Below are 226,925 nucleotides of genomic sequence, written 5' to 3' on the forward strand. Positions count from 1 at the left end.
TGACGGGCGCTCAACGGCGCAGTAGCCCTGTCGCCAGTCGGGATGCCCCGGACCGCCAAGCCTCGCTAACACTCCCGCAAGCCCTCAAACCAAAACAGGGGGCAGCAACGATGGGCGATGACTCAACAGCCCAGATGCCATCCGACCCTCACGGGCCGGACAACATCAAGGGTCCACCAATGAGCGACGGTCAGCACCACCCACCCCGCCGCGACATCCTGCTTTTGATCTGGGTCACTGCTCCGGGGCATAAGCGCTGGATAGGCTCTGGGGATGGACGCTTGGGTTGGGCATGAGGTGCCGTCGTTGCCGGGGACGCCGCCTGCGTTGCGGCTCTACGACTCGGCGCGGCGCGACGTGTTTCCGAGCGAGCCGGCCGACGCCGCGACCATGTACGTCTGTGGCATCACGCCCTACGACGCGACCCACCTCGGGCACGCCGCCACGATGATCACCTTTGACCTGGTGCAGCGGCTGTGGCGCGACGCCGGGCGCTCGGTGACCTACGTGCAGAACGTCACCGACATCGACGATCCGCTGCTGGAACGGGCGACCCGCGACGGCGAGGACTGGATCGTGCTGGCGATGCGCGAGACGGCGCTGTTCCGCGAGGACATGGAGGCGCTGCGGATCATCCCGCCGGCCCACTACGTCGGCGCGGTCGAGTCGATCCCCGACATCGCCGCCCACGTCCGCGAGCTGCTCGCCGCCGACGCCGCTTACACCCTTCCCGACGGTACGGGCGACGTGTACTTCAAGGTGGCGGCGGCCCCGTCCTTCGGCTACGAGTCGCATCTGAGCCGCGACGAGATGCGCCGGCTGTCGGCCGAGCGCGGCGGCGACCCCGATCGCGACGGCAAGCTCGACCCGCTCGACCCGCTGCTGTGGCGCGGCGCCCGCGACGGCGAACCGGCCTGGGACGGCGGCGACCTCGGCCCCGGGCGGCCCGGCTGGCACATCGAATGCGCCACGATCGCGCTCGGCCTGCTCGGCTCCACCATCGACGTGCAGGGCGGCGGCAACGACCTGCTCTACCCGCACCACGAGTGCTCGGCCGCGCACGCCGAGACGCTGACCGGGTCGCGGCCGTTCGCCCGGCACTTCGTGCACGCCGGCATGATCGGCCTGGACGGCGAGAAGATGTCCAAGTCCAAGGGCAACCTGGTCTTCGTCTCCCGGCTGCGCGGCGACGGCGTCGACCCGATGGCGCTGCGGCTGGGGCTGCTGTCCGGGCACTACCGCTCGGACCGCGAGTGGACCGACGACGTCCTCAAGACCGGTCAGGAGCGGCTGGCGCGGTGGCGCACGGCCGCGTCGGCGACCGCCGGGCCGTCGGGCGCGGGGCTGCTGGCGGCGGTACGCGAGGCGCTGACCAACGACCTCGACGCTCCCGCCGCGCTGGCCCTCGTGGACGCCTGGGCCGAGGCGGCCGTGATCGGCGCCGGCGACGACCCGTCCGCGCCCGCCCTGATCGCCCAGACCGTCGACGCCCTGCTCGGCGTCCGTCTCTAGGCCAGGGCGAAACCCGGGTCGGGGTCGGGGTCCGGGGTGGGCGCGGGGATGCGATAGTCCTCGGTCAGCGTGGTCATCGGCCCCGGCCAGGTCGCCTGGGCCACCTCGATCGGCTTGCGGGTCTCGTCGAACGCCACGTGCAGCAGGTGCAGCACCGGCGTGTCCGGGCGGATCTGCAGGATCTCGGCCTCCTCGCGGCTCGGCTGGCGGGCGCTGATCGTGTCCGTCGCCGAGGCGTAGCGGCGGGCCAGCGCCTCCTCCGCCTCCTGGTAGAGCGGCCGCCCGAACGCCTCGCGCCGTTCCAGCGACGTGCCGGTGGCGTCCTTGAGACGGAACCAGGAGGCGCCGACCTCGACCGTGGCGTCGTCGGTGCGTACCACGTGCCGGCGGACCAGCATGTCGGTGCCGTCGCGGATCCCGAACGCGTCCGCCACCTCCGGGGGAGCGGGCTCCCGGCCGACCGCCACCAGCTGCTGGCGGTAGCGGGCGGCGAGGTCGGCGTGGTAACCGCGATGGGCGCCGTAGCGGCCGCGGGCCAGCCGGTTGAGGCGGCGGCGGGTGCCGCGGACGTACGTGCCCGAGCCCGGCTTGGTGATCAGGATGCCCTCGACCCGCAGCTGGTCGACGGTCCGCTGCACTGTCTGCTTAGCCACGCCGAACATCTCGGCCATGGCCGGGATCGAGGGCAGGCGTTCGCCCGGCTGCCAGTCACCGCGGCGGATGCGTTCCTTGAGCTGCGCCGCGATCTGCCGATGGGGAAACTCGGCGGCGCCCGGGTTGATCGTCATCGCGTACCTCCAGACCCTAGGTTCCTAGGATGCATCAGCGACTGTGCCCGGCCCGGCAGCGACACGCCCGGGCGCGTCTGGGAAGCTCTCCGGCGTGGGAGCCTTGCGCTTGATTCTTCTGTACGTGCACCTGATCGGATTCGCGCTGCTGCTGGGTGGCCTGGTCACGCAGTACCTGAGCGGCACCGTGCGGATCAACAAGGCGGTGCTCTGGGGCTCGATCGTGCAGCTCCTGAGCGGCATCGGCCTGGCCGCACCGCTGCGCGGGGGCGGTGACCACGAGCCCGACCCCATCAAGCTGGTCGTCAAGCTGGTGATCGCTCTGATGATCTTCGTGATGGTGTTCGTGCCCCGCAAACGGGAGACGGTCGCCAAGGGTCACTTCTTCGCCATCGTCGGCCTGACCCTGGCCAACGCGGCGGTCGCGGTCTTCTGGCGCTGAATCCCGCTTGCCCCTCCGCGGGCGCGGGCGCGATTGTCTATCGCATGCTGCTTCCGGAAGTCCTCGCCTATTACGAGCGCGGCGGCGAGACCGTCCGCCTGTCGGCCGGTGTCGGGCGTCTCGAGTTCCTGCGTACCTGGGACATCCTGACCCGGATCCTGCCGCCGCCACCCGCGGTGATCGTCGACGTCGGCGGGGCCACCGGTGTGTACGCGGGCCCGCTCGCGCACGCCGGCTACCAGGTGACAGTGGTCGACCCGGTGCCGTCGCACGTCTCCGCGTCGGCGGCTCGGCCCGGCGTGACGGCCGTGCTGGGTGACGCCCGCGCGCTGCCGTTCGATCCCGCGTCGGCCGACGCCGTCCTGCTGATGGGCCCGCTCTACCACCTGCTCGACCCGGCCGTCCGGGCCTTGGCGTGGCGGGAGGCCGTGCGGGTCGCGCGCCCGGGTGGTGTGGTGGCCGGGGCGACGATCGCCCGGCACGCGCCGCTGCTCGACATCGTGTCGCGTGGCCTGTTCGGCGAGGCCGAGACCCGGGAGATCACGCTGGCCGACGTCGCGCACGGCCGGCACGTCAGCCCGCCCGGCCGCCCGTTCTTCACCACGGCCTACTTCCACGCCCCCGGGGAGCCGGCCGCGGAGGCGTCGGCGGCCGGCCTGACCAGGGTACGGACGCTCGCGGTGGAAGGTCCGGTCTGGCCCATGACCGACCGGGTGACCGAGCTGCTGGCCGACCCGGTGACGTCGGCCGAGCTCCTGGCCGCCCTCCGTGGCGTGGAGGAGGAGCCGTCCCTGCTGGGCGCGTCCAGCCACCTGTTGACATTTGGCACGCCCGCGTCGGCTGTATCGCAATCTGCGGTATAGCAAGTACGTCCGCTTGGCCGCATACTGAGTGCACCGTCACGAATAGGGGTCCGTGGACGAAGGAAGCGGCGCCCAGCTGCCACTGAGCGCCGCCTCGGGCATCCGACCCCGGAGAGGGGAAGGGATGTGCCCACTCAAATCCCATCCTTCTCCTCCTTTCCGGGTCGATGCAAGACCCGTCGGGAAGGAGGTGAAGCAGATGACCGTCTACTACCGAAGCCGCCGCGTGGTGATCACGGAAAAGCTGGTCAAGGTCAGGATCGACCGTGGCTGGCAGCTCTGGGTCATCGCCGAGCTCAACGGCTTCTCCGTGGTCCACGACGATCCGCCGTGGACCACGGGAATGTGGGCGCTGGGCTCGTCCGCCATCGTCGTCGGCCTGCTGGCCACCCAGCTCGGCGGCTGGGCGTTGCCGCTGGCCCTGGTGGTCTTCGCACTGGCGACCGCCGTCGCGATCATCGAGCGCCGGCGCGCCCGGGCCAGCTCGTGCTCCCAGCTCCAGGCCGGCTACAAGGGCACCGGTGTGGTCGTGTTCGAGCTGCCTCGGCCGGAGTTCGACGCGGCCTGCCGAGGCTTGATCCGAGCCATCGAACGAAACGAAGACGCGAAGTCTTAACCATCCCCGACCGATCGAGCCTGCCACGGTGGTGTACCTTCCGTGTCTGCGGTATAGCTGATAGAGGTACAGCAGGCTCACTGACAGTTATTGAGCGTTGTGGAGGCACAGAGCCGTGTCCGGGCGGGCCGAACACCCAGCCGTCAGCCGATGGCGAGTCCGGCACGCCCTACGGCACGCGCGCGACGCCAAGGGTCTGACCCAGACCGAGGTCGCCACCGCGATGGAGTGGTCGCTCTCCAAGGTGCAGCGCATCGAGCTGGGCGAGGTCAACATTGCTTCGACGGACTTGCGATCCGTCCTGGAACTGCTCGACATCACCGACCCGGACACGGTCAGCGGCCTGCTCGATGAGGCCCGGGTTTCGCGGCGTGAACGGTACGTGGTCGACGCCGACCTGCGTGAGCACCTGACGCCATCCACCCTGCAGATGCTGCAGTTCGCCGCGGTCGCTGACGCGGCACAGTGGTTTCTGACCTACGTGATTCCAGGCTTCCTTCAGACGCCCGCATACACCGAGGCAGTTCTGCGGTTCCTCGAACCGCGGATCGCGGACGACAAGCTCAAGGCTCACCTGGACTCGCGGGCTCAGTGGCGCCGGGACACTACCGACTCGGGAGATCCCCCCGAGCTTGAAGTTGTCATCTACGAGCCGTTGCTGATGATGAACGTGGGTGGCGCCGAGATCATGGCGGAGCAGCTTCGTGAGCTGGTCGTGTCCGCGCGCCGTGGCAATCTCAAGCTGCGCGTGCTCCCGATGGAATCGGGTCTGATGACCGGATTCGGCTCCTTCGGCCTGCTGCGGCTCGATCGAGGCCTCTATTCGGGCGAGGTGCTCTACCGTGAGTTGGCGGAGACCGATAGCCTGGTCGACGATCTTGAGGTGTTGGAACTACACCGCGACGTGTTCGTTAGGACCTGGGCAAGCTCTCTGCCCGAGGAGAAGTCGGTCAAACGGATCATCGCCGAGGCCGCCGCTCTTGATGCACAGTGAGGAACGAGATTAAGTTGCAAACCACAACGAAGTGGACAAAGAGCACCTATTGCTCAAGTGGGGGATGTGTCGAAGTAGCGGCAGGGCCGGACTTCGTCGCCATGCGTGATGGCAAGCGTCCAGAAGACGGGGTGTTGCAGCTGTCACGCAGTGACTGGCGTGGATTCCTCGAGGCCATCCAGGCGGGCGACTTCACTCGCTGAAGTAGTCCCCTCGCGCGCGTCGGCCCTGGTGCCGGCGCGCTTTTCCGTCTCCTGAGTATTCGTTAAGGAGGCTAGGTCAAGTACTCTGACCACGAAGCGAGGGGGAGGTTCCCATGGCGGCATCCGAGAACCTGAAGTGGGAACGGAGCAGCTTCTGCGCGAACGGAACTTGCGCCGAGGTCGCTTCCGACGGCGAGTTCGTCTATCTCCGGAACAGCCAGGAACCCGGCACGGTGATCAAGCTGGACCGTGCGGAGTGGGCCGCGTTCCGGGCCGCCATCGTCGACGGCCAGTTCTGAAACGGTCCTACCAGGAGCCAGCGGTGGGGCCGGCTGAACCGCCGCGGCGGCGCAGGTATTTTTCGAACTCGCTGGCGATCTCGTCGCCGGTCAGCGGTTTGATGCCCGCATCACCGACGCGTTCCTCCAGCTCGCGGACGTATTCGCCCAGTTCGGCGTCCTGTTCGGCGGCCGCTCGGACGCGCTTCTCCCACTCGTCCGCCTCCTCGGCCATCTCGGCCATCGGCACCGGCAGGTCGAGGACGTCCTCGAGGCGGTGCAGCAGGGCCAGCGTCCCCTTGGGACAGGGCGGATTGTTGGCGTAGTGCGGCACATGCACCCAGAACGACAGCGCGTCGACCTCGGCTCGGCCGCAAGCCTCCTGGAGGACGCCGACGATGCCGGTCGGGCCGTCGTAGCGGGTGGGGGCCACCTGGTATTTCGTGGCGATGTCGGGGCGGGACGCCGAGCCGCTGATCGGCAGCGGACGCGTATAGGGGACGTCGGCCAGCAGGGCACCGAGCAGGACGATGCGTTCGACCTCGAGGCTGTGGCAGATCTCCAGGACCTGCTCGCAGAAGGTGCGCCACCTCATGCTCGGCTCAATGCCCCGGATCAGGACAACGTCACGGTCGGCCCCGGGCGGGCTGGCCTGCATGAACCTGGTTGTCGGCCACTCGATCGAGCGGGTCTCGCCCTCGGTCATGGTGACCGTGGGCCGGCTCACCTGAAAGTCGTAGAACTCCTCGGGATCGATGCTCGCGATCTCGCGCGCCTCCCACACCTGCTCGAGATGCTCGACGGCCGCGGTGGACGCGTCGGCAGCGTCGTTCCAGCCCTCGAACGCCGCGATCGCCACCGGGGACCGCAGCACGGGCAGGCCGTCGAACTCGCTCACGGTCTCCACCTTCCGCCGTACGTACCCTCAGAGCCTACGTGCCCCGCCGGAAGCGCACCCGGCGGCCGCGCCGTCGGCCGCCGAGCCCGCACGGCGAGAGCCCCATCACAGAGGTAGCCCAGAGCGGTGTGCGAGTCGGCACCGGGGCTCCGCCCCCAATAATCTGACAAGGTGCCGAACACAGACCTCCTCTCCGCGCTGTCCCGCCGTGTCCTCGTGGCCGACGGGGCGATGGGCACGATGCTGCAGGCCGCGAACCTGAGCGTGGAGGAGGACTTCCAGGGGCTCGAGGGCTGCAACGAGATCCTCAACGTCACCCGGCCGGACGTCATCGCCGGTGTGCACGAGGCTTATCTGGCCGCCGGCGCCGACTGCGTCGAGACCAACACCTTCGGGGCGAACGCCAGCAATCTCGGCGACTACGACATCCACGACCGGATCCGCGAGCTGGCGGAGGCGGGCGCGCGGATCGCGCGGGAGGCGGCCGATCGGTTCACGACCGAGGAGCAGCCGAGGTACGTGCTGGGTTCGGTCGGCCCGGGTACGAAGCTGCCTACGCTCGGCCACACGTCGTACTCCGTGCTGCGCGACGCATACCACGAGACCGCCGCCGGCCTGGTCCTCGGCGGGGCCGACGCGGTGCTCATCGAGACCTGTCAGGACCTGCTGCAGACCAAGGCGGCCGTGGTCGGGGCGCACCGGGCGATGGCCGAGGCCGGCCGCACCGTCCCGATCATCACGCACGTGACCGTGGAGACCACCGGCACGATGCTGCTGGGCAGCGAGATCGGTGCCGCGCTGACCGCGCTGGAGCCGCTGGGCATCGACCTGATCGGGCTCAACTGCGCGACCGGGCCGGCCGAGATGACCGAGCACCTGCGCTACCTCGCGCAGAACGCGCGCGTACCCCTCTCGGTCATGCCCAATGCGGGCCTGCCGGTCCTCGCCGCCGGCGGCGCCTACTACCCCCTGACCCCGGAGGAACTGGCCGAGGCGCTCGGGCGGTTCGTGCGGGAGTACGGCGTGTCGCTGGTCGGCGGCTGCTGCGGGACGACGCCCGAGCACATCGCCAAGGTGGTTCAGGAGGTGCGGGGCGCGACGGCTTCTCCGCGTACGCCGGAGCACGCGCCCAGCGTGTCGTCGATCTACCACGAGGCGCCGTTCCGGCAGGACGCCGGCGTGCTGATGATCGGTGAACGGACCAACGCCAACGGCTCCAAGGCGTTCCGCGAGCCGATGCTGGCCGGGGACTGGCAGGCCTGCGTCGAGATCGCCCGTGGCCAGGCCCGGGACGGTTCGCATCTGCTCGACCTGTGCGTCGACTACGTTGGCCGCGACGGTACGCAGGACATGCGCGAGCTGGCCGGCCGGTTCGCCACCGCGTCCACGCTGCCGGTGATGCTCGACTCGACCGAGCCGCAGGTGGTCGAAGCGGGGCTGGAGATGCTGGGCGGCCGCTGCGTGGTCAACTCGGTCAACTACGAGGACGGCGACGGCCCGGGCTCGCGGTTCGCCCGGATGATGCCGATCGTCAAGGAGCACGGCGCTGCGGTGGTCGCGCTGACCATCGACGAGGAGGGCCAGGCCCGCACCGCGGGGTGGAAGGTGCGCGTGGCGTCCCGGCTGATCGACGCGCTGACCGGCGAGTGGGACATGAACCGGTCCGACATCCTGGTCGACGCGCTGACCTTCCCGATCGCCACCGGTCAGGAGGAGACCCGCCGCGACGCCCTGGAGACGATCGAGGCGATCCGGCGGATCACCGAGCTCTACCCGGGCGTCAACTTCACGCTGGGCGTCTCCAACGTCTCGTTCGGCCTCAACCCGGCGGCCCGCCAGGTGCTCAACTCGGTCTTCCTGAACGAGTGCGCCGAGGCGGGCATGACCAGCGCGATCGTGCACGCCAGCAAGATCCTGCCGATGTCGCGGATCCCGGACGAGCAGCGTGAGGTCGCGCTCGACATGGTCTACGACCGGCGGCGCGAGGGCTACGACCCGCTGCACAAGTTCATGGCCCTGTTCGAGGGGGTCGACGTGGCGTCGGCCCGCGAGACCCGCGCCCAGGAACTGGCCGCGCTGCCGCTGGACGAGCGGCTCAAGCGGCGCATCGTCGACGGCGAGCGCAACGGCCTGGAAACCGACCTGGACAGCGCCCTGGAGACCAGCTCGGCGCTGGCCATCGTCAACGACGTACTGCTCGACGGCATGAAAACGGTCGGTGAGCTGTTCGGCTCCGGTCAGATGCAGCTGCCGTTCGTGCTCCAGTCGGCCGAGGTGATGAAGGCCGCGGTGGCGTACCTCGAACCGCACATGGACAAGAACGAGGACGAGGCCGGCAAGGGCCGCATCGTGCTGGCCACGGTCAAGGGCGACGTGCACGACATCGGCAAGAACCTGGTCGACATCATCCTCAGCAACAACGGCTACGAGGTCGTCAACATCGGCATCAAGCAGCCGATCAACGCGATCATCGAGGCGGCCCAGGAGCACAAGGCGGACGCCATCGGCATGTCCGGCCTGCTGGTCAAGAGCACTGTCGTGATGAAGGACAACCTGCAAGAGATCGCTTCGCGGGGGCTGGCCGACAAGTTCCCGGTGATGCTGGGCGGGGCTGCGCTGACCCGGTCGTACGTCGAGGATGATCTTCGATCCCAGTACGCCGGTGAGGTGCACTACGCGCGGGACGCCTTCGAGGGGCTCTCCCTGATGGACAAGCTGATGACGGCCAAGCGTGGCGGCGCCACGGTCATCGACCCCGAGCGTGAGGCGGCGCTGGCGGCCCGGCGGGCGCGGCGCGAGCGGCAGCGGGCCCTGGTGACCGAGAACCTGCCGTCGCTCGACGACACCTCGGTCCGCTCGGACGTGGCGACCGGCATCGCGATCCCCAAGCCGCCGTTCTTCGGCACCCGGGTCGTCAAGGGGGTGCCCCTGGCCGACTACGCGGCCCTGCTGGACGAGCGGGCCACGTTCCTCGGGCAGTGGGGGCTCAAGGGGTCGCGCGGCGGTCAGGGCCCGTCGTACGAGGAACTGGTCGAGACCGAGGGCCGGCCGCGGCTGCGCTACTGGCTGGACAGGCTGATCTCCGACAAGGTGCTCGAGGCGTCGGTGGTGTATGGCTACTTCCCGGCCTACTCGGAGGGCAACACACTGGTCGTCCTGGACGAGAACGGCGCGGCGGAACGGGCCCGGTTCACCTTCCCGCGGCAGCGGCAGGAGCGCCGGCTGTGCCTGGCCGACTTCTTCGCCCCGCGTACCCAGGGCGAACTCGATGTCGTGGCCTTGCAACTGGTGACGGTCGGCCAGCCGGTCAGCGAATACACCGCCAAGCTGTTCGCGGCCGACGAGTACCGCGACTATCTCGAGGTCCACGGCCTGTCCGTGCAGCTCACCGAGGCCCTGGCCGAGTATTGGCACCGCCGCGTGCGCTCCGAACTGACTTTCGCCGACGGCACGACGGTCGCCACCGGTGACCCCGGCGACCTGGCCGGCATCCTGAAGAACGACTACCGCGGCTGCCGTTACGCGTTCGGCTACCCGGCCTGCCCCGACCTGGAGGACCGCGCCAAAATGGTCGACCTCCTCGACGCCTCCCGCATCGGTGTGACCTTGTCCGAGGAGTTCCAGCTCGCACCCGAACAATCCACCGACGCGATCATCGTCCACCACCCGGACGCCAACTACTTCAACGCCAAGTAGCCGCCACACCTCCGCCCCAGACCCCACGGGGCGGTGGTCGCGTTGGCTGGGAGCGTCACCGTTGTGTGCCTGGGGCACGTGGCGCAACGTGCGCCCGCCCCAGCGGGTTGGTGGCTGACGCCGCCAACCCGCAGCGCAGAAGCCTTACCAGCGACTGATGTCCGGCTGGAGATGCCGGGCGGCATTCCGCTGGTCCAGCCACTTCAAAATCGCCTCGGTTGTTTCCCGCGGCTTCTCCTGCTGGATCCAATGACCGCAGTCGAGACTGACCACCTCCACGTTCGGCACGAATTCTGTCAGTCTTTCGGCCCGCGCGACCGTGTCGCGGTCGCCGTAGATCATGAGGGTGGGCTGTCGGATGATCGGGTCCACGTCCGCCAGCAGGCGCCAGTTGCGGTCCAGGTTTCGGTACCAGTTGATTCCGCCGGTGAACCCGGTCGACTCGAATGCGGAGACGAAGACAGCCAATTCGCTGTCACTCATGACGGGGTCGCCGAGTGGGGTTTCCGCTCTGGCGAGGTTGATGAACGCGTTGCCCGGCTGAGGCTCGGCGAGGGGCACGTTCTTCCGGTACAGGTTCCGGAGGAATTGGAACGCGTTCTCCTCGAACACGGCGTCCGCGACGCCCGGCTGCCGGTTGAAGTGGATGAAGTAGAAGTCGGCGCCGAGCACGGCCTCCATGGCCTCGATCCAGGGCATCTCGCCGCGCTCCTGGTAGGGCACGCTCAGCGCTACCACGCCGTTGACCCGGTTCGGGTGCAGCAGGGACAGGCCCCAGACGACGAATGCGCCCCAGTCATGGCCGACGAAGGTGGCATCCGCGTAGCCGTAGTGGTCGAGGAGGGCGACGAGGTCACCCGACAGGTGCTCGATGCCGTAGTCCGTCACTTCGGCGGGCCGCGACGAGTTCCCGTAGCCCCGCTGGTTCGGGACGATGACGTGGTAGCCCGCGGCGGCCAGGGCCGGCACCTGATAACGCCAGGAGAATGCGTGCTCCGGCCAGCCGTGACAGAGCACGATGGGGTTCCCCGCGTTCTGCCGGCCGGCTTCGAAGACTTCCAGTTCCACATCGTTGACCGAAATGCGGGTGGGCTCGGGAAAATCGGTTGTCATGCCGGTATCTTGCGGACCGATACCGGTCACCTCCTGACCGGTTTTGGTGGAAGTGTGGTCCGGGTGCGAGCCGACCGGTTGATGGCCATTCTCTTCTTGCTGCAACACCGTGAACAGGTGACGGCGGCGGAGGTCGCCCGGGAAGTGGAGGTCTCCGAGCGCACCGCCCGCCGCGACCTCGACGCGCTCGCCATGGCGGGGGTGCCGGTGTACTCCGTGCAGGGCCGCCGCGGCGGCTGGCGCCTCGTCGGCGGCGCCCGCACCGACCTGTCCGGGTTGACCGCGGGTGAGGCCCGCGCCCTGTTCCTGGCCGCCGGCCCGGCCTCGTCGGTGACGCCGGCCTTGAAAGCGGCGCTGCGCAAGCTCGTCCATGCCCTGCCGGAGCCGTTCCGGGCACAGGCCGAGGCGGCGGCGTCGTCGCTCGTCACGGACCCGCAACGATGGGGCTCGAGCCGGGTCGAGCCCCGACCGCCTCGCTTCCTCGAGGAGCTCCAGGACGCGGTGATCCGCGGTGTCCAGGTGCGGCTCGGCTATGTCGACCGCGCAGGCATCGAAACCGAGCGAACCGTCCAGCCGCTGGGCATCGTCGCCAAAGCCCCGTCGTGGTACCTCGTCTCCGGCACCGAGGCCGGTCGGCGGACCTTCCGGATCGACCGCGTATCGGTCGTCGACCCGACCGGCGATCCCGTGCACCGGCCCGACGACTTCGACCTGGCCGAGAGCTGGCGCGCGATCGCGGACGAGGTCGAACGCAAGCGAACACCCGTCGAGGCCCGGGCGATGTGCGCGGCACACGCGATAGACGTGCTGCGCATGGGGTTCGGCGCTCGACTCGACGTGGGCGGTTCCACGACCGACGGCCGCATCGAGATCGTGATCCGCGGCAACGACGAATACAAACTCGCCGGCGAACTTGCCGGCCTGGTCGAATACCTCGAGGTGACCGGCCCGACGCGGGTGCGGGACCACCTGGCCTCGATCGGCGACGCGCTCGCCGAGCGATACGGCTCAGACCGGCACGGACGTCCTACGGCGGAACGATAGCCGAGGTCATCAGGCTTCTGCGCCACGCCACGGGGTGACGCGGTCACGGATGCTGTCGAGCACCCCCTCCGCCGCCCATGCGGCGGCGTCGGCGATGTCTCGCCCGTCCATGCCGAACTCGCGGCGGAACGTCACCCAGGTCCCAACGGAGTCGAGGTGCGACAGCGCCGCGATGACCGCCCTGCGCTGCGTGGCGTCGAGGGACGGCACCTCGGCATCCAGCAGCCGCTCGAGCTGCGCCCGGCCGGGCGCCGGCGACGCGCCGCTCACTCCGCGCATCGCCGTCTCGGCGACGACGTGCGCGAGTTCGGGCCGCGCGTCGTACCGCTGCATCGCGTCGCGGATCGCGAGGGGGATGTCGAAGATCGAATGCGACTCCTCGCGGGCGAACAGCGTCGCCTCGATCCAGGCCGCGGTCGCCAGCAGGAGGTCGACGCGGGTGGGATAGTTGCGGAACACCGTGCGCTCGGCGATGCCGGCCCGGCGCGCGATGACCCGGTACGACACGTCGTCGCTGCCGACCTCCTCGATCAGTTCGGCGTAGGCGGCGAGGATCGCCGCTTGCGTGCCGCTCAGCGCCGGGCCGGCCGTCGACCCGGTCACGGCTCCGCCCACGTCGCTTCGGGCAATCTCGCGAGCACCGTGCCCACGGCGTGGTCGAACGCGTCGCAGATCTCGCCGGCATCCAGGTCGAAGCCCGTGCGCAGGCGCGCCCAGAACATCGCCGACGAGAAGTAGCGCAGGGATGCCGCGACCCGCCGCCGATCCCGTCGGTTGAGCGTCGGCGCCGCCACGTCGAGCATCGCCTCGATCGCACGCGTGATGTAGGCCGGCTCGGCGCCGAGCGTCGGCGAGATCGCGGACGCCCGTGCGCCGACGTACGCGTACGCGGGTGACGCGTCGAAGGCGCGGAAGCGCTCGTGCACGGCGGCGCGGAAATCGGACACGGTCACGAACGGCGGCAGAGGGAAGCGGGTCTGCTCGATCCAGTTCGAGAGCGCGGCGAGCAGGTGGGCACGCGTGGGGTACTGGCGGTAGATCGTGCGCTCCGAGATGCCGACCTCGTCGGCGAGCGCACGATAGGAGATGTCGTCGAACGTGCGCTCGCGCAGCAGTACCGCGGCGCTCGCGAGAATCGCGGTCGCGGTGTCGACCGGCTCCTCCATCACGTCTCCCTCTTCGGGGCGGCCGCTCACTGCGGGGGCCCGGTGACTTCCGGCGGGAGGACGTAGCGATCGGAGTCGTCGAGCGTGAGCGCCAGCGACGAGACGTACTGGACCTCGCCGTGTGGTCCTCTCTCGGCCGAGGCCAGCATATCCGGCCGCTCGAAGGTGTACCCGGTGACGTGGCAGCGGAGCCGCTCGCCCGAAGGATTGCCGTGCTCGTCGAACCGTGGGGAGTCGATGCCGTCGGAGCGGCGGCGCAGGTAGTAGCGCCCTCGCGTGGCGAGGGCCGTGGCCGGCGTGGCCACGATCGCGACGCCGATCGCGATGAGCACCGAGAACGGCTTGACGGCGGCGCCGAGCAGCCCGGCGAACGCGAGCAGCGACAGCACCGAGGCGAGCCCCACCGACACGAGCCCGACCGGGTTCCAGTCGTGCAGCATGCCGCGGCGGAACTCGGGGAACCGCGGCGAAATGCGCAGTATCCACTTGTTGATCGCGATGTCGGTGGCGATCGTCACGAGCCACGCCATGACGACATTCGCGTAGAGGCTCAGCACGAAGGAGATGAGGGTGAAGACGTCCAGCATCATGAGCACGTAGGCGATCACGAGGTTGAACAGGACGAAGACCGTGCGACCAGGGTAGTGCTTCGCCATCCGGGTGAAGACATTCGACCACGCGAGCGATCCCGAGTACGCGTTCGTCACGTTGATCTTCACCTGCGCGACCACGATGAGCACCAGGGCGAGAACGATCGCGAGCCAGTCGGGGACGAGGATCCGGTACATCTCGACGAATTGTCTGACCGGTTCGGCCGCCTGGTGCCCGAGAGTGGGTTCGACCCGAACCAGGAGGTAGACCGCGAGAAACACGCCGATCACCTGCTTGGTGCCGCTGAAGACGACCCAGCCCGGGCCGGCGAACGCGAACGACGTCCACCACGAGCGGGCGTTCGACGGCGTGCGTGGCGGCATGGCGCGGATGTAGTCGATCTGCTCCGCCAGTTGAGGGGTCAGGGCGAAGCACACGGCCGCACTCGAGACCACGGCGCCGAGGCTGATCGAGCCACCGGAGTCGCCGGTGAACGAGGTGAAGGCGCGCACCGCCCCGGGGTCGGAAACGACGATCCACAGCAGCGGCAGCAGGGCGAGGGCGAGCCACAGGGGTGTGGTCCAGAATTGCAGGCGCTCCAGCGCACGCATGCCGTAGATGACGATCGGGATCACGACGACGGTCGAGATGAGATAGCCGAGCCACAGCGGCGTCCCCGTCGCCATCTTCAGCCCCTGCGCCATGATCGCGCCCTCCAGAGCGAAGAAGATGCAGGTGAAGCCGGCGAAGACGATGGTCGTGATGATCGAGCCGTAGTAGCCGAATCCCGCGCCACGGGCGATGAGGTCGAGGTCGAGGTTGTAGCGGGCGGCGTAGTAGGCGACGGGCACGCCCACGATGACGATGACGACCGACGCGAACACGATGCCGAGTACGGCGTTGGTGGTGCCGTGATCGATGCCGATGCTCGCGCCGATCGAGAAGTCGGCGAGGAACGCGATGGACCCGAGGGCGGTCGCACCGACGGAGGCCGCGCTCCATCGCCGGAACGTGCGCGGCACATAGCGGAAGGCGTAGTCCTCCAGGCTGTCCTCTGCGGCCGCGCGAGCGTTGTCCGTCGACACAGTGGCATCCCCTAAGGCACCTTGCGTTGGGGCATCGTCGCTGTCCGGTGTTTCGACGGCATTGCGGGCGTGGGTCATGCCGGCTCAGATCACCATGGCGGCTCGCACGGTGGAGGTGGCGGCCTTGCCGCCCTCTCCGGTCTGTGTGACGAGGCCCGAGGCGAGCACGACGTAGTGGTCGGCGGCCTCCAGGGCGAAGCCGATGTGCTGCTCGACGAGCAGCACGTTGATGCCCTCCCCGGCCAGCTGCATGATGGTCTGCTCGATCTCGGCGACGATCGTGGGCTGGATGCCCTCGGTCGGCTCGTCAAGGATCAGCAGCTTCGGCTCGGTGATGAGGGCGCGGGCGATCGCGAGTTGCTGGCGCTGCCCGCCGGAGAGCAGGCCTGCCTTCCGGGCGGCGAACTGCTTCAGTGCGGGGAAGCGAGCCATCTGCGCGTCGATGAGGGCCTTGCCACCCCGGCGCCCGTCGGCGACCAGTTGCAGATTCTCCAGCGTGGTGAGCTGGCCGAACGACTGCTGACCCTGCGGCACGTACGCCATGCCGCGAGCGACGCGCTGGTTGGGGGCGAGCGACGTGACGTCCTCACCGTCGAACAACACGCGGCCCTTCGACGGCTTGATGAGGCCGATCGCGAGACGCAGCAGGGTCGTCTTGCCGGCGCCGTTGTGGCCGAGCACGGCCACAACCTTGCCGGACGGCACCGTCACGCCGTGCAGCACCCGCGTACGCCCGTAGCCGGCCTCGATGTCGGTGAGCTCCAGCATGTCAGTCCCCTTTCCGATTCCGCGTCCCGGCCGCCGGTTCGGGCACGACCGACATGGCGGCCGTGGTGGCGGCGCCCGCGGTGCCGAGGTAGACCTCCTGCACCTTGGGATCGGCCTGAACCTCGCCCACCATCCCCTGCGACAGCACCTTGCCCTGGTGCAGCACCGTCACGCGGGTGGCGAAGCGGCGCATGAAGTCCATGTCGTGCTCGACCACGAGCACGATCCGCTTCGCCGCGATGCGCTGCAGAAGCTCGCCGGTCGCGGTGCGCTCGTCCTGGCTCATGCCGGCGACGGGCTCGTCGAGCAGCAGCACCTTCGCGTCCTGCACGAGCAGCATCGCGATCTCCAGCCACTGCTTCTGACCGTGCGACAGGATTCCGGCCCGCGTAGCGAGCTCGCCGGCGAGCCCGGTCTCCTCCAGCACCTGCTCGATCGACACGTCGATGCCACGCCGGGCCCGCAGCAGCGAGGCCGAGGAGCGGTGAAGTCCGGCGGCGATGTCGAGGTTCTGGAGCACGGTGAGCTCCTCGAAGACGCTCGCGGTCTGGAACGTGCGGCCGACGCCGAGGCGGACGATCTTGTGCACCTGTTTTCCGAGCAGCTCGCTCTCGCCGAGCCTGGCCGACCCGGTGGCCCGCACCAGCCCGGTGATGGCGTCGATGCAGGTCGTCTTGCCGGCGCCATTCGGGCCGATGAGGAACCGCACCTCGCCGGGGTGCGCGTCGAAGGAAACGCCGCCGACCGCGACGAAGCCCGAGAATTCGACGTGGAGGTCCGTGACAACAAGCGAAGCGTCGGTCATGACCTCACCTCTTCAAGCTGTGCGGCGGCGATCGCCGGGGTGGGCTGTCGCTCAGGGGTCCGGCGCCTTGCGGCGAACCTGGCCGGCAGCGACGACAGCCCGTTCGGCAGGAAGAGAATGACGACGATGAACAGGAGACCGAGGACGTAGGTCCAGCCTTCGGGCCAGGTCGAGCCGAGGCTCGACTGCCCCCATCCGACCGCCATCGCGCCGAGCGCGGGGCCGAAGAGCGAGGCGCGGCCGCCGAAGGCGACACCCGCGATCATGAGAATCGAAGCGGCGGCGCCGATCTCGGCCGGAGTGATGATGCCGACGATGGGCACGAACATCGCCCCGCCGATGCTTGCCATCAGTGCGGAGACGACGAAGGCGACCAGCTTGACGTTGGCCGGGTCATAGCCGAGGAAGCGTACGCGCTCCTCGGCGTCCCGGACGGCGACCAGCAGCTCACCGAAGCGGCTGTGGTAGAGCTGCCGCACCGCGAGCAGACACACGATGAGCAGCGCAGCTGCGATGACGTACACCATGATCTTGTTTGCCGGGTCGTTCAACACGAAGCCGAAGAAGTACTTGAAGTCGCTGAGCCCGGTGTCGCCGCCGGTCTCGCGGATCGTGGAGCTGATCAGGGTGGCCAGCGCGACGGCGAGCGCCTGCGACAGGATCGCGAAGTACGCGCCCTTCACGCCGCGTTTGAACAGCGCGTAGCCGAGGATGCCGGCCAGGATCACGGGGAGCAGGAGGATCGCCAGCAGAGTGAACACCGTGCTGTGAAACGGCTCCCAGAACGCGGGGAGCGGCGCGAGCGGGTCGTAGAGCACCATGAAACCCGGGACTCGGTCGCCGGCGGTCTCCAACGTGAGGTGCATGGCCATCGAGTAGGCGCCGAGGGCGAAGAACACCCCCTGCCCCATCACGAGCATCCCGCCACGGCCCCACGCCAGGCCGATGCCGACGGCGGCGATGGCCCAGCAGCAGTACTTGCCGAGGTTGTTGAGCCAGTGATCGGAGAGCACGACGGGAGCGACCGCGAGGAGCAGGACCGCGAACAGCCCGATGCCGCTGAGGGAAAGCCATGGCTTCAGCTTGGTCATACCAGACTCCTGGTTCGCACCGTGAACAGGCCCTGCGGGCGCAGTTGCAGGAAGACGATCACGAGGATGAGGGCGAGCACCTGCGCCAAGCTGCCGGTCGTCCAGTAGGCGAAGCACGAGAGGGCGACGCCCACCGCCCACGCGGCGATGACGGTGCCCTTGAGCTGGCCGATGCCGCCGGCGGCGACAACGAGAAAGGCCGGGATGATGTACTGCGCGCCCATCTGCGAGTTCGTGCCGCCGATGAGCGACGCGGCCACTCCGGCGACGCCGGCCAGACCCGACCCGACAAAGAAGGTCAGACGGTCGACCGTACGGGTGGAGATTCCCGTGGTCTCGGCAAGGTCCCGGTTGTGCACGGTCGCCCGGATGCGACGGCCGAACGACGTGTACTTGAGCCAGGCCGCCAGCGCGGCAACGCAGACGACCGCGAGCAGGATGGTGAACAGCTGCCGCAGCGGCCAGTTGTAGCCGAGGCTGTTCAGCTGCCCGTCGAGCCAGCCGGGCTTCTCCACCGGGACGCCCTGGGACGGGAAGATCTGTAGTGCCGCCTGCTGCAGGATCAGGCCGACACCGACGGTGACGAGCAAGGTGTCGAGGGGCCGGCGGTACATCCACTGGATGACGGTGGCCTCCAGCACGAGGCCGAACAGACCGGCGACGACGAACGCGACCGGCAGCGCGACCGGGATCGACAGATCGCTGGAGTGGATGACCTGCTGGACGAGGTAGGCGGTGAAGGCGCCGATCATGAGGAACTCGCCATGGGCCATGTTGATCACGCCCATCTGTCCGAAGGTGAGCGAGAGGCCCAGCGCGGCGAGCAGGAGCAGCGCACCTTGCGCGCTGCCGTTCAGCAGCTGAGGGATCAGTACGTCCACGTGCGTTCGCTCTCTCTGAGAGGGGCGGGCGGTGCGGGGTTGCGTGCCGCGGGCGACACGCAACCCCGCGTCCGTGTGCGGCCGGGCGATCAGCCCGCCGCACCCACGAGCTGCTTGCGGATGTCGGCCGGGAACCAGTCGTAGCCCTCGAGGTACGGGTCGGGCTCGATGAACTTCTCGGAGGCCCAGACGATGTCGAACTGGTTGTTGGCGTTGATCCGGCCGATGTGGCCCGGCTTGGAGATGTGGTGGTTCTCGCCGTCGAGCGTGACCTTGCCCTCCGGTGCGTCGAACGTGATGGTGCCCTTCTTGGCCGCGGCGTTGACCGCGTTGACGTCGAACGAGCCGGCCGCCTCGACGAGGGCCTTGTACAGGTACAGCGAGATGTACGCGGCCTCCATCGGGTCGGAGGTGACGCCGCTGCTCTTGGGGTAGGCCTTCCAGCTCTTGATGAACTTCGGGTTGGTGGGGGTCTCGAGCGACTGGAAGTAGTTCCAGGACGCGTAGTTGCCGGTGACCTCGTGGCCCATGGCCGGCGCCTCCTCCTCGGCGATCGACACCGAGATGATCGGCGTCTTCGCGGGGGTGAGGCCGGCGTCGTAGTAGGCCTTGACGAAGCCGACGTTCGACGAGCCGTTGATGGTGTTGAAGACGAAATCGGGCTTGGCCGCAACGATTTTCGCCACCTGGCTGGTCCAGTCGTCCTTGTCGAGGGGTACATACTCCTCGCCGACGATCTGGATGCCGAGCTTGGCCGCGTAGAGCTTGATGATCGCGTTGGCGGTGCGGGGGAAGACGTAGTCGCTCCCGGCCAGAAACAGCCTCTTCACCCCCTTGGAGGCGAGGAAGTCCATCGCCGGGATGATCTGCTGGTTGGTGGTCGCACCGGTGTAGTAGATGTTCGGCGACGACTCGAGGCCCTCGTACTGCACCGGGTAGAAGAAGAGCCCGTTGAGCTTCTCGACGACCGGCTTCACGGCCTTGCGTGAGGACGAGGTCCAGCCGCCGAAGATCGCGGCGACGCAGTCCTGGGTGAGCAGCTTCTCGGTCTTCTCGGCAAAGGTGGGCCAGTCGGTGGCGCCGTCTTCCTGGACGTACTCGATCTTCTTGCCGAGGATGCCGCCGCCGGTGTTGATCTCGTCGGCGGCCATGTGCAGCACGTTGGAGACGGTCTTCTCAGAGATCGCCATGCCGCCGGTCAGGGAGTTGAGGAAGCCGAGCTTGATGGTGGCACCGGAGGTGTCGACGCAGCTGGCTGCCGCAGCCGACCCGCCGCCGGGCTTGTCGTCGCCGGCTCGGGCGCCGCAGCCGGCGAGCACGAGGACCACAGCCGTCCCGATGGCGCCCGTAGCCACGAGCGCGCGGAGCCGCTTGCTGGTGGTGAACATGTATAGGAACTCCGTTCCTGGTGAAGGGGGCGTGACGCCGGGGCCGCGGCACGGAGGATCGTGCGGATGTAGATGTCCAGGGCGAGCCGCCGGCGTCCCGAGCTCCCCGCTCCGTGCCGCCGGACGGTGCAGCCGACTGCTGCAGGTGAGAGCAGATTGACGCGGAGTCATTACTCTGACATTTCTTCGCTGTTCCAACTATGTAGCCGCTGGATCAGTGGGGACTCGTCAGCTCGGCAAAAGCCCGGATGGCGGTGTCAAAACTCTGTCAGCCCCTACGGTGGCGCCGCGTCCGTGGCACACTTCTGACATCCAGAGGGGTGAGAACAGTCCGCCAGGCCTCCACGGGCACAACGACGGGACGCACTGCTCCCTGGGTTCCAGGCAGAGTGGCGCCCGCCGGGCTCGGCCTGATGCCCAGCGTCAGGCTGTGCGCACCGATAGTGGCCGCCGGTGACCTGCAGTACAGCATTCGCCCCTGGGCTTGCCGGAGTGCGGGGTGCCGTGCCCGGGGGCCGAGGTCCGTTGTCCTGCGTAACGCCGCGGGGGCGGGTCAGTGCACCGCGGTGTCCTCCCCGGCGGTGAGCCGCGCGTTCGGTGTGGGCGGGGCCGCGGCCGGAAGATCGACCCGAAGCAGCGCGCCACCGCGTGCGGAGCGGGCGACGGTGACCCGGCCGCCGTGGGCGTCGACGACCCGCTGCACGATCGACAGCCCCAGACCGGATCCCGCCAGCGCCCGGGCGCTGTCGGCACGGTAGAACCGGTCGAACACCCGCGGTACGTCGGCGGCGTCGATGCCCGGCCCGGCGTCGTCGACCTCGAGCACCGCCGACCTGCCATCGGCGCGGAGCCGGACCTGGATCGGCTGGTTCGCGGGGGACCACTTGCCGGCGTTGTCGATGAGGTTGAGCACGGCCCGTTGGAGCGCGGCGGGACGCCCGCTCACCCACACGGAGGTCACGTCGAGCGCGACGTCGATGTCGGGCATGCGGGAACGCGCCCGGGCCGCCGCGGCCATCACCACGTCGGCGAGGTCGAGCAGCTCGGTGCTCTCGTCGCTGACGTCACCGCGCGCCAGGTCGGTCAGCTCGGCGGCCAGGGTGCTCAACTCGGACACCTGGGCACCGAGGTCGTTGAGCAGCCGGGTCCGGCTGCCCGCCGGCAGTGCGCTGTCCAGGATGCCACGCCGATCGAGCCGGATCAGCAGCTCGGCGTTGAGGCGCAGGCTGGTGAGCGGGGTTTTGAGCTCGTGGGCGGCGTCCTCGGCGAGCAGTCGCTGGGCCTGCCGGGAATTCCGGAGGGCGGTGAGCATGTCGTTGATCGACTGGATCAGCCGCCGGATCTCCCCACCGCCCTCGTCCGGGATGGTGGCGTCGAGATCCCGGGTGTGCGCGACACGTTCCGCGGCGGCGGTCAGCCGGTCGATCGGTGCCAGCCCGGTCCGCGCCACGGCCCGCCCGACCAGGGTGCCGCCGGCCACGCAGAGCAGCCCGATCAGCAGCATGCCGAACCCGAACTCGTTGACCGGGCTGTCGTCGGCGACGCTGGCCACCTGGACCGCGCCGGCGCCCGCCCGCAGCGTGTAGACGTGGAAGCCGTCCTCGTCGATGTCGCTCGACTCCATCAGGTCGGCCGACGCGCCCTGGGCCACGAGCCCGGCCCGCTCGCTGACCGGGGGCAGCGCGGGCTGGCCGGCCGGCGTCCGGGTCGAACCGTCGGGCAGGATGACCCGCACCAACCGACCCGATCCGGCGTACGGCGGTAGCTCGACCCGCGCCAGACCGTCGCGCGCCGCGTTGGTGGCCAGGACGCGGGAATCGGCGCGGAGCTGGTTCTCGGCGGTGTTCCGCAGCTCCCAGCCCAGGAGCTCGCTGGCCACCTGGAAGGCGACGAACACGCTGACCGCGATGGCCGTCGCCGCGATGACCGTCATCCTGGTCCGCAGGGACCGCCGGCGCCACCATCGGGTCAACCGGCGCGGCTCCCGGCGGGCGTGCCCGCTCACGGAGGAGTCTCCCGCAGCGTGTATCCCAGACCGCGCAGCGTGTAGATCAATCGCGGCTCACCCTCGGCCTCCATCTTGCGGCGCAGGTAGCTCACGTAGACCTGGAGATTGTTGGCGGTGGTGCTCATGTCGAAGCCCCAGATCGCCTCGAACAGCGCCTCGCGGGTCAAGACCCGGGTCGCGTTGCGCACGAGGACCTGCAGGAGGGAGAACTCGGTCCGGGTCAGGTACAGCGGCCGCCCGCCCCGCCACGCCTCGAACCTGTCGGGATCGAGCCGGACGTCGGCGAACGACAGGATCTGCGACTCCTCGTCGGCCGGCGTGCGCCGCCGCAGCAGAGCGCGTACCCGGGCCAGTAACTCCTCGGTGGCGAACGGCTTGGGCAGGTAGTCGTCGGCGCCCGCGTCCAGCCCCGCGACCCGGTCAGAGACCTGATCACGGGCGGTCAGCATCAGCACCGGCAGATCCCGGCCCGTGGCCCGCAACCGCCGGCAGGTCTCCAACCCGCCGAGGCGGGGCATCATCACGTCAAGGATCAGCAGGTCCAGCGTGTCGCCGCCGGGCCCACCGACCCCGTCGAGCACGGCGAGACCGTTGGCGACGGTGCTGGTGTCATAACCTTCGACCTGGAGCACTCGCTCCAGTGACTCACGGATGGCCGCCTCGTCATCCGCGATCATGATCCGCACGCCAGCCCGCCCCCCTCCATTCGATGCCTTTGCCGCTCATTCTCGCCGATCAACCTGAGGTCAGGATTAGAAGCGTCGGCTGACCGAGGGAACAGGATCGGTGACGGCGCCGGACGTCCATTCGGAGACGATTTCGCCGAGGATGCGCTGGGCGTTCGCGAATTCCTTGGCGTTGCCGGGGTCGTCGAAGGGGTGGGGGCAGCTCGCGAGGGTCTTCCAGAGAGCCCAGCCGCGCCCGCGCGCCCATGTCGCGTCATCGACTCTCAGCCGCTGCCGGAATGCCTGACGGCAGTCGGCGGTCAGGAAGGTCCAAGCGATCGTCAGGTCACAGGCCGGGTCACCGACACCGCACGTGCCGAAGTCGATGACGGCCGCCAACCGGCCGTCAGCGAGCAGCAGGTTTCCCGGGGCGATGTCTCCATGGAACCATCGGTCGACGCCGTCCCAAGCGGCGTCGAGGGCCCTTGCCCAGATCTCGCGAACCAGCTCGGCGTCGACGTGACCGTCCAACTCCGCGAGCGCATCGTGAACCTTCTTGTCGTAGGCGCGCAGGGTGCCGCCCCGGAACCAGTTGTGCAGGCCGGGCTGCGGACCCCCGGCAGCGTCGATGTTCTGCAGGGCGGCCAGGAACCGCGCCAGGTCGAGCGCGAATCGCAGCGGGTCGGTGACGCGGTCTGCGCGGGCCGGTTCGCCGTCGAGCCAACGGTAGATCGACCAGGGGTAGGGGTAGTTCGCGCCCGGCTTGCCTAGTGCCAGGGGGGTCGGGATGGGCAGCGGCAGCCGCGCGGCGAGGGCCGGGAGCCACCGATGTTCCTTGTCGACGGCCGAGGCGTACTCGGCGGCGCTGGGTAGACGCACCAGCCGGTCGGGGCCGAGGTGGAAGGTCCAGTTGTCCCAGCCGCCGTTGGCCACCGGCTCGATCGGGAGGTCGGCCAGCTCCGGGAACTGGCCGGAGACGAGCCGATGCACCTGTTCCGCGTCGACGGTGATGCGCTGCGGCGGGGGACCGAGATCCGGAATTGCAGTCACCGCTCCATCCTCGTCCGCCCATCGACGTCGAGCACGGAGTTTGCCGGCCGCGAGCCGGGTCGCGATCGCCGAGACGTGAGCGGGCGGCGCCGGCACGCTGGTGGTCCGGATCGCCGAGACGTGAGCGGGCGGCGCCGGCACGCTGGTGGTCGGTTCGATCAGTGACGCGCCAGGACCTTGTCGAGCTGGGTGAAACTCGCGCTCCACGCCTCGCGCACCTGGCCCTCGGTCTCCGCGGGACAAGGGCCTTGGATCAGGATCAGGCGGGTACGGTCGTCCGGCTCGTCGTGGAACTCGACGCGCAGGCGCATGCCGCCCGCCTCGCCGGCCAGCAGGTCGCTGCCGGACGCCTCGGTGAAGGTCGCGTCGATCTGACCGGGGGCGGCGAAGGCGCGGTGGACCTCAGCGCGCGGGGCGGCGAAGACGCGGGTGATCCGGATGTCCCACATCGGAGAGAACCTCAGACCTTGGAGGGCATGCGCCGGTGCAGTTCCGCGAGCAGCGTACGCGGTCCGGGGGACATGAGTCCGATGTCGACCAGGTACGAGTCGCCGCGCCGGCGGGGGCGGCGGCCGGGGCCGGGCAGCTCGGTGACCGCCTCGGGGCCGGCGGGGGTGACGACGAGCTCGGTGAAGACGCCGCGATGGCGCAGCGACACCGAGGCGACGGCCGACCACGGTATGGCGACGCCGCGCCGTCCGGTGGCCGCGAACTCGAGGCCGTGCACCGAGCTGTGCAGCCAGCCGAGGCGGTTCCAGGCGACCAGGATGACCAGGCAGGCGACGACCGCCGGTACGACGATCAGGCTCTCGCCGAGGGAGGCGATGTCGGCGGCGGCCGGGCGTACGCCGAAGAGCAGCGCGACCAGCACCCACAGGCCGCGGCAGACCGCCCAGGCGATCGCGATCACCCACAGCATGGTCACGAAGACCATGCCCCGCGGCTGGAAGAAGCTGGTCGCGTCGTCGGCCGGGCCGATCACCGGCTGTTCCCGCTCCACCCAAGCATTATGCGCCGTTTGTCGCTTCCGCACCGGTGATGCGCCAACCATGGGCCATCATGATCACATGACGGTGGTGAGGCTGGCCGCGACGCATCCCTGGTTCCCGGACACGGTGGCGCTGTTCGACGCCTACCGGCAGCACTACGGGGCGAACCCGGCGCCCGGCGCCACCGAGGAGTGGATCCGCGACCAGCTCGTCACCGATCGGCTGCGGCTGTTCGCGGCGGGCGACGACGCGCTGGTGCGCGGCGTGCTGACCGTCTCCGTCGTACCCGCGTCATTGACCTTGCGCACCGTCTGGATGATCCGCGACCTGTACGTCGACCCGGCCGCGCGCCGCGCCGGACTGGCCCGCGAGCTGCTCGCGCACGTGTCCGAGGCGGCCCGCGCGGAGGGCGCGCACCGGCTGTCGCTGCAGACCGAGCCGGACAACATCCGGGCCATCCAGCTCTACGTCTCGGCCGGGTTCCAGCCGGTCACGGAAGTGGTGAACTGGGCTCGAATGCTGTGACCCGCTGCGACGGCACGACCGTCGCCTGGAACGCGCGGGTGGCCGTCCACAGCTTGTAGATCAGTAGCAGCTCGAAGGCGATCAGCAGGGCCGCCGACACCAGCGTGGTCGCGACCACCAGCCCGGTCACCGGCCCGACGATGAACACGAACATCTGGAACTCGATGCCGCTGAACAGGTGCGCCCGGATGCGCCGGCCGAAGAGGCGGTTGCGCAGCCGTACGAACACGCCGAACCGGCCGCGGAAGTCGCCGTACATGTCGACCACCGTGTGCTCGCCCTCGTCGCCGACGGCCTCGTTCTCCTCCAGGTAGATCGGCGCGGTTTCGCCCCGCGCGGCGGCGAGCATGACCCGCATGTCGGTCTTCACCTTGTTCATCTGCAGGGCGTTGAGGTAGCGGAACATGTCCAGGAAGATCACCAGACCGCCGAGCCAGACGAAAACCATGTCATGGGTACGCGCGAACTGCCCGCCCATCAGCGCCACCGTGCACGCCAGCACACGCAGCCGGTCGAAGACGTAGTCCAGCCACGCCCCGAACACCGACCCGGTCCCGTTCAGCCGGGCGATCTTGCCGTCCATGCAGTCCAGCACGAAGCTCAGATGGAACAGCGCCGCCCCCGCGACCAGCCAGCCCCAGCTCTGCCGGCTGAAGCACCCGGCCGCGCCGACACCGAGCAGGAACGCGGCCACGGTGAGCCGGTTGGGTGTGACCGCCGGCCACGGCGAGACCAGCCGGACCAGCCGCGACGCCAGCGGATCGACCAGCCAGACCGTCCACCAGGCGTCCCGTTCCTTGTAGGTGCGCTGCCGGATCTCGGCGAGCGGAAGACGTTCCCCCATGATTGGCAACCCCGGTCGTGTGATGTGTAGGTGAACAGAAGGTGGCGTGCAGCATAGGGCCTTCGGTCGATCGTTGGGCAACGTGACAGGATGGCCGCCTCCGCACCGGATCAACACCGGGAGGGTCAGTGGACGCTTCACACGTCGCGCCGGACCTCGAGTCCGTGCTGTTCACCGAGGACCAGATCGGCGACCGGGTGACCGCGCTGGCCGGGCAGCTGGCCGAGGCCTACGCCGGACGCACCCCGGTGATGGTCGGCGTGCTGGCCGGCGCGGCGACGTTCACCGTCGACCTGGCCCGCGCCTACCCGGGCCAGGTCGAGATCGGCTGGATGGCGATCAAGTCCTACAGCACCCGCAACCGAGCGTCCGGCTCCGTACGCCTGCTCAAAGACCTCGACCTGGACATCACCGGCCGCGACGTGATCATCGTCGAGGGCGTGATCGACACCGGCCTGACCATGAACTGGCTGATCGCCAACCTGCGCCAGCGTCGCCCGAGCTCGGTGGCGGTGTGCGCGCTGATGCGACGCCCCGACACCCCCGACTTCGGGGTGACGCCGGCGTACATCGGCTTCGACGTCCGGCCCGGCCTCATCGTCGGCTACGGCCTCGACCACCAGGGCAAATACCGCAACCTGAGCTGCGCCGCGGTGCTCGCCCCGCACGTTTACGCCGCTCCGGTCGCCCGCTGATCCACGCCGCCGGCCCGCCGTGGGACCGCAGCCGGCCGAGGATCAGGCGAAACGCCTAGAACTCGCCCCAGGTGGCGGGCTGGCCGCCGTACGCGCGAATCAGGGTGTAGCCGTGCGCCCGCGCCCATAGCTCCGCCGCCGTCCGCAGCTCGGGGGAGCCGCAGTTGAGCAGGATCACCGCCATCGTGAGGTCGCCGAAGCTTTGCAGCAGGCGCGACAGGACCGGCTCGGTGCCGGGTACGCCGAGGCGGACGGCCAGGGTCACCGCGCGGTGCTTGGCCGGGTCGGACGCCACCAGCCGCCACAGCGCCGCCGCGTAGAGGTCCTCGGGGGCGCGGCGCAGCTGGTCGCGCCCGGCCAGGCCGACCACGCCGACGGTGTCGGCGGCGGTGCGCATCAGCCGCACCACGGGGGCCAGGTCGCGCATGCGTTCCGGGGTCAGGCCGGCGTGGTTGCGGCGGGCCGGGTCGGCGCCGCGGTCGAGCAGAGAGCCGATCAGCCCGTCGCGGCCGTTGTAGTAGGCCTGGTGCAGCACCGTGTCGCCGGCCCGGTCGGTGGCGTTGACGTCGGAGCCCTCGGCCAGCAGCCGTGCGGTCGCGGCCCGGTCGCCGCGCCGGACGGCCTGGTGCAGGGTCAGCGGGCGGCGGGCCGGGGGCGCCGGACGCTTCCGGCGCCCCCGGCCCATGATCAGGACGGTGGCGAGGACGAGAACGGCGACGACCAGCAACGCTTCCACGACTCGACGGTCCCGGATCCGGGACCGTCGATGGCCGCGCTGACCCGTTGCGGCCATGCCGGCTCAACCCGGCGAGCCGGCTCCCGCAGCGCGGCCGGCCGTCGACGGGCCACCGAAGACGACCGGGACGCCGGGGGAGTAGAGGACACTCGCCGGTGGGCCGGTCGGGGCCGGGAGACCCGTGGCGGCGATCAGCGACTCGTCGCAGTGAAGCAGCTCGGCCCGGTGCAGCGGCCACGTCGGGTGGTCGTTGGGCAGGTGGACCGTGCGGCCCCAGGCCCGGGTGTGCAGGCCCCACCGAGCCGTGAGGAAATGCTCCAGCGGGGTCGGCTCGGCGATCGGGTCGCCGCGGCGGACCGCGAAGGACGAGCGGGCGGCGCGGCGGCGGCTGGTGTACTCGTACACGTCGTCGTGGCGCCGCAGGCTCATCCGCGCCCACCGGTAGGGCAGACGCAGCGTGGCCTGGGCGGTCAGCACCGGGATGAGCCGCTCGGCGTCGAGCGAGAGGAAGACCACCGCCCGCCGGCCGAGGGCGTCGACGCTGTACAGGCGCACGTTGGTCTCGCAGAAGGTGCCCAGGTAGGGCAGGCCGGGACCGCGGAGCGGGCCCAGCCCGACCATCCGGAAGCCGATCAGCCCCACGTACGTGACGCCGTCGAACACGTCGGGGCGAGTGCCCGCCGGCAGGAACGGCGCCACCACCGCCGGATCCAGCGGCCAGTGCAGGAAAGCCAGGTCACGCCACTGCTGGACCAGCCACGGGCGGCCGACCGGCCGGGTGGTCAGGGGCGTGACGTCCTCGGGGTTCAGCGCCGGACCTGCGACATGTCGGGGTAGCGGTCGCCGGCCGGTGGGGCGATCGCGGTCAGACGGCCGAGCTGATCGGGCGTCAGGGCGACCTCGTCGGCGCCGGCGTTCTCCTCCAGACGGGCCACCCGCTTCGTGCCGGGGATCGGGGCGATGTCGTCACCCTGGGCGAGCAGCCATGCCAGGGCCACCTGGGCCGGTGTGGCCGACGCCTCGACCGCCACCTCGCGGACAACGCGGACGATCTCGAGGTTCGCGGTGAAGTTGGCCCCGGTGAAGCGGGGGTTGTTCGCGCGGAAGTCGTCGTCGTCGAAGTCGTCGGGCGAGGTGATCTGACCGGTCAGGAAGCCGCGGCCCAGCGGCGAATACGGAACCAGGCCGATGCCGAGCTCACGCAGCGTGTCGAGCACGCCGTCCTCGGGGTCGCGGGTCCACAGCGAGTACTCCGACTGCACCGCGGTGATCGGGTGCACGGCATGCGCCCGGCGGATCGTCTCCGGCGCCGCCTCGGACAGGCCGATGTGCCGCACCTTGCCCGCCTGGACCAGCTCGGCCATCGCGCCGACGCTCTCCTCGATCGGCACCGTCGGATCGACCCGGTGCAGGTAGAACAGGTCGATGTGGTCGGTGCCGAGCCGGCTCAGCGAACCGTCGATGGCGGCCCGGGCGTTGTCGGGGTGCCCGTCGATGACCCGGCCGGTGGGGTCCGGCGTGCCCCGGCCGATGTGCGACATCAGCCCGAACTTGGTCGCCAGCACCACCTCGTCGCGGCGCCCGGCCAACGCCCGGCCGACCAGTTCCTCGTTGGTGAACGGGCCGTACCGCTCGGCCGTGTCGATGAACGTGACACCGAGTTCGAGGGCCCGGTGCAGGGTGCGGATCGACTCCGCCTCGTCGGTGTCCTTACCGGTGTAGAACGCGGACATGCCCATGCAGCCGAGCCCGACGCGGGACACATCGAGCCCCGCCAGCGATACGTGCCTCATGCAGCAGAACCTACGCTTGTCAGGGGCCGAGCTCCCACAGGAGGCGGTAGTAGGCGATGCGGTCGGGGTCGGGCTCGATCCCGTACGCGGCGAAGAAATCCTCCTGCCAGCCCGGGCCGAAGTTCCAGTCCAGGCTCCAGGAGGCGATCGCCAGGTCGGCCCACCGGTCGGCGACACCGAGGGTGGCCAGATCCACGTGCCCGGTCCACCGGCCGTCCGCGCCGACCAGTGTGTTCGGCGCGCAGGCGTCGCCGTGGCAGACCACCAGCCGGTCGATCGGCGGCCGGTCCACCGCCTGGGCCAGAGCCTCGGCCACGGTCAGATGCCGGTAGTCGGGGTGCCACGCGGCCACGTCGATCAGGCCGCGGCCGGCGCGCTCGCAGGCCGACGCCAGCCGCCCCTCGGCCGACCAGCTGAACGGGCACTCGTCCACCGGCAGCCGGTCGTGCAGGGTGCGCAAACCGCGGCCGATCGCCGCGACGGCCGGGGCCGGGTCGGCCAGCCAGCACTCGTCGACGGCGTTGCCGCCGGGCAGGCCCGCGGTATGCAGCCAGGTTCCGGTGTGGTCGCTCCCGGCCGACAACACGTGGGGTACGGGTGTGAAGCGCTGGGCCCACGCCAGCCGCCCGGCCTCCCGGGCCAGGGGCAGCCCGCTGCCGGCCGGCGCGAACTTGACGAAACTGCGGTCGTACCCGTCGCCTCGCATCTCAAAAGTCGTGCCACCCAGCACATTGACCCAGACCGGGCGCAGCGGACGCCCCGCCGCCAGCGCCAGTACCGCGGCGGGCACCTCGAGATCTGTCCTCGGCAGGTTTGACAGAAGCATGAAGCACCCCGATCGGTGATGATCCGTGTTCGGCACCTACACGTATCGTGGAATGCCCCGGTCCCGCCACCCCTCGGAGGACCCATATGCCGGTGCCGAACGGCCGACGTCCCGTGATGCTGGCCGCGGTGATCGCCGCCCTGGTCGGATTGGGCTGCGTGGCGGCCCCGGACCAGCCCGGCGCGGCTCCACCCGCACCTGTTGAGACACCTGTCACATCGAAGGCCGCCGGCCCGGACGAGGACGGCACCGACAGCCCCGAGGAGTTCAAGGCCGACATCGGCGACGCCACCGAGATCGCCGAGGCGTACTGGTCCGGTGTCTTCAAGGCCAGCAACCTCGAGTTCCGGCCGGTGCGGGAGGTCATCGCGTACGAGCGGGAGGGCGAGGTGGACTGCGGCGGCCAGCCGCTCGGGCTCAACAACGCCGCCTACTGCTCCGACGGTGACTTCATCGCCTACGACGTGAACTGGGCCTTCGCCGCGTTCCAGCAGGTCGGCGACGCGTTCATCTTCTACCTGCTCGGCCACGAGTACGCGCACGCCATCCAGCTGCGGCTGGGCATCCAGAAGCAGTTCACCATCCAGCAGGAGCTGCAGGCCGACTGCATGGCCGGGGCGTATATCGGCGACATGGAACGGCAGAAGCGGCTCAGCCTGCAGAAGGACGACACGGCGGAGCTGGCGGCCGGCCTGGAGGCGGTCGGCGACGACCCCGGGCAGCCGTGGTTCGCCGAGGGCGCGCACGGCACGGCCAAGCAGCGCACCGCGTCGTTCGTCAAGGGTTACCGCGATTCGCTCGACCCCTGTGACCTGTAGATTCCTCTCTGCATGATCCACTCTTTGGAGGCTCGCTCTGACTGCGTCACTTCCCGCCGCCGTGCTCTTCGACATGGACGGCACGCTGGTCGACAGCGAGCGGGTCTGGGACATCGCCCTGCGCGAGCTGGCCGTGCTGGCCGGCGGCGAGCTGTCCCTGGCCGCCCGGCACGCGATGATCGGCAGCAACATGGGTCGCACCATGCAGATCCTGCGCGACGACCTGGGTCAGCCCGAGCGCCCCGAGGAACCCGACGTCGCCTGGCTCACCGACCGCGTGTTCGAGCTGTTCGCCGACGGGCTGGTGTGGCGGCCCGGCGCCTACGAGCTGCTTCGCGCGGTCCGCGCCGCCGGGCTGCCGACCGCGCTGGTCACCTCCACCGGCCGCAAGCTGGTCGAGGTGGCGCTGCGCACGATCGGCCGGGACAACTTCGACGCGATAGTGGTCGGTGACGAGGTCAAAGCCCCCAAACCCGACCCCGAGCCCTACCGTACGGCGGCCGAGCTGCTCGGCGTCCCGATCGAACGCTGCGTGGCCATCGAGGACAGCCCCGTCGGCGTGGCCAGCGCCGTCGCCGCCGGTGCGGCCGTGCTCGCCGTCCCCGCCGAGCTGGAGTTGCCGCCGACCGACGGCGTGCACCTGCGTACCACCCTGGAAGGGATCGACCCCGCCTACCTGGCGACGCTGCTCGCCTGATTTCACGCTGTGCGGGCCGGCCCTTATGGGCCGGCCCGTTTTTGTGCCGTCACCATGACGCTTGACTGACGTCATCAATGACGTCATAGTGGTGGCATGGACCTGACGCCGTACCTCGAAGCACTCCGCGCCGACCTCGCCGCGGCCGCCGCCCCCGGCGGAGCCGACACCGCGAAGGCGGCCGAGCTGCTCAGCCACTCGCTCGACGCGTCAGCCCGGCTCGTCCTCCTCGAAGCCCTCTCCGACGCCGCCGCCGAGATCACCACCCGGCTGCCCGAGGCGTCCGTCGAGGTCCGGCTCCGCGGCCGCGAAGCCGACCTGGTCGTCACCGCGACGGTGACCGAACCCGACATCGCCACCCCGCCGCCACCCGCCGTCGACGGCGACCTGACCCGCCTCACCCTGCGCATGCCCGAGGCCCTCAAAACGCACGTCGAGCAGATCGCCGCGGCCGAGGGCATCTCGGTCAACGCGTGGCTCGTCCGGGCGGTCACCCTGGCCGTCCAGCGCCCCGCCGGCCCGCCGCCGGCCCGCCCCGGCAAACGCATCACCGGCTTCGCCCAGGCCTGACCACCCGTCTCATTGGTACGAAAAGGGGAAACAGCCATGCCCGAATTCGACCGCTCCGCCCCCGTCACGGTGGCCCTCAGCGTCCGATCCGGCCGCGTCGACATCACCGCCGAGGACCGCACCAGCGTGCTGGCCGAGGTGCGACCGGCCGACGGAAGCGACGCGTCCCGCCAGGCCGCCGAGAACACCCAGATCGCCCTGGACGGCGACACGCTCGTCGTCCGCGCCCCCGAACAGCACGGCTGGGGCTTCCGGCGCGGCGGCAAACTGCGGGTCACCGTACGCGTGCCGGCGGACAGTTCGCTGGCCTGCGACCTCGGCCCGGCCGACCTCCAGGCGACCGGGCGCTACGCCCAGGCCCGGGTCAAAATGGCCTCCGGCGACCTGCGCCTCGACGACGTCACAGGCGACGCCGACCTCGAATCGGCCAGCGGCGACCTGACCGTCGGCCGGATCGGCGGCTCGCTGCGCGTCCACTCGGCTTCCGGCGACATGCGGATCGGTGACGTCACCGGTGACGTCAGCGCCGAGGCGGCGTCCGGCGACATCCAGATCACCGGCATCGGCGCCTCGTCCAACATCAAGACCGCGTCCGGGGACATCAAGGTCGGCCTGCTGCGCGCCGGCGAGTCCCGCATCAGCGCCGCCTCCGGGGACGTCAAGGTCGGCGTCTTGGCCGGCACCGGCGTCTGGCTCGACGTGAGCACCGCGTCCGGCAAGACCCGCAACGAGCTGACCATGGGCACCGACACCCCCGGCGCCACCCCCCAGTCCACCGGCGCCCAGCTCGAACTCCGCATCCGCACGGCCAGCGGCGACATCGACATCCGCCGCGTCACCGGCACGGCCTCCAGGCTGGCGGCCTGACATGACCAGACGCCACGCACCGGCCGGCGGCCCATTCGCGCGCAGGCTCCTCACCGGCACGGCCTCCAGGCTGGTGGCCTGACATGACCAGACGCCCTACACCGACCGACGTCCCTTTCGCGCGCCGGCTCCTCACCTCACGGCGAGCCGGTGAGCGCTACCGGCCGAGACGCTATCCGCTGGTCCGCGGCCCGACCCTCTGGTGACACCGGCCGGCGCCCGCCTCCCCGACGCTCACGTTCCGGGAGGCGGGCGCCGCCGTTCGGCGGCGGGATCCCTCGGCGATTGGTGCGGGTCGGTCGGCGGTGGTGTGCCGTGGCGGGCGGTGTGGGGTCAGTCGGCGGCGGAGAGGAGGTCCTCCGGCGGGGCGTCCGGGTCGGGGGCCCGCTCGGGGTAGGGCGGCGGCGTGCCGCCGAACTCGGGGCACCGGGCCTGGTGGCTGCACCAACCGCAGAGCTTGCTGGGCTTGGCGCGGAAGTCTCGGTCCTGCTTGGCGCGTTCGATCGCCTGGGAGAGGGCGACCAGCGTTCGTTCGAAGCGTTCCAGTTCCTCGGCGTCGGGGCTGTAGTCGCAGATCTCCTGATCCTTCAGGTACAGCAGGCGGAGAACCCTCGGGACCACCCCACGGGTACGCCAGAGCACCAGCGCATAGAACTTCAGCTGGAACAGCGCCCGCCCCTCGAACGCCTCCCGGGGTGCGCCGCCGGTCTTGTAGTCGACCACCCGCAGATCCCCGCCCGGTGACACGTCGAGCCGGTCGATGTAGCCGCGGATCAGCAACTCCTCGTCGACCAGGGTGGACACCAGGGCCTCGCGCTCGGCCGGCTCCAGGCGGGTCGGGTCCTCCACGGCGAAGTAGCCGCCGAGCAGGTCGCGGGCGCTCGCGAAGAACGCCTCCAGCCGCGCATCGGCGTCCAGCGGCATCCCGTCGAGCATCGGCTCCGCGAACGCGCCGCCCTGGACCGGAATCCCAGCCGTCGAAGTGTGCTCGCCGCCGGTGCTGGTGGTGGGTGTCGCAGTGGTGGTGGCAGCCGTGGTGAGGCCGGGCGGGCTGGGAGCGGGCGTTGTGGGCGCGGCGGGGCGGGGGAGGGCGGGGTCGAAGAGGGCGGACAAGGCCGGCTCCTGGTCGACCAGGCGGAGCCACTGGGGCTCGACCAGGGACTCGGCGGCGCCGCGGGTGCGTTCGACGGGGGGCAGGTCGAAGAGGCGTTCCAGGACGGCGTGCACGAGGGTGCCGCGGACCTGGTCGGGGGTGGGCTGTTCGGGGAGGCGGTCGATGGTGCGGAAGCGGAACAGCAACGGGCACGTCTTGAAATCGGCGGCGCGCGAGGGCGACAACGACGGGCCGGTGAACGTCGTCGCGGTCCCGGAGGATTCGGTCACCGTCATGCGAAGAGGCTATCGGCCGGGTACGACAAAACCTCCCCCGGCCACCTCCTGCGCGGCGGCCTGGGCCGGCGCGCTCAGCGGAGCTGGAACGCGGTTTTCCGGAGGGTGACCACGTACGCAGGTGGAGCGAAGCGACCTCGGCGGGAGCGACGGTCAGCACCACCCACCCGGCTACGACCTCAGGCCCTTGAATTTTACGGTCCGTACCATCGAGCGCGTGGACGAGCGTGCGGAACGGCGGCGCCGAGGGCGGGTGGTCGGCCGTGTGCTGGGCATCCCGCTCTTCCTGAATGCCTCCATGCTGGTGTTGGCGGTGCTGGTCACCGTGGTCTACGGCGGCTTCGTGCAGGGGTCGCTGGGGCTGCCGGGGCCGGTCAGTTACCTCGTCGGGTTCGGGTTCGTGCTGTGCCTGCTCGGCTCGGTGCTGCTGCACGAGCTGGGGCACGCGCTGACCGCGCGGCGGTTCGGGATCGGGGTGCGCGGGATCACCCTGGAACTGCTCGGCGGATACACCGAGATGGATCGGGAGGCGCCCCGCCCGCGGGTGGACGCCCTGGTGGCGCTGGCCGGGCCGGGGGTCTCGCTGGTGCTCGGCGCTCTGGCCGCACTGGCCTACCACCTGCTGCCGGACCGCACCGTCGCCGGGGAGATCGCGTTTCAGCTGGCCGCCTCCAACATCCTGGTGGCGTTCTTCAACGTGCTGCCGGGGCTGCCGCTCGACGGCGGGCGGGCGCTGCGGGCGCTGGTCTGGGCGATCGTCGGGAACCGCACCCGGGCGACTGTGGTGGCGGGCTGGGCGGGGCGGGTGATCGCGCTGGCCACCGCCGCGACCGTGCTGGCGCTCTATCACTTCGGGTTCATCACGCTCTTCGGGGTGCTGTTCATCCTGCTCGTGGTGGTGACGCTGTGGCAGGGGGCGGGGCAGTCGATCCGGCTGGCCCGGATGACCTCGCGGTTCCCGCTGGTGGATCTCGGGCGGCTGACCCGGCCGGTGCTCGGCGTGCCGTCGGGGACGCCGCTGGCCGAGGCCGAGCGGCGGGGCGCGGAGGACGCGCGGGAGCGGCCGGCGCTGGGGGTCGAGGACTCGTCGGGGCGGCTGGTGGCGCTGGTCGATGTGATGGCGGCGGCCAAGGTGCCGGCCGATCGACGGCCGTGGGTGCCGGTCGACTCGGTGGCGCGCGACATCGGCAAGCTGACCGCGCTCAAGGCCGATCTGACCGGCGAGCAGGTGGTCCGGGCGATCCAGGCCTACCCGGGTGCGCAATACCTTGTGGTCTCCGGGGAGGATGTGGTCGGCGTCCTGCACGTGGCCGACCTGGCCGCGGTGCTGGAGCCCCGGAGAACAGTCGCACAGGCGAAAGAGAGATCGTGACCACCCAGCACCTGGCCGAAGAGTCCGAGACCACACCGTCGCACCGGGGGCCGTTCCGTCCCGGTGACCGCGTGCAGCTCACCGACCCCAAGGGCCGGATGCACACGATCGTGCTCGAGCCGGGCAAGGCGTACCACACGCACCGCGGCGCCCTGGATCACGACGAGCTGATCGGGATGCCCGAGGGCAGTGTGATCAGCTCGGCCGGCGGCACACACTATCTGGCGCTGCGGCCGCTGCTCAGCGACTACGTGTTGTCGATGCCCCGCGGCGCGCAGGTGATCTATCCGAAGGACGCGGCGCAGATCGTCGCCATGGGTGACATCTTCCCGGGGGCGAAGGTCCTCGAGGCGGGCGCCGGGTCGGGCGCGCTGAGCTGCAGCCTGTTGCGCGCCGTCGGGGCGGGCGGCGAGCTGCACTCGTACGAGCTGCGCGACGACTTCGCGGCCATCGCCCGCAAGAACGTCGAGGCCTTCTTCGGCGGCCCGCACCCGGCCTGGCACCTGCACCAGGGTGACGTGGCCGAGGCCACCGAGACCGGCTTCGACCGGATCATCCTGGACATGCTGACCCCGTGGGAGGCCCTCGACATGGTCGAGCGGGCGCTCGTGCCGGGCGGGGTTTTCATCGGGTACGTCGCCACCACGCCCCAGTTGTCGGAGTTGGTGGAAGCGTTGCGCGAGCGCGGTGGCTGGACCGAGCCGCGGGCGTGGGAGTCGCTGGTCCGCGACTGGCACGCCGAGGGCCTGGCGGTGCGGCCCGACCACCGGATGGTGGCGCACACCGCGTTCCTCGTCTCGGCCCGCCGGCTCGCCCCGGGGGTGACCGCTCCGCCGCGCCGTCGCAAGCCGAGCAAGGGCGCCGAGGCGTACGCCCTGCGCAAGGCCGCCCGCGAGGCGATCGCGGCAGAGCGCGATGACACCGGGGTGTGACCCGGCTACCGCGCGTCGGGTAGTTTTCTGCCGGGGCGGAACGGTGAAAGCGGGAGGGACCGGGTGGGCGCGATGAGTTCTCCGCCGTTCGGCGGCAGCAACGAGATGCCGGCGGTGTTCCCGGACTGGTCGCCCTACCAGGATCTCGACTCGGCCGCGCGGGCCTACCTGCGCGATCCCGAGGTGGCACTGGACGCCCTGTTCGGGGTGCTGCGCGGCGCCGAGGTGCTGTGCTTCACGCTGGAGCGCTTCGTCAACGAGGTGAACGGCGTCTGGCAGGAGGTCGTCATCTGCGACGGCAGCCGGCTGGTGCTCTGGCACGGTGAGGACGTGGCCCCCGGTGACGGGCCGGTCGGCTCGATGACCTCGTCGCTGCGGGTGGTCCCGCTGTCCACGGTCACCGAGGTGGGCTGCCGGCGGCGGCTCACCCGCACCTCGACCGGGCAGGCGCGGGTCGACAGCATCGACGTCTACCTGCTGCTGAGCTCGGTCGACGACGCCGCCCCGCCGCCCGGGATGGCCGAGGAGGAGTCGCGGGCCGCGCTGCGGCACGACGCGCTGCGCTTCGGCAAGACGCTGGACGACGGCGGCCCCGGCCAGATCCAGCGGCTGGAGGAGTTTTCCCGCGTGGTGGCGTCGCTGGTCGGCCGTCCCACTTTGTGACCTTCGCGACGTTTGTCGCACCCGGCACGGCTGTGAGATTTAACCCAGCGGCCGTTCATCATACGGAAAAAGGGTCTTGCTAAGCGTCGTCGGCGTCCGGTCCGGCCACCTCGACGTCGTCCCGGCTGCGCACCACGTGGATGCAGTCGCCTGGGCACTCCTTGGCCGCGTCGATCACCTCGAGCCTCAGGTGGGCCGGCACATCGGTGCGCACACCGGGGGATTGCAGCAGCTCACCGGCACTGTCCTTGACGTAGGCAAGGCCGTCGATGTCGAACTCGAAGACCTCGGGCGCGTACTGCACGCACAGCCCGTCGCCGGTGCACAGGTCCTGGTCGACCCACACCTCGAGCTGCGCGGTCTCAGTCTCCGTCGTCACCGTTTTCCTTCCCTAGCCCAGACTCCTCCACGGTAACCGAACCGGCCGACAAGTCGATTGCGCGGTATTCCGTTGGTGATCAAGCTTTCGCTACGAGGGTGTTGCATGGGTCTAAATCCCCCGTGCAGCCGCTAGTGTTATCTCTCAAGACGTTCGAGCCCCCGGGGAGGTGGGACGTGGCACGTAGCGACGAGGCGTCTGGCGCCGCACGTTGGGAGAAAGAGGCCAACGATCTCTCCAGCCAGGTTGCGTTCCTGCAGGAGGAACTCGCTCTGGTACGGCGCAAGCTGACCGAAAGCCCCCGACACGTCCGGCAGCTCGAGGAACGGCTCGCGGCGACGCAGGCGCAGCTGGCCCGACTGACCGAGAACAACGACCGGCTCGTGGCGACCCTCAAGGAAGCCCGATCCCAGATCGTCACTCTCAAAGAGGAGATTGACCGGCTCGCCCAGCCGCCCAGCGGCTACGGCGTATTCCTCGCCGCCCACGAGGACGGCACCGTCGATGTCTTCACCGGCGGCCGCAAGCTCCGGGTGGCGCTGTCGCCGAGCCTCGAGGCCGAGGAGCTCAAGCGCGGCCAGGAGGTCCTGCTCAACGACGCGCTCAACGTGGTCGACGCGTTCGGCTACGAGCGGGTCGGCGAGGTCGTGCTGCTCAAGGAGGTGCTGGCCGACCCGGCCGGCGGCCCGGGCGACCGCGCCCTGGTCGTCTCGCACGCCGACGAGGAGCGCATCGTCCACCTGGCCGACTCGCTGATCGGCGGCACGCTGCGCGCGGGCGACTCGCTGATGATCGAGCCGCGTTCGGCCTACGCCTACGAGCGGATTCCGAAGAGCGAGGTCGAGGAGCTCGTCCTGGAGGAGGTGCCCGACGTCGACTACACCGACATCGGTGGCCTGCACTCCCAGATCGAGCAGATTCGCGACGCGGTCGAGCTGCCGTTCCTGCACGCCGACCTGTTCCGGGAGCACCAGCTGCGCCCGCCGAAGGGCATCCTGCTCTACGGCCCGCCCGGCTGTGGCAAGACCCTGATCGCCAAGGCGGTGGCGAACTCGCTGGCCAAGAAGATCGCCGAGCGCCGGGGTGAGGAGAAGCACACCAGCTACTTCCTCAACATCAAGGGCCCGGAACTGCTCAACAAGTACGTGGGTGAGACCGAGCGGCACATCCGCCTGGTCTTCCAGCGGGCGAGGGAGAAGGCCGGCGAGGGTACGCCGGTGATCGTGTTCTTCGACGAGATGGACTCGATCTTCCGGACCCGTGGCTCCGGTGTCTCCAGCGACGTCGAGAACACCATCGTCCCCCAGCTCCTCAGCGAGATCGACGGCGTCGAGGGCCTGGAGAACGTGATCGTGATCGGCGCGTCCAACCGCGAGGACATGATCGACCCGGCCATCCTGCGGCCCGGCCGACTGGACGTGAAGATCAAGATCGAGCGTCCGGACGCGGAGGCGGCGAAGGACATCTTCGCCAAGTACATCCTCCCCGGCCTGCCGCTCAGCTCTGACGACGTCGCCGAGCACGGTGGGAACACCGACGCCACGGTCGCCGCCATGATCGAGGCGGTCGTGCTGCGGATGTACACCGAGTCCGAGGAGAACCGCTTCCTGGAGGTCACCTACGCCAACGGTGACAAGGAGGTCCTGTACTTCAAGGACTTCAACTCCGGCGCGATGATCCAGAACATCGTCGACCGTGGCAAGAAGATGGCCATCAAGGAGTTCCTCACCTCCGGCAAGAAGGGGCTGCGCCTGCAGCACCTGCTCGACAGTTGCGTCGACGAGTTCCGCGAGAACGAGGACCTGCCCAACACCACCAACCCGGACGACTGGGCCCGCATCTCCGGCAAGAAGGGCGAGCGGATCGTCTACATCCGCACGCTCGTCTCCGGCGGCAAGGGCGCCGAGGCCGGCCGGTCCATCGAAACGGCCAGCAACACCGGTCAGTACCTGTAATCACGTTTTCCACAAGCGGGCGGAGGGTGATCCCTCCGCCCGCTTTTGGCACTCTGCGTACCGCGTCGCGCACAGCCGGACGCGTGAACGGAACGCGAAGCGTCTAGGCTCGATGCAAGGGCACGGCGAAAACGGCGGGTGGAGCTGCGGCATGAGCGTTCGACGGATCATGGGCACCGAGGTCGAGTACGGCATATCGGTCCCCGGCCAGCCCGGCGCGAACCCGATGGTCACCTCATCGCAGGTGGTCAACGCGTACGGCGCCCGGCCCGAACTGACCCGCGGCGGACGCGCCCGCTGGGACTACGAGGAAGAGTCACCACTGCGCGACGCGCGCGGCTTCACCTACTCCGGCGCCGCCTACGACCCGGCCGACGCGCTCGCCGACGAAGACCTCGGCCTGGCCAACGTGATACTGACCAACGGCGCCCGCCTCTACGTCGACCACGCGCACCCCGAATACAGCACCCCCGAGTGCACCAACCCGCTCGACGTCGTCCGCTGGGACAAGGCCGGCGAGCGCGTGATGGCCGAGGCGTCGCGCCGGGCCGCCACCATCCCCGGCACGCACCGGATCCAGCTGTACAAGAACAACACCGACAACAAGGGCGCCTCGTACGGGTCGCACGAAAACTACCTGATGCGCCGGCAGACCCCGTTCGCCGACATCGTGGCCCACCTGACCCCGTTCTTCGTCACCCGGCAGATCTTCACCGGGGTCGGCCGGGTCGGCATCGGCCAGGACGGCTCCGGCTCCGGCTTCCAGATCTCCTCCCGCGCCGACTTCTTCGAGGTCGAGGTCGGCCTGGAGACCACCCTCAAGCGGCCGATCATCAACACCCGCGACGAACCGCACTCGGATGCCGACAAATACCGCCGGCTGCACGTCATCATCGGCGACGCCAACCTCTCCGAGATCGCCACCTACCTCAAGATCGGCACCACCTCGCTGGTGCTCAACATGATCGAGGAAAAGGTGTTCACCGGCGAGCTCGGCATCGCCGACCCGGTCAGCGAGCTCAAGGCGGTCAGCCACGACCCGTCGCTCAAGCACCTCATGCGGCTGCGCGACGGCCGCCGGCTCACCGCGCTCGATCTGCAGTGGGCGTACTTCGAACGGGCGAAAGACTTCTGCGACGAGCGGTACGGCACCGACACCGACGAGCAGACCGCCGACATCCTGCGCCGCTGGGAGGACATCCTCGACCGCCTCGGCCGCGACCCGATGACCTGCTCCGACACCCTCGACTGGGTGGCCAAGCTGCGGCTGCTCGAGGGCTACCGGGAACGCGAGGACCTCGGCTGGTCGTCGCCCAAGCTCCAGCTGGTCGACCTGCAGTACGCCGACGTACGCCCGGAGAAGGGCCTCTACCACCGCCTGGTGGCCCGCGGCTCGATGAAGACCCTGCTCGACGACGACGCCGTACGCCAGGCCATGGTCGAGCCCCCGGAGGACACCCGCGCCTACTTCCGCGGCCGGTGCCTCGCCCAGTACGCGTCCGAAGTGGTCGCGGCCAGCTGGGACTCGGTGATCTTCGACGTCGGGCGGGAGTCGCTCGTCCGGGTTCCGATGATGGAGCCCGAGCGCGGCACCAAGAAGCACGTCGGGGCCTTGTTCGACAAGTGCGAGAGTGCCAAGGACCTGCTCGAGGTCATCACGAGCCGGTAAGGCTTTTCGTCGTACGGGCGAGGTAGATTTTCTTACATCCCGTTCGATCAGCGGGGCGGGACAGAAGGGGGAGTCCGATGGCAACCCGAGACACCGGCGGCCAGTCGCAGTCCGGCAAGGGACGCAGCGACCAGGAGATCGAGGACGTCACCACCGAGGCCAACCCCGAGGTGGCCGAGCGCCACGCGGAAATCACCGAGGACGTCGACGACCTGCTCGACGAAATCGACTCGGTCCTGGAAGAAAACGCCGAAGAATTCGTGAGAGGGTACGTGCAAAAAGGGGGACAATGAGGCATATGTCCGATTTTGGGAGTCGGACATGAAGTCTTGCCCTCAGTGCGGCCGGTTGTTGCCGGTGGAGGATTTTCACCGCAACGCCCGGCGTGCGGATGGCTTTGCCTTCTATTGCAAGCAATGCGCTGCTCGGCGTTCGGAGACGAGTCGGCGAAAGCGCGGAATCAAGGAGCAGCGGCGGTCGCCGTCACCGGTTTCTGAGGGTTCCAAGTGGTGCCCTGACTGTGATTCCGTCAAGCCGCTCGATCAGTTCGCGCGCACGCGGGGCCGGAAGTCCGGCTACCACTCGTACTGTCTGCCGTGTCACGCCGCCCGCGGGAAGGAGAGCAAGGAGCGTCTCTACGGCGGCAACCGCGAGTACCACCTGCGGCGTCGCTACGGCATCGGTCAGGCTGAGTTCGACGTGATGCTGGCGGGGCAGGGCGGGCTCTGTGCAATCTGTGGCGCGGGCGACCCTCAACACGTTGATCACGACCATCGCACCGGCCGGGTTCGCGGGATATTGTGCTTCAACTGCAACGGCGGTCTGGGGCAGTTCCGGGACAACCCGGTGGTCCTTGCCAGTGCGATCGAATATCTGAAGGGAACCACGTGGCAGCGGGTTTTGATCCATCCGGGCGTCTACCAGATGTGTTCTTCGAGCCGGGGACGTCTTCCTTCACGCAGTTCCTGAGCAAGGCCGCGCCGGAACTGCTTCCCGGGCGGCGGCCGGTGCCACCGCAGCTGGCGGGGGACGTGGCACCGCACGGCACCACGATCATCGCGATCCAGACCGCTGAGGGTGTCGTGATGGCCGGCGACCGGCGGGCGACGATGGGCAACCTGATCGCCAGCCGGGACATCGAGAAGGTGCACCCGGCCGACGCGTACTCGCTCATCGGCATCGCCGGGACGGCCGGCATAGGCATCGAGCTGATGCGGATCTTCCAGGTCGAGCTGGAGCACTACGAGAAGACCGAGGGCGCGATGCTGTCCCTCGACGGTAAGGCCAACCGGCTGGCCGGCATGGTGCGCGGCAACCTCGGCGCGGCCATGCAGGGTCTGGCCGTGGTTCCGCTGTTCGCGGGCTACGACCTGACGCCGGCCGACCCGGCGCGGCCGGGGCGGATCTTCAGCTTCGACGTGGCCGGCGGGCTGTACGAGGAGACCGGGTACGACGCGGTCGGCTCGGGCTCGCTGTTCGCCAAGTCGGCGCTGAAGAAGAAGTTCCGCCCGGGGGTCAGCACCCAGGACGCGATCGTGCTGGCGGTGGAGGCGCTCTACGACGCCGCCGACGACGACACCGCGACCGGCGGGCCCGACCTGACCCGCAAGATCTACCCGGTGGTGATGACCGCGACCGCGGACGGCACGCACCGGCTCACCGACACCGAGATCACCGCGATCGCCGAGCAGGTGGTCTCCGGACGCATGGAGAACCCGGGCGGCTGACCCCGCGCCGAGACGAGAAGAGGAGCAGCCACCCGTGGCCATGCAGTTCTACGCATCACCCGAGCAGGTCCAGCGGGACCGCTCGGAGTACGCCCGCAAGGGCATCGCGCGGGGCCGGTCCGCCGTCGTGCTCTCGTACAGCGGCGGGATCCTGCTGGTCGCCGAGAACCTGACGTCGCTGCGAAAGATCAGCGAGTTGTACGACAAGATCGGGTTCGCGGCGGTCGGACGGTACAACGAGTTCGAGTCGCTGCGCCGGGCCGGGATCCGGATGGCCGACATGCTCGGACTGTCCTACGACCGGCGCGACGTGACCGGGCGGGCGCTGGCCAACGCGTACACGCAGACGCTGGGCGCGATCTTCAGCGAGACGCAGAAGCCCTACGAGGTGGAGATCTGCGTCGCGCAGGTCGGTGCCACGCCGGAGGCCGACGAGCTGTACCGGATCACCTACGACGGCTCGGTGATGGACGAGCCGGGCTTCATGGCCATGGGCGGGCAGGCCGAGGCGATCGCCGCGGTGCTCAAGGACCGGCACGACGCCGCCGCCGACGCGGGCGCCGCGCTCAAGCTGGCCGTGGAGGCGCTGGGCAGCGTGGGCGGGGAGAACGGCAACCGCCGCGAGCTGGAGGCCAAGCAGCTCGAGGTGGCCGTGCTCGACCGTACGCGTAAGGGCCGGGCCTTCCGCCGGATCGCCGGGGCCGCGCTGACCACGCTGCTGGAGGGCGGCAAGGACGTGCCCGAGAAGGAGCCGGGTGACGCCGGCGCGCCGGCCCCGGGCGAGGACAAGCCGACGGTCAGCGCCGCCTCCGAGGGCCACGACGAGAAGCCGGAAGACAAGTAGCGGCGGCGCGGGGGCCGCAAGACAGGTAGCGACACGGGGGCCGGTCGACGAGTAGCGGCCGGCCGCCGGGTCGGGCCGGGCTGAGCGACGGCCCGACCGGTCAGTCGACGACCGAGGGCCGCCACCAGGGTTCGTTGTCGCGATACCACGCGACGGTGGCGGCCAGTCCGTCCTCGAAGGCGATCCGGGGACGGTAGCCGAGCTCCTGGCGGATGCGGTCGTCGTCCAGGGCGTACCGGAAATCGTGGCCCTTGCGGTCGGTCACGTGCTCGATCCGTTCGTCGCCGGCGCCGAGCAGCTCCAACAGGCGGCCGGTGAGCTCGCGGTTGGTCAGTTCGGTCGAGCCGCCGATGTGGTAGACCTCGCCGGGCTTGCCCTCGGTCAGGGCCAGCGCCAGGCCGCGGCAGTGGTCGTCCACGTGCACCCAGTCGCGGACCTGGCCGCCGTCGCCGTAGAGGGGCACCGAACGGCCGCGCAGCAGGTTCGTGACGAACCGCGGGATCAGCTTCTCCGGGTGCTGGTGGGGGCCGTAGTTGTTGCCGCACCGGGTGACCACCACGGGCAGGCCGTGGGTGCGGTGGTAGGCGAGGGCCAGCAGGTCGGCGGCGGCCTTGGTGGCCGCGTAGGGCGAATTGGGCGCGACCGGCGACCGCTCGGTCCACGTCCCGGTGCGGATCGAGCCGTACACCTCGTCGGTGGAGACCTGCAGGAAACGGGGCGTGCCGTGGCGCAGGGCGGCGTCCAGGAGCACCTGGGTGCCGATTACGTTGGTCACGGCGAAGTCGCCGGCGGCCAGGATCGACCGGTCGACGTGCGACTCGGCCGCGGCGTGCACGATCGCGTCGACGCCGCGCAGCACGGTGTCCACCAGAGGCGCGTCGGCGACGTCGCCGGGCACGAAGTCGAGGCGGGCGCTCTCGGCCACCGGGCCCAGGTTGGCGAGATTTCCGGCGTACGTCAGCTTGTCCAGCACTGTCACCCGGGCGCCCTCGAGCCCGGGCACGCGGTCGGCGAGCACGCTCCGGACCAGATGCGAACCGATGAAGCCGGCCCCGCCGGTGACCAGTAATTTCATCCCGTCGGCAGTGTATCCGCAGGTGGCGGCATCGAAACATGGGTGACGCCCGGGGAAACGGGGAGTGGTGACTGCCAATCACGGGTCTAGGACGGCTAGTGTTTTGCCATGGAACGGCGAATTTTCGGGCTCGAGACCGAGTACGGCGTCACGTGCACGTATCGGGGGCAGCGGCGGCTCTCGCCCGACGAGGTTGCCCGGTACCTGTTCCGCCGCGTGGTGTCCTGGGGCCGCAGCAGCAACGTGTTCCTCCGCAACGGCGCCCGCCTCTACCTCGATGTCGGCTCCCACCCGGAATACGCGACCCCCGAGTGCGACTCGGTCACCGACCTGGTCGCGCACGACCGGGCCGGCGAGCGGATCCTCGAGGGCCTGCTCGTCGACGCCGAGAAACGGCTGCACGACGAGGGCATCGCGGGCGAGATCTACCTGTTCAAGAACAACACCGACTCGGCCGGCAACTCGTACGGCTGCCACGAGAACTATCTGGTCTCCCGGCACGGCGAGTTCGGCCGGCTGGCCGACGTGCTGATCCCGTTCCTGGTCACCCGCCAGCTCATCTGCGGGGCGGGCAAGGTGCTGCAGACCCCGCGCGGCGCGGTCTTCTGCCTGTCGCAGCGGGCCGAGCACATCTGGGAGGGCGTCTCCAGCGCCACCACCCGCAGCCGCCCGATCATCAACACCCGCGACGAGCCGCACGCCGACGCCGAACGCTACCGCCGCCTGCACGTGATCGTCGGCGACTCGAACATGAACGAGGTCACCACCCTGCTCAAGGTCGGCAGCGCCGACATCGTGCTGCGGATGATCGAGGCCGGGGTGGTCATGCGCGACCTTTCGCTGGAGAACCCGATCCGGGCCATCCGCGAGGTCAGCCACGACGTCACCGGCCGCCGCAAGATCCGCCTGGCCAACAACAAGGAGGTCAGCGCGCTCGAGATCCAGCAGGAATACCTGGCCAAGGCGACCGAGTTCGTCGAGCGCCGCGGCGGCGACCAGACCGCCAAGCGGGTCGTCGAGCTGTGGGGCCGGGTGCTCAACGCGATCGAGTCGGGCGACCTCGACCCGGTGTCGCGTGAGATCGACTGGGTCTCGAAGTACAAGCTGATCGAGAAGTACCAGGCCAAGCACCAGATCCCGATGAGCCACCCGCGGATCGCCCAGCTCGACCTGGCCTACCACGACGTGCGTCGCGGCCGCGGACTGTACGCGCTGATGGAGAAGCGCAAGCAGGTCGACCGGATCGCCAACGACCTGGAGATCTTCGAGGCCAAGGAGACGCCGCCGCAGACCACCCGGGCCCGGCTGCGCGGCGAGTTCATCCGCCACGCCCAGGAGAAGCGGCGCGACTTCACCGTCGACTGGGTGCACCTCAAGCTGAACGACCAGGCCCAGCGGACGGTGCTGTGCAAGGACCCGTTCCGGGCCTACGACGAGCGCGTCGAACGCCTCATCGCCAGCATGTGATGGACGCCGAGCGGGAGTCGGAACGTTCGATCGAAGATGTCCTGTGGGGCCGGGTCGAGCGCCGGCGCGCCAAGATCCGGGCCGAGATCCAGCGCAACCGGGCCGGTGGCCACAAGGTCCCGACCTGGGTGATGGCGGCCGTCCTCGGCGTCATCCTGGCGGGTTGGCTGTGGCTGATCATCACTTCATAGATCACATTCAAATGCCGGTCGTAGCTTGGTGGGTGGTGCCGACCCTCGGCGGGCAGCGGTCTGTACCACCCACTCAGATGCGACATCCGCTCTTGATTTGTTATTGATACACGCCGATATTTAACGGATGGACGCCGCCGCGAACCGCCGTCGCGCTGTTGTCGCCAGCACCGTCGGCACTACCATCGAGTGGTACGACTTCTTCCTCTACAACACGGCCGCGTCGTTGATCTTTCCGGCGCTGTTCTTCCCCAACCACGCCGCCTTCACCGGCATCCTGCTGTCGTTCGGCACGCAGTTCGTCGGGTTCGTGGCCCGCCCGGTCGGCGCCGCGATCTTCGGGCACTACGGCGACCGGATCGGGCGCAAGGCCACCCTCATCGCCACGTTGGTGCTGATGGGCGCCACGACCACGCTGATCGGGGTGCTACCGACCTACGACTCCATCGGCTACCTGGCGCCGATCCTGCTCGTCCTGCTGCGCATCGGCCAGGGCATCGGGGTCGGCGGCGAATGGGGCGGCTCGGTGCTGCTGTCGATGGAGTGGGGCACCACCGGCCGGCGCGGCTTCTTCGCCAGCTGGCCGCAGGTCGGCGTCCCGCTCGGCCTGGTCACCTCGACCGGCGTGGTCCGGCTGACCAGCGACTGGACCGGCCCGTCGTTCGACAGCTGGGGCTGGCGCATCCCGTTCCTGCTCAGCGTCGTGCTGATCGGCATCGGCCTGTACGTGCGCCTGCGGGTCGTGGAGAGCCCCGAGTTCACCTCGGTGGTCGAGACCGGCGCCGTCGCCCACCGCCCGCTGGTCGAGGTCATCCGCACCGAGTGGCGCACGATCATCGGTTCGGCGTTCGTCCGGCTCGGCGAGCAGGCCCCGTTCTACCTGTTCACCAGCTTCGTCCTGACCTACGGCACGAAACAGCTGGGCCTGGCCCGCGACGGCCTGCTCGACGACATCCTGATCGCCGCCACCATCGGCCTGGTCAGCGTCCCGCTCTTCGGGCACCTCTCCGACCGCTTCGGCCGCCGCCGCGTCTACGGCACCGGCATCGTGTTGACCGGTGCCTTCGCGTTCCCGTACTTCGGCCTGCTCGACACCAAGACCTCCGGCCTGATCCTGCTGGCCATCGTGATCAGCCTGGTCTTCCACGACATGCAGTACGGTCCCCAGGCCGCCCTGATCGCCGAACGCTTCGGCGCCAACCTGCGCTATTCGGGCGCCGGCCTTGGCTACCAGCTGGCGTCGGTCATCGCCGGCGGCCCGGCGCCGCTGATCGCCACGAAGATCCTCCAGGACACCGGGTCGAGCACGGGCATCAGCTGGTACATCATCGGCTGCTGTGCGCTCGGTCTGCTGGCCCTGATCTTCCTGCTCCCACGCGGCCGCGGTGACCTGCCGGCCTCGGCCGGGGCCGGCACGGCGAGCGCGCGGTAGCCGGGTCAGCGACGGCCGGTCGCCACCAGCCGACCCCGGTAGACGCGGTAGGCGCGCCGGCCGATCGGCCCGAGGATGTACCAGGCCACCGCCGGCACGGCCGCCCGAAACAGGCCGATCTGTTCCTCGTCGGCCCCGTCCAGCGCCAGGCCCAGCATCATCGGCCGCCGGCCGAGCGGCACCTTGCCCAGCGACGCGGCCACCGTCGCCTTCCATTCGCGGTCGGTCAGGTAGCGGTCGATGAGCGGCAGCACCTCCTTCTCCTCCAGCGCCAGGTGCTCGCGCAGCGGCGCCAGGAGCCGGTCGGCCACGCCGGCCAGCGCGTCCCGGTCACCGGCGTCGGCCGAGGCCGACCAGCGCCGCGCGGCCGCGGTCAGGGCCTGCAGCTCCCGGTCGACGAGTCCGTGCTGGGACTCCATCGTCGCGACCACCGGCCGGACCTCCGTGGGGCACCGATCCAGCAGCTTCGGCCAGACGTGGGCGTCCTCGCTGGCATGGTGCGCGTGCAGGAACTCGGCCATCAGCAGGACGTGCGCCGCGACGACCGCCGTACCGCGTTCGTCGCCACCCGCGACCCCGCTGATCAGGCCGGGCAGGTCGGCGAACTGGCGCCGAATGGCGTCGTGCGCGCCGATCATGTCGCGGCTGTCGGCCATCTTCTCGTTGTGCATCAGGGCACTCTGCGGGTCCGGCCCTTCAGTTCTCCTGCAGACGTGTTTCAGTCCGGCGCCGCGGCTTGCGATCATCTCCGTCGTGCTCAGCTTCGCCGTCCTCGGCCCGCTCCAGGTGACCCGCGACGGCCGGCCCGTCGACGTCGGCGGGCCGCGGCCCCGGCGGATGCTCGCCGCGCTGGTCGGCGCGGCGGGGCGACCGGTGACCGACGACCGGCTCGCGGACGCGGTCTGGACCGACCGGGCGCCGGTCGATCCCGGCCGGACCCTTCAGGTGTACGCGTCCCGGCTGCGGCGGGTGCTCGACGGTCCCGGCCCGCAGATCCTCGGACGGACGACGGGCGGCTACCGGCTCGCCATCGGACCCGGCGGTACGGACGTGGAGCGGTTCACCCGGCTGATCGCCGACGGCCGGTCACTGGCCGACGCGGGACGCCCGGCCGACGCGTACGCGGCGTACGGCGAGGCGCTGCGGTTGTGGCGGGGCGAACCGTACGCCGAACTGTGCGGCGACGACGAGGTGGCGGCGGCCCGGACCGCCCTGGCCGAACAGCGCGCCACCGTGGCCGAGGAGGCCGCCGCCGCCCGCCTGGCCACCGGCGACGCCACGGGCGCCGTCGCCGACCTGGAGGCGCTGGTCCAGGCCGAGCCGTACCGGGAACGCCGGTGGGCTCTGCTGGTGCTCGCCCTCTACCGGGACGGCCGTCCGGCGGCCGCGGTCGAGGCGCTCGGCCGGGTCCGCACGGTGCTGGCCGGCGAGCTCGGCGTCGAGCCGGGCGGCGAATTGCGTGACCTGGAACAGCGGGTGCTCCGCCAGGATCCCGGTCTGTCGGCCGCCGTCCGCGCCCCGGCGATCGCCCGGCCGCTGTCCTCGTTCGTCGGCCGAGACCGTGATCTGGCCCTGCTGGCCGGCCTCCTGACCGGCCATCGCCTGGTGACGATCGTTGGCCCGGCCGGCGCGGGCAAGACCAGGACCGCCGTCGAGTACGCGGCCGCCCGCCCCGCCGACCGGCCGGTGTACCTGGTGCGGCTGGCCGGCGTGGCCGAGCCCGGGTTCGTGCCGTACGCCGTCGCCGCCGCGGTGGGCGTCCGCGACGTGGCCGGTGACGTGCTGGCGGCGGTGGCCCGGGGCCTGCGCCCCGGCGGCCTGCTGGTGCTCGACAACTGTGAGCATCTTCCGCGGGCGGCGGGGCAGCTCGCGACCGCCCTGCTCGGCCTGGCACCGGACCTGCGGGTGCTCGCCACCAGCCGGACACCGCTCGGCGTCGACGGCGAACAGGCACTGCCGCTGCCGTCGCTGGGCGAGGACGACGCGGTCCGGTTGCTGACCGACCGGATCCGCGCGGGCCGGCCGGCCTGGACGCCGGATCCGGACGACCGGGCCGACCTGGCCCGGATCGCCACCACGCTCGACCGGCTGCCGCTGGCCCTGGAACTCGCCGCCGCCCAGACCCGGACGTTCGGGCTACGTGAACTGCGCGATCGTCTCGGCGACCGGTTCGCCGTCCTCGGCCGGATCCCGGACGGCCGGCTGAGCCCGCACGCGACCCTGCACGACGCCATCGCCTGGAGTGTCGCCCTGCTCGCCCCGGCCGAACGGGACCTGCTGCTGGGGCTGTGGCCGTTTGAGGACGGCTTCCCGCTCGACGCGGTCGGTACCGCCGCCCTGGAAACCCTCGGCTCGCTGGTCGGCCAGTCGGTGGTGACGGCCGACACCTCCGTCGCCCCGGCCCGTTACCGGCTCCTGGAGACCGTCCGGGCCTACTGCCGGTCGATCGATCCCGACCCGGCCGGCAGCCGCGAGCGGCACGCCGCCTGGATCCGTGGCGTCATCGCCCGCGCCGCCGACGACCTGCGCGGGGAAGGATCCACCCGGGTGATGCCGGTGCTCCGCGACGAACTGCCGAACATCCGCGCCGCCCTGGCCCACGACCTGGCGGCGGCCCCGGTGCACGCACTGCGGGCGGCCGGCCGGCTGATGTGGTTCTGGATCCGCAGCGGCCTGCTGGCCGAGGGCCGGAAGATGCTCGAGGCGGCGCTCACCGCCGCGCCGGGAGCGCCGCGCGCCGACGTCGTCCGGGCCCGGGCGGCCCTGGGCGGCCTCGCCTACGTGAGCGGTGATGGCGAGGCCGCCCGGGTCCTGCTCGCCGGAGCCGTCCGGTCCCGGGACGAGACGGACCATCCGGTGCTGTACGCGGAGGTCCGCTTCTACCAGGCGCTGGCGCAGATGCCGGACGGTGACCCGGCGCTCGCCCTGGCCGCGGCCGTCGACGCGGGCCGGCTGGCCGCCGGGACCGGCACCCGCTGGTTGATCACCTCGTCGCGGATGGCGCGCGGTGCCGCCCTGCTCCTGTCCGGCCGGGCCGCCGAGGGACGGTCCGACCTGCGCGCCGCGGTGGCGGGTGCCGCCGACCATCGCTGGGCCGGGTCGCTCAGCGCGCTGATGCTCGCGCAGAACCTGGTCGCCGAGGCCCGCCCGGCCGAGGCGCTGCCCCTGCTGCGGCAGGCACTCGACCGGTTCCGCGCCGAGGATGACCTGAGCAGCGTTCTGGCCGTGCTGCACCACGGGGCGCTGGCCCTCGACGGTGTGGGGCGCCGGGACGACGCCGGCGTCCTGCGCGCGGCGGTACACGGTCGCCTCGTCATCCACGGCATCCGCCCGGGCCACACCTACATCGGTACGGCCCGGCCGGACGGCTGGTATGCCGGGCCGCCGCCGGCCGAACCGCCGTTGCTGGAGACGGCCGCCGCCGTCCTGGGCCGTGGTCAGTAGTCCGCGCGGAAGCGAGGTCCAGAGTCCTGAAACCCGCCTTGGTCAGACGACGAGGCCGGCCGCGTGCCGGCCGGCGGCTGCGGCGGCCAGGAAGTACCACGGGTCCTGGTCGTAGGAGCGGCCCATGGTCGACAGCGGGACCGGCGACGCGCGCAGGGCATCGGCGAGGCCGTCGGTCGGCACGGTCACGATGCGGTGCCGGGGGAGCGACGGCAGCGGGAAGGGCAGGCCGGCCGGGACGACGATGTCGGCCGGGGCCAGGGCGACGCGGCCGTAGGCGGTCGCCGAGTGGTGCGACACGCCCTGGTGGCGGGCGCGGCCGTCGCCCGACGAGACGCGCAGCGAACCGATGGCCCGGCCGCCCAGGGTCGCCCCGGCGTTGATCGCCTCGCCGACCGATACCCCGGAGAAACCCCAGGTGGTGCCCGTGCCGAGGTTGCCGGGGCCCTGGGTGACGACGGCGATGTCGGCGGCCAGGACGTGGCGGGCGGCGAGCAGTCCGGTGTGCACCGTGCTCGCCTCCAGGGTGCCGCCGAACGACTGGCCCGTGGTGATGATGCCGGCCAGCGCCGGGGCGAGGCCGTCGAGGGTGCGGGAGAACCAGGCCGGGAGCGCGCCGCCGTCGAGCATCACGTACGCGACCCGGGCGGCGGGGCGGTCGGCGTGGACGGCGGCCAGGATCGCCGGGAGGGCCGAGTGCAGGTCGGCCGTGACGACGGGCATGCCGTCCAGGGACTCCGCCGCGGCCATGGTCGCGCGGTGCGGGGAGGCTTCCTCGTCGACCCCGAGCAGGATCGGCTGCAGCGGGGTGTAGCGGGCCTTGACCAGGTGGCCGGCGTCGCGGGTGGTGCCGGGCGCGGCCGGGTCGGCGGGCAGCCGGTCGGGAATGGCGACGACCATCGCGTACCCGCCGGTGCCCAGGCCCATGACCTGCGCGCCGACGTTCAGCAGGACACGGTCGCCGACGGCGGGGGAGCCGACCAGGTCGGGGTAGGCCAGCGCGCGGACCTCGTCCGTACCCACCCGCACCTGAAGTTCGGCCGCGCCGCGCCACGTGCGGCCGAGCGAGAGGACTGTTCCGGACCGCCAGCGCACCATGAACCGCGACCCTATATGTCCGCCCCGCCGTCGCGGTGAGTGCGTCCGGCCGACCCACGCGTCGGGTCGAGGAACACGTACCTGATCTCGGGGTAGCGGCGGCGGAGGCGTTCCTCGGCCTCGTCGGAGGCGGCCTCGATGTCCGCGCCGGTGACCTCATCGTGGAAGTCGACCTTGGCCGCGACCAGGATGTCGCCCGGGCCGAGCTGCATGGTGAGCAGCGTGGGCACGGCGGTGACGACCGGGATGCCGGCCAGGTCGTCGGCGATCTGCTGGTGCATGCGCCGGGGTACGGCCCGGCCGACCAGCAGGGACACGTTGCTGCGGGCCAGCGTGCCGGCCACCACCAGGAGCAGCAGGCCGATCAGGATGGAGGCGATGCCGTCGGCGAGTTCGGTGCCGGTGAGCTGGGCCAGAGCGATGCCGACGGCGGCCAGGACGAGGCCCACGAGCGCGGCCGAGTCCTCGAAGAACACCGCCTTGACGGTCGTGTCGGGGGTGAGGCGCAGGAACCGGGCCGGCGTGGTCTCCCAGCGCTCGGACTCGTTGCGTACCTGTCGCCGGGCCTTGAGGAAGCTGGTGCCCTCGGCGATGAAGGACACGGCGAGCACGATGTACGAGAGGAGATAGTGCCCGCTGTGCTCGCCGGACAGGATTGTCGTGACGCCGTGATAGATCGAGAAGCCGGCGCCGCCGATGAAGGTGAACAGGGCGGCGATGAAGGCCCAGACGAAGCTCTCCTTGCCGTACCCGAACGGGTGTTCTTCGTCGGCCGGCTTGCCGCCGCGCCGCAGCGCCACGTACAGGAAGACCTCGGTGACGGTGTCGGCCAGCGAGTGCGCCGACTCGGACAGCATGGCGGCCGAGCCGGAGAGCAGCCCGGCGACCAGCTTGGCGGCGGCGATGACCAGGTTGGCCAGGCCGGCGACGACGACGGTGCCGACGCTTTCGTTCTCGGTGACCTCGGCGGGCGCGGCCGCACCGGCCAGGCCCACGGGGGCGGTGTCACGTGATGTCACCTGATCAGCCTTCCCCGCGGTGTCGCCGGATAACCGTGCGGCGTTCAGGCTGCTAGCGTTCTGGTCGTGTCGCGGACCCGCACCGAGCGCCTGGTGAACCTGGTGATCTGCCTGTTGTCCACGCGACGGTTCCTGACCGCCGCGCAGATCGCCGCGACCGTCCCCGGCTACGAGCACGACCCGGAGGACCCGAAGGACCACGAGGCCTTCCAGCGCAAGTTCGAACGGGACAAGGCCGAGCTGCGTGAGCTGGGCGTTCCGCTGGAGATGGCGCGGCCGAACGCGTTCGACGACGAGATCGGCTACCGCATCGCCCACCGGGAGTACGCGCTACCGGACATCCTGCTGGAACCGGACGAGGCCGCCGCCGTGGGCATCGCGGCCCGGCTGTGGCAGCACGCCGGTCTGGCCGCGGCGGCGTCGTCCGGGCTGGCCAAGCTGCGGGCCGCCGGGGTCGAGGTCGACCCGCAGGCCACGCTGGGGGTGGAGCCGGTGGTGACGGTCGACCCGGCATTCGGGCCCCTGACCGGGGCGGCGCGGGAACGGCGGGTGGTGTCGTTCTCGTACCGCGTGCCCGAGCGCGACCAACCGGCGACCCGGCGGCTGGAGCCGTGGGGTGTGGTGTGCTGGCAGGGGCGGTGGTATGTCGTCGGCCACGACCGCGACCGGGCCGCCGCGCGTTGCTTCCGGCTGTCCCGCATCGTCGGCAACGTGCGCCTCACCGGTCGCGCCGGCGCGTTCACGCCACCCGAGGGTGAAGACCTGATCCAGCACGTGTCGCGCTGGTCGGGGCCGGTGGCGCACGACGGCCGGGCGACGGTGACGGTCCGGCCAGGCCGGGCGGCGGGTCTGCGCCGGTGGGCGGTCGCGACGGCCACCGGGGCCGACGGTGACGTGCTGACGATCCCCTACTCCGACCCCGAGCGGCTGGCCGCGCAGCTGGTCGGTTACGGCGCCGACGTGCGGGCGGACGGCCCGCCGGAACTGCGCGAGGCGGTCATCCAGCAGTTGAAGGAGATCGTCGCGCGGCACGAGCACGTGGTGCCGGCGTGATGCCTCCGCAGCAGCGTGTGACGCCACCGCCCCGGGCCTCGGGGGACCGGCTGGGCCGGCTCCTCAGCCTGGTTCCATACCTCATGGCGCGGCCGGGGATCGCGATGGCCGACGCCGCCGACGAACTGGGCATCACCGAGGGGCAGCTGCGTTCCGACCTGGAGCTGCTGTGGGTGTGCGGGCTGCCCGGTTACGGCCCCGGCGACCTGATCGACATGGTGCTGGACGGCGACCGGGTGACGATCACCCACGACGCGGGGATCGACCGGCCGCTGCGCCTCACCCAGGACGAGGCGCTTGCGCTGGTCGTCGCGCTGCGGATGCTGGCCGAGACGCCGGGTACGGGCAACCGCGACGTCATCGAGCGCGCCCTCGCCAAGATCGAGAACGCCGCGGGTGACCTGGCCGGGGCGCCCGTGGCCGTACGCCTGCCGGCCAACGCCGAGCGGCTGGAACGCATCCGGGCGGCCGTCGACCGCGGTCACGCCCTGCACCTGACCTACTACACCGCGGCCCGGGACGAGACCACCGAGCGCACCGTCGACCCGATGCGCATCCTGATGGTCGGCGGCAAGGCCTACCTGGAGGCGTGGTGCCGGCGGGCCGAGGGCACCCGGATGTTCCGGATCGACCGGATCGACGCCTGGTCCGAGCTGGACGAGCCGGCCCGCCCACCGGCCGAGGCGACCCCGGCCGACGTGAGCGCGGGGGTGTTCCGCCCGGGGCCGGAGTTGCCGCTGATGACGATGCGGGTGGGCCGCGGCGGCCGGTGGATCACCGAGTACTACCCGGTCGAGACGGTCCGTGACGACGGCGACGAGTGGCTGGTGACGATGCGGGTGACCGACCTGGGCTGGGCGCAGCGCCTGCTCAGCAGCGTCGGACCGGACGTCACGGTGACCGGGCCGGCGGAGCTGGTGGAGCGGATCCGGGCCCAGGCCACCACCGCCCTCGACCAGTACGCGACGCCGGGCTAGCCCATTTCCCGAATTCGCCACCTGGGGATACGCCCTGAGAGCGAATTCGAAAAGCGGCTAGAGTTTCCTCCCGTGACGATGTGGATCCTGATCGGCGCCGGTGTCCTCGGTGTCATCGTTCTGGCCGCGGTCTCGGTGCCCCTGCTGGGTAAGCTGGGCGACCTGCGCCGGGCCGGCGAGCGGCTGCAGCGGCGCCAGGCCGACGCGCTGAAGCTGCAGGACAACGCCGAGCAGCTGCAGGAGACGCTGCTGGGGCTGGAGCAGCGGACCACCACGATGCAGGAACGGCTGGCCCTGATCAAGGCCGGCCACGGCGAACCGACGGGCAAACACGCCTGGGTCAATCGTCCCTGAGGTGAAGTTGGTGCCGACTTGTCACGAACTTCACCGGCACACGGCCAATACACAGTCACCGCGACCGGTTACATCGCCGAAACCACACGTACGATGGACCCCGGCACACCCCTGTCCTTGATCCGACCGACTGGAGTTCTCCATGGGCGCCCTCAAGCCATGGCACATCATCGTCTTCGTCATCGTTCTCGTGCTGCTGTTCGGTGCGAAGCGACTGCCGGACGCCGCGCGCTCGCTGGGCCGTTCGCTGCGGATCATCAAGGCCGAGACCAAGGGCCTGGTCGACGACAACAACGACGTCGCGGAAAAGGCGGAGCCGCAGCACGGCCGCGAGCCGCTGCAGCCGACCGAGATCCACAACCCGCCGCGCAACCAGGGTCCGGCGCAATCGGCGCAGCAGCCGTTCGTCGACCCGGTGCAGCGCACGAACGACCGCTGATCCGTCGTGGCCATCACCCTGCGCCGTCAGGGGCCCAGCAAGTTCGAACAGGCCGCCGACGGCTCCATGACGCTCATCGAGCACGTCCGCGAGCTGCGTAACCGGCTGTTCTTCGCCGCGCTCGGCATCGTGGCCGGCCTGATCGTCGGCTTCGCCATATCGCAGTGGGTGTTCCACATCCTCGAGGGGCCATACTGCGCCCTGCCGAGCTCGTGGATCGACGGCAAATGCCGCTTCCTGGTGCTGAGCCCGGCCGATCAGATCATCCTGCGGCTCAAGCTGGCGCTGTGGGTGGGCCTGGTGATCGGCGCCCCGGTCTGGCTCTACCAGCTGTGGGCGTTCGTGGCACCCGGTCTGCACCGGCACGAGCGCAAGTGGGCGTACGTCTTCGTGGCGATCGCGGCGCCGCTGTTCATCGGCGGCGCGGTCCTGGCCTACTTCGTGATCGGGCACAGCCTCCCGTTCATCATGGAAGCCGGTGTCATCGGCGAGACCACGCAACTCGAAGTCACGTCCTACGTCGGCTTCGTGACCAGCATGATTCTGATCTTCGGGGCGGCGTTCGAGTTCCCACTGGTCCTGCTGATGCTCAACTTCACCGGTGTGCTCAGCGCCCGCAAGATGCTGAGCTGGTGGCGGGCCATGGTCTTCGTGTCCTTCGCCTTCTCGGCCATCGCCACCCCCGACCCGGGCCCGTTCGGCATGACGCTGCTGGCGCTCTGCCTGTGCCTGCTCTACCTGGCCGCCGTCGGTGTCGCGTTCATCAACGACCGGCGCAAGGGCCGCGGCAAAGAGCTGTACGCCGGGCTCGACGACGACGAGATCTCCGAGCTGGAGGAAGAGCGCGAGTCGGTCAGCGTGTCCGACCGGGTCGACGGGCCGACCGCCGTGGAGTCTCCGGAGCCGGTGGCCAAGCCGCTGCCCCTGGAGCGCCGTTATGACGACATGACGTGACCGGTAACCTCTCGGCCTGTGACACATAACACGATCGCGGTGCTGGCCAACCCCTCGGCGGGGCGGGGCCGGCACCGCGGCCTGCTTCCGGCGGTGGTGGAACGGCTCGGCACCAGCGGGCTGGTGGTGCAGCTCCTCGATGCGCGTACCGCGGAGGAGGCCGAGAAGGCGAGCCACCGGGCCGTCGCCGAAGGGGTGGCCGCACTGGTCGCGGTGGGCGGGGACGGCACGGTGCACCAGGCGCTGCAGGCCGTGGCCGGGCGGGACGTGCCGTTCGGGGTGGTGCCCGCCGGCACCGGCAACGACTTCGCGGCCGGCACCGGCGTACCCCTCTCGCCCTTGAAAGCGGCCGAGGCCGTCGCGGCCGCACTGACCAACGGCTCGGACCACCGCATCGACCTGGGTCGCATCGAGGGAACCGACGGCGAGGTGCGCTGGTTCGGCGCGGTGCTGGCGGCCGGGTTCGACGCGATCGTCAACGAACGCGCCAACCAGATGCGCTGGCCGCGGGGGCCTCGACGCTACGACATCGCGATCGCCCTGGAGATGGCCCGGCTCAAACCGCGGGTGTACGCGCTGGAGCTCGACGGCGTCGACCGTGGTTTCGAGGGCGTGCTGGTGGCGATCGGGGTGTGCGAGAGCTACGGGGGTGGCATGCGCATCCTGCCCGGCGCCGACCCGACCGACGGGCTGCTCGACGTGGTGGTCGCCGCGCCGATGAGCCGGTTCAAGCTGGCCACGCTCCGGCCGCGCCTGATCAAGGGCACGCACATCACGGATCCGCTGGTCACCACCTATCGGGCGCGTGAGGTGCGGATCCACGCGGACGACATCGTGGGGTACGCCGACGGCGAGCGCACCGGCCCGCTGCCGGTGACGATCACCTGCGTCCCCGGCGCGGTCAGATTGTTGAAGTGAGTGCCAAGTTCGATGTCGTAGCGGTGCGGACCGCGGCGGTAGACGCTAGTGGCAGCCGGCCAGGGCCAGAGTCGCGCCGAGGCCGTTGGTGTGGCCGGGCTCGGCGGCGGGCAGGACCAGGGCGGCGCAGCCGGCCTTGACGGCGCCGGCGTCGGCCGGGGTGTCGCCGACCATCAGGGTGCGTTCCGGGTCGGTGCCGAGCATGCCGCAGGCGCGCAGGAAGATCGCCGGGTCGGGCTTGCACCGGCCCACCTCGTAGGACAGCGCGAACGCGTCGACCAGCGGCTCCAGCCCCCAGGCGGCGAAATGCGGCCGGATGTCGAAGCCGATGTTGCTGACCACGCCGACCCGGATGCCGGCGTCGTGCAGGGTGCGCAGGGTCGGCTCGGTGTCCGGATAGGGCAGCCAGCCCTCGGGGCCGAGCAGGCGGTCGTACAGGGCGTCGGCCAGCCCCTCGACGTCGCTCGGGACGGTCGACGCGAGGCCGGTGTAGGCGGCGCGGTGACTGTGTTCGTACAGGTCACGGTCGGCCCAGTGCTCGGCCAGATGGGGTGGCACGCGATGCGGCAGCGGCCCACCGGCCCGGCCCGCGGTGACCAGGCGGTCGGCCAGCACCGTGGCGCGGCCCCGGTCGAGCGCCGCGCCGCACGCCGCGGCCGCCGCGATCACCCAGGCGATCGGATCCTCGACCTGGGCGAGCGTGCCGTGGAAGTCGAAGAGCACGGCATCAACGGGACGATGCTCAGTTTCCGGCACGCCCCGAACCATACCCATCGCTCACGACACTCCCGCAGGCAACCGGCGGGATCGCAAACCGTCACACCCACGGCTTACTGTTGACCGTATGACAAGTCCCGCCGAGCGTTACGCGGAGTCCCGACGGCGGGCGGCCCGGGCGGCCGATTTTCCCGCGCTGGACGACTTCATGCTGGACGTCGGGTTCGACCTCGACGACTTCCAGCGGGAGGCGTGCGAGGGGCTCGAGCAGGGCAGCGGCGTGCTGGTTTGCGCCCCGACCGGCGCCGGCAAGACCGTGGTGGGCGAGTTCGCCGTGCACCTGGCCCTGCGTACCGGTGGCCGCAAATGCTTCTACACCACCCCGATCAAGGCGCTGTCCAACCAGAAGTACCACGACCTGGTCGAGCGCTACGGGCCCGACAAGGTCGGCCTGCTGACCGGCGACAACGCGATCAACGGCGACGCGCCCGTGGTGGTGATGACCACCGAGGTGCTGCGCAACATGCTCTACTCCGGCTCGGCCAGCCTCAACGGGCTGGCCTACGTCGTGATGGACGAGGTGCACTACCTCGCCGACCGGTTCCGGGGCGCGGTCTGGGAAGAGGTGATCATCCATCTGCCCTCCTCGGTGAACCTGGTCTCGCTGTCCGCGACGGTCAGCAACTACGAGGAGTTCGCCGACTGGCTGGTCACCGTGCGCGGCGAGACGAAGGTCATCGTCAGTGAGCACCGGCCGGTGCCGCTGTGGCAGCACGTGCTGGTCGGCAAGCGGATGTTCGACCTGTTCCACGACGCCGACGCCGCCCGCAAACACGACGTGCACCCCGAGCTGCTGCGCTACTCCCGCGAGATGCAGCGGCGGCTGGAGCTGACCGACCGAGCGGCCGGCCCGCGCGGGCGGCACCGCCGGTGGACCCCGCCGCCGCGGCCCGAGGTGATCGACCGCCTCGACCGGGCCGGGCTGCTGCCGGCCATCGTGTTCATCTTCAGCCGGGCCGGCTGCGACGCCGCCGTGCAGCAGTGCCTGTCGGCCGGGCTGCGGCTGACCGGCGCCGACGAGCGCGCCGAGATCCGCCGGATCGCGCAGGCCAAGGTGGCGAGCATCCCGGGCGAGGACCTGACTGTTCTGGGCTACTGGGAGTGGCTCGACGGACTCGAGCGCGGCGTCGCGGCGCATCATGCGGGCATGCTGCCGGCGTTCAAGGAGGCGGTCGAGGAGTGCTTCGTCCGCGGCCTGGTCAAGGCCGTGTTCGCCACCGAGACCCTGGCCCTGGGCATCAACATGCCGGCCCGGTGCGTGGTGCTGGAACGGCTGGTCAAGTTCAACGGCGAGGCCCACGTCGACCTCACCCCGGGGGAGTACACGCAGCTCACCGGCCGGGCCGGGCGGCGTGGCATCGACGTCGAGGGGCACGCCGTGGTGCTGTGGAGCCCCGAGGTCGACCCGCGGCACGTCGCCGGGCTGGCGTCCACCCGCACCTATCCGCTGCGGTCGTCGTTCCGGCCGTCGTACAACATGGCCGTCAACCTGGTCGGCTCGGTCGGCGCGGAAAAGTCGCGCGAGCTGCTGGAGTCGTCGTTCGCCCAGTTCCAGGCCGACCGCTCGGTGGTCGGTCTGGCCCGGCAGGTGCAGCGCAACGCCGAGACGATCCGCTCGTACGACAAAGAGGTCACCTGCCACCACGGTGACTTCGCCGAGTACTTCGGGCTGAGGGTGTCGATCGCCGACCGGGAGAAGGCACTGGCCCGGCAGGGCACCGCCCAGCGCCGTGCCGCCGTGGCCGCCTCGCTGCAGAAACTGCGGATCGGCGACGTGATCCGGGTGGCCCAGGGCCGCCGGGCCGGACTGGCCGTGGTCGTCGACCCGGGCGCCGGCGGGCTGGGCGAACCGCGGCCGCTGGTGGTGACCCAGGACCGCTGGGCCGGCCGGGTCAGCGGGGCCGACTTCAACGGCGAGGTCGAGGTTCTGGACCGGGTCCGCGTGCCGCGCCACTTCAACCCGCGCTCGCCGGGCGCGCGGCGCGACCTGGCCGCCCTGATCGGCGGCACCGGCCTCGACCGGCACGGCGACTCCCGGCGCAAGCGCACCCGCCTCCCCTCGGGCGGGGAGGACGCCGAGATCGCGCTGCTCAAGGTCGAGCTGCGTCAGCATCCGTGCCACGCCTGCCCGGACCGGGAGGACCACGCGCGCTGGGCCGAGCGGCAGCACCGGTTGGAACGCGACACCGAGGCGCTGCGCTCCAAGGTGGCGGGTCGCACCGGTTCACTGGCGCGGACGTTCGACCAGGTCTGCGCGATCCTGGCCGCCCGCGGCTATCTCACCGGCGACGGTGGGGTGACCGACGCGGGCCGGATGCTCGGCCGGATCTGGACCGAGGCCGACCTGCTGGTCGCCGAGTGCCTGCGCCGCGGCATCTGGGAGGGTCTGGCCCCCGACGAACTCGCCGGCGCGGTGTCCATGGTGCTCTACGAGTCCCGCCGCGAGGGCGACGAGCGCGTCTCGGTGCCCAAGGGGCCGGTCATGGCCGCCGTCGACGCGTGCGCCAAGCTCTGGGCCGAGATCGAGTCCGACGAGGCCGACCATGGCCTGTCGCTGACCCGTGAGCCCGACCCGGGCTTCGTCTGGCCGATCTACCGGTGGGCCCGGGGCGAGCCGCTGGCCCGGGTGCTGGCCAGCGGCTCCACCAGCTACGACGCGGAGATGCCGGCCGGTGACTTCGTGCGCTGGGCCCGGCAGGTGCTCGACCTGCTGACCCAGCTGCGCGACGCTTCGTCGGCCTCGGCCGGCATCCGGGACGCCGCCCGCGAGGCGATCAAGGCGGTAAACCGAGGCGTGCTGGCCTACCAGGCCGGCCTTTAGGGTCAACATCAAGCGAAAACCGAGGTCGTAGCCGGGTGGGTGGTGCCGACCGTCGCTCCCGCCGAGGGTCGCTTCGCTCCACGTGCGTGAGTGGTCACCCTGCCAAACCCCGATCGGTGGTAGCCCAGGGCTACCACTGCGTGGGTGGTCGCGCTTTTTGACAAGCGCGACCACTCGCGCTCAGGCGGCCGGCGCCCCCGAGGTGACCAGCACCCGGTGGCTGAGCACCGGCTGCCGGATGCCCTTGAGGACGGCCGGCCCGGTCGGGATGCCACCGGTGCCGCGCCCGGCCATCGCGTACGCCCCCGGCCCGATCTGCAGCTCGCCCGGCCCGGCCACGCTGCACAGCCGCTGCGCCAGGTTGACGGCGCGACCCCACACGCCGTAACCCGCCGGCGGCCACGACGGGGTCACGAAGACCTCGCCGAACTCGATCCCCGCGTGCACCGACGGGCGCACCGAGCGGCTGCCACCGGCGGCAACCAGCGCCAGCCCGGCCCGGACGGCACGGTCGGCCTCGTCGCCGGCCGTGTCGCGTAACCCGAAGACACACATGAACCCGTCGCCCAGCACCTGTTGAATCTCCCCGCCGTGCCGCCGCGCGATGGCCACCAGGTCATCCATGAGCGGCCGCACCACCTGATAGACGATTTCCGGTTCGACCGTCTCGACCAGATTGGTGAAGCCGGTCAGATCAGCGAAGAGCACGGCGGCTTGCCGCCGGTGCCCCGATCCGTTGTGCTTGTCGTGCTCCAGTCCGACATCCACGCAGAGTCAGAGACCGGACTGTCGGCCTTGATACATGCACTTCGGACGGTGATCAGGCGGCTCCGTAGGAGCTGAATGTGCACCAGTTGACGTAGTTGGCCGGTGACTCGATGTCCAGGTCGGAGCGGGCGGCGTGCAGCGCGCGGGCCAGAGTGTGACCTTCGGCCAGGCGTTGGTGGAGGGCGTACATCAGGTCGACGGCGGCCACGTCGGGCACCGCGGCGACACTGGCGACCACGCCGGCGGTGCCCCGCGCCAGCAGCGAGCTGATGAAGCCGACGACCTCGTCGCCGGCGTACGCGACGTCGGCGCCGGACTGGCAGGAGGCGAGCACCAGCCGGTGCGGCGCGACCCCGCTGGTGTGCAGCTCCTGCACGGTCAGCGGGCCGTCGCTGAGCACCAGCGAGGAGAAGTGCGGGTTGTCCGCGCGCAGCCAGCCGTGGCAGGCCAGGTGGACCAGCCCGGCCCCGTCGAGCCGGCGCAGCACCTCGGCCGAGGTGCTCTCGGGCGGGCTCAGCGCGGTGGCCGACGGATACAGCTCGCGCAGCCGCAGCACCTCGGTGGTCGCGCCGGGCAGGCTCGGTCCCTCGACCAGCACCGTCGGGCCCACGGCGGCGGCCCGGCGGCCGGAACCGGCACGACCCCGCCGGGCCGAGAGCGGGAACGCGGCCGCCGCCGTCCGGGCCCACATGCCGGCCGACGGCGCCAGCGACACCGGCTGGTCCCACAGCGCCGACCACGGGATGCCGTGCAGCTGGCCGACCGGAACCACGACCAGCTCGGCGTCCGGTGGCAGGCCGAGCGGGGCGAGCAGCATCGCGCGCAGCCGGGCGACCCGGGAGTCGGCGCCGAGCCGGGCCGCGGCCAGCGACGACTCGGGCAGGTCCTGGGTCATCCGGCGCAGCGCGAAGAACAGGGTGCGCATCTGGCTCAGCACCCCCGCCACCGGGCCGAGGCGGACCAGCCGGCTGCGGCGCGGCTCGACCACCACGGCCACCAGGTCGCCCTTGAGGTTGGCGTACTCGACCAGCACCCGGCCGCCCAGCGCGGAGCGCAGGCGGGCCGGACGGATCGGGCTGATCACCGCCTGCGCCGCGGCCCGCCGCCGCCAGCTCGCCCGCCGGATCCGGTCCTCGATGGTCTTCTGCCGGGCGACCAGCGGTTCCGGCGGCGCCAGCTGACGGTCGCCCCCGGTGGTCGCGCTCTCCAGCTCGGCGTGCAGGTCACGCAGCGCGTCAAGGCCGTCGACGTCGGCGCCGCCGGGCGGTTCGACGGCCAGCAGCGCCGCCGCTCGGGTGCGTTCCATCCAGACCAGCGCGCGTGGCGCCGACCCGCCCCGGACCATCACCTCGAGGCCGAGCTGGCCCAGCTCGGCGCCGTGGCCGGAGGCGAGCACGCGCAGCTCGACCGAGGGCAGCGCGGTGCGGTGCCGGGCCAGATCGGAGAGACCCTTGCGGCAGTACGCCAGCACGCCGGTGTCGTCGGCCCGCAGGGCGGCGGCGTTCGCCCCGGCCACGCTGCCCCGCATGCGCACCAGCACCGGGCTCTTGCGGGCCAGGCCGGCGGCCCGTTCCCAGAGGGCGACGGCGTCCTTGCGCCGGCCCAGGCGCGCGGCCACCCGGCCGGCGATGACATAGGCGTCGACCGCGTACGCCCATGTGCCCTGCTGTTCCAAGGTGCGACAGATCCGGCGTACGTCGCGCAGGTCGGCGCCGGCCGTCGTACCCGCCTGTAACCGGGCCTCGACCCGGACCAGCGCCGCGCGGGCCTTCCACGCCCGCCGCCCCTGCCGGTCGAAGCTGCGCGCGGCCACCGCGGCCGCCTCCTCGGCGCGATCCGGGTCGCCGGCCAGCAGCGCCAGCTGGGCCACCCGCAGCTCGGCCTCGGCGCCCATCAGTGGCACCCCGTGCTGCGCGAACTCGTCCGCGGCGGCCTGCGCGGCCCCCGCCGCCTCGGGGATCAGGCGCAGGTCGATCAGGGCGTCCGCGTACTCCACATAGTGCTCGCCCAGCGGCAGCCCGGCGGCCTCGTGGGCGCGGGCGGCCTCGTCGAACAGCCGGATGCCCTCGCTCAACCGTCCGGCGTGCACGGTCACCCAGGCCTGCGTCTCGCTGACCATGGCCACGTGGGCCGGGCCGACCCCGGGCGCGGCTCGCCGGGCGTCCAGAGCCAGCCGCAGCGCGTCAGCGTGCCGGCCGTGCTGCGACTCGATCATCGCGAGGTTGTTGCCGGCCACCACCCGCAGCCGCGGCGACAGGCCGTCGCCGTCGAGCAGATCGCGGTACGCGTCGGCCGCGGGCGCCAGCCGGCCCAGGTTCTGGTCGAGCACCGCCCGCTGGAAGGCCAGCTCGACCGCCTCGTCCGGGCCCACGATGGACCGAGCGTGGTCGAGGTCACGCGAGGCGCCGGCCATGTTGCCCAGTTCCTGATGCACCACCGACCGGGTCATCAGCACCTGGGCCAGAACGTGTTCGAGTCGGTGCGTGCGGGCCACCGTGGCGGCCTCGTCGAGCAGGCGTTTCGCCTCGGCCGCGGCGAACCGCGCACGGCGTCCCCAGGCCTGTGCGCGCAGAGCGAGAGCCAGTGCCTCCGGAGGCCCGGACCGCCGCGCCCGCCGGACCAGATCGGTCGCGACCGGCTCGTACCGGCGGGGGTCCGAAACTATTTCCTCATGAACACGCCTGGCGTGTATCACGAGGTCGACTGGCGTCTCTACTTCTGCCAACAGACCACTTTCCGCCGTGTGAGGGACCGGGGACACGCCATGAGATTCGAGCAAGACCGCCTGGGCTTCGCGTTTGAGGGGGACTATCCCGAATCCTACGGGCCGGAGGACACCGTCCGGCTGAGGGCGACGCTGGCGCAACAGACCGGGCAGCTGGGCGCCGGCACCAGCAACGCCGACCAGCGCCTGATCGGCATCCTGATCGGCCGGCGCTGCGGCGACCAGGCCCGGCCCCAGGTCGAGTTCCGCGGCCGCCGCGACGGCACGCTCAGCCTGCGGGCCCGCGGCGAGGTGGTCATCCCGTCCGGCGCTTGGGCCGCCGACGAGGCCAAGTCGGTGTTCGCCGACTTCGACACGGCCTGCGACGGCACCGGCCGCCGTGGTGACAACGTGCTGGTCCGCCGGGCCTCGGCGGCACCGTCCGACCTCGACGCGGCGGTCTGCGCGAGCGAGGCGGCCAAGCTCGAGGCGTACCCGAACTATCTGGCCACGATGGCCGCGGTGGGCAAGGGCCTGGGCGGGCCCGAGCCGACGCCGCCACCGGACCCCAAGCCCATCCCGGCGACTTCGGGACTCACCTCGACCGGCGGCCCCGAATCGGCCGCGCCGCCGGCTTCCGACCGCGTGGCCGGACCCGCGACTCTGCCCAGTGGGTCCGGCCACGCGCCCATCAAGGTCGCGGTGATCGACACCGGGATCCCGCGCGCCCTGCGTGACGACCAGCTGCTCAACGGCGTCGAGCGGCGCGACGACAACATCGACGAGCTCGACGTGCTGCCCGCCGGCCCCGACGGGCTGCTCGACTACCAGGCCGGGCACGGCACCTTCGTGGCCGGCATCATCGCCCGGGTCGCGCCCGGCGCCGAGCTGAGCATGTACCGTGCGGCCGACACCGACGGCTTCGCCACCGACCGGGACATCGCCGAGGCGATCCTGGCCGCGCACGCCGACGGCGCGCAGATCATCAACCTGTCGCTCGGCGTGCGTACCGTCGACGACCTGCCGCCCCCGGCCACCGCGGCCGCCGTGGCCAAGGTGGCCGCCGAGTCACAGGGGCAGACGGTGATCGTCGCGGCGGCCGGCAACAACGGTGACGAGGCCAAGGTGTGGCCGGCCGATCTGGACGGTGTCGAGTCGGTGGCCGGCCTGACCGCGTACCTGATGCCCGCGCCGTGGTCGTCCTACGGCGACCGGGTGCGGTTCTCCACGGTGGCCGAGGGCATCCGATCGACCTATGTCAGCGGCGTCGAGTCGCCGGTTTTCGACCCTTCGCCCGACTCCTTCTCCGGCGACGCATGGGCATTCTGGAGCGGGACGTCGTTCGCGGCGCCCCAGATCGCCGGTGCGGTCGCGCGGATCTGCCAGGAGGAGGGCCTGGTGCCGCGGGCAGCCGTGGACAAACTGGACGAGTTCGGCAAGGCGATCTCCGGATACGGCAAGGCGATGCGGATCCTGCAGGGGCTCGGTTGATCCCGTGCACGGCTCCGGATCAGGTGGGGGACCGGATGGCTGGGGGGCCGTCCGGTCCGCGTCGCGGCAGAGCGGGGACGACATGGGATCAGATCCATCCGATATGGCCGACTGGGAACTGCCCGAGCTGGTCAAAGCGAGCATCGATCGAAACGAGGACGCGTGGAACGAGCTGGTCCGGCGGTTCGCCGGGCTGGTCGCGTTCGTCATCCGGCACTACCGGCTCTCCGCGTCCGACACCCAGGACGTCAGCCAGCTGGTCTGGCTGCGCCTGGTCGAGCACCTCGGACAGATCCGGGAGCCCGCCGCCCTACCGGGCTGGCTGGCGACCACGACGCGCCACGAGTGCGAGCGATACCTGCGGGTCAACGGCCGGAGTGTGGCCGTGGACCCGATGACCATGAAGGAGGACCGGTCCGCTGCGCCGGATATCGACGAGATGCTGCTGGCGGTGGAGCGCCGGCAGGTCCTTCTCGACGGTCTCGGCCAGTTGGCCCCTCAGCAACGTGAGCTGCTGCTGATGCTGGCCGCCGATCCGCCCTACTCGTACGCGGAGATCAGCCGGATCCTCGGCATCCCGATCGGCAGCATCGGCCCGACCCGCAGCAGGGTGCTCGACAAACTGCGTGACACGGACGTGGTGCGGGCATACCTGGAGGCGGATCGTTCCGCACAGATGGGAAGGTGTCCGTGATGCCCTGGCGTAACTGGAGCGACGACGACGAGCTGATGCGCGACATCGCCGACGCGGTACGCCCGGAACCACTCGAGCAGCAGATCCTGGCCGCCGGTCGGCTGGTGTTCGCGTACCACGTGACCGACCTGGACAAGGCGTTGGCCGAGCTGACCTACGACTCCCGGGTGGACGCTGTGGCGGCGGTACGCGGCCCGCTCTCCGGTGGCCCGCGCAACCTGGTCTTCTCGCTGGGCGCGATCCGGGTCGAGATCGAGATCAGCGACGCGGGCATCGAGGGGCAGTTGATCCCGCCCGAGCCCGGCAAGGTCTGGCTGCTCGACGCCAGCGGCCCGGTCGCCGAGGCCACGGCCGACGAGGTCGGGTGCTTCTCGTTCCCGTCGTCGCGGACCGGGCCGGTCCGGATCGAGTGCGACGTGTCCGGGCGGCGCGTGGCCACGGAGTGGATCACGGCCTGACATGCCGGCCGCACAGGACCACATCACCGCGGCGACGCCGATGGGCGCGACAGTGGTCGACGGTGGCGTGACGTTCCGGTTCTGGGCGCCGCGGGCGGAGAGCGTGCACGTCAGCTTCCACGGCGTGACGCACTACGAGCCGGTGCCTGGCGAGGAACTCATCCGTGACCCGGCGACCGGCGACTGGACCGGGTTCTTCCCCGGCATCGAGCCCGGCACGAAGTACCGGTTCTTCGTGCGCGGGCCCGGCGGCACCGGCTTCAAACGCGACCCCCGGGCCCGCGAGCTGGAGCTGTACGGCTACCCCGACTGCGACGCCATCGTGGTCGACCCACGCACGTACCCGTGGCACGACCAGGACTTCCGGCCGCCGGCGTTCGACCAGCTGGCGGTGTACCAGTTCCACGTCGGCGTCTTCTGGGCCCGCGACGAACGCGGCCGCGACCGCCGGGCGCACCGCACGGCCAAGCTCCTCGACGCCGTCGACCGGGTGCCCTACCTGGCCGAGCTGGGTGTGACCGCGGTGCAGCCGTTGCCGGTGGTCGAGTTCCAGGGGCCGTGGAGCCTGGGCTACAACGGCACCGACCTGTTCTCGCCCGAGATGGACTACTGCGTCGACCCGGACGGGCTCCAGCTCTACCTGGAACGGGTCAACACGCTGCTGGCCGCACGCGGGGCCGCCCCGCTCGAGGCCGGCCAACTGGTCGGGCAATCCAACCAGCTGCGCGCCTTCGTGGACATCTGCCACCTTTACGGGCTCGCGGTGATCATGGACGTGGTCTACAACCACGCCGGTGGCGGGCTCGACCCGGAAAGCCTCGACTGGATCGACCTGCCGGCCACCCGGGGGCCGGACGACAACGCGTACTTCTCCGACCAGGGTTGGGCCGGCGGGCGGGTCTTCGCCTACCACCGCCCCGAGGTGCGACGGTACCTGATCGACAACGCCCGGATGTTCCTCGACGAATACCACTGCGACGGGCTGCGCTTCGACGAGGTCAGCGTGATCGACCGGCACGGCGGGTGGGCGTTCGGCCAGGAGATGACGGCCGAGCTGCGGGCGCTCAAACCGTCGGCGGTGCTGATCGCCGAGTACTGGGCCGAGTTTCCCGGGCTCGCGGTGGCTCCCGCGCCCGAGGGGATGGGCTTCGACATGGCGTATGCCGACGGGCTGCGCGACGCCGTCCGCGGGGCGATCGCGGCCGCCGCGCACGGGCGGGACGGGCCGGTGGGGCTGGCCCGGGTGGCCGCCGCCCTGCATCCGCCGTTCGGGGCGGGCTGGCGGGCGTACCAGTGCCTGGAAAATCATGACCTCGTGCTGGACATGGACGACCACCGCGCCCCGCGCGTGGCCCGCCTGGCCGACGCGACCGACGCGCGCAGCTGGTACGCGCGCAGCCGGTCCCGCGTCGCGATGGCGCTGCTGCTGACCGCGCCCGGCACCCCGATGCTGTTCATGGGGCAGGAATTTCTCGAGGACAAACTGTGGTCGGACAGCCCCGGGCGCACCGACCGGCTGATCTGGTGGCCAAGCTCAGCTTTCAGTCCGGTCAGGGGCGGCGGCGGGGCTGCGGACGGCGACCGGCACATGGCCGATTTCCGGCGTTGCACCAGCGACCTGCTGCGGCTGCGGCGTTGCTTCTCCGGCGATGCGATCGATGTGCTGCCGCCCGATGAGAACAACCGGGTGCTCGCCTTTCAGCGGGGCTCGATGTTCGTGGTGGTGTCGCTGAACGAGTCCACGCTGTACGGCTATCGGATCGGATTCCCGTTCCCGGCCGCGCGCGAGGTGTTCAACAGCGACTACTACGACCACTTCCCGAACCCTCGGGTGGCCGGCAACGGCGGCCGGGTGGTCGCCGACGGCCCGAGCGCGACGATAACGATCCCGGCCAATGCGGTGCTGATTTTCGCCGCCTGAGACGATGATCGCTATGCGTCCGCCGCTTCACATAACCCTTCCCGGCGCGAACCAGCTGACGTTCGCCGACGTCGACCAAGTAGTGGTGGGCCGCGACCCGACCTGCGCCGTCGTCGTGACCGCCACCGGTGTCTCGCGCGAGCACTGCCGGTTCGAGCTGCGCGACGGCCGGTGGACCTTCATCGACACCAGCCGCAACGGCTCGTACCTAGGCGGTGAGCGGATCGTCACCCATGTGCTGTCCGGCGCGGCGCCGATAGTGTTCCGCCTCGGTCACCAGGACACCGGGTCGACCGTGACGGTCCGGCTGGGTGGCCGCGACGCCGGGGACGAGCGGACCGCGGTCGCGTCGTCGGCGCTGGTGGTCCCCGTTTCCCGAGGGGTACGGACGGCGCACTCGTTGGCCGGCGGCCTGTTGCGAGTCGGCCGGGTGCCGGACAACGACGTCGTTGTCGACGACCTGCTGGTCTCGCGCTACCACGCGACTGTCTCTCTGCTGCGACCCGGTGTGGCCCTGGTCGATGATCTCGGTGGGCGCAACGGAACGTTCGTCAACGGCATCCGGGTGAGCCGATCGTCGCTGCTGCCCGGCGATCTGCTCACCATCGGCCGCGCCACGTTCAGCTTCGACGGCGGCATGGCTCTGCTCGAGCACGGGGATGTCCCGGACACATCGCTCGCCGCGCAGAACCTCACTGTTCGTTACGGCACCAACCGGGTCATCTCCGACATTTCATTCGCGACGCCGCCGGGCTCCCTGGTGGCGATCATCGGGCCCAGCGGCGCCGGCAAGTCCACCCTGCTGCGGGCCCTCACCGGCGCCCGGGCCGCCGACGAGGGCCGCGTCCTGGTGGACGGCACCGATCTCTACACGTCGTACGACGCGATCCGGCACCGCATCGGGCTCGTCCCGCAGGAGGACGTCCTGCACGACCAGCTCAAACTCGGTCAGGCCCTGCGGTACGCCGCCGCTCTGCGGCTCCCCGACGACGTGCCTTCCGCCGTACGCGACCAGCGCGTCGACCAGGTCCTCGCCCAACTGGACCTGACCGCCCGCCGCGACCTGCCGATCAGCCGGCTCTCGGGCGGACAGCGCAAACGCGCCTCAGTGGCGATGGAACTGCTCACCGAGCCGTCCCTGCTCTACCTCGACGAGCCCACCTCCGGCCTCGATCCGCTGCTCGACCGCGAGGTGATGCGCCACCTGCGCGACCTCGCCGACCGGGGTCGCACGGTGGTCGTGGTGACGCACAGCACGCTGCACCTCGATGTGTGTGACAGCGTGCTGGCGCTGGCCCGCGGCGGCCGGGTCGCCTACTTCGGGGCGCCGTCCGGCCTGATCGACCACTTCGGCGCCGGGAACTACGCCGACGCGTTCGCCGCCCTCAGCGAGGAGGCCACCGGCTGGGCCGACCGGCACGCGCTGCTGGCCCGGCCGGGCCGGCGGGAACCGGTCGCCATGGTGCGGTCGGCCGCACCACCCCGGCAGAGCATCCTGCGGCAGACCGCGTTGCTCATGCATCGGTCCGTGGCGCTGCTGCGGTCCGATCCGCGACAACGCTGGATGCTCATCGGCCTGCCGTTCGTGCTGGCGGCAGTGGTGCAGACCGCGCCGTCCGAGGCAGGCCTGCGGTGGGCGCCCGGCGGGCCGCCGCAGACCGGCGCGGCGACGCTGCTGGTCATTCTGGTGCTCGGCGCGGCGTTCATGGGTATGGCCGGCAGCATCCGCGAGCTCGTCGCGGAACGGCTGATCTACCAGCGGGAATGGGCGATCGGGCTGCGGCCGGCCGCGTACCTGGGCTCGAAGGTCGCGGTGAGCGCCCTGATCTGCGTGGCCCAGTCGGTCGTGCTGGGCCTGCTCAGCCTGCTGGGACGCGACCTGCCGGCGTACGGGGTGGTGCTGGGCAGCCCTCGGCTGGAACTGATCGTCGTGCTGTCGCTGACCGCCATCACCGCGGCGATGGCCGGCCTGCTCGCGAGCGCGTTCGCCCAGCGAACCGAACACACGATGTCCATCCTCGTGGTGGCCATCATGGCGCAGCTGGTGCTCAGCGGCGGCCTCTACAGCATCGGCGGCCGGCCCTGGCTGCAGGCCCTGGCGGTGTTCAGCCCGACCCGGTGGGGTTTCGCCGCCGGTGCGGTGACCGTCGACCTGCGGGCCTTCCGCATCCTGCGGCCGGCGGACGCATTGTGGTCGCACACGGTGGGAGCGTGGTGGTTCGCGATGGTCACTCTGGCCGGGTTGGGTCTGGTGTACGTGGCCGGTACCCGCATCATGCTGCGCGTGCAGGAGCAGCGTCCCGGCCGCCGTCAGCCACGCGTGGATGCGAAGTGATCCACGCCCGCGCGTGAGGCGGCCCATCTACCTGCCGGTGGCGCGGAACGCGTTGCGCCAGGTGTGATCCGGACGGGACCCGCCGGGCCGGCGTTCGGGTGCGGTGCGCGTGGTCGTGATGGTTCACCGGACGGAACGTGGTCTGATGAGCATCGTGGGTGACGATCTTCAGGTGGCACGGCGGGCGGCGTTGGCCGGGGCCGCGGTCGGGATGCGATGGTTCGCCGATCTGCCCCGGCTGCGCCGCGAGATGAAACCGGACGGGTCCGTGGTCACCGAGGCCGATCGGACCGTCGAGGCCGAGGTCCGAACCGTGCTGTCGGCCGAGCGGCCGGACGACGCCGTCCTCGGCGAGGAGGGCGGCCAGTCGGGGGACGCCGCCCGGCGGTGGATCATCGACCCGATCGACGGGACGGCGTTGTTCGTGGCCGGCGATGACCGGTGGCTGGTCCTGGTGGCGTTGGAGAGCGACGGGGAGATCGTCGCCGGTGTGGCGGTCATCCCGGCGCAGCGGCGGGTGTTCTGGGCCGAACGCGGCGGCGGGGCGTGGGAGGCGCCGATCGACGACCTGGGCGCCGCCCGCCGCCTCATCGCCGGCCCGGCCGACCCGGACGGCGAGGTCAGCATGAGCGTCGGCCCGGCCGATCCGGCCGTGCCGGACGTCGGGGTCGATCTCGCCCCGGCGGTGCCCGCGGAGCGGGACGGTGGCATCCGGCTGAGTGTGGTGCCGTTGCCGTCGGTCGCCGAGGTGGACGGTCTGCTGGCGGCGATACCGGGGCGGCCCTGGCGGCAGCACCCGCCGTTGCTGGTGGCACGGGGTGAGCTGGACATCGCGGTGCAGAGCAGCGGGCACATCTGGGACTTCGCGGCGACCTCGCTGATCGTCACCGAGGCGGGCGGTTACTACCGCACCCGCGACGGCGGCACGCGACCGGGGCGTGGTTTGTCGGTCTTCGCGCGTACCCCGGAACTCGCCGCGGAAGCCCTCACCCACCTCGCGTGAACCAATACGGGCTGAGGGCGACCCGCGGCCTCCACGCCGACGCCTGGCGGCCGCCTCTGATGTGCGGCTAAGGCGTGTTTCAGGCCTCGGCCAAGAGCGAGGCCGGCCCCACGCTGGGCCGCGCCGCAGCCGGGCCGAGTCATGAAGGACGCACACTTAGGGCGACGTGGGCTTGTTCAGCGCGACGATCAGCGTGATCAGCGCCGCGACCGACAAGGCCACGCCGACGATGCCGAAGACGCGGCCGAGCAGGGCGGGGGAGAAACCGCGCCGCCGTTCGCCGCGCAGGCTCAGGAAGATCGCGATGGCGCCGAGGATGCCACCGACGACGCAGAACGAGGTGGGCAGGCTCAGGATGCCCAGGATCAGGGCGCCGCGGCCGGCGCCGGTCACCGGTGGGGCGGCCGGCGGGGCCACGGCGGTGGACGGGAGCCAGGCGTACTCGGGTGGGAGGTCGGCCAGCGGGGCCAGCAGTTCCGAGGTGTACGTGGCCGAGCCGACCGCCGCCACCCGGCCGTCGTAGTCGCTCATCGCCAGGTCGCCCTGGTCGAGCGCACGAGTGAGCACCGCCAGCACCTCGGAGCGTTCCGCGCCGGTCACCCGTTCGTCCCTCACCGGCGCGAGGTTAGCCAGCCGGGGGAGCGCCCCTGCCCGAAATCGGGGGCGCTCCCCCGAAGGAGACCTCGTCAGCAGCGGGCGAGCATCGACTCGGCCGGGAAGCGGGACGAGATGGCCCGCACGAGCGCCGTGCCGTCGTTGTCCAGGGCGACCGGGAAGTATCGCCAGTCGTCGTCGGAGGCGGGCAGGGCGGTCTCCAGGGTGTCGTCCTTGAAGATCGCCGTACGGTCGAGCGCGTCCTGCCGCCCGAGGACCTGACCGGCCGCGTTGACGTCGGCCGGGGTGAAGCCGGGCCACGTGCGGACGATCGCGCCGGACCGGTCCCACTCGATGCCGGTGCCACCCCAGTCGTGGCCGACGACCCGGTCGCCGGCCACCGCGACCGCGGTGATCTCCTGGTCGGGGGCGGGCCGGTCGAGGACCGTCCAGGTGCCGTCGGGGGCGCGCAGCGCGGCGCCGGACTTTCCGCCCCGGGCCAGCAGGGTGCCGTCCGCGGTGACGTCGACGGCGGTGCCGGCGCCGGGCAGGGGCGAGTCGATCAGTTCGTACGTGCCGGGCTGCGCGGCCGGCCAGCGGATCAGCCGGCCGTCGTCGAGGGCGCCGAACACCTCACCGGCGTCGTTGACCGCGGTGGCCGCCGCGGTGGTGCCGTCCGGCCGGGGCAGGGGCTGCCACTTGCCGGTGCGACGGTTGAGGATCGGGGTGGCCGACTCGATCTGCCCGACGACCGTGCCGTCGGCGTTGACGTCGAAGACCTCGAAGGAGCCGAGGGCGCGGGCCACCCCGTTCTCCCAGCGCGCGGCCGAGGACGAGCCGCCGTCGGTGTAGGCGGTTCCGGCGTAGACACCGGTGCGGCTGGCGTGGGTCACCGACGCCTGCCGGCTGCCCGAGGGCGGCTGCAGCGCGGTGAAGGTGCAGGAGGAGGCGGCGTGGGCGGGGGCGGGCAGCGCGACGAGGGCCGCGGCGCCGAGAATGAGGAAGGGTGCTCGCACTGTCCAGAGTGTACAGATCGACTACGACCGGTGGAGGGTGATGCACGTCCAGGCGCCGACGTGGACGCGGTCGCCGTCGGACAGGGGGTGGCCGCGGCCGGTCTCGAGCGGGGCCTCGTTGACGTAGGTGCCGTTGGTCGAGCCGACGTCGGCGACCAGCCAGACGCCGTCCAGGTTCTGCGTCAGGATGGCGTGGCTGTGCGAGACCCCGGGGTCGTCCAGGTCGATCTCGGGGTCGGTGCCCTTGGAGGCGCTCTTGCGGCCGATCCGCACCTGCGGCGGTTCCAGCCGTACGTCGCGGACCAGCACGTCGCCGGGGAAGACGACCCCGTCGACCGCGTTGGCGTCGAACCAGGAACGGTCGGCGGTGATGGTCAGCGTCCACGCGCTGGTGGCCGGGGTGACCGCAGGGGAGAGGACGGGCACCCGGCCGGTGTTCGAGTCGTAGCCGCAGTTTTCGCAGAACCGGCCGTCGTCGGGCAGTGGCGTCCCGCAGTGCGGGCACGGTGCGGCGGCGGGACCCACCGGTTCCGGGACCCGGGACGTCATCCGGGCGCCGCAGACGTCGCAGAAGTCGTCGGCCGCCGAGTCGTGGCCGCGGGGACAGCTCACGAGGTGGCCCGCCCCACCCGCACCGTCTTGGTCGACCGGGTGTCCAGCGCCATCTCGTCGGCCGCGTCGACCCGTCGGCGCAGCCGGACCGTGCCGGTCACCGCGTCGTCGATGTCGACCACTGTCGACAGCAGCTCGGTGGTGGCGGTGTTCCCGCTCTCGTGGGCCAGCTGGGCGGCCCGGCCCAGCTTGATCGTCGCCGTGTGCTCGTCGCCGGACTTGCGGGCCTCCAGCCCGGCCTGGATCGCGTCGGCCAGCTCGGCCTGCCCGGTGTAGTGGGCGACCTGCCGGTTGATCCGGGTGGAAAGGCCGCTGTCGGTGGTCCAGACGGCCCGGACCAGGCACTGCGCGTGTACGTCGTCGCCCTCGACCACGGACACCCGCGCCGCCAGCATCTCGTCGCCGGCCTGGCCGGGCGGGACCTCGACGCTGATGTGGTAATCGCGGCTCTCGTTGCCCCAGGCGCCCAGCGGATAACGTCCGGCGCGGGGACCGTCCTCGACGCGTTTGCCCGACAGGTCGGCGACCGACGGTTCGACCTGTTTCACGTACCGGATCCGGGTGTTGACCGGGGTCCAGACCTTGAGCTGGACGTCGGCCGAGGTCTTGCCCATCGCGCTGGTGATCATCTGCTCGAAGGCGGCGGTCAGGTCGGTCGGCCGGGCGACGATGTCGACCGAGCCGAGCATCGCGCCGGCGATCTTGCGGAGCTCGGCCACCTTCCAGTTGGTGCCCACGCCGCGGCAGTCGCACTGGAACTTGCCGCCGATGCCCTCCAGCACCTTTTCCAGATAGCCGGCGTGCTCGCCGTTGTCACCGTCGGTGAGCAGGATGGCGTGGGCGATGTCGCCGGGCCGCTGGGCGAACAGCTGCGCGGCCAGCTTGAGCCAGGCGCCCATCGCGGTGCCGCCGCTGGCCTGCAGCCGGTCGATCGAGCGGATCGCGTCGGCGCGGCTCTGCGGGCCGGCCACCGCGAGCTGGCCGGGCGCCGGGAACAGCTGCTGGGCGGTGCTCACCCCGGCGATGATGGCGAAGTGCACGCCGTCGTCGAGGCAGGCCACCGCCGCCTTGGCCGCCTGCCGTGCGGCCGCCATCCGCCCCTCGGCCTGCATCGACCCGGACGCGTCGACGATGATCACCTCGGTCGCCCCGGCCGTCCGCCGGCCGGTCGCCGACCCGGTCGAGGTGACCGTGACGATCGCGTTGACCTCGGTCCCGCCGAGCGGGAGGAACTCGTTCTGGAACGCCTCAGCGGTGTACGCCACGCGGACCTCCCACAGGTGTCAGGGCGACGGTGATGTTGTCCGCGCCGCCACGTTCGTTCGCCAACCCGACCAGCGCGCGTGCCGCCGCGAGCGGGCCTTGTTCGAGGTTGCCACGCACGGCGTCGGCGAAGTCGGCCGGGTCGGGCAGGTAGTTCCACAGTCCGTCGGTGCAGAGGACGAGCGTGCCGGGAGAATCGAATTCCCGGTCAACGGCCGATGGGCGTACGGCCGGAGCGTCCGCGCCGAGCCAGGCGGTGATCGCGTGCGCCTGCGGGCTGAGCATCGCGGTCTCCGGGTCGGCGCCCAGATCGACGGCGTGCCGGGCCCACGAGTCGTCCTCGGTGAGCCGTTCGGCCGGGCCCTCGGCCGGCACCCAGTACGCCCGGCTGTCACCCACCCACGCCCACGTGACGGTGGACCCGTGCACCGAGGCGGCCACGATCGTGCAGGCCGGTGAGTCGTGATCGGTGCCCAGCGCGCTGACCGCCTCGCCCGCCTTGAGCAGAGCGTCAACCGGGGACAGGCCCGCCGCCAGGGACTGGCCGGCCACCGACGCGGCGGTGGACGACGCCTCGTCGGCGCGGGCCGAGGCCGACACCCCGTCGCAGACGACGATGTGGCCGTCCGTGAGGAACATCGCGTCCTCGTTGCGGTGGTGCCGCCGGCCGCGGTCGGTCACCGCCGCACCCAGCGGCCCGGCGTCGTGTTCGGCGTGGTCGTTCTCCCGCTCGGCCATCATCCCGCAGCTCTCGCAGTACCCGTCGTCGCCGACCCCGCCCCCGCAGTGTGCGCAGGTGATCAGCCGCCGCCCGCACGCCTCGCAGAAGGTGGCCCCGGCGGCTCGCTCGTCATCGCACGCGGCGCACGCGATGGTGGTCATGTGCGGGTCCGCGGACGCGCGGCGTTGGCCAGGTCGACCAGCCGGATCCGGTCCGGTCCGTGCGTGGCCCGGGCCATCTCCCGGTACGCCGATTCCAGCGCGAACCGCAGATCGCGTTCCCCCGCGATCCCGTCCCCGCGGCCCAGGATCGTCCCGGGCACGGGCGTGCCGCTCCCGGACACCACCAGCGCCTGTTCGAGCAGTTCCGCCCGTAGTTCGGCCACCTGCGCCGCCTCCGCCTCCAGCTTGTTGATCATCTCGGCCGCCGCGGCCAGCGCGGTCACCGCCCCGGTCGCCCGCGGATGGGGCCGGACCAGCGCCCGCACCGCGCCGACCTGTGAGCTCCGGTAGGCCGCCGAGGTGCCGGGCACGCGATGGTATGCCTCCACCGCACCGTTGCGGTCCCCGGTGGCCAGCCGGCACCGGGCCAGCCCGGCCGACGCGGTCGTGTACGCCGGATCGGTCCGGCTCACCACGTCGTAGTACCCGGCCGCCTGCTCGTGCTGCCCGTCCAGCTCGAACGCGAGGGCCAGGGCCAGTTTGGGCGCGAGTTCGCCGGGCAGCGCCGAGAACACCTCGTCGAACCGGCGCCGGGCCAGGCCCAGGTCGCCCGAGGCCAGCCCGAGCACCCCGTCGTACCAGGCCACCCGCCAGTCGCCCGCCGCTGCCGCGCCGAGCGCGTCCCGGGACCGTTTGGCGTGCGAGAACGTGTCCAGCCCGGGGTGGTCGGCCATCGCCGAGGCGCCCAGGTCGATCATCGCCCGCAGGGCCCGCAACTGGACCTCGACGGTGTGCGCCGGCGCCCGCCCGAGCAGGGTGAGCACCTCCTGCGGGTCGGTGACGGTGACCGAGGCCAGGAACGCCGCCGCCGGGTCGCTCAGGTCGACGATCGGCGAGGGCAGGAACCGCCACTCCGGTTCGTCGCCGCGGGCGTCGGTCCGCAGTTCGGCGGTGAACAGCCGGGAGGTGGCGGGCCGCGGGCTGCCGCCGGCCGCCAGCACCTCGCGGAGCACGCCGAGCATCTGCTCGCTCATCTCACCGGCGTCGGCGAACCGGGCGTCCGGTTCGCCCTGGGTGGCCCGGACCAGCAGCCGGTAGAACGATTCGTGGCTGGTGTAGACGTCGACCGTGTCGCGGGCCGGCAAGCTTGTCGCGTACGTGCTCTGATAGCCGCGGAAGTCGGTGGTGAGCACGGCCAGGGTGCGGCCGATGGTGAAGATGTCCGACGCCGGGCTGGGCCCCTGGGTGGCGATCTCGGGCGCCTGGAACCCGACCGTCCCGTACAGCGCCGAGTCGAGGTCGTCCTCCCGGACCACGCCGCCCAGGTCGATGAGCTTCACCTGGTCGCCGGTCTGGATCACGTTGTCGGGCTTGAAGTCGCAGTAGATCAGGCCGCGGTCGTGCAGGTAGCCGAACGCGGGCATGATCTCCAGCAGGTAGGCCAGCGCCTGCTCGACCGGCAGCGGGTCGAGTTTGCCGCCGTTGGCCGCCATCCGGTCCTTGAGGATGCCCTTGAGCGACTCACCGCCCACGTATTCCATGACGATGTAGCCGGCTCCGTCGTGCTCGACGAAGTTGTAGATCTTGACGATGTTCGGGTGCTCGACCTCGGCCAGGAACCGGCGCTCGGCCACGGCGGCGGCCAGCGCGTCGTCGTCGCCGGCGTTGAGCAGGCCCTTGAGCACGACCCAGCGGTCCGAGACGTTCCGGTCGGTGGCCAGATAGATCCAGCCCAGGCCGCCGTGCGCGAGCGGCCCGACCACCTCGTATTGCCCGCCGACGAGGTCGCCCTTGGCCAGCTTGGGGTTGAAGTCGAAGGGTTCACCGCAGGAAGGGCAGAATCCGTTGGTACGGCCGGAACGGCCATTTTTGCCCCGGCCCACCTCCTTGTTGCACCGGGCGCAGTACCGCTTGTTCTCGGGCACCTCGGCCGGTGACATGACCGCGGTCGACGGGTCGGCCTGGGTGATCGGCGCGATGTCGACCAGCCCGCCGCCGAAGCGCCGCCGGCGGCTGCCGGTCCGCGCACTGACCGCACGGGTGCTGCGGGCCGACCGGGTGGGCGCCGAGACCGGCGCCGGCGGTTTCTCGGTGAGGTCCAGATCGAGGGTCGGGGGCGTCGCGGCGAGATCGAGAGTCGGCGGTTCCTCGGCCCGGGGCGGCGGAGCGGCCGGGGCAATGGGGGCCGCGGCGGGGGCGACCGGCGTGGCTTTCGGTGGCGCCATCCCGCAGGTGTCGCAGTAGCCGTCCATGATGGACCCGGGGCAGTCGCGCGGGCATCTCATGACGCCGCCTCCCGCAACGCGTCCTGATAGGCGTTGACCGCGGCCCGCGCCGCCACCAGATCGCACGGCGCCACGTACAGCACCTCCCGTACCCGGTCGGCCGCCGCGCCCAGCGCCGCGTCCAGCCCGCGCCGTTTGGCCTTGGCCTGGTACGACTCGAACCGCCCACGCAGCTCGTTGCGCGCCGCCAGCAGCTCACCGGCCCGGTCCGCGGCCGAGCCGACCTCGTCCAGCCGGGCCCGCGCCCGCCGGGTCCACTCGGCCAGCCGCGGACTGATCAGCGCCCAGTGCCCGGCCGAGGCCAGCGCGTCCACCGCCATCAGATCCGGCCGCAGGTCGGGGCCGGCGGGCACGGCGAAACCGGACCCGAACCGGTCGGACGCCCGCGCCGCCGCCTCGGCCGCGTCCCGCTCGGCCGCGTCGATCTCGGCCAGCAGCTTGTGCGCCTCGGCCAGCCGCTGCGCCAGAATCTCCCTGAGCTCATCGGCCGACGTGCGCTCGGCGTCGGCCCGGTCGACCAGCGTGCGGATCGCGGCCAGCTCGGCCTCGTCCACGCCCAGCGGGTCGGAGCCCATGATCTGGGTGAAGTAGCGCAGCCGCCGGTCGGCCTCGTCGAGCACGGCCGCGCCCTGCTGGTCGCGGCCGATCAGGCGGCGTACGTTCTCGACCGCGGCGGCCAGGTCGGCGCTGGCCGGGAGCAGCCGCTGCCACGCGTCGCCGGCCCGGGTGACCACGTCGGCCACGGTCCGGAACGCGTGCTCCATGGTGGCCAGCAGCTCGCCCGGCGAACAGGCCCGGCGTTCCTGCCCGGCGCCGAGCAGCCCGCGCTGGGCCAGCGGCACCACCGACAGGGACAGCGTGATCGACCGGCCCAGCACCTGGTGGGCGAAGGCCGGGCCGCCCGGATCGGGCAGTGCCCGCGCCTCGGTGATCGCGGTCGTCAGCTGCCGGTAGCCCTCCCAGAGCCGGGTCAGCGACTCCTTGGCCTGCGCCCACTCCGACGCCGTCCGGCCGGTCAGCGCACGCGCGTCGAGGTCGCGCTTGGCCACGCTGTCGTCCAGCTCGACCAGGTTCTCGGCCACCCGGGCCACGGCCGCTTCGAGACGCGCCAGCTCGGCGCGGGGATCGCCGATCATCGGTACGCGGCCTTCGGTGCCGCCGGCGCCGGCCCGAAGTCGCCCAGCCAAGTTTGGTACGTCCGCTTCCACGTCCCGTCGGCCTTGTTCTTCTCCAGCACCTGGTTCACGAACCGGGTGAACTCGGGGTACTGCTTCGAGATCGCCATCGCGTACGGCTCGGAGGTGAACTTCGGCCCGATCACCTTGGCGTACGGGTCCTGCGCGGCCAGCCCGGCCAGGATGGTGTCGTCGGTCGAGATCGCGTCCACCTCGTTCTGCTGGAAGGCGACCAGGCAGTCGGCCCACCCGGCCCGCCCGACCGGCTGCGGCCGGGTCTTGATCTGGGCGATGTTCCCCAGCGAGGTCGAGCCGCTGACCGCGCACACCCGCTTGCCGCCGAGATCCTCGATGGTCTGGGCCGGCGATTCCTTGGCCACGAGCACCCTCTGCCCGGCCTCGTAGTAGACGGTGGAGAAGTCGACGTCGGCGCGCCGATCGCAGTTCACGGTCATGGTGTCGGCGACCAGGTCGACGGTGCCGTTCGCAGCCAGTTCGACCCGCTGGTCGTACCCGATCACCTTGATCTGGATCTTGTCGGGGTCGCCGAAGACGGCCTGGGCGATCTGCCGGCCCATGTCGACGTCGAAGCCCTCGATCCGGCCGGTGAACGGGTTGCGCGAACTGAACAGCAGGGTGTCCTGGCTGGTGCCGAGGATCAGCCGGCCGCGTTTCTGGATCTCGGCCATGTGCGTGCCGGCCGGCATGCGTCCCGCCGCCGGGAGCGCGCCGGACGGACGCAGGCTGGCCCGGGCGTTGCAGGAGTCGTCCGGCGCCGGCGCCGCCGGAACGCCCGGCGCGGAGGCGGCCGGCGGCGTGACGTGACCGCCGTCCCGGCTCGACGTGCAGCCGGCGGCCAGCAGGGCCAGCGCGAGCGTCGCCACCGCGGCCCGGCGACGGCTCACCGGTACTCCTCCAGCCGGGCCCGGATGCCCAGCCAGCACAGCGCGCAGATCATCAGGGCCAGCAGCGGGCCCAGCACGGTCAGCGCGCCCAGCCCCCGCCCGGCCGCGCCGATCTCACGGGTGAACAGCGCCATCCGGTCGTCCAGGGCCGCGCCGATGCCGTCGGTGATGCCCAGGAAGGTGGTCGTCGCCCGGTCGCCGACGGCCAGCTTGACGGCACCGTCGTAGTCGCCGCCGTCGTCCTTCACGCGGACCTCACGGTGCAGGTCGAGATATTTCACGTGGGCGTCCATGGCGTTGCGGATGTGCTGCTCGGCCTGGGTGTCCTGGTACGAGTCGGCGGCCACCGCGAGCAGCCCGTACGGCCCGGTCAGCCGCTGCGAGACGGTGCCGAAGTCCTTCTCGTAGGCCTCCCCGTTGCCCCGCGCGGCCAGCGCCAGCGCCTCGTCGCCGCGTTCCCGCAGCACCGAGATGCGGGCCTTGGACAGCAGCGTCACCGGCGTCGAGCCGCTCGCCTCGGCCGTCTGCAGATGGGAGCGCTGGGCGATCAGCACCCCCGACGAGATCAGCCCGAGCACCACGAGCAGCCCGGTCGCCGCGACCAGCGGGATGTTGAAGGTGCGTTTGGTGCTGTGGCTGAGCCGCACCTGGGCGTGCACCAGCGCCCCCAGCAGCACGAACAGCAGCAGCACGTAGAGCACCACCCAGACCGTGCCGCGGGCCGACGAGTAGCCGTCGTCGACCTCCTGCTGGGCGATCCGGAGCAACCGGTCGGCCTGCGGCTGGAGGATCTCGCGGTTCAGGGCCGAGGCGTCCGAGAGGTACGCCGACCCGACCGGCAACCCCTGCCGGTTGTTGGCCCGGGCCGCCGCCACCAGCGCCGCGTACCGGGTCACGCCGGTCGACAGCTCCCGCACGGCCTCGGCCGACTCGCCGCCCTCGGGCGTACGCCGGGCGGCCGAGGTCAGTGCGGTCGTCACCTGGGTCAGGTCACCCTCGTAGCGCTGGGTCAGCGCGGCCGGTTCCAGTCCGCCGCCCAGGAACGCCTGCGCCGCGGTGGTGTCGGCGTCGGCCAGGGCCGAGTAGATCGTCTCGGCCTCGGTCAGCAGCGGCTGGGCCCGGCCGCCGAGGTCGTCGGTGCCCGACCCGGCCGAGTTCGCGGTCAGCCCGGCCAGCAGCCCGGTGAGCAGGCCGAGGGCCAGCAGCGTGGTCAGCATGAGCTGAAGCCGCCCGGGCGAGGTGTGCCGCAACTGGGCGACGCGTGTGAACCCCGGCCGATCCAGCTGAAGCGTGGTCACGCCGAGTCCTCCGTCATGGCGCAATATTAAGAGTCGAGAGCCACCTCCCAAATTCGAGCACAGTCCAGGGCCGCGCCTGCGAATTTGGAGGTGACTCAGTCCAACTCCCGTTTGAGCAGCTTGCCCGTGGCGGTCATCGGAAGCGAGTCGACGAACTGGACGACGCGCGGATATTTGTACGAGGCCATTTGCTCCTTCGACCAGGCGACCAGCTCGTCCTCGGTCGTGGTGGCCCCCGCGGCGCGGATCACGTACGCCTTGACCTCCTCGCCGTGGCTCGGGTGGGGGACCCCGATCACCGCCGCCAGCGACACCGCCTCATGGGTCATCAGGACCTCCTCGATCTCCCGCGGGTACACGTTGAAGCCACCGCGGATGATCATGTCCTTGGCCCGGTCGACGATGTAGTAGAAGCCGTCCTTGTCCCGCCGGGCCAGGTCACCGGTGCGGAACCAACCGTCCCGCATCACCTCGGCTGTCGCCTCCGGACGGTTGTAGTAGCCGCGCATGATGTTGTGTCCGCGGATCGCCACCTCGCCGATCTCGTCGGCGCCGTCGACCGTGTTCCATTCCGGGTCGATCAGCTTCAGCTCGACACCCCAGATCGGGATGCCGATCGAACCGGGACGCGGCTCGGAGTGCGGATCGGAGAACGTCGCGACGGGCGACGTCTCGCTCAGCCCGTACCCCTCGAGAATCTGCAGTCCGAACCGTTCCTTGACCTGGTGGATGATCTCGACCGGCAGACTCGACCCGCCACTGACCACGACCCGCATGTTCCGGGCGATGCGCTCGACGTCCACGCCGTCGGACAGAGCGTTGAGCAGACCCCAATACATCGTCGGTACGCCCGCGAAGAACGTCACGTTCTCCTGTTCGAGCAGCTTGACCGCCGCCCCGGCCTCGAACCGGGGCAGCAGCACCAGCGTCGACGCGGTGGCGAACCCGGCGTTCATGTTGACCGTCGACCCGAACGAGTGGAACAGCGGCAGAACGGCCAGGTGCGTGTCGATACCCGGCGTCGTCCCGAAGAGCCGGTTGGAGGTGAGCGCGTTGAGCACGAGGTTGGAGTGCGACAGCTCAGCGCCCTTGGCCTGCCCGGTGGTGCCGCTGGTGTAGAGGATGACCGCCGCGTCGGTCTCTTGCCTCTGCACCGTCTCGAACGTCGGCGCCTGGCCCTGAACCGGCAGCCCCTCGGCCCCGATCAGGAAGAAGTGCTCGCAGCCGTCGGTCTGATCGAAGCCGGCCTGGCCCTCGGCGCCCATCGGCAACTCGGCCGTGCCCTGGAAGCAGAAGTACGCACGGGCCTGCGAGTCGGCCAGATGATAGGCCACCTCACGGCCCTTGAGCAGCACGTTCAGTGGCACGACGACCGCGCCGGCCTTGAGGATGCCGTAGTACACGATCGGGAAGTACGGCAGGTTGGGGCAGGACAGCGCCACCTTGTCGCCCGGCCGGATGCCCCGGCTGACCAGCAGGTTCGCCACCTGGTTGGCGGCCGCGTCGACCTGGGCGTAGCTCAGCCGCGATTCGCCCAGCACGACGGCGGTCCGCCCGCCGAACGTCCGGGCCGAGTCCTCGAGCAGGATCGACAGGTTGAGCATGGGTTCCCTCCCGAGGGGTGTGACGGCTGTCTCAGGTCAGCATGTCATTCGAACCTGAGAACGGGCTCCCCCGATGAGCCGTCAAAGTGCCCCGCTGCAGAAGTTCGGTGGCCGCCGCGACCATGCCGCCGTACGCCGCCCAGGTCAGACTGCCGCCGGTCGACACCCGCCGGACGCCCGTCCCGGCCAGATCGCTCACGCTGGGACCACCGTGCAGAGCTAGGACATTCACGGGTACGCCGACCGCGCCGACCAGCCGCCGGATCTGGCCCAGGTCGGTCAGCCCCGGCGCGTAGACGCAACCCGCGCCGGCCGCGGCGTAGGCCCGCAGCCGTACGATCGTGTCGTCCAGATCGGTGACCCCGTACAGGTGGTTCTCCGACCGGCCGGTGAGCACCATCCCGTGCCGGGCACACACCTCGGCCGCGGCGGCGATCCGCCCGGCCGCCTCGTCCACCGTCTCGATGGCGTCGGCGGCCGGGTCGTAGTCCTCGATCGAGACGCCCGACGCACCGGCCTCGGCCAGCGCCTCGACGGTGGCGGCGACGTCGTCGTACCCGCGTTCGGCGTCCACCGCGACCGGCACGCTGACCGCGCCGGCCAGCGCCCGCACGTGTCCGATGAGCTCCTCGGCGGTCACCGTCTGATCGGTGCGGCCCAGCGTGGCCGCGAACCCGGAACTGGTCGTGGCCACCGCCACGGCCCCGAGACTCTGCAGCAGCCGGGCCGACCCGGCGTCGAACGGGTTGGGCAGCACGAAGGTGCCGCTGCGGTGCAGGTCACGGAACCTGGCCCGGGCTTCACTGATCATCGGGTGATGGTAGGTCGTGTCTCGTGGATCGGCCGAGTGCGAGGCGCGGTTCAGCCTCTAGCCTGTCCGGGTGTTCGCACATGAGGTGGGTTCCGGAACCCCGTTGGTCCTTCTGCACGGCTTCGGTCTCGATCACCGGAGCCTGCTCCCGCTCGATCCCGTCTTCGAGCGTTCCGGCCGGTGGCGGCGGATCTATCTCGACCTGCCCGGCGCGACCCGGACACCGGCCGACGGGATCAGCGGCTCGCAGCAGGTCGCCGACGCGGTGGTCGACCAGGTGCGGGCGCGGACCGGCGAGGAACCGTTCGCGGTGCTGGGCAACTCGTGGGGCGGGATGATCGCCCGGCACGTCGCCCACGAGCTGCGTTCACAGGTGCTCGGGCTCGCCACCGTGGCCGGCGTCTTCGTCGCCACGCACGCCGACCGGACCGTGCCGCCCCGCACCGTCCTGCGGCAGGAACCGGCGGTCGAACCGATCCTGGGCGCGGCGGTCGAGCACTATCGGGAAGACGCCGTGGTGGAGTCGGCCGACGGCGCCCGGGCGTTCCTGGAACACCTCCTGCCCGGCATCGAAGGCGCCGACCAGGCCGCCCTGGACCGCATCGGGCGGCGCTACGCGCTCGACCGCGAACCCGAGGATTCGCCGCCCTTCACGCGACCGGCTCTGCACATCACCGGCCGGCAGGACGACGTCGTCGGCCACCTCGACGCCTGGCGCCGGGTCGATCACTACCCGCGCGGGTCGTTCGCCGTCCTCGACGCGGCCGGCCACAACATCCTCACCGAGCAACAGGACCTGTGCGCGGCGCTGATCACCGACTGGCTTTCGAGGATCCGGCGGTACAGCTGACTCTTACCGCCTTACCGCCTTACCGCCTCGCCGGCGGGGATCCGGCGGGACAGCTGAGAGAATCGGATCATGTTGCAGCGCTACGACGAGCGGAACGCCGACATCCGGTACTGGATCAACGGGGTGCTGCGGCACCGGGACGAGCCCGGCCTCTCGCCCTTCGACTCGGTCGTGCAGGGCGGGGACGCCGTCTGGGAAGGATTGCGGCTCTACCAGGGCAAGATCTTCGGCTTGTACGAGCACCTGGCGCGGTTGCGGCGATCGGCCAAGGCGCTCGGGTTCGCCGACATCCCGGCCGACGACGTCATCGTGGCGGCGCTGCGGGAGACGTTGCACGCCAACGCGATGACCGACGGCGTGCACGTGCGGCTCACGCTGACCCGGGGGGTCAAGGTCACCAGCGGTATGGACCCGCGGCTCAACCGGGCCGGCGGCACGCTGATCGTGCTGGCCGAGTTCAAGGCGCCGGTGTACGACACGAGTGGCCTGCGCCTGGTCACCGCGAGCGTCCGGCGGCCCGGCCCGGACGTGCTCGACCCGAAGATCCACCACAACAACCTGATCAACTCGATCCTGGCCAAGCTCGAGGCCAACGTGGCCGGGGCCGACGACGCGCTGATGCTCGACGGCCGGGGCTTCGTGGCCGAGACCAACGCCACGCACCTGTTCGCCGTCGGTGGCGAAGCGCTCTTCACGCCGTACGCGATGGCCTGCCCGGAGGGCATCACCCGGCAGACGGTGCTGGATCTGGCGGCGCGGCACGGCATCCCGGCCGTCGTGCGGGACGTGTCGCTGCCCGAGATGTACGCGGCCGACGAGGTCTTCTGCACCGGCACGATGGGCGAGATCGCCGCGGTCACCGAGATCGACGGCCGCCCGATCGGCGCCGGCGCCGTAGGCCCGCTGACCAGCCGGATCGCGGCGATCTACCGTGAGCACGCGGCGGCCAACGGTGTCGCCGTGAGCTAGCTGCCTCGGCTTCCTAGAGAAGACGGCTGATGCCACCGGTCCAGATCGGGAGGCCGACGGCCAGCATGGATGCCACGTCGGCGTCGGCCGGAGCGATCGACAGGCCGGACGCCAGAGCCTGCCGGGCCGCCGACACGATCGCGTCGAGCTCGTCGCCGGCGCGGAGCAGGGCGTCGACGAACGGGCCGTCCCCGCCGCGGCTGACGATCGGGATGCCTCCGCCGGCTCGCGCCCGATCGTAGGCGGCGGCGATGGCCGCGTCGCTCGCGTCCGGGCCGGCGTGGATCTCGATGACCGGTGCGCCCTCGGCGAAGAAGGCGTCGGCCAGGCGTAGCTCGCCTGTGCGGGGGTGGACGGCGGAAACGGTTCCGTCCACATTCGCTCCGGTGGTTCCGGTGGTCTGGGCGGCCGCGGCGGTCTGGGCAGCCCCGGCGGGACGGGACCGGCCCTCGGCCACCGCTTTGAGTGAGAAGTAGTTGTGGCTCATGCCGGCCGTCACCGGCGCGGCGGCCAGCCTGTTGAAGGCGTCGGTCTCGATCGGGAAGGCCTCGTCGACGGTCATGTCGAGGCTGCGCGTCGCCACGTCCAGGACGGCCGGGTAGGTCAGGAGCGGCGTGCCCTCGACGCGGCCGCGAACCTGTTCCGCGAGGTCAGCCGGGCGGCCGGGAACGCGATAACCGGGCTGCTCCCAGCGCTGCCCGAACGGGGCACGCTGGGCCAGCACCCACTCGCGGGCGGCGGCCACGGCGGCGTCGCGCGTCGGGGCCAGGTCGTCCACCAGACCCGCCCGCAGCGCGGCCTCGGGCCGGTAGACCGAGCCCGGGCCGATGACGTCCAGAACCGTCGCGGCCACGCCGAGCATGCGGGTCACGCGAACCGTGCCGCCACCGCCCGGCAGCACGCCCATGGCCGTCTCGCCCAGGGACCAGACGACGTCCGGGTCGTCGACGCCGACCCGGTGGTGACAGGCCAGGGCGATCTCGACGCCACCGCCGAGGGCCGAGCCGGTGAGCGCGGCGGCGACCGGCCGGCCGAGCTTCTCCAGGCGCCGGAGCTGATCCTTGAACGGGACCATGAGCCCGTAGAGCTCGGCCGCCTCGTCCGCCGGAACCTCGGCGGCGACCATGTCGGGTCCGGAGAAGAACGAGTGCTTGCCCGAGGTAACCACGGCGCCACGCAGGTCGGCACGGTGTGCTTCCAGCTCGTCGAGACACGCGTCGAGGCCGGCGAGGTGGCGACGGTTGACGGCGTTCGACGTGCGGCCCGGGTCGTCCAGTGTGATCACGACGACGCCGTCCGCGTCCCAGACCCAGCGGACGGCGCCTGACTGTTGGACGTTCATCATACGGTGAACGTAGGTGATAGTTTGATTTACGTCAAACAGTGGGGGAGTCATGGATCCTGAGGCGGAGGTCGTCGAGGTTCTCCGTGCCCTCGCCGACCCGATCCGGCTGCGCATCGTCCAGGTCCTGGCCGACGGAGCGGCCCACTTCAAGGGCGACGAGGACTGGGGTTGCTCGGTCCACAAGTCGACGCTGAGCCACCACTTCAAGATCCTCGAACAGGCCGGGATCACGCAGACCACCATCGTCGGCCGCCAGCACACGATCCGCCTCCGCCGCGCCGACCTCGAGTCCCGTTTCCCCGGCCTGATCGACGCCGCCCTCCGGCGCCCGCCCCTGGCGCCACCAGCCCCTGAGGCCACCAGCCCCTGACGGCGTTCGCCCTGATGGCGCTCTCGGTCGCCCGGTCGCCCCTGATGCCGCCCACCTCTGACGGCGCCCACCCCTGACGCCGGGCGCTCCCGCCAGCGAGTTTGGTCATCACGCCGGCGACGCAAGGGGGCTGGTGGTCAGTGAGCCTCGGTCGGGCGGCGGGCGGTGAGCTGGGCGCACAGGGCGTCGAGGGCGCCGGTGGCGCGGGCCAGCCCGAGATGGTCGACGTAGTCGCGTGACTCGACGATGAGGCCGTCGCGGATGCGGAAGACGATGACGGCGGGCGCGGTCCAGCCGGTGTCGCCGCGGTAGGTGAACTCGCCGACCAGCACCTCGGGGTCGGCGGTGTGGTGGACGCGTACATCTTCTACGCGTACGCCGGACAGGGTGCCCGTGCCGGCCGTGGCGAAGTGCCGGCGGAGGGCCTCGCGGCTGCGCAACGGCGTGTCGCCGAGTGGGGCCAGCGGGTGCCGCACATCCGTTTCCGGGGCGTAGAAGCCGGCCAGCCGGTCGGCCTGGTCGCGATCGCCGTTCTGCAGGCGGCAGGCGCCGTCGAGCAGGGCGCGGAACGTTTCCTCGGGGGTTCGCATCGTCTTCGGCCCTTCTAAGCGGAGTTTAGACTCCGAATGATACGGAGTCGCGACTCCGAATGGCAAGGGGGAAGATGGTCTGATGCGGAGCGACGCGCGGGCGAATCGGGACCGGGTGCTGGCCGCGGCCGAGGAGGTCTTCGGCGAGTCCGGCAACGCCGGCTCGACCGAGGAGGTCGCGCGCCGGGCCGGGGTCGGTATCGGCACCGTCTTCCGGCACTTTCCGACCAAGCGGGCGCTGATCGAGGCCACGGTCATCCGGCACCTTGCTCTGCAGGCGCATACCGCGCGGGCGCGGGGCGAGAGCGGCGAGGCGGGGGCGGCGTTCCGGGCGACGTTCCGCGAGATGGTCTCCGGTGCGCCGGCCAAGCTCGCGCTGGTGTCGCTGCTGGGGGAGCCCGCCGCCGCGGTGGAGTCGGCGGCCGTCGAGGTGCGTGACGCCGTCGGGGAGTTGCTGGCCCGCGGGCAACAGGCCGGTGCGGTGCGCGCCGACGCGACGGTGGACGAGGTCTACCTGTTGATCAGGGCCCTGGCCAACGTCGGCGGCGACCGGGCCGTCGTCGACCGGGCGGTCGACCTGGTGCTGGACGGGTTGTCCCCGCCTCCTTCGGCCTAGTCACCCGGCGCTGAGCCCCTGCTGTCCCGGCGGTTTCGTTCTGGTCATCCGGCGCTGAGATCGCGCCCCTCCCGCGGCTCTCGGCCTGGTTATCCGGTGCTGAGGTCGGCGGCGATGCCGGCGCAGATCGGTTCGACGGTGGCGTACTCCTGGCGGACGGCGGCCAGGGTCGAGTGTGGGTCGGGGCGGCGTCCGGTGCGCGCCTCCTGCTCGATCGCGGCGAAGAGCCCGGCCAAGGCGGTGATGCCGAGGTTGGTGGCCGATCCCTTCAGGGCGTGGGCCTGATCCCGTATGGCCGGGATGTCTTCCTGTTCGAGCAGGCCGGCCAGGCGGTCGACGGCGGCGGGGGTCTTCGTGAGCCAGGAACGGAGGAGGCGGGCGAGCAGTTCACGTTCGGGGCCGGTGGGTTCGCCGCCGCTGATCTCGGCGAGCCGGGCCCGGATGGCGGCGGCGCGGTCCTGCGGATCGGTCACATCGGTTCCATCGACCGATTCGGTCGCGGAGTTAGGACCGAGGGAAACGCGGACTCAGGGGCCCCGAGAGTCGTGGTGTGAGGGCTGAGGCGGACGCGCGGTGTCTGGTTCTCGCCGTGACCGATTCGGGCGAACGCCACATCTGGTTGCGGGCGGGGCGATAACATTTCCGCAGATGGTGAAGCGGGGCGATTCGAATGTCTATGTATCATCCGATGATCTTGGTGGTCGACGACGACCTCGATGTTCTGCAGACCACTTCGATGATGATGCGGAATCGCGGATTCGAGATTCTGACCGCGACCAACGGGCCCGAGGCGCTGGAATTGTGCCGGCGGTTCCGTGGGCAGATCGACGCCGTCGTCGCGGATCTCTCCATTCCCGGTGACCACAGCAATTTCACCCACACCGTGGCCGTGGAACACCCGAACATCAAAATCATCTACGTCAGCGGCATTCCCCGGCACATCGCGCTCTCCTCGGGCCTGGTCGAGCCGGAAGCACCGTACGTGGAGAAGCCGGTCAGCCCGGACGTCCTCGAGAGCCTGATCCGGGGCCAGGTCACCGGCTTCATCCCGGCCCGCGACATCTGGTGACCGCGGCCGGGCCGCCCGCGCAGGGATGAGGGCCTACGCCGCGAGGCGGGTCAGTGCGTCGACCAGGCTGGTGTCGCCGGCCAGGTCGGGGGCGAGCAGGGTCAGCACCTCGCGGGGGCTGGCGGCGCGGTCGGCGTAGGGCTGGGCGCCCTGGTCGTTGACGGGAGCGCCGACGCCGCGGAGGTGGGTGATCCACGCGGCCAGGGCTCGGGTGGCGCCGGTGGCGGGGCGGCCGGCGGCCCGTTCGCCGCGCAGGACCGGCAGGACGCGGATCGGGATCTTCTGGGAGCCGTCGGCGGCGATCTGGGCCAGGGTGTGGCGGATGCGCGGGTTGGCGAACCGCTCCAGCAGCGCCGCACGGTAGTCGGCCAGCTCGGCCGCCGGGAGCGGGACGTGCCGGACCGCCTCGTCCCACCACTCGTCCAGCCAGGCCCGGCACCGAGGGTCGGCCACGGCGTCGGCGATGGTGGTCAGGCCGATGGCGCTTCCGGCGTACGCCAGCAGCGAGTGCCCGCCGTTGAGGAGCAGCAGCTTGCGGTGCTCGTGCGCGGTCACGTCGGTGACGACGCGGGCGCCGGCCTCCTCCCAGGCGGGGCGGCCGCGCGGGAAGTCGCCTTCGAGCAGCCATTCGGTGAACGGCTCGGTCACCACCGGGACCTCATCGACCGGGCCGGCCGCGGCGACGGCGGCCACGTCCTCGGGCGTCGTACGCGGGGTGATGCGGTCGACCATCGTGGTGACGAAGGAGACGTTGTCGCGGATCCAGGGCAGCAGCGCGGGTTCGGCGGCGGCGGCGAAGTCCATGGTTACGCGGGCCGTCGCGACGCCGTTGCCGGGCAGGTTGTCGCAGCAGACCACGGCGATCGGGCCACCGTAGGCCAGGCGGCGGGCGTTCAGGCCGGCGGCGAGCCGGGCGGGGACGGTCGTCATCGGGGATCCGGTGCGGAAGGCCGAGATGTCCGCGCGTACCTCTGGATCCTGATCGTCGAGACCGCCGCCACGGGCCCGGCGGTAGGCCGCCTCGGTCACCGTCAACGTCACCAGGCTCAGCTCACGCCGGGTCAGGACGGCCCGCCAGCTCGCGAAGTCGTCGCCCGGGCAGGCCTCGGCGATCGAGCCGACGACCTGGAGGTCGTCGCGGTCGGGCCCTCGTACGATCAGGGTGTAGAGGCCGCCCTGCTCGGTGAGCGAGGTCGCCAGCGGCCTGGACCGGCCGGTGAAGGCCGCGATCCCCCAGCGGCCGGCGTCCGGCGCGGCCGCTGTGTACCAGGCTTGGTGGGCGCGGAAGAAGTTGCCCAGTCCGAGGTGGGCGATGCGGACCGGTGGCCGGGTGGCGCGGGCGAGGCGATCGGCGGGCATGATCCCCATCCTGCCGGAAAACGCTGTGACACAGCAGGGTTGCGGGCGGGTGGGCCGGCGGCAACCGGCGGACCCGCCCGCAACTTCGCGCCGGGCGGAGGGCGCAGGGGCAAGGCCTGGGGCCTAGTCTGCTCCACGGTTGTTTCGAACGCGATAACGTGCGCGCATGACCCAGACGCGGGTGGCGATGTGGTCCGGTCCGCGCAATGTCTCCACGGCGCTGATGCGCAGCTTCGGGGCGCGACCGGACACGCTGGTGGTGGACGAGCCGCTGTACGCCTACTACCTGGCGACGACCGGCCTCGACCATCCGGGCCGGGCCGAGGTGCTGGCCAGCCAGCCGCACGAGTGGGACGACGTGGCCGCCGCGCTGACCGGCCCGTTGCCCGACGGCGTACGCGTGCACTACCAGAAGCACATGACCCATCACCTGCTGCCCGAGGTCGGCCGCGACTGGATCGGCGAGCTGGCCAACGCCTACCTGATCCGCGATCCGGCGCACGTGGTGGCCTCGTACGCGAAGGTCCGCGGCGCCCCCGACCTGGCCGACCTGGGCTACGCGCAGCAGGCCGAGATCCACCGCGCCTACGGCGGCCCGGTGGTCGACGCGGCCGACCTGCTCCGTGACCCGGCCGGGGTGCTGCGCCGCCTGTGCGAGGCGCTGGCCCTTCCGTGGACCGAGGCGATGTTGTCCTGGCCGGCCGGGCGTCGCGCCACCGACGGGGTGTGGGCGCCGCACTGGTACGCGTCGGTCGAGTCGTCGACCGGTTTCGCGCCGTACTCGTCCAGCCCGGCCGAGGTGCCCGCGAGGCTGCGGCCGTTGGTCACCGCGGCGATGCCGTACTACGAGGAGATGGCCGCCCACCGCCTCTGAGTCCGGGCTCCCGGGCGGCTGGCGCGGCGGGGCAGTAGGTTGCCCGGCATGACGAAGGACGGTCCAGACAAGACGGTCGAACAGACGGCCGGGGGCGTGGCGATGATGCGGGCGCTCGAACAGCATGCGCGGCAGCCGCTGTTCGCCGATCCGCTGTCGGCCCGGATGCTGGCCGGGTGGCCGGCGGTGGTGGTCGCGCACGGGCCGTTGCGGGCGATCTTCCTGTGGATCATGGAGCGGATCGGCCCGGGGTTCTACGGGGCGGTGATCTGCCGTACGCGCGTGATCGACGACGAGTGCCGGGCGGCGCTGGCCGGCGGGATCGAGCGGGTGGTGATCGTGGGGGCGGGCATGGACACCCGGCCGTACCGGATGCCGGAGATGGCCGCTGCCCGGGTGTGGGAGTTCGACCTGCCGGACGTCCAGGCGGCCAAGCGGGCGCTGCTGCCGTCGGACCGCGCCGGGGTCGCGTACACCCCGCTCGATCTCCAGTCGCCGGACGCGGGTGAGGTACTGGCCCGCACCACGGCTGGGTCCGGGCCGGTGCTGCTGCTGTGTGAGGCCGTCACGATGTACCTGCCGGACGATGCGATCGAGCGGGTTCTGGGGTACGCGGCCGGCCTGCCGCCGGGCAGCCGGCTGATCCTGACCTACCTGCCTCGCGATGTGGCCGACGACATCAAGAACAGCTACTGGTCGCGCCGCCTGGGCTGGCGGGGCGCCTTCCGCCCGGAGGAGCTGGCGGCCCGGCTGACCGAGCACGGCCTGACCCCGCTGAGCGACGTCGGCGCCGAGGAGCACCGGAGCCGCCTGCTGGCGCCGCGCGGCCGCCGGGTCAACGTCTTCCCGGGCGAGCGCGTCGTGGTCGCCGAGCGCTGATTCGACGGAGAGCTTTATCTAACGGGCGATTGTTCCGGATGTAACTTCGGGGAAACTCCTGTTTCCTTCACTGAATCTCGTTCCCAACCCGTTGACCTGGGCGAACGAGGTGATCGAAGTGCACTACAGCGTGGCCGTCGTCGGCGGGGGGCAGGCCGGACTGTCGATCAGCTGGCACCTGCGCCGGCTCGGGTTGGATCACGTCGTCTTCGAACGGGACCGGGTCGGGCACGAGTGGCGCGACCGGCGGTGGGACTCGTTCTGCCTGGTCACCCCGAACTGGCAGTGCGATCTGCCGGGATTCCGGTACCAGGGCGACGATCCGGACGGCTTCATGCCCGGCGCGGACGTCGTCGACTTTCTCGCCAAGTACGCCGCGTCGTTCGATCCGCCGGTGGTCGAGGGGGTCGAGGTGCGCCGCCTGCGGCGTACCCGGGAAGGGATCTTCGAACTGGAGACCGGCGACGGCCGCTGCACCGCCGACCAGGTCGTTGTCGCCACCGGGCCCTACCACCGCCCGGCGGTGCCACGGCTGGCCGAGCGGCTGCCCGGGCGCGTCGTGCAGTTGCACTCGTCGCAGTACCGCAACCCGGCCCAGCCGCCGGCCGGCGACGTGCTGGTCGTCGGCACCGGGCAGTCCGGATGCCAGATCGCCGAGGACCTGCACCGGGCCGGCCGCCGCGTGCACCTGGCGGTGGGGAGCGCGCCACGGGCCGCGCGCCGCTACCGCGGGCGGGACACTCTGGCCTGGCTGGACGAGATGGGCCACTACACCCGCGGGATCGACCAGTTCGGCGACGCCGACCAGGTGCGGCTGCGGGCCAACCACTACATGACCGGGCGCGACGGTGGGCGGGACATCGACCTGCGGGCCTTCGCCCGCGCCGGGATGCGGCTGTACGGGCGGCTGACCGGCATCGACGGCACGACCGTCAGCTTCGGCGACGACCTGGCCCGCAACCTCGACCACGCCGACGCGGTGGCCGACGGGATCAAGGACGCCATCGACGGCTGGATCGCGGCTCGGGGCCGGACCGCGCCGGCCGAGGACCGGTACGTGCCGGTGTGGCAGCCGGGGGACGAGCCGCGGGAGCTGGACACCGGTGCCATCGCGGCGGTGGTGTGGGCGACCGGCTTCCACCGCGACCACCGCTGGATCGAGGTGCCGGTCTTCGACGGGCGCGGCTACCCGACCCACGACCGAGGCGTGACCAGCGTGCCGGGGCTGTACTTCCTCGGGCTGCCGTGGCAGTGGACCTGGGGGTCGGGGCGGTTCGCCGGGGTCGCCCGGGACGCCGAGCACCTGGCCGGCCGGATCGTCGAGGCCCGCCGCCGCCGGGTCGTCGAGGACGTGTCGTGGCTGGCCGGCACCCCGACCGAGACGTACCCGGCGCTGGACTGGTGGAAAGCCGCATGAACGACGGCCATCGGCACCTCGGCGTGCTTCCGGCGTACCCCTTCTATGGCGGCCCTCCGGTCAACCCGGACGTGACCGCCCGCGCGACCATCGACGAACTGCTGAAGGATCTCGACCGGGAGGGCACCGAGCGGGCCCTGATCCTGCCCAACTACGGCGTGCCCGACCCGGCCGTGGCGTTCGGCTTCAACCAGCTGGTCGTCGAGGCGGCGCAACGCGACGACCGGATCCGATGTGGACTGTGGGTCTCGCCGCTCGACCCGGACCGGACCGGCGAGGCCTTGAAACTGGCCGGTGAGCCGGGCGTCCGGGCGCTCAAGCTCAGCTTCCTGCTCGGTGGCGGCGCCGGCGACCCCGGGCTGGACCCGATCTTCGCCGCCGCCCGCGAGCACGACCTGACCGTCCACGTGCACACGTCGCCGGGCGCGGCCTCGGACATCGACCGGGTGGGCGAGCTGGTCGAGCGGTACGGCGACGACACCCGCGTCCACCTCGTGCACTTCGGCGGCGGGATGAGTGGCCACATCAAGCTGATCGGCGGCCGGTTCTTCGACTGGATCGCGGCCGGCAAACAGGTCTACACCGACCTGTCCTGGGCGATCGGTTTCGCCCCGCGCTGGCTGGCGGCCGAGATCGACAGGCGCGGGATCGGGCACGACCGGGTGCTGTTCGCCAGCGACGAGCCGTGGGGCGACCACGCCGGCGAGAAGGCCCGGCTGGCGGCGGCCGTCGCCGGCAGCGAGCTGCGCCGAGCCGTCTTCATCGACAACTTCGACCGACTCTACGGAGGAGCGACATGACCGACCTGACCGACCTCGAGCAGAAGTCCCTCAACGAGATCCCCCACCCGGCGCTGTCCGAGGGAGCGAGCATCTACGGCGGCACCAAAGTGTTCCCCGACTACAAGGCCGAGGAGGGGCAGAGCTACTTCACGCTGGTGCACGGCATCGCACACGAGTCGTCGGTGAGTTTCGTGGCCGTCCTGCAGGCCACCCGTGCGCTGCGCAAGGGGTTCGAGTCGGCCATCTACTTCTACGGGCCGGGCTCGCTCAACTGTCTGGCCACCCGGGGCTTCCCGACCACCGGCACGTCGGCCTTCCCGGGCGAGCACAACATCAACAACTCGCTGAAGACGTTCATGGGCGAGGGCGGCAAGGTGTACTGCTGCCGGTTCGGGCTCTCTCTGCACGGGGCTCGCGAGGAGGACCTGATCGAGGGCGTGATCCCCACCCACCCGCTGGACGTGCAGGACGCGCTGATCCACTACGCGCGCAAGGGCGCGATCATCAACTCGACCTACATGTTCTGAGATGACTCTGGACACGCGGGCCGACCTGGCCGTCCGCGGCGTACGGGTGCCGACACCCGTACGCCGCCCGGCCGGGGCCGGCCCCTCGGACGACGGTCACCTGGTGATCGACGGCCGCAACGCCGCCCTCCCGATCAACCCGGCCAGCCCCTACACCATCGACCGCGGGAAGATCTGGCTCGGCGAGATCGACACCGGGCTCTCCCTGGACGTGGTCCGTCGGCCCCGGTTCTACGACCGCACCACGGCCGACGGCGTGCGCTACGAGCAGATCGCCCGGTTGCACGGCAAGGACGTCCTGGCCACCACCGTGGTGCAGACCTGCGTCAGGTACGCCGAGGATCAGCGTTGCCGCTTCTGCACGATCGAGGAGTCGCTGCGCTCGGGCAGCACGATCGCCGCCAAGACGCCGGCCCAGCTGGCCGAGGTGGCGCGGGCGGCCGTGGATCTGGACGGCGTCCGGCAGATGGTCATGACCACCGGCACGACGACCGGGCCGGACCGGGGCGCGCGAAATCTGGTGCGGTGCGTGCGGGCGGTCCTGGAGGCGGTGCCCGGGCTGCCGATCCAGGTGCAGATCGAGCCGCCGGGAGACCTGTCGGTCATCGACGAGCTGCACGCCGCCGGGGCGGCGTCGATCGGGATCCATGTCGAGTCGCTCGACGACGCGGTACGCCGCGAGTGGATGCCGGGCAAGGGATCGGTGCCGATGGCCGAGTACGAGGCGGCGTGGGATCACGCGGTCGCGGTGTTCGGGCGCAACCAGGTGTCGACCTATCTGCTGATCGGGCTGGGGGAGGACCCGGCGGCGCTCGTCGAGGGGGCCCGGAAGCTCATCGAGCGGGGTGTCTACCCGTTCGTGGTTCCCTATCGCCCGGTGGTTGGCGCGATGATCAAGTCGCCGGCGCCGGCACCGTCGGTTGTTCTCGATATTTCCGACAAAGTCGCGGCGATGCTGCGCGCGGCGGGGATGCTCGGGAGCGATCAGAAAGCGGGATGTGCGGCCTGCGGGGCGTGCGGTGTGCTGCAGGCGGCGGGCGGATGACCGATCTCGTACCGGCGCTGCTCGGGCCCGCCTTCACGATTCTGCCCGCCTCTCGCCGCGCTGAATATCACGCGCTGCGCCAGGAGGTCTTCGTCGAGGAGCAGGGACTCTTCGACCGGCACGACCTCGACGATCGGGATGCCGATCCGCGCACAGTCGTGCTGGTCGCGCGTTCGGCGCGCGGGGAGTTCCTGGGCGGTGTGCGGCTGGGGCCGGCGGTCGACGGGCCGGACATCGGCTGGTGGCAGGGCGGGCGTCTGGTCGTCGCCCCGGCTTTCCGGCACAGCGGTGGGGTCGGTGCGGCTCTGGTCCGGGCCGCCTGCGCCTACGCGGAGAATGCCGGGGCGTTACGTTTCGACGCGACCGTTCAGCCCGCGCGGGAGCGTTCCTTCGCGCGGCTGGGGTGGGAGCGGGTCCGGTCGACGGTCGTCGCCGGGCGGCCGCACGTGCTGATGCGCTGGCCCATCGGCCGCGTCGCCGCTCTCGCCGCCGCCACCAAACAGCCGCTGGGAGCGCTTCTGCAAGGCATGACACCGCCGGGGTACGCCGGAGACGACGGCGCCCCGGTCCCCGGATCGGACCTGATCGCCGCCTGCGACGCGATCGTGCCGTCCATGGTGGAGCGTGACCCGGACTGGGCCGGCTGGTGCTCGGTCCTGGTGAACATGAACGACCTGGCGGCCATGGGCGCCTACCCGGTCGGACTGCTCAACGCGGTCGGCGCCCGGGACACCGCCCACGCCGCCCGGATCCTCGGCGGCCTGCGCCGCGCCGCCGACGCCTGGGGCGTCCCGGTGCTCGGCGGGCACACCCAGCTCGGGGTGCCGGCCGCGCTCTCGGCCACCGCGCTGGGACGCGTCGGCCCCGGCGGAGCCGTACCGGGCGGCGGCGGAAAACCAGGCCTGCGTGTCCACCTCACCGCCGACCTGGGCGGGCGGTGGCGGCCCGGCTATCACGGGCGGCAATGGGACTCGACCAGCCACCGGACGCCCGCGGAGCTGCGGGCCCGGCACGGGATCGTGGCGGCGGCGCGGCCGGCGGCGGCCAAGGACGTGTCGATGGCCGGCATCGTCGGCACACTCGGCATGCTCGCCGAGGCCAGTGGATGCGCGGCGGTGCTGGACGTGACCGAGGTGCCCCGCCCGGCCGAGGCGACGATGGGCGATTGGCTGACCTGTTTCCCGGGCTTCGCCATGGTGACCGCCGGTCCGGTGGAGACCTCTCGTGAGTGCGGCGAACTCGTCGCCGGGCAAGGGGTCCGACTGCGCTGGCCGGACGGAGAGCTGACCGTCGCCCTGGAGGGCGGCGTCACCGGAATGGGGGCGGCATGACCATCGTCAGGATGGCCGCGGTCGCGGAGGAGTTCGATCGGGACCTCGAAGGCGACTTCGCGCGGATCGAGAAGCTGGTCGCGGCGGCGCGGGCCGAAGGCGTACATCTGCTTGCCCTGCCCGAAGCCTGCCTCGGCGGATATCTGGCCGACCTCGACGGGGACGCCGAACAACCACCGGCCCTGCGCGTGGACGGGCCGGAGATCGCCCGGCTCGCGACGATCGCGGGGGACATGGTGGTGTGCGCCGGCTACTGCGAGGAGGACGACGGCGGGCGGCGCTACAACAGCGTGGTGTGCGTCGGCGGCGGCCGGGTGCTCGGCCGCCACCGCAAGGTGCACCAGCCGCTGCGCGAGAACGCCAGCTACGACTCGGGCGACTCGTTCGCCGCGTTCGACACGCCGGTCGGGCGGATCGGCATGCTGATCTGCTACGACAAGGCGTTCCCGGAGTCGGCCCGGGCCCTGGCCCTGGACGGCGCCGAGATCATCGTGTGCGTGTCGGCCTGGCCGGGCAGCCGGACCGACGCGCCCGCCGACCTCGCCGCCGACCGCTGGACGCGGCGGTTCGACCTGTTCGACCGGGCCCGGGCGCTGGAGAACCAGGTGGTCTGGGTGTCGGCCAACCAATCGGGTACGTTCGGATCGCTGCGGTTCGTGTCCTCGGCCAAGATCGTCGACCCCGGTGGCGACGTGCTCGCCACCACCGGCGTCGCGCCGGGCGCGGCGGTCGCCGAGATCGACGTGGCGGCGGCGCTGACCGCGGCCCGGCGGTCGATGGGGCACCTGCGCGACCGCCGGCCCGAGGCGTACTGACGTCATGCTCCGGATCGCCGCGGCGGCCGCCCACTTCGGCCGCGACCTCGACCACTGCCTGGGCCGCATCGGCAAGTTGATCGGCGACGCCCGGGCCGCCGGGGCCGCGCTGCTGGTGCTGCCGGACGCGGCGATCGGCGGCTACCTGGCCGACCTGCGGCACCCCGACCCGGCCGCGCTGCCGCCGGCCCTGAAACCCGACGACCCGATCCTGGAACGGGTGGCCGCGCTGGCCCGCGACATGGTGGTCTGCGTCGGCTACTGCGAGGCCGACGGCGACCGGCGCTACAACGCGGCGATCTGCCTGACCGGCGACGGTGTGCTCGGCCGGCACCGCAAGGTGCACCTGCCGGCGGCCGAGGTCACCGCGTACGCCGCCGGCGACACGTTCGCGGCCTTCGACACGCCCGCCGGCCGGATCGGGATGCTGATCGACTACGACAAGACGTTCCCCGAGTCGGCCCGCACCCTGGCCCTGGACGGCGCCGAGATCGTCGCCTGCCTGTCGGCCTGGCCGGCCAGCATCACCAACGCCGCGCCGAAACTGGCCCAGGACCGCCAGTCCCGCCTCTTCGACCTCTACGACTGCGCCCGCGCCGCCGAGAACCAGATCGTCGTCGTGTCCTCCAACCAGACCGGCGCGGTCGGCGGCCTGCGCTTCCTCGGCCAGGCCAAGGTGGTCGGCCCCGGCGGCAACATCCTGGCCCGCACCTGGGCCAAGGCCGGCCTGGCGGTCGCGTCGCTGGACGTGCCCGGCGAGATCGCGGCGGCCCGCCGGGTCCTGTCCCACCTGCGGGAACTGCGGCCGGACGCCTACCGGTGAAGATCGCGCTGCTGACCTATTCGACCCGGCCGCGCGGCGGGGTGGTGCACACGCTGGCGCTGGCCGAGGCCCTCGCCGCGCTCGGCCAGGACGTCACGGTGTGGACGCTGGCCCGCGGCGGTGGGTTCTTCCGCCCGGTCGATCAGCGGGTACGCCTCCGTCAGGTGTCCTTCGACGAGGTGCCCGGCGAGGACGTCGGCGCTCGGATCCTGCGGTCCATCGAGGTGCTGCGGGCGGCCTTCGACGGTTCCGCCTACGACATCGTGCACGCCCAGGACTGCATCAGCGCCAACGCCGCCGGCCGCTGCGTCCGCACCATCCACCACCTGGACACGTTCACCACCCCCGAGCTGGCCGCCTGCCACGAACGCGCCATCGTCGAGCCGTTCGCCCACCTGTGCGTCTCGGCGGCGGTGGCGGCCGAGGTCCGGGCCGGCTGGGGCATCTCGCCCACGGTGATCCCGAACGGGGTGGACGCGGCCCGGTTCGCGAACGCCGTACCCGACCGCCGCCACGGTCGCTACCTGCTCGCGGTCGGCGGGATCGAGCCGCGCAAGGGTTCACTCGACCTGCTGCGGGCCTTCGCGCGCATCGGCGACCCCTCGCTGCGGCTGGTCATCGCCGGCGGCGAGACGCTGTTCGACTACCGCGCCTATCGGGTGGCCTTCGACGAGCTGGCGGCGGCGCTGGGCGTGACGCCGGAGATCCTCGGGCCGGTCGCTCACGACGAGCTTCCCGGCCTGGTGGCCGGTGCGGCGGCCTTCGCGTTCCCGTCGACCAAGGAGGGCTTCGGGCTGGCGGCGATGGAGGCGCTGGCCGCCGGAGTGCCGGTGGTCGTGCGGGACCTGCCCGTGCTGCGGGAGGTCTTCGGGGCATCGGTGCTCTACGGCAGCGAGCCGGCATCGTTCGCGGACTCCCTGCGTACGGCGATGGAAAAGCCCGACCCGGCCCGCGCCGCAGCCGGACGGGCCCGGGCCGAAGCGCACACCTGGACCGGCACGGCCCACCGGCACCTCGACTTCTATCGATCGCTTTGACCGCTAGCGGCCAGCCGTCGTTCGCGAGCGCCGGCCCCGCCGAGCATGGGCGGATGCCGGACATGGACATGTTCCCCGAGCTGCTCAACCCCCTGCTGGCCACCCTGCGGGCCGCGGGCGTGAAGCTCGGTGACGACTGGGACGCGAGTCAGACCGAGATCAAAGGGTACGAGGACGGCATCGGCGCCGGGCCGATCGGGCTTGCCTTCAACGGTGTGTACCGGCCGGACGCCGACGCCGCCATCCGGGACGCGAACGCCGTGCCGGTCACGTTCACCAACAACGCGGCGGTGGGGGAGAAGGCGGTCGCCGACTACCTCGAAGGGGAGGCCCGGGCACACGCCGGCTTCCGGTTCGACGACACCCCGGACCGGGGAATCTGACGTGGCCGTCGCCGAACCACCGGACGACTACCAGCTGTGGAGCCGAGTCGAGGCGGCCAGCCTGGGCTGGCCGGACACCGACGAGGACCAGATGAACGCGCTGGCCGGGGCGTGGGAGCGGGCCGCCGGGCCGTTCACCACCGCGCGGGACGTGTCGCTGACCGATCTGCGGGAGGCGTGGGGCGACGACGGCGGCGAGATGTACTCCGAACACGTCGACGAGGGCCGCGAGCTGGCCGGCGCCAGTGCCGCCACGCTGAGTGGCATCACGAACGGGGTGAAGGACTTCGCCGGGGTGGTGACCGAGGTCAAGACCAGCATCCGGGACCTGATCACGAGCAATCTGCCACGCTACGCCGAGACGTTGACACTCCCGGACGGGCAGCGCGAGACCGCACAGGCGTACTTCGTGGAGCGGCTGGCCTTCTCGGTCGATCAGATGATCACGCTGGCGGCGGCCGAACTCGCCGGGACCCAGCGGATCGCCGACTACGGAGGCATCGGCGGCTTCCTGCTCGACGGCCTCGGCGACACCCTGGAGAACGCCGGGAACGACCTCACCGGCAAGTGGTACCTAGCCGTCGGTGACGGTTCGGTGGGGGCGGGTGAGGGCCTCACCTCCCGGGTCGCCGAGGTCAAGGCGGCACACGCCGACTTTCTCCGCGGGCGGGCCGACCGATGGCTCGACCAGGCCCGGAACACCCCGACGCTCACCGCCGAGGAGGTCGGCCGGCTCTTCTCGCGAGCCGCCGACGACCAGGCCGGAGCGGTCGCCGCCGCCCGCACGGCGGGGACGCTGGAGACCGTGGCCGGCGTCGGGTCGAAGGCGCTGGGCGGCGGGCTGGCCGCGGCCGGTGGTGTGATCGACGTCGTCGACGGCAGTAAGGAGATTCCGCAGGCCACCGTGTCGAGCGGGGCCGGGTTCGCGGCGTCCTGGGTGGTCGGTGGGGCCGCGGCGGAACTGGCCACCGCCGGGTTCGCGGCCTACGTCGCCTCCGGCGCGGTGATCGGTACGGCCATCCCGATCCCGGTCGTCGGCACGGTCGCCGGGATCCTCGGCGGCGCGGCCGCGGGGCTCATCGCGTCCGGGGCGGTGGACTGGCTGTGGGATGGCGGCGCCCAGACCATCGCCAACTCGGTCGGCGACGCCGCCGGCGAAGTCTGGGACTGGATCTTCTAGGAGCGATTGCTGTGACGACGCTGCCCGATGACTTCCCGCCCGCGGTCTACCTGCCGTGTGTGGAGCACGTCCGCGACCCGGCGCTGGCCCGGGTGGCCCTGCGCGCGACCCGGGACGGGCGGGTGGCGCTGCTGGCGTACTCGGCCCTGGACCGCCTGCACGACTGCTGCGGCCGCGACCAGCCGTGGGTCCTGCTTCCCACCCGGGCCCTGCCCGACCTGCACGAATCCAGCCCGTTCGACCTGCTCTTCGTCGACCTGCGCGTCCCCGCCGGCGCCGGCGACTGAGCCGAACCGGCGCGCGCGTGTCACTCTTGGTCGGGGAGGGTGACCATGGGTGATGGGACGCGGGCTCAGCGGGTGACGTTCGAGTATGCCGGTGCGACCGTCGAGATGGTGGACGCGGTCACGGCGCTGGCGGCGGCGAGGGTCAACCGGGTCGAGCTGTTGCGGAAGGCGAGCTGGCCGGAACCGGTGCGGCAGGTCGAGCTCAGCGTGTTCAGCGAGGGCGACGCGCACGTGCTGGTGGCCGAGATCGCCACCGCGGCCGACCGGTTCACCACCGAGAAGGTGCGGTCGCTGGTGCTCGGCGCCGACCCGATCGGGGTGCTGCTGTCGAAACGGATCGCGCAGGGGGACCAGCTGGCCGCCCGGATCGTCGACGGGGTCGGCAACGCGGCCGTGGCGGCGTACCGCAAGCTCGGTCTTGATCGGGTGCCGCCACCCACCACCCAGCGTGAGCCGGCGACGCTGGCCGACGCCGCGGTGGGGCTGCAGGCGACAGTGACCTACGACGGGACCGGGACGCTGGTGCGGCTGCGGGCCGAGGTGCCGCGCGACGACGTGTCGCCGGCGCACCTGCAGGCCTTCGCCGGGCTGACGCTGCAGACCGTGCTGGAGATCGCGGGACCGGAGAGCCTGGCCGGGCGGCGGTTCACGCTCAGCCGCGAGGCGTTGCCGACCGCACCGACGACCACCCAGGAAGTGACCCTCGACCAGGTCGGCGGGCTCGGGCCCATCGTCGCCGAGTTGCGGCAGATCGCGGTGTCGTTCCGGCATCCGGAGGCGATGGCGCGGTGGGGTGCGCGCCGGCCGCAGGGCATTCTCATGTACGGGCCTCCCGGCACCGGCAAGACGATGCTGTCGCGGGCGCTGGCCAACGAGATCGGCGCCGACTTCCGGGAGATCCGCACCCCGGAGATCCTGGACAAGTGGCTGGGTGGCTCCGAACGCAACATCAAGCAGATCTTCCGCGACGCCCGGCGATACCGGGTGCCGACGCTCATCCTGTTCGACGAGTTCGACTCGATCATCAGCTACGTCGGGCCCGGCGGGGACGCGGCCGGGCAGGCCATCAACGCCGTGGCCGGCATCTTCAAGCAGGAGATGAACGACCTCATCGAGGCCAACCCGAACGTGATCGTGGTGGCCACCACGAACTTCCCGCACCGGGTGGACGAGTCGCTGATCCGCTCCGGGCGCTTCGACGTGAAGGTGTCGGTGCCGAAACCGGACGAGGCCGGCCGGGCCGAGATCTTCCGCAAGATGATCCGCGGGCTGATCTCCGCGCACGAGGCGCCCGGCTTCACCATGTTCGCCGACGACGTCGACGTGGCCGAGCTGGCCCGGACCAGTCACGGCCTGACCGGGGCGGACATCAAGGAGATCCTGCGCCGGGTGCAGCTGGCCAAGGCGATGGAGGACGCGCGTACCGGCGGCCAGGCCGGGCCGATCACCCAGGCCGAACTGGCAACGGCTCTGGCCGAGCTGCGCGGCGCCGGCTGAACGACCGCCACGGCAGCAGGAAAACACTGGTCAGGAGTACGCCGGACAGGATCGCCAGGGAGACCCGGGTGCTGGTCAGCGTGGCCAGCACCCCGCCGGCCACGATCCCGATCGGCTGGGCCACCCGCTGGCTGATCGACCAGGCCGACAGCACCCGTGACATGTTGCCGTCGTCGGTGACCCGCATCCGATAGGTCGTGAAGGTCGGGTTGAACGCGCCCGCGCACAGGATCAGCAGGAACTGCGACACGGTGATCACGAGCAGTCCGCCCAAGCCGGCCGGCGCCACCGCCAGCAGGATCATGAACAGGGTACGGCCGACGCCGAAACCGAGCAGCTTGCCGCGTTCGTCGGGCAGACGCCGGGCGACGAACGCGCCGAGAATGCCGCCCAGGCACGGAACGCCCATCGCGATGCCGTACTCGAACGGGGTCAGCCGCAGCTCACGCAGCATCAGCACGGCCAGCAGCGGCGCCGTGGCCATCACACAGGCGCCGAAGACCAGCGAGTTCAGCCACAGGGCCCGCAGCGCGCGGTGGCCCAGGATGTACCGCCAGCCGGCGGTCAGCTCGTGCAGCCGAGGGGCCGGGTGCCGGGGCGGCGGAGGCGGCTCGGCCGCCCGCAGACGGCGGATGCCCAGCGCCGACAGCAGGAAGGACACTGCGTCGGCGGCCATCGACGCGGTGGCGCCGGCGGCCGAGACGAGCACGCCTCCGAGCGGGGGACCGGCGGAGTAGACCGTCCACAAGGTCATCTCCAGGCGGGCGTTGGCCTCGCCCCGCCATTCGGCCGGGACCAGCGCCTTCAAATGGGCGCCGCTGGCCGCGTTGAACACGATCACCCCGACCGCCTGGACCATGGCGACCACGCACAGCTGGGCGTACGTCAACATCCCGAACGCGGCCGCGACCGGCACACTGACCAGCACCACGAACCGGGCCAGATCGCTCCCCACCATGATCGGCCGTTTGCGCCGGAACTCCACCCACGGCCCGAGCGGCAACGCCAGCAACGCACCGGCCACCCCCGACAGCGCCGACAGCAGCGACACCTGGATCGTCGGAACGTTCAGGGCGATGGTGGCGACCAGCGGCAACGCGCCGATCGCGACGCCGCTGCCCAGCTCACTGATCGAGTACGCCGCCCACAACCGTCGGAAGTCCGGACCCAGCGCCACCCGGGCACCGTATCGCGTCGGCGATCCCGTCCGGTGGCACCCGGCAAGCCGCCCGCGTCAGCCGAACGCCGGAGCGTTCCGGGCGACGATCTCGGCCGCGCGTACCCCGGGTGGCAGGGTGCCGAAGGTCTCGCCGTGGTCGCCGCCGAGGCGGGTCGCGCAGAACGCGTCGGCCACCGCCGCCGGGGCGTGCCGCACCAGCAGCGACGCCTGCAGCACCACGGCCAGCCGCTCGGTGATCCGGCGGGCCTGGCTCTCCTCCGGGCGGGCGAGCAGATCCTTCAGGCCGGTCACGGCGTCGTCGAGCCGCCGGTCGGCGCCGCCCGCCGCCGTCACCTCGGCCAGGAACGCCTCCGCCGCCTCGGGCTCGCGGCCCAGCGTCCGGAGCACGTCGAGGGCCTGCACGTTGCCCGAGCCCTCCCAGATCGAGTTGAGTGGCGCGTCCCGGTAGAGGCGCGGCAGGCCGGACTCCTCCACGTACCCGTTGCCGCCGAGACACTCCAGCGCCTCACCGACCACCGCCGGCTGCCGCTTGCACACCCAGAACTTGCCCACTGCCACGGCCAGCCGCCGGAACGCGGCCTCGCCCCGGTCCACCGCCCCGGCCAGCCGCATCATCAGGGCGGTGGCGGCTTCGGTCTCCAGCGCCAGGTCGGCCAGCACCGCGGTCATCAGCGGCTGCTCGATCAGCGGCCGGCCGAACGCCGACCGGTGCCGCGCGTGGTGAATCGCCTGGGTCAGCGCGGCCCGCATGCCCGAGGCCGAGCCGATCACGCAGTCCAGCCGGGTCGTCGCCACCATCTCGATGATCGTCCGGACGCCACGGCCCTCGGGCCCGACCAGCCAGCCGACCGTGTTCTCGAACTCCGGCTCGCCGCTGGCGTTGCTGCGGTTGCCCAGCTTGTCCTTGAGGCGCTGAATGCGGAAGCCGTTGCGGGTGCCGTCGGGCAGCACCCGGGGTACCAGGAAACAGGAGAGGCCGGCCGGGGCCTGGGCCAGCACCAGGAACAGGTCGCACATCGGGGCGCTGGTGAACCATTTGTGGCCGCGCAACCGCCAGGAGCCGTCGGCCGTCACGGCGGCGCGGGTGGTGTTGGCGCGGACGTCCGAGCCGCCCTGCTTCTCGGTCATGCCCATCCCGGCCAGCAGGCCACGCTTGGTCGCCGGCACGCGCAGGCCCGGGTCGTACTCGCGCGAGGTGAGCGGCGGTCCGTAGGCGGCGGCCAGGCTGGGCTCGTGCTGCAGGGCCGGGATGACCGCGTACGTCATCGAGATCGGGCAGGTGTGCCCGGCCTCGACCTGCGACCAGGTGTAGAGGGCGGCGGCCCGGGCGGCATGCGTCGGGTGCTCGCCCGGGGCCCAGGCCGAGCCGGCCAGCCCCGCCCCGACCGCGGTACGCATCAGCTCGTGCCAGGCCGGGTGGAAGTCGACCTCGTCGATCCGGTTGCCGTAACGGTCGTGGGTCCGCAGCTTCGGCGGGTACGCGTTCGCGTCCTCGGCCCAGCGCCGCGGTTCGGCCTCACCGGCCCGGCGGCCGAGCTCGTGCAGCGCCTCCAGCGACCAGTCGGCGCCCTCCCGCCGGACCGCCTCGAGCAGCGCGGTGTCGGCCGCCACGTCGTACCCGACCAGGGGAGGGGGCTGGTTGAAGACGTCGTGAGTCATGCGTCGAGAGTGGCACGCTCCATCCGGGGGCGAAAATCGGCGGTTGTTCCTCAAATCCGGGCGGTTCGCGCGCGGGCTGCTGAGTGCGGGCGGGTTGCGCGCGGGCGGTTGGAGTGCGGGCTGCTTGAGGCCGAGGGAGATTCACGGCTCGTCGGCGACCCCGCCGCCGCGGTGTGGCAGGTCGCGGACGGCGGTGCCGAGACGGCCCTCGACCGAGACGACCCCGAGCTGTCAGCTGACGCAGAGGCAGAAGGGGTGCCCGGCCGGGTCGAGGAAGACGCGGAAGGTCTCGCCCGGCTGGTGGGCGTGCTTGGTGGCGCCGAGTTCCAGGACGGCGGCCTCGGCGGTGTCGAGGTTCTCGACGATGACGTCGAGATGGAACTGCTGTGGGTGCTCCTGGCCCGGCCACTCGGGCGGGCGGTAGGACTCCACCTGCTGAAAGGAGAAGCACTGGCCGGACTCGGCGCGGATGTCGGCCCAGTCGGCGGAGGTCTCCACCTTCCAGTCCAGCATCGTGCCGTAGAACGTGGCGAGCGCGGTCGGATCGGGACAGTCGATGACGACGCTGGGAAAGCGAGCAATAGCCATGCCGAACAGGGTAAATGCGGTTGCGGACGATCCACTTCCGGATTGTTCGAGTGTTCGGTGACGCCGCGCCGGGGCCCGGGACTAACCGCCGAGCTCATCCAGCGCGGCCGGTCGGTCCCCGGCGGTCGGCGAGGGAGCTGACCGAGGCCCGCCGGGGTCGGCTCAGGGCTCGAGCGGGAGCAGGCCGGAGCGGTAGGCCCAGATGACTGTCTGCACACGATCGCGGGCGCCGATCTTGGCCATGGCGCGGCTCAGGTGGCTCTTTACCGTGCTGACCTCGACTACCAGTTCGGCCGCGATCTCGGCGTTGGAGAGGCCGTGGGCCAGCCGACGGACGATCTCCGCCTCGCGGGCGGTGAGCAGGTCCATTCCGGTGCCGGGCGGCGCGGTGGCGCGGCGTCGGCGGGCGAACTCCATGATCACGCGCCGGGTGACGGCCTGGTCGACCATGCCCTGGCCGGCGGCGAGGCGGCGGATCGCGTCGAGGAGGGTGTCCACGTCCGCGTCCTTGAGCAGAAAGCCGCTGGCACCTGCTTCGAGGGCACCGAAAACATATTCGTCCAGCTCGTAGGTGGTGAGCACGAGCACCGCCGGCGCCGGGTCGAGGGTGGTGACGATGTCGCGGGTCGCGGTCAGGCCGTCGCCGCCGGGCATCCGGACGTCCATGCAGACCACGTCGGGCCCGAGTTGGCGGGCCATCCGGACCGCGGCCGGACCGTCGGCCGCCTCGCCGACCACTGTCATGTCGCCGGCCAGCCCGATCAGCGACCGGAATCCGGCGCGCAGCATCGGCTGGTCGTCGACGAGCAACACGCTGATCATGCGCCGGGCCGGGGGTGGGGGACGGCCAGGTGGACGCGCCAACCGCCGTCGGTGTCGGGGCCGGCGGTCAGGGAGGCGCCGATCAGGGAGGCGCGTTCGCGCATGCCGATCAGGCCGAAGCCGCGGTGCGCGCGATCGCGGGGGACCGGCCGGGCCGACGGCGGGCCGTTGTGGATCTCCATCGTGGTCTCCGACTCGCGGTAGGCGAGCGCGATCGTCACCGGCGCACCGGGGGCGTGGTCGCGCGCGTTGGTCAGGGCTTCCTGCGCCACCCGGTAGAGGGCCAGCTCCACCGCCGGGTCGCGGCGGCCGGGTGCGCCGTCGACGGTGAGTACGCCCTCGCCGCCGGCCACCAGCCGGTCGATCATCGCGAGGCCGCTGCCGTCCGGTAGGTGCGGGTCGGCGGCGTCGCCGTCGCGTAGCGCGCCGACGATAAGCCGCAGGTTGTGCAGCGTGTTCCGGCCCTCCTCGCGGATCGCGGCGGCGTGGCCGCGGGCCGCCTCGGGATCCCGGTCGAGCAGTCGTTCGACCAGCGTGGCCTGCACGATCAGCGAGGTCAGGTGGTGGGCGGCGACGTCGTGCAGCTCGCGGGCGGTCCGGGCCCGTTCCGCGCTGAGCACGGCCTCGGTCCGGGCCTGGTGCGCGTCCGCGTCGGCGGCGGCCCGCGCGGCCACCGCTTCGGTGTATCGGCGCCGCATGGCCAGATGCGAGCCGAGCAGCGCCGCGCCGACGTATACCAGCAGCGACAGTGCCAGGTGCAGCAGGAGCTGGGCCAGCTGCAGCGGCGGGTTTCGCAGGGGAGGCACGCTGAGCGCGGCGTACCCGCCGATCTCGACCACCGCCGTGACCACCGCCAACGTGATGGCGGACCGCGTGGCCAGCAGCGTCCCACCGGTATAGACCGCGATGGCGGGGCCGACGCCGCGCAGGCCGGTGCCGTGCGGGGCGGCGGCCGAGATGGCCGTCTGCAGCACCAGCATCAGCGCCACGCACCAGACCGGGCTGACGCGGCGGAGGACGATCAATGCCGTCTGCGCCGCCATCAACACCTGCACGGCGAACGTGTCGGGAGTGCCGTCGCGGCCGGTCAACCAGAGCAGCATCGCGGTGAACGGCACGGCGACCCCGGCCAGCGCGGCGTCCCGGACCAACGTTCGCCGCGTCGTGGCGGCCCGGAGCAGTGCCCGCCGCGCCCCAGCGGCCCGGAGCAGTGCGCGCCGCGTCATGGCGGCCCGAAGCAGCGTCCTCCCCATCGCGGTCTCCTCGGGTCAGCGGTGTGCGCTCAGCCAGGCGTTGATGTCCCGCAGCACGGCCCGGTCGGGGTTGCCGAACTCCGGGCGGTATTTCGGGGTGACGTTCATCAGGTGGCTGACGCCCGGGTAGGTGATCAGTTTGTGGTCCCGGCGGCCGGCCGCGGCCAGTGCGGCGTCGGTGACGATCGCGCCCCGGACCACGGTCTGGGTGTCGGTCTCGCCGTTCAGCAGCAGCACCGCTCCGTCGTACCGGGGCAGTTCCAGGGCCGGGTCCTTGAATCGGTCGATGTCGACAAGGTACTTGCCGAGGCTCTCGGGCAGACCGGGCAGGTGTGGGTATTGGTCGAAGCCGACTGCCGCCCGGACGACCGGCTCGATCTCGGTGTCGATGCTCAGCCGGCCGTCGCCGTTGGCGTCGGTCGCCGGATCGGTCAGGACGGCACGGAACTGCTGGGCCTCGTCGGCGGGTCGCCCGGCCAGGCCTTCGGACACCTCGGTGGTGGTCAGCCGGCCGTCGCCGTCGAAGTCGAACTCCTCGTGCAACCGCCCGAGCGTCCGGCCGACGGCCTGGTAGTAGATGATGTCGCGGGTGGGGCCGTGCACGACGCCCATCACCACGACACCGGCCGGGCGGCGGATGTGGTAGCCGCTCGGGTCGGCGGCCAGGTTGCCGGCCACCTTGGTGCCCTCGCTGTGCCCGAGCAGGAAGACCTTCGCCGGGTCGACGTGGGGCGAGGCGCCGGCGAACCGTACTGCGACGGCCGCGTCGCGTACCGTCTGCTCGTAGGGTTTGTCAGGGTCGAGCAACGCCGGATCGTCGCTGAGCACCGGGCCGACGCCGACCACCCCGCGCTTGTTGAAGCGCAGCACGGCGAAGCCGTCGCGGCCGGCCGCCTGGGCGACCGACCTGAACGTGGTCACCCCGGGCGCGAGGGTCTGGTCCATGTCGTTGTGGCCGCTGCCGTGCAACAGCACCACCACCGGCAGGCGGCCCTTCGCACCCTTCGGATAGGTGAGCTCGCCCTTGGCCGACCACCCGCCCTCCATCGGGATGGTCACCGGCTCGCGGGCGATCCCGGCCCAGTCGCCGCCCGGTCTCTCGGTCGCGTCGGCGCGGGCCAGCGGCACCAGGCCGACGGCGAGGGTGGCGGCGGCGAGCAGTGCGACCTTTTTCAGCTTCATGAGGACTCCCCTGATCGGTGTCGTTTCGGACACCTCAGAGCCTGCTGCCGGGGCGGTGCCGGGCACATCCGGCGGAGGCGGGAAGTCGCGCTTACAACCTCCGATGGAGGCGTCCCGGTAAGTTGAACCGACAGTGACTTCCAGGTTACGGTCGGGCTCTACCATCAAGTCTTCGGTTCAGCCGGCAGCCGGAGGAGGCGATCACCATGGCCGAGAAATCCAAGAAATCCAAGAAATCGAAGAACGACAAGAGCAGCAAAAAGGGCAAGAAGAAGTGATCTTCGGGTCGCCGCGTCCGGTGCGGCGACCCGCCCTTTCGCCCCGCCACATCCAGCACAGGGACCGCGCCATGCACGATGACGTCATCGCCTCCTTCGACGACTGCCTCAACCGCCTGACCCGCCTCCGCGCCGCCCTGACCGCCGCCCGCCCGGTCCGCCCGGGCGAACGCCGCCACGCCGTCGAGCAGGCCATCCTCGCCGCCGAGCACTTCGCCACCGCGGCGTCCCGGGCCCTGGCCGAACAGCCCCGCGTACCCGAGGTGATGGTTTGATCGGCGGGTGCTGACTCTTCCGATGCCGGTGGTGGCCACGGTCATCCGCCTCACCCGCCTGCGCCGCTACACCACCGCCGATCGGGGCCGCCGCGCCCTGGCCGCCCCCAAGACCTCCTCGGCGCCACCTCGGTCGCTGACCCGCAGGTTCGACGTCAGCCGGTCCCGGGACCACGGCTTCGACGTCTACCGGGTCGGTGCCGCGGCCGGTCCCGCGGTGATCTACCTGCACGGCGGCGCCTACAGCAGCGAGATCGTCAGCCAGCACTGGGACCTGATCGGGCACATCGCCGCCGAAACGGGCCGGCCCGTACACGTACCCATCTATGGTCTGGCGCCGGCCCACCACGGCCTCACCGCGCTCGAGTTCGTCCAGCGGGTGATCGCCGACGTGGGCCGCTGCTACCTGGCCGGCGACTCGGCCGGCGGCGGCCTGGCCCTGATCGCCGCCCAGAACACGCCCGGCCCGGTGGCCGGCCTGACCCTGATGGCGCCGTGGCTCGACCTGACCATGAGCAACCCCGGCATCGACCAGGTCGAGCCGCACGACCCGTGGCTGCGCCGGGCCGGCCTGCACCCGATGGCCGCCGCCTGGGCCGGTGACCTGCCCCTCACCGACCCGAGGCTGAGCCCGATCAACGGCGACCTGACCGGCCTGCCGCCGACCCAGATCCTGGTCGGCACCCGGGACATCACCCTGCCCGACTGCCGCCTGCTCCGCGACCGCATGCCGCCGGAGGTCCCCCTGACCTACCACGAGCAGCCGGGCGCCATCCACGTCTACCCGCTGCTGCCCGTTCCCGAGGCCCGGGCCGGCCGCGCCGCGATCGTCAACCACATCCGCGCGGCCATAGGGTAGGTCGGTGCGGGTCGGTCTGGTGTCATCGATCGTCGACGAGTACGGCCCGGCCGTCGCGTTCTTCACCGGGTGCTCGGGTTCGAGCTGGCCGAGGACTCGCCGTCGCTGACCGACGACGGCCGGCCCAGCGATGGGTGTTGGCCCGCCCGCCGGGCGCCGGTTCTTCTGAGCGGTGTCCCCGCGTACCCCCAGACAGGCGAGGAGCGCCGCGGAGACGTGATCCGGTCCGGCTCTCGAGCTTCGACGCCGTTGACCGGACAGGCGCTCTACGTCGCTTGCGGCATCGTGATTGCTGTGAAGCGTTCACGATCGATGTTCCCGCCCGAGACGATGACGCCGACGCGGGCAGGCAGGCGCTCGACCGCCCCGGACATGAGCGCGGCCAGAGCGCTGGCCCCACTCGGCTCGATCACGATCTTCATGCGTTCGAAGGCGAATCGCATGGCCTCGCGGATTTGTTCGTCGGTGACCAGCACCACGCTTTCGACGAGGCGCCGGTTGATCTCAAACGTGAGTTCACCGGGCTGCGGCGCGGTCTGTCCATCGGCAATGGTGTGTGGCACGTCGACAGCGACGCGACGGCCGGCGTACAGCGATCGCCTGGTGTCGTCGCCGGCCGCGGGCTCGACGCCAATCATGCGGACAGATGGAAACTGGTGCGTTGCGACGAGGGCGCAACCGGCCATCAGGCCGCCGCCGCCCACGGGTACGACCAGCATCCCGAGTGGACCGACCTCGTTCAGAAGCTCGAGGGCTGCGGTGCCCTGCCCAGCGATGATGTCCGGATGATCGTACGGCGGAATGACAGTCATGCCACGATCGGCAGCCAGATCCGCGCCGAGCGTCTGCCGATCATCGGAGTACCGGTTGTATGTGATCACCTCTGCGCCGTACGCGAGGGTCGCGGACACCTTCGACCGGGGCGCGTCGTGCGGCATCAACACCACCGCTGAGACGCCCAACTCGCGCGCGGCCAGCGCAACGGCCTGGCCATGGTTGCCCGACGAGTAAGTGACCAGGCCCTTCGCCAGCTGCTCAGCAGGCAGACGAGACGCCGCGTGGTAGGCCCCGCGGAACTTGAAGGCGCCGGTTCGTTGGAAGTTCTCGCACTTGAGAGACACCTCGGCGCCGACCAGGTCGTCGAGCGTGCGTGAGCGGAGTACGGGAGTGTGGTGAACGATGTTGGCCAGCCGGGCGGCGGCGGTATGCACATCGATCTTCAGCTCCACGCCGTCAGCCTACGAGGATGCTGCATAGAGATTGCTACACTGCATTTTTTCTAGCCTCTGACCGCCAATCGTGCATGAAAGGGGTCGTGGCGCGTTGACTGAAGTGGTCTTCGACGAGCTCGACGTCGCGATCGTGGACGCTGTGCGGGCCGCGCCGCGGGCGAGCTGGCGTGACCTGGCCCCCGTCATGGGTGTCGATCCGGCGACGGTCAGCCGGCGCTGGTCACGCATGCAGGCCGCGGGGGTTGCCTGGGTCACCGCTCACCCGGCGGGTAACGCGACGCCGGCGTGTGCCCTGCTCGAGATCAGCTGTGAGCCGGCCCGGTCGGCCCTGGTGGCCGAGACTCTCGCCGATGACATCGAGGCGGCTACCGTCAAGCTGACCTCCGGCGGGCGCGACCTGCAGGTGCTGGCGCAGGCGCCGGATTTCGCGGCTCTGTCAACGTACCTGTTGGAGCGGGTCGGGCACATTGCCGGCGTGACCAACGTGCGTAGCAACATCCTGACCGGGTCGGCGCTGGAGGCGAGTCAGTGGCGGGAAGGCGCGCTCGACCTGGAACAGCAGCGCGAACTGAGCGCGTACGCCGCGGCGCGCGCCGAGAGCAGCGTTGTGCTCAAGCCCGCCGACCGGCACATCATGCACGCGCTGACCATGGACGGGCGCATGTCGTTCGAGCGGCTGGCCGAGTACGCCGGCCTCGGGGCGGTGACGGTGCGGCGTCGTCTCGCCCGACTGGAGAGCGCGGGACTGGTCACGTACCGGTGCGACACCTCTCGGCACCTCTCCGGCCGAGCCATAGCAGTGACCTTCTACGGCTCGATCGAGGTGCATGAGTTGAATGACGCCGAGGTCCGCCTGCGGGCACTACCGGGGATTCGCGCGTGCAGCATCGTCGCCGGGCCGCACAACGTGATTATCGATGCCTTGCTGCACACCCCCGCTGACGCCCTCGAACTGGAACGCCGGATGAACCACGCGCTACCGGCGCTGAGAATCGTGGACCGGTCGGTGATTCTGAGGATCGTCAAGTTGCTCGGCCGCGTCCTCGACGCTGAGGGCCGCGCGCGACGGTCCGTGCCGCTGCTCCACGCGGTCGAGGTCCCAACCGGATGAGAGTGACCAACGCGGCGATCGCACACGCCCGCGGTGTCGTTCAGGTCGGGGAAGCGGGCGGCGTGCGGCGCCACCGTCTGTGACCGGCACGCCGCCCACTCACCTGACCAATGTCGAACACTCAGCTCAGGGCTGGGACGGGACGCCGGCAGCGGTGGTCCAGTCGAGGATCCGTTGGTCGTGTCCGGTGAAGTCGCGGCACTGGATGATTCCGTCCGAGTTGATGTGCCGCGACTCGGCCAGTCCGAATTGCCCCAGCACATCGAGCAGGAGTGGTCGTACGAGCCCGGCCACGCGCTCTGAGCGACACGCCGCCAGGTCTACGGTGGCGTGGGCCGGTCGGACGGCGGCGAGGCGGGTCCCGGCCCGGCCGAAGCCATCGGGGCCGTGGTTCCACACCTCGAACGACGCGTCCTGGCTCCGCTCGGACGAGGCGATGGCCAGTTCGAGCGAGGTGTCGCCGTGGACGCCCGCACGCTCGGCGTAAGCCGCCGCCAGACGCGTCGTGGCCACGGTGATCCATGCGACCGCACCCTCGCCGACGACCCTGACCCGCTCGCCGTCGATGGGGCTTTCCCGGATGCCGCCGGCTGGAAGAGCGAGCACCAGAGAACCGTCCGCGCCCAGCCTGCATGCGTAACGATCAGTCGATTGCGCCGGCTCGAAAACGACCGCCGCATCGTCGAGTCGTGGCTTGTCCACGCCGATCGCCAAGGGCGCCGGCCACACCGAGATCTGCCGCCGTAACCAGGTCCGTAGCTCTTCGGCACCCACATCGGCCTGGCCGGCCGCCGGGGCGACAGGCACCGACCTGATGACGATCCAGGCCGACTCACCGCTGAGTCGTATCAGCTTCAGCGCGTCAAACAAATGGTTACACCCATCTGGCATCTTCGCTCCACCATCAAAACATCTTGCGTGCTTCCGAATCGGCGATCAGATCAGGATCGGGAACGACTGACTTACTGGCGACGTTGGCCAGCATCTGGTGGCTCATGTGGAAGCCGAAGTCTTCGGCGACGGTCTTCTTCCAATGCCGGGACAGGATGTTGTGGGTTGCCCAGCGGGTGTACCGGGGCCGCTTGAGAATGAATCGGGCGAGTTCCCACGCGCGGTCGAGGAGCTGCTCACGGGGCAGAATGTCGTTGATCAGGCCCCATTCGAGAGCCTTGTCGGCCGGGATCGACTTGGCGGCATACACGTGGTACGCAACCCGCTTCGCGCCGATCAGCGATTGCAGCGCCATGGCCTGGCCGTCGCCGGGTGGCGAACCGAGCCAGAAGTGCGGGTCCATGAAGTCGGCGTCAGGGGCGGCGAAGGTGACATCGCTCATTACCGCGAACTCGGTGTGCACGCCCGGGCCGTTCACCGCGGCGATGGTGGGGATGTCGATGCTGTTGACGAAGCTCTCGATCAGTTTCCAGCCGTCGTACATCCGTTGCTGAATGTGGTCGGGATCGAGGTCGGCGGCGGGCTGCGGGTTCAGGCCCCTCGGGTTGCCGGTCATCCACTTGTCGCCGGTCCCGGTGATGATCAGGACCTGATTCTCCGGGTCGTTGCCGATCTCTTGCCAGACCCGGGGCCAGGCGTTGTGAGCGGCGTGGGTGTGTACGTACGGGCCGTCGTCGGTATGCAGGCGGACCTCGATGATGCCGTTCTCGCGCCGCATGCGGAAGAAACTCGCGTATCGGGCTGAGTAGTCGTCGATCGAGGGTGGAGCGAGGTAGCCCTTCCAGTGCTCGGTCGGATCGAATGTCATGCGCTACCTCCAGTGGGGGTGTAGCGGTCAGCGAGTCTGGCCGTGCGACCAAAGGTACACGTTACGGTGTGCTTTTCCTAGATGCGATATCTTGCATGATTTACTCAAGAGTGAAGGATTCATGCATCTGACGTCCGGTACTTCGGTCATCGCTTACGGTTTCGACGATTATCTGATACCGAGCACAGGCGGGATGCAGAGTGGAATTGAAGCACCGTGCAGCGCTACGGGTGCGAAACGTGCGGTTGATCGACGGCGTCGGCGATGAGGTCGTGCCGGCGGCTGTGCTCGAGGCCGATGAGGACGGCCGGATCACGTACTCCGGGCCGGCCGAGGGCGCCCCCGCGCCGCGACCAGGCGTGCGAACCGTCGACGGTCGAGGCGGAACGCTGCTCCCCGGGCTCTTCGACAGTCACACCCACCTCGGCGTGGCCTCCGACCGGTCGCTGGTCGAGGTTGCGTTCCTGACCGACCCGGTCATTGCCGATCTGCGGACCGCCGAGCGTCTACGCCTGACGCTGTCGGCGGGCGTGACATCTGCTCGTGACCTTGGCGGTCTTCCCGCCGGCTTCCGGGATGCGGTCGGGATGGGCCTGATCGAGGGTCCCCGGCTGCGGACATCGGTCGGCGTGATCAGCCACACCGGTGGCCACGCCGACGGCACCCTGCCCGGCGGCAGGGATCTCGCGCTTGACTACTGTGTGCTCGCCGACGACGTGCCGGGCGCCCGCCTGGCCGCCCGGCGGATGCTGCGAGCTGGTGCTGATCTCGTCAAGATCTGCACCAGCGGCGGGATGACCAGTGCCCGGGACGATCCTGACGATCAGGACCTGCTCGACGAGGAAGTCGCAGCGGTCGTAGACGAGGCGAGCCGCCACGGCGGACGACCGGTTGCCGCCCACGCGCAAGGACTACCCGGGATTCTGGCCGCCCTCCGCGGGGGTGTCCGATCGATCGAGCACGGCTTCGGCATCGACGACGAGGGCTGTGACCTGATCGGCGAGCGCGGCGCGTTCCTGGTACCCACGCTCGCCACCGCCTTCCAGCCACTCGACCCGGCGAAAATGCCGCCGTGGAAGTACGAGAAGAAGCTGCGCTGGAACGAGCGGACCAAGGCGAATATCGCCAAGGCCATTGCCCGCGGGGTGAACATCGCCGCGGGCACGGACGCCGGTAGCACCCCCCACGGACACAACGCCTACGAGCTGTGGTGCCTCGTCGAGCTCGGCATGTCGCCGATGGACGCCATCAAAGCCGCGACGGCGAACAGCGCCCGGCTGCTCGGGGTGGGCGACGTGCTCGGTGTCCTGCGTCCCGGGTACCTGGCCGACCTCGTCCTGTGCACCGGCGACCCACTACAGGACATCACCGTGCTGGGGACCCCGGACAACATCGCGTTGGTCGCGCAACAGGGCGTCATTCGCAAACACACCCCTCCTGTTCCTGAGCGGAGTTTCTGATGTCCGAACCGGTTATCCCGGCCGCCACCGAATCGGGGCAGCCGACGGCGTACCTGCACTCCGGCTGGACGCGACGGGTCGTTGGCTACGTCCTGATTCTGGTCCTGGTGAACGTCATGGTCGACAGTGTGCTGGCCTCGCCGACCTTCGTCCTGCCTCAGCTCAGCGAGGCCTTCCACACCGACCAGTTCGCCTGGATCGGCTCCAGCGCCATGCTGGCCGGGGCGATGTGGGCTCCGCTGCTCGGCAAGAGCGCCGACATCAACGGAAAGCGGAAGATTCTGGTCCTCACGCTGCTGGTCGCCGGCGCCGGAGGGCTGGTGTGCTTGATCGCCCCGCACATCATCGTCTTCGTCCTCGGGCGGGTTCTGCAGGGTGCCGCGGTGGCGGCCTTGTTCCTGACGGTCGCACTCGTCCGGGACATCTGCGCGCCGAAGTTCGCGATGGTGGTGACCGGGCTCGTCACCTCGGGCTCAGCGGTGTTCGGCATCGTCACACCGTTCATTCTCGAGCCCGCGGTGCACGCCTTCGGCTGGCGGGTTGTCTTCGTCATCTCGGCCAGTTTCGCCGGCCTGGCCACGCTGCTGGTGCGCTTCGTCCTGCCGGAAAGCCGCATAACGACCCCCGGCACGGTGGATGTCAAGGGTGCCCTCGTGTTGGGCGGAGGCCTGGCCGCTGTCCTGGTCTACATCAGCCTCGGCCAGGTCTTCGGCTGGCTCAGTGCGTTCCCGATCCTCGTCCTCCTCGCCGGGATCGCCGCGTTGATCTACTGGTATCGCGTGTTGAGCCGCCGGCCGGAACCGGTCATCGATATTCGTGGAGTCTCGGCGGCTCTCGGTCTCGGACTGCTCGTGGTCGTCATGGGCACCGGCGCATACCAGAGCATGCTTCAGCTGTTCAGTCTGCTGGTCGAGGTCGCACCGGATGAGGGCCTCGGGTACGGGATCGCGGGACCGGCCGCTCTCGGGCTGATGTTCGGCGTCCCCTCGATCGGCATCATGCTCGGCGGCACCATCTCCGGGGCGGTCGCGGCCAGAAAGGGTCCGGCGTTGACTCTCGCAGCCGGCGTGCTGGCCGGCGTCATCGGAACCGCGCTCATGCTGCTGGCCGGCGCGGCCAGCCTTCCCCTCGCGGTGGTGTGCTCGTTCTTGCTGAGCCTGACCGCCGGGTCACTGGTCACCTCGGGTTTCAACCTCGCCTCGATCCTCGCCCCCCGGGAACGGCAGGGCACCGTCTCCAGCATGGTGATGGTGATGGTGGCGGTCGGCTCGGTGACGATGAATTTCATCGGCTCGGCGATCCTCGGCGCCACCCGGGTCGTGCACGACGGCGAGCCGGTGAACTCTTCGTTCGGCGTACACAGCTACATCGCCGTGGCGGGCGCGGTGTTCCTGCTCGCCATCGTCCCGACAATCCTGCTGGTGCGGCGCATGGGCGACCACGTCGTCACCGGCGCCCCGATCAGCCATCTCTAGGAGAAGCGGCGATGAGTGACAGCGCGCCGGAGAGCCCGGCACAGGCGAAACACCCGTACAGCCCCCTTCGTGACACCGGGACGGGACTGGTCTTCGTCTCGGGTCAGCTCGGCCTGGCTGACGGCCGCATCGTCGCGGGTGGCGCCGCGGCCGAGACGCGGCAGGCGATGGCCAATCTGCGGGACAGGCTGGCGAGCTCCGGTGTGGAGCTCGGCCACCTTGTGAAGGTCACCGTCTATCTGGTGTCGATGGCCGACCGGAACGCGGTGGACGAGGTCTATCGGGAATCCCTTCCCGATCCGTTGCCGGCCCGCACATGCGTCGCCGTCGCCGAGCTGCCCTACCGGGCGCGGGTCGAACTGGACGCCATCGCCGTGCGAGGCGGGACGAAAGCGCATCGAGAGGAAACAAGCACATGACGTACGCCGAAGCCGTCGCCGACGGCATCTGGGCGGCCGGCACCGCACGCGTCGGTTACGTCCCATCCGTGACCGTGGCTCCCGTCGTCAACGCACTGGTGTCAACCGACGGCGGGTCGGACGGCGTCTCGGCCCGGGTCACGCCCCTGTCCCGCGAGGAAGAGGCGATCGGGGTGCTCGGCGCGGTTGCCCTCACCGGCGCACTCGGCGCGATCGTCATGCAGGACAACGGTTTCGGCAACGCGTTGACCGCCCTGACCACCTTTCCGCTGGCCTACCACCTGCCGCTGCTCATCGTGGCGAACACGCGGGGTGGTCTCGGCGAGTACAACTCGATGATCCACTCAATCAGCCAGCCGATGCCCGCCATCCTGCGGACGGCGGGTCTGCCCGTCATGGAACTGGACCGGCGCAGCACCACCGGCGACTGGCACGACACCGTCCGCGAGGCGGGCGTGCACGCCGTCATGACCTATCGGCCCGTCGTAGTCCTCGGGTCCTTCTGGAACACCGATGGAAAGGTCGCCTGATGAAGCGGATCGAAGCCCTCGCCGCCCTCGCCGACCTGACACCCCGGCACCCTGTGGTCGTCACATGCGCGGCTACCAGCCGGGAGCTGGCGTCGATCCGCGACAGCGAGAACCACCTGTACCTTCTCGACGCGATGGGTCTGGTCGGGTCAGTCGCGACCGGCCTGGCGCTCAGCCTCGACCCGGCCGGCCCGAAGGTGGTCGGTATCGAGGGCGACGGCTCGTTGCTGATGAATCCCAACGTGCTGCCCACCGGCGGCTACTTCGCCCCGGGCAACCTGCTGCTGATCCTGCTCGACAACGGGGTGTACGGGTCGACCGGCGGCCTGCCCACCTATGCCTCCCGCATCGACCTGGCCGCTCTGGCCGCCGCGGCGGGATGGACGACGCGGACGGCGGACACCGTCGACGGGCTGTCAGCGGCCTTCGCGGAGCTGCTTGGCATATCCGAGCCGGCGTTCCTGCACGTGCGCATCGAGGGGGGCAACGCGCGGGACATCCCGAGGCTGCTCGTCGACCCGGTCACCATCCGGGACCGGTTCACCCGCTGGCTGCGGGAGGCCGCGGCGTGACCCGGGCCGGCACCGGTGTCCTCACCGTCAACCCGGCGACCGGTGAGGACCTGGACTTCTATCCCTACGCCACCCCAACGGACCTGGACCGGATCCTGACGACCGCCGCCACCTCGACCTGGGGCGGCTCCCGCGTGCGGGAACGGATCGCCGCCATCGAACGGCTCGGCGATGTGCTGACGGAGCGACGCGACCGGCTCGCCCGGCTCATCACCCTGGAAATGGGTAAGCCGATCCGGCAGGCGCGGGCGGAGATCGACAAATGCGTCAATGCGTGCCGTTACTACGCCGGCGTGCTGCCCGCGATGCTGGAGCCGGAGACCTTCGACATCGACGGCGACTCCGCGGTGGTGCGGCTCGTACCCCTCGGCGTGGTGTTCAGCATCCTTCCGTGGAACTACCCATGGTGGCAGGTGATCCGGGCGATGCTGCCCGCCATCTCCGCCGGTGACACCGTGGTGCTCAAACACGCCGAATCGGTGACCGGCAGTGCGATGGTGATCGAGGAGACCTTCCGTGAGTGCTTCGGCGACGGCGTGCTGCAAACCGTGGTCGTCGACAGCGACACGGCCGCGGACCTCATTGCCGACCCCCGTATCGCGGCGGTCACCTTCACCGGCAGCGATCGCGTCGGTTCGCTCGTCGCCGCGCGCGCGGGAGCCGCTCTGAAGAAATGTGTGCTCGAACTCGGCGGGTCCGACCCGTTCATCGTCCTCGCTGACGCCGACATCCCGGTCGCCGCGGCCGCCGCGGCACGGTCCCGTTTCCTCAACAACGGGCAGAGCTGCATCGCGGCCAAGCGCGTCCTCGTCCACCACACGGTGCGCGACGCTTTCGTGGAGGCGCTGGTGCCCCACGTCCGGCGACTGACCGTCGGCGACCCGGCCGAGGAGGGCACCGACGTCGGTCCCCTCGCCCGGTACGACCTGCGCGACACCCTCCTCGAACAACGTGGCCAGGCGCTGGCGGCCGGTGGCCGGATGCTCGTCGAGGCCGCTGTGCCCGAGTCCGCGCCAGGAGCGTGGTTCCCCCCGTCGATCATCGAGGTCGACCGGGGAGAGTCCGTGCTGTTCTCCGACGAGACGTTCGGCCCACTCGGCGCGCTCACGACCGGTGCCGACGACGACGAACTGATCGCCCTGGCCAATGCCTCCCGGTACGGGCTGAGCAGCAGCATCTGGAGCGGCGACAGTGAGCACGCCGCCGCCGTCAGCGCGCGGATCCAGGCCGGTGCGGTATTTGTCAACACAATCTCGGCCACCGACCCGCGCCTGCCCACCGGTGGTGTCAAAGCCAGTGGCTACGGCCGCGAACTCGGCCGCTGGGGTGTGCACGAACTGGCCAACGTGCAGGCGCTGCGACTGCGCGATCTCGGAGCCCCACGGTGATCTCGATACGTAAGCCGACCGTCGCGGTGAATCGAAAGCGGGCCCGGGTCACTCGGCGTCGGGCGGCAACGGCACGTCGAAGGCATTCAGAATGACCGAGATCGCAGCGTACTGCGCGATGAGGAAGACGAGTTCCGCCGTGCCCGCGTCGCCGAAGGTCTGCACCGCAGCGCGATACAACGCCCCCGGCATAGCGACCTCCGATAACGGCGATGTCTCGGCATTGACGGCCTTCCCGACGCGGAAAACGCTAGACCGATCGGCAGTCGCGTGCCCGACTCTGCACGCATTCGATCAGTCAGCCGCACCGATTGCACGAAAGTCGCCTTGCCGGCCGCTTGACCCGGCTCCGACGATCGGCAGGAGGCGCCCAGGTCAGACGCACAAAATGGGCGACACCGCCATGCCAATCGCTGCGACCATGCGCCGATGGGAACCACTGTGGGTACGCGTGGGCCGGTCGAGATGCTGCGCGAGCCGGCGGTCAAGGAGGCCGTCTGGGGCTGCGCCACCTACTTCTTCGAGCTGACCCACGCCGGCGCCGGCGCGGTGGTGGAGTGGACCTACCGGGCGGTGCAGGTGGTCCTGGTGGCGCGCCCGGTGCAGGCCGGCAGCGGGTACGACGTGACAGTCGACGCCCTGCCGACGCCGATGGCCAGCCTGCGGTTCGCCTTCCGGGTCCGTGAGCTGCCGGCCGGGTCCGCCCTGTTACCGCAGGGTGGCGTGCTCCTGGACATCACCTACCTGGCCGTACCGGACGACGAGGCGGCCCGCCCGTGGCACGACTTTCGTTCCCGCATCGCCTCGGCCGACCCGGACACGGTCCTCGAACACGTGACGATTCAGCCGCCCGGCACGGCTCTGGCCGCCCTGCCGGGCGTCTCGCGCACCACCACCCACTGGGCCCTGCGGGTGGCCCTCGACCACACCGGCACCCTGGCCGCCCTGGGCATGCGTCGAGGCGACGCGCCGGCCTGACATCAGCCGTCGCTGTGGCGCCGGCCCGGTGTCAGCCGTCGCCGAGTGGGCCGGCGCGAACGATGCGGACGGCCTCCTCCAGCGGGGTCTCCCACGGCAGCATGTCCCGCAGGATCCACGTCACGCCGGCCGACTCGTACGCGGAGATCAGCTCGGTGCGTTCGCTGGGCTCGTCCGGGAGCACCCGGCTGACGATGACGTCGTACGGGCCGTCGCTCGTACGGTGCTGCTCGATGTAGTCGATCATCTTGTGCGCGGACTCGGGCGACGACGGAAGGATGGAGAAGCCGTCGTCGCGGATGTCCATCTCGGCCGGTGCGGCACCGTCCCAGCGCGCGGCCCGGCGGAACGGTCGCTTGTTCGGCCAGTAACCGGCCACCCACACCGGGATCTGATCCTGCACCGGTCGCGGCCGGAACGTGGTCTCGCGCACGGTGTAGTGCTCCCCGGTGAAGGCGAACGGCTCGCCGGTGCACAGCCCGCGCACGATCGCCAGGGATTCGTCGAGTTTGTCGGCTCGGACCCGCGCGTCGCCGTCCTCGCCGAACCGCTCGAACTCCGCCTCACCGGAGAAACCGAGGCCGACCCCGAGGATCATGCGGCCGTGCGAGAGGTGATCGAGAGCCACGACCTCACGGGCGACCTTCCACGGCCGGCGGCGGGCCAGCTGGGCCACCATGGTGCCGATCTTGACCCGCTCGGTCCGGGCCGCGATCGCCGCCAGCACCATCCACGGATCCGTCACCGGAGGCTGGCTCCGCGGGTCGAAAACGAGTGAGTCCCACACGAACACGGCGTCCCAGCCCGCCCGTTCGGCGTCCTGGGCCAGTTGTAACAGTACGTTCGGATCGGCGTACTCACCGATCACTGGCAGGTTTATCGCGTAACGCATAACCACTCCCCGGATACTGTCCGGATAGGAGAGTACCGCTATTCGCGATCAAGGCCGAGGCCTCGGCCGGTGGGAGCGGCCGGTGGAAGTAGAAGCCCTGTCCGACCGTGCAGCCCATGTCGATCAGGGCCGCCGCCTGCTCGGACGTCTCGATGCCCTCGGCCACGACCGTCATTCTGAACGCGCCGCCCAGGTGGACGACCGCCTCACAGACCGAGCGGGCCTCGTCGTCGTCGGCGATGCCGGTCACGAACGAACGGTCGATCTTCAACATGGTGACCGGCAGGCTGCGTAGATAGCTCAGCGCCGAGTAACCGGTGCCGAAGTCGTCGACCGCCAGCTGGATGCCGAGGTCACGCAGGGCCTGCAGGTGGTTGATGGTGAGCGGGTCGGGTTGCAGGATAACACTCTCGGTGATCTCCAGCGTGAGCCGGTCCGGTGGGAAGCCGGTCTCGGCCAGGATCGTCTCGACCGTCCGAACCAGATCGACCTGACCCACCTGCTTGGGTGACAGATTCACCGACAACCGCAGTGCTTCGGCGCCGGCGTGATCGGCTCGCCACCGGGCCGCCTCCCGGCAGGCCGCCCGCAGCACCCAGGTGCCCAGCGGCACGACCGCGCCGGTCTCCTCGGCCAGTTCGATGAACTCGCCCGGACCCAGCAAGCCGCGGGTGGGATGGTTCCAGCGGACCAGGGCCTCGACCGCGCGCAGGTCGCCGGTGGCCAGGGCGACCGCGGGCTGGAAGTACACCACCAGCTCGTCGTTGGCCACCGCCCGGCGCAGCTCGGCCTCGCGCGCCTTGGTGTCCATCACGTCCGAGTAGTACTCGAACCGCCCGCGGCCGGCGCGCTTGGCCGCGTACAGGGCGGTGTCGGCCTGCTGCAGCAGGGTCTCGCCGGAGGCGTACGGGTCGTCGCGAACCACCACCCCGATGCTGGCCTCGACCATCAGCAGGTGTTCGCCGAAGATGACCGGCGTACGCAGCGCCTCCAGCAGCCGGGCGGCGACCGTGCCCGCGGTCTCCCGGTTCGGCAGGCCCTGGACGAGCACGACGAACTCGTCGCCGCCGATCCGCCCGGCCAGGTCGCTGCCCCGGAGCACGGCGCGCATGGCGTCGGCCGCGGCGACCAGTACGGCGTCGCCGGCCTCGTGCCCGAACGTGTCGTTGATCGGCTTGAACCGGTCGAGGTCGATGAGCATGATCGCGGTGTGCCGGCCCGGGCGGACCGGCTGGCCGGCCAGCTGTTCCAGACGCTCGGTGACCAGGGTGCGGTTGGCCAGGCCGGTCAGTCCGTCGGTGACCGCCATCTCCCGGTTGTCGCGCAGGGCGTGCATCTGGCGGGCCATCACCAGCAGGGTGAGCACGGCCGAGCCCAGGATCATGCCGCCGTACGGGTCGAGTGGCAGATGCGACGACTGCTCGGCCAGCAGGAGGTAGGCGCCGATGCTGGCCGCGTACGGAAGAACGAAGACCGCGTTGCGGTCGGTGCGCCGCGGCGCCGGGTGCCGCGGCCGGCGATACTGCTGGTCGGCCGCCACCACCAGCAGGAAGCAGCCGGCCAGCCACAGCAGGTCGGGCCAGGAACCACCGGTGAAACCGCCGTGCAGCTGGATCCAGCTGTACGAGACGTCGGCGCTCACGGTCAGCGCGATCGACCCGGCGAGCAACCGGACCGGGGCCGGCACCTCGGGTTGATGACGCCGCAGCATGGCGGTCGACATGGCCAGCACCAGCAGCAGGTCGCCGACCGGCAGCGCGGCCGTGAACGAGCGCTCCCACGGCGTCAGGCCGGGCGCGTTGAGGATCGGGCCGAGCAGCAGATACCAGATGGCGATGAACCCACCGGCGCCGACGATCAGCGCGTCCAGCGCCAGCTTCTGCCGGTCCCGGCGGCGGCGGTACTGGCCGGGCAGCATCAGCAACCCGGCGAACATGAACGGGGAGAAGAGCAGGAAGCAGTAGTCGGCGGCCGAGGGATAACCGGTGGTGTGCAGTACGTGTTCCTGCACGAACCAGGAGCAGTGCGCGGCCAGCTGCCAGCCGAACGCGACGGTGATCACCCGCCAGGCGCGCCGGGTCCTGGCCTCCTGCCGCTTCGACACAGCCACCCGGGCGGCCAGGATGGTGAAGACGACCGCTTGCGGCACGTACGAGGCGTCCGTGACCAGTGTGCTGACCTCGGCGCCGCCCCATCCGCCGAAGAACCAGGCCTGCTGCACGACGAGCAGCACCGCGCAGGCGAGCACGCCCGCGGCGGCCCCTCGCCCGGCCCGGATCCAGGACAACATCACCACCCTGTTCGACAGCATCGCCAGGATCATGAGCCGTCCCAGTATCTTGAGACTGGTGACCGGTCATATTCCAGGAGGTGTGTATGACCGCCGAGACGGTCGCGCCGGCCTGGATGCGTCAGCAGGTCACGGCCGCGCAGTGCGCCGCCTGGACAGAAAAGCGGGTATCGAGATCGTGGATGGGATGGTCCTGGTGAGTCCGAGCGCGTCCAAGCGGCCCAACCGCCTGGCCCGGCTCCTGGCCAACGCCTTGGACGTCGCCGCGGGCCCGAACCGGAACGCCGATACCGACTTCGACGTCCGGGTCCGATCGCGAGTGTTCGGGGCCTAAGGCGTGGAACTGGATCCGGTCGCTGTACGCCGGCGGGCCGTTCGTGGGCGGCCGCTGACCATTCGCTTGGCGGAACCCGACCCGGAGGCGGTGCGGGCGCTCCAGGATGCGCTGGGACCCGAGATGGCGGTCTTCAGCTCGGGACGCCGTGGCGGGGCGACGGTGACCGTCATCCAGCTGGCCGGCGAGGCCGAGGTCGCCGCCGTACGGCCGGCGGTGGACCGCCTCGTGGCCGAGTTTCGCGAGCTCGCCGGTGCGCTCGTGGCCCGGTTGCGGGTGCTCGAGCCGCTGTGGGACGACGACGAGGACCCGGCCTGCCCGGACGAGATCGAGCTCCACGGCTCGACGTGGTCGGTGTCGCCGCACGACCCGCACTACCGCTTCGAGAACGAGGCGAGCGGGGAGGTCGTCGAGGCCCAGATGTACGACCCGGACCGCCTCGACCCCTACTTCCTCGAAACGTACGCGAGGACCTCCGGCCGTCACCCCGCGGTCGTGGACGTTTGCCGGGCGCCCTTTCACGACATGTGCCGGCTGCTCGACGCCGGAGGAATCCCGTACGGCTGAGCTGCCGCGCTAGCGTTCCGGTCATGGGGAAGGCGCGGCAGGCCGGTCGGCGGGTCGATCTCGTCCTCGGGCTGCTGATCGTGCTCGGCGTGGTGACCGGTGTGGGTGGGTGGCTGGTCGACGCCGACTGGCCGGTCGATCCCGTTCAGGTGCACGCGGCCGCCGCACTGGCCATCGTGCTGGTGGCGCCGTGGAAGGTCACGGTCATCCGCCGCGGGCTGGGCCGGGCCGCCCGGGCCTTCTCGACCAAGGCGTTGTCGCTGACCCTGGCCGGCCTGGTGATCGTCACGGTCGCCACCGGGCTGATCCACTCCACCGGCCGCCTCGAGTATGTCGGCCCGCTCACCCTGATGCAGATCCACGTCGGTGCCGCCGTCGGGTCGCTGGTGGCCGTACTCCTGCACTTCACCGGCCATGCGGTCCGCCCGCGCCGGACCGACACCGACCGCCGCGCGTTGCTGCGCCTCGCCGTGCTGGGGGCCGGCGCCGCGGCGGCCACCGTGGCCTGGGACTCCGGTGCGGCCGCGGCCGGCCGGCGCCCGACCGGCTCGGTTCCGAAGGGCGAACTGCGCGTCACCTCGTGGTTCGACGACGGCGTCCAGCGCCTCGACGGCGTCACCTGGACGTTGCGGGCCGGCGCGCGCACCTTCGACCTGGCCGCCCTGCGGGCCCTGCCGCACGAACGCCGCACCGCCACCCTCGACTGCACCAGCGGCTGGTTCAGCACGCAGACCTGGGACGGCGTCCGGCTCAGCACACTGTTGCCGCCAGGCGACTGGCGCAGCGTCAAGGTCACGTCGGTCACCGGTTACACCCGCTGGTTCGACCCGCGCGCCGACATCTGGCTGGCCACCGGGCTCAACGGCAGACCGCTGACGTACGGCCACGGATACCCGGCCCGCATCGTCGCCCCGGGCCGGCGCGGTTTCTGGTGGGTCAAGTGGGTCACCGACATCCAGCCGTCCCGGCGGCCGCCCTGGGCGCAGTTCCCGTTCCCGCTGGGCTGAGCGGCTGGAGGACGGCTAGAGGTTTTCCACCGACTCGACGAGGTTGGCCCAGGTCTCCTTGTCGTCGTCGGTGTCGCCGTGCGGCGCACCGAACCAGGCCACCCCCTCGGCGATCTCGGTGAGGTCCCAGCGCAGCCGGTAGAGCTCGAGGATCTCGGGCCGCAGCGTGGTGCCGGTCTTTTCGGTGTACAGCTCGGCGAGCCCGTCGAGGTGCCACACGTCGCGTTCGGGCGGGGCGGCCAGCGCCGTCTCCCAGTCGATCAGCAACCACCGCCCGCCGGCGCGCATGGTGTTGCCGGGATGCGGCTCGCCGTGCGTGAGCACCAGTGGCGGCGGGACGGCCCGCACCCCGGCGACCAGTTCGTCGTACCGGCTCCGTGCCGCGCGCACGGTCGTCGCGTGCGTGTCGAGCAGCTCGGCCATCTGCCCGCCGTAGGGCCCCGGGCCGGGTGCGACGGGCGGGAACGTGAGCTCGTAGTCGTCGGCCCGGGCCAGGTCGCGCACCGCCGCCGGGGCGGCGTGGACGGCGACGACGAGGTCGAGCATGGCCAGCCGATGGGCGGCGGTGTAGTTGTCCCAGTCGAAGCTCTCACCCGTGATCAGCGGATAGACCGTCACGGCGTACGCGTCCCCGATCGGCACCAGCGGCGACCCGTCGCGGGCCGGCACCGGCGCCACCACGTAGGAGCCTCCGGCGGCCTCGAGCGCGAGCGCCGCGCTCAGCGAGGCCCGCAGCCGTGGGTTGGGCGGGGAAGCCGTGACGAACCACCGCCCGTCGGCCGTCCAGTGGTGCCCCCCGAAACCGACCGGCCGATACTCCAGCGTTTCCGTGTGGAGTGACCAGCCGTCGATGAGTGCCGCCCGCAGTGCCGGCAGTGGCAGGTCCTCAGGTGGGTTGAACACACGCCAACCCTATGAACGCGGGCAACCGGATTTCCGGGGGCGATCAGGCGCGGCGCTGCAGGAACTCGTACACGTCCTGGGCGTCGACGCCGGGGAAGGTGCCCGGTGGCAGGGCGGCGAGCAGGTGCGAGTGGACCCGGGCGCTCGGCCAGGCGTGTCCGGCCCAGGTGTCGACCAGGGAGCTCGGTGGGCGGCGGCAGCAGGACGGGTCGGGGCAGCGAGACACCGTACGCCGGCTGGTGTCGCCGCCGCGGAACCAGCGGGCGTGCTCGTACGGCGTGCCCACGGTGACCGAGAACTCGCCGGACCGCGTCGACTCCACGTGCACGGTGCACCAGTAGGTGCCGGCGACCGTGTCGGTGAACTGGTAGAAGCTGGAGTACGGGTCCTCGGACTGGAAGACCGTGCGGGACGCCCAGCGGCGGCAGATCGGCTGCCCTTCGATGGCGCCCGTGACATCGGTGGGGAAGCGGACGTTGTCGTTCTCGTACGCCTTGTAGACCACGCCGCTCTCGTGCACCCGGGTGAAGTGCACCGGGATCCCGAAATGATGGGTGGCCAAGTTGGTGAAGCGGTGCGCCGCTGTCTCGTACGACACCCCGAACGCGTCCCGGAAGTCGTCGATGGCCAGCGCCCGGTCGGCTTTGGCCGCGGCCAGGAACGGGACCGCGAACTTCTCGGGCATCAGCAGCGCCGCCGCGAAGTAGTTGGCCTCGACCCGTTGCCGCAGGAAGTCGCCGTAGTCCTTGGGGTCGTTGTGACCCAGCACGAAGTGCCCGAGCGTCTGCAGCACCACGGCCCGCGGATCGTGCCCCTTGCCGCTGGCCACCTGTGGCAGGTAGATGCGCCGGTTGCGTAGATCGGTCACCGACCGCGTCGACGACGGCAGGTCCGGAACGTAGTGCAGGGAAAATCCGATCTGCGCGGCGATATCGAGAATCCCGCGCTGTGACAGTGGCCCGGTCGAGTGCCGTACCGACTGCAGGACGCCGGCGGCCGCCTCCTCGACCGCGGAGAAGTAGTTGTCGCGCGAGCGCATCTCGGCTCGAAGCGAGGCGTTGGCGCGCCGGGCCACCTCGGGCGTCGCGCTCTGCTCGGCCAGCACGCGGGACAGTTCCCGATGCAGCCCGATGAGCGATTCCAGGGCGTCCCCGGGCAGCCGCCGGCCGAGGCGGACCGACGGCAGGCCGAGGCCGGCGTAAACAGAAGATTCTTGGAAATGCGCGAGTTCGATCTCTAGCGCGGCTCGCCGTGACGGCGGCTCGGCCCGCAGCAGCTCCTGCAGCGGCACGTCCAGCGCCGATGCCATGGCTTGCAGCAGGGAGAGTTTGGGCTCCCGCTTGCCGTTCTCGATCAGGGACAACTGCGAGGGCGCCCGCCCGACCAGGGCGCTCAGATCGTCCAGGGTCAGGCCCTTGGCCCGGCGTTGGTGCCGTAGCCGCTGGCCCAGTAGGACGAGATCCATGAATTCACGCTAGCAGAAGAACGAGAAATCTTCTGGTCACAAAAGTCTGCCGCGGGGGCGACCGGCCCGGCGATGGTGGGGTTCTGAACAGGGAGGGGACGAACAATGACCGACGTCAGAGGCGGTACCGCTGCGGACCTCACTCGGGCCTGGGCCGGCGATCCTCGTTGGCTGGGGGTCCGCCGGGACTACACCGCGCAGGACGTGGTGCGGCTACGTGGCTCGCTCCAGGAGCGGCACACGCTGGCCGAGCGCGGTGCCGAACGGCTGTGGGAGCTCCTGCACGACGAGGAATACATCAACGCGCTCGGCGCCCTGACCGGCGGCCAGGCCGTCCAGCAGGTGCGGGCCGGGCTCAAGGCGATCTACCTGTCCGGCTGGCAAGTGGCGGCCGACGCCAACCTGTCCGGGCACACCTACCCGGATCAGAGCCTTTATCCGGCCAACTCGGTGCCGGCGGTGGTGCGGCGGATCAACAACGCCCTGCTGCGCGCCGACCAGATCGACGTCGCCGCGGGCCGCCACGAGCGGGACTGGTTCGCGCCCATCGTGGCCGACGCCGAGGCCGGGTTCGGCGGGCCGCTCAACGCCTTCGAGCTGATGAAGGCGATGATCGCCGCCGGCGCGGCCGGCGTGCACTGGGAGGATCAGCTGGCCAGCGAGAAGAAGTGCGGTCACCTGGGCGGGAAGGTGCTCATCCCGACCCAGCAGCACATCCGCACGCTCAACGCGGCCCGGCTCGCCGCCGACGTCTGCGGCGTCCCGTCGCTGGTCATCGCCCGTACCGACGCTCTCGCCGCCGACCTGCTGACCACCGACGTGGACGAACGCGACCAGCCCTTCCTCACCGGCGACCGCACCGCCGAAGGCTTCTTCCGGGTGCGGAGCGGGCCGGAGGCCGCGATCGCCCGAGGGACCGCTTATGCCGACTACGCCGACCTGCTGTGGGTCGAGACGGGCAAGCCCGACCTGGAGTTCGCGCGGGAGTTCGCCGAGGCCATCCACGCCCAGCACCCGGACAAGATGCTGGCCTACAACTGCTCGCCGTCGTTCAACTGGCGCAAGAACCTGGACGACGCCACCATCGCGCGGTTCCAGAAGGAGCTGGGGGCGATGGGCTACAAGTTCCAGTTCGTCACCCTGGCCGGCTTCCACGCGCTCAACCACTCGATGTTCGAGCTGGCCCGCGGCTACGCCGAGGACGGCATGAGCGCGTACGTGAAGCTGCAGGAGGCCGAGTTCGCCGCCGAGGCGGACGGCTACACCGCGACCAAGCACCAGGCCGAGGTCGGCACCGGCTACTTCGACGCCGTGTCGACCGCTCTCAACCCGGACAGCTCGACCACCGCGCTGTCCGGCTCGACCGAGGCGGAGCAGTTCTGATGAATAACGCCGTAGGTGGAAGCATCGAAGAAATCGTCGTCACCGGCAGCACGGCCGGGCGGTACGCGGAGATCCTCACGGGAGAGGCGGTCGCCTTCGTGGTCGCGCTGGACCGGGAGTTCGGGGCGCGCCGGGTGCAACTGCTCGACCGGCGGCGGCGCCGGCGTGCCGCGCGTACCGGCGAACTCGATTTTCTGGAATCGACCCGGCACATCCGCGCCGACACGTCGTGGACCGTCGCCCCGCCGGCCGAGGACCTGATGGACCGGCGGGTCGAGATCACCGGGCCACCGGACCGCAAAAAGACGATCAAGGCGCTGACCAGCGGCGCGAACGTGTGGATGGCCGACTTCGAGGACGCCACCGCGCCGACCTGGGACAACCTCATCGACGGTCAGCTGAACCTGCTGGACGCGATGGACCGCCCGGCCGAAGCTACGATCATGGTCCGGCCGCGGGGCTGGCACCTGCCCGAGTGCCACCTCCGAATCGGCGGCCGGGCCGTCTCGGCGGCGCTGTTCGACTTCGGCCTGTACCTGTTCCACTGTGGGCGCCGGCAGATCGAACGCGGCAGCGGCCCCTACTTCTACCTGCCCAAGCTGGAGTCCCACCTGGAGGCCCGGCTCTGGAACGACGTCTTCGTCCGGGCCCAGGAAATGCTCGGCATCCCGCGCGGCACCATCCGGGCCACCGTGCTGATCGAGACCGTCACCGCGGCCTTCGAAATGGAGGAGATCCTGTACGAGCTGCGCGAGCACTCGGCCGGCCTGAACGCGGGCCGTTGGGACTACCTCTTCAGCATGATCAAGAACCGGCCGGACGTGGTGCTGGCCGAACGCTCACAGCTGACCATGACGGCGCCGTTCATGCGGGCGTACACCGAACTGCTCGTGGCGACCTGCCACCGCCGCGGGGCTCACGCCATCGGCGGGATGGCCGCGGTCGTGCCCAGCAAGGACCCGGTCGCTGCCAAGCGCGCCCTCAACCAGGTGCGGCAGGACAAGCGTCGCGAGGTCGGCGACGGCTTCGACGGATCCTGGGTGGCCCACCCCGGCCTGGTCGAGACCTGCAAGGACGTCTTCGACCAATGGCTCGGCTTCGAGCCGCACCAGATCGTCCGCCGCCGCGACGACGTGCGGGTCACCGCGGCGCAACTGCTCGACGTCAAGCAGCAGTACGGCGGCGTCGGCGAGGTGGCGCTGCGTACGTCGGTCAGCGTGGCGCTGCGCTACATCGCAGCGTGGCTGGGCGGGCAGGGCGCGGTCGCGCTGAACGGGCTGATGGAGGACGCCGCCACGGCCGAGATCTGCCGGGCGCAGCTGTGGCAGTGGATCGCGTCGGGCACCCCGACCGACTACGGCGTGCCGATCACGGCCGAACTGGTGGTCCGGATGATCCGCGAGGAGATGGACGTGCTCTCCGCGACCGGCGCGCTCGACGAGGACGCGGCCCGCCGGTACGGGCAGGCCCGTACCCTGCTGACCGTGCTCCTCACCGAGCGCACCTGCCCGGAGTTCTTCACCCTGCCCGCCTACCTACGGCATCTGGGTTCCTACTCGAGTTCCTTGAGCGTCTTGCGGGAACCACGCTCGTGGAGCAGGCCCAGCACACGGGTGTAGGTCTCGGCGAACCGCTCGTTGTCGGCCAGGTCGCCGAACAGCTCGCGGTTCTGGATGAAGGTCTTCGCCCGCGCCCGTTCCCTCAGCTCCGTGGCCAGCCGGTCCACCACCTGGATCGGCTGGCCCTCCTCGTCCACGCCCTCGGCGTAGCGGGCCCACGACGCCACCACCGCGGTCGCGCGCAGGATCGGCCCGTCGGTCTCCAGGTTCCAGCGGATCACCGGCAGCACCCATTTCGGGATCCGGTCCGAGCTCTCCGCGCACAGCCGCGCCACGGTGTCCCGGACCTGCGCGTTGGAGAAACGCTCGATCAGCTGGTGGCGGTACTCGTCGAGATCGATGCCGGGCACCGCGGCCAGGGTCGGCGACGCCTCCTGCTCCATGTAGGCCAGCAGGAAGTCGGCGAACAGCGGCTCCTGGGCGACGTCGTGCACGAGGCGGTAGCCGGCCAGGTAGCCGAAGTAGCACAGGGCCTGGTGGCTGGCGTTGAGCAGGCGCAGCTTCATCAGCTCGTACGGCTCGACGTCCTCGACCACCTGCACGCCCGCGTCCTCGTAGGGCGGCCGCCCCTGGGTGAACTGGTCCTCCAGCACCCACTGGGTGAACGGCTCGCACACCACCGGCCAGCCGTCGTCGATGCCCCACCGGTCGTGGACCAGCGCCCGGTCCTCGTCGGTGGTGACCGGGGTGATCCGGTCGACCATGCTGTTCGGGAAGGCGACGTGCTCGTCGATCCACTTGCCCAGCTCGGGGTCGCGCAGGTTGGCGTAGGCGACGAAGCTGCGCCGGGCCGCGTGCCCGTTGCCCTGGATGTTGTCGCAGCTCATGATCGTGAACGGTTCTTGATCTCGGGAACGGCGCCGGGAAAGCGCCTCGACCACCAGCCCGAACGTCGTCTTCGGCTGGTTGCCCGGCCGCAGGTCGTGCTGGATGTCCGGGTTGTCGGCCACGAACTCGCCGGTCACCGCGTTGATGTTGTATCCGCCCTCGGTCACCGTCAGCGACACGATCCTGATGTCCGGGTCGGCCATCTTCGCGATCACCGCCTCCGGGTCCTCCGGTGCGAACAGGTACTCCTTGATCGACCCGATGACCCGCGGCTCGAACGTCCCGTCCGGCGCCTTGACGACCAGCGTGTAGAGCCCGTCCTGGGCGTCTAGCACATCCCGCATGCCCAGGTCGGCCGGCATCACCCCGACGCCGCAGATGGCCCAGTCCAGCGCCTTTCCGTCGTTCATCAGACGATCCAGGTACATCGCCTGATGAGCGCGGTGGAAGCCACCCACCCCGAAATGCACGATCCCGGTCCGCAACCGATCACGGTCGTAGCCGGGGCCGGGCACCTCGGCCGGCAGATCGGTCAGGTTCTGTTGGGCAAGCGGCGACATCGCGTGTCCTCCCACTGCTGAGCTGCTGCTAGGCGTCCTCCTCAGCATTGCACCAACCACCGACGGTCACCGGGAAGGACCCCTCAAGATCTCTGAAAACCATCGACGGGTACGGGCACAGCATCGCCCCGTCATCACCCTGACCTGCGGAAACCAAGCTCTCCCGGGTGCGCTGCGGGTTGTCCTGCGTGGTCCGGCCCGAACTCCCGCCGGCCCCGCCGCACACCGCCTCCCGGCCCGGTCGCGACCCCGCTTTCCACCGCCGGCGACCGCGCCCGATCACCCGCATCCCGCCCCCACATTCGGTCACGCGCGCGGCCTTCTCCGGCCCGGTCCCGGCCGCACCCGGGCCGCACGCCCGGTCCCGGCGTCCCAGCGAGTGCGTCTAGCCGGACTTCACGGGCGGTGGGCGAGATACACGGTTCGCGTCGTGCGGATCGCCAGGTCGGTCCGGCCCGGAATGGACGCCGCCACCTTCTCCAGCGTCCCCAGGTCGGCCGGGGAGAGGCGCTCACCCAGCCGCTCGTGCATGCGTTGCAGCGACACCTGGGCGTACCGCCCCGCCGCCCCCGGCAACGGCGGCAACAGGTTGATCTCGAACCGCCGCTCCTCGACCGGCTCGAAGCCGGCCCCGCGCAGCCGCGCCGCCCAGTCCTCGTACATGTGCAGCCCCGCCTCCTGCCGCATGTCCGCCATCACCGCGTGGGCCCGCCGTTCGACGTCGGCCTCCGGCCCGTCCGGCAGGAACAGCGGGAATCCTTCCAGCTCGGACACCGCGAACACCCCACCCGGCCGGAGCGCCGCGAAGGCCCGGCCCAGCGCCTCGGCCGGACTGGCCATGTGGTGCATCGAGGCCGACGCCCAGACCAGATCGACCGCCCCGAGGTCGGGCCACGGCTGGTCGAGGTCGGCCTGCACGGTTCGTACCCGCTCGGCCACCCCCGCCGCCTCGGCCTTGTGCCCCAGGTGATCGAGCATCTCCTGGTCGACGTCGACCGCGGTGACCATGGCCCCCGGAAGCGCACGCGCCAACGCGATCGAACCGACCCCCGTGCCCGCGCCGAGGTCGACGACGTGCGGCCGTTCCACGGCGGCCGCCCCGACCATGGCGAACACCTCTTGGTGGAAGTCGGCCAGCACCTCGGCGTCGAGGTCGAGAATCTCGGCCAGCCCACCGTGCTGGTGCTCGTGCTGGTGGGAGCCGCTGCCGTGGGTATGCGTGTGAGCCATGTCCCGACCGTACCCACGTCTTGCGCCTCGCGCGTAGGATCTTGCGTATGAAGCAAGACGTCGAGTTGGAAGATCTGGTCCGCCAGCGCATCCGTGGCTTGCGGGCCGCCCGCGGCTGGTCCCTCGACGAATTGGCCGCCCGCTGCCACCTGAGCCCCTCCACGCTCAGCCGCATCGAGACCGGCCACCGCCGCATCGCCCTCGACCAGCTGACCGCGATCGCCCGGGCCCTCGACACCAGCCTCGACCACCTGGTCGAGTCCGGCTCGGACGACGACGTGGTGATCCGCCCGCACCGCGACGACGCCCGCGGCATGACCACCTGGCTGCTGTCCCGCGAGGGCGCCCCGATGACCGTGGCCAAGCTGCGCATCACCCGCGCCGTCCCCGCCGACCTGCGCGTCCACCCTGGCCGCGACTGGCTGACGGTCCTGTCCGGCACGGTCGTCCTCCGCCTCGGTGACCGCACGATCCACGTCCGCACCGGCGAGGCGGCCGAGTTCAGCACCATGGTCCCGCACGCGTTCGGCGCCGTCCCCGGCGAGCCCGCCGAGGTCCTCTGCATCCTCGACCACGCCGGCGAGCGCTCCCACTTGACCGAGCTCGAGGCGAAGATGCGCGCCGAACACTAGGGCGCATCTGAGGATCACCCAGGTGCGAGGCAGCCCTAGGTCGACGGCCCTCGCGCGCGGTCACTCCACCCGCATCCGCCAAGCGTCGGTGATCAGTTCGGTCAGCCGCCCCTCGTCGACAGCCTCGAGCCGGACCATGACCAGCGGCAGCCCGTCGTACCCAGGCGTGGTGAAGAACAGATCCGGCTCACCTTTGACGAGCGCCTGCTTCTCAGCCTCGTCCCCGACGAACAGCACCGCGATGTCGGTCCGCAGCACCCGGGGCTTCCCGGGCAGCCGTTCCGGATACGACCACACGAACCCCCGGTTCTGCACCCGGAAGTCGAACCCGTCGCTCTCGATCTCCACCACGTCCGGCAGCCCCAAAGCCACCCGTCGCACATCCTCGGCATCCGCCACCCGCCCACCCTAAAGCCGCCGCGCACAACCTCCAGGCACCGCCAGCCCGCCGCGCTTCCCGCACCCGGCCAGGGAGCGGGCTCCGGCGCCGCCGCCACCGCGGCCGACACCACGTGCAGGTCGAGCGGGGCGGATGCCGCGAGTTGTCGATAGGCGGCCGCGTCGACCGGGCCATCGGTCACCTGGAGCAGGTCGATGTCACTGTCGCCGGGGCGGTAGCCGCCGGCGGCCAGCGAACCGTGCAGGATCACGGTCCCGCCGGCGATCGACGCGCATCGCTGGGCCAGTCTGGTCGCCAGAGCGAGCGTCATGGCACGACCTCCCGGATGGTTACACGTACGACTTATCAACGCCTGCCGGCCTGGCCTGAAGCCCGGGCTCGGCCCGCCGACGTGCCGCCATCTGTGTGACGTGCCGGGCGGGCCGCACCGATGCCCGAGGCCGGCGCGCGCCCGAGCAGGGCGCCCGAGCAGCTTAGATAGAAAAACTTCACTATGTCTATTTACTGTTAACAAGCTTTAACTTATGTTGGGCGGACAAGGCGAGTGAAGGCCCCCGTCCCGGCGGGCCGGGCGGCCCCCTGAAGCAAACCCCCGGCCCGCCGTCCCCCAGCAGAGGAGCACTCCATGACCCGACGAGTGAGGCGCCGAGTAGTCCTACCGATCCTCACCCTCACGGCCGTTGTCACGTCCATGTTCGTCGCGGTGCCCGCGGCCCTGGCGCACGGCTACATCTCCACCCCGCCCAGCCGGCAGGCCAACTGCGTCCGCGGCAATCCGGCCAACTGCGGCGACATCATCTACGAGCCCCAGAGCGTCGAGGCCCCCAAGGGTTCGATGCAGTGCAACGGCGGCGGCAACCGGTTCGCGGTGCTGAACGACGAGAGCAGGGGCTGGCCGGCCGCCTCGGTCGGCCGTACCGTCACGTTCACCTGGACGCTGACCGCGCGGCACTCCACCAGCACGTGGGAGTATTTCATCGGCAACACGCTGCTGGCGTCGTTCAACGACGGTGGCGCGCAGCCGGGCGCGACCAAGACCCACACGGTCAGCCTGGGCAACTTCACCGGCCGTCAGCGCCTGCTGGCCCGGTGGAACATCGCCGACACCGCGAACGCCTTCTATTCCTGTGTGGACCTGCAGATCGGCGGGGGCAGCACGCCGCCGCCGAGCAACCCGCCGCCGTCCGACCCGCCGCCCTCCAACCCGCCCCCGTCGAACCCGCCGCCGGCCGGTGGCACCTGGGCCGCGGGCACGACCTACGCGGCGGGCAGCACTGTCACCTACGGCGGCCTGAGCTACCGCTGCCGGCAGGCGCACACCGCGATCGCCGGCTGGGAACCGCCGAACGTACCGGCACTGTGGGAACGCATCTGACCAAGCGTGGGCCTCGCCGCGGCGGGGCCCACGCCGTTCTCGCCGCACTGCTCGCGATGCTGGTCGCCGGTTGCGGTTCGGAGGCGCCGGCGGCTCCGGAGGCGCCGGCTACGAACGCGACCGACGTGATGTACGCCCAGATGACCGTCGAGCACATCAGCCAGGGCCGGCCGGTGCTCGACCTGGCCGTCGACCGTGGCACCGCGCCCGAGCTGATCGCCGTCGCCACCCAGTTGCGCGACGAGTGGAAGACCGAGAACACCACGCTCACCGGATGGCTGACCGGGTGGGGCAAGCCCGCGACGGCCGACCCGAACGAGTCGGTGCACGCGGGACACGGGGCCCTGCACGCGTTGCGGCCGCGGGACGTGGACGAGTTGCGTACCGCGAAGGATCAGGACTTCGATCGCACCGCGGTCGCCCTGCTGCTCGGCCACCTGCACAACGGCATGGAGACCGCGCGCATGGAAGCGGGCGGTGGAGCGTACCCACCAGCTGTTGATCTGGCCCGAACGACCACGATGAAGCGCCAAGCGGAAATCCAGCGCCTTCTGACGCTGGCCGCTGGACAATAGCCGGATGCCGACGCTCATCCGCCCTACCATCGACCTGCACAAGCCGTGGCTGGAGTCCCGTGACGACTGGGGCCGCGGCGTCCACCAGGACGGTTCCGGCCTGCGCGACTTCGACGAGCTCGACTCGCCCGAGGGCTTCGCGCGTTTCGTCCAGCGCCTGCACGACGAGGAGAACCCGGACATCGAGCCGGAGCCCGGCCGGGTGAACACCAGCTATTGGTGGATGGTCGAGGACAACTCCGTGCTGGGTTCCATCTCCCTGCGCCACGAGCTGAACGAATTCCTCCTCGAACAGGGCGGCAACATCGGCTACGGCGTACGCCCATCGGCCCGCGGCCGAGGCCTGGCCACCTGGGCCCTGCGCCAGGTGCTGGCCGAGGCAAAGGCCCGGGGCCTGGCCCGTGCCCTGGTGACCTGCCACGTCACCAACGCAGCTTCCCGCCACGTCATAGAACGCGCCGGCGGCATCTTCGAAGACATCCGCGACGGCCGCCTAGGCCGAACCCGCCGCTACTGGTTCCCCCTCTGAGTCGTGTTCCATGACCCGGCCGGGGCCACGCCGCAGCCCGGGCCGGGTCATGGAACACGCCTTCGGCGGGCGCTCAAGCAACCAACCGCCGCTCCCAGGCCCACGCCGCGATCTCCACCCGGTTACGCGCCCCCAACTTGGTCTGCACACTGCCCAAATGGGTCTTGACCGTCCCGATGGAGATGAACAGTTCCCCGGCGATCTCGGCATTGGTCAGCCCTCTGGCGGCAAGCCGCACCACATCGAGCTCCCGGGGCGACAACCCGCCATCGTCGCTGACCGGCGCCGGCGGACTCAAATGTTCCAGCAGCCGAACCGTGATCGACGGACTGATCAGCGCATCCCCCGACACCGCCGCCCGCACCGCCTCGATGAGCAGCGCCGGCCCCGAATCCTTGAGCAGGAACCCGGCGGCCCCGTTCCGCAGCGCCGTGTGGACGTACTCGTCGAGGTCGAACGTGGTGACCACAACCACCTTGACCGGCTCAGCCACCCCGGGCCCGGCCAGCAGCCGCAGCGCTTCGAGCCCGTCCATCTTGGGCATCCGGATGTCGAGCAGCGCCACATCCGGTTTGACCCGCCGGGCCAGGGCAACCGCTTCCACCCCGTCGGCGGCCTCACCGGCCACCTCCATGTCCGGCTGAGCCCCGATGATCATGCCGAACCCGGTGCGGACCATGGCCTGATCGTCGGCGATGATGACCCGAATCAACGGCCAACCTCCAGTGTCAGTGGCAGGGCGGCGTCGACCACCCAGCCGCCGTCGATGCCCGGCCCGGCGGTGATCCGGCCGCCCACCGCGCGTACCCGTTCGGTCAAGCCCACGAGACCGTACCCCGGCCGTTCGCGGGGGAGAGCGGCGCGGGGCGGCGCGCCGTCGTTGGCCACCCGGACGAGCAGCCAGTCGGGCGTACGCCGAACCCAGACGTCCACCACCCGGGCCCCGTCGGCGTGCTGCCGGATGTTGGTCAGCGCCTCCATCACCACCCGGTACGCCGACGTGGACACCTCCACCGGCAGCCCGTGCGGGTCGCCGTCGGTGTGCAGCCGGGCGAGTGGCCCACCCGCCGCCGTGAACTGCTGCACCAGCTGGGCCAGCTCGGGCACCCCGGCGATCGGGGCGAGCGGCGCGTCCGGTTGGGCCTGCGGGTCGCGCAGCACGCCGACCATCCGCCGCATCGAGGCCATCGTCTCGGCCCCGGCCGCCTCGATCTGCTCCAGGGCGAGCAGGACGCGCTGCGGGTCCTGTTCGGCGATGAACCGGGCGCCCTGGGCCTGCACGACGATGCCGGTCACGTGGTGGGCGATGAAGTCGTGCAGGTCGCGGGCGAACTCGGTGCGTTGTTCGGCCCGGACCGCGTCCATCGCGCGGCGCCGGCCGGAGTCGATCGTACGCAGATAGACCCCACCGCCGATGGCGACGGTCGCGGCCAGCGCCAGGATCAGGCCGGCGATGACGAACTGGTACTCGAAGCCGCCGCGGATGGGCATCAGGCCGAGCGAGATGACGGTGGCGATGACCGCCATCACCGACCAGGCCGGGTCGCCGCGGCGGCTGACCACGAACAGCACGCCCAGCAGGGCCAGCGACTCGGCCGTGCCGAAGCTGGCGTCGGTCGGGCCGGCCACCCCGACGATGACGGTGACCAGCAGCGAGAAGGCGGCCAGGACGAGGGCCGCCTTGGGCAGTCTGAGCGAGCCCTGCCGGTGCCGGGGCAGCCAGACGGCGGCGGCGAACACCGCGGCCGGCACCTCGAGCAGCACCGCCGGGCCGGCCCCGGACGAGCCGGTGAGCAGGTCGATGGCGCCCAGCCCGGCCATCACCACGAGCGCGGCGGCCTGCCCGGCGTGGAAGAGCAGGTTGCGATTGGGCTGCTTCGTCATCGTCACCCAGCGTAGGTCCTGGTCGGGCCGGTCCCATCGGCCGAAAGACAGAGTCGCACCCGGACGGGACCAATCCCTCAGCCGATGTGGACGCGGTGCCCCGGTCGACACCATGTGTCCCGACATCGACCCAGACGATTAAGGACATGTGATGACGACCGTCGCGAGCGAGCACAGCGAGCAGGCCGGGCCGGGAACTATGGCCGCGGTCGCCGCCGTCGACCTGGTCAAGGTCTACGGCGCCGGTGACACCGCGGTCCGCGCGCTGGACGGCGTGACCGTCGGCTTCGAGCGGGCCCAGTTCACCGCGATCATGGGGCCGTCCGGTTCCGGCAAGTCGACGCTGATGCACTGCCTGGCCGGGCTGGACAAGGCGACCTCGGGCCGGGCGCTGCTGGGCGGCACCGACCTGACCGCCCAGCCCGACCGGGTGCTGACCCGGGTGCGCCGGGAGCGGATCGGCTTCGTGTTCCAGTCGTTCAACCTGCTGCCGCAGCTCACCGCCGAGCAGAACATCATGCTGCCACTGGACCTGGCCGGCCGCCGGGCCGAGCGGGGCCTGCTGCAGCATCTGACCGGCACGCTCGGGCTGACCGGTCGTCTGAACCACCGGCCGGCCGAGTTGTCCGGCGGTCAGCAGCAGCGGGTCGCGGTGGCCCGGGCGCTGATCACCCGGCCCGAGGTGGTGTTCGCCGACGAGCCGACCGGCAACCTGGACTCCCGCTCCGGCGCCGAGGTGCTGCTCTTCCTGCGCAACTCGGTGCGTGAGCTGGGTCAGACGATCGTCATGGTCACCCACGACCCGAACGCCGCGGCGTACGCGGACCGGGTCGTCCTGCTGGCCGACGGCCGGGTGGCCGGCGACCTCGCGCACCCGAACCAGGACATGATCGCCGCTGCTCTGCGGGATCTGGCGGTCGTCCGATGAGCGGTGTTCTGCGTACCCAGGTCGGTGAGGCGGCCCGGCGCCCGTCGCGGCTGCTCCTGACCGGCATGGCCGTGCTGGTCGCGTCGTTCGTCGTCTACGCGACGGTGCTGGCCCAGCAGATGACCAGGGCCAGCATGCTCGACGGGCTGAGTGACACCCCCGAGGCCGCGGCGCTGGTCGTGCTCGGTCAGGAGAACGGGGTGCCGGCGGCGCGGCTGGCCAAGCTGGCGGCGGTGCCGGGCGTGACCGCGGTGGCGGGCCGGATGGACGCCGGTGGCGAGCTGGCCGGCCGGGGCCTGAACCTGACCGCCGACCCGGGTTCCGGGCCGCTGGCCAAGGTGAGCGTGGCCCAGGGCCGTTACCCGACCGGGGCCGGTGAGGTGGCGGTGACGCCGAAGACCGCCGATCGGATGGGTCTGCGGGTCGGCACCTCCTTCGAGATGGCCACCACCTATGACGACGACGGCAAGCCGGGGCCGCTGCGCAAGCTGACCGTGGTCGGCGTGGTGTCGGTGCCGGACGACTACGGGCAGCAGGCGTACACGTCGCAGGCCCAGCTCGGCGTGCTGACCGGCCAGGACACGGTCAGTCAGGTGGACCTGGCGGTGGCGCCGGGCCAGGAGGCGCAGGCGCGCGCCGCGGTCGAGGCGATCGTCGGCGCCGGAGTTCAGGTGCGGTCCGGAGCCGACGTACGCCTGGAGGAGGCGCAGAGCCGGGCCGACGGCGTCGACGACGTGTTCGCGGTGGTTGCCATGTTCGTGGCGATCGCGCTGGTCGCCGCCGGTCTGGTCGCGGCGTCCACCTTCCGGATCGTGTTCGCCCAGCGGACCCGGCAGCTCGCGCTGTTGCGGGCGGTCGGTGCCGGGCGTGGGTCGCTGGTCCGGGCGCTGATCGCCGAAGGTGCGCTCACCGGCCTGGTCACCGGCCTGGTCGGGGTGCTGGCGGCGCTGGGCCTGGGCCATCTGGTCCCGGTCATCGCCCACGCCGCCGGCACGAAGATCGCGTCGCCGGGTTTCCCGGTGCTGCCCGCGCTGGGCGTGCTGGCGCTGGCCGTGGTCGGCACCGTGCTGGCCGTGCTGACGCCCGCCGTCTCCGCCTCGAGGGTGTCTCCGCTGGAGGCGCTGCGCACGGCCAGCACGTCGCCGGCGAGCAAGAGCATCGGTTGGGTCCGCGCGATCCTCGGCGCCGTGCTGGCGGCCGGGGCGGGGCTGCTGGCCGCGTACGTGGTCATGAACCTGCCGAAGCCGGATCAGGAGAACTACGACTCGCAGTCCATGCTGCTGCTGGTGGTCGCCTCGGGCACGCTGGCCTTCCTGGCCCTCATCGCGCTGGGCCCGGTGCTGGTCCGGCCGCTGCTGGCCGCGGCGGGCTGGCCGCTGCGCCGGCTCGGTCCGCTGGGCCGGCTCGCTGTCGGTGGCGTCGGGGCGGCGCCGCGCCGGGCGGCCGCGGTGTCGGTGGTGGTCGCCCTGGGCGTCACGCTGATCGCCGGTTCGCTCGTCGGCGCCTCGTCGGTGCAGGCCCTGCTGGAGCGGGAGACCGCGGCCAGTGCCCCGGCCGACTTCGAGGTGGTCGCGGCCGGGACCCCGCTCGACCCGGCGCTGGCCGACCGGGTGCGGGCCAAGTCCGAGCTGAAGAACGTGGTGCCCTACCGCAAGGTCGCCGACGTCATGGTCGGTGGCAGCCAGACCAAGCTGGAGGCCAACGACCTGGCCATGGACGCGGTGCCGGGCATCGCCAAACTGGACGTCACGAAGGGCACCTGGCACGGGCTCGAGGCGGGCCAGGTGGTGATCTCGGGGTTCGCCGGGACGGTCAGCGGGCTCAAGGTCGGCGACCGTACGACGGTCACCGCGGGCAAACGCTCGGTCGAGGTGACAGTGGCCGGTGCGCTGCCCGACTCGGCGCCGCTCGGTTCGGGGCTGGTGCTCGCGCCGGCCGATTTGACCAAGCTCGGTGCCCCGGCCGGGTGGTCGGGCCTGCTGGCCGACGCCGCGCAGTCCGGTGACGCCGGCCGCAACGCCGCGGACGCCGCGCTGCGGCAGGTGGCGGCCGGGCCCGGGGTCGGTGTCACGGTGCTGGCGGACCAGCGTGACGAGATCGAGAGCACGCTGACCGTGCTGTTGCTGATCGCGATCGGCCTGATCGGGCTGACCGTGCTCATCGCCGTGGTCGGGGTCGGCACCACGACCGCCCTGTCGGTGGTCGAGCGGGTGCGGGAGTCGGGTCTGCTGCGGGCGCTGGGCCTGTCCCGGGGCGGACTGCGGGCCATGCTGACCACCGAGTCGGGCCTGTACGGGGTGCTCGGCGCGTTGCTCGGGCTGCTGCTCGGTGTCCCGTACGCCTGGCTCGCGGTCTCCGCCCTGGGCCAGAACGCGCCGCTCGCCCTGCCCGGCTTCCGCCTGGTCGCGGTGTTCGCCGTCCTGGTCGTCCTGACCGCCCTGGCCGGGGTTCTCCCGGCCCGGCGCGCCGCGAAAATCAGTCCCGTGGCCGCCTTGGCCACGGAGTAGAACTGCCGCCTTGGCCACGGAGTAGAACTACGGCATGACCTACGCCGACTGGCCACTGTTCGACCTGTGGTCGCGTTGTCGCGAGGTGGAGCTCCGGCCGGTCCGCGAGGCGGATCTGCCGGAGCTCGCCGCGCTCGAGCCCGAGGACGCCGAGCCCGACCCGCGGCTGGCGATGCTGCCGGGGCTCACCGACCGGCAGAACAAGCAGCGCCTGTTCCATCAGGGCTACTGGCGGGCGCTGGGCACCTGGTCGCCGCAGTCGTGGGTGCTGCACCTGGCCGTCCGCCACGAGGGTGCCCTGGTCGGCGTGCAGACGCTGGAGGGGGACGACTTCCCGGAGCTGCGGACGGTCGACTCCGCCTCGTGGTTGATTCCCGGGGTACGCGGCCGCGGGCTCGGGGTGGCCATGCGTACCGCCGCCTTGGGCCTGGCCTTCGACCACCTCGGCGCGCTGGCCGCGATAACCTCCGCGGCCCTGGACAACCAGGCGTCCCTCGGCGTTTCCCGGCGGATCGGCTATCGCGACAACGGCCTGGGTTTCGTGCACAGCCGCGAGGGCCGGCTGCTGCTCCGCCACCTGCGGCTTCCGGCCGACGAGTGGACGCGCGGCGCCGAGGTCGAGGCCGGCGGCGTCGCACCCTGTCTCCCCTGGTTCGGCCTGGCCTGACCACTGGGCGGGCTGGTGGCAGTGGTAGGCCAGAGCGGTGTTCGCCGTGCGGATGCCGCGCGGGGCTACCACTGGGGTGGGCTGGTGGCAGTGGTAGGTCGGGGTGCTGTTCGTGGTGCGGATGCCGCGGGGCTACCGCTGGGTGCGTCTCAGGTTGATCGGCCGCGGCCGGCCGGCGGGAGGGTGAACCAGAACGTCGCCCCGCGCCCGTCCTCGCCCTCGGCCCAGATCTCGCCGCCGTGCCGCTCGACCGCCCGGTGCACGGTGGTCAGGCCGATGCCCGTACCCGGGAAGTCCTCGGCCGAGTGCAGCCGGGCGAACGGCCGGAACAGGTCGCCGGCCTGGCCCGCCGGGAAACCGGCGCCGTTGTCCCGCACGAAGTAGCGGGCACCCTGCGCGCCCACCTCGACCACCGGATGGACGATCTTGCGGGTGAACTTGACCGCGTTGTTGACCAGGTTCTCCAGGATGACCCGGACCAGGCCCTCGTCGGCGTTCACCGACATGCCCTCGGCCACCCGGAACTCCACCTTGCGGTCGGGGTCGCGAGCCTGCACCTCGGCGGCCACCTCCCAGGCCGTGGCGGTCAGGTCGAACCGCTGCCGGCGCAGGTCGCCGCGGCTGGCCCGGGCCAGGATCAGCAGCGACTCGACCAGGTCGGCCATCCGCCCGGCGGCGGCGTGGATCCGCTGCACCCGGTGCCGCAGATGCTCGCCCAGCGGTTCCTCGTCCTCGTCCAGCATGGACTCGGCGAAGCTGGAGATGATCTGCAGCGGGCCGCGCAGGTCGTGCGACACCGAGCCGCTGAACGCCTCCAGCTCGCGGTTGCGCCACTCCAGCTCCTCGACCAGCGCGGCCCGGGTCTCGGCGAGCTGCCGCGCGGCGCGTTCCTCGGCCGCCGCCAGCTCCCGCCGGGCCAGCTCCTCGCGGATGCGCCGGCTCTCGTCGTGGCTCTGCTTGCGTCTGATCTGGGTACGCACGTGAGCCAGCAACGCCTCGGGCCCGTCGACCGAGCGCACGTAGTCGTCCGCGCCCGCCGCCAGGCAGTCCAGGATGGAGTCGTCACGCGTACCGGTCATCACCAGCGGGGTGTCGCCGATCCGCGGCACCTCCTTGATCTGCCGGCAGGTCGCCCGGCCCTCGTCGCCGTCGAAACCGAGCACGATGCAGTCGGCCGGCTGGGCGGCGAGCAGGGCCAGCGCCTCGTCCGCGCTGGTCGCCCCGGCGATGTCGTAGCCGTCGGTGCGCAGCGCGTCGATCAGGGTGGCCAGCCCGTCCCGGTCCGGGTGCAGGGCCAGCAGCTTGCTCGGCCCGTGCAGGCTGCCGCCGGGGTCGATGGGCAGCTGTTCGGCGCTCTGCCGCAGCACCGCCGCCAGCTTGGCCAGCACGACCGCGATGTCCTGATGCTTGCGCAGGAAACCGTCGGCGCCGGCCTCGAGCATCTGCACCTCGGTGGCGTAGTCGTCGGCCGCGGTCATCAGCAGGCACGGCGTGTCGCGCAGGGCCGGGTCGAGGCGGACCCGGCGGATGACGGTGGCTCCGTCGATGCCGGGCATCACCCCGTCGACGATCATCGCCTGCGGTCGGCGGTCGGCGGCCACCCGCAGGCCGTCCTCGCCGGAGGAGGCGGTCAGCACCACGTAGCCCTCGGACTCCAGCAGCCCACGCAGCTTCTCCCGGAAGGTCAGGCTGTCGTCGATGACGAGCACGGTGACCTGGTTCTGCTCCGGGGCGGGGGACTGCTCGTTCAGGAGCTGCCGGACCCGGGCCACCACGTAGCCGACGTCGTACGGCTTGCCCACGTACTCGTCGGCGCCGGTGCACAGCCCCTGAATCCGGTCCGCCACCTCGGCCTCGGTCGACAGCAGGACGGTCACCACCTGCTCGCGGCCGGGCAGGGCCCGCAGCTCGCGCAGCAGCTCCAGGCCGTCCGAGTCGGGCAGCAGCACGTCCAGCACCGCCACCTGGAAGTGCGCGTCGGCGAAGGCCGAGCGGGCCTCGGCGCCGGTGGCGGCCAGCACCGTGACGAAGCCGTCGGCCTCGAAGGCCTCGTGCAGGTTCATCCGCACGGTCAGGCTGTCGTCGACGATCAGCACGGTGGACGTGGTCATCGCCGGACTCCCGTCGCCGGGACCAGCTCGGCCAGCTTGGCCGCCATCTTGGCCGGGGGCAGCATGGCCGACGCCGCCCCGAGCAGAGCCGCCTCCCGGGGCATGCCGTAGACCACTGAGCTCGCCTCGTCCTGCGCGAACGTCAGCGCGCCGCGGCCGCGCATCCGCAGCAGGCCGTCGGCGCCGTCCCGGCCCATGCCGGTGAGCAGGCATCCGACCGCGGCGGCGGCGTACTCGGTGGCGACCGACTCGAACAGCACGTCCACGCTGGGCCGGCAGGAGTGCCGGGGCGGGCCGTCGGTGACGCGTACCGCACCGTCCCGGAGCAGCAGGTGCCGGTCCGGCGGGGCGAGCACCACCCGGCCGCTCAGCGCGCCCAGCGGAACCCCGTCGACCGCGTAGCTGACCGAGCGTTCGGTCTGGTCGGCCAGCCAGTCCGAGAAGGCCACCGCGAACGGTTCGCTGGCCGCGATGTGCTGGACGCAGAGGATCGGCGTACGGAATCCGGCCGGCAGGGCCCGCAGCAGCTCGGTCAGGGCGCCCGGTCCGCCGGTGGACGCGCCCACGGCCACCACCCGCAGGTCGCTCGTGACCGGCGACATCGGGGTCGCGACCGTTTCCGGAATCCGGGACAGCCGGGCCCGCGGGTGGGTGATCACCCGGATCCGTGAGACGAGCCGGACGGCCTGGCACAGCCGTCGTTCCCAGCCCACGTCGGAGGCGTCGCCGCGCGGTTTCTCGAGCACGTCGACCGCCCCCGCGGCCAGGGCGTTGTACGTGCTGAAGAGCTCCTGCCGGTCGGCCGACGACACCACCAGGATCGGGGTCGGGTAGTCGGCCATGATGTGCTCGGTGGCGCCCAGCCCGCTCATCGTCGGCAGCATCATGTCCATGGTCACCACGTCCGGGCGCAGCCGGCCGCACATCTCCACCGCCTGGCCGCCGTCGACCGCCTCGCCGACCACGACCAGCTCCGGGTCGGCGGCCAGGGCCGAGCGCAGGTGGTGGCGCATCGTCGCCGAGTCCTCGACCACCAGCACCCGGATCATGAGCTGACCAACCGGCGGATGTGGGCCAGCAGCTCCTCCTGGTTGAACTCGCCCTTGACCACGTACGCGCCGGCACCCGCGTCCGCGCCGCGCTGCCGGTCCTCGGCGCTGGCCCGGGAGCTGACCAGGATGGCCGGGACGTGCCGCAGCCCCGGCTCGGCCCGGGTCCGCTCGACGAAGGTGAAGCCGTCGATGCCGGGCATGTCGATGTCGGTCAGGTAGAGCGCGAACTCCCGCTCGCGCGCCTTGGCCAGGCCCTCCTCGCCGGAGGCGGCCAGCTCGACCTCGTACCCGGCCGACTCCAGGATGCTGCGTTCGAGCATCCGGGTGGTCAGCGAGTCGTCGACAACCAGGATCGGCAGCCGGCGCGTGGCCACCGCCGGGCCGCCGGGCGCGCCGCCGGCCCGGGTGGTCTCGGCGACCATGCCGTGCGCGTCCAGCACCAGGCGCGGGTTGCCGTCCAGGTCCATGGCCACGCCGCCGATCACCTCGGCCGCCGGCGCCAGGTCGGGCAGCGGGCGGACGACCAGGGTGGAGGTGCCGGCCAGCCGGTCCACGCCGACCGCGACCAGGTCCTGGTCGGCCGCCACGACCACGGCTACGCCGGGGGCGCCGGTGTCCGGGACGGCGGTGCCGGCGTAGAGGGCCCGCGCCAGCGGCAGGAAGGGCAGGGCGCGGCCGTCGTGGGCGATCCGGCCGGCCGAGGCGGCCACCGCGGCCTGGTCCGGATCCAGCCGTACGCAGGTACGCACCGCGTCCAGGGGCACTGTCGCCACGGTGCCGGCGGCCTCCACGACCAGCCCGTTCAACGACAGCAGGGCCAGCGGTACGACCAGCTCCACGGTGGCGCCGCGCCCCGCCTCGGTGCGGACGGTGACGTCGCCGCCGAGCTGGTCGGCCACGTCCCGGGCGACGTCCAGGCCGATGCCCCGGCCGGCCACGTCGGTGACCGTGGCCGAGGTGCTGATCCCGCCGCGCAGCAGCAGATCGAGCAGGGCCCGCTCGTCCGGTTCGGCGCTGCCGGGCATGAGCAGGCCCCGGGCCTCGGCGGTGCGGCGCACGGCGGCCAGGTCGAAACCACGGCCGTCGTCCGTACACCGGAAGGCCGCGAAGCGCCCCCGGCGCTCGACCTCGACGACCACCGTGCCCTCGGCGGGTTTGCCGGCCGCCGCGCGGGCCTCGGCGGCCTCGATGCCGTGCGCCACCGCGTTCCGGACCACGTGCAGGAACGCGCCGCTGACCAGGGTCAGCACGTGCGGGTCCATCCGCAGGTCGCCGCCGTGGCCCTCGAACCGCACCCGTTTGCCCTGTGAGTCGGCGGCGTCCCGGACGGCCCGGTGCAGCGCGGTGAAGATGCTGGCCGCGGCGACCAGGCGCAGCCGTTCGGCCCGGCCGCGGACCTCGTCCAGTTCCCGCTCGACCTGTTCCACCACATCGGACAGTCGCCGCGCGATGCGGCTGAACTCGCCGGACAGCCGCATCGCGGCGGCCCGGGCGGTGGCCATCGTGCCGGGCCGGTCGACCCGCAGCCGGTCGGCCAGCGCGTCGGCCTCCCGGTGCAGCCGCTCGATGTGTCCGCTGCCGGCCCGCAGCGGCGCGAACCGGGCGTGCGCCTCGCCGATCGCGTCCAGCAACTCGTCGACGTCGCTGGTGTCCCGCCGCTCCACACTCACCGCCGCCGGCTCGGCCGGCCGTTCCGGTGGTAGCTCAGGCCGGCTTCCGGGCCCCGGAAGCCGCTCGGGGCTGCCACCGGGTTCGAGCTCGGCGACGTACCCCTCGATCTCGTCGTTGAGGCGCAGCAGCTCGCGCATCTCGTCGGCGGCCAGCGGCACGTCGCCCTCGCGGTGGCCGACCAGCACCTCCTCGAAGGCGTGGGCCCGCTCGGCGATCTCCGGCTGCTTCACCACCCGCGCGGCGCCCTTGAGCGTGTGCGCGTACCGCAGCAGCCGGGCGACCACCTCGGCGTCGTGGTCCTGGTCGAGGTCGAGCACCGCCGCGCTGATCTGGTCGACCAGCTCCCGGGCCTCGACCCGGAAGTATCTCAGCGGGTCGTCGGACATCAGCCGCGGTCCGTCCCGACCAGCTGCAGCAGCTCACCGGAGAGATTGGACAGATGCGAGGCGGTCTGCCTGGTCTGCACCGCGCTGGCTTCGGTCTCCCGGGTGATCCGGGCGGTGTCCGAGGCGGCCACGTTCACCTGCTCCACCGCGGTGGTCTGCTGCTTGGTCGACAGCTCGATCTCCCGCGTGGCGTCGTTGGTGGTGGCCACCAGCTGCGCGATCCGGCGGAACGAGCTGGTCGCGTCGTCGAACTGACGGCTGCCCGAGTCCACGCTCTTGGCGCCGATCTCGGTGGCCATCACCGTCGTGTTGACCGCGCCCCGGACGTCGTCGATCAGCGCCCGGATCTCCTTGGCCGACCCGGCCGTCCGGTCGGCCAGCTTGCGGATCTCCTCGGCCACCACCGCGAACCGCCGGCCCCACTCGCCCGCCCCGCTGGCCTCGATGGTCGCGTTGATGGCCAGGATGTTGGTCTGCTCGGCCAGCTCCGACACCAGGTCGACCACGCCGCCGATCTGTTGCGACTTCTCGCCCAGGGTCAGCATGTGCTGCACGATCAGATCCACCTGGGTGCGGATGGCCTGGATCGACGCCCGGGTCTGGTCGATGGTCGAGTCACCGGTCTCGGCCGCGGTCGCGGTGTCCTCGGCGATCTGCGACACCCGCTTGGCGTTGTCGGCGATCTGCCGCGAGGTGATCAGCAGCTCGCTGATCGTCGTGGTGATCTCGTTCATCGCGCTGGCCTGGTCCCGGCTGCCCGTCGCCTGCTGCGCGGCGGCCGCCTCGAGCTCGGCCGATGAGCTCTGGATGTGGCCGACCGCGCTGCCGACCTCGCGGCGCAGGCCCCGGTTGAGCCGGACCGCGACCACGATGGCCGCGCCGACGGCCAGCACGGCCAGGCCGACGATGACGACGATGGCCTGCACGGCCCGGGTCGACGACTCCTTGCGGGTGGTCTCGACGTCGGCGCGGACCCGCCGGGTGAGATCGTCGATCGACCGCTGCAGCGCCAGCCGGGCCGGCTTCAGCCCGGTCGCGTTCAGAGCCTTGGTGTTCACCAGCGTCTTTATCGCCTTCCGCTTCTCGATCACCGGGGTCAGCGCGGCGGTGTGCGCGGCCTCCGCGTCGGTGATCGCCTGCAGCAGGCGCAGCTCGGTCGGGTCGTGCAGCCGGCCGCGCAGGGCGACGACCTGGGCCAGGAACGCGGTGCGGCCGGCCTCGGTCAGGTCCAGGTACTCCTGGCTGCCGCTCAGCAGGTAGGCGCGGTAGTCGCTGATCCGCCCCTCGATCGTGCTGTTCAGCCGCTCGGCCTCCATCAGTGACTCGGAGGCCGAGGTGATCACCCTGTCCTTGGCGTTGACCACGACCAGGAGCGCGGCCACGGAGGCCGCGCCCATCAGTAGGGTCAGGACGACGACGAGGGCGAAGCTGCCACCCAGCTTCCGGCCGAAGGTGCGTCGGCTCATCGGTCATGCTCCTTCCCGGACCGCTGGTGTCCGGCCATCGTGTGTACCGCCGTCCGGGCCGCCTCGAGGTCGATGATCGGGCGGATGCCGCCGGCCAGGGCGACCATGCCGCGCAGGCAGCCGTGCGGGTGTTCGGATGCCTCGGTGACTATCGCGTCGGTGGGCACCCGGACGTGACCGTCGAGCTCGTGGAAGGCCAGGGCCAGCGCCGGCGTGCCGGTCGCGAGCACAAGCCAGCGCGGTCGTTCGGGCGCCGGATGGCCGAGGAGGGCGGCCAGGTCGTACACCGGGACGATGGTGCCGCCGAAACCGGCCACCCCGAGCAACGCCGCGACCGGTCCGGGCAGGGGCGTCACCGGGCGGTCGGGCCACAGGCCGGAGGTCTGGGCCAGCCGCAGCGCGTACGCCCGGCCGCCGGCCCGCACCGCCAGCAGCTCGCTCTGCTCGGCGTCGTGCTGCCGGGCCGGCATGGCGAAGGATCGGTCGAACTCCTCGCGCAGAACGTTCAACCCTTCCAGGACTGATCTCGGACTCATGGCGTCGCCCCCGTGGCATCCAACTCGGTACGGCACAGCGTGGTCAGGGCGATTCGTCCGAACCCGCCACCGAACAGCGCGATTCGGTCGTCCTGCTCCTCACGCAGCAGGTGCAGGGCCCGGTCCAGCTCGACGGCCGCGGCCCGGTGGTCGCCGCGGCGGCGGGACAGCAATCCCAGCCGCAGCCGGGGCATGGCGAACGCAGGGTCCAGGTAGGCGGCCAGCCGGTAGTGCCCGATGGCCACGTCGACCGCCGCGCCGCCTTCGAGGCAGACGCCGAGCAGGTGGTGGGCGTCCGCGTCGAGGCCGTTGGCGTCGAGCCGCGCGCGTACCTCCATCTCGGCGTCGGCCAGCCGCCCGGCCTGCGCCAGCAGGACGGCGTGGACGAGCTGGTCCTGGGGGTCGGTGCGCGCGGCGCGTTCGCTCTCGGCCAGGGCCTCGGCGAACCGTTCCTGGTGGAGCAGCGTGAGGATCCGTTCCGGCGCGCGGGCGGGTACGGGTGCGGGTGCGGGCCGATCGATCCGGGGTACGCGCGGAATCTCGACCCGCGGATCCCGGGCGGCCGGCAGCGTCGCCACGCGGCGGTAGAAGAACGACGAGTGGCTGTGCATCGGCTCCAGCCCCTCCGGGCCGCTGCCCAGGGAGTCGGTGTGGCCGAGGAAGAGGAACCCGCCCGGCATCAGCGACCGGGTCATCCGGGCGACCAGCGTGCCCGCCACCTCGGGGGTCAGGTACATCAGCAGGTTGCGGCAGAAGATGACGTCGTACTGCTCCGGGCGATACAGGTCGGGGTCGTCCTCGGCCACGTTGTGCCGCCGGAAGCGGGTGCACGCGCGGACGGCCGGGTCGACCTCGTACGTGCCGTCGTGGGCCCGGAACCATCTCTCGCGTACCGCGTCCGGGGTCTCCCGCAGTGACCAGGCCGAGTAGCGGGCCTGATCGGCCTTGCGCAGCATCGCCGGGTTGGCGTCGAGGCCGAGCACCGACACGATCCAGCCCGGGTCCGGCTGCACCTGCCGGGCGATGATTCCCAGCGTGTACGCCTCCTCGCCGGACGAACACCCCACCGACAGCAGCCGCAGCACCCGCTGGTCGGCCCGTGCCGCCATCCGCTCGGGCAGGGCCACGTCGGCCAGCGCCCGGAACTGTTCGCCGTGCCGGAAGAAGTAGGTCTCGGTGATCGACAGGTCCTCGGCCAGCACGGCCAGCTCGGCGTGGTCGTCGGTCAGCCGGCCGAGGTACGTCTCCCGGTCGACGCCGTGCGCGTGGGCCCGCCGTAGCAGCTCCTGGGTCAGGTGCGGCACGTCGTTGTCGGCGAACGTCCAGCCCATCCGGCCGGCCAGCAGGGACCGGAAGCGGCTCACGTCACTGGTACCGATCACGGCGCCACCGTCTCGCCGGCGGCGGCCGCCCACACGTGGTCGGGCACCACCCGCATGCTCTGCAGCAGCAGCAGCGGCTCGTTGTCGAGCGTTCCGACCCCGGCCACGAGCCGGCTCGACGCGCCGGTCAGCAGCCCGGGGTGTGCGCCACCGGCCGCCGTGGGCCGGATGCCGAGCACCTCGCCGGTGGCGAAGGCGACCGGCCCGCGTTCGGTGCGGACGGCCACGAACCGGGCCACCGCGGCGTCCTCACCGCCGAGGAGCCGGGCGACGTCGACGACCGGGGTGGGCACGCCGCGCATGACGCAGATGCCCCGCACGAAGGCGGGCGCGCCGGCCAGGGTGCGTACGGCCAGCGGGCGCATGGTTTCGATGACCTCGTCGAGCCGGAGGGCGCAGAGCATGGAGCCGGCCCGGAAGACGAGGGAAGCCCCGCCCTCCGCATCCGCCCCGTCGGTGTGCGCCATTGGCCCAGATTATCGACATTAAGCCCGTAATTTCCGAGAATCATTCAGCGCGGACGCCGGTGAAGATGATGGCCAGGGTGCGGTCCCGGAGGTCATCGCTCCAGGCGCCGCTGAGCGCGCCCTGGCAGGCGCTCTCCAGCAGGGCCAGAATCTCGTCCCGGCGGATCTCCGGGCGGACCGCGCCGGACTCCTGGGCCCGGGTCAGCAGCAGCCCGACGACGTCGGCGAGCGAGGTGATCGGCCCGCTCAGCGGCACGGCGAGCAGGCCGACGACGGTGCGATTGGCCGCCGTGCGCCGGACCAGCCGGGTGAAGAACTCGAACAGCCCGGTCCGCGGGTCGGCCGCGGCGAGCTCGGCGGCGTCGGCGGTGACCTGCGCGAGCAGTTCCTTCAGGAGTGCCTGGAGGAGGTCGGCCTTGGTCGGGAAGTGGCGGAAGACGGTGCCCGTGGCCACCCCGGCCCGCCGGGCGACCTCCTCGGTCGAGGCGTCCGGGCCGCCCTCGGCGAAGACCTGCTCGGCCGCGGCCAGGATCTTGGCCCGGTTGCGCTGGGCGTCGGCGCGCAAGGGTCTGGACAAGATGAGTCACCACTCATTATCGTGCGTTACCTGAGTCGTCACTCATCTTATCGGGAGCTCCTCATGACGCCGCACGAGATCTTCGAGGCGATGCGCGACCAGTGGCTGGCCGGCACGCTCACCGGATCCCACCTGGCCGACGACGTGGTCGTCGAGTGGCCGTTCGCCGCGCCCGGCCGGCCCACCCGCATCGAGGGCAAGGAGGCGTTCCTGGCCTTCGCCGGCCCGGCCCGGTCGGCCCAGCCGCTGCGCGTCGACGCCTGCGACATCCGCGCCATCCACGACACCACCGACCCGGCCACCGTCATCGTCGAGTACTCGCTGACCGCCACGGCCGGCGGAAGGCAGGCCACCGCCGGCTTCATCACCGTCCTGACCGTGCGCGACGACCGCATCACGCACCTGCGTGAATACCAGGACACCCTGAAGATGCTGGCGGCCATGACCCCTAACGGATGAAGAATCCGAAATGTCCAACTGGACGATGGAACCCGGAAGTGACCACCCGAGCCGATCGCCGTTGGTCCGGCCAGGGCGACGTGGACAAGCCGCGGCGCGACGGACGTTGGGAGTGTGGCTCGCGGATGCGGAAACCGCTGGTGGTGGTGTGTGTGACGGCTTCGGTGGTGTTGCTTGCGGGTGCCGTCGCCGCGACGACGGCGGGGGCGGAGACGACGCCGGACGGGACCGTGGCCGACGCCGGCGGGCCGCCCGGCGTACCCGATGATCTGCCCCCGGGAATCGATGGCCAGGAACCGGATCTCTCCGGGGTGCCCGACCTGGACCCGCCGGTCGGGGCTCCGCCGCCGGCCCACGCGGCGCCGCCGGCCGGCCCGGACACCCCGGCCGCACCGCAGCGTCCAGGTGGGACGGTGACGGGCGGCCCGGCGACGGTCCCGCCGCCGCACAAGGCCGACAAGCCCGCTGCCCAGGACCCGAAACCGGCGCACGCGGCGGTCGCGAAGCCCGCGGCCAAGCCGGCCGCCGAGCCGGACGACGGGGCCGACGGGTCGCGGCGGGACGTCACGCCGGGGTCGGTCTCGGGCAGCACCGGGGCACCCGTACAACAGCAGGTCCTGGCCTTGGTCAACGAGAACCGGCGGGAGGGCGGGTGCGAGGCGCTGACCCTGGATCGACGGCTGATCACGGCGGCCAACCGGCACGCCGCCGACATGGCCCGCCGCGGCTACTTCGCGCACGAGTCGCCCAACGGTGAGGGCGCGGGGGACCGGGTCGAGGACGCGGGGTACGACTGGAAGCGCTACGGCGAGAACATCGCGCGCGGGGTGGACAGCGCGTACGAGGTGGTCGACGGGTGGATGCACAGCCCGGAGCACCGCGAGAACATCATGGACTGCCAGCTGCACCAGATGGGCATCGGGCTGGCGTTCGACTCCGACGAGACCCCGTACTGGGTGCAGGATTTCGCGACGCCGCACTGACCCGGTGCATCACGAACACCCTTGGCCGCGCCTCGGTCTTGGATGGGCGCGCCCCAACCCCTGAGCGCGCCCATCCATCCGACAGTTACCCCTTCACGCTGCCGGCGAGGAGGCCGCGCACGAAGTAGCGCTGGGAGAACACGAACACCAGCACCGGCACGATGATCGAGACGAACGCGCCGGCCGACAGCAGGTGCCAGGCGTTGCCGCGGGTACCGGCCAGGTTGGCCAGCGCCACGGTGATCGGTGCCACGGCGTTGCCGCCGCCGGCGAAGGTCAGGGCGACCAGCAGGTCGTTCCAGACCCAGAGGAACTGGAAGATGCCGAACGCCGCCAACGCCGGGCGCAGCAACGGAAGCAGCACCCGGAAGAAGATGGCGACGTGGCCGGCGCCGTCGATCCGGGCCGCCTCGAGCAGCCCCGCCGGCACCTCCTTCATGAAGTTGTGCAAGATGAACACGGCCAGCGGCAGCGCGAAGATCGAGTGCGACAGCCAGATCGGCCAGAACGTGCCGGCGATGCCCCCGTCGACGTACAGCGTCAGCAACGGGATCAGGGTGACCTGAATGGGCACGATCTGCAGGGCGAAGACCGCGATGAACAGGATGTCCTTACCGGGGAACCTGATCCAGGCGAACGCGTACGCGGCCAGCGCCGCCAGCGTCACCGGGATCAGCACCGACGGGATCGTGATGATGAACGAGTTGAAGAAGTAGTCGCCCAGCCCACCGGCCTGGTCCGTACCCAGAACGGCCTTGTAGTTGTCCAGGGTCATGGCCGGGTCGCTGAAGAACGTCCACCAGCCGCTGGTGCGGATGTCCCGCTGGGGGCGGAACGAGGACACCAGCAGGCCGAAGGTCGGCAGCGTCCACAGCACGGCCAGGACGACCGCGAACAGCGACGCCCAGGGTGAGGTGAGCCGCCGCTTGGCCTTGCCGGCCGTGGTTTCCTTCGGTGCCTTCAGCGGTTCGGCGGCGCTGCTCATCGTCCCTCCGATGCGCGAAGCTGGCGGATGTTGTAGACGACGATCGGGATGACGAGGACGAACAGGAGCACCGCGAGCGCGGCGCCGAGGCCCTGGTTGTCGCTGCGGAAACTCTGGCTGTAGAACTCGTTGGCCACCACGCTGGTGTTGAACTGGCCGCCGGTCATCGTGCGGACGATGTCGAAGACCTTCAGCGTGGCGATGCCGATCGTGGTCAGCACGACGACCACGGCCGGGCGGATGCTCGGCAGGGTGATGAAGCGGAACATGCCGAACGCGGTGACGCCGTCCAGCCGGGCCGCCTCGATCACGTCGTCCGGGATCGCCTTGATGGCCGCCGAGAGCAGGGTCATCGCGAAGCCCGCCTGGATCCAGATCATCACGACGATGAGCAGGAACGTGTTCAGCGGGGAGTTGATCAGCCACTGCTTGGGCTCGGCGCCCAGCCAGACCATGATCTGGTTGAGCAGGCCGATCTGCTGCACGTTGCCCTGGTGGGGGCGGTACTCGTAGACGAACCGCCAGATGATCGACGCGCCGACGAACGAGATCGCCATCGGCAGGAAGATCAGAGCCTTCGCGGCCGCCTCGATCCGGGCCTTGTCGACCAGAATCGCGTAGACCAGGCCGACCGCGGTGGCCACGAACGGCGTCACCACGACCCAGAAAACGGTGTTGCGCAAGACCGTGAGTTGTTCGGCGTCGCTGAAGATCGTGACGTAGTTGTCCAGCCCGATGAACGCGTTTCCGGCGGCGTCGAAGAACGACTGCCAGACGGTACGCAGGCCCGGATACACCAGTCCGACCAGCAGCATGAGAAGTGTGGGCAGCAGGTACAGGTACCCCACCGTCCGGTCGCCGTTACGCCCTCGGGCCAGGCTCGCCAGGAACAGGATGATTCCCATGATCGCGATGAAGATCAGGATCGCGGCGATCATCTGGACGACTTTGCCGGAGTTGGTCTCCACCGGGGCGAACGGCCAGGGAAGCGCCGAGAGTTCAGTCATCTGGGCCTCCTCACCTACCTTCTGGATGAAACCGGCCGGGGCGGGTTGCCCGCCCCGGCCGGTCTGAAATTACGTGATCGATGATGTGACTCTGATCAACCGATCAGATCACTTGGGCCAGGCCTTTTCGATGTTGTCCAAGGTCGTCTTGGTGTCCTGGCCGGTGATCCAGTTCGTCGACTGCTTCCAGAAGGCGTTCGAGCCCACGGCGGCCGGCATCTGGTCCGAACCGTCGAAGCGGAAGACCGCCTTCGGGTCCAGCAGGATCTGCGCCGACAGCTTGTCGATCGGGCTCTGCAGGTTGTTCGGGTCGAGACCCTTGTTGGCGCTGACCCAGCCCTGGGAGAGCTTGGCCTTGGCGTTGGCCCACGTGTCGGTGGACAGGTAGGTCTGGAACGCCTGGACCTCCGGGCGGTTGTTGAAGGCGAGGACGAACTCGCCACCGCCGAGGACCGGCTTGCTGGCGACGTCCTTGCCCGGCAGGTAGAACGCGAAGACGTCGCCGTCCTGGGCCACCTTGGTGTCCTTGTCCCAGTTGGCCGCGTAGAAGTTGGCCTGGCGGTGCAGGAAGCACTGCCCGTCGACGATCGGCAGGCCGCCGTCCTGGAACGTGGTGGTGGCGATGCTCTTGACGTCGCCGTACCCGCCGTTGACGTACTTGTCGTTCTTCAGGTAGCCGCCGACGCCGTCCAGCGCCGCCGTCGCGTCCGGCCCGTTGAACGGGATCTCGTGCTTGACCCACTGGTCGTACTTCTCCGGCCCGCCCAGCCGGAGCATGAAGTCCTCCATCCAGTCGGTGATCGGCCAGCCCGTGGCCTCACCGCTGGCGATGCCCGCGCACCACGGCTTCTTGCCCTCGCCGGCGATCTTGTCGCTGAGCGCCTTGAGCTCGTCGAGCGTGGTCGGGACGGTGTAGCCGTTGTCCTGGAAGTCCTTCGGCGAGTACCAGACCAGGGACTTGACGTTGGCACCGAGGGGCGCGGCGTAGAACTTGCCGTCGACCGTGCCGTACGCCTTCCAGTCCTTGCCGAACCACTTGTCGGCGTTGTCGGAGACCTGCTTGGGCGCCTCAACGGCCTTGCCGGTGGCGACCAGCTGCTTGAGCAGACCGGGCTGCGGCACGTAGGCCAGGTCGGGCGGGTTGCCGGCCTTGGCCCGCACCAGCACCTGGGTCTCGAAGGCCTTGTCACCCTCGTACTTCACTGTCACGCCGGTGCACTGCTCGAACGGCTTGTACGAGTCGATGTGCGGCTTGTCCTCCGGCGTGATGATGCCGGTGTAGATGCTGACCGTCTTGCCCTTGAGGTCGCCGTAGCTGCTGAACTGCGTGCAGTCGATCGGCGCGGCCGATGCGGTGTCGTCCCCGCCGCCGTCACCACCACTGTCGCCACAGGCGCCCAGGCCGAGAACCAGCCCGACGCCGACCGTTCCGGCGAGCGCGGCTCGCCACCGCGATCCCCCCACGGAGTTTATTGACATGGCTCTCCTCATTCCTTTGTTCGCTTCGATCTGTTGACTCAACGTGACCGAGCGAAGCCTCACCGCGCACAGTCAAAAGGGAACAGGGACGTTACGCAACGGTTTCCAGGGATCTTCCGCGTAACGATTCTTCCCCCTTACAGGTCTGCCGACCTCGACGTCCGGTTGACACCACCGGCTGCTTCGGTGTGCTTCGATATCCCGACGAAGTCCTGGGGAGGGCGAATTGGGAGTCCAACGGACAATCGGGCGAATCGGGGCGATCGCCGCCGCGATCGCCATCGGAGCCGGCGTGCTGGTCGCCGGGTCGCCGGCCGCGAGCGCCGCCGCGGCCTCGTGTTCCACCGGCAAGTACCAGAAGCAGGTCGAGGGATACCTCAAGAAGCTGGGCTACAAGGGGATCAGCGTGGACGGCCGCCAGTCGAAGTCCGACTGCGCCGCCATCAAGAAGTTCCAGGGCCGCTACGGCATCAGGCCGGCCTCCGGTCTGGCCGGACCCACCACCAACGCGGTGGCCAAGCGGATCACGGGCACCAGGGTGTCCAGCTGCAAGGCGAGCCGGTCCAAGACCACCGTGTGCGTCGACCTCACCCATCAGACGATCTTCGTCATGAAGGGTGGCAAGGTGATCTACGGGCCGACGGTGACCCGGACCGGCATGAAGGGGCACCGCACGCCGACCGGCACGTACAAGATCGGGCAGCGCGCCACCCGTGAGTACTCCGAGAAGTACAAGGTCTGGATGCCCTACTGGCAGCGGTTCAACGGCGGGATCGGGCTGCACCAGACCACGACGTACCTGCACGACACCTGGCGCGGCTCGCACGGGTGCGTCAACCTGCTCCCGTCCGACGCCAAGTGGATGTGGAGTCACGTCAAGAAGGGCAACACCGTCAAGGTGTACGGGCGCCGGCCCGGAACCTGAGCCTGCTCCCACATTCAATCCCGGGGCACATCCGCAGGTGGCGAATGTGGAAGTGGGCTTACGCCGCCTTGGCGTAATCGAGTTTGTTGTGGACGATGGCGGCCGATTCGGCATACGTGGTCAGCACGTCATGCCGCGGGAAGAGGATCTCCTCGCCGGTCGCCGTCACCACGCGCAGTCCCCGCCGCCCGAGCAGGTAGCGCACGTCGGTGAACCGGGTGACCGTGTCGTCGTGATGCACCACGGTCAGTTCATCGGCGCGGAGCATGTCTCCCCCTCATCCGCGGGCGGTCCCGCGGTTCAGGCTTCTCACGGTGACATCCCGGCGCACGCCGCGTAGTCGGCAGAAGGTCCAGTTCTCCGGCAGAAACCCGACACCACCGACGTATCACGCCAAGGATCTTGTCCCAGGTCAGGATTAGAGTGTCGCTCGTGTCTCGCCACCCCCGGCGCACGTTCGCGCTGATCACCGCCGCGATCCTGCTGCCCACGCTGACCGCCGCCTCGTGCGGCGACGAGCCCTCCGGCGTCGGACTCGGCATCGCCGCCCGCGGCTCCGTCGCCGAGATCGTCGAGGCGCCCGGCTCGGTCACCGCCCGCGCCGCCGCCACCGTCACCTCGCCCGCCGAGGGCACCCTGGCCGACCTGCGGGTCACCCCCGGCCAGCGGGTCGACAAGGGCACCGTGCTCGCGGTCATCGACTCGCCCGCCGTGGCCGACCGGCTGGCCGACGCCGAACGCGGTCTGAACGCCGCCCCGAGCATCTCCACCGGCAACTACGTGACCGCCGGCACCAGCACCGACCAGCGCGCGGGCAAGGCCTTCGACGCCGCCCGCGAGGCCGCCGCCAAGGTCACCGACACCGACGTCCGCGCCGCCCTGCTCGCCCAGATCGACGCGGCCGAGCAGCAGTACGATGCCGCCTCGGCCGCCGCGGCGCGGGCGGTGCGATCCGTACAGGAAGGTCTGGCCGGTCTGCAGCGCGCGCTCGGCGCGCTCACCGCCGCGCAACAACTGCAGGCCAAGCAGGCGTACGACCTGGCCGTCGCGGCCGACGACGCGCTCACCCTGCGCGCGCCGGTGGCCGGCGTCGTCCAGCTCGGCGGGGCCCCCGCGGCCTCCGGCGGCTCCCTCACCGACCTGCTGTCCGCCGGCGGCGCGACCACCGGCCAGGCCGGCGCCACCGGCGGCCTGCCCGCGGCCCCGGCCGCCGCCGCACCGGCCGGCGCCGACCCGGCGATCCCCGAGGGCGGCCCGGTCAGCCCCGGCACCCCGATCGTCACCGTCGTCGACGTGAGCCGGCTCGGGCTGACCGCCGAGGTCGACGAGACCGACATCCTGCTGGTCAAGCCCGGTGGCACGGCCACCGTCGAGCTGGACGCGGCCACCGGCGCCGACTACCGCGCCACGGTCCGCTCGATCGACCAGCTGCCGACCACATCGGCCCGCGGGGGAGTGTCCTACCGGGTGCGGCTCGACCTCGGCCAAGGCACGGCCGAGGGCGGCGGCGTGGCGCCGACACCCCGGCCCGGTATGAGCGCGGTGGTGCGGCTGCGGGTCCGCGAGGCCGACGACGCGGTCACCGTGCCGGCCTCGGCCGTGGTCGACGCGGACGGGAAGTCCACGGTCTGGGCCGTGCGAGGCGGGAAGGCGGAGCGCGCATCGGTGACGCTGGGCGTGCAGGGTGAGGACGTCGTGCAGGTGACCACCGGCCTGGACGACGGGCAGCGGATCGTGGTGTCCGGCGCCGATCAGGTGCGGGCCGGTCAGGAGCTGCCGTGACGCCGGCTTCGCACAGTGAGGCGCCGCCGCCGGCCATCGTCGCCGCCGGGGTGGCCCGCACGTACGAGCTGGACGGGGTGTCGGTCAACGCACTCAAGGGCGTCTCGCTGACCGTCGAGGCCGACGACTACCTGGCCATCGTCGGCACCTCCGGTTCGGGCAAGTCCACCCTGATGCACCTGCTCGGCGCGCTCGACCGGCCCACCGCGGGGACGCTGCTGATCGGCGGGCGCGACGTGGCCACGCTCGGGCCGGGCGAGATGGCCAAGCTGCGCAACGAGACCATCGGCTTCGTCTTCCAGTCGTTCCACCTGCTCGCCCGCACCACCGCCCAGGACAACGTGGCGCTGCCCCTGGTCTACCGCGGCGTGGGCCGGCGCGAGCGGCGGGAACGGGCGGCGGCGATGCTGGCCCGGGTCGGTCTCGCGCACCGCGCCGGGCACCGGCCCAACCAGATGTCCGGCGGCGAGCAGCAGCGCGTGGCGATCGCTCGCGCCCTGGTCACCGGCCCGTCGGTGCTGCTGGCCGACGAGCCCACCGGCAACCTCGACTCGGCCACCGGCGAGTCGGTGCTGGCCCTGCTCGAGTCGCTGAACGCCGAGGGCGTCGCGGTCGTGCTGGTCACCCACGACCGCGAGGTGGCGGCCCGGGCCCACCGGCAGATCCGGATGCGCGACGGAGAGATCGTCCCCGCATGAGACTGGGGGAGGCGTGGCGGGTCGCCATCGACGCGCTGCGGGCCAACCGGCTGCGCAGCATCCTGACCATGCTCGGCGTGATCATCGGGGTCGCCGCGGTGGTCGCCCTGGTCGCCATCGGCACCGGCACCAAGCAGCAGATCGAGTCGCAGGTCGAGGGCCTCGGCTCCAACCTGCTGCTGGTGGTGCCCGGCCGGCTCGAGGCGGGCGCGGCCGCCACCGCCTCGACGATGACCCTGGACGACGTCGACGCGGTCACCCGCGTGGTCGGCGACCGGTCGCGGGTCGCGGTCACCGTCGCTTCGGGCGAGACCGTACGCGCGGGCAGCCGCAGCAGCTTCGCCAGCATGCAGGGCGTTCTGGAGACCACCCCGACCGTGTTCGTCCGCGAGCTGGACCGCGGGCGCTACTTCACCCGATCCGACGTGAGCACCGGCCGGCGGGTCGCGGTCCTCGGCTCGGCGGTGGCCCGGGAACTGTTCGGCGACCGGGACCCGATCGGGCGGCAGATCACCATCGGCGGGGTGCGGTTCCGGGTCACCGGCACGTTCGAGCCCCTCGGCCAGAGTCTCGGGGTCGACCGGGACAGTGAGGTGCACGTACCCATCACGGCCGCGCAGCGCCTCCTGGGAACAGACCGCATCGACGGCCTGGCCATCCGGGCACCCGACCGGGAACGCATCGGCGCACTCGGCGACGCGGTGGTCGCCGCCCTGGTCAAACGCCATCCGGACACCGACTTCAGCGCGGTCACCCAGGAGCAGATCCTGGGCGTGCTGGGCGACATCCTGGGCGTACTGACCGGGGTGCTGGCCGCCATCGCCGGCATCAGCCTGCTCGTCGGCGGCGTCGGCGTCTCCAACATCATGCTGGTGTCGGTGCGCGAGCGGACCAAGGAGATCGGGCTGCGGAAGGCGGTCGGTGCCCGCCCCCGCGACATCGGTGTCCAGTTCCTCCTGGAAGCGGTGCTCCTGACGACCATCGGCGGCATTCTCGGTATGGCCCTCGGCATCACCGCCGCCCTGCTCGTCGACCGGTTGTCCCCGGTGCCCGCGGCGGTCACATGGTGGGCGCTGGCGCTCGCCTTCGGCGTCTCGGCGGCGGTCGGCATCGTCTTCGGCGTGGTGCCGGCCCAGCGAGCCGGCCGCCTCGACCCGGTTGTGGCGCTCCGCACGGAATAGCCGCCCATCCCTCATCCCGGCCGTCCGGCAGCCGATCTGAGCTGCGTACCGTCCGGAGGAGGCGCCATGGCGTTCGAGATCCGCGACCGCCACGGCGCGTCGCGCTCGGTCGCGTACCTTCTCTCCGCCGCCGCACCCTTCGTCATCGCCACCGGCCACCTGCTGGACCGCGGCACCTCCATCCCCGTGAAGATCGCGGTGGTGGTCATCGCCGTCGCGCTGGCCCTCGGCGCGTGGGTCTGCTGGACCCGCCCGCACGTACTGCCCGACCTGTTCTTCTGGTCGGCCCCGCTGATCGCCACCACTGTCATCTCCGGCCTCAACCTGATCACCGAGGACTCCAGCACCGGCTCGCAGCTGTTCTACCTGTGGCCGGTGCTCTACGCGGCCAACTTCCTCAGCCGCCGCGTCATCTACCTCAACCTGATCGCCCTGAGCACCGGCGACGCCATGGTCGTGATCATCGCCCTGCGTGCCCCGACCGGCTTCGCCGACTGGATCTCCATGACCATCGCGCTGATCATGACCGCGATCGTCGTCTACACCCTCCGCGATCGGGCTGACCAGCTGCGGCGCAAGCTCGAGGACCAGGCCTTCGCCGACCCGCTGACTGGCCTGGCCAACCGTCGCGCCTTCGACGACGCGCTGTCGGTGGCGGGCCGGCTGGGCGGTCCGCTCGCGGTGGTCACCATCGACCTGGATCACTTCAAAGGCATCAACGACACGTACGGGCACGCTGCCGGCGACGACGCGTTGCAGGTCGTGGCGGCGGCGATGCGCGAGGTCGCGCGCGAGGACGACGTTGTCGCCCGGTTCGGCGGCGACGAGTTCGTGATCCTGCTGCGGGCCGACCAGCCCGGCGCCCTGCGCGCGGTCACCCGCCTGCAGAAGGCCGTGGCCGCGGACACCACGTTGCCGTCCGGCCCGCCCGGCCTGAGCATCGGCGTGGCCGTGCTACCCGACCACGCGGCCAACGTGGAGGACCTGGTCCGGGCCTCGGACAGCGCCCTCTACACGGCGAAGAGCAACGGCCGTGGCCGCGTGGCCGTCGCCGTCACGCCTCCGGCGCCCGCCCCACCCCGTGCGTCTCTTCCGGTGCGATGATTTCCCCGCGCCGGTCCGCGTCCGCCGGTGCCTTGATTTCCCGGCGCTGGTCTGCATCCGCTGGGCCCTTGATTTCCGGCGCCGCTCTGCATCCGCCGGTGCCTTGATCTCCCGGCGCCGTCAGGCCTCGGGCGCCGGTTCTGCCCTCTCGGCCTCTTCCGGCGCGATGATCTCCCGGCGCATCCGCGGGTAGGGCCCCCAGCCGTCCCGCAACACGTGGATGTACACGGCCTCCAGGCTCACCCCGACCCGTTCCACCAGGTCCATGTCATCCTCGTCGCCCAGCCGCACGGCCCGCGCGAAGTGGTCAAGAGCCTCCATGTGCCGCCCCTGATCGAAGGCGCTGCGTCCCGCGTTCTCGTGCACCACGCTGCGCAGCATCTCCGGCGTCTCGGAGCTGGCCGCCTCCTCGAACAGCCGGTCGGCCTCGTCGAAGTCCCCGCGCAGCCGCAGCGTGTGCGCCAGCTCCGCCTGGGCGATGACCATGGCCCGGGGTTCACCCGCCCGCTCGGCGTGCGCGATGGCGAGTCGGCTGGCGGCAGCCGCCATCCCTAACTCCCCGAGCAGCCGGTAGACCTCGGCCCGCACACTGAGCAGCCCCGCCTTGGTCGCATCGTCCTGCTCCGCGGCGAGCGGCCCGTCCAGCTGCTCACCGATCTGCTGCAGAGCTTCCCGATCGTCGACCACCTCGCGCAGCGTCCCGCCGTCCAGCCGCCACCGAATCGACTCCAACTCCGCGGCGGTCGGCACTCCCGCCTTCCGCGCCTCCGCCGGTTGTCCCGCCCCGACCCGCTTGTTCGCCTCAGCCGTGCGTCCCGCCTCAGCCGTGCGTCCCGCCTCAGCCGTGCGTCCCGCCTCGGCACGCTTGTCCGGCTCAGCCGCGTGTTCCGCCTCGGCTGGTCTTCCCGCCTCGGGTCGTCCCTGCTCAGGCTTGCGCGCCCCGGCCGGCTCCTCCGGCGCTTCTCGCTCGGCCTCTTGATCCTCACCGGCCTTCTGATTCTGGTCCCGCAGCTCGCGAGCGACAATCATGGCCTGTTCGGCGGTGACCCCACGCCCGTCGAACAGCCCACTGATATCAAAGTCGATGACCACACCCTTGGCATCACCCGTGCGCGGTGCCGGTTTCGGCTTCTCCGCAACCGGAACCGAAGGCACCTCAACCGCCTTCACCTCACCCGGCTCGCCGCCACCACCCTTGCCGAACCAGTCAACCTTGAGATCCGCGTCCACATACTTCCGAGGCTCATCCGGCCCAGCGATAACGAGCCGCCCAATCGGCGCGGTAACCGGCGTAGGCGGAGCAGGCCGCTCACCCGCCGGCACGCCACTCTGCCCGCCCCGCGCCCCCGCAAGGTCCCCATCCCGATTCCCGGCGTCGCTCTTCCCGCCGTTGCCCTTCCCAGCGTCGGCCTTCGCGGCGTTGCTCTCCCGGGTGTCGCTCTTCCTGCCGTCGCCGTTCCGAGCTGGAGCGTTGCCGCCCTGGGCCGTGGCGTTGCCGCCCTGGGTTACGGCGTTGCCGCCCTGAGCTGGAGCGTTCTCGGGCTGGAGCGCCGGGCGGGCGGCGTTTCCGGCCTCGCTCGGGCCGGCCGCATCGTTACCGCCCCGCGCAGGAGCGGTCCCGGCTTGGCCGCCGTCCTCCGGCGCATAGCGCGGAACCGGAAGCTCCGCCGCCTGCTCCCGAGCCGGCGCCCCACGACGCGGCGTGACCTGATTCCAGTCCGGCGAGTCTCGCCCATCCACCTGCTGCCAAGACTGATCGTGGCCTGGCAGCAGTCCATGCCGAGGCGCGAGCCCTTCGACCCGAGCCCCCGCGCCATCGCCGACGCGCGGCCCGAACTCCCCAGCCTCCCCAGCACCGAGGTGACGCGGGGCTTCCTCGCGTACTGGCGGCGTACCACCGTGACGCGGAGCTTCCTCGCCCACAGGCGGCGTACCAACGTGACGCAGAGTTTCCTCGCGCTCTGGCGGCGTACCACCGTGACGCGGCGCCGACGTGCCAAGGGCCTGGTCCGCGACCTGCGCACCGCCTTCGTGCCAGGCCTGACCCGGATCCACCGCCTGATCTTGCCGCCGTTCCCGTGGCGGTTCCGTCCCTTCCGGAGCATCACCCCGAGACCCGAACCCGTTCCAACTCGGCGGCCCCTCAAGAGACTGACCACGCCCCCGCGTAGGCAACGGCCCACCCGGCCGCATCTGCGGCGCATCCGGAGCCTCATGCGGTTGTCCTGCCGGGGCCTCATACGGCTGTCCGGCCAAAGCCTCATGCGGTTGTCCGGCCAGAGGCTCATACGGCTGTCCCGCCGGAGCCTTCAGCGGCCGTCCTGCCGCGCCCGGCTGCGTATCCTGCTCACCGCCCTGCGGGGCCTCCCACAGCTGGCGTTCCGTCTCCTGTGACCGCCGCTCATCACCGGCCGGTGCCTCCCACAACTGACGTTGCGGTTGCCCACCGGTGTTCTGCGGGGTCTCCCACAGCTGTCGCTCGCCGTCCGAATGCGGCTGTCCACCGACGTTCGCCCCGGCATCACTTCCGGCCGGCCACCCCTCCGGCGGCGAAGGCTGGCCGCGGTCGAGGTTCGTCTGGGTGTCCCAAGCCTGCCGGTGATCGAGGTTCGCCTGCGTGTCCCACGGCTGCGGTTGCGCCGCGGGGTGCTGCGGCTGCCGGTCGGTCTGGGTCTCCCACGACGCCTGGCCGGTTTGAGCGTCCCACGCTTGCGGTTGCGCAAGATCGGCCTGGGCCGCCCACGACGCCTGGTCCACTTGGGCATCCCACGCCTGCGGCCGCGCAAGATCCGTCTCGGTGTCCCAGGCCCGCGCGTGCTCGAGGTTGGTCTGGGTGTCCGAGGGCTGCGGGTGTTCGAGGCCGGTCTGGGTGTCCGAGGGCTGCGGGTGTTCGAGGCCGGTCTGGGTGTCCGAGGGCTGCGGGTGTTCGAGGCCGGTCTGGGTGTCCCAGGCCTGCGGGTGTTCGAGGTTGGTCTGGGTGTCCCAGGGCTGTGGTTGCGCCTGGGCGTCGTGCGGGTTCTCCAGCTTGGCCTGGGTGTCCCACGGCGGCTGGGCGTCCCATGGCGGCTGGTCGGTCTGGGCGTCCCACGATGGAGCGGCCCCATCATCGGTCGCCCATGCCGAATCAGCCGGCTGCGAGTCGGCCCGCGCCTCCGCCGACCAGCCCTCACCACCGCGAAGCTGCGCCAGCCAAGCATCATCGTCGTGCACAGCCGCCGAGTGAGGCTGCACCGGCGCCTCAGCCTGCGGCCGCCCACCCGGCACCTGCGCCGCATCAGCCCACGGGTCACGCGCGGACCCCATCCCGGCCTGGTCCGCCCCCGGCCTACCCTGCTGAGCTGACGCGTCCCAAGACTGCCGAACCTCAGGGTGCCACTGCGGAGGCGCAGCACCCGGCTGAGGCTGCTGGTTGTTCTGCTGCTTCTTGCCGTTCTTGTTCCGACTCCAGGGGAAGCGGCGCTTCCCTTCGTTGGCCGGCTTCTCCGGCTCTGCCGTCCGGCGCGGGTCGACCGGAGCCGGGACCGCTCCAGCCGGCCGCCTCGGCGCTTCCGTCGAACCCGCCCCGTCAGAAGAAACCCGCGGCGGTACGGCAGCCTGCCCACCCGTACCCGCGAAACCACGCGAAGCCGGAGGAACCCCACCCGCTCGACCCCCGGGCGCCGCCAAGCCTTGCACGCCCGGCTGCGGTGGTGCCGTAAACCCCTGCGCGTCTGGCTGTGGTGGTGCCGTAAACCCCTGCGTGCCTGGCTGTGGTGGTGCCGTAAACCCCTGCGTGCCTGGCTGTGGTGGTGTCGCGAAGCCCTGCGTGCCTGGCTGTGGTGGTGTCGCGAAGCCCTGCGTGCCTGGCTGTGGCGGTGCCGCGAAGCCCTGCGCACTGGAGGTCTGCGGCCCTCCCGCGGGTGCCGCCCCGGGCGTCGGAGGCGATTCAGGTCCGCGCGGCGTCGCGGAAGGCCGCACCCCCGACCCGGGTGAAGGCTGCCACCCCGGCGGAGTCCCAGGAACGGACCCGGGCCGCCCCTGCGACGCCGGCATCTGCGGCCCCGCGCCTGGCTCAGTCCGGCGAGTCGGCGGCATCTGCTCGGGCCGCCGGACCTGCGGTGGGACCGGTGTCTGCACTGTGGGTTCGGGCTGGATGCTCTGTGGCGGAACGGGGGCGTGCGCTGCGGCGTCGGGACGGCGCGTGTGTGGGGGGACGGATGCCTGGGCTGTGGTTTCGGGGCCGTACGCCGGTGGTGGGGTCGCGTTCTCGGGGCGATGTGTCGGCGCCTGTTGCTCCGGGCGAGCCGGTGCCGGGTTCGGGGACGCCGCCGGGCGGGTGGCCTCGGGACCGCGCGCGGGCGGCTCTTGCGCCGGTGTGACCGCGCGCGGGGAAGCGGTGGGCCGGGCGGTGTTGATCACGCGCGGCTGGGCGGGTGGTTCGGCCTTCTTCAGGACGCGCGGCTGGGCGGGCGGCTCAGCCTTGTGGATCACTCGCGGTGCGTTGGGCGGAGGCGTCTTGTGGAGTACGCGGGGAGCGTCGCCCTCGTCCTCCGGCCGGCTGTCGCCCGGGTCGATCCCGTCGCCCGCGATTGACTGATCGTCGAAGCCCGGGCGCCCCGGCACCGAGGCCGCGCCGCCGGACACCGGCCGGCTGTCGTCCGGACCGCCACGACCGCCGCCCGTAACGTCGTCGGGCATTCCAGGACGGGCGTAGTTTGCCGGGCCGCTCCCGTACATCCGCTGGGTTTCATCCAGACCGCCGCCTGAAACCGGCCGAATGTCCTCCGAAGCACCGTGCCGCCCGTAGCCGCCCTCAGACGCGGCCCGGTAATCGTCCCTACCCCCGGATTGATCGCGCCCACCGAAGTCTTCGCGCGCGACCGGGCGCGCGTGCCCACCGCCGGCGACTGGCCGGGCGTCATCGGGAGCGACCGGACGTGCACGGCCGCTGCCCGCGGGGGTGCCGATCTCCTGCGGTACGACCGCCCGACCGCGCCCCCCGCCCGCGCCGACGTCCCCGGGTGTGGTCGGGCGGGCTCGGCCGGCGTCGTCGGGTGTGGTCGGGCGGGCTCGGCCGGCGTCGTCGGGTGTGGTCGGGCGGGCTCGGCCGGCGTTCTCGGGTGTGGTCGGGCGGCCGGTGCCGGAGACCGGGCGGACGTCGTCCGGTGCGGCGGGGCGGGCGCGACCGACCGCCCCAGCGCCGGCGGCCGGGGAACCGGAGACCGGGCGGGTCTCGTCGTCGCCGGGCCGGTAGACGTCGGGCGGGGCCGGAACCTGGGCACGGCCGGCGACCGGTGGCTCGGGCCGGCGCTGCGGTCCGGGTCGGCGAGGTGCGCGGCGGCGGGGGTCGATCTGATCCTCGGGGGAGTACTGGCCCTCGAAGACGGTCTCGTCCATGCCGTCGACGGTGATCCGGTTGCGCTGGGCGCGGATCGGCATGATCTCGCCCTCGATGACCTCGCGGCCGTCGCGGGTGTCGGGGCCGACGGGGGTGTCGGTGCGTTCGACGACGGTGCCGTCGATGACCGCGCGGCCGCGGACCGGCTCGCTCTGCGCCTCGTAGTCGTCGACATACTCGGCGGCGGGAGGCCCGTAGCGGTCGTGACCCCGGCTGCGCCCGTCGATCGGGGCGGCGATGTCAGTGTCGGGGCCGTCGATGACGACCCGGCGGCGGGCCCGGGGGTCCTGGTCGGCGCGCGGACGACGTTCGTCGGGGCCGGCGACGCGGGCCGCGCCACGATCGTCGCGTGCCACCCGTGGGTCGCCCCTGCGGTCCCGGTCCGGCCCGCCAACCCGCGGGTCACCGGAACCGCGAGACTCACTGTCGCCCCGGCCGCCGCCGGCCGCACGCGGGTCACCGCCCACGCGGGGATCACCGGAAACGCGGGGATCAGCGGAAACACGTGGGCCGCCGCCAACCCGCGGATCGCCGGCGACGCGGGGATCGCCGCCAACCCGGGGGTCGCCGGGACCGCCGGGGACGCGGGCCTCGCCGGACACGCGCGGGCCGTCGGCGATGCGAGGGTCGCGCCGGGCCGCCACGTCGCGGTCGTCGCGGGTGGGGCCGCGGCGGGCATCGTCGCGATCGGGGCGGCCGACACGCGGGTCGCGCCGGACGTCGTCACGGTCGGTGCGGGCCACGCGCGGGTCGCGGCGGCCTTGGTCGCGGGACGGACCGGCCACGCGCGGGTCACGGCGCGGATCCCGGTCGTCACGATCACGTCCGGGACCTCGCCCGCGGTCGTAGTCGTCGCGACCGCGGTCAACGTCACGGCGGGAGCGCTCGTCCGCCCGCGAGCGCTCGTCCCGGCGGCCTCGCTGGTCGGCCCGGCCCCGCTCGTCAACGCGATAGCGGTCGTCGTCGGACCGCGGGTAGTCCTCCGGCCGGGAGTCGGATCGCCCGTAGTCGTCGGGCCGAGAGTCGGAACGCCCGTAGGCATCGGGCCGGGGAAAGTCGGCTGGGCCGGGGCGTTCGTCGGTGCGGTAACGATCGTCGCGCTGGTAGCGGTCGTCGTCGGAGGGGCGGCGGCGGTCGCGGTCGGCGGGACGGTAGCGGTCGTCGCGGCTGGGGGCGCGGCGGCGGTCGTCGTACGCGTACCCGTCATCAAGATCGGCGCGAAGCGGCCGGTCGCCCTTGTAGCTGCTCTGGCCGTCAGCGAAGTCCGTATCGCGGCCGGATCGCTGGTCCTTGCGCGTGCGGGCGAGGTCGGCGAGGTAGGACTCGTCGTCGTAATCGTCGTCGACGTAGTCGATGACCTCAGGCTCGCGCCGGGAGCGGACGGCGCGGGTGCCGACATCGGGGCCGTGATATTCGGGGTTGTCGAAGTCGGCACCGAACTCGGGGCGGTTGAAGTCGACGATGTCGGCCAGCGTCGGGTCGGGGACCGAGGTGTCGGTGGGTACGAATTCCGGGTCGCTCAGCCAGTCGGGTCGGTTGCTGTCGAAGTCGCCGCCCTTGGCGCCGGGCGTGGCCAGCGGCGGTGGCGGCGCGTCGGCGGGACGCTGCTGGGTCTTGGAACGCTTGCTGCGCCGGCGCGCGGCGAGCTCGTCCGGTGGGCGTACATCAGAATCGGTCGGGGTCGAACGAGGCCGACGGGACGGCGAAATCGCGGACGGGCGACGCTCGGGGGCGACGGCGGCGTTCTCCGCATAGGCGACCGGGGAATTGTCCGAGTACTCCTCGTCCCAGTATTCGTCGTCCTCGTAACTCATACAGACCTCGAATGGGCGACGACGGCCGAACACTGGTGGCGCATCGTCGACCCCCGTCCTGACCCGAGCAGTGTGTCCATCGGCCGCGACGCCCCCGCGCGCGGCCGATGTGGAACGTTAACCGCACTTACGCGGTACGCGCCACCTGGCGGGAAGCGCTTCACCGGGCCGTGCGGTCCGCTTCGGGGGCGCCCGCGGGAGCACCCCTCCACGGACAGTACGTAGCTCCCGGCCGTACGGTTCAACCCCACCTGCGAGGAGTACGCTCCGGCCTCACAAATGCGCGTACGGTGACCATTTCCGGCGGGTTAACCGGGCCGCAGAAAAATCGCCCGGCTTAAGCATTTTTTAAAGCGCAGCTCAGCCGCCCGGAAACCTGCCGTGGCGAAGGACACGTCGGTGGCGCGCGGATCTTGGGCGTTCGCCTGGCACCGTGGATCGCGGAACCCGGCCCGGGCGGTACGACGCGGTGCCGGCCCGGGTCACCGACCGGCCGCGGCGCATCGAACGCCGCCACGTGGATCGGCGCCTCGAACGCCGCCATATGGAGCGGCGTCCTGAACGCCGCCACGTGGATCGGCGCCGTCCGACGAGCCGGGCGATCGAGCAGGAGTCCCACTGGTGAGAGGAACACAATCATGCCGCGTCTCGACATCGGGGCAGTTCGCGCGGGCTTCCGCAGCGCACTTCGCCGCATCGATGCCTGGACCCTGCAGACCATGAACTTCCCGGTCGGCGGCGGCCGCCCCCGTACGTAAGTCCGCCGACCGGGTCCCGAACGGTGGCGAGGTGCACCTCGCCACCGTTCTCTTCTTTGCTGTCGTCTTCTGCCGAGCCCAGCCGCCGTTCTTCTTCTGCCGAGCCCAGCCGCCGTTCTTCTTCTGCCGAGCCCAGCCGCCGTTCTTCTTCCGCCGAGCCAGCCGCTGGTTTCGTTGCCGAGCCCAGCCGCTGCCGACCCTTCATGCGATCGTCACAGGTAGGCGCTCGATGTTGTCTCCGGTCGTCCCTTCGCGGGGCGGGGAGCGGTCGTCGCCCGGCCTCGCTCAGATGCTCGTGGGTTGGTTCAGGGCGGTCCCGGCCGATGAGCGTCCTCGCGAGGCATTCATCCGGTCCCGGGCGCGCCACGGGAAGTGTGCGTTTGCTGGTGGCGACCGACGTAGGGCGTGCGCTCGAAGGTGGGCGTCGCCGCGGCTGTGTGGTTGACTGCGGCCCTTCGCCGGTAACGGTTAGTAGCGGCCGTCGCCGATGAACGGGCCGACCTTCGCGGGCAGGACCAGCCCCGCGCCGGCCAGGGCGTGCAGGACGGTGCGGAGTTCGGTCCGGTTCAGGCTGGCGGGTGGTTCAGGTTCAGGGTGGGGTACGCCCAGAGCCCGCGCCGCCTCGACCGCCCGCACCGAGATCGCCGCCTCGACCGCCCACAGCCGATGCGCCCGCATGGCCAGATGCGCCGAGGCGGTCAGTTCGCCGTGCAGCCGCAGCAGTCGACGCAGGTCACAGGCGAGCTGTTGAATAGGCGGCCCGATCGGCACCGGCTCCTCGGGACGCCGAGCCTGCCACCGCGCGGCCACAAAGGCACAGAAACGCGGCGCATAGACCACCGTCGCCCCGATGAGTGTCGGTGCGGCGACGATGAGGGCAAGCCTGCCGATGTCGAGGATGGTCACGACTGCGCTCCAGGCCGATTGTGGATACCTCGACCATCCGCCCACCCCTTCGGCCCGTCAAGCGACTTTGTGCGACATCCCGCCTCTCGCACCGCAAATCACCCCCGCCGCAAGACCGCGAACGAGCTCCGTGGTGACGGTGCGACGCTGCCAATAACGCTGGGCGGGAGGCCAGGCGCGGGCATCGCGTTGATTGGATGCGCTCCGCGAGGATCGGCGCAACGAAAAGCACGCGGCGCAAGCGCGCTGGGAGGGCGTGTGGCGCGGCGTGAGCGCGCTGGGAGGACGCGTGTAGGGCGCGGCCGCAAGGGGGCACGCGCGGGAAGAATGCGTGGCGCGGCGGGAACGCGCTGGAATGATGCGCGGCGCGGCCGGTAGCGCGGCGGGGGCGCGGGTCAACGACTCCGGTCAGCGGATGCGGCCGCGGGGCACCAGTCGGCTGATCGGCATCGGCGGAGCGGGAAGCGGCGGCCCCGCGTACCCATGGACCTCGCCGAAGAGTGACCCCGACTCCCAGCTCGCGCGTGCCTCCACCACCTCTTCATGCGTGCATGCGACGAAGTTCCACCACATCACCAGTTCCTCCCCGAACGGCTCGCCGCCCAGCAGCAGCACCCGGGTCGCCGGGCCGGCCTCGATGCGCAGGGACGTGCGGCCCTCGCCGAGATAGAGCAGCGGCCCGGGCTTCAGCTCCTGCCCGTCGATCGTGGCGGCGCCGTCGAGCGTGAGCACCGCGTACTCGAAATCGGCCCGCAGCGGCACCACCCCGTCAGCGCCCGCGGCCGCGGTGATCTCCGCTCCGGTCAGCGGGCTGTAGGTGGCCGCCGGCGAGACCGCGCCGCCCAGCTCGCCCATGATCACCGTCGCGAGGAGGTCACCGAAGTCGAGAACCGGCAGGTCGCCGTGGTGGGTGAAGGCCGGCGGCCGGGTGCGGGCCGGTTCCGGCAGGGCGACCCAGAGTTGTACGCCCTGGAGCACGCCGGAGTTGACCGCGGGCGTCTCCTCCGAATGCGAGATACCCCGCCCGGCCGTCATCAGGTTGAGCTGGCCGGGCCGGATCTCCTGAAGGTGGCCCAGCGAATCTCGATGCAGCACCTCGCCCTGGACCAGCCAGCTGACCGTCTGCAGCCCGATGTGTGGGTGCGGCCCGACCCGCATTCCGGGCGTGCCGGCGAGGTCGTCGGGGCCGTACGCGTCGAGGAAGCACCACGCGCCGACCATCCGCCGCCGCCGGTTGGGCAGCGTCCGGGTGACCGCCATGCCGCGCGGGCCGCCCAGCGCGACGGTGGCGCCGTCGAGGAGCTCGACGGGCCCGCCCTCGGGTCCGACCGCTGGATCGGCCTGCAGATTGCTCACCCCTGCACGCTATCCCGCCGATCCCAGGCCCGGCGCCCTTCCGAGCGGTGGCCATCGCGACACCGCCGGCCCTGTGGACAGCAATCGCGAGGTCACATTCGACGACGCCCGAGCGCGAACGGCCCACGCCCGAGCGCGAACGGCCCACGCCCGAGCGCGAGTGCGCAACCGCCCTGGCCCACGACCGAGCGGGGGCGGTGGGAAGTCTGGGCCTCACCGCCACCGACCCCGCCCGGCCGGGCGACGACGACGCCTGAGTGGATCAGCTTTCGGGGCGAAGTGAATTGGCGCCGAGGACGCGCGTGATGTCGACGACGATCGCGACCCGGGACGGGTTGGGACGAGGCAGCCGGTAGCGAGCCGCGTAGAGACGCTCGGCTAGCGCGAGCCCCTCGCCCGAGGCGTCCACCGAGGCCAGACCTTCGACGGTGCTCCAGCGTGGACCGTCGACCTGGCAGATCGCGACCCGCGCGGCCCCGGCCCGGATGTGCCGCACGTGGGCCGACGACGAGGAGCTGATCACCCGCGCGACGCCGTCGTGGAGGGTTGCCCCGACCGCCACCACGTGGGGGGAGCCGTCGGCGCGGAGGGTGGTCAGCGTGCAGAGGTGACGCTCGGTCCAGAATTCCTGCAACGCGGCCGAGGTCAGGGGGATGGCGCCGCTCACGCCGCCTCCGCGGGGAGGAGGCCGCGCCGGACCGCTGCCAGCAGTTCGGCGTGGTCGCTCTCGACCTGGTCGGCGTAGGTGCGGGCGAACCGGGACAGCGCCTCGTCGAGTTTGTCGCTGCCGCCGGCGTACCCGGCGATCATGGACGCGCCGCTGGTGCGGGCGTGGCTCTTGGCGAGCAGGTAGCCGCAGATGCCGGCGTAGTCCGACAGTGCGCCCGCGCTCATGTCCTCCACCAGGATCGCGCCTTTCATGTCGCGGAACTGCCGCACGTAATACTGCCGTTCGCCGACTGTCGCCCAGCCGAGCAGGGGGTCGCTGACGGTCTGCAACGCTTGCTGATATTCCACTACGCGTTGTCCCTGGTGCCGGTGCCACGCCGCGTCACCGTGCACGTGCCGGGCCACGACCGATCGCCGCGCCTGCTTGAGTTGCAGGAACAGGACGTCGTCGGAGCTGCTGCCTTCGCACAGGGCGACGTAGGCTCGCAGGCCGACCGAGCCGACACCGACGACCTTGTGGGCGATGTCGACGATCCGGTATCCGCCGAGGATCCGCGCCCAGTGTGGCGGCAGGGTGTTCAGGTAGCCGTCGAGCGCGTCCGAGATCAGATCCCTGTCCGAATTGTCCAAATGGGTGATGAGGGGCGGCTCGGAGACGAGCCTTACCGCGCCGGCGGAGGTCTCGGTGAAGCGGGGAAGGGCCCGGTCGGAGGTACGCCGACGCGCTCGTCGGGCGGCGCGGGTGATCGACTCCTTGAGGTTCGAGCCGGTCGCCGCCTGCCGCAACCGGTCGACGTCGAGCTGGTCGAACGACCGGGCCAGCAGCGGCTGTTCGGCCAGGTGGCCGATCTGCGCGCGGTATTCCCGTACGCAGTGCCGCACGGCCTCGGCGCAGGCGCTCTCCCGGAACCCGTTCTGCCGCCCGGCCACGTGCACGCTGACCACGAGCCGGCGCAGGTCCCATTCCCAGGCGCCGGGGTGGGCCTCGTCGAAGTCGTTCAGGTCGAAGACCAGTTCGCGCTCGGGGGAGGCGTAGAAGCCGAAGTTCCCGAGGTGCGCGTCGCCGCAGATGACCGAATTGATGCCGGTACGCGGCAGCGCGGCGAAGTCGTCGGCCATGATGTTGGCCGAGCCCCGGAGGAACGCGTAGGGCGACGCCACCATCCGGCCGACGCGCACCGGGACCAGCCACGAGACCCGGCCCTCGTGGGCCTCGGCGAGCTGGTCGAGGACGTCGGCGCGGCGGTCCGGTGGGGTCCAGAAGGCCATGTCCGAGCGGTGCGCGCGTTCGCGGAGGGAGCGGCCGAGTTCGTACCGCTCCTTGCGGGGCCGGCCGGGCCGGCGTAGCGAGTTGAACCCCTCGTCGGGACCGGAGTCGAGCACGGTGTTCATCGTGTCGCAACTCTAGGTGATGCACATGAACTGGAAACAAACGAGCCTTGACCCGCGTCGTGTTATCGCTAACATGAGGCGACGGGTCACGGGACCGGCCCGGCGCTAGTCTCATCTCCAGGCCTTTCTCGAGGGGTTGAGGGTGCGTTGGTGGACATCAGGGGGTCCCGTGGCCCGGCCATGACCGACGTCGCGCGGCTTGCGGGGGTTTCGCACCAGACTGTTTCGCGGGTGCTCAACGATCACCCGAACGTCAAGGAGCAGACCCGTCTGCGGGTCCGCGCGGCGATCGCCGAGCTCGGCTATCGACCCAATCGGGCCGCCCGCACGCTGGTCACCGGCCGTTCCCAGCTGCTCGGCATCGTCACTTTGAACAGCACCCTGTTCGGGCCGGCGTCGCTGCTGGCGGCGTTCGAGCTGGCCGCGGCCGAGGCCGGTTTCGCGGTGAGTGTGGCCAGCGTGGCCCGGCTCGACCGGGAGTCGGTGGCGGCGGCGGTCGACCGGCACCTCGACCAGCGGGTGGCGGGGCTGGTGGTGATCGCGCCGACCGCGTCGGCCGGCGAGGGCCTGGACGCGCTGCCCGCGGGCGTGCCGGTGGTGACCATCGACGGCGATCCGACCAAGGCGCACGGGCTGGTCACGGTCGATCAGGTGGCCGGGGCCCGGGCGGCCACCCAACATCTGCTGGAGGCCGGTCACCGCACGGTCTGGCACGTCTCCGGGCCTCCTGACTGGTACGACGCGGCCGGCCGGATCGAGGGCTGGCGGCAGACCCTGCAGGAGGCGGGGGCCGAGGTGCCGCCGCCGGTTCCGGCTGACTGGTCGGCCGCCGCGGGCTTCTCGGCGGGGCAGATGCTGGCCCGGATGCCCGAGGTCACGGCCATCTTCACGGCCAACGATCACCTGGCCGTGGGCCTGTTGCGGGCGTTGCACGAGCGGGGGCGGCGGGTGCCGGAAGACGTGAGCGTGGTCGGTTTCGACGATGTGCCCGAGGCCGCGTACTTGATTCCGCCGCTGACCACGGTGCGGCCCGACTTCGCCGCGGTGGCCGTGGCCGGGCTCGATCTGCTGCTGGCCCAGATGGCCGACGAGGACGCCGCCCCGGGGCGGATCGTGGTGGAGCCGGAACTGGTGGTGCGCAAGAGCAGCGGCAAGTAAAAGCGCTGTGTCCTGAATGTTGCCGGGAGCCGTTGACACGGCCGATTGTTAGCGTTCACACTTTCGCCTCATGACCCAGCACACACCGCCGGCCTACGTCGTGGGGATCGACTTCGGGACGCTCTCCGGCCGGGCCGTCGTGGTCCGGGTGTCCGACGGGGCCGAGCTCGGCTCGGCCGTGCACGACTACCCGCACGCGGTGCTGACCGAGGCGCTGCCCGACGGCACGCCCCTCGGTCACGACTGGGCGTTGCAGGTCCCGTCCGACTACGTCGAGGTGCTCCGCGAGGCCGTCCCCGCGGCGCTGCGCGCGGCCCAGGTCGACCCGGCCCAGGTGATCGGGGTGGGCACCGACTTCACCGCCTGCACGATGGTGCCCACGCTGGCCGACGGCACCCCGCTCAACGAGCTCGAGCGTTTCGCCGCCTCTCCCCACGCGTACGTCAAGCTCTGGAAACATCACGCCGCCCAGCCACAGGCCGATCGCATCAACGCCCTCGCCGCGAAGCGGGCCGAGTCCTGGCTCCCGCGCTACGGCGGGCTGATCTCCTCGGAGTGGGAGTTCGCTAAGGCCCTGCAGGTCCTCGAGGAGGACCCGGAGGTGTACGCGGCCACCGAGCGCTGGGTCGAGGCCGCCGACTGGATCATCTGGCAGCTCACCGGCGACTACGTCCGCAACGCCTGCACGGCCGGCTACAAGGGCATCCGGCAGGACGGCGCGTACCCGTCGAGAGATTTTCTGAGCGAGCTCAACCCGGACTTCGCCGATTTCGTCGACACCAGGCTGGACCAGCCGATCGGGCAGCTGGGCGAGGCGGCCGGCCGGCTCGGCGCGCGGGCGGCGGAGTGGACCGGCCTGCCCGAGGGCATCGCGGTCGCCGTCGGCAACGTCGACGCGCACGTCACCTCGGCTGCCGCCCAGGCACTGGAACCGGGCCAGATGGTCGCGGTGATGGGCACCTCGACCTGCCACATGATCAACGCCGGCGAGGTCAAGGTCGTACCCGGCATGTGCGGGGTGGTCGACGGCGGGATCGTCGAGGGCCTGTACGGCTACGAGGCCGGCCAGAGCGGCGTCGGCGACATCTTCGCCCACGTGGTGCCGCCCGGCCACACCCACGAGCAGCTGACCGACCTGGCCCTCGGGCAGAAGGCCGGTCAGCACGGCCTGCTGGTGCTCGACTGGCACGGCGGCAACCGTTCGGTGCTGGTCAACGCCGAGCTCTCCGGCCTGGTGGTCGGCGAGACCCTGGCCACCAAGCCCGAGGACCTCTACCGCGCGGTGATCGAGGCGACCGCCTTCGGCACCCGGGTCATCGTCGAGACGTTCAACCAGGCCGGCGTGCCGGTCAACGAGTTCGTGGCGGCGGGCGGGCTGATCAAGAACCCGCTGGTCATGCAGATCTACGCCGACGTGCTCAAGATGCCACTGTCGGTGATCGGGTCGGACCAGGGCCCGGCGCTGGGCTCGGCGATCCATGCCGCCGCGGCTGCCGGTGCGTATCCGGACGTGCGTGCCGCGGCCGCGGCCATGGGCCGCAAGCGGGAGGGGGTCTGGCGGCCGGACCCGGCGGCGGGCGAGATCTATGACGAGCTTTTCGCCGAGTACGTACGGCTGCACGACTACTTCGGTCGAGGCGAGAACACCGTCATGCGCAAGCTTCGCGCCATTCAGCGGAAGGTCGCGACGGCATGACCGAGCGAAGCGAGCGTCGTGCTGTCTGGTTTGCCGTTTGTCGGGTGGGAGGCGCCGCGTGACCGTCGCCCAGGAAATCAAAAAGCTGCGCGAGCAGGTGGCCACCCTGCACGCCGAGCTGCCCCGCAACGAACTGGTCGTGTGGACCGCCGGCAATGTCTCCGCCCGGGTACCCGGCGAGGACCTGCTGGTGATCAAGCCGTCAGGTGTCAGCTACGACGAGATCACCCCGGAGAACATGGTGGTCACCGACCTCGACGGCAAGCTGGTCGAGGGCGATCTGTCGCCGTCGTCCGACACCGCCGCCCACGCGTACGTCTACCGGCACATGCCCGAGGTCGGGGGAGTGGTGCACACGCACTCCACCTACGCCACCGCCTGGGCCGCGCGGGCCGAGCCGATCCCGTGCGTGCTCACGATGATCGCCGACGAGTTCGGCGGCGAGATCCCGGTCGGGCCGTTCGCGCTGATCGGCGACGACTCGATCGGCCGCGGCATCGTCGCGACGCTGCGGGCCGGCCGGTCCCGGGCCGTCCTGATGCAGAACCACGGCCCGTTCACCGTCGGCCCGGACGCCAGGGCGGCGGTCAAGGCCGCGGTGCTGTGCGAGGACGTCGCCCGTACCGTGCACATCGCCCGCCAGCTCGGGGAGCCGGTGCCGATTCCGCGGCAGCACGTGGACTCCCTCTTCGACCGGTACCAGAACGTCTACGGACAGGAGCCCCGAGCGTGACACCCCAAGTCTGGTTCCTCACCGGTAGTCAGGGACTGTACGGCCCGGAGACCCTCGACCAGGTGGCCGACCAGTCCGGGCAGATCCAGCGGATGCTCACCGGCAACGGGCTGGTGGCCGAGCTGGTGGGCAAGCCGGTGCTCACCGGCAGCGCCGCGATCCGGGACGTGATGCTGGCCGCCAACGCCGACCCGTCCTGTGTCGGCGTGATCGCCTGGATGCACACGTTCTCACCGGCCAAGATGTGGATCACCGGGCTGGACGCGCTCCGCAAGCCCCTGCTGCACCTGCACACCCAGCTCAACGAGGCGCTGCCGTGGGAGTCCATCGACATGGACTTCATGAACCTCAACCAGGCCGCGCACGGCGACCGGGAGTTCGGGTTCATCCAGGCCCGGCTGGGCGTGCCCCGCAAGACCGTGGCCGGGCACGCCGCCGACCCCGGGGTGGTCGAGCGGATCAACCGGTGGGCGCGCGCCGCGATCGGCGTGCAGCACCTGCGGACCTTGCGGCTGGCGCGGTTCGGCGACAACATGCGGGACGTGGCCGTGACCGAGGGGGACAAGGTCGAGGCCGAGTTGAGGTTCGGTGTCTCGGTCAACACGTACGGCGTGAACGACCTGGTCGAGCTGGTCGACGCGGCCGGCGAGGACGAGGTCGGCAAGCTGGTCGCCGAGTACGCCGACGCGTACGAGCTGGCCCCCGAACTGGCCCGCGGCGGTGACCGGCACGAGTCCCTGCGTTACGCCGCGCGGATCGAGGCCGGGCTGCGGCGGTTCCTGACCGACGGCGGCTTCGGCGCTTTCACCACCAACTTCGAGGACCTGGGTGGGCTTCGTCAGCTGCCGGGTCTGGCCGTGCAGCGGTTGATGGCCGAGGGGTACGGGTTCGGCGGTGAGGGCGACTGGAAGACCTCGGTGCTGCTGGCCACGGTCAAGGCCATGGCGCCGGGCGGCCGGACGTCCTTCATGGAGGACTACACCTACCACTTCGGACCGGGCGAGCCCAAGATCCTGGGCGCGCACATGCTCGAGGTGTGCCCGACGATCGCGGCCGGCACCCCTCGGGTGGAGATCCACCCGCTCGGCATCGGCAACCGCGAGGATCCGGTACGCCTGGTCTTCGACGCCGCCCCCGGGCCGGCCGTGGTCATCGGCCTGGCCGACATGGGCGAGCGGTTCCGGCTGGTCGCCAACGAGGTCGACGTGGTGCCTCCGGACGCCCCGCTGCCCCGGCTGCCGGTGGCCCGGGCGGTGTGGAAGCCGCGCCCGTCGCTGTCCGCCTCGGCCGAGTGCTGGCTGACGGCCGGCGGCCCGCACCACACCGTACTGACCGCGGCGGTCGGCTCGGAGACCCTCCGCGATTTCGCCACCATGCTCAACACCGAGTTGCTTCTCATCGACACATCGACCAATGTGAGTGATTTTTCCGATCGAATCCGATGGAATCAGGCGTACTACCGTCTGGCCCGCCCGCTGTGAACAAGGAGTTCTTCATGCGATACACCCGTCTGGCGGCGGTAACCTCCGCCGTCGTCCTCACCGCGGCGCTGGCCGCCTGCGGTTCCAGCGAGAAGACCGCCGACAAGGAGGCGTCCGGTGGCACCGACAACGCCGGCGCGCTGATCGGTGTCACCATGCCGACGCGGTCCTCGGAACGCTGGATCGGTGACGGCGACAACCTGAAGAAGCAGCTCGAGGCGCTGGGCTACAAGGTCGATCTGCAGTACGCCGAGGACAAGATCCCGACCCAGGTGAACCAGCTCGACAACCAGATCACCAAGGGCGCCAAGCTGCTGATCGTCGCGTCGATCGACGGCACCGCGCTCACCACCCAGCTGCAGAGCGCCAAGGACAACAAGATCCCGGTCATCGCGTACGACCGGCTGATCCGCAATTCGCCGAACGTCGATTACTACGCGACCTTCGACAACTTCAAGGTCGGGGTCCAGCAGGCGACGTCGTTGCTGACCGGGCTGAAGCTGGTCAACGCGGACGGGTCGCCGGGCTCGGCCAAGGGTCCGTTCAACATCGAGCTGTTCGCCGGTTCGCCCGACGACAACAACGCGACGTTCTTCTACAACGGCGCGATGTCGGTGCTCAAGCCGTACATCGACAAGGGCACATTGAAGGTGCCGAGCAAGCAGCAGGACTTCAAGACGATCGCCATCCTGCGCTGGCAGCCGAAGGTGGCTCAGGACCGGATGGAGAACCTGCTGACCTCGACGTACCGCTCGGGTCTGAAGGTGGACGGCGTGCTCTCGCCGTACGACGGCCTCTCGATCGGCATTCTGTCCGCGCTGAAGAGCAACGGTTACGGCACGGCGGGCCAGCCCTACCCGATCGTCACCGGCCAGGACGCCGAGGTCGCCTCGGTCAAGTCGATCATCAAGGGTGAGCAGTACTCCACCATCTACAAGGACACCCGCGAACTGGCCAAGACCACCGTGCAGATGGCCGACGCCGTGCTCAAGGGTCAGAAGCCGACCACCAACAACGACAAGGACTACGACAACGGCGTCAAGATCGTGCCGTCGATGCTGCTCGAGTCGGTCGTGGTCGACAAGACCAACTACGAGAAGGAACTCGTCCAGACCGGCTACTACAAGGACTCCGACCTGAAATGAGCATCCTCGAGATGCGGGGCATCACCAAGACCTTCCCGGGTGTGAAGGCCTTGCAGGACGTCACGCTGGATGTGGAACGCGGTGAGATCCACGCGATCTGCGGGGAGAACGGCGCGGGCAAGTCCACGCTGATGAAGGTGCTGTCCGGCGTCTACCCGCACGGCTCGTACGACGGAGAGATCCTCTTCGACGGCGAGCCGTGCCGGTTCGCCGGCATCCGGGACAGCGAGCACCGGGGCATCGTCATCATCCACCAGGAGCTGGCGCTGGCCCCGAACCTGTCGATCGCCGAGAACATCTTCCTCGGCAACGAGCAGGCGACCCGCGGGATGATCGACTGGAACCGCACCAACCAGGCGGCGCAGCAGTTGCTGCGCCGCGTGGGCCTGGCCGAGAGCGCCGTGATCCCGGTGGTCGACCTGGGTGTGGGCAAGCAGCAGCTGGTGGAGATCGCCAAGGCGCTCTCCAAGGAGGTGAAGCTGCTGATCCTGGACGAGCCCACGGCGGCGCTCAACGACGAGGACTCCGAGCACCTGCTCGACCTCATCCGCGGGCTGCGCGACGAGGGCATCACCTCGGTGATCATCTCGCACAAGCTGAACGAGGTGATGGCCATCGCCGACCGGGTCACCATCCTGCGCGACGGCAAGACCATCAGCACGATGAGCATGGTCGCCGACGAGGTGACCGAAGACAAGATCATCTCCGGGATGGTGGGCCGCGACCTCGACCACCGGTTCCCGCCCCGGGAGCCGCACGTCGGCGACGAGATCCTGCGGATCGAGGACTGGACCGTGCACAGCCCGACCCAGCACGGCCGGGTCCTGGTCCGCAACGCCAACCTGACGCTGCGCCGGGGCGAGATCGTCGGCCTGGCCGGGCTGATGGGCGCCGGGCGCACCGAGCTCGCGATGAGCGTGTTCGGGCGGGCGTACGGCACCGGCATCTCGGGGCGGATCTTCAAGGACGGCCGGGAGATCCAGTTGCGGTCGGTGCGCGACGCGATCAGGCACGGCATCGCGTACGCCACGGAGGACCGCAAGCGCTACGGCCTGAACCTCATCGAGGACATCAAGCGCAACGTGTCGGCGGCCGGGTTGCGTAAGCTCGCCCGCCGCGGCTGGGTGGACGAGAACGAGGAGTCCAAGGTGGCCGAGGAGTACCGCCGGTCGATGAACATCAAGGCGCCCAGCGTCGCGAGCATCACCGGCAAACTCTCCGGCGGCAACCAGCAGAAGGTCGTCCTGTCCAAGTGGATCTTCACCAACCCGGACGTCCTGATCCTCGACGAGCCCACCCGGGGCATCGACGTGGGAGCCAAGTACGAGATTTACACGATCATCAACCGGCTCGCCGAACAGGGCAAAGCGGTGCTGCTCATCTCCTCGGAGCTGCCCGAGCTGCTCGGCCTGTGCGACCGGATCTACACATTGTCGGCCGGCCGGATCACCGGTGAGGTGCCCCGGTCGGACGCCACCCAGGAGGGCCTGATGACGCTCATGACCGCAGGGCAGGCGCAATGACCAGCGTCGCGCCCAGCAATGCCGACCTTGCGGTCGACCCGGTACCGGCCGGCGGCGGCCCGGAGGCACCCCGGCGCCTGCGGTTGAACGTGCGCCAGAGCGGCATCTACTTCGCCTTCGCGGCGATCGTGGTGCTGTTCACCATTCTCACCGGCGGCGACCTGCTGGCACCGCAGAACATCAGCAACATCGTGGTGCAGAACTCGTACATCCTGATCCTGGCGATCGGGATGATCCTGGTGATCATCGCCGGACACATCGACCTCTCGGTGGGCTCGATCGTGGCCGCCAGCGGCGCGTTCGCGGCGGTGATGATGGTCAACCACGGCTGGCCCTGGCCGGTCGCCCTGATCGCGACCCTGATCATCGGTGGCCTGATCGGCGCCTGGCAGGGTTACTGGGTCGCCTACTTCGGCATCCCGGCGTTCATCGTGACCCTGGCCGGCATGCTGCTGTTTCGCGCGGTCACCCTGACCGTGCTCGGCAACCGGGGCATCGGCCCGTTCCCGGACCAGGTCCGGACCCTGGCCAACGGGTTCAGCGAGGGCTACCTGGGCAACATCGGGCTCGGTCCGCTCGGCGGCGCCGACCTGCTCAGCCTGCTGGTCGGCGTGGTCGCGGTCGGCGCGATCGCGGTCACCCAGTGGCGCGCCCGGTCGGCCCGGCTCCGGTACGAGCAGCAGGTCGAGGCGCTGCCGGTGTTCGTGGCCAAGATCGCGCTGGCCGCTCTGGTCATCATGTTCGTGGTGATCCAGCTGGCCCGGTTCAAGAACCTGCCCTGGGTGCTGGTGCTGCTGGCCGCGCTGGTGATCGGTTACTCGTTGCTGACCAACCGGGCCGTGTTCGGCCGGCAGATCTACGCCGTCGGTGGCAACCTGCAGGCCGCCACCCTGTCCGGCGTGAAGGTCAAGTCGGTGATCTTCTGGATCTTCGTGAACATGGGCGTGCTGGCCGCGCTGGCCGGCATCATCTTCGCCGGGCGGCTCAACCAGGCCAACCCGACCGCCGGTGACCAGTTCGAGCTGGACGCCATCGCGGCCGCGTTCATCGGCGGCGCCGCGGTGCAGGGCGGCGTCGGCAAGGTCGTCGGCGCGATCACCGGCGGCCTGATCATGGGCGTGATCAACAACGGGATGAGCCTGATCGGGGCGCAGACCGAGTCGGTCATGTTCGTCAAGGGCGCGGTGCTGCTGGCCGCCGTGGCCTTCGACGTGTGGACCAAGCGGCGGGCCGGCGCGGCCCGCTGACCGGCGTCTTTCCGGTGGTAGCGCCGGGCGGTGTCCGGGCCCTGGACACCGCCTTGCGCTATCACCGAGGTCATTCCACTGACCTGAATCCGACTGTTCACCGGACTTTTCGGTACCTTCCTCCACGATGGACCCGCGGCGGGGTCTCGGGGAGGACGGCATGGGTACGCGGTGGCGACCGAGCGTCAGGCGGCTGACGATCATCGGCGGGGCGTTGCTCGTCGCCGTGGCCGCGACCGGCGCGGTGCTGGTCGCCGTCCACCGGCCGGAGCCGGCCGCCGCGCCGCCGTCCGCGGTCCCGGGCCCGGCACCGGCCGGCGGGCGGCCGAGCGCGATCGCGCCGGCGTCGCCGGGACCCGTGCCACCGGCGCCGGTGCCACCGGTCCCGGAGCCGACCACCCGCCGGCCGGGCCCGCACGCCCAGGTCGCCGGTCCGGCGCAACGGCACCCGGCCCCGGCCGGGTCGAGTTCGTCCCCGCCCGAGCAGGGCGACCCGCCGGCCGACGACCCGGTCCTGATCGAGGGCGCTCTGCAGGAGCGGGATCCGCGCCCGTCGGGCGTGCCCGAACAGGTGGAGTTCTTCTTCGGCGGCGGCCCCGAGTGCTTCGACCCGGAGGCGACGCGGCCGCGCATCGAGATGGCGAGCAAGCCGTTGATCCCGACCGAGTTCCTGCTCTGCTTCCTCGGCTTCGATCAGCACCGGCCGCTCGGGGTCACCATCACACCGCCGGGCGGGCGGCCGGTCTCCTTCACCGCCACCGACGACTTCTTCTTTCCCCGGCCGATCCGGCCGTCGGACCGGGCCGGCGGCTACCGCGTGGCCGCCCGGCAGGGCGACCGGCAGGCCGAGCAGGTCTTCACGGTGACCCGGCCGGAGCGGCCGCGGCTGTGGCTCGACCGCGGACACGGGCAGATCGATCACAGCGTCGACCTGAATCTCTATTACGCCGGATATCCGGCCAATGGCACAGTGGACTTCGATGTCTACCGCGAGGACCACTTCTATTCGACCTTCCGGGTCCACGCCGACGCGATGGGCGGCGGCCACGCCGTGCTCCGGACCGGCGGCGACCTGCCCGACGCCTGCTGGGGCATCACCGGCCCGGGGCTCGGCGACGGGCCGCATCTGAATGTCTTCTGCACGTCGGAGGCCGGACGTGACTGACACGGCGGCGCGGCGGGGGCGGCGTGAGGCCGAGCTCGACGAGACCGTCCCGGCCAACCTGCGCGACTTCGCGCAGCGGTTGCGCGACCTCCGGGCCGAATGCGGGAACCCGCCCTACCGGGTGCTCAGCGGGCTGGCCCACTGTGCCACGAGCACGCTGTCGGAGGCGGCCGGCGGTCGTCGCCTGCCGTCGTGGGAGACCACCCGCGCGTACGTGATCGGCTGCCTCCGCCACGCCGGGCGCACCGACGAACTGGTCCGGGAGCTGCCGCGCTGGGAGGCCCGCTGGCATCAGGCCGGCCTGGCCCCCGACGCGTCACCGGCGCCGATGCCGTTCGAGCCCGGCGCGCCGGCGGTGGCCGAGTTGCCGGGGGTGGCCGACGCGCCGGCGGTGGCTGGGGTGGCCGCGGCACCGGCCCGCCGGACCCGTACCGTCACCGCCGTCGTGGCCGCTCTCGTGGCCGTGGCCGCGGTGGTGGCCGGCGATCAACGGTCGGTGCCGACGCCGATGGCGGGCGCCTTCAACGTCCTGGTCCTCACCGCCGCCGGCCCCTCGGTGGCCCGCGCGCTCGACCGGGACCTGCGGGCCTGGGCCGGCGACTCGGCCGCGATCCAAATCAAGGCGCTCGCCGACCCGCCCGGCGCCGACCTCGCGGGCACCGCGGCCGAGCAGAACGCCGACGTGGTGCTGCGGCCGTCCGTGCGCCCGGCCGGCGCCCGTACGGTCACCACGGTCGAGATCTTCCTGGGCGACCGGCCGCTGGGCGAGACCCCCGAGTTCGGCGGCCGGCACGACCTGACCCTGACCGAGCCGGCCGGGACGACCGGCGAGCTGTCCGACGCGACCCGGCACTACCTGGCCGCGGTGGTCAGCTTCGTCCGCGGGCTGGGCGCCTACGCCGACGACGACTACGAGACGGCCGAGAGCCACTTCGTCCGGGCCGGCACCGAGCTGGAGCTGATCGGCGCCGAGGTGCGGGGGCCGGTGGTCCACCGGGCGGTCGTCGACCTGATGGCCGGCAACGCGGCCGGCCGGCGCAACCCGCAGCGGTCGATCGCCTACTTCCAGCGGGCGCTGGAGGCGCAGCCCGGTTACGGCCGTGCTTTGGTCGGGCTGGCCGAGGCGTACCGGGCCGGTGTCAACTGCCGGCCCGGCGCCGACGTGTCCGGTCTGGACCGGGCCGAGGAGAACTACCGGGCCTACCTGAGCGGGCCGCCGGAGAGCGGGCTGCTCGGCCTGAAGGCCCACCTCGGGCTGGGGCTGGGCGCCGCCTGCCGGGGCCAGCACGGCAGCACCCGGGGCGCCTACACCGCCGCCGACCGGGAATTCGGCGAGGTGCTGCGGCTGCGCCCGGCCGTCGCCGACTCCGCGCACGCGCGCTGGCTGGCCGCCGAGGCCACCGCCGGGCTGGGCCTGGACGCCCTGCTCGCCCGGGGCGACGACGCCACCGCGGCCGGCCGGTACGAGCAGGCCATCGCCCTGATGGAGACGATCGACGCCCCGCTTCCGGTCTACCTGCGCCGCGAGCTGGTCTTCCTGACCGTGCTGCGGGGCTGCTACGAGCGGCTGGACCAACCGAACCAGGTGCTCGAGACCAGCGACCGGATGCTGACGGCCGACCGGCGGCTCACCGAGCTGACCGCCGGCCGGTGAGTCACGAGCGGGCGACGGCCAGGCCGAACGACGACGGTCTGATGGTCGGGAAAACCTCGTCGAGCGCGCCGAAGCCGCAGCGCTTCTGCAGGATCTCGCCGATCACGGCGCGATAGTCGGTGGTGGCGGCCAGGTCGCCGTCGGCCAGCGCGCCGGGCGCCAGGGTGGGCCAGTCGGCGTAGACCTTGCCGCCCCGGACGCCGCCGCCGAGCAGCAGCATCGCGTTGCCGTGCCCGTGGTCGGCGCCCCTGGAGCCGTTCTCGGCCACCCGGCGGCCGAACTCGCTGACCGTCACCAGGGTCACCTTGGCCAGCCCGTCGGGACCGAGGTCGGCGGCGAAGGCGGCCAGGGCCAGCGACGCGTCGTACAGGTTGTCGTACATCCGCTGACCCTTGACCGCGGGGCCGAGCGCCTCGTGCATGTCCCAGTCGCCGGAGTCGACCGCGGCGGCGGCCAGCCCGACGCCGGCCTTGATCAGCCGGGCCAGGTCGCGCAGGGCGGCGCCGAGCGGCGTGGCCGGATAGATCGCGTCGCCGGCCGGCGTGTACTTCTCCGCGCGCAGCGGCACCGACGCGGTCAGCGCCCGGTCGGCGGCCAGGGCGGGAGCAGCCAGCGCGGCCGGCGCGCCGGCGTACATCGCGCGCAGCGCCGCGGCCATCGGGCGCTTGGCGCTCTCGCCGGCCAGGGTGAAGCTCTCGACCGAGGCCATCGACACGTCGGCCGACGGGCCGCCGAAGATCCGGGCCGGCATGGCGTTGCCCAGCGCCACCCCGGCCAGCGGCCCGGTCGCCCCGGTCAGGCCGAGCATCCGGTCGAGCCAGCCGGTACGCAGCGACGTCCCGGCCGCCGCCCGCTCCATCTCCTCCATCGCGGCGAAGTGCGACCGGGTCGGGTTGGGCTGACCGACCGCCTGCACCGCGGCCAGCTGCCCGCCGTTCCACAGCGGCAGCAGCGGGGTCAGCGCCGGGTGCAGCCCGAACGTGCCGTCACCGGCGATCACCGCGCTCTTGGGCAGGGCGATGCCGGGCCGGGCCTGGTAGTAATCGGTGTCGCCGATCGGGGCGATCGCCGACAGCCCGTCGAAGCCGCCGCGCAGCGACAGCACGACCAGCGTGTCACCGGTGTAGCCCTCGCCGGCGTAGGCCAGCCGGGTGGACAGGCCCTCGCCCACGAGTCCGGCCAGCGCGGCGCCACCACCGGCGGCCAGCACACCTCGACGCGATATACCGGACATTTCCTCACAGCATTTGTCGGCGGAAGACACGGTACTCACCTCAGCGAGAAGGTCGGCGCGTCGAGGATCAGCGCGATCAGGTACGGCAGGCTGCCCGCGAGCGACTTGTCGGAACTGCTCAAGGAACTCGTCGGCAGCTTGCCCGCGACACTGAGCACGGCCTCGGTGTGCGCGGCCGGGAGCGTGGTGCCGACCAGCCGCCGGGCCAGCGCGTCGACCAGGGCGCCGTACGTGGCGGGCAGGACGGGCACGAGCGACGTGAGCATGCCGGCCGGGCGGACGAGCTGGCTGGGGTACCAGCCGGCGGCGAGGTTGAGGTGGCTGTTGCAGCGCATGAGGAAGGCGGACGGCGAGGCCCAGGCGGCGGCCACGTCCGGGTAACCGTTGGGCGGGGCCCAGCGCAGCGGCGCGTTGCCCGCGTCCACGAGCATGTTGTAGAGGGCGTCGAGGGCCTTGACGCCGGCCTTCTCGGGGGCGAGGCCGAGGGTGCGTACGGTCGCGGTCAGATCCTCCAACGGCGTGCGCACCTTCTGGCCGGCCGAGGCGGCGAACTCGGCCGAGGTGAACAGCGCCCGCAGCACCGGGGCGATCGCGGTGCCGTTGTCCAGGTAGACGTGGGCCAGCCGGGCCACCAGCGTGGCGGGCGGCTCGTCGGCCACGAACCGGACACACAGCCGGGTGGCCAGCCGGGTCGCGGTGGCCGGGTGCCGGGCCAGGTGGTCGAGGAAGGCCAGGGCGGCCGCCTCGCCGCCCTCCGCGGTGGCGTTGGCGTGCTTGAAGCCGAGCACGCTGACCGCGCCGGTGGCGTGCCGGGAGGCGTTGTAGGTGTACGTGCCGCCGGCGCCCACGGTCAGGCCGGTGAGCAGCCGGGCCGCCGCCTTGACGTCGTCCTCGCTGTAGATCAGGCCGACGGTGTGCAGTTCCATCAGCTCGCGGGCGTAGTTCTCGTTCGGGTGCAGCTTGGTCGACGACCGGTTGTCCAGGTAGGTCAGCATGGCCGGGTGCCGGGCCGACGCCTTGAGCATGTCGGCGAAGGTGCCGAGGGCGTGCTTGCGGATGACCTGCTTGTCGTAGTCGCCGCGGCTGTCCCAGACGCCCGACGACGGCGCCGCGACGTGCAGCACGTTGTTGAAGAAGTTGACGGTGCTTTCCAGCAGCTGCCGGTTGCTCCACATGGCGCGGGCCAGGGTGGCCCGGCCGAGCTGGCCCATCGCCTCGTACGAGTGCGGTGGCAGCTTGGCCCGCACCGTCGCGATGTCGGCGTTGGCCAGCGGTAGCCGGGCCAGCACTCCGTCACAGACCGCGTCGCCGATGGCGGCCGGGCTGAGCTGTTGGTCCAGCCAGCCCTCGACGCCGAGCCCGGTCGCCGCGGCCAGGGTCGCCGGCGTCGCGCCGAACGTGGCCCGCCGCAGCAGGTGCGCGATCCGGTCCTCCGGCAGCAGGCCGGCCGGACCGGCGGCGAGCGCGGGCTCGGCCAGGGCCAGACCGCCCGCGACGGTGGCGGTGGCGGCGACGGCGGTGGCGGCGAGGACGGTGCGGCGCGAGGTCATGCCCGGCTCTTCGACACCTGCGAGCAGCGCACTTCGTCGATTCGGACTCGCGCAACCGAGGCGCAATCCCTGGGCACCCGTTCCCGCCCGGGCCCGCGCGGACGTAGTCTCGTGGTGTGGATCACTTCGAAGCGGTGCGCACCCCGGCGTCCTGGGTCGTCGTGGGGCTGGACAACGGCGGGACCTGCAACAACGCGACGGTCCTGGACGCCACCGGCCGATACCTGGTGGACCGTCTGGTCGAGAACCCGAGCCTGGTGACCGAGGGTCCCGAGGCGGCGGTCGAGCAGCTGGCCGAGGCGTTCACCAACATCCTGGCGCTGACCAGCACGCCGCCGACGCTGGTGCGCGCGGTCGGCCTGGACACTCCGGGCCCGGCCAGCGCCGACGGCGTGATCTCGTCCAAGGGCTCGACCAACTTCAACCAGGCGTCCTGGCACGGGTTCGACATCCGGGGCGCGCTGGAGGCCCGGATCGGCCTGCCGGTGGTCTACAACAACGACGCCAACGCCGCCGCGCTCTACGCGCACCACCGGCACTTCGGTGACCGGGCGCTGGTGACCGGCTCGATCTCGGCGATCGTCGGCACCGGCCTGGGCGGCGGGGTGGTGGCCGACGGCCGGGTGATCAGCGGCGTCGCCGGGATGGCCGGCGAGCTCGGCCACGTGCAGATCCCGCTGCACGATTTGCTCGAGCCGGACCAGCCGGTGCCGGCCTGCAACTGCGGCTTCACCGGTGACGTCGAGAGCATCGCCTCACTGACCGGCATCAAGAACAATCTGCTGCCGTACTGGCTGTCCAAATTCCCCACGCACCCATTGGCTGCCGCGCCCATCGAGAAAGCGGCCAAGCTTTTACGCGGGTACGGCGAAAAAGAAGACCCACTCGCCCTGGCCGTGTTCGGCCAACAGGCCAAGGCAATCGGCAAGCTCTTCACGATCGCCGCGAATTTCACTGATCCACATGCATATTTCCTGGGTGGAGGTGTCGTAGAGGCGACCGCCGGGTTCCGGGAGTGGTTCTTGGCCGCCGTACGGGAAAATACCGACCTTCGCCGGGAACAACTCGCCGTAGCCGAGTTTGCCCTGGTAGCGGACTTGGACATGGCCGGCGCCCGCGGAGCGGCAGTGGCCGCATTGGACACCGTCAAGTCCACATAGGTCCGTCATATGTGCGTCAATCGACCAGGCTAGATATTGATCGCCACCTTCAGTAGCGTTCCGGTTGCTGTCTTCGGCTGGGGGCCGGAGACGCGCTGAAGGGGGAATACAGATGCGAAGGAGCATCGCGACCGCCGGAGCAGTGCTGCTCGGGCTGTTCACGCTGACACCGGGCGTGGCGACCGCTGCACCGGATCCCGCGGGTGGATCGCACTCCGGGTTGAACGCCGTCGAGAAGGCCGCCCTCGCCGACGGCGTTCCGTTCGCGCCGAAGGCCAAGCCGGGAACCAAGCCCAAGGGTGTCAACCCATACCTGGCCAACCTGGCCGACCCGGCTCAGGCGGACTACAGCGGCTGGAAGACATACCTGGCCAAGCAGGCCTCGGCCAAGGCCGCGGCCAAGCTCAAGGCCCAGTCCAAGGCGGGCGCACGGGCGGCCGCGCTGCCCGTCCTGTTCTCCGAGGACGAGTTCAAGGGCACCCGTGGCGGCAACGACAACCCGGACTTCGCGCAGCGGCTGCGCGGCTTCGGCACCGGCTCCGGCCAGGCGTCGGCGGCCCGGGTGATCGGCCAGCTCGACAACGAGGCGGTCACGACCGTGGCGGCCGCGCCGAACGCCGAGGAGGACGGCAGCATCCCGACCGCCCGCGTCACCGGCATCGGCACCACCGCCGGCGTGGACGGCATCACCACCACCGGCGAGATCGGTGACGGGGCGCACGGCTCGCTCGGCGACGAGAAGGGTGACTTCGACTTCTACGCGATCACCGCGCCGGCCGGCGACACCATCACCGCCGAGACCTCCAACCTGGCCGGTGGGCTGGACACGCTGGTGCGGCTGTACGCGGCCGACGGCACCCAGCTCGCGCTGGACGACGACGGCGCGGACGAGGGGTTCGCCAGCAAGCTGCGCTTCAAGGTCCCGGCGGCCGGCACCTACTACCTCGCGGTCGGCGCGTACGGCAACCTGCAGGCCAGCCCGGCCGACCCGGCCAGTGGCGACGGGTGGACCAGTGAGGGCACCTACGACATCGCGATCACCTCGGCCCAGGCCGATGTGGACTTCTTCGCGGTGAACCTCAAGAAGGGTGACGTGCTCGGCGCCTCGGTGACCGGCGCGCCGTCCTACATCACCGTCTACGACACGCTTCCGCGTGAGGTGCACGGCTCCAGCGCCGACGCGTCGTCGATCTACCCGGCCACCTCGCCGCTCCCGGCCGGTGGCAACGCACAGACCGACTACGTCGCGACCCAGGCCGGCTGGCACTTCATCGGGGTCGAGTCCGGCGCCGGCACGTACGACATCACCGTCGAGGCCTTCCGCCCGGTGCTCCAGGGCAACACCCCGCCGGTGCAGACGCTGTTCCTGGACTTCGACGGCGGCCGGGTCAACACCTCGGTCTTCGGCGGTTCCGGCACCCACACGCTCAGCCCGTTCGCCGCGTTCATGTCCCGCTGGAACATCCCGCGGACGCAGGAGGACGAGCTGATCGCGGCCATCACGGCCAGCGTCACCGAGAACCTCAAGCAGGACATGATCGACTCGGGCCTGAACAACCGGTTCAAGCTGCAGGTGACCAACAGCCTGGACGACGACGACACCTTCGGCGACCCGAACGTCAGCCGGATCGTCATCGGCGGCACCCAGGCCGAGTCGGGCATCGCCACCATCGGCATCGCCCAGAGCATCGACCCGGGCAACTTCGACACCGAAGAGTCCGCGCTGGTATTGCTCGACACGCTGAGCGCCCCGGCCGGGTCGAGCCAGGCGTCGCTGAACACGTACCTCGGTCCGACCAGCGACCGGATCGCGTTCGTGGCGCAGGCCGTCGGCAACGTGACCGCCCACGAGGCGGGCCACTTCTTCGGCAACTTCCACACCGACAACGCCAGTGCGAACGTGAACCTGCAGGACGCGGGCGGCGCCAACTTCCAGAACCTGTTCGGCGTCGGTCCGGACAACATCGGTGGCACCGTGGACGACGTGGACGTCGACTTCGGTGACGACGCGTTCTCGCCGGCCGAGGGCTTCATCGGCACCGAGGACACGCTGGGCCGGATCGCCTTCGGCATCACCAGCTAGCAACCCCGCGAGAAGGAAGGGCGCCCCGGGCCACCGGGGCGCCCTTCACTCTTTGAGGGCGGCCTCCACGTCGCTGTAGAGGGCCAGGAATTCGGTCAGACCGAGCGTGTCGAGCAGCCGGCGGAGGAAACGGGACGGCGCGGCCAGGCGGACCCAGCCCCCTCGTTCCAACGCGCGGCCGTGCGCGGCGACCAGCACGCCGACGCCCATCGAATCGCAGAAGTCGAGGCCGGAGAGGTCGACCACGACGTGCGGAGCGGTGCGTTCGACGAGCCGGGACAGGTTCGCCTTGAGGGACGGCGCGGTGTCGATGTCGAGCGAGCCGCGCAGATTCAGGACGGCCGTGTTCGGTGGGTGGTTCGCGACCGAGACCTGCATTTTGGGGGTGTCGCTTTCGTTCCGGGGAGGGGTTACTTCCAGTGGTAGCCAGGAGCGGTATCCGTGACCCGGATACCGCTCTGAGCTACCGCTGATCCTCTACCCTATGCGACTTATCGAGAGGCGTCAGACCTCGTTACGCCACCTGCGGCCGCTGCGCTCGATCAGCCGGTTGGCGTCGGTCGGGCCCCACGAGGCCGCCTCGTAGGTCGGGATCGGTGACTGGTCGCCGGCCCAGTTCTCGATGATCGGGTCGACGATCCGCCAGCACTGCTCGACCTCGTCGGTGCGGATGAACAGCGTCGGGTCGCCGAGCAGGGCGTCCAGCAGCAGCCGCTCGTACGCCTCGGGCGACTCCTCGGTGAACGTCGTGTCGTACGCGAAGTCCATGCTGGCCGTGCGCACCCGGAAGGAGTGGCCGGGCACCTTGGCCCCGAAGCGTAGCGAGATGCCCTCGTTGGGCTGGATCCGTAGTACCAGCGCGTCCGCTTCGAGATCGGTGAGCTGACTGGTCGGGATCGGCAGGTGCGGCGGCCGCTGGAACTGCAGCGCGACCTCGGTCAGGCGGGCCGGGAGGCGCTTTCCGGTGCGCACATAGAACGGCACCCCGGCCCAGCGCCAGTTGTCCACGTTCAGCCGCATCGCGGCGTACGTCTCGGTCCGCGACAGCGGGTCGACGCCCTGCTCCTCGCGGTAGCCCGCCATCAGGTCGTCGCGCGTCCCGCCGCGGGTGTACTGCCCGCGGACGGCCAGGTCGGCCACGTCCCGGTTGGTGGGCAGCCGGACCGCCTGGAGCAGCTTCACCTTCTCGTTGCGCAGCCCCTCGGCCTCGAACGACGCGGGCGGCTCCATCAGGGCCAGCGCGAGCACCTGGAGGACGTGGTTCTGCACGATGTCGCGCATCGCGCCGGCGTGCTCGTAGAACCCGCCCCGGGTGCCGACGCCCAGGGTCTCGGCCACGGTGATCTGCACGTGGTCGACCCAGGAACGGTCCCAGATCGGCTGGAAGATCGAGTTGGCGAAGCGCAGCGCGAGGACGTTCTGGACGGTGTCCTTGCCCAGGTAGTGGTCGATCCGGAAGACCTGGTGCTCGTCGAACGCGGCGTGCACGATGCCGTCCAGCTCGTGGGCGCTGGGCAGGTCGCGGCCGTACGGCTTCTCGATGACCAGCCGCGAGAAGGAGCCCTCGCGCGCGTGGTTGAGCCCGGCTCCGGCCAGCCCGTTGATCACCGGCTCGAAGGCCTCGGCCGGGGTGGACAGGTAGAAGATGCGGTTGCCCGAGGTACCCCGGGACGCGTCGAGTTCGTCGAGCACCTCGGCGAGCCGCTTGTAGGTCTCGGGGTTGTCGTAGCCGCCGGACACGTAGCGGATGCCGCCCTGGAGCTGCGGCTTGTCGGTCAGGCTGCGGCCGCCCAGCGCGCTGCCGGCGAACTGGGCGTCCTCCATCGGCGTACGCGCGACGCCGACCAGCGCGAACTCGGCGGGTAGGCGGTTGTGCCGGGCCAGGCTCTCGACCGCCGGGAGCAGCTTGCGCCGGGTCAGGTCACCCGACGCGCCGAAGATCACCAGAGTGGCGGGCGGGGCGCTGCGCTCCTGGATGAGCTGAGGGGCGGTATCCATGATCTTTGATCGTCCTCCGGCCGATGTGAGCGTCTGACTGAACCTTACGCAGCGCGCCGCGCCCAGGGTTCACACCCGTCCTGGCCATCGCACCGGGTCTACCCCCACAAAAGTGGCATATTGGGGTGTAACGGCGAGGCATCGAGGGAGCGTCACGTGAAGTACCGGCTGGTCACCCGCAGCGATTTCGACGGCCTGGTCTGTGCGGTGTTGCTGCGTGTCCTGGACATGATCGACGACATCACGTTCGTACACCCCAAGGATGTCCAGGACGGCGCGGTCGAGATAACCGAACGTGACATCTTGACCAACCTGCCGTACGCGCCGGGCGCTTACATGGTCTTCGACCACCACCACTCCGAGACGCTGCGTAATGAGGCCGGCCTGTCCAACCACGTCATCGACCCCGACGCCCCGTCCGCCGCCCGGGTCATCTACGAGCACTTCGGCGGGGTCCAGCGCTTCCCCGAGATCTCCGACGACCTGATGCGCGCGGTCGACCAGGCCGACTCGGCGGCCTACTCGCTGGACGACATCCTCAATCCCGAGGGCTGGACGCTGCTCAACTTCCTGATGGACAGCCGCACCGGGCTGGGCCGGTTCCGGGAGTTCCGGATCTCCAACTACCAGCTGATGATGCTGCTCATCGACGCCTGCATCCAGATGCAGGAGGTGCACGAGATCCTGGCCCTGCCCGACGTGGCCGAGCGGGCCGACCTCTACCGGGACTGCTCGGCGATGTTCTCCGAGCAGCTCGAGCGGGTCAGCCGGGTCGAGGGCGACGTGGTCGTGGTCGACCTGCGCGACGAGGAGACCATCCACGCCGGCAACCGGTTCATGGTGTACGCGATGTTCCCGCAGGCCCGGGTGTCGGTGCACGTGATCTGGGGCCGGGCCAAGCTCAACACGGTCTTCGCCTGCGGCAAATCGATCCTGGACCGTACGTCGCCGGTCGACATCGGCGAGGTCATGCTGCGCTACGGCGGCGGCGGTCACCTGGCCGCGGGCACCTGCCAGGTTCCGCACTCCGACGCCGAGCGGGTCGAGCGGGAGATCATTGACGCCCTCAAATCCCCGCGTACGGCCTCCGTCGGCTGAACCCGTGGTAGCCCAGGGCGTCATCCGGGCCCCGGACACCGCGCAGGGCTACCACTGACCGGACATGCATCGGGGCGGGAGGCCGAACCCTCCCGCCCCGACAGCCGCAGGTCGTGGGCCTTGCCCTGGACCCCACCCTGCCGTCGTGTCCCGCGCCCCACGCGCATTCCACGACATCACCCGCGCCCACCTGCGCGGGGAGTCTGTTACTCCGGCCCGTCCTGGTAACTCCACGAGGTGACCCGCGGGGCCCCGGCCGCCACCGGCTCCTTCTCCTCGCCCGCCTCGTCCTCAGCGACCTCGTCGGCCGGCTCGGACCGGCGCCGCCCACGTAGCAGCAGAACGGCGATCCCGCCCAGGGCGAGCAGGCCGACCACCCAGCCGGCGTAGGTCCAGAAGCCCGGCCCGTCGTCCTGCGCGTCGATCAGCGCCTGGAACGTGGCCGCGTCCTCGGCCGAGCTGTCGTCCGTACCGGTCGTCGTGCCGCCGTGCCCGGCGTGCCCGCTCTCCTGGCCGGGCAGGGCCGGGGTCAGGGCGAGGCTGACGTTCGGGATGGCCGGGCCGGCCTTGCCGTCCGTACACGTCTGCTCGAGGCCGAAGGACATCGAGCTGGTGGTCGGCAGCGGACCCAGAGCGACGGCCAGGTCGTCCGCCTTACCCGGCGCGAGCTCGTGGCCCTTCATCGCGATCCAGGTGACCGCGCTGGCCGTCTCGGTCACCGGAGAACCGTTGTGGATGCTGGTCAGTGGGGTGGTCAGCTTCAACGGCGTGAGGTCGGGGGCCCAGTTCTCGTTGGAGAGCGGGAATACCTCGGCGATCGGGGTGTCCTTGGGCAGCAGCAGCTTGACCCGGCTCACGGTGCATCCGGCGGTGTTGGTGAACTGGAAGTGGACGTTCTGCCCGCTACCCTGCGGTGCGCTGGCCGGCTCGACCTTGACGTCCGCCATGGCTGGGCCGGCCACGGTGAGGACGCCGGCAACGGTCGCGGCGGCCAGGACACCCGCACGGCGGGCGATGAGGTTTCGGCTCACGAGGGGTAGTTCGTATGCCGCGGCCGGATGGTTCAAGGGTCGGCGGAGATTTTTTCGGCCGGTCGTCGACAATGGTGGCCATGCGCGACGTACCGATCGACGGCGACATGATCAGACTCGGACAGTTCCTCAAGATCGCCGACCTGGTCGACACCGGCGGCGAGGGGAAGATCCTGATCACCTCGGGTGACGTCACGGTCAACGGCGAGGTCGATCTGCGCCGCGGCCGCCAGCTCCACCGGGGCGACGTGGTCGAGGTACTCGGCCGCCGCGCCCGCGTCGCCTGACCAGCGTTCAGTGGTAGCCCAGGGCGGTATCCGGGCCCCGGGCACCGCCCTCGGCTACCACTGATATTTCGATACTCATTTATGTGCGGCCTCCGCCGAACGGTTGACATCGAATCGATCAAAGGCATGTACTGATGACCGGTGTGTTACTGGCATCACAACAGCCAGTGACGACAATGTCCGTCTCGCCGGGGAGGCCGCATGTCTCGTGCACGAGTTCGGGCGGCGACCGCCGCGATCGTCCTTTTTGCCGTGAGCGGCTGCGCCGGCTGGGGTGGCAGCGGGGGTGGTTCGGACAACCCCAACAGCATCGACGTGCTGATGGTCAACAACCCGCAGATGATCGACCTGCAACGGCTGACCGCTGACCACTTCACCCGCGAGACGGGCATCTCGGTCAACTTCACCGTGCTGCCGGAGAACGACGTCCGCGACAAGATCAGCCAGGAGTTCTCCAGCCAGGCCGGCCAGTACGACGTGGCCTCGCTGTCGAACTTCGAGATCCCGATCTACGCCAAGTCCCAGTGGATCGCCCCGCTGGACGACTACGTCAAGGCCGACACCGGCTTCGACCAGGGCGACATCCTGCCGTCGATGACCCAGTCGCTGACCGCCGACGACGGCAAGCTCTACGGCGAACCGTTCTACGGCGAGTCCTCGTTCCTGATGTACCGCAAGGACGTGCTCGACGCGCAGGGCATCCAGATGCCCGCCAACCCGACCTGGACCCAGGTGGCCGACATCGCCGCCAAGGTCGACGGCAAGCAGCCCGGGATGGCCGGGATCTGCCTGCGCGGCCAGCCCGGCTGGGGCCAGGTCTTCGCCCCGCTGACCACTGTCGTCAACACCTTCGGCGGCACCTGGTTCCAGAAGGACTGGACGCCGCGGGTGAACGCGCCCGAGTTCAAGGCGGCCACGAACTTCTACGTCAACCTGGTCCGGCAGCACGGCGAGGCCGGCGCGCCGCAGGCCGGCTTCACCGAGTGCCTGAACAACACCGTCCAGGGCAAGGCCGCCATGTGGTACGACGCGACCAGCGCCGCCGGCTCGCTCGAGGCCAATGACTCGCCGGTCAAGGGCAAGATGGGGTACGCCGCCGCACCGGTCATGCAGACGAAGAGCAGCGGCTGGCTGTACGCCTGGTCGTGGAGCATCCAGCAGGCCAGCCAGAAGAAGGACAACGCCTGGAAGTTCATCTCCTGGGCCTCGTCCTCCGAGTACGAGGAACTGGTCGGGCAACAGGTCGGCTGGTCCAGCGTCCCCGCCGGGAAACGCGCCTCGACGTACGAGAACAAGGACTACCTGGGCGTCGCCTCCGCCTTCGCCGAGCCGACGAAGAACGCCATCACCACCGCCGACCCGCGCAACCCCGGCGTTCAGCCGCGCCCGGCCATCGGCATCCAGTTCATCGACATCCCCGAGTTCACCGACCTCGGCACCCAGGTCTCCCAGTACGTCAGCTCGGCCGTCGCCGGCCAGATGACTGTGGACGAGGCCCTGAACCGTGGTCAACGCCTCGCGGAAGACGTCGCCGAACGCTACAAGTCACGGCAGGAAGGATGAATCGGATGGCTGCCGTAGCTGAGCGGTCCAAGACCAGAGACACAGGCTACGTACCACCCGAGGGACTCATGAGGCGAACGTCGGGGTGGGCGAGGCGCGCCCCGCTGCTGCCCGCGCTGATCTTCATGATCGTGGTGACCCAGCTGCCCTTCGTCGCCACGCTGGTGATCTCGTTCATGGACTGGAACGCCTACTACCCGGACGAGCGAGGCTTCGCCGGAGTCGACAACTTCGCCCGGGTGTTCACCGACGTGAACATGCGCGACGCCGTCTGGACGACGATCCTGCTCACCGCCGGCGTGGTGCTGATCAGCCTGATCCTCGGACTGGCCATCGCACTGCTGCTGGACCGCAAGTTCCGGGGCCGGGGCGCCGTCCGCACCATGATGATCGCGCCGTTCCTGGTCGTACCTGTGGCCGCCGCCCTGCTCTGGAAGCACGCCCTCTACAACCCCGAGTACGGCCTCTTCAACGGTGCCCTGACCTGGGTCTGGGGGATCTTCGGGGCCGACCCGCCGCAACCCGACTGGATCAGCAGCATGCCGCTCTGGTCGGTGATCTTCGCCCTGGTCTGGCAGTGGACGCCGTTCATGATGCTGATCCTGCTGGCCGGCCTGCAGGGACGCCCGCTGGACGTGATCGAGGCGGCCCGGATCGACGGCGCCAACAACTGGCAGATCTTCCGCAGCATGACGCTCCCGCACCTGCGGCAGTACCTGGAGCTCGGCGCGTTGCTCGGCTCGATCTACATCGTGCAGAACTTCGACGCGGTCTTCACGATCACCTCCGGCGGCCTGGGCACCGCCAACCTGCCGTACACGATCTACACGATCTTCTACAACGCGCACGACTACGGCCGGGCGTCGGCCGCCGCCGTGATCGTCGTGATCGGGACCATCGTCATCGCGACCTTCGCCCTGCGTACCGTTTCGTCGCTCTTCCGAGAGGACCCCGGCCGATGAGTACGCTCGCCCCGACCGCCGCAGCCCCCGCCGCCGTCAAGAAGAAGAAGTCCCGCGGTGGCCCGTGGCTCAGCCTGCTCGCGTGGATCGTCGGCATCCTGTTCGTACTCCCCGTGGTCTGGATGGTCCTGACCTCGTTCCACGGCGAGTCCGACGCGGCGCAGAACCCGCCCGCCGTCTTCGCGCCGCTGACCATCGAGGGCTACAAGGAGTTCTTCACCGGCGGCGCGTCCCCGTGGCCGCCGCTGCTCAACTCGCTGACCGCCAGTGTCGTCTCGACCGCGCTGGTGCTGCTGCTGTCCATCCCGGCGGCGTACGCGCTCTCGATCAAGCCGGTGAAGAAGTGGACCGACACCCTCTTCTTCTTCCTCTCGACCAAGATGCTGCCGATCGTGGCCGGCCTGCTCCCGCTCTACCTCTTCGCGCAGAGCGCCGGCCTGCTCGACAACATCTGGCTCCTGATCATCTTCTACACCTCGATGAACCTGCCGATCGCGGTGTGGATGATGCGCTCGTTCCTCTCCGAGGTGCCGGTCGAGATGCTGGAGGCGGCCCAGATGGACGGGGCCAACCTGGTCAAGACGCTGCGCTCGGTGATCGCGCCGGTGGTCATGCCCGGCATCGCCGCCACCGCGCTGATCTGCTTCATCTTCAGCTGGAACGAGCTGCTGTTCGCGCGGGTACTGACCGCGACGGTGGCCGAGACCGCGCCGGTGTTCCTGACCAGCTTCGTGACCAGCCAGGGCCTGTTCCTGGCGCAGCTGTGCGCGGCCGCGTTCGTGGTCTCGCTGCCGGTGCTGGTGGCCGGCTTCGCCGCCCAGGACAAGCTGGTGCAGGGGCTTTCGCTCGGCTCGGTGAAGTAGACCCTCAAATCAAGATCGATGTCGTAGCGGGGTTGGTGGTGCGGACCGCTGCTCACGCCGAGGGTCGCTTCGCTCCACGTGCGTGAGTGGTCGCGCCCCAAAAACCTCAGGGGCGGTATCCGGGTCCCGGATACCGCCCAGGGCTACCACTGAAAATGATCGGCGGCCGCCGGAACCTTGGGGGTGGGCCGATCGTCGTACACGGCATGACCGTTCGTCGCTTCCCGGTGGTGGCCTCGGCCGCCCTGGCCCTGATCGCCCTGTCCGCGTGCGCCCGTACTGACGCCAACGGCGCCCCGGCCGGCGACGCACCCTCCTCGAACGCCCCCGGCACCGGCGGTGACCTGGTGCTCCGGATGACCTCGGAGGGCGGTTTCGTGCCGGCCGAGCGCGTCGTCGGGCGAATCCCGGAGGTCAGCGTGTACGCCGACGGGCGCGTCATCACCGAGGGCCCGGTCCCGGCGATCTATCCCGGCCCGGCCATGCCCAACCTGCAAGTCACCACCATCACCCGCGAGCAGGTGACCGCCCTGGCCCAGGAGGCGCAGGCGGCGGGCGTGCGTACCGGGTCGGACCTCGGGCAGCCGGGCGTGGCCGACGCTCCGAACACCCGGATCGACGTGATCGTCGACGGAACCACACAGAGCGTGAGCGTGATGGCGCTGCGGGAGGCCCAGGAGAACGACCCGCGGCTGACCCCGGAGCAGCGGGCGGCCCGGGTCAAGCTGGTGAAGTTCGCCGACAAGCTGCGCGGGTACGGCACCGGCCCGCAGAGCCAGCCATACCGGGCGGCCAAGGTCGCGGCGCTGGCCCAGCCCTACGTCCGCCAGAACGACGGGATGCCGGGGGAGTTCACGCCGGTGGCCTGGCCCGGACCGGCACTGCCGGGTGAGAACCTCAACCCGAACGTGAAGATCGGCTGTGTCGTCGCCGACGGGCCGGCCGTGCAGGCGGCGGCGACCAAGGGCAAGGCCAACCAGCAGACGCCGTGGACGTCCGGCAGCGACCAGTTCCGGATCACCTTCCGGCCGCTGCTGCCCGACGAGAACGGCTGCGCCGACCTGAGGAAGCAGAAGTGACACCGATCGGCGACCCGTTCGACCCGGACGAGTTCCTGCCGCGCGAGGAGCCGGGTCACGAGCCGAACGCCGACGGGCCGGGGCGGGTCATGCCCGCTCCGGCCCGCGCGACCTGCCGTCCGGTCACTGCACGCCGAGCAGGTCCACCACGAAGATGAGCGTCTCGCCCGGCTTGATCACGCCGCCGGCGCCCCGGTCGCCGTAACCGAGTTTCGGGGGGACGGTCAGCTTGCGGCGGCCACCGACGCGCATGCCGGCCACCCCCTCGTCCCAGCCGGCGATGACCTGGCCGCCGCCCAGCGGGAACTGGTACGGCTCGCCCCGGTTGTAGGACGCGTCGAACTCCTTGCCGGACGAGTGCGCCACGCCCACGTAGTGCACACTCACGTACTGGCCCGCCTTGGCCTCGTCACCGTCACCGACGGTGATGTCCTCGATCAGCAGCTCGGCCGGCGGCTCGCCGGTGATCGGGCCGATGTCGGGCTTTTCCATGGGTCCTCCTAGGTCACGGGCCGATGCCTATTTGTGCTCAGAGCCGCTCTGAGCACAAATACGCATCTGCCCTCCGGTACGCACGTCATGCAATCACAACGTGCGGTAATACCACCCACGGTGGTGAACGACTCGCGGGTCACATCCGTACCCCTCGGGTCAGTTCCCAGCCGAGGAGTCATTGATCATGCTGCTCCGCCGCCTCGGCGCCGTGTTCGCCGCGACCGCTCTGGTCGCTCTGACGACCGCCGCGCCCGCCGCCGCCCATGGCGCCCCGACCAAGCCGATCAGCCGGACCGCCGCCTGCGCGGTGAAGGGCACCGAGACCGGCAGCGCCGCCTGCCAGGCCGCGGCCAAGGCCAACGGGCAACCGTTCGGGACCTTCGACAACCTGCGGATCGCCGACGTGAACGGCCGGGACCGTGAGGTGGTGCCGGACGGGAAGCTGTGCAGCGGCGGGCTGGCCGCGTACAAGGGGCTGGACCTGGCCCGCGACGACTGGCCGGCCACCCGGGCCAGGGCCGGGGCCACGATCAGCATCAGGTATGCCAGCCCGATCCCGCACAAGGGCACCTTCCGGGTCTACCTGACCAAGCCCGGATACGACCCGGAGAAGCGGCTGAGCTGGGACGACCTGGCCAGTCAGGCGATCCTGGTGGACAAGGACCCGCCACTGGTCGACGGCTCCTACCGGATGACCGCCAAGCTGCCCGAGGACCGCACCGGGCGGCACATCCTCTACACGATCTGGCAGACGTCCTCCACCCCGGACACCTACTACTCCTGCTCCGATCTGGTGCTGAGCGCGGCGGCGGCCCCCGCGCCGAAGAAGACGCGGGCTGTGGTCGTACCCAAGAAGAAGGCCGCGCCCGCTCCCTCGGCCCGGCCCACCACCGAGCCGTCGGCGCCGGAGAAGTCGGCGCAAGCGCCGCCGGTGGAGGCGCCCAAGCTGACGCCGCTGGCCGAGCCGGTGCCGGCCGACGACACCTGGCTGTACGTCGGGCTGATTCTTCTGGCCGCGCTGACCGGCGGGTTCGCGATCTCGCGGATGATGCGCGGGCGGCGTGCACAGGATCTTCCCAGGGAAGACGAAATCCGTTGAACCGCCGCGCTTCCGGCCCCGTACTGAAGGGCGTCGACGACACCGCCCGCCCATCAGACGATCGAAAGGCCGAGCATGAGTCGCAGTCACTACCGCCGCCAGACGGGCACGGGCCTGTCCCGCCGCCGGGTCCTCACCGTGGCGGCCACCGTCGGAGTCGGCGCCTCGGTGGCCGGTGTCGCCGGACTGAGCCTCGCCGGCGAGCGGGGAAGCGACGGCAAGGACGACGGTCAGCCGCTGGTGCTCTCGCTGGTGGACGCGAAGAAGGGTGTCTTCGACGTCTTCACGGGTGGCGAAAAGCTCAAGCTGGAGGACAAGAAGCTCGCCGCGCAGGTGCTGAAGGCCGCCAAGCGCGGCTGATCCGTCTTTCGTTTCCCCCCGACGACTCTAAGGACCCCCCTTGTCTTCGCATCGTGAAGCACCGGAGATCAGCAAGGACCCGGTGGCGGACAGCTCCGACCTGTACGCGTTCGTGAGCCCGGACCACCCGGACACCGTCACCCTGATCGCCAACTACGTGCCGCTGCAGCCCCCGGCCAGCGGGCCGAACTTCTTCGAGTTCGGCGACGACGTGCTGTACGAGATCCACATCGACTCCAACGGCGACGCCCGCCCGGACCTCACGTACCAGTTCCGGTTCCGCACCGAACTGCGCAACGACAAGACGTTCCTCTACAACACCGGGCCGATCGAGTCGCTGGACAGCGAGAACTGGAACCGGCGGCAGTTCTACTCGGTGACCAAGGTGGACGCCCACGGCAAGCACACCGTGCTGGCCGACAAGCTGCCCTGCCCGCCGTGCAATGTCGGCCCGCTGTCCATCGCCGACTACGACAAGCTGGCCGAGGACGCCGTGCACAAGCTGAAGACCGGCGAGAAGGTCTTCGCCGGGCAGCGCGCCGACGCGTTCTTCGTCGACCTCGGCGCCATCTTCGACCTGGGTACGCTGCGGCCCTTCCAGAACGCGCACCTGGTCGGCCAGAAGCTGTTCAACTATGCCGGCAAGGCGGTCAACGCCACCGACAAGACCAACGTGCACTCGATCGCCGTGCAGGTCCCCCTGCACATGGTCCGCAAGGACGGCAAGAAGAAGGTCCGCGGCCGCGACGCCGGCGCGGTGATCGGCGTGTGGACGTCGGCCAGCCGCCGCCAGGTGCAGGTGCGCAAGGGCAAGGGCGACGACGACGTGTACGTCGGCCCGCAGACCCAGGTCTCCCGGCTCGGCAACCCGCTGTTCAACGAGGTCATCGTGCCGATGGCCCAGAAGGACCTGTGGAACAGCCTGCCGCCGAGCGAGGACAAGCGGTTCGCCGAGTTCGTCGCCACCCCCGAGCTCGGCACGCTGCTGCCGGTGCTCTACCCGGGCGTCTTCGACAAGCTGGCCGAGCTCAACAAGAAGGGCGACGCGCGCGCCGACCTGCTCGCCATCCTGCTCACCGGCATCCCCGACGGGCTGATCGACGAGTTCCAGAACAACACCGGCGACACCCAGGCCGACATGCTGCGGCTCAACACGGCCATCCCGCCGGCCAAGGAGGAGAACCCGTTCGGTGTCCTCGGCGCCGACCTGGCCGGCTTCCCGAACGGCCGGCGGATCGCCGACGACGTCGTCTCGATCTCGCTGCGGGCCATCGCCGGGGTCACGGTGCCGCTGGTCAACGCCGACTTCAAGCCGGACGACGCGGCCGCGCTGGTCGAGCAGGGCCTGTCGATCAAGAACGTCAGCGCCGACCTGCTGAAGAAGTTCCCGTACCTGCCGACGCCGTTCGACGGCTTCAACAACCCGCCCGCCCCCGACGCTGAGAAGGCGAAGAAGTGACGGTCGGCGCCCATCACCACCACACCCTGGCCCCCAGCGGCCAGGGCACGGTGGTGCTCAACATCGGCCGGAACATCGGCGCGATGGTCATCCACACGCCGGGCAGCCTGCACGGGCACGAGATCGAGGTGAGCCCGGTCGACGACCCGGCCAAGCGTACGCACGCGGCCGTTCGCGCCCGTTACGTGCGCGGCGGGGTGCTGTGGAGCGTCGTGATCGACAGCCTGCCGGCCGGCCGGTACGCGATCTGGCGTGACCCGGTGTCCGTGCTGGCCGAGGTCGATGTCTCGGGTGGCGCGGTGACCGAATATGAATGGCCCATCCCAGTGACTGTCTGAGAGTCACCGTAGGACTACAGTCAGCGGATGGTCTCGACGACCTCGACCACCGACGGCGGCTTCCCGGTCCGCAGTTTCCTGCGCACGAGCGACCTCGACGAGGCCGGCAAGTTCTGTCGTGGACTGTTCTACGACAGCGTGCGGGTGCACCCCTTGGGTGACACCCGCACGCTCGACTTCGTCGCCGAGGGGCTCGGCCTGGGCGCGGTCACGATCGGTGAGATCCGGTACGGCGCCGACGTCTTCGTCACCACGTCCGACCTGCAGGACGCCTACCACGTGCTGGCGCCGCTGGCCGGGGCCGTGCAGTCCCGGCAGCTCGGCCACGTGGTCGCGGCCGACCCGTCGCGGGCCGTGGTGCTGCAGCCGGTCGGCGAGGTCGAGCTGCGGCTGGGCGCCGACTGCAAGCTGCTCAGCGTCAAGGTCGACCGGGCCGCGCTGGAACGCGAGGTCGACGCCGCGCTCGACCGCCAGGTGGCGTCGCCGATGCCGCTGGCCGCCAGCTTCCCGACCGGCACCGGGCGCGGGCGCAGCTGGGCCGCGCTGGTCCGCCAGTTGCTCACCGACATGCGCGGGCACAACCCGCTGGTGAACTGCCCGCAGATCGCCAAGCAGTGGCGTGAGCTGCTGATCTCAGGGCTGGCGCTGACCGTGGAGCATCCGTATTCACACGAGCCGGCCGCGCGCCGCCCGCGCACGGTCAAGCGGGCCCTGGACGCGATCCAGGACCGGCCCGGGCATCCGTTCACGGCCGGGGATCTGGCGGCGATCGCCGGCGTGGGCGTGCGCGTGCTCCAGGACGCCTTCAAACAGCACGTCGGCATGTCCCCGATGACCTATCTGCGCCGCTACCGCCTGGACGGCGTGCACCGCGAGCTCAACACCGGCGACCCGTGGCGCACCAGCGTCTCGGACGTGGCCGCACGCTGGGGTTTCGCGCATCTCGGCCGGTTCGCCGGCGAGTACCGCAAACGCTTCGGCGAGACCCCCTCACAGACCCTCCGCGACCGCCGCTAGCCCGCGCGGGTCCAGCGGACCTGCCCGCTCCCATCCCAGCCGTCGTCACAGTGGTCGCCCAGGGCGGCCTTGGGCCCGCGGATACCGCTCAGGGCTACCAGTGGTTTTGGCAGTGGTAGCCCAGTTCGGGCCGCGGATACCGCTCAGGGCCTCTGGCCTTGGAGTGGCAGCCCAGCGCGGTGTCCCAGCCGCTTAGGGCTAAGGGGCGGTCTCGGGGCCGCGGGTGCCGCTCAGGGCTACCACTGGGCTCGGCGGTGGTAGGCCGCGGCGGCGGGGAGCGTGACGGGCAGGTCCGGCGTCTGGCCCGCCGGCCGGCTACCGGACGCGGGGGACGCTGGTGGTCAGATGTCGAGGTCCTCGATGGCGGGCTGGTGCATCGCGTCGGTGACCAGGTCGAAGAGTTGCGGCGGGATGAGCTCGCGCAGGTCGTCGGGCTGGTCGGCGATGCGCAGGCTGGAGTCGGCCGGGATGCGGGTCCACTGCTGGTTGGCGCTCCAGTCGCCGATCCAGGCGCGCCAGCCGGTGCTCCACTTCTCGGCGTTCGGGCCGACGTTCACGCGCGCCTCGGACCGCTCATGGTGGACGACGAACTTGCCGCTGCGGGTGTGGTAGACGCGGTACTTCTCGTCGCGCTCGCCGGTCTGCTCCATCTCGGCCAGCAGCATGCCGGAGAACCGCTGCTTGCGGCCGAGGCCCGGGCCGACGCGGACGACGACTTCCTCGAACCCCTGCTGCCGCCCCTCCTCGACCTCGACGAACCGGCGCAGCGCGGCCGAGATGGCCGCCGACAACGTGCCGCCGGCCAACTCCTGGGCCCGCTGGTAGAGCGGCAGGTCGTCGTCCGACACGTAGATCGTCTTGTTCGGCATTCCCCCACTGTACGCATACATGTACGTATGAACGCGAGTGATGCACCGTTGTGCTCAGAGCGCTCTGAGCACAACGGTGCATCACTCGCGTTTGTCGGGCGTGCCGGGTGTTGTGTCAACCGACGTGCACGTGTGGGCGCCGGCGACGGTCGGGCTCGGCCTGGCGCAGCATCTCCCGGGTCACCGGCGCCACCTCGCCCTGCCCGAAGATCAGGTAGCGGACGAAGTTGGACAGCGGATTGCCCTCGGTCCACTCGAAGTAGATGTGCGGCCGCCTGTGCGTGGTGTCGCGGATGTGCAGCAGCAGCGCGGCCAGGGCGCTGGGCACCGACGAACTCTCCATTGACAGCACCCGGTAGCGATGGTGCAGGACCTCGCCGCGCAGGTGCAACTCGGTCTCGAAGTCGGAGGCGTCGGTCACGGTGACCTCGACGAAGATGACATCACTGTCGTCGGCCAGGTCGTTGTCGGCGATGATCTGGGCGATCTTCTCGCTGTACTCGCGGGCGTCGCGCCGGCCCGGCTCGTTGGCGATCAGCCGGACCTTGCGCCGGCCGCACTCGCGCAGGAACTTCTCCGCCTCGGCGTCCGCCTCGATGTGGGTGACCCGCAGCTCGAACGCGCGGTAGACGCGCGACAGCAGGGACACGACCAGGATGCCGGCGATGAAACAACCGGCGATCTTGACGCCGTCGGGTCGCTCGACGACGTTCGCGACAGTGGTGTAGACGAAGACCGCGGCGATCAGAGCGAAGGCCACGGTACGGGCGCGCTGGCCCCGCCGGTGCGCGGACAGGGTCACCGCGGTCGCCGCCGAGGTGATCAGCACCAGCACCCCGGTCGCGTAGGCGCCGCCCTGGGCGTCCACGTCGGCGTCGAAGACCACGGTGATCAGGAACGCGGTGGCCGTGAAGACCAGGACCATGGGGCGTACGGCCCGGGCCCACGACGGCGCCATGCCGAACTTGGGCAGGTAGCGGGGGACCAGGTTGAGCAGGCCGGCCATGGCCGACGCGCCGGCGAACCAGAGGATCGCGATGGTCACCACGTCGTAGCCGGTGCCGAAGGCGTTGCCCAGGTTCTGGTGGGCCAGATAGGCCAGGGCGCGGCCGTTGGCCGGACCGCCGGGCTGGAACGCGCCCTGGGGGATGAGCACCGTGGTCACCACGCTGCTCGCGATCAGGAAGGCGCTCATGATCACGGCGGCGGTGGTGAGCAGTCTCTTCGTACCCCGGATGCGGTCCTGAAGCTGACCTTTGACGTGCGGCATCACCGCGACGCCGGTCTCGAACCCGGACAACCCCAGGGCCAGCTTGGGAAAGACCAGCAGGGCGATGCCGACCACCAGCAGGGGATCGCCGTGCTGGGTGGTCAGGGCGGTGGTCCAGTCACTCACCATGCTCGGATGGGTCAGCACCCGGAACAGGCCGTCGGCCACCACCACGACGTTGAGCACCAGATAGACGCCGACCAGGCCGACCGCGATGCCGATGGCCTCGGTGAAGCCCTTGAGGAAGACCGCACCGAGCAGGGCGATCAGCACCAGCGTGACGATCACCTCGTGCCCCTGGAACGACGAGGGCCAGAACGGGTTCTCGTCGACGTGGGCGGTGGCGTCGGCCGCGGACAGGGTGATGGTGATGATGAAGTCGGTGGCGGCGAACCCCAGGAGCACGAGTACGAAGAGCTTGCCCTTCCAGAACGACAGCAGCCGGGTCAGCATGGCGATCGAACCCTCGCCGTGCGGGCTGTCCACCGCCACCCGCCGGTACACCGGCAGCGCCCCCAGCAGCGTGACCAGCACCAGGATCAGCGTGGCGACCGGGGACAGCACCCCGGCGGCGAGCGCGGCGATACCCGGCTGATAGCCCAGCGTCGAGAAGTAGTCGACGCCGGTCAGGCACATCACCCGCCACCAGGCCTGCGGCTTCTCGTCGTCGTGCGGCTGCGCGTGCGGTCCCTGGTGCTGCTGGGACTGGTCGGCGAGGCCCTTCAACAACCACTGACGGGTGGCAACGGAGGTCACGTACGAAGTATCGAGCGCGGGCGGCCGCACCCGCCCGCTGATCGGCGTCAAGAACGCGTTAAGAACGGCGGGCGATCACCGTGGTCGCGTTGCCGGGCTCGCCCGGCGGGATCTCGAAACCGGACGCGGCCAGCTCGGCGCGCAGCTCGCCGGCCGTCACCGGCGGCACGTCCCAGCCCTGGAGGGTCAGCACGCGCAGGGCGAGGGCCGGATTCACCGTACCCGCCGGTGGCTCCGGCCGGACCGGAACGACCAGCAGCCCGCCTGGTCGCAGCAGGTGGTGGACGTTGGCCAGGGTTTTGGCCCGGCTCGCGGCCGGGAAGAAGAACTGGCTCCAGAAGACCATGTCGAACGGCCGCGGATCGGTGAAGGTGCCGGCGTCGGCCGTGACGAAGTTGACCCGATCGGCCATTCCCAGCTCGGCCGCGTCCTGCCGGGCCCGGTCGAGCAGGCCGGCCTCCTGATCGACGCCCACACCCGTCGCGTCGGGGTAGAGCCGGAGCACGGTGAGCAGGTTGCCGGCCAGGCCGCAGCCCAGGGCGACGATGCGTACGCCGCCGGCGGCCATCGCCTCGGCCCACAGCGGCACCTCCAGCACGGACTGCCGTAGTGCCCGCTGGTGCGCGGCCGACGAGGCCACCACTGTCGAACCGGCCGCGACGGCCATGCGGTCGGCCGGGTCCAGGTCGGCGTACCGGGTCGGGCCCTGCGCGGTGAACATCTGCTCGTACAGCCGTTCGCGCACCGCGGCGTTACGAAGCTGGTTGGCGAGGGTGGCGCCGTCGGTGCCGAGCGGCGCGTAGGTGTCGCTCAGCCGGTAGCGGCCGTCGGCGCCGGTCAGGACGCCGATCGCGCACAGGGCGACGCAGAGGTCGTCGACCCGGCCCGCGCGGAGCCCGGTCCGGTGGCCCACCTCGGCCGGCGTGGCTTCGGACCCGAAGTGGCTCAGGAACCCCGAGTCGAGCGCGCCCCGCAGCAACGCCGCCTGCTCGGTGGCCAGGGCCAGCGCGCCGACCACCTTGTTGATGTCGTCCATAGCGATCAGGACGGGAGCGGATCGGCGAAGTTCACCCTGTGCCGAGGATCTCGTACCGGCCTGGGCAACCACTGAGGGTCAGAGCTCGACCTGCTGACCCTTGCCGATGACGACCACGCCGTTGTCGGAGACCGTGTAGAACTTGCGGTCACGGTCGAGGTCGACGCCGATCTGGGCGCCCTCGGGGACGATCACGTTCTTGTCGATGATCGCGTTGCGGATGACCGCGCGCCGGCCCACCTGGACGCCCTCCATCAGCACCGAACCCTCGACGTGGGCCCAGGAGTTGATGCGGACGTTGGGGGAGACGATCGAACGGTCGACCAGCGAACCGGACACCACCACGCCGGGCGAGATCATCGATTCGACGGCACGGCCCTGACGGTCGTCGTACCCGTGGACGAACTTGGCCGGCGGCCAGGAACCGTAGTTGGTGTAGATCGGCCACTCGTGGTTGTAGAGGTTGAACACCGGGACCGTGGCGATCAGGTCCATGTGGGCCTCGTAGAACGAGTCGAGCGTCCCCACATCCCGCCAGTAGCCGCGGTCGCGGTCGGTGCTGCCGGGGATGACGTTGTCACGGAAGTCGTAGACGCACGCCTCGCCCTTCTCGACCAGCATCGGGATGATGTTGCCGCCCATGTCGTGCTTGCTGTCCGGGTTCTGCGCGTCCCGGGTGACCGCCTCGCACAGCGCCCGCGTGGTGAAGACGTAGTTGCCCATCGAGGCGTAGATCTCGTCCGGGGCGTCGGGCAGGCCGTCGACCTCGGTCGGCTTCTCCTTGAACTCACGGATCGTCCGCGGGCTGGCCGGATCGACGTCGATCACCCCGAACTGGTCCGACATCGACTTGGGCTGCCGGATGCCGGCCACCGTCACCGCCGCCCCGGAGGCGATGTGCTGGTCGACCATCTGCCGCGGGTCCATCCGGTAGATGTGGTCGGCGCCGAACACGATCACGTAGTCCGGATTCTCGTCGTTGATCAGGTTGAGGCTCTGGTAGATGGCGTCGGCCGAGCCGGCGAACCAGCGCGGGCCGAGCCGCTGCTGGGCCGGCACCGGGGTGACGTAGTTGCCGAGCAGCGTCGACATCCGCCACGTCTTGGAGATGTGCCGGTCGAGCGAGTGCGACTTGTACTGGGTCAGCACGACCATCTTCAGGTACCCGCCGTTGGCGAGGTTGGAGAGCACGAAGTCGATCATGCGGTAGATGCCGCCGAACGGGACGCCGGGCTTGGCCCGGTCCGTCGTGAGCGGCATCAGGCGCTTGCCCTCGCCTCCCGCCAGCACGATCGCGAGCACCTTGACAGCCATGGTGGAACGCTAACTTTCCGGCCGCGCGAACGCCAGCCGAAGCGGCTAAGTTGAGGGCGTGACCTCCTCGAATCTGCGTGTCGATCTGATCAGCCGTGAGTACCCGCCGGAGGTCTACGGCGGCGCCGGCGTCCACCTGGAATACCTCACCCGGGACCTCCGCCCGCTGGCCGACGTGCGGGTGCACTGTTTCGGCGGTAAGCGGGACGAGCCGGGCGTGACCGCGTACCCGGAGCCGGCCGAGCTGGCCGGAGCCAACGCCGCGCTGCGCACCATGGGCGTCGACCTGGCCATCGCCGCCGGGTGCGAGGGCACCGACGTCGTGCACAGCCACACCTGGTATGCGAACTTCGCCGGCCACACCGCCAAGCTCCTGCACGGCGTCCCGCACGTGGTCACCACGCACAGCCTGGAGCCGTTGCGGCCGTGGAAGGCGGAACAGCTCGGCGGCGGGTACGCGCTGTCGTCGTTCTGCGAGCGGGTGGCCATCGAGAACGCCGACGCGGTCATCGCGGTGTCCGCCGGCATGAAGAAGGACGTGCTCACGGCGTACCCGTCGGTTGATGAATCGAAGATCCGGGTGGTCTACAACGGCATCGACACCGGGCTGTACCAACCCGACCACAACACCGACGTGATCGAGCGGCTGGGCATCGACCTGAGCCGGCCCAGCGTGGTCTTCGTCGGGCGGATCACCCGGCAGAAGGGCCTGCCCTACCTGCTGCGGGCCGGCCACGACCTGCCCTCGGACGCGCAGATCGTGCTGCTGGCCGGCGCCCCCGACACGCCCGAGATCGCCGCCGAGGTCGAGGGCCTGGCCATGCAGCTGCGGGGCGCGCGCGACGACCAGGGCGTGATCTGGGTGCAGGAGATGCTGCCCAAGCACGAGGTCATCCAGGTGCTCACGCACGCCACGGTGTTCGTCTGCCCGTCGATCTACGAGCCGATGGGCATCGTCAACCTGGAGGCGATGGCCTGCGAGACCGCGGTGGTGGCGACCGCGACCGGCGGCATCCCCGAGGTGGTGGCCGACGGCGAGACCGGCGTGCTGGTGCCGATCGAGCAGGTCGCCGACGGTACGGGCACGCCGATCGACCCGGACCGCTTCGTGGCCGATCTGGCCGCCGCGCTCACCGGCGTGCTCGAGGACCCGGCCCGGGCCAAGGAGATGGGGCTGGCCGGGCGGCGCCGCGCCGTCGACAGGTTCTCCTGGGCGACGATCGCCGAGGACACCATGGCGGTCTACCGCAGTCTGCTCTGACTGAGTCAGCCGCTTCTCCTGCGCAGGACGATGTCGCGTGCGACCGCCCGGCCACTGAGCCAGGCGGTCTGCACGCGCGGCTTGCCGAACGCGTCGCCGCAGACGTAGACGTTGCCCTGGCGGTGGAACGGCGCGTCGCCCGCCAGCGGCTGGGCGTAAGTCCACCGGTGCACGCGGACCGACTCGGCCGGGGGCAGATCGAGCAGCTTGCGTACGGCCGACTCCAGATCACCGGCGGCGGCCAGCGGATCGCCCAGCCGGGGCCGCGCGAAGTCCCCGGTCGAATGAGCCACCAGCACGGGCGCCCGGTCGCCGCGGCGGTCCCCGTCGTCGCAGACGGTGGCCAGCACCGGATGCCCGTTGACGAACATTCCGTGGAAGTCGGCCCAGCTCCGCTCCCCGAACGTCAGCACCGCGGCCAGAACCGGAGACCATTCCTGGGGTACGCCCACCGGCGTGACCCGCATCGCCTGTGGCGCCGGCATGGCCAGCACCACCGCATCCGCCTCGGGCAGCGCCCGCACCTCCTGCTCCAGCGTCACGTCGAGCTCGCGGGCCAGATCCTCGGCCAGGCTGCGCAGCCCGCCCGGCGCCGACCAGCGCATCGGCCCGGTCGTCGTGTCGTCGCCCTCGGGCGCGGAGACGGCGAACGTGTCGGTCCACGGGTGCGCGAGCCCGGCCACCCGCCACGAGTCCAGCAGGCCCTGGAAGGCGGGATCGTCCGCGGTGAGGTAGGCGGCGCCGATGTCGGCGTACCGGCCATCGAACCTCGTGCTCGCCAAGCGGCCACCGACCACCCGGCCGCGCTCCACCACCCGGGCCGGAATCCCGGCGTCGATCAGCTCTCTTGCGCAGGCCAGACCGGCTATGCCCGCCCCCACCACGATCACCGTCACCGGCCCGACTCTACGGCCTGTGGTCGCCGGCTCGTGCGGACCAGGCACACTGGGGGCCATGCGTCTGCGCCGACCGCCATTGAAGATCACCGTGATCGTCGTGGTCACGGTGATCGCGCTGGCCGCGATCGGGGTGGGTCTGGTCCGGGCCGCCACGTACGCGCCACCCGCCGCGAAGCCGTCCGCACCGGCCGAGATCGGGCCGGTCACCGGGGCCACCGGGCGCTGTGCCGGCGTACCCGTCGCGGCGCCCCGCGAACTGCGCGGCATGTGGCTGACCACGGTGACCAACATCGACTGGCCGAGCCGGCCCGGCCTGCCCGAGGCGCAGGTGAAACAGGAATATCTCGACTGGCTGGCCCTGGCCCAGGCCCAGAACCACAACGCGATCTTCGTGCACGTGCGGCCCAGCGGCGACGCGTTCTGGCCGTCCAAGTACGCGCCGTGGTCGGAGTGGCTGACCGGCAAACGCGACGGCAAGAGCCCCGGCTGGGACCCGATGCAGTTCATGATCGACGAGGCGCACAAGCGGAACCTGGAATTCCACGCCTGGTTCAACCCGTACCGGGGAACGCAGCCCGCGCCCAAGGGACCCGGCGCCGATTTCGCCAAGCTGGCGCCCGACCACCCGCTCCTGAAACACAAGGAGTGGGCCATCTCCTATCCCACCGGGCCCAAGGCGCGCCTCTACTTCGACCCGGGCATCCCCGAGGCGCGCAAGTTCGTCGAGGACTCGATGCTCGAGGCGGTGCAGAAGTACGACGTCGACGGTGTCCACTTCGACGACTTCTTCTACCCGTACCCCGAAGGCACGCAGGACTTCGGAGACAACGCCAGCTACGCCAAGTACGCCCGGCCCGGCCAGAGCAAGGCGGCGTGGCGCCGGGCCAACGTGAACCTCCTGGTCCACGAGATGGACCAGCGCATCAAGCAGCTCAAGCCGTGGGTGAAGTTCGGGATCAGCCCGTTCGGCATCTGGCGCAACGCCCGCACTGACCCGCTGGGCTCCGACTCCAAGGGCCTGCAGAGCAACGACGAGATCTACGCCGACACGCGCACGTGGGTGCTCGAGGGCTGGGTCGACTACATCGTGCCCCAGCTGTACTGGGCCATCGGGTTCGACAAGGCGGCGTACGAGAAGGTGCTGCCCTGGTGGTCGAAGCTGGTCAAAGGCACCGACGTGCAGCTCTACATCGGTCAGGGTGACTACCGGGTCGGCGAGAAGGGCCCGTGGAGCGACCCTGAACAGATCGACAGGCAGCTGGCCCTCAACGACCAGTACGCGGTCCAGGGCAGCGTCCACTTCAGCGCCAAACAGATCCGGGCCGACAAGCTGGGCTCGGTGTCCCGCTACCGCAAGCGGCACTACGCCACGCCGGCCCTGATCCCGCCGATGAAGCAGCTGCCCAACGGCACCCCGTCGACCCCGCGCCTGGTGTCGGCGGGCAAGACCCCACCGACCGGGCTGGTGCCACTGGAGGTCGAGCCGGGCAAGAAGAAACCGGCGTCCTGGGCCCTGTACCGGGTCGAGGGCGGCAAGGCCCCCCTCGTGGCCACGGGCCGGTCCACCACGCCGCCGTCCGCACCCGGCCCCGGCACCTACTGCCTGAGCGGCCTCGACCGTTCCGGTAACGAGTCCCCGGTCAGTCCGCCCCTGACCATTCGCCCTTGACAGCACCGATAATCTGATCCTCCGTACTTCCGGCCGACCGTGAGTTCGAGGGGGCCCCGCCCTCTCGAACTCAGGAGCCGCAATGCGCCGGGCGCCCGCCCTCTCCTTCCTGCTCGTCACCGTCTTCATCGACATGCTCGGGCTCGGCCTGATCGTGCCGATCACCGCCGCGCTGATGACGGCGGTCGCGCACAACGCCCCGCTGTGGTCGGGTCTGCTCGGCTCGGCCTACGGCCTGCTCCAGTTCGTCGCGTCTCCGCTGCTCGGGCGGCTGGCGGACAGGTACGGCCGGCGGCCCGTCCTGCTCGTGTCGCTGGCCGCCCTCGGCATCGACTGGCTGGCCCACGCGGTCGCGGGCAGCCCGTGGACGTTGCTCGTGTTCCACGCCCTGGCCGGCGTCTGCGCGGGCTCGAAGACCGTGGTCAACGCCTACGTCGCGGACGTCACCGAACCCGCGGCGCGGGCTCGCGCCTACGGTCTGATCGGCTCCGCCTACGGGCTCGGGTTCGTCGCCGGACCGGTGACCGGCGGGCTCCTCGGCGGCATCGACGTGCGCCTGCCGTTCTTCGCCGCGGCCGCGTTGTCGCTGGCCAACGTCGCGTACGGCTGGTTCGTGCTCCCCGAGTCGCGCCCCGGCGACCGGACCACCCCGCTGACCCCGCGCATGGCCAACCCGCTCAGCGCCATCGCCGTGGTGCTGCGCCGGCCCGTCCTCGGCCGCCTCGCCCGCGCCGGCTTCGGCGCCGACGTGGCCCGCATGACCCAGCAGTCGACGTGGACTTACTTCCTCACCTACCAGTTCGCGTGGAGCACCGCCCACATCGGCGTCGTCATGGCCGCCGCCGCCCTGGCCGGCGCGATCTTCCAGGCCCGCGCGGTCGGCCCCGTCGTCCGCCGGCTCGGCGGCAAGCGCGCCGCGGTGGCCGGCAGCCTGCTCGGCACCGCGTGGCTGGCCGGGCTGGCGTTCGCGTCGGAGCCGTGGATGCTCTACTCGCTGCAGGTGGTCGGCGTGCTCGGCGGGGCCGGCGGACCGGCCGCCCAGTCGTGGATCTCGCGCATCACCCGGCCGGACGAGCAGGGCACCGTGCAGGGCGCGCTGACCGGTCTCGGCGCGGTGGCGGAAACGGTCGTGCCGGTGGCGGCCGGTGCGGTGCTCGGGTGGTCGCTGGCGTACCAGGCACCGGGCCTGATCTTCATCGGCGCGGCCGCCGCGGCGGCCGTTTCCACGCTGCTCCTCGCCGCGACGCCCGTCGTGGCGACGGAAGAGAACCCGGCCGATGGTGGGCCGGTCCTCCGGCCGGCGGTGGGCCTCGGCCGCCTCGCCTCGCACTTGGATGATCCGTCAGATGCGCCCTAGGACGACGCGGACCAGCCGATGGCCGGGGCGATGTGCCTGGTGATGGTTTCCAGGATGCGGGCGTTGTAGGCCACGCCGAGCTGGTTGGGCACCGTGAACAGGATGTAGTCGGCGGCCTTGACCGCCTCGTCGGCGGAGAGCTCCTCGGCGATGCGGGCCGGGTCGCCGACGTACGTGCGGCCGAAGCGTGACCGTACGCCCTCCAGCAGTCCCACCTGGTCGTCGTGGGCCTGGGCGCCGAAGTAGATCTCGTCGATCTCCTCGGTGACCGGCAGGACGCTGCGGGACACCGAGATCCGTGGCGTACGGGTGTGCCCGGCCTCCTGCCAAGCCTGGCGGTACAGCGCGATCTGCTCGGCCTGCAACTGGTCGAACGGCACCCCGGTGTCCTCGGTCAGCAGCGTGGAACTCTGCAGGTTCATGCCCTGCGCGGCGGCCCATCGGCCGGTGGCCCGGGTGCCGGAACCCCACCAGACGCGCTCGCGCAGGCCGGGCGACTGGGGCTGGATGGCCAGTCCGCCGCTCACGCCGGTGCGGGCGGGGTCGGTGCGGGCCACCGCCGCCCCGTCGATGGCCTGCAGGAACAGCTCGGTCTTGGACCGGGCCAGCTCGGCCGCATCGGTGCCCTCGGGCGGGATGTAGCCGAACGCCTCGGCGCCGCGGAGCACCGTTTCGGGGGATCCGCGGCTCACGCCCAGCTGCAGCCGGCCGCCGCTGATCAGGTCGGCCGCGGCGGCCTCCTCGGCCATGTAGAGCGGATTCTCGTACCGCATGTCGATCACGCCGGTGCCGATCTCGATCCGGCGGGTCCGCGCACCGATGGCCGCGAGCAGTGGGAACGGCGACGCCAGCTGACGCTCGAAGTGGTGGACCCGGACGAATGCCCCGTCGACGCCGAGCTCCTCGGCCGCCTCGGCCAGCTCGATGGTCTGCAGCAGCGAGTCGGCGGCGCTGCGCGTCTCCGAGCCGGCCGCGTCACGCCAATGCCCGAAGGACAGGAACCCTATCTTCTTCACGCTTCAATCATCGCGCGCCGGTACGGGGGTGGACCAGCACGGGCGGCGGCGCGCCTGACGTCCCTGAAGCACCGAGGTCGCCAAGACGGCCGGAGTGCTGTGCGGCAAGGCGGGCACCAACCGGGGCCGGTCGTCCGGCAGGTGTGAACGTCAGCCGGTGACCTTGCCGTTCGTGACCTCGAGGTGGCGGGTGGTGTGGACGGCGTCGAGCATGCGGCGGTCGTGGGTCACCAGGAGCAGGGTGCCGGGGAAGGACGACAGCGCCTGTTCGAGTTGCTCGATGGCGGGCAGGTCGAGGTGGTTGGTGGGCTCGTCGAGGACCAGCAGGTTGACGCCGCGGGCCTGGAGGAGGGCCAGGGCCGCGCGGGTGCGTTCGCCGGGGGAGAGGGTGGCCGCGGGGCGGCGGACGTGGTCGGCGCGCAGGCCGAACTTGGCCAGCAGGGTGCGTACCTCGGCGTCGTTGAACTCGGGCACCACGTTGCCGAAGGCCCGGGTCAGCGGCTCGTCACCGAGGAACAGGCCGCGGGCCTGGTCGACCTCGCCGACGACGACGCCGGGGCCCAGGAAGGCCTCGCCGCCGTCCAGGGGGAGGCGGCCGAGGAGCGCGGCCAGCAGGGTGGTCTTGCCCGAGCCGTTGGCGCCGGTGATGGCCACCCGGTCGGCCCAGTCGATCTGCAGCGTGACCGGGCCCAGGGTGAAGTCGCCACGGCGGACGACGGCGTCGCGCATCGCGGCGACCACCGCGCCGGAGCGGGGCGCCGCGGCGATGGTCATGCGCAGCTCCCACTCTTTGCGGGGCTCGTCGACGACCTCCAGGCGCTCGATCAGCTTCTCGGTCTGCCGGGCCTTCGCCGCCTGCTTCTCGCTGGACTCGGCGCGGAAGTTCTTGACGAATTTGTCGGGGTCGGTGGCTTTGCGTCGGGCGTTGCGGACGCCCTTCTCCATCCAGGCCCGCTGGGTACGCGCGCGCTCCTCCAGCGACTCCCGCTTGTCGGCGTACTCCTCGTATTCCTCCCGGGCGTGCCGCCGCGCCCGCTCGCGCTCCTCCAGATAGGCCGCGTAGCCACCGCCGAACAACCGCACCCGCTGCTGGGCCAGATCCAACTCCAGGACCTCGGTGACCGTTCGGGCGAGGAACTCCCGGTCATGGCTGACCAGCACCACCCCGGCCCGCAGACCGGTCACGAACTCTTCCAGCCGGCGCAGCCCGTCCAGGTCGAGGTCGTTGGTCGGCTCGTCCAGCAGCACGATGTCGTAACGGCTGAGCAGAAGCGAGGCCATGCCGGCGCGGGCCGCCTGACCGCCCGACAGCGCCGTCATCGGGTGGTCGGGGGAGACGTCCAGGGTCAGCGAAGCCAGCACCGCGAGAGCGCGTTCGTCAAGGTCGGCGCCGCCCAGGTCGAGCCAGCGCTCGAGCGCCGCGGCGTACGCGTCACCGGAGGAAGGATCAGCGGCGAGAGCGGCCGCGGCGGCGTCCATGGCCTCCTGGGCCGGCCCCACCCCGGTCCGCCGATGGAGAAAGTCGCGCAGCGTCTCACCGGTGCGCCGCTCCCGTTCCTGCGGCAGATAGCCGACCGTGGCGGTGGGCGGGCTCAGCGTGACCGTGCCGCCGGCTGCCGGGACCAGGCCGGCCAGTGTACGCAGCAGCGTGGTCTTGCCCGCGCCGTTGGCACCGACCAGGCCGATCACGTCACCGGGGGCGACGACCAGCTCGAGGTCGGCGAACAGGTTCTTGTCGCCGTGCCCCGCGGCGAGATTACGGGCGATCATCGTGGCGCTCATGTCAGGTACGAGCCTAATCAGCGGCGCGACCCGATTTCCCACCGACCGGAAGGGAGTAACTTCGGTGAAGTGACAGACGCGCCAACCGCGATCATTCCCGAAACCCCCTCCGACCTGCCGCGCACCCTCGGCGAGTTGCGGGCCTCCGGCCACGAGTTCCGTACGGTCAAGGAAGAGCTGCGCGACAACCTGCTCCAGCGGCTGCGCTCGGGCGAGAAACGCTTCCCCGGCATCGTCGGGTACGACGACACCGTGCTCCCCGAGGTCGAGCGGGCCCTGCTGGCCGGCCACGACATGGTCCTGCTGGGCGAACGCGGCCAGGGCAAGACCCGCCTGATCCGTGGCCTGATCGACCTGCTCGACGAGTGGACCCCGATCATCGAGGGCTCCGAGCTGCGCGAACACCCATACCTCCCGCTCACCCCGGCCAGCCGGCGGCTGCACGACGAGATGGGCGACCTGCTGCCGGTGGGCTGGCTGCACCGCTCCGAGCGGTACGGCGAGAAGCTCGCCACCCCGGACACCAGCGTCGGTGACCTGATCGGCGACGTCGACCCGATCAAGGTGGCCGAGGGGCGCGCGCTCGGCGACCCCGAGACCATCCACTTCGGCCTGGTCCCGCGGACCAACCGCGGCATCTTCGCCGTCAACGAGCTGCCCGACCTGGCCGAGCGGATCCAGGTGTCGCTGCTCAACGTGCTCGAGGAACGCGACATCCAGGTCCGCGGCTACCAGCTCCGGCTGCCGCTCGACCTGCTCCTGGTGGCCAGCGCCAACCCCGAGGACTACACCAACCGCGGCCGCATCATCACCCCGCTCAAGGACCGCTTCGGCGCCGAGATCCGCACCCACTACCCGCTCGATGTCGAGCTCGAGGTCGACCTGATCCGGCAGGAGGCGGCACTGGCCGCGACCGTGCCCGAGCACCTGATCGAGACGCTGGCCCGCTACACCCGGGCGGTCCGCGAGTCGCCCGCGGTCGATTCCCGGTCGGGCGTGTCGGCCCGGTTCGCGATCGCCGCGGCCGAGACGGTCGCCGCCAGCGCGCTGCGCCGCTCGGGGCTGCGCAACGAGAACGAGGCCGTGGCCCGGGTCTGCGACACCGTGTCGGTCACGTCCACGCTGCGCGGCAAGGTCGAGTTCGACAGCGGCGAGGAGGGACGGGAGACCGAGGTGCTGGCGCATCTGCTCAAGGTGGCCACGGCCGAGACGTTCCGGGCCCGGCTGGCCGGCCTCGACCTGTCCGGCTTCACCGACCTGGTGTCCGAGGGCGCGATCATCGAGACCGGCGACCTGGTGTCGGCCGAGGAACTGCTGGGCCAGATCGGCACCGTGCCCGGCCTGGCCAAGGTCCTCGACCGGCTCGGGCTGGGCGACGCGCCGACCCCGGGCCAGGCGGCGTCCGGCGTCGAGTTCGTACTCGAAGGCCTGCACCTGACCCGGCGGCTGGCCAAGGAGCTCACCGACGACGGCCGCACCCTCTACGGGAGCTGACATGAGCGGCAATCGATTCAGGTACGGGGCGTGGCGCGACGGGCCCGACCCGCTGGCCGCGCCCTACGACGTGCGCGGCGCGGTGGACGAGGTCGGCGAGCGGGTCCTGGCCGGGGAAAACCTGCGGGACGCGCTGCGCGACCTGCTGCGGCGCGGGCCCCGGGACGGCCGCGGGCTCGACGAACTGTATTCGCGGGCCCGCCGGATGCGCCGTGATGCGTTGCGCCGGGGCAACCTGGACGGCGCCGTGACCCGGGCCCAGCAACTGCTCGACCAGGCCCTGGCGGCCGAACGCGAGGAGCTGGGCCGGCGCGACGACGACAACTCCCGGTTCGCTGAGGCGATGCTCGACAACCTGCCCCGGTCGACCGCGCAGGCGGTGCAGGAGCTGTCCGAGTACGACTGGGCCAGCGACGAGGCCCGGCAGACGTACCAGCAAATCTTGAACGGTCTTCGGCAGGAGGTGGTCGAGCAGCGCTTCGCCGGGA

General features: G+C 71.0%; 210 protein-coding genes and 3 pseudogenes (1 of these 213 running past the window's edge). 119 read left to right on the forward strand and 94 right to left on the reverse strand.

Features of this window, described 5'->3' with window-relative positions; translation table 11 throughout:
• The first annotated feature begins 273 nt into the window (after positions 1-273).
• Positions 274-1,512: a cysteine--1-D-myo-inosityl 2-amino-2-deoxy-alpha-D-glucopyranoside ligase gene (gene mshC / locus ACGFIO_RS09815; protein WP_392824398.1), complete on the forward strand. Its 1,239-nt coding sequence runs from the start codon at positions 274-276 to the stop codon at positions 1,510-1,512.
• Here the strand turns inward: mshC and ACGFIO_RS09820 are convergent.
• Positions 1,509-2,300: a GntR family transcriptional regulator gene (locus ACGFIO_RS09820; RefSeq protein WP_392824401.1), complete on the reverse strand. Its 792-nt coding sequence runs from the start codon at positions 2,298-2,300 to the stop codon at positions 1,509-1,511. The genes mshC and ACGFIO_RS09820 overlap by 4 nt on opposite strands.
• A 94-nt stretch (positions 2,301-2,394) precedes the next feature.
• On the opposite strand from ACGFIO_RS09820, the gene ACGFIO_RS09825 reads away from it, so the two are divergent.
• The 6 genes from ACGFIO_RS09825 to ACGFIO_RS09850 all read left to right on the forward strand — a co-directional run bounded on the left by ACGFIO_RS09825 (position 2,395) and on the right by ACGFIO_RS09850 (position 5,717).
• Positions 2,395-2,742 (forward strand): hypothetical protein, encoded by a 348-nt coding sequence (locus tag ACGFIO_RS09825; RefSeq protein ID WP_392824403.1) that lies wholly within the window; start codon positions 2,395-2,397, stop codon positions 2,740-2,742.
• A 44-nt stretch (positions 2,743-2,786) separates the two neighbouring features.
• Positions 2,787-3,605 carry a class I SAM-dependent methyltransferase gene (locus ACGFIO_RS09830; protein ID WP_392824406.1) on the forward strand — a complete coding sequence of 273 codons (819 nt, stop codon included), beginning with the start codon at positions 2,787-2,789 and terminating at the stop codon, positions 3,603-3,605.
• A 199-nt stretch (positions 3,606-3,804) separates the two neighbouring features.
• Positions 3,805-4,221 carry a DUF6232 family protein gene (locus tag ACGFIO_RS09835; RefSeq protein WP_392824408.1) on the forward strand — a complete coding sequence of 139 codons (417 nt, stop codon included), beginning with the start codon at positions 3,805-3,807 and terminating at the stop codon, positions 4,219-4,221.
• Between the two features lie 115 nt (positions 4,222-4,336).
• The gene (locus ACGFIO_RS09840) at positions 4,337-5,215 is read left to right on the forward strand and encodes a helix-turn-helix domain-containing protein (RefSeq protein ID WP_392824410.1); all 879 of its coding nucleotides are present in this window, start codon (positions 4,337-4,339) and stop codon (positions 5,213-5,215) included.
• Entirely contained in the window at positions 5,212-5,418 is a 207-nt protein-coding gene (locus ACGFIO_RS09845) for a DUF397 domain-containing protein (protein WP_392824412.1), read from the forward strand. Before ACGFIO_RS09840 ends, ACGFIO_RS09845 begins: the two co-directional genes overlap by 4 nt.
• Positions 5,419-5,531: 113 nt before the next feature.
• The gene (locus ACGFIO_RS09850) at positions 5,532-5,717 is read left to right on the forward strand and encodes a DUF397 domain-containing protein (RefSeq protein ID WP_392824413.1); all 186 of its coding nucleotides are present in this window, start codon (positions 5,532-5,534) and stop codon (positions 5,715-5,717) included.
• A gap of 7 nt (positions 5,718-5,724) precedes the next feature.
• Here ACGFIO_RS09850 and ACGFIO_RS09855 read toward each other — a convergent pair whose 3' ends face one another.
• Positions 5,725-6,594, reverse strand: a complete 870-nt coding sequence (locus ACGFIO_RS09855) for a PAC2 family protein (RefSeq protein WP_392824416.1) — start codon at positions 6,592-6,594, stop codon at positions 5,725-5,727.
• 171 nt (positions 6,595-6,765) lie between these two features.
• Here ACGFIO_RS09855 and metH point away from each other — a divergent pair, with 171 nt between their 5' ends.
• On the forward strand, positions 6,766-10,290 hold the full coding sequence (metH, locus tag ACGFIO_RS09860; protein WP_392824419.1) for a methionine synthase: 3,525 nt from the start codon (positions 6,766-6,768) through the stop codon (positions 10,288-10,290).
• Between the two features lie 144 nt (positions 10,291-10,434).
• Here the strand turns inward: metH and ACGFIO_RS09865 are convergent, their stop codons facing one another.
• The gene (locus ACGFIO_RS09865; RefSeq protein WP_392824421.1) at positions 10,435-11,511 is read right to left on the reverse strand and encodes an alpha/beta fold hydrolase; all 1,077 of its coding nucleotides are present in this window, start codon (positions 11,509-11,511) and stop codon (positions 10,435-10,437) included.
• Between the two features lie 9 nt (positions 11,512-11,520).
• On the opposite strand from ACGFIO_RS09865, the gene ACGFIO_RS09870 reads away from it, so the two are divergent.
• On the forward strand, positions 11,521-12,447 hold the full coding sequence (locus tag ACGFIO_RS09870; RefSeq protein ID WP_392824423.1) for a helix-turn-helix transcriptional regulator: 927 nt from the start codon (positions 11,521-11,523) through the stop codon (positions 12,445-12,447).
• Between the two features lie 9 nt (positions 12,448-12,456).
• Here ACGFIO_RS09870 and ACGFIO_RS09875 read toward each other — a convergent pair whose 3' ends face one another.
• From ACGFIO_RS09875 to ACGFIO_RS09935, 13 genes are all read right to left on the reverse strand, one after another.
• Entirely contained in the window at positions 12,457-13,050 is a 594-nt protein-coding gene (locus ACGFIO_RS09875; RefSeq protein WP_392824425.1) for a TetR/AcrR family transcriptional regulator, read from the reverse strand.
• Positions 13,047-13,613, reverse strand: coding sequence for a TetR/AcrR family transcriptional regulator (locus tag ACGFIO_RS09880; protein ID WP_392824428.1), 567 nt, complete (start codon positions 13,611-13,613; stop codon positions 13,047-13,049). The genes ACGFIO_RS09875 and ACGFIO_RS09880 overlap by 4 nt, the downstream gene beginning before the upstream one ends.
• 26 nt (positions 13,614-13,639) lie before the next feature.
• Positions 13,640-15,289 (reverse strand): purine-cytosine permease family protein, encoded by a 1,650-nt coding sequence (locus ACGFIO_RS09885; RefSeq protein WP_392824429.1) that lies wholly within the window; start codon positions 15,287-15,289, stop codon positions 13,640-13,642.
• 84 nt (positions 15,290-15,373) lie between these two features.
• Entirely contained in the window at positions 15,374-16,057 is a 684-nt protein-coding gene (locus ACGFIO_RS09890) for an ATP-binding cassette domain-containing protein (RefSeq protein ID WP_392824432.1), read from the reverse strand.
• A gap of 1 nt (position 16,058) precedes the next feature.
• Entirely contained in the window at positions 16,059-16,862 is an 804-nt protein-coding gene (urtD, locus tag ACGFIO_RS09895; RefSeq protein ID WP_392824435.1) for an urea ABC transporter ATP-binding protein UrtD, read from the reverse strand.
• Complete coding sequence (urtC, locus tag ACGFIO_RS09900) at positions 16,859-17,953, reverse strand: urea ABC transporter permease subunit UrtC (RefSeq protein WP_392824437.1); 1,095 nt, start codon at positions 17,951-17,953, stop codon at positions 16,859-16,861. The genes urtD and urtC overlap by 4 nt, the downstream gene beginning before the upstream one ends.
• Positions 17,950-18,834: an urea ABC transporter permease subunit UrtB gene (urtB, locus tag ACGFIO_RS09905; protein WP_392824439.1), complete on the reverse strand. Its 885-nt coding sequence runs from the start codon at positions 18,832-18,834 to the stop codon at positions 17,950-17,952. The genes urtC and urtB overlap by 4 nt, the downstream gene beginning before the upstream one ends.
• 89 nt (positions 18,835-18,923) lie before the next feature.
• Entirely contained in the window at positions 18,924-20,222 is a 1,299-nt protein-coding gene (urtA, locus tag ACGFIO_RS09910) for an urea ABC transporter substrate-binding protein (RefSeq protein ID WP_392824442.1), read from the reverse strand.
• Positions 20,223-20,775: 553 nt separating this feature from the next.
• Positions 20,776-22,227, reverse strand: a complete 1,452-nt coding sequence (locus ACGFIO_RS09915; RefSeq protein WP_392824444.1) for an ATP-binding protein — start codon at positions 22,225-22,227, stop codon at positions 20,776-20,778.
• Positions 22,224-22,916 (reverse strand): response regulator transcription factor, encoded by a 693-nt coding sequence (locus ACGFIO_RS09920; RefSeq protein ID WP_392824447.1) that lies wholly within the window; start codon positions 22,914-22,916, stop codon positions 22,224-22,226. Before ACGFIO_RS09920 ends, ACGFIO_RS09915 begins: the two co-directional genes overlap by 4 nt.
• Before the next feature lie 66 nt (positions 22,917-22,982).
• Complete coding sequence (locus ACGFIO_RS09925) at positions 22,983-23,945, reverse strand: aminoglycoside phosphotransferase family protein (protein WP_392824449.1); 963 nt, start codon at positions 23,943-23,945, stop codon at positions 22,983-22,985.
• 158 nt (positions 23,946-24,103) lie between these two features.
• Positions 24,104-24,394 carry a hypothetical protein gene (locus ACGFIO_RS09930; protein ID WP_392824451.1) on the reverse strand — a complete coding sequence of 97 codons (291 nt, stop codon included), beginning with the start codon at positions 24,392-24,394 and terminating at the stop codon, positions 24,104-24,106.
• Positions 24,395-24,405: 11 nt separating this feature from the next.
• Positions 24,406-24,945 (reverse strand): hypothetical protein, encoded by a 540-nt coding sequence (locus tag ACGFIO_RS09935; protein ID WP_392824453.1) that lies wholly within the window; start codon positions 24,943-24,945, stop codon positions 24,406-24,408.
• A 67-nt stretch (positions 24,946-25,012) separates the two neighbouring features.
• On the opposite strand from ACGFIO_RS09935, the gene ACGFIO_RS09940 reads away from it, so the two are divergent.
• Complete coding sequence (locus tag ACGFIO_RS09940; RefSeq protein WP_392824455.1) at positions 25,013-25,459, forward strand: GNAT family N-acetyltransferase; 447 nt, start codon at positions 25,013-25,015, stop codon at positions 25,457-25,459.
• On the opposite strand, the gene ACGFIO_RS09945 is transcribed toward ACGFIO_RS09940, so the two are convergent.
• The gene (locus tag ACGFIO_RS09945; RefSeq protein ID WP_392824458.1) at positions 25,425-26,303 is read right to left on the reverse strand and encodes a CDP-alcohol phosphatidyltransferase family protein; all 879 of its coding nucleotides are present in this window, start codon (positions 26,301-26,303) and stop codon (positions 25,425-25,427) included. The genes ACGFIO_RS09940 and ACGFIO_RS09945 overlap by 35 nt on opposite strands.
• A gap of 128 nt (positions 26,304-26,431) precedes the next feature.
• Here ACGFIO_RS09945 and hpt point away from each other — a divergent pair, with 128 nt between their 5' ends.
• Positions 26,432-26,998, forward strand: a complete 567-nt coding sequence (hpt, locus tag ACGFIO_RS09950) for a hypoxanthine phosphoribosyltransferase (RefSeq protein ID WP_392824461.1) — start codon at positions 26,432-26,434, stop codon at positions 26,996-26,998.
• 55 nt (positions 26,999-27,053) lie between these two features.
• Here hpt and ACGFIO_RS09955 read toward each other — a convergent pair whose 3' ends face one another.
• The 4 genes from ACGFIO_RS09955 to ACGFIO_RS09970 all read right to left on the reverse strand — a co-directional run bounded on the left by ACGFIO_RS09955 (position 27,054) and on the right by ACGFIO_RS09970 (position 30,353).
• Positions 27,054-27,734, reverse strand: a complete 681-nt coding sequence (locus tag ACGFIO_RS09955) for an ankyrin repeat domain-containing protein (RefSeq protein ID WP_392824464.1) — start codon at positions 27,732-27,734, stop codon at positions 27,054-27,056.
• Between the two features lie 63 nt (positions 27,735-27,797).
• A complete protein-coding gene (locus ACGFIO_RS09960; protein WP_392825457.1) occupies positions 27,798-28,544 on the reverse strand; it encodes a YqjF family protein in 747 nt (248 codons plus the stop codon).
• Complete coding sequence (locus ACGFIO_RS09965) at positions 28,541-29,527, reverse strand: aldo/keto reductase (protein WP_392824467.1); 987 nt, start codon at positions 29,525-29,527, stop codon at positions 28,541-28,543. The genes ACGFIO_RS09960 and ACGFIO_RS09965 overlap by 4 nt, the downstream gene beginning before the upstream one ends.
• Before the next feature lie 19 nt (positions 29,528-29,546).
• Complete coding sequence (locus ACGFIO_RS09970; protein WP_392824470.1) at positions 29,547-30,353, reverse strand: aminoglycoside 3'-phosphotransferase; 807 nt, start codon at positions 30,351-30,353, stop codon at positions 29,547-29,549.
• 86 nt (positions 30,354-30,439) lie between these two features.
• Here ACGFIO_RS09970 and ACGFIO_RS09975 point away from each other — a divergent pair, with 86 nt between their 5' ends.
• The 4 genes from ACGFIO_RS09975 to ACGFIO_RS09990 all read left to right on the forward strand — a co-directional run bounded on the left by ACGFIO_RS09975 (position 30,440) and on the right by ACGFIO_RS09990 (position 33,305).
• A complete protein-coding gene (locus ACGFIO_RS09975) occupies positions 30,440-31,171 on the forward strand; it encodes a neutral zinc metallopeptidase (RefSeq protein WP_392824473.1) in 732 nt (243 codons plus the stop codon).
• 61 nt (positions 31,172-31,232) lie between these two features.
• A complete protein-coding gene (locus ACGFIO_RS09980; protein ID WP_392824475.1) occupies positions 31,233-31,868 on the forward strand; it encodes an HAD family hydrolase in 636 nt (211 codons plus the stop codon).
• 96 nt (positions 31,869-31,964) lie between these two features.
• Positions 31,965-32,438 (forward strand): hypothetical protein, encoded by a 474-nt coding sequence (locus tag ACGFIO_RS09985; RefSeq protein ID WP_392824477.1) that lies wholly within the window; start codon positions 31,965-31,967, stop codon positions 32,436-32,438.
• Positions 32,439-32,474: 36 nt separating this feature from the next.
• Positions 32,475-33,305, forward strand: a complete 831-nt coding sequence (locus ACGFIO_RS09990; protein ID WP_392824479.1) for a DUF4097 domain-containing protein — start codon at positions 32,475-32,477, stop codon at positions 33,303-33,305.
• A gap of 333 nt (positions 33,306-33,638) precedes the next feature.
• Here ACGFIO_RS09990 and ACGFIO_RS09995 read toward each other — a convergent pair whose 3' ends face one another.
• Complete coding sequence (locus ACGFIO_RS09995; RefSeq protein ID WP_392824481.1) at positions 33,639-34,694, reverse strand: RecB family exonuclease; 1,056 nt, start codon at positions 34,692-34,694, stop codon at positions 33,639-33,641.
• Positions 34,695-34,992: 298 nt separating this feature from the next.
• Here ACGFIO_RS09995 and ACGFIO_RS10000 point away from each other — a divergent pair, with 298 nt between their 5' ends.
• The 3 genes from ACGFIO_RS10000 (at position 34,993) to ACGFIO_RS10010 (ending at position 37,661) form a co-directional block, all read left to right on the forward strand.
• Positions 34,993-36,066, forward strand: coding sequence for a M50 family metallopeptidase (locus ACGFIO_RS10000; RefSeq protein ID WP_392825458.1), 1,074 nt, complete (start codon positions 34,993-34,995; stop codon positions 36,064-36,066).
• On the forward strand, positions 36,063-36,998 hold the full coding sequence (locus ACGFIO_RS10005) for a tRNA (adenine-N1)-methyltransferase (RefSeq protein WP_392824483.1): 936 nt from the start codon (positions 36,063-36,065) through the stop codon (positions 36,996-36,998). Before ACGFIO_RS10000 ends, ACGFIO_RS10005 begins: the two co-directional genes overlap by 4 nt.
• Before the next feature lie 72 nt (positions 36,999-37,070).
• Positions 37,071-37,661 (forward strand): hypothetical protein, encoded by a 591-nt coding sequence (locus tag ACGFIO_RS10010; protein WP_392824486.1) that lies wholly within the window; start codon positions 37,071-37,073, stop codon positions 37,659-37,661.
• 79 nt (positions 37,662-37,740) lie between these two features.
• Here the strand turns inward: ACGFIO_RS10010 and ACGFIO_RS10015 are convergent, their stop codons facing one another.
• Complete coding sequence (locus ACGFIO_RS10015) at positions 37,741-38,040, reverse strand: ferredoxin (RefSeq protein ID WP_392824488.1); 300 nt, start codon at positions 38,038-38,040, stop codon at positions 37,741-37,743.
• A 176-nt stretch (positions 38,041-38,216) separates the two neighbouring features.
• Between ACGFIO_RS10015 and arc the strand changes: the two genes are divergently transcribed.
• The 6 genes from arc to prcA all read left to right on the forward strand — a co-directional run bounded on the left by arc (position 38,217) and on the right by prcA (position 44,235).
• The gene (gene arc, locus ACGFIO_RS10020; protein ID WP_392824490.1) at positions 38,217-39,995 is read left to right on the forward strand and encodes a proteasome ATPase; all 1,779 of its coding nucleotides are present in this window, start codon (positions 38,217-38,219) and stop codon (positions 39,993-39,995) included.
• 151 nt (positions 39,996-40,146) lie between these two features.
• Positions 40,147-41,664 (forward strand): depupylase/deamidase Dop, encoded by a 1,518-nt coding sequence (gene dop, locus ACGFIO_RS10025; RefSeq protein WP_392824492.1) that lies wholly within the window; start codon positions 40,147-40,149, stop codon positions 41,662-41,664.
• Between the two features lie 77 nt (positions 41,665-41,741).
• Positions 41,742-41,957, forward strand: coding sequence for a ubiquitin-like protein Pup (locus tag ACGFIO_RS10030; protein ID WP_392824494.1), 216 nt, complete (start codon positions 41,742-41,744; stop codon positions 41,955-41,957).
• A 64-nt stretch (positions 41,958-42,021) separates the two neighbouring features.
• Complete coding sequence (locus ACGFIO_RS10035; protein WP_392824497.1) at positions 42,022-42,633, forward strand: endonuclease VII domain-containing protein; 612 nt, start codon at positions 42,022-42,024, stop codon at positions 42,631-42,633.
• Positions 42,552-43,391 carry a proteasome subunit beta gene (prcB, locus tag ACGFIO_RS10040; RefSeq protein WP_392824499.1) on the forward strand — a complete coding sequence of 280 codons (840 nt, stop codon included), beginning with the start codon at positions 42,552-42,554 and terminating at the stop codon, positions 43,389-43,391. Before ACGFIO_RS10035 ends, prcB begins: the two co-directional genes overlap by 82 nt.
• Before the next feature lie 34 nt (positions 43,392-43,425).
• Positions 43,426-44,235: a proteasome subunit alpha gene (gene prcA / locus ACGFIO_RS10045; RefSeq protein ID WP_392824501.1), complete on the forward strand. Its 810-nt coding sequence runs from the start codon at positions 43,426-43,428 to the stop codon at positions 44,233-44,235.
• 100 nt (positions 44,236-44,335) lie between these two features.
• Here the strand turns inward: prcA and rfbB are convergent, their stop codons facing one another.
• Positions 44,336-45,310, reverse strand: a complete 975-nt coding sequence (gene rfbB / locus ACGFIO_RS10050; RefSeq protein WP_392824504.1) for a dTDP-glucose 4,6-dehydratase — start codon at positions 45,308-45,310, stop codon at positions 44,336-44,338.
• Positions 45,311-45,418: 108 nt separating this feature from the next.
• On the opposite strand from rfbB, the gene pafA reads away from it, so the two are divergent.
• The 3 genes from pafA to ACGFIO_RS10065 all read left to right on the forward strand — a co-directional run bounded on the left by pafA (position 45,419) and on the right by ACGFIO_RS10065 (position 48,400).
• Complete coding sequence (pafA, locus tag ACGFIO_RS10055; protein ID WP_392824507.1) at positions 45,419-46,777, forward strand: Pup--protein ligase; 1,359 nt, start codon at positions 45,419-45,421, stop codon at positions 46,775-46,777.
• Positions 46,777-46,968, forward strand: coding sequence for a hypothetical protein (locus ACGFIO_RS10060; RefSeq protein WP_392824509.1), 192 nt, complete (start codon positions 46,777-46,779; stop codon positions 46,966-46,968). The genes pafA and ACGFIO_RS10060 overlap by 1 nt, the downstream gene beginning before the upstream one ends.
• Before the next feature lie 127 nt (positions 46,969-47,095).
• Complete coding sequence (locus ACGFIO_RS10065) at positions 47,096-48,400, forward strand: MFS transporter (protein WP_392824511.1); 1,305 nt, start codon at positions 47,096-47,098, stop codon at positions 48,398-48,400.
• A gap of 5 nt (positions 48,401-48,405) precedes the next feature.
• Here the strand turns inward: ACGFIO_RS10065 and ACGFIO_RS10070 are convergent, their stop codons facing one another.
• Complete coding sequence (locus ACGFIO_RS10070) at positions 48,406-49,071, reverse strand: hemerythrin domain-containing protein (RefSeq protein ID WP_392824514.1); 666 nt, start codon at positions 49,069-49,071, stop codon at positions 48,406-48,408.
• An 82-nt stretch (positions 49,072-49,153) separates the two neighbouring features.
• On the opposite strand from ACGFIO_RS10070, the gene ACGFIO_RS10075 reads away from it, so the two are divergent.
• Positions 49,154-51,844, forward strand: coding sequence for a BTAD domain-containing putative transcriptional regulator (locus tag ACGFIO_RS10075; protein WP_392824515.1), 2,691 nt, complete (start codon positions 49,154-49,156; stop codon positions 51,842-51,844).
• 42 nt (positions 51,845-51,886) lie between these two features.
• Here the strand turns inward: ACGFIO_RS10075 and ACGFIO_RS10080 are convergent, their stop codons facing one another.
• Positions 51,887-52,942, reverse strand: a complete 1,056-nt coding sequence (locus ACGFIO_RS10080) for a DUF3866 family protein (RefSeq protein ID WP_392824517.1) — start codon at positions 52,940-52,942, stop codon at positions 51,887-51,889.
• An 11-nt stretch (positions 52,943-52,953) separates the two neighbouring features.
• A complete protein-coding gene (locus ACGFIO_RS10085) occupies positions 52,954-53,961 on the reverse strand; it encodes a cation diffusion facilitator family transporter (RefSeq protein ID WP_392824520.1) in 1,008 nt (335 codons plus the stop codon).
• A gap of 66 nt (positions 53,962-54,027) precedes the next feature.
• Between ACGFIO_RS10085 and ACGFIO_RS10090 the strand changes: the two genes are divergently transcribed.
• The 6 genes from ACGFIO_RS10090 (at position 54,028) to ACGFIO_RS10115 (ending at position 58,656) form a co-directional block, all read left to right on the forward strand.
• Positions 54,028-55,014 carry a helix-turn-helix transcriptional regulator gene (locus tag ACGFIO_RS10090; RefSeq protein WP_392824522.1) on the forward strand — a complete coding sequence of 329 codons (987 nt, stop codon included), beginning with the start codon at positions 54,028-54,030 and terminating at the stop codon, positions 55,012-55,014.
• The gene (locus ACGFIO_RS10095) at positions 55,014-55,991 is read left to right on the forward strand and encodes a helix-turn-helix transcriptional regulator (protein ID WP_392825460.1); all 978 of its coding nucleotides are present in this window, start codon (positions 55,014-55,016) and stop codon (positions 55,989-55,991) included. Before ACGFIO_RS10090 ends, ACGFIO_RS10095 begins: the two co-directional genes overlap by 1 nt.
• Before the next feature lie 72 nt (positions 55,992-56,063).
• A complete protein-coding gene (locus tag ACGFIO_RS10100; RefSeq protein ID WP_392824525.1) occupies positions 56,064-56,345 on the forward strand; it encodes a hypothetical protein in 282 nt (93 codons plus the stop codon).
• A gap of 142 nt (positions 56,346-56,487) precedes the next feature.
• Entirely contained in the window at positions 56,488-56,784 is a 297-nt protein-coding gene (tatA, locus tag ACGFIO_RS10105; protein WP_392824528.1) for a Sec-independent protein translocase subunit TatA, read from the forward strand.
• Positions 56,785-56,790: 6 nt separating this feature from the next.
• Entirely contained in the window at positions 56,791-57,738 is a 948-nt protein-coding gene (gene tatC / locus ACGFIO_RS10110) for a twin-arginine translocase subunit TatC (protein ID WP_392824531.1), read from the forward strand.
• A gap of 18 nt (positions 57,739-57,756) precedes the next feature.
• Positions 57,757-58,656, forward strand: coding sequence for a diacylglycerol kinase family protein (locus tag ACGFIO_RS10115; RefSeq protein WP_392824534.1), 900 nt, complete (start codon positions 57,757-57,759; stop codon positions 58,654-58,656).
• 45 nt (positions 58,657-58,701) lie between these two features.
• On the opposite strand, the gene ACGFIO_RS10120 is transcribed toward ACGFIO_RS10115, so the two are convergent.
• Positions 58,702-59,424, reverse strand: coding sequence for an HAD family hydrolase (locus tag ACGFIO_RS10120; RefSeq protein ID WP_392825461.1), 723 nt, complete (start codon positions 59,422-59,424; stop codon positions 58,702-58,704).
• 76 nt (positions 59,425-59,500) lie between these two features.
• On the opposite strand from ACGFIO_RS10120, the gene ACGFIO_RS10125 reads away from it, so the two are divergent.
• Complete coding sequence (locus tag ACGFIO_RS10125) at positions 59,501-62,254, forward strand: DEAD/DEAH box helicase (RefSeq protein ID WP_392824536.1); 2,754 nt, start codon at positions 59,501-59,503, stop codon at positions 62,252-62,254.
• Positions 62,255-62,434: 180 nt separating this feature from the next.
• On the opposite strand, the gene ACGFIO_RS10130 is transcribed toward ACGFIO_RS10125, so the two are convergent.
• Together ACGFIO_RS10130 and ACGFIO_RS10135 are read right to left on the reverse strand one after the other, a co-directional pair.
• Complete coding sequence (locus ACGFIO_RS10130) at positions 62,435-63,022, reverse strand: adenylate/guanylate cyclase domain-containing protein (RefSeq protein WP_392824538.1); 588 nt, start codon at positions 63,020-63,022, stop codon at positions 62,435-62,437.
• A gap of 52 nt (positions 63,023-63,074) precedes the next feature.
• Positions 63,075-65,717: a CHAT domain-containing protein gene (locus ACGFIO_RS10135; RefSeq protein ID WP_392824540.1), complete on the reverse strand. Its 2,643-nt coding sequence runs from the start codon at positions 65,715-65,717 to the stop codon at positions 63,075-63,077.
• A 69-nt stretch (positions 65,718-65,786) separates the two neighbouring features.
• Between ACGFIO_RS10135 and ACGFIO_RS10140 the strand changes: the two genes are divergently transcribed.
• The 6 genes from ACGFIO_RS10140 to ACGFIO_RS10165 all read left to right on the forward strand — a co-directional run bounded on the left by ACGFIO_RS10140 (position 65,787) and on the right by ACGFIO_RS10165 (position 73,628).
• Positions 65,787-67,217 carry a S8/S53 family peptidase gene (locus tag ACGFIO_RS10140; RefSeq protein WP_392824543.1) on the forward strand — a complete coding sequence of 477 codons (1,431 nt, stop codon included), beginning with the start codon at positions 65,787-65,789 and terminating at the stop codon, positions 67,215-67,217.
• A 103-nt stretch (positions 67,218-67,320) separates the two neighbouring features.
• Positions 67,321-67,911 (forward strand): RNA polymerase sigma factor, encoded by a 591-nt coding sequence (locus tag ACGFIO_RS10145; protein ID WP_392824545.1) that lies wholly within the window; start codon positions 67,321-67,323, stop codon positions 67,909-67,911.
• Positions 67,911-68,369, forward strand: a complete 459-nt coding sequence (locus ACGFIO_RS10150) for a hypothetical protein (protein WP_392824548.1) — start codon at positions 67,911-67,913, stop codon at positions 68,367-68,369. The genes ACGFIO_RS10145 and ACGFIO_RS10150 overlap by 1 nt, the downstream gene beginning before the upstream one ends.
• A 1-nt stretch (position 68,370) precedes the next feature.
• Entirely contained in the window at positions 68,371-70,290 is a 1,920-nt protein-coding gene (locus ACGFIO_RS10155; RefSeq protein WP_392824551.1) for an alpha amylase C-terminal domain-containing protein, read from the forward strand.
• 13 nt (positions 70,291-70,303) lie between these two features.
• Positions 70,304-72,625, forward strand: a complete 2,322-nt coding sequence (locus tag ACGFIO_RS10160; RefSeq protein ID WP_392824554.1) for an ATP-binding cassette domain-containing protein — start codon at positions 70,304-70,306, stop codon at positions 72,623-72,625.
• A 145-nt stretch (positions 72,626-72,770) separates the two neighbouring features.
• Positions 72,771-73,628: an inositol monophosphatase family protein gene (locus ACGFIO_RS10165; protein WP_392824557.1), complete on the forward strand. Its 858-nt coding sequence runs from the start codon at positions 72,771-72,773 to the stop codon at positions 73,626-73,628.
• 156 nt (positions 73,629-73,784) lie between these two features.
• Here ACGFIO_RS10165 and ACGFIO_RS10170 read toward each other — a convergent pair whose 3' ends face one another.
• The 11 genes from ACGFIO_RS10170 to ACGFIO_RS10220 form a co-directional block, all read right to left on the reverse strand.
• Complete coding sequence (locus ACGFIO_RS10170) at positions 73,785-74,243, reverse strand: DUF1707 domain-containing protein (RefSeq protein WP_392824560.1); 459 nt, start codon at positions 74,241-74,243, stop codon at positions 73,785-73,787.
• A 71-nt stretch (positions 74,244-74,314) separates the two neighbouring features.
• Positions 74,315-75,238, reverse strand: a complete 924-nt coding sequence (locus ACGFIO_RS10175; protein WP_392824562.1) for a hypothetical protein — start codon at positions 75,236-75,238, stop codon at positions 74,315-74,317.
• A gap of 21 nt (positions 75,239-75,259) precedes the next feature.
• On the reverse strand, positions 75,260-75,850 hold the full coding sequence (locus tag ACGFIO_RS10180) for an FHA domain-containing protein (RefSeq protein ID WP_392824565.1): 591 nt from the start codon (positions 75,848-75,850) through the stop codon (positions 75,260-75,262).
• Entirely contained in the window at positions 75,847-77,115 is a 1,269-nt protein-coding gene (locus ACGFIO_RS10185) for a VWA domain-containing protein (protein WP_392824568.1), read from the reverse strand. The genes ACGFIO_RS10180 and ACGFIO_RS10185 overlap by 4 nt, the downstream gene beginning before the upstream one ends.
• The gene (locus ACGFIO_RS10190; protein ID WP_392824571.1) at positions 77,099-77,995 is read right to left on the reverse strand and encodes a protein phosphatase 2C domain-containing protein; all 897 of its coding nucleotides are present in this window, start codon (positions 77,993-77,995) and stop codon (positions 77,099-77,101) included. The genes ACGFIO_RS10185 and ACGFIO_RS10190 overlap by 17 nt, the downstream gene beginning before the upstream one ends.
• Positions 77,992-80,280, reverse strand: coding sequence for a tetratricopeptide repeat protein (locus ACGFIO_RS10195; protein WP_392824574.1), 2,289 nt, complete (start codon positions 80,278-80,280; stop codon positions 77,992-77,994). The genes ACGFIO_RS10190 and ACGFIO_RS10195 overlap by 4 nt, the downstream gene beginning before the upstream one ends.
• Positions 80,277-81,416, reverse strand: coding sequence for a hypothetical protein (locus tag ACGFIO_RS10200; RefSeq protein ID WP_392824577.1), 1,140 nt, complete (start codon positions 81,414-81,416; stop codon positions 80,277-80,279). Before ACGFIO_RS10200 ends, ACGFIO_RS10195 begins: the two co-directional genes overlap by 4 nt.
• The gene (locus tag ACGFIO_RS10205) at positions 81,413-82,360 is read right to left on the reverse strand and encodes a glutamate ABC transporter substrate-binding protein (RefSeq protein WP_392824580.1); all 948 of its coding nucleotides are present in this window, start codon (positions 82,358-82,360) and stop codon (positions 81,413-81,415) included. Before ACGFIO_RS10205 ends, ACGFIO_RS10200 begins: the two co-directional genes overlap by 4 nt.
• Entirely contained in the window at positions 82,357-83,658 is a 1,302-nt protein-coding gene (locus ACGFIO_RS10210; protein WP_392824582.1) for a hypothetical protein, read from the reverse strand. Before ACGFIO_RS10210 ends, ACGFIO_RS10205 begins: the two co-directional genes overlap by 4 nt.
• 95 nt (positions 83,659-83,753) lie before the next feature.
• Positions 83,754-85,262, reverse strand: coding sequence for a long-chain fatty acid--CoA ligase (locus ACGFIO_RS10215; RefSeq protein WP_392824585.1), 1,509 nt, complete (start codon positions 85,260-85,262; stop codon positions 83,754-83,756).
• 31 nt (positions 85,263-85,293) lie between these two features.
• Positions 85,294-86,073, reverse strand: coding sequence for an isocitrate lyase/phosphoenolpyruvate mutase family protein (locus ACGFIO_RS10220; RefSeq protein WP_392824587.1), 780 nt, complete (start codon positions 86,071-86,073; stop codon positions 85,294-85,296).
• A 70-nt stretch (positions 86,074-86,143) separates the two neighbouring features.
• On the opposite strand from ACGFIO_RS10220, the gene ACGFIO_RS10225 reads away from it, so the two are divergent.
• Together ACGFIO_RS10225 and ACGFIO_RS10230 are read left to right on the forward strand one after the other, a co-directional pair.
• Positions 86,144-86,923 (forward strand): alpha/beta fold hydrolase, encoded by a 780-nt coding sequence (locus ACGFIO_RS10225; RefSeq protein ID WP_392824590.1) that lies wholly within the window; start codon positions 86,144-86,146, stop codon positions 86,921-86,923.
• Between the two features lie 69 nt (positions 86,924-86,992).
• Positions 86,993-87,892, forward strand: coding sequence for an aminotransferase class IV (locus ACGFIO_RS10230; RefSeq protein WP_392824592.1), 900 nt, complete (start codon positions 86,993-86,995; stop codon positions 87,890-87,892).
• A 13-nt stretch (positions 87,893-87,905) separates the two neighbouring features.
• Here the strand turns inward: ACGFIO_RS10230 and ACGFIO_RS10235 are convergent, their stop codons facing one another.
• Entirely contained in the window at positions 87,906-89,237 is a 1,332-nt protein-coding gene (locus ACGFIO_RS10235; protein ID WP_392824594.1) for an enoyl-CoA hydratase-related protein, read from the reverse strand.
• Positions 89,238-89,286: 49 nt separating this feature from the next.
• On the opposite strand from ACGFIO_RS10235, the gene ACGFIO_RS10240 reads away from it, so the two are divergent.
• Complete coding sequence (locus ACGFIO_RS10240; RefSeq protein WP_392824596.1) at positions 89,287-89,607, forward strand: ArsR/SmtB family transcription factor; 321 nt, start codon at positions 89,287-89,289, stop codon at positions 89,605-89,607.
• A gap of 137 nt (positions 89,608-89,744) precedes the next feature.
• On the opposite strand, the gene ACGFIO_RS10245 is transcribed toward ACGFIO_RS10240, so the two are convergent.
• Entirely contained in the window at positions 89,745-90,197 is a 453-nt protein-coding gene (locus ACGFIO_RS10245) for a nuclear transport factor 2 family protein (protein WP_392824599.1), read from the reverse strand.
• An 82-nt stretch (positions 90,198-90,279) separates the two neighbouring features.
• On the opposite strand from ACGFIO_RS10245, the gene ACGFIO_RS10250 reads away from it, so the two are divergent.
• The gene (locus ACGFIO_RS10250) at positions 90,280-90,813 is read left to right on the forward strand and encodes a TetR/AcrR family transcriptional regulator (RefSeq protein WP_392824601.1); all 534 of its coding nucleotides are present in this window, start codon (positions 90,280-90,282) and stop codon (positions 90,811-90,813) included.
• An 89-nt stretch (positions 90,814-90,902) separates the two neighbouring features.
• Here the strand turns inward: ACGFIO_RS10250 and ACGFIO_RS10255 are convergent, their stop codons facing one another.
• Positions 90,903-91,286 carry an Hpt domain-containing protein gene (locus ACGFIO_RS10255; protein ID WP_392824603.1) on the reverse strand — a complete coding sequence of 128 codons (384 nt, stop codon included), beginning with the start codon at positions 91,284-91,286 and terminating at the stop codon, positions 90,903-90,905.
• 215 nt (positions 91,287-91,501) lie between these two features.
• Here ACGFIO_RS10255 and ACGFIO_RS10260 point away from each other — a divergent pair, with 215 nt between their 5' ends.
• Positions 91,502-91,882 carry a response regulator gene (locus ACGFIO_RS10260; RefSeq protein WP_392824605.1) on the forward strand — a complete coding sequence of 127 codons (381 nt, stop codon included), beginning with the start codon at positions 91,502-91,504 and terminating at the stop codon, positions 91,880-91,882.
• A 33-nt stretch (positions 91,883-91,915) separates the two neighbouring features.
• Here the strand turns inward: ACGFIO_RS10260 and ACGFIO_RS10265 are convergent, their stop codons facing one another.
• Positions 91,916-93,241 carry a mannitol dehydrogenase family protein gene (locus ACGFIO_RS10265; RefSeq protein WP_392824607.1) on the reverse strand — a complete coding sequence of 442 codons (1,326 nt, stop codon included), beginning with the start codon at positions 93,239-93,241 and terminating at the stop codon, positions 91,916-91,918.
• A gap of 166 nt (positions 93,242-93,407) precedes the next feature.
• Between ACGFIO_RS10265 and ACGFIO_RS10270 the strand changes: the two genes are divergently transcribed.
• From ACGFIO_RS10270 to ACGFIO_RS10335, 14 genes are all read left to right on the forward strand, one after another.
• Positions 93,408-94,115, forward strand: a complete 708-nt coding sequence (locus ACGFIO_RS10270) for an HAD family hydrolase (protein ID WP_392824609.1) — start codon at positions 93,408-93,410, stop codon at positions 94,113-94,115.
• A gap of 48 nt (positions 94,116-94,163) precedes the next feature.
• Positions 94,164-94,994 (forward strand): class I SAM-dependent methyltransferase, encoded by an 831-nt coding sequence (locus ACGFIO_RS10275; protein WP_392824611.1) that lies wholly within the window; start codon positions 94,164-94,166, stop codon positions 94,992-94,994.
• Positions 94,995-95,112: 118 nt separating this feature from the next.
• On the forward strand, positions 95,113-96,411 hold the full coding sequence (locus ACGFIO_RS10280; RefSeq protein ID WP_392824614.1) for an MSMEG_0569 family flavin-dependent oxidoreductase: 1,299 nt from the start codon (positions 95,113-95,115) through the stop codon (positions 96,409-96,411).
• A complete protein-coding gene (locus ACGFIO_RS10285) occupies positions 96,408-97,211 on the forward strand; it encodes an amidohydrolase family protein (RefSeq protein ID WP_392824616.1) in 804 nt (267 codons plus the stop codon). The genes ACGFIO_RS10280 and ACGFIO_RS10285 overlap by 4 nt, the downstream gene beginning before the upstream one ends.
• Positions 97,208-97,720, forward strand: a complete 513-nt coding sequence (locus ACGFIO_RS10290) for an MSMEG_0572/Sll0783 family nitrogen starvation response protein (protein WP_392824618.1) — start codon at positions 97,208-97,210, stop codon at positions 97,718-97,720. Before ACGFIO_RS10285 ends, ACGFIO_RS10290 begins: the two co-directional genes overlap by 4 nt.
• A 1-nt stretch (position 97,721) precedes the next feature.
• The gene (locus ACGFIO_RS10295) at positions 97,722-98,765 is read left to right on the forward strand and encodes an MSMEG_0568 family radical SAM protein (RefSeq protein ID WP_392824621.1); all 1,044 of its coding nucleotides are present in this window, start codon (positions 97,722-97,724) and stop codon (positions 98,763-98,765) included.
• Complete coding sequence (locus ACGFIO_RS10300) at positions 98,762-100,096, forward strand: MSMEG_0567/sll0787 family protein (protein ID WP_392824623.1); 1,335 nt, start codon at positions 98,762-98,764, stop codon at positions 100,094-100,096. Before ACGFIO_RS10295 ends, ACGFIO_RS10300 begins: the two co-directional genes overlap by 4 nt.
• Positions 100,093-100,911 carry a carbon-nitrogen hydrolase family protein gene (locus ACGFIO_RS10305; protein WP_392824626.1) on the forward strand — a complete coding sequence of 273 codons (819 nt, stop codon included), beginning with the start codon at positions 100,093-100,095 and terminating at the stop codon, positions 100,909-100,911. Before ACGFIO_RS10300 ends, ACGFIO_RS10305 begins: the two co-directional genes overlap by 4 nt.
• A 4-nt stretch (positions 100,912-100,915) precedes the next feature.
• A complete protein-coding gene (locus ACGFIO_RS10310) occupies positions 100,916-101,734 on the forward strand; it encodes a carbon-nitrogen hydrolase family protein (protein WP_392824629.1) in 819 nt (272 codons plus the stop codon).
• Positions 101,731-102,771: an MSMEG_0565 family glycosyltransferase gene (locus ACGFIO_RS10315; RefSeq protein ID WP_392824632.1), complete on the forward strand. Its 1,041-nt coding sequence runs from the start codon at positions 101,731-101,733 to the stop codon at positions 102,769-102,771. The genes ACGFIO_RS10310 and ACGFIO_RS10315 overlap by 4 nt, the downstream gene beginning before the upstream one ends.
• A gap of 53 nt (positions 102,772-102,824) precedes the next feature.
• Positions 102,825-103,154: a hypothetical protein gene (locus ACGFIO_RS10320; RefSeq protein ID WP_392824634.1), complete on the forward strand. Its 330-nt coding sequence runs from the start codon at positions 102,825-102,827 to the stop codon at positions 103,152-103,154.
• Between the two features lies 1 nt (position 103,155).
• A complete protein-coding gene (locus ACGFIO_RS10325) occupies positions 103,156-104,334 on the forward strand; it encodes a hypothetical protein (RefSeq protein WP_392824637.1) in 1,179 nt (392 codons plus the stop codon).
• An 11-nt stretch (positions 104,335-104,345) separates the two neighbouring features.
• Positions 104,346-104,621 (forward strand): SAV_915 family protein, encoded by a 276-nt coding sequence (locus ACGFIO_RS10330; RefSeq protein WP_392824640.1) that lies wholly within the window; start codon positions 104,346-104,348, stop codon positions 104,619-104,621.
• Between the two features lie 45 nt (positions 104,622-104,666).
• Entirely contained in the window at positions 104,667-106,118 is a 1,452-nt protein-coding gene (locus tag ACGFIO_RS10335; RefSeq protein WP_392824642.1) for an ATP-binding protein, read from the forward strand.
• On the opposite strand, the gene ACGFIO_RS10340 is transcribed toward ACGFIO_RS10335, so the two are convergent.
• The 6 genes from ACGFIO_RS10340 to ACGFIO_RS10365 form a co-directional block, all read right to left on the reverse strand.
• Complete coding sequence (locus tag ACGFIO_RS10340) at positions 106,066-107,295, reverse strand: MFS transporter (protein ID WP_392824646.1); 1,230 nt, start codon at positions 107,293-107,295, stop codon at positions 106,066-106,068. The genes ACGFIO_RS10335 and ACGFIO_RS10340 overlap by 53 nt on opposite strands.
• A gap of 57 nt (positions 107,296-107,352) precedes the next feature.
• Positions 107,353-108,957 (reverse strand): isovaleryl-CoA dehydrogenase, encoded by a 1,605-nt coding sequence (locus ACGFIO_RS10345; protein WP_392824649.1) that lies wholly within the window; start codon positions 108,955-108,957, stop codon positions 107,353-107,355.
• Between the two features lie 231 nt (positions 108,958-109,188).
• Complete coding sequence (locus tag ACGFIO_RS10350; protein ID WP_392824651.1) at positions 109,189-109,545, reverse strand: VOC family protein; 357 nt, start codon at positions 109,543-109,545, stop codon at positions 109,189-109,191.
• A 162-nt stretch (positions 109,546-109,707) separates the two neighbouring features.
• Entirely contained in the window at positions 109,708-110,367 is a 660-nt protein-coding gene (locus ACGFIO_RS10355; protein ID WP_392824653.1) for a response regulator, read from the reverse strand.
• A complete protein-coding gene (locus ACGFIO_RS10360; protein WP_392824655.1) occupies positions 110,364-111,620 on the reverse strand; it encodes a sensor histidine kinase in 1,257 nt (418 codons plus the stop codon). The genes ACGFIO_RS10355 and ACGFIO_RS10360 overlap by 4 nt, the downstream gene beginning before the upstream one ends.
• Before the next feature lie 15 nt (positions 111,621-111,635).
• On the reverse strand, positions 111,636-112,802 hold the full coding sequence (locus ACGFIO_RS10365) for a hypothetical protein (protein WP_392824658.1): 1,167 nt from the start codon (positions 112,800-112,802) through the stop codon (positions 111,636-111,638).
• Between the two features lie 349 nt (positions 112,803-113,151).
• On the opposite strand from ACGFIO_RS10365, the gene ACGFIO_RS10370 reads away from it, so the two are divergent.
• The 3 genes and pseudogenes from ACGFIO_RS10370 to ACGFIO_RS10380 all read left to right on the forward strand — a co-directional run.
• Entirely contained in the window at positions 113,152-113,355 is a 204-nt protein-coding gene (locus ACGFIO_RS10370; RefSeq protein ID WP_392824661.1) for a hypothetical protein, read from the forward strand.
• A 7-nt stretch (positions 113,356-113,362) separates the two neighbouring features.
• Entirely contained in the window at positions 113,363-114,214 is an 852-nt protein-coding gene (locus ACGFIO_RS10375; RefSeq protein ID WP_392824664.1) for an alpha/beta hydrolase fold domain-containing protein, read from the forward strand.
• Between the two features lie 4 nt (positions 114,215-114,218).
• Positions 114,219-114,372, forward strand: a pseudogene (locus ACGFIO_RS10380) (VOC family protein); the annotation flags it as partial.
• 108 nt (positions 114,373-114,480) lie between these two features.
• Here ACGFIO_RS10380 and ACGFIO_RS10385 read toward each other — a convergent pair.
• Positions 114,481-115,443, reverse strand: a complete 963-nt coding sequence (locus tag ACGFIO_RS10385; RefSeq protein WP_392824666.1) for a pyridoxal-phosphate dependent enzyme — start codon at positions 115,441-115,443, stop codon at positions 114,481-114,483.
• 103 nt (positions 115,444-115,546) lie between these two features.
• Between ACGFIO_RS10385 and ACGFIO_RS10390 the strand changes: the two genes are divergently transcribed.
• Positions 115,547-116,557, forward strand: a complete 1,011-nt coding sequence (locus tag ACGFIO_RS10390; RefSeq protein ID WP_392825464.1) for an Lrp/AsnC family transcriptional regulator — start codon at positions 115,547-115,549, stop codon at positions 116,555-116,557.
• 126 nt (positions 116,558-116,683) lie between these two features.
• On the opposite strand, the gene ACGFIO_RS10395 is transcribed toward ACGFIO_RS10390, so the two are convergent.
• A complete protein-coding gene (locus ACGFIO_RS10395; protein WP_392824669.1) occupies positions 116,684-117,427 on the reverse strand; it encodes a hypothetical protein in 744 nt (247 codons plus the stop codon).
• 34 nt (positions 117,428-117,461) lie between these two features.
• Positions 117,462-118,316 carry an enoyl-CoA hydratase/isomerase family protein gene (locus ACGFIO_RS10400; RefSeq protein ID WP_392824671.1) on the reverse strand — a complete coding sequence of 285 codons (855 nt, stop codon included), beginning with the start codon at positions 118,314-118,316 and terminating at the stop codon, positions 117,462-117,464.
• Positions 118,317-118,555: 239 nt separating this feature from the next.
• Between ACGFIO_RS10400 and ACGFIO_RS10405 the strand changes: the two genes are divergently transcribed.
• From ACGFIO_RS10405 to ACGFIO_RS10435, 7 genes are all read left to right on the forward strand, one after another.
• Complete coding sequence (locus ACGFIO_RS10405; RefSeq protein ID WP_392824674.1) at positions 118,556-119,776, forward strand: amidohydrolase family protein; 1,221 nt, start codon at positions 118,556-118,558, stop codon at positions 119,774-119,776.
• Complete coding sequence (locus ACGFIO_RS10410; protein ID WP_392824676.1) at positions 119,776-121,251, forward strand: MFS transporter; 1,476 nt, start codon at positions 119,776-119,778, stop codon at positions 121,249-121,251. Before ACGFIO_RS10405 ends, ACGFIO_RS10410 begins: the two co-directional genes overlap by 1 nt.
• Before the next feature lie 11 nt (positions 121,252-121,262).
• A complete protein-coding gene (locus tag ACGFIO_RS10415; RefSeq protein WP_392824678.1) occupies positions 121,263-121,670 on the forward strand; it encodes a RidA family protein in 408 nt (135 codons plus the stop codon).
• Positions 121,667-122,200 carry a hypothetical protein gene (locus tag ACGFIO_RS10420; RefSeq protein WP_392824681.1) on the forward strand — a complete coding sequence of 178 codons (534 nt, stop codon included), beginning with the start codon at positions 121,667-121,669 and terminating at the stop codon, positions 122,198-122,200. The genes ACGFIO_RS10415 and ACGFIO_RS10420 overlap by 4 nt, the downstream gene beginning before the upstream one ends.
• The gene (locus tag ACGFIO_RS10425) at positions 122,200-122,772 is read left to right on the forward strand and encodes a thiamine pyrophosphate-dependent enzyme (RefSeq protein ID WP_392824683.1); all 573 of its coding nucleotides are present in this window, start codon (positions 122,200-122,202) and stop codon (positions 122,770-122,772) included. The genes ACGFIO_RS10420 and ACGFIO_RS10425 overlap by 1 nt, the downstream gene beginning before the upstream one ends.
• Complete coding sequence (locus ACGFIO_RS10430; protein ID WP_392824688.1) at positions 122,769-124,160, forward strand: aldehyde dehydrogenase family protein; 1,392 nt, start codon at positions 122,769-122,771, stop codon at positions 124,158-124,160. Before ACGFIO_RS10425 ends, ACGFIO_RS10430 begins: the two co-directional genes overlap by 4 nt.
• Positions 124,161-124,589: 429 nt before the next feature.
• A complete protein-coding gene (locus ACGFIO_RS10435; RefSeq protein ID WP_392824690.1) occupies positions 124,590-125,138 on the forward strand; it encodes a hypothetical protein in 549 nt (182 codons plus the stop codon).
• Between the two features lie 31 nt (positions 125,139-125,169).
• On the opposite strand, the gene ACGFIO_RS10440 is transcribed toward ACGFIO_RS10435, so the two are convergent.
• Both ACGFIO_RS10440 and ACGFIO_RS10445 read right to left on the reverse strand, forming a co-directional pair.
• Complete coding sequence (locus tag ACGFIO_RS10440) at positions 125,170-126,030, reverse strand: LLM class flavin-dependent oxidoreductase (protein WP_392824692.1); 861 nt, start codon at positions 126,028-126,030, stop codon at positions 125,170-125,172.
• On the reverse strand, positions 125,996-128,341 hold the full coding sequence (locus ACGFIO_RS10445) for a putative bifunctional diguanylate cyclase/phosphodiesterase (protein WP_392824695.1): 2,346 nt from the start codon (positions 128,339-128,341) through the stop codon (positions 125,996-125,998). Before ACGFIO_RS10445 ends, ACGFIO_RS10440 begins: the two co-directional genes overlap by 35 nt.
• Before the next feature lie 166 nt (positions 128,342-128,507).
• Here ACGFIO_RS10445 and ACGFIO_RS10450 point away from each other — a divergent pair, with 166 nt between their 5' ends.
• The 3 genes from ACGFIO_RS10450 to ACGFIO_RS10460 all read left to right on the forward strand — a co-directional run bounded on the left by ACGFIO_RS10450 (position 128,508) and on the right by ACGFIO_RS10460 (position 130,228).
• Positions 128,508-128,654, forward strand: coding sequence for a hypothetical protein (locus tag ACGFIO_RS10450; protein WP_392824698.1), 147 nt, complete (start codon positions 128,508-128,510; stop codon positions 128,652-128,654).
• A gap of 66 nt (positions 128,655-128,720) precedes the next feature.
• Entirely contained in the window at positions 128,721-129,221 is a 501-nt protein-coding gene (locus tag ACGFIO_RS10455; RefSeq protein ID WP_392824700.1) for a hypothetical protein, read from the forward strand.
• 23 nt (positions 129,222-129,244) lie between these two features.
• Entirely contained in the window at positions 129,245-130,228 is a 984-nt protein-coding gene (locus ACGFIO_RS10460; RefSeq protein WP_392824702.1) for a molybdopterin-dependent oxidoreductase, read from the forward strand.
• A 15-nt stretch (positions 130,229-130,243) separates the two neighbouring features.
• Here ACGFIO_RS10460 and ACGFIO_RS10465 read toward each other — a convergent pair whose 3' ends face one another.
• Both ACGFIO_RS10465 and ACGFIO_RS10470 read right to left on the reverse strand, forming a co-directional pair.
• The gene (locus ACGFIO_RS10465; protein ID WP_392824705.1) at positions 130,244-131,131 is read right to left on the reverse strand and encodes a phosphotransferase family protein; all 888 of its coding nucleotides are present in this window, start codon (positions 131,129-131,131) and stop codon (positions 130,244-130,246) included.
• A gap of 43 nt (positions 131,132-131,174) precedes the next feature.
• Complete coding sequence (locus ACGFIO_RS10470) at positions 131,175-132,596, reverse strand: helix-turn-helix domain-containing protein (RefSeq protein WP_392824708.1); 1,422 nt, start codon at positions 132,594-132,596, stop codon at positions 131,175-131,177.
• 105 nt (positions 132,597-132,701) lie between these two features.
• Between ACGFIO_RS10470 and aceA the strand changes: the two genes are divergently transcribed.
• A complete protein-coding gene (gene aceA / locus ACGFIO_RS10475; protein ID WP_392824710.1) occupies positions 132,702-133,979 on the forward strand; it encodes an isocitrate lyase in 1,278 nt (425 codons plus the stop codon).
• Complete coding sequence (gene aceB / locus ACGFIO_RS10480; RefSeq protein WP_392824711.1) at positions 133,979-135,598, forward strand: malate synthase A; 1,620 nt, start codon at positions 133,979-133,981, stop codon at positions 135,596-135,598. The genes aceA and aceB overlap by 1 nt, the downstream gene beginning before the upstream one ends.
• Here aceB and ACGFIO_RS10485 read toward each other — a convergent pair.
• Positions 135,532-136,986: a mannitol dehydrogenase family protein gene (locus ACGFIO_RS10485; protein ID WP_392824713.1), complete on the reverse strand. Its 1,455-nt coding sequence runs from the start codon at positions 136,984-136,986 to the stop codon at positions 135,532-135,534. The two genes, aceB and ACGFIO_RS10485, sit on opposite strands and share 67 nt — an antisense overlap.
• A gap of 396 nt (positions 136,987-137,382) precedes the next feature.
• Positions 137,383-138,216: a class I SAM-dependent methyltransferase gene (locus ACGFIO_RS10490; protein ID WP_392824715.1), complete on the reverse strand. Its 834-nt coding sequence runs from the start codon at positions 138,214-138,216 to the stop codon at positions 137,383-137,385.
• 47 nt (positions 138,217-138,263) lie between these two features.
• Between ACGFIO_RS10490 and ACGFIO_RS10495 the strand changes: the two genes are divergently transcribed.
• Positions 138,264-138,848 carry a helix-turn-helix domain-containing protein gene (locus ACGFIO_RS10495; RefSeq protein WP_392824718.1) on the forward strand — a complete coding sequence of 195 codons (585 nt, stop codon included), beginning with the start codon at positions 138,264-138,266 and terminating at the stop codon, positions 138,846-138,848.
• 60 nt (positions 138,849-138,908) lie between these two features.
• On the opposite strand, the gene ACGFIO_RS10500 is transcribed toward ACGFIO_RS10495, so the two are convergent.
• Complete coding sequence (locus ACGFIO_RS10500) at positions 138,909-139,247, reverse strand: MmcQ/YjbR family DNA-binding protein (protein WP_392824720.1); 339 nt, start codon at positions 139,245-139,247, stop codon at positions 138,909-138,911.
• A 173-nt stretch (positions 139,248-139,420) separates the two neighbouring features.
• A pseudogene (locus ACGFIO_RS10505) lies at positions 139,421-139,558 on the reverse strand (nucleotidyltransferase domain-containing protein); the annotation flags it as partial.
• 327 nt (positions 139,559-139,885) lie between these two features.
• On the opposite strand from ACGFIO_RS10505, the gene ACGFIO_RS10510 reads away from it, so the two are divergent.
• Genes ACGFIO_RS10510 through ACGFIO_RS10520 form a run of 3 tightly spaced genes read left to right on the forward strand, consistent with a single transcriptional unit; the run spans position 139,886 to position 141,727 of the window.
• Positions 139,886-140,623: a lytic polysaccharide monooxygenase gene (locus ACGFIO_RS10510; RefSeq protein WP_392825465.1), complete on the forward strand. Its 738-nt coding sequence runs from the start codon at positions 139,886-139,888 to the stop codon at positions 140,621-140,623.
• Positions 140,608-141,198: a DUF305 domain-containing protein gene (locus ACGFIO_RS10515; protein ID WP_392824721.1), complete on the forward strand. Its 591-nt coding sequence runs from the start codon at positions 140,608-140,610 to the stop codon at positions 141,196-141,198. Before ACGFIO_RS10510 ends, ACGFIO_RS10515 begins: the two co-directional genes overlap by 16 nt.
• A gap of 4 nt (positions 141,199-141,202) precedes the next feature.
• Positions 141,203-141,727, forward strand: a complete 525-nt coding sequence (locus ACGFIO_RS10520) for a GNAT family N-acetyltransferase (protein WP_392824723.1) — start codon at positions 141,203-141,205, stop codon at positions 141,725-141,727.
• 73 nt (positions 141,728-141,800) lie between these two features.
• Here ACGFIO_RS10520 and ACGFIO_RS10525 read toward each other — a convergent pair whose 3' ends face one another.
• Together ACGFIO_RS10525 and ACGFIO_RS10530 are read right to left on the reverse strand one after the other, a co-directional pair.
• On the reverse strand, positions 141,801-142,439 hold the full coding sequence (locus tag ACGFIO_RS10525) for a response regulator (protein ID WP_392824724.1): 639 nt from the start codon (positions 142,437-142,439) through the stop codon (positions 141,801-141,803).
• Positions 142,436-143,611: a sensor histidine kinase gene (locus ACGFIO_RS10530; protein ID WP_392824726.1), complete on the reverse strand. Its 1,176-nt coding sequence runs from the start codon at positions 143,609-143,611 to the stop codon at positions 142,436-142,438. The genes ACGFIO_RS10525 and ACGFIO_RS10530 overlap by 4 nt, the downstream gene beginning before the upstream one ends.
• Before the next feature lie 151 nt (positions 143,612-143,762).
• Here ACGFIO_RS10530 and ACGFIO_RS10535 point away from each other — a divergent pair, with 151 nt between their 5' ends.
• From ACGFIO_RS10535 to ACGFIO_RS10545, 3 genes are read left to right on the forward strand one after another with little or no spacing between them, the layout of a single operon-like run.
• A complete protein-coding gene (locus tag ACGFIO_RS10535; protein WP_392824729.1) occupies positions 143,763-144,539 on the forward strand; it encodes an ABC transporter ATP-binding protein in 777 nt (258 codons plus the stop codon).
• Positions 144,536-147,046, forward strand: coding sequence for an FtsX-like permease family protein (locus tag ACGFIO_RS10540; RefSeq protein WP_392824731.1), 2,511 nt, complete (start codon positions 144,536-144,538; stop codon positions 147,044-147,046). Before ACGFIO_RS10535 ends, ACGFIO_RS10540 begins: the two co-directional genes overlap by 4 nt.
• 34 nt (positions 147,047-147,080) lie before the next feature.
• Entirely contained in the window at positions 147,081-147,713 is a 633-nt protein-coding gene (locus tag ACGFIO_RS10545; protein ID WP_392824734.1) for a GNAT family N-acetyltransferase, read from the forward strand.
• Positions 147,714-147,862: 149 nt separating this feature from the next.
• On the opposite strand, the gene ACGFIO_RS10550 is transcribed toward ACGFIO_RS10545, so the two are convergent.
• Genes ACGFIO_RS10550 through ACGFIO_RS10585 form a run of 8 tightly spaced genes read right to left on the reverse strand, consistent with a single transcriptional unit; the run spans position 147,863 to position 157,361 of the window.
• Positions 147,863-149,824, reverse strand: coding sequence for a response regulator (locus ACGFIO_RS10550; protein WP_392824737.1), 1,962 nt, complete (start codon positions 149,822-149,824; stop codon positions 147,863-147,865).
• A complete protein-coding gene (cheB, locus tag ACGFIO_RS10555) occupies positions 149,821-150,873 on the reverse strand; it encodes a chemotaxis-specific protein-glutamate methyltransferase CheB (RefSeq protein ID WP_392824739.1) in 1,053 nt (350 codons plus the stop codon). Before cheB ends, ACGFIO_RS10550 begins: the two co-directional genes overlap by 4 nt.
• Complete coding sequence (locus ACGFIO_RS10560) at positions 150,870-152,933, reverse strand: response regulator (protein ID WP_392824741.1); 2,064 nt, start codon at positions 152,931-152,933, stop codon at positions 150,870-150,872. The genes cheB and ACGFIO_RS10560 overlap by 4 nt, the downstream gene beginning before the upstream one ends.
• Positions 152,933-154,399, reverse strand: coding sequence for a methyl-accepting chemotaxis protein (locus ACGFIO_RS10565; protein ID WP_392824743.1), 1,467 nt, complete (start codon positions 154,397-154,399; stop codon positions 152,933-152,935). Before ACGFIO_RS10565 ends, ACGFIO_RS10560 begins: the two co-directional genes overlap by 1 nt.
• Complete coding sequence (locus tag ACGFIO_RS10570) at positions 154,396-154,935, reverse strand: chemotaxis protein CheW (RefSeq protein WP_392824745.1); 540 nt, start codon at positions 154,933-154,935, stop codon at positions 154,396-154,398. Before ACGFIO_RS10570 ends, ACGFIO_RS10565 begins: the two co-directional genes overlap by 4 nt.
• On the reverse strand, positions 154,932-156,317 hold the full coding sequence (locus tag ACGFIO_RS10575) for a CheR family methyltransferase (protein WP_392824747.1): 1,386 nt from the start codon (positions 156,315-156,317) through the stop codon (positions 154,932-154,934). The genes ACGFIO_RS10570 and ACGFIO_RS10575 overlap by 4 nt, the downstream gene beginning before the upstream one ends.
• Positions 156,314-156,784: a chemotaxis protein CheW gene (locus tag ACGFIO_RS10580; RefSeq protein WP_392824749.1), complete on the reverse strand. Its 471-nt coding sequence runs from the start codon at positions 156,782-156,784 to the stop codon at positions 156,314-156,316. Before ACGFIO_RS10580 ends, ACGFIO_RS10575 begins: the two co-directional genes overlap by 4 nt.
• Positions 156,785-156,824: 40 nt before the next feature.
• On the reverse strand, positions 156,825-157,361 hold the full coding sequence (locus ACGFIO_RS10585; RefSeq protein ID WP_392824752.1) for a TetR/AcrR family transcriptional regulator: 537 nt from the start codon (positions 157,359-157,361) through the stop codon (positions 156,825-156,827).
• Between the two features lie 63 nt (positions 157,362-157,424).
• Between ACGFIO_RS10585 and ACGFIO_RS10590 the strand changes: the two genes are divergently transcribed.
• Together ACGFIO_RS10590 and ACGFIO_RS10595 are read left to right on the forward strand one after the other, a co-directional pair.
• Entirely contained in the window at positions 157,425-157,820 is a 396-nt protein-coding gene (locus tag ACGFIO_RS10590) for a nuclear transport factor 2 family protein (protein ID WP_392824754.1), read from the forward strand.
• Between the two features lie 125 nt (positions 157,821-157,945).
• Positions 157,946-158,803 carry a CAP domain-containing protein gene (locus ACGFIO_RS10595; RefSeq protein ID WP_392824756.1) on the forward strand — a complete coding sequence of 286 codons (858 nt, stop codon included), beginning with the start codon at positions 157,946-157,948 and terminating at the stop codon, positions 158,801-158,803.
• 85 nt (positions 158,804-158,888) lie between these two features.
• Here the strand turns inward: ACGFIO_RS10595 and ACGFIO_RS10600 are convergent, their stop codons facing one another.
• The 3 genes from ACGFIO_RS10600 to ACGFIO_RS10610 all read right to left on the reverse strand — a co-directional run bounded on the left by ACGFIO_RS10600 (position 158,889) and on the right by ACGFIO_RS10610 (position 162,274).
• A complete protein-coding gene (locus tag ACGFIO_RS10600; protein WP_392824758.1) occupies positions 158,889-159,788 on the reverse strand; it encodes a carbohydrate ABC transporter permease in 900 nt (299 codons plus the stop codon).
• Complete coding sequence (locus tag ACGFIO_RS10605; RefSeq protein ID WP_392824761.1) at positions 159,785-160,795, reverse strand: carbohydrate ABC transporter permease; 1,011 nt, start codon at positions 160,793-160,795, stop codon at positions 159,785-159,787. Before ACGFIO_RS10605 ends, ACGFIO_RS10600 begins: the two co-directional genes overlap by 4 nt.
• Before the next feature lie 108 nt (positions 160,796-160,903).
• Positions 160,904-162,274, reverse strand: a complete 1,371-nt coding sequence (locus tag ACGFIO_RS10610; RefSeq protein ID WP_392824764.1) for an ABC transporter substrate-binding protein — start codon at positions 162,272-162,274, stop codon at positions 160,904-160,906.
• A 226-nt stretch (positions 162,275-162,500) separates the two neighbouring features.
• Between ACGFIO_RS10610 and ACGFIO_RS10615 the strand changes: the two genes are divergently transcribed.
• The gene (locus ACGFIO_RS10615; protein ID WP_392824767.1) at positions 162,501-163,199 is read left to right on the forward strand and encodes a L,D-transpeptidase family protein; all 699 of its coding nucleotides are present in this window, start codon (positions 162,501-162,503) and stop codon (positions 163,197-163,199) included.
• Positions 163,200-163,257: 58 nt separating this feature from the next.
• On the opposite strand, the gene ACGFIO_RS10620 is transcribed toward ACGFIO_RS10615, so the two are convergent.
• The gene (locus ACGFIO_RS10620; protein WP_392824769.1) at positions 163,258-163,467 is read right to left on the reverse strand and encodes a hypothetical protein; all 210 of its coding nucleotides are present in this window, start codon (positions 163,465-163,467) and stop codon (positions 163,258-163,260) included.
• A gap of 164 nt (positions 163,468-163,631) precedes the next feature.
• Here ACGFIO_RS10620 and ACGFIO_RS10625 point away from each other — a divergent pair, with 164 nt between their 5' ends.
• The 4 genes and pseudogenes from ACGFIO_RS10625 (at position 163,632) to ACGFIO_RS10640 (ending at position 167,964) form a co-directional block, all read left to right on the forward strand.
• Positions 163,632-164,981 carry an efflux RND transporter periplasmic adaptor subunit gene (locus ACGFIO_RS10625; protein ID WP_392824772.1) on the forward strand — a complete coding sequence of 450 codons (1,350 nt, stop codon included), beginning with the start codon at positions 163,632-163,634 and terminating at the stop codon, positions 164,979-164,981.
• Between the two features lie 35 nt (positions 164,982-165,016).
• Positions 165,017-165,670, forward strand: a pseudogene (locus ACGFIO_RS10630) (ABC transporter ATP-binding protein); the annotation flags it as partial.
• Positions 165,671-165,675: 5 nt separating this feature from the next.
• Positions 165,676-166,860, forward strand: coding sequence for an ABC transporter permease (locus ACGFIO_RS10635; protein WP_392824774.1), 1,185 nt, complete (start codon positions 165,676-165,678; stop codon positions 166,858-166,860).
• A 66-nt stretch (positions 166,861-166,926) separates the two neighbouring features.
• Positions 166,927-167,964: a diguanylate cyclase gene (locus ACGFIO_RS10640; RefSeq protein ID WP_392824776.1), complete on the forward strand. Its 1,038-nt coding sequence runs from the start codon at positions 166,927-166,929 to the stop codon at positions 167,962-167,964.
• Between the two features lie 120 nt (positions 167,965-168,084).
• Here the strand turns inward: ACGFIO_RS10640 and ACGFIO_RS10645 are convergent, their stop codons facing one another.
• Positions 168,085-171,174: a hypothetical protein gene (locus ACGFIO_RS10645; RefSeq protein ID WP_392824779.1), complete on the reverse strand. Its 3,090-nt coding sequence runs from the start codon at positions 171,172-171,174 to the stop codon at positions 168,085-168,087.
• A gap of 1,617 nt (positions 171,175-172,791) precedes the next feature.
• Here ACGFIO_RS10645 and ACGFIO_RS10650 point away from each other — a divergent pair.
• Both ACGFIO_RS10650 and ACGFIO_RS10655 read left to right on the forward strand, forming a co-directional pair.
• Complete coding sequence (locus tag ACGFIO_RS10650) at positions 172,792-175,380, forward strand: hypothetical protein (RefSeq protein ID WP_392824782.1); 2,589 nt, start codon at positions 172,792-172,794, stop codon at positions 175,378-175,380.
• Between the two features lie 208 nt (positions 175,381-175,588).
• A complete protein-coding gene (locus ACGFIO_RS10655; RefSeq protein WP_392824784.1) occupies positions 175,589-175,780 on the forward strand; it encodes a hypothetical protein in 192 nt (63 codons plus the stop codon).
• 601 nt (positions 175,781-176,381) lie between these two features.
• Here ACGFIO_RS10655 and ACGFIO_RS10660 read toward each other — a convergent pair.
• From ACGFIO_RS10660 to ACGFIO_RS10675, 4 genes are all read right to left on the reverse strand, one after another.
• On the reverse strand, positions 176,382-176,819 hold the full coding sequence (locus ACGFIO_RS10660) for a hypothetical protein (protein ID WP_392824787.1): 438 nt from the start codon (positions 176,817-176,819) through the stop codon (positions 176,382-176,384).
• Positions 176,820-177,227: 408 nt separating this feature from the next.
• Positions 177,228-178,175 (reverse strand): pirin family protein, encoded by a 948-nt coding sequence (locus ACGFIO_RS10665; protein ID WP_392824790.1) that lies wholly within the window; start codon positions 178,173-178,175, stop codon positions 177,228-177,230.
• 262 nt (positions 178,176-178,437) lie between these two features.
• Positions 178,438-178,842, reverse strand: a complete 405-nt coding sequence (locus ACGFIO_RS10670) for a pyridoxamine 5'-phosphate oxidase family protein (protein WP_392824793.1) — start codon at positions 178,840-178,842, stop codon at positions 178,438-178,440.
• On the reverse strand, positions 178,839-180,236 hold the full coding sequence (locus tag ACGFIO_RS10675) for a DUF2252 domain-containing protein (RefSeq protein WP_392824796.1): 1,398 nt from the start codon (positions 180,234-180,236) through the stop codon (positions 178,839-178,841). Before ACGFIO_RS10675 ends, ACGFIO_RS10670 begins: the two co-directional genes overlap by 4 nt.
• A 180-nt stretch (positions 180,237-180,416) precedes the next feature.
• Between ACGFIO_RS10675 and ACGFIO_RS10680 the strand changes: the two genes are divergently transcribed.
• From ACGFIO_RS10680 to ACGFIO_RS10720, 9 genes are all read left to right on the forward strand, one after another.
• Positions 180,417-181,394: a LacI family DNA-binding transcriptional regulator gene (locus ACGFIO_RS10680; protein WP_392825468.1), complete on the forward strand. Its 978-nt coding sequence runs from the start codon at positions 180,417-180,419 to the stop codon at positions 181,392-181,394.
• A 70-nt stretch (positions 181,395-181,464) separates the two neighbouring features.
• On the forward strand, positions 181,465-183,090 hold the full coding sequence (araB, locus tag ACGFIO_RS10685) for a ribulokinase (protein ID WP_392824798.1): 1,626 nt from the start codon (positions 181,465-181,467) through the stop codon (positions 183,088-183,090).
• Between the two features lie 58 nt (positions 183,091-183,148).
• Entirely contained in the window at positions 183,149-183,823 is a 675-nt protein-coding gene (locus ACGFIO_RS10690; protein WP_392824801.1) for an L-ribulose-5-phosphate 4-epimerase, read from the forward strand.
• Positions 183,820-185,304: an L-arabinose isomerase gene (araA, locus tag ACGFIO_RS10695; RefSeq protein ID WP_392824802.1), complete on the forward strand. Its 1,485-nt coding sequence runs from the start codon at positions 183,820-183,822 to the stop codon at positions 185,302-185,304. The genes ACGFIO_RS10690 and araA overlap by 4 nt, the downstream gene beginning before the upstream one ends.
• A 14-nt stretch (positions 185,305-185,318) precedes the next feature.
• Positions 185,319-186,449: a multiple monosaccharide ABC transporter substrate-binding protein gene (gene chvE / locus ACGFIO_RS10700; RefSeq protein ID WP_392824804.1), complete on the forward strand. Its 1,131-nt coding sequence runs from the start codon at positions 185,319-185,321 to the stop codon at positions 186,447-186,449.
• Complete coding sequence (gene mmsA, locus ACGFIO_RS10705) at positions 186,446-187,972, forward strand: multiple monosaccharide ABC transporter ATP-binding protein (RefSeq protein WP_392824807.1); 1,527 nt, start codon at positions 186,446-186,448, stop codon at positions 187,970-187,972. The genes chvE and mmsA overlap by 4 nt, the downstream gene beginning before the upstream one ends.
• The gene (mmsB, locus tag ACGFIO_RS10710) at positions 187,969-189,219 is read left to right on the forward strand and encodes a multiple monosaccharide ABC transporter permease (protein WP_392824810.1); all 1,251 of its coding nucleotides are present in this window, start codon (positions 187,969-187,971) and stop codon (positions 189,217-189,219) included. Before mmsA ends, mmsB begins: the two co-directional genes overlap by 4 nt.
• A 127-nt stretch (positions 189,220-189,346) precedes the next feature.
• Positions 189,347-190,384, forward strand: coding sequence for a hypothetical protein (locus ACGFIO_RS10715; RefSeq protein WP_392824813.1), 1,038 nt, complete (start codon positions 189,347-189,349; stop codon positions 190,382-190,384).
• Positions 190,377-192,038, forward strand: coding sequence for a tetratricopeptide repeat protein (locus tag ACGFIO_RS10720; protein WP_392824815.1), 1,662 nt, complete (start codon positions 190,377-190,379; stop codon positions 192,036-192,038). Before ACGFIO_RS10715 ends, ACGFIO_RS10720 begins: the two co-directional genes overlap by 8 nt.
• Position 192,039: 1 nt before the next feature.
• Here ACGFIO_RS10720 and ACGFIO_RS10725 read toward each other — a convergent pair whose 3' ends face one another.
• Both ACGFIO_RS10725 and ACGFIO_RS10730 read right to left on the reverse strand, forming a co-directional pair.
• Positions 192,040-193,272, reverse strand: a complete 1,233-nt coding sequence (locus ACGFIO_RS10725) for a DUF1501 domain-containing protein (RefSeq protein WP_392824817.1) — start codon at positions 193,270-193,272, stop codon at positions 192,040-192,042.
• Between the two features lie 35 nt (positions 193,273-193,307).
• A complete protein-coding gene (locus tag ACGFIO_RS10730) occupies positions 193,308-194,822 on the reverse strand; it encodes a DUF1800 domain-containing protein (protein WP_392824820.1) in 1,515 nt (504 codons plus the stop codon).
• Between the two features lie 116 nt (positions 194,823-194,938).
• Here ACGFIO_RS10730 and ACGFIO_RS10735 point away from each other — a divergent pair, with 116 nt between their 5' ends.
• Entirely contained in the window at positions 194,939-195,982 is a 1,044-nt protein-coding gene (locus ACGFIO_RS10735) for an ROK family protein (RefSeq protein ID WP_392824822.1), read from the forward strand.
• Between the two features lie 112 nt (positions 195,983-196,094).
• Positions 196,095-198,065: a PPC domain-containing protein gene (locus ACGFIO_RS10740; RefSeq protein ID WP_392824825.1), complete on the forward strand. Its 1,971-nt coding sequence runs from the start codon at positions 196,095-196,097 to the stop codon at positions 198,063-198,065.
• 45 nt (positions 198,066-198,110) lie between these two features.
• Here the strand turns inward: ACGFIO_RS10740 and ACGFIO_RS10745 are convergent, their stop codons facing one another.
• Complete coding sequence (locus ACGFIO_RS10745; RefSeq protein WP_392824827.1) at positions 198,111-198,443, reverse strand: STAS domain-containing protein; 333 nt, start codon at positions 198,441-198,443, stop codon at positions 198,111-198,113.
• A 126-nt stretch (positions 198,444-198,569) separates the two neighbouring features.
• Complete coding sequence (zwf, locus tag ACGFIO_RS10750; RefSeq protein ID WP_392824830.1) at positions 198,570-200,063, reverse strand: glucose-6-phosphate dehydrogenase; 1,494 nt, start codon at positions 200,061-200,063, stop codon at positions 198,570-198,572.
• Positions 200,064-200,219: 156 nt separating this feature from the next.
• On the opposite strand from zwf, the gene ACGFIO_RS10755 reads away from it, so the two are divergent.
• Positions 200,220-201,161, forward strand: coding sequence for an exopolyphosphatase (locus ACGFIO_RS10755; RefSeq protein WP_392824832.1), 942 nt, complete (start codon positions 200,220-200,222; stop codon positions 201,159-201,161).
• Between the two features lie 206 nt (positions 201,162-201,367).
• Here the strand turns inward: ACGFIO_RS10755 and ACGFIO_RS10760 are convergent, their stop codons facing one another.
• Positions 201,368-202,192 (reverse strand): DUF1775 domain-containing protein, encoded by an 825-nt coding sequence (locus ACGFIO_RS10760; protein ID WP_392824834.1) that lies wholly within the window; start codon positions 202,190-202,192, stop codon positions 201,368-201,370.
• A gap of 80 nt (positions 202,193-202,272) precedes the next feature.
• Here ACGFIO_RS10760 and ACGFIO_RS10765 point away from each other — a divergent pair, with 80 nt between their 5' ends.
• From ACGFIO_RS10765 to ACGFIO_RS10785, 5 genes are all read left to right on the forward strand, one after another.
• Entirely contained in the window at positions 202,273-202,479 is a 207-nt protein-coding gene (locus tag ACGFIO_RS10765; protein ID WP_392824836.1) for an RNA-binding S4 domain-containing protein, read from the forward strand.
• A gap of 201 nt (positions 202,480-202,680) precedes the next feature.
• Positions 202,681-204,042, forward strand: a complete 1,362-nt coding sequence (locus tag ACGFIO_RS10770; RefSeq protein WP_392824839.1) for an ABC transporter substrate-binding protein — start codon at positions 202,681-202,683, stop codon at positions 204,040-204,042.
• 68 nt (positions 204,043-204,110) lie between these two features.
• On the forward strand, positions 204,111-205,004 hold the full coding sequence (locus ACGFIO_RS10775) for a carbohydrate ABC transporter permease (protein ID WP_392824841.1): 894 nt from the start codon (positions 204,111-204,113) through the stop codon (positions 205,002-205,004).
• On the forward strand, positions 205,001-205,867 hold the full coding sequence (locus tag ACGFIO_RS10780) for a carbohydrate ABC transporter permease (RefSeq protein WP_392824844.1): 867 nt from the start codon (positions 205,001-205,003) through the stop codon (positions 205,865-205,867). The genes ACGFIO_RS10775 and ACGFIO_RS10780 overlap by 4 nt, the downstream gene beginning before the upstream one ends.
• A gap of 206 nt (positions 205,868-206,073) precedes the next feature.
• Positions 206,074-206,946 carry a hypothetical protein gene (locus ACGFIO_RS10785; protein ID WP_392824846.1) on the forward strand — a complete coding sequence of 291 codons (873 nt, stop codon included), beginning with the start codon at positions 206,074-206,076 and terminating at the stop codon, positions 206,944-206,946.
• A gap of 123 nt (positions 206,947-207,069) precedes the next feature.
• Here ACGFIO_RS10785 and ACGFIO_RS10790 read toward each other — a convergent pair whose 3' ends face one another.
• Positions 207,070-207,438, reverse strand: coding sequence for an FKBP-type peptidyl-prolyl cis-trans isomerase (locus ACGFIO_RS10790; RefSeq protein ID WP_392824848.1), 369 nt, complete (start codon positions 207,436-207,438; stop codon positions 207,070-207,072).
• Between the two features lie 187 nt (positions 207,439-207,625).
• Between ACGFIO_RS10790 and ACGFIO_RS10795 the strand changes: the two genes are divergently transcribed.
• The 5 genes from ACGFIO_RS10795 to ACGFIO_RS10815 all read left to right on the forward strand — a co-directional run bounded on the left by ACGFIO_RS10795 (position 207,626) and on the right by ACGFIO_RS10815 (position 211,714).
• Positions 207,626-208,540, forward strand: a complete 915-nt coding sequence (locus ACGFIO_RS10795) for a lytic polysaccharide monooxygenase (RefSeq protein WP_392824851.1) — start codon at positions 207,626-207,628, stop codon at positions 208,538-208,540.
• 75 nt (positions 208,541-208,615) lie between these two features.
• Entirely contained in the window at positions 208,616-208,900 is a 285-nt protein-coding gene (locus tag ACGFIO_RS10800; RefSeq protein WP_392824853.1) for a hypothetical protein, read from the forward strand.
• Positions 208,901-208,940: 40 nt separating this feature from the next.
• Positions 208,941-210,359 carry a DUF4331 domain-containing protein gene (locus ACGFIO_RS10805; protein WP_392824856.1) on the forward strand — a complete coding sequence of 473 codons (1,419 nt, stop codon included), beginning with the start codon at positions 208,941-208,943 and terminating at the stop codon, positions 210,357-210,359.
• The gene (locus ACGFIO_RS10810; RefSeq protein WP_392824858.1) at positions 210,356-210,697 is read left to right on the forward strand and encodes a phospholipase; all 342 of its coding nucleotides are present in this window, start codon (positions 210,356-210,358) and stop codon (positions 210,695-210,697) included. Before ACGFIO_RS10805 ends, ACGFIO_RS10810 begins: the two co-directional genes overlap by 4 nt.
• A 27-nt stretch (positions 210,698-210,724) precedes the next feature.
• Positions 210,725-211,714 (forward strand): AraC family transcriptional regulator, encoded by a 990-nt coding sequence (locus ACGFIO_RS10815; RefSeq protein ID WP_392824860.1) that lies wholly within the window; start codon positions 210,725-210,727, stop codon positions 211,712-211,714.
• Between the two features lie 341 nt (positions 211,715-212,055).
• On the opposite strand, the gene ACGFIO_RS10820 is transcribed toward ACGFIO_RS10815, so the two are convergent.
• From ACGFIO_RS10820 to glgC, 4 genes are all read right to left on the reverse strand, one after another.
• Entirely contained in the window at positions 212,056-212,583 is a 528-nt protein-coding gene (locus ACGFIO_RS10820) for an EXLDI protein (RefSeq protein WP_392824862.1), read from the reverse strand.
• A 115-nt stretch (positions 212,584-212,698) separates the two neighbouring features.
• Complete coding sequence (locus ACGFIO_RS10825) at positions 212,699-214,609, reverse strand: amino acid transporter (RefSeq protein WP_392824864.1); 1,911 nt, start codon at positions 214,607-214,609, stop codon at positions 212,699-212,701.
• 58 nt (positions 214,610-214,667) lie between these two features.
• Positions 214,668-215,645: an SAM-dependent methyltransferase gene (locus ACGFIO_RS10830; RefSeq protein ID WP_392824867.1), complete on the reverse strand. Its 978-nt coding sequence runs from the start codon at positions 215,643-215,645 to the stop codon at positions 214,668-214,670.
• 78 nt (positions 215,646-215,723) lie between these two features.
• Complete coding sequence (glgC, locus tag ACGFIO_RS10835) at positions 215,724-216,959, reverse strand: glucose-1-phosphate adenylyltransferase (protein WP_392824870.1); 1,236 nt, start codon at positions 216,957-216,959, stop codon at positions 215,724-215,726.
• Positions 216,960-217,017: 58 nt separating this feature from the next.
• Here glgC and glgA point away from each other — a divergent pair, with 58 nt between their 5' ends.
• A complete protein-coding gene (gene glgA / locus ACGFIO_RS10840; RefSeq protein ID WP_392824873.1) occupies positions 217,018-218,220 on the forward strand; it encodes a glycogen synthase in 1,203 nt (400 codons plus the stop codon).
• Between the two features lie 5 nt (positions 218,221-218,225).
• Here the strand turns inward: glgA and ACGFIO_RS10845 are convergent, their stop codons facing one another.
• Positions 218,226-219,110, reverse strand: coding sequence for an NAD(P)/FAD-dependent oxidoreductase (locus ACGFIO_RS10845; protein WP_392825470.1), 885 nt, complete (start codon positions 219,108-219,110; stop codon positions 218,226-218,228).
• Between the two features lie 64 nt (positions 219,111-219,174).
• On the opposite strand from ACGFIO_RS10845, the gene ACGFIO_RS10850 reads away from it, so the two are divergent.
• Both ACGFIO_RS10850 and ACGFIO_RS10855 read left to right on the forward strand, forming a co-directional pair.
• Positions 219,175-220,788: a glycoside hydrolase family 10 protein gene (locus ACGFIO_RS10850; RefSeq protein WP_392824876.1), complete on the forward strand. Its 1,614-nt coding sequence runs from the start codon at positions 219,175-219,177 to the stop codon at positions 220,786-220,788.
• 82 nt (positions 220,789-220,870) lie between these two features.
• The gene (locus ACGFIO_RS10855; RefSeq protein ID WP_392824878.1) at positions 220,871-222,145 is read left to right on the forward strand and encodes an MFS transporter; all 1,275 of its coding nucleotides are present in this window, start codon (positions 220,871-220,873) and stop codon (positions 222,143-222,145) included.
• Here the strand turns inward: ACGFIO_RS10855 and ACGFIO_RS10860 are convergent.
• Both ACGFIO_RS10860 and ACGFIO_RS10865 read right to left on the reverse strand, forming a co-directional pair.
• Positions 222,142-223,161 carry an LLM class flavin-dependent oxidoreductase gene (locus ACGFIO_RS10860; RefSeq protein ID WP_392824881.1) on the reverse strand — a complete coding sequence of 340 codons (1,020 nt, stop codon included), beginning with the start codon at positions 223,159-223,161 and terminating at the stop codon, positions 222,142-222,144. The two genes, ACGFIO_RS10855 and ACGFIO_RS10860, sit on opposite strands and share 4 nt — an antisense overlap.
• 150 nt (positions 223,162-223,311) lie before the next feature.
• Positions 223,312-224,943 carry an ABC-F family ATP-binding cassette domain-containing protein gene (locus ACGFIO_RS10865; RefSeq protein WP_392824883.1) on the reverse strand — a complete coding sequence of 544 codons (1,632 nt, stop codon included), beginning with the start codon at positions 224,941-224,943 and terminating at the stop codon, positions 223,312-223,314.
• A gap of 69 nt (positions 224,944-225,012) precedes the next feature.
• Between ACGFIO_RS10865 and ACGFIO_RS10870 the strand changes: the two genes are divergently transcribed.
• On the forward strand, positions 225,013-226,437 hold the full coding sequence (locus tag ACGFIO_RS10870; protein ID WP_392824885.1) for a sigma 54-interacting transcriptional regulator: 1,425 nt from the start codon (positions 225,013-225,015) through the stop codon (positions 226,435-226,437).
• A gap of 1 nt (position 226,438) precedes the next feature.
• Positions 226,439-226,925: the 5' end (the start) of a VWA domain-containing protein gene (locus ACGFIO_RS10875; RefSeq protein ID WP_392824888.1), read on the forward strand. The gene runs 1,478 nt beyond the window's last position; only the first 487 of its 1,965 coding nucleotides appear in the window; its start codon is at positions 226,439-226,441; the stop codon falls past the right edge of the window.

This window comes from Actinoplanes sp. NPDC049265 (assembly GCF_043197135.1).
Classification (GTDB): domain Bacteria; phylum Actinomycetota; class Actinomycetes; order Mycobacteriales; family Micromonosporaceae; genus Actinoplanes.

Bases quoted from the DNA above. Each gene is read 5' to 3' on its own strand.
- ACGFIO_RS10490 (WP_392824715.1), bottom strand. From the start codon at position 138,216: ATGGCTCACACGCATACCCACGGCAGCGGCTCCCACCAGCACGAGCAC.
- ACGFIO_RS10675 (WP_392824796.1), bottom strand. From the start codon at position 180,236: ATGAACACCGTGCTCGACTCCGGTCCCGACGAGGGGTTCAACTCGCTA.
- ACGFIO_RS10300 (WP_392824623.1), top strand. From the start codon at position 98,762: ATGACCGATCTCGTACCGGCGCTGCTCGGGCCCGCCTTCACGATTCTG.
- ACGFIO_RS10850 (WP_392824876.1), top strand. From the start codon at position 219,175: ATGCGTCTGCGCCGACCGCCATTGAAGATCACCGTGATCGTCGTGGTC.
- ACGFIO_RS09835 (WP_392824408.1), top strand. From the start codon at position 3,805: ATGACCGTCTACTACCGAAGCCGCCGCGTGGTGATCACGGAAAAGCTG.
- ACGFIO_RS10565 (WP_392824743.1), bottom strand. From the start codon at position 154,399: ATGAGCCGACGCACCTTCGGCCGGAAGCTGGGTGGCAGCTTCGCCCTC.
- ACGFIO_RS10415 (WP_392824678.1), top strand. From the start codon at position 121,263: ATGAGTGACAGCGCGCCGGAGAGCCCGGCACAGGCGAAACACCCGTAC.
- ACGFIO_RS10140 (WP_392824543.1), top strand. From the start codon at position 65,787: ATGAGATTCGAGCAAGACCGCCTGGGCTTCGCGTTTGAGGGGGACTAT.
- ACGFIO_RS10470 (WP_392824708.1), bottom strand. From the start codon at position 132,596: ATGGATCTCGTCCTACTGGGCCAGCGGCTACGGCACCAACGCCGGGCC.
- ACGFIO_RS10560 (WP_392824741.1), bottom strand. From the start codon at position 152,933: ATGTCCGACGACCCGCTGAGATACTTCCGGGTCGAGGCCCGGGAGCTG.
- ACGFIO_RS10250 (WP_392824601.1), top strand. From the start codon at position 90,280: ATGCGGAGCGACGCGCGGGCGAATCGGGACCGGGTGCTGGCCGCGGCC.
- mmsB (WP_392824810.1), top strand. From the start codon at position 187,969: ATGACCAGCGTCGCGCCCAGCAATGCCGACCTTGCGGTCGACCCGGTA.
- ACGFIO_RS10335 (WP_392824642.1), top strand. From the start codon at position 104,667: ATGGGTGATGGGACGCGGGCTCAGCGGGTGACGTTCGAGTATGCCGGT.
- ACGFIO_RS10155 (WP_392824551.1), top strand. From the start codon at position 68,371: ATGCCGGCCGCACAGGACCACATCACCGCGGCGACGCCGATGGGCGCG.
- ACGFIO_RS10545 (WP_392824734.1), top strand. From the start codon at position 147,081: ATGACCTACGCCGACTGGCCACTGTTCGACCTGTGGTCGCGTTGTCGC.
- ACGFIO_RS10620 (WP_392824769.1), bottom strand. From the start codon at position 163,467: ATGCTCCGCGCCGATGAACTGACCGTGGTGCATCACGACGACACGGTC.
- chvE (WP_392824804.1), top strand. From the start codon at position 185,319: ATGCGATACACCCGTCTGGCGGCGGTAACCTCCGCCGTCGTCCTCACC.
- urtC (WP_392824437.1), bottom strand. From the start codon at position 17,953: ATGACCAAGCTGAAGCCATGGCTTTCCCTCAGCGGCATCGGGCTGTTC.
- ACGFIO_RS10260 (WP_392824605.1), top strand. From the start codon at position 91,502: ATGATCTTGGTGGTCGACGACGACCTCGATGTTCTGCAGACCACTTCG.
- ACGFIO_RS10200 (WP_392824577.1), bottom strand. From the start codon at position 81,416: ATGATCGGCGATCCCCGCGCCGAGCTGGCGCGTCTCGAAGCGGCCGTG.
- pafA (WP_392824507.1), top strand. From the start codon at position 45,419: ATGGAACGGCGAATTTTCGGGCTCGAGACCGAGTACGGCGTCACGTGC.
- ACGFIO_RS10160 (WP_392824554.1), top strand. From the start codon at position 70,304: ATGCGTCCGCCGCTTCACATAACCCTTCCCGGCGCGAACCAGCTGACG.
- ACGFIO_RS10150 (WP_392824548.1), top strand. From the start codon at position 67,911: ATGCCCTGGCGTAACTGGAGCGACGACGACGAGCTGATGCGCGACATC.
- ACGFIO_RS10450 (WP_392824698.1), top strand. From the start codon at position 128,508: ATGGTCCTGGTGAGTCCGAGCGCGTCCAAGCGGCCCAACCGCCTGGCC.
- ACGFIO_RS09820 (WP_392824401.1), bottom strand. From the start codon at position 2,300: ATGACGATCAACCCGGGCGCCGCCGAGTTTCCCCATCGGCAGATCGCG.
- ACGFIO_RS10285 (WP_392824616.1), top strand. From the start codon at position 96,408: ATGAACGACGGCCATCGGCACCTCGGCGTGCTTCCGGCGTACCCCTTC.
- ACGFIO_RS10350 (WP_392824651.1), bottom strand. From the start codon at position 109,545: ATGGCTATTGCTCGCTTTCCCAGCGTCGTCATCGACTGTCCCGATCCG.
- ACGFIO_RS09940 (WP_392824455.1), top strand. From the start codon at position 25,013: ATGACGGTGGTGAGGCTGGCCGCGACGCATCCCTGGTTCCCGGACACG.
- ACGFIO_RS10550 (WP_392824737.1), bottom strand. From the start codon at position 149,824: ATGACCACGTCCACCGTGCTGATCGTCGACGACAGCCTGACCGTGCGG.
- ACGFIO_RS10725 (WP_392824817.1), bottom strand. From the start codon at position 193,272: ATGTCCGGTATATCGCGTCGAGGTGTGCTGGCCGCCGGTGGTGGCGCC.
- aceA (WP_392824710.1), top strand. From the start codon at position 132,702: ATGACCGACGTCAGAGGCGGTACCGCTGCGGACCTCACTCGGGCCTGG.
- ACGFIO_RS09930 (WP_392824451.1), bottom strand. From the start codon at position 24,394: ATGTGGGACATCCGGATCACCCGCGTCTTCGCCGCCCCGCGCGCTGAG.
- ACGFIO_RS10145 (WP_392824545.1), top strand. From the start codon at position 67,321: ATGGCCGACTGGGAACTGCCCGAGCTGGTCAAAGCGAGCATCGATCGA.
- ACGFIO_RS10635 (WP_392824774.1), top strand. From the start codon at position 165,676: ATGAGACTGGGGGAGGCGTGGCGGGTCGCCATCGACGCGCTGCGGGCC.
- ACGFIO_RS10120 (WP_392825461.1), bottom strand. From the start codon at position 59,424: ATGGTTCGGGGCGTGCCGGAAACTGAGCATCGTCCCGTTGATGCCGTG.
- ACGFIO_RS10095 (WP_392825460.1), top strand. From the start codon at position 55,014: ATGCCTCCGCAGCAGCGTGTGACGCCACCGCCCCGGGCCTCGGGGGAC.
- ACGFIO_RS09985 (WP_392824477.1), top strand. From the start codon at position 31,965: ATGGACCTGACGCCGTACCTCGAAGCACTCCGCGCCGACCTCGCCGCG.
- ACGFIO_RS10520 (WP_392824723.1), top strand. From the start codon at position 141,203: ATGCCGACGCTCATCCGCCCTACCATCGACCTGCACAAGCCGTGGCTG.
- ACGFIO_RS09990 (WP_392824479.1), top strand. From the start codon at position 32,475: ATGCCCGAATTCGACCGCTCCGCCCCCGTCACGGTGGCCCTCAGCGTC.
- ACGFIO_RS10855 (WP_392824878.1), top strand. From the start codon at position 220,871: ATGCGCCGGGCGCCCGCCCTCTCCTTCCTGCTCGTCACCGTCTTCATC.
- ACGFIO_RS10425 (WP_392824683.1), top strand. From the start codon at position 122,200: ATGAAGCGGATCGAAGCCCTCGCCGCCCTCGCCGACCTGACACCCCGG.
- ACGFIO_RS10230 (WP_392824592.1), top strand. From the start codon at position 86,993: ATGTTGCAGCGCTACGACGAGCGGAACGCCGACATCCGGTACTGGATC.
- ACGFIO_RS10485 (WP_392824713.1), bottom strand. From the start codon at position 136,986: ATGTCGCCGCTTGCCCAACAGAACCTGACCGATCTGCCGGCCGAGGTG.
- mshC (WP_392824398.1), top strand. From the start codon at position 274: ATGGACGCTTGGGTTGGGCATGAGGTGCCGTCGTTGCCGGGGACGCCG.
- ACGFIO_RS10780 (WP_392824844.1), top strand. From the start codon at position 205,001: ATGAGTACGCTCGCCCCGACCGCCGCAGCCCCCGCCGCCGTCAAGAAG.
- ACGFIO_RS10310 (WP_392824629.1), top strand. From the start codon at position 100,916: ATGCTCCGGATCGCCGCGGCGGCCGCCCACTTCGGCCGCGACCTCGAC.
- ACGFIO_RS10730 (WP_392824820.1), bottom strand. From the start codon at position 194,822: ATGACCTCGCGCCGCACCGTCCTCGCCGCCACCGCCGTCGCCGCCACC.
- ACGFIO_RS10580 (WP_392824749.1), bottom strand. From the start codon at position 156,784: ATGGCGCACACCGACGGGGCGGATGCGGAGGGCGGGGCTTCCCTCGTC.
- ACGFIO_RS10605 (WP_392824761.1), bottom strand. From the start codon at position 160,795: ATGACTGAACTCTCGGCGCTTCCCTGGCCGTTCGCCCCGGTGGAGACC.
- ACGFIO_RS10495 (WP_392824718.1), top strand. From the start codon at position 138,264: ATGAAGCAAGACGTCGAGTTGGAAGATCTGGTCCGCCAGCGCATCCGT.
- ACGFIO_RS10305 (WP_392824626.1), top strand. From the start codon at position 100,093: ATGACCATCGTCAGGATGGCCGCGGTCGCGGAGGAGTTCGATCGGGAC.
- ACGFIO_RS10000 (WP_392825458.1), top strand. From the start codon at position 34,993: ATGCTGGTGTTGGCGGTGCTGGTCACCGTGGTCTACGGCGGCTTCGTG.
- ACGFIO_RS10595 (WP_392824756.1), top strand. From the start codon at position 157,946: ATGCGGAAACCGCTGGTGGTGGTGTGTGTGACGGCTTCGGTGGTGTTG.
- araB (WP_392824798.1), top strand. From the start codon at position 181,465: ATGACCCAGCACACACCGCCGGCCTACGTCGTGGGGATCGACTTCGGG.
- ACGFIO_RS10235 (WP_392824594.1), bottom strand. From the start codon at position 89,237: ATGATGAACGTCCAACAGTCAGGCGCCGTCCGCTGGGTCTGGGACGCG.
- ACGFIO_RS10865 (WP_392824883.1), bottom strand. From the start codon at position 224,943: ATGAGCGCCACGATGATCGCCCGTAATCTCGCCGCGGGGCACGGCGAC.
- zwf (WP_392824830.1), bottom strand. From the start codon at position 200,063: ATGGATACCGCCCCTCAGCTCATCCAGGAGCGCAGCGCCCCGCCCGCC.
- dop (WP_392824492.1), top strand. From the start codon at position 40,147: ATGAGCGTTCGACGGATCATGGGCACCGAGGTCGAGTACGGCATATCG.
- ACGFIO_RS10125 (WP_392824536.1), top strand. From the start codon at position 59,501: ATGACAAGTCCCGCCGAGCGTTACGCGGAGTCCCGACGGCGGGCGGCC.
- ACGFIO_RS10740 (WP_392824825.1), top strand. From the start codon at position 196,095: ATGCGAAGGAGCATCGCGACCGCCGGAGCAGTGCTGCTCGGGCTGTTC.
- ACGFIO_RS10440 (WP_392824692.1), bottom strand. From the start codon at position 126,030: ATGCGTTACGCGATAAACCTGCCAGTGATCGGTGAGTACGCCGATCCG.
- ACGFIO_RS09850 (WP_392824413.1), top strand. From the start codon at position 5,532: ATGGCGGCATCCGAGAACCTGAAGTGGGAACGGAGCAGCTTCTGCGCG.
- ACGFIO_RS10190 (WP_392824571.1), bottom strand. From the start codon at position 77,995: ATGACCACCATCGCGTGCGCCGCGTGCGATGACGAGCGAGCCGCCGGG.
- ACGFIO_RS10535 (WP_392824729.1), top strand. From the start codon at position 143,763: ATGACGACCGTCGCGAGCGAGCACAGCGAGCAGGCCGGGCCGGGAACT.
- ACGFIO_RS10765 (WP_392824836.1), top strand. From the start codon at position 202,273: ATGCGCGACGTACCGATCGACGGCGACATGATCAGACTCGGACAGTTC.
- ACGFIO_RS10290 (WP_392824618.1), top strand. From the start codon at position 97,208: ATGACCGACCTGACCGACCTCGAGCAGAAGTCCCTCAACGAGATCCCC.
- ACGFIO_RS10070 (WP_392824514.1), bottom strand. From the start codon at position 49,071: ATGCACAACGAGAAGATGGCCGACAGCCGCGACATGATCGGCGCGCAC.
- ACGFIO_RS10295 (WP_392824621.1), top strand. From the start codon at position 97,722: ATGACTCTGGACACGCGGGCCGACCTGGCCGTCCGCGGCGTACGGGTG.
- ACGFIO_RS10360 (WP_392824655.1), bottom strand. From the start codon at position 111,620: ATGGGGAGGACGCTGCTTCGGGCCGCCATGACGCGGCGCGCACTGCTC.
- ACGFIO_RS10790 (WP_392824848.1), bottom strand. From the start codon at position 207,438: ATGGAAAAGCCCGACATCGGCCCGATCACCGGCGAGCCGCCGGCCGAG.
- ACGFIO_RS10270 (WP_392824609.1), top strand. From the start codon at position 93,408: ATGACCCAGACGCGGGTGGCGATGTGGTCCGGTCCGCGCAATGTCTCC.
- ACGFIO_RS10010 (WP_392824486.1), top strand. From the start codon at position 37,071: ATGAGTTCTCCGCCGTTCGGCGGCAGCAACGAGATGCCGGCGGTGTTC.
- ACGFIO_RS10420 (WP_392824681.1), top strand. From the start codon at position 121,667: ATGACGTACGCCGAAGCCGTCGCCGACGGCATCTGGGCGGCCGGCACC.
- ACGFIO_RS10065 (WP_392824511.1), top strand. From the start codon at position 47,096: ATGGACGCCGCCGCGAACCGCCGTCGCGCTGTTGTCGCCAGCACCGTC.
- ACGFIO_RS10165 (WP_392824557.1), top strand. From the start codon at position 72,771: ATGAGCATCGTGGGTGACGATCTTCAGGTGGCACGGCGGGCGGCGTTG.
- ACGFIO_RS10680 (WP_392825468.1), top strand. From the start codon at position 180,417: ATGACCGACGTCGCGCGGCTTGCGGGGGTTTCGCACCAGACTGTTTCG.
- ACGFIO_RS09970 (WP_392824470.1), bottom strand. From the start codon at position 30,353: ATGCTTCTGTCAAACCTGCCGAGGACAGATCTCGAGGTGCCCGCCGCG.
- ACGFIO_RS09890 (WP_392824432.1), bottom strand. From the start codon at position 16,057: ATGCTGGAGCTCACCGACATCGAGGCCGGCTACGGGCGTACGCGGGTG.
- ACGFIO_RS10785 (WP_392824846.1), top strand. From the start codon at position 206,074: ATGACCGTTCGTCGCTTCCCGGTGGTGGCCTCGGCCGCCCTGGCCCTG.
- ACGFIO_RS10370 (WP_392824661.1), top strand. From the start codon at position 113,152: ATGCACGATGACGTCATCGCCTCCTTCGACGACTGCCTCAACCGCCTG.
- ACGFIO_RS10460 (WP_392824702.1), top strand. From the start codon at position 129,245: ATGGGGAAGGCGCGGCAGGCCGGTCGGCGGGTCGATCTCGTCCTCGGG.
- ACGFIO_RS10445 (WP_392824695.1), bottom strand. From the start codon at position 128,341: ATGCTGTCGAACAGGGTGGTGATGTTGTCCTGGATCCGGGCCGGGCGA.
- ACGFIO_RS10320 (WP_392824634.1), top strand. From the start codon at position 102,825: ATGCCGGACATGGACATGTTCCCCGAGCTGCTCAACCCCCTGCTGGCC.
- ACGFIO_RS10195 (WP_392824574.1), bottom strand. From the start codon at position 80,280: ATGAGATGCCCGCGCGACTGCCCCGGGTCCATCATGGACGGCTACTGC.
- ACGFIO_RS10265 (WP_392824607.1), bottom strand. From the start codon at position 93,241: ATGCCCGCCGATCGCCTCGCCCGCGCCACCCGGCCACCGGTCCGCATC.
- ACGFIO_RS10600 (WP_392824758.1), bottom strand. From the start codon at position 159,788: ATGAGCAGCGCCGCCGAACCGCTGAAGGCACCGAAGGAAACCACGGCC.
- ACGFIO_RS10820 (WP_392824862.1), bottom strand. From the start codon at position 212,583: ATGCCGAACAAGACGATCTACGTGTCGGACGACGACCTGCCGCTCTAC.
- ACGFIO_RS10610 (WP_392824764.1), bottom strand. From the start codon at position 162,274: ATGTCAATAAACTCCGTGGGGGGATCGCGGTGGCGAGCCGCGCTCGCC.
- rfbB (WP_392824504.1), bottom strand. From the start codon at position 45,310: ATGAAATTACTGGTCACCGGCGGGGCCGGCTTCATCGGTTCGCATCTG.
- ACGFIO_RS09880 (WP_392824428.1), bottom strand. From the start codon at position 13,613: ATGGAGGAGCCGGTCGACACCGCGACCGCGATTCTCGCGAGCGCCGCG.
- ACGFIO_RS09975 (WP_392824473.1), top strand. From the start codon at position 30,440: ATGCCGGTGCCGAACGGCCGACGTCCCGTGATGCTGGCCGCGGTGATC.
- mmsA (WP_392824807.1), top strand. From the start codon at position 186,446: ATGAGCATCCTCGAGATGCGGGGCATCACCAAGACCTTCCCGGGTGTG.
- ACGFIO_RS09830 (WP_392824406.1), top strand. From the start codon at position 2,787: ATGCTGCTTCCGGAAGTCCTCGCCTATTACGAGCGCGGCGGCGAGACC.
- ACGFIO_RS10410 (WP_392824676.1), top strand. From the start codon at position 119,776: ATGTCCGAACCGGTTATCCCGGCCGCCACCGAATCGGGGCAGCCGACG.
- ACGFIO_RS10590 (WP_392824754.1), top strand. From the start codon at position 157,425: ATGACGCCGCACGAGATCTTCGAGGCGATGCGCGACCAGTGGCTGGCC.
- ACGFIO_RS10060 (WP_392824509.1), top strand. From the start codon at position 46,777: ATGGACGCCGAGCGGGAGTCGGAACGTTCGATCGAAGATGTCCTGTGG.
- ACGFIO_RS10275 (WP_392824611.1), top strand. From the start codon at position 94,164: ATGACGAAGGACGGTCCAGACAAGACGGTCGAACAGACGGCCGGGGGC.
- ACGFIO_RS10830 (WP_392824867.1), bottom strand. From the start codon at position 215,645: ATGGACGACATCAACAAGGTGGTCGGCGCGCTGGCCCTGGCCACCGAG.
- ACGFIO_RS10800 (WP_392824853.1), top strand. From the start codon at position 208,616: ATGAGTCGCAGTCACTACCGCCGCCAGACGGGCACGGGCCTGTCCCGC.
- ACGFIO_RS09995 (WP_392824481.1), bottom strand. From the start codon at position 34,694: ATGACGGTGACCGAATCCTCCGGGACCGCGACGACGTTCACCGGCCCG.
- ACGFIO_RS10435 (WP_392824690.1), top strand. From the start codon at position 124,590: ATGGGAACCACTGTGGGTACGCGTGGGCCGGTCGAGATGCTGCGCGAG.
- ACGFIO_RS10080 (WP_392824517.1), bottom strand. From the start codon at position 52,942: ATGGTGCGCTGGCGGTCCGGAACAGTCCTCTCGCTCGGCCGCACGTGG.
- cheB (WP_392824739.1), bottom strand. From the start codon at position 150,873: ATGATCCGGGTGCTGGTGGTCGAGGACTCGGCGACGATGCGCCACCAC.
- urtD (WP_392824435.1), bottom strand. From the start codon at position 16,862: ATGACCGACGCTTCGCTTGTTGTCACGGACCTCCACGTCGAATTCTCG.
- ACGFIO_RS10355 (WP_392824653.1), bottom strand. From the start codon at position 110,367: ATGATCAGCGTGTTGCTCGTCGACGACCAGCCGATGCTGCGCGCCGGA.
- ACGFIO_RS10815 (WP_392824860.1), top strand. From the start codon at position 210,725: ATGGTCTCGACGACCTCGACCACCGACGGCGGCTTCCCGGTCCGCAGT.
- ACGFIO_RS10245 (WP_392824599.1), bottom strand. From the start codon at position 90,197: ATGCGAACCCCCGAGGAAACGTTCCGCGCCCTGCTCGACGGCGCCTGC.
- ACGFIO_RS09945 (WP_392824458.1), bottom strand. From the start codon at position 26,303: ATGGGGGAACGTCTTCCGCTCGCCGAGATCCGGCAGCGCACCTACAAG.
- ACGFIO_RS09965 (WP_392824467.1), bottom strand. From the start codon at position 29,527: ATGAGGCACGTATCGCTGGCGGGGCTCGATGTGTCCCGCGTCGGGCTC.
- ACGFIO_RS10775 (WP_392824841.1), top strand. From the start codon at position 204,111: ATGAGGCGAACGTCGGGGTGGGCGAGGCGCGCCCCGCTGCTGCCCGCG.
- ACGFIO_RS10240 (WP_392824596.1), top strand. From the start codon at position 89,287: ATGGATCCTGAGGCGGAGGTCGTCGAGGTTCTCCGTGCCCTCGCCGAC.
- ACGFIO_RS10345 (WP_392824649.1), bottom strand. From the start codon at position 108,957: ATGACTCACGACGTCTTCAACCAGCCCCCTCCCCTGGTCGGGTACGAC.
- ACGFIO_RS10770 (WP_392824839.1), top strand. From the start codon at position 202,681: ATGTCTCGTGCACGAGTTCGGGCGGCGACCGCCGCGATCGTCCTTTTT.
- ACGFIO_RS10030 (WP_392824494.1), top strand. From the start codon at position 41,742: ATGGCAACCCGAGACACCGGCGGCCAGTCGCAGTCCGGCAAGGGACGC.
- ACGFIO_RS10570 (WP_392824745.1), bottom strand. From the start codon at position 154,935: ATGAGTCCGAGATCAGTCCTGGAAGGGTTGAACGTTCTGCGCGAGGAG.
- ACGFIO_RS10215 (WP_392824585.1), bottom strand. From the start codon at position 85,262: ATGCTCAACCTGTCGATCCTGCTCGAGGACTCGGCCCGGACGTTCGGC.
- ACGFIO_RS10745 (WP_392824827.1), bottom strand. From the start codon at position 198,443: ATGCAGGTCTCGGTCGCGAACCACCCACCGAACACGGCCGTCCTGAAT.
- ACGFIO_RS10365 (WP_392824658.1), bottom strand. From the start codon at position 112,802: ATGAAGCTGAAAAAGGTCGCACTGCTCGCCGCCGCCACCCTCGCCGTC.
- ACGFIO_RS10640 (WP_392824776.1), top strand. From the start codon at position 166,927: ATGGCGTTCGAGATCCGCGACCGCCACGGCGCGTCGCGCTCGGTCGCG.
- glgC (WP_392824870.1), bottom strand. From the start codon at position 216,959: ATGGCTGTCAAGGTGCTCGCGATCGTGCTGGCGGGAGGCGAGGGCAAG.
- ACGFIO_RS10715 (WP_392824813.1), top strand. From the start codon at position 189,347: ATGGACCCGCGGCGGGGTCTCGGGGAGGACGGCATGGGTACGCGGTGG.
- ACGFIO_RS10540 (WP_392824731.1), top strand. From the start codon at position 144,536: ATGAGCGGTGTTCTGCGTACCCAGGTCGGTGAGGCGGCCCGGCGCCCG.
- ACGFIO_RS10530 (WP_392824726.1), bottom strand. From the start codon at position 143,611: ATGACGAAGCAGCCCAATCGCAACCTGCTCTTCCACGCCGGGCAGGCC.
- ACGFIO_RS10220 (WP_392824587.1), bottom strand. From the start codon at position 86,073: ATGATCAGTGAAGCCCGGGCCAGGTTCCGTGACCTGCACCGCAGCGGC.
- ACGFIO_RS10795 (WP_392824851.1), top strand. From the start codon at position 207,626: ATGCTGCTCCGCCGCCTCGGCGCCGTGTTCGCCGCGACCGCTCTGGTC.
- ACGFIO_RS10400 (WP_392824671.1), bottom strand. From the start codon at position 118,316: ATGACATTCGATCCGACCGAGCACTGGAAGGGCTACCTCGCTCCACCC.
- tatA (WP_392824528.1), top strand. From the start codon at position 56,488: ATGGGCGCCCTCAAGCCATGGCACATCATCGTCTTCGTCATCGTTCTC.
- urtA (WP_392824442.1), bottom strand. From the start codon at position 20,222: ATGTTCACCACCAGCAAGCGGCTCCGCGCGCTCGTGGCTACGGGCGCC.
- aceB (WP_392824711.1), top strand. From the start codon at position 133,979: ATGAATAACGCCGTAGGTGGAAGCATCGAAGAAATCGTCGTCACCGGC.